This window comes from Humiphilus diazotrophicus, assembly GCF_059726315.1.
Window position 1 is genome coordinate 4,537,843 of the sequence record NZ_AP040870.1, and the last position, 230,686, is coordinate 4,768,528.

At 51.3% G+C, this 230,686-nt stretch carries 180 protein-coding genes, 2 tRNA genes and 1 pseudogene (2 of these 183 running past the window's edge); 97 read left to right on the top strand and 86 right to left on the bottom strand.

The window, feature by feature from the left end; all coding sequences use genetic code 11:
- The 5 genes from AC6I7T_RS19165 to AC6I7T_RS19185 all read left to right on the top strand — a co-directional run.
- Window positions 1–658: the final stretch of a tetratricopeptide repeat protein gene (locus AC6I7T_RS19165; RefSeq protein ID WP_497789099.1), read on the top strand. The gene continues 1,370 nt to the left of window position 1, outside the view; only the last 658 of its 2,028 coding nucleotides appear in the window; its start codon lies beyond the left edge, outside the window; its stop codon occupies window positions 656–658.
- Window positions 659–720: 62 nt separating this feature from the next.
- Window positions 721–2,493 (top strand): CRTAC1 family protein, encoded by a 1,773-nt coding sequence (locus AC6I7T_RS19170; RefSeq protein ID WP_497789100.1) that lies wholly within the window; start codon window positions 721–723, stop codon window positions 2,491–2,493.
- Window positions 2,494–2,644: 151 nt separating this feature from the next.
- Complete coding sequence (locus AC6I7T_RS19175) at window positions 2,645–3,208, top strand: peroxiredoxin family protein (protein WP_497789101.1); 564 nt, start codon at window positions 2,645–2,647, stop codon at window positions 3,206–3,208.
- Window positions 3,209–3,226: 18 nt separating this feature from the next.
- Window positions 3,227–3,901, top strand: a complete 675-nt coding sequence (locus tag AC6I7T_RS19180; protein ID WP_497794622.1) for a type 1 glutamine amidotransferase — start codon at window positions 3,227–3,229, stop codon at window positions 3,899–3,901.
- Between the two features lie 282 nt (window positions 3,902–4,183).
- On the top strand, window positions 4,184–5,686 hold the full coding sequence (locus AC6I7T_RS19185; protein ID WP_497789102.1) for a glycoside hydrolase family 43 protein: 1,503 nt from the start codon (window positions 4,184–4,186) through the stop codon (window positions 5,684–5,686).
- A gap of 99 nt (window positions 5,687–5,785) precedes the next feature.
- Here AC6I7T_RS19185 and AC6I7T_RS19190 read toward each other — a convergent pair whose 3' ends face one another.
- From AC6I7T_RS19190 to coaA, 4 genes are all read right to left on the bottom strand, one after another.
- Complete coding sequence (locus AC6I7T_RS19190) at window positions 5,786–6,499, bottom strand: hypothetical protein (RefSeq protein WP_497789103.1); 714 nt, start codon at window positions 6,497–6,499, stop codon at window positions 5,786–5,788.
- A 123-nt stretch (window positions 6,500–6,622) separates the two neighbouring features.
- Window positions 6,623–7,879: an aminopeptidase gene (locus AC6I7T_RS19195; RefSeq protein WP_497789104.1), complete on the bottom strand. Its 1,257-nt coding sequence runs from the start codon at window positions 7,877–7,879 to the stop codon at window positions 6,623–6,625.
- A gap of 166 nt (window positions 7,880–8,045) precedes the next feature.
- Complete coding sequence (locus AC6I7T_RS19200; protein ID WP_497789105.1) at window positions 8,046–10,094, bottom strand: NAD(+) synthase; 2,049 nt, start codon at window positions 10,092–10,094, stop codon at window positions 8,046–8,048.
- Between the two features lie 209 nt (window positions 10,095–10,303).
- A complete protein-coding gene (gene coaA / locus AC6I7T_RS19205) occupies window positions 10,304–11,224 on the bottom strand; it encodes a type I pantothenate kinase (protein WP_497789106.1) in 921 nt (306 codons plus the stop codon).
- A gap of 1,134 nt (window positions 11,225–12,358) precedes the next feature.
- Between coaA and AC6I7T_RS19210 the strand changes: the two genes are divergently transcribed.
- A complete protein-coding gene (locus AC6I7T_RS19210; protein WP_497789108.1) occupies window positions 12,359–13,987 on the top strand; it encodes an inorganic phosphate transporter in 1,629 nt (542 codons plus the stop codon).
- A gap of 45 nt (window positions 13,988–14,032) precedes the next feature.
- Here the strand turns inward: AC6I7T_RS19210 and AC6I7T_RS19215 are convergent, their stop codons facing one another.
- Complete coding sequence (locus AC6I7T_RS19215) at window positions 14,033–15,400, bottom strand: ABC transporter substrate-binding protein (protein ID WP_497789109.1); 1,368 nt, start codon at window positions 15,398–15,400, stop codon at window positions 14,033–14,035.
- Between the two features lie 64 nt (window positions 15,401–15,464).
- Complete coding sequence (locus tag AC6I7T_RS19220) at window positions 15,465–18,233, bottom strand: PAS domain S-box protein (RefSeq protein WP_497789110.1); 2,769 nt, start codon at window positions 18,231–18,233, stop codon at window positions 15,465–15,467.
- Window positions 18,234–18,753: 520 nt separating this feature from the next.
- Between AC6I7T_RS19220 and AC6I7T_RS19225 the strand changes: the two genes are divergently transcribed.
- Entirely contained in the window at window positions 18,754–21,345 is a 2,592-nt protein-coding gene (locus AC6I7T_RS19225; RefSeq protein WP_497789111.1) for a PP2C family protein-serine/threonine phosphatase, read from the top strand.
- A gap of 278 nt (window positions 21,346–21,623) precedes the next feature.
- Here the strand turns inward: AC6I7T_RS19225 and AC6I7T_RS19230 are convergent, their stop codons facing one another.
- Genes AC6I7T_RS19230 through AC6I7T_RS19245 form a run of 4 tightly spaced genes read right to left on the bottom strand, consistent with a single transcriptional unit; the run spans window position 21,624 to window position 25,273 of the window.
- Window positions 21,624–22,682, bottom strand: a complete 1,059-nt coding sequence (locus tag AC6I7T_RS19230) for a HEAT repeat domain-containing protein (RefSeq protein ID WP_497789112.1) — start codon at window positions 22,680–22,682, stop codon at window positions 21,624–21,626.
- A gap of 9 nt (window positions 22,683–22,691) precedes the next feature.
- Window positions 22,692–23,882 (bottom strand): HEAT repeat domain-containing protein, encoded by a 1,191-nt coding sequence (locus AC6I7T_RS19235; protein WP_497789114.1) that lies wholly within the window; start codon window positions 23,880–23,882, stop codon window positions 22,692–22,694.
- A 51-nt stretch (window positions 23,883–23,933) separates the two neighbouring features.
- A complete protein-coding gene (locus AC6I7T_RS19240) occupies window positions 23,934–24,704 on the bottom strand; it encodes a hypothetical protein (RefSeq protein WP_497789115.1) in 771 nt (256 codons plus the stop codon).
- Window positions 24,704–25,273: an RNA polymerase sigma factor gene (locus AC6I7T_RS19245; RefSeq protein ID WP_497789116.1), complete on the bottom strand. Its 570-nt coding sequence runs from the start codon at window positions 25,271–25,273 to the stop codon at window positions 24,704–24,706. The genes AC6I7T_RS19240 and AC6I7T_RS19245 overlap by 1 nt, the downstream gene beginning before the upstream one ends.
- Before the next feature lie 262 nt (window positions 25,274–25,535).
- Here AC6I7T_RS19245 and AC6I7T_RS19250 point away from each other — a divergent pair, with 262 nt between their 5' ends.
- The 3 genes from AC6I7T_RS19250 to dapA all read left to right on the top strand — a co-directional run bounded on the left by AC6I7T_RS19250 (window position 25,536) and on the right by dapA (window position 30,743).
- A complete protein-coding gene (locus tag AC6I7T_RS19250; RefSeq protein ID WP_497789117.1) occupies window positions 25,536–27,947 on the top strand; it encodes a glycoside hydrolase family 2 protein in 2,412 nt (803 codons plus the stop codon).
- 268 nt (window positions 27,948–28,215) lie between these two features.
- Window positions 28,216–29,811: a sodium:solute symporter family protein gene (locus AC6I7T_RS19255; RefSeq protein WP_497789119.1), complete on the top strand. Its 1,596-nt coding sequence runs from the start codon at window positions 28,216–28,218 to the stop codon at window positions 29,809–29,811.
- 11 nt (window positions 29,812–29,822) lie between these two features.
- Window positions 29,823–30,743, top strand: a complete 921-nt coding sequence (dapA, locus tag AC6I7T_RS19260) for a 4-hydroxy-tetrahydrodipicolinate synthase (RefSeq protein ID WP_497789120.1) — start codon at window positions 29,823–29,825, stop codon at window positions 30,741–30,743.
- 145 nt (window positions 30,744–30,888) lie between these two features.
- On the opposite strand, the gene AC6I7T_RS19265 is transcribed toward dapA, so the two are convergent.
- The 7 genes from AC6I7T_RS19265 to AC6I7T_RS19295 all read right to left on the bottom strand — a co-directional run bounded on the left by AC6I7T_RS19265 (window position 30,889) and on the right by AC6I7T_RS19295 (window position 39,312).
- Window positions 30,889–32,685, bottom strand: a complete 1,797-nt coding sequence (locus tag AC6I7T_RS19265) for an IlvD/Edd family dehydratase (protein WP_497789122.1) — start codon at window positions 32,683–32,685, stop codon at window positions 30,889–30,891.
- A 48-nt stretch (window positions 32,686–32,733) separates the two neighbouring features.
- Window positions 32,734–33,492: an SDR family NAD(P)-dependent oxidoreductase gene (locus tag AC6I7T_RS19270; RefSeq protein WP_497789123.1), complete on the bottom strand. Its 759-nt coding sequence runs from the start codon at window positions 33,490–33,492 to the stop codon at window positions 32,734–32,736.
- Between the two features lie 119 nt (window positions 33,493–33,611).
- Entirely contained in the window at window positions 33,612–34,496 is an 885-nt protein-coding gene (locus AC6I7T_RS19275) for an IclR family transcriptional regulator (protein ID WP_497789124.1), read from the bottom strand.
- Between the two features lie 234 nt (window positions 34,497–34,730).
- The gene (locus AC6I7T_RS19280; protein WP_497789126.1) at window positions 34,731–35,624 is read right to left on the bottom strand and encodes an SMP-30/gluconolactonase/LRE family protein; all 894 of its coding nucleotides are present in this window, start codon (window positions 35,622–35,624) and stop codon (window positions 34,731–34,733) included.
- Between the two features lie 55 nt (window positions 35,625–35,679).
- The gene (rbsK, locus tag AC6I7T_RS19285; protein WP_497789127.1) at window positions 35,680–36,633 is read right to left on the bottom strand and encodes a ribokinase; all 954 of its coding nucleotides are present in this window, start codon (window positions 36,631–36,633) and stop codon (window positions 35,680–35,682) included.
- Between the two features lie 286 nt (window positions 36,634–36,919).
- Window positions 36,920–38,002: a LacI family DNA-binding transcriptional regulator gene (locus AC6I7T_RS19290; RefSeq protein WP_497789128.1), complete on the bottom strand. Its 1,083-nt coding sequence runs from the start codon at window positions 38,000–38,002 to the stop codon at window positions 36,920–36,922.
- A gap of 212 nt (window positions 38,003–38,214) precedes the next feature.
- Window positions 38,215–39,312 (bottom strand): pyridoxal phosphate-dependent aminotransferase, encoded by a 1,098-nt coding sequence (locus tag AC6I7T_RS19295; RefSeq protein ID WP_497789129.1) that lies wholly within the window; start codon window positions 39,310–39,312, stop codon window positions 38,215–38,217.
- A gap of 532 nt (window positions 39,313–39,844) precedes the next feature.
- On the opposite strand from AC6I7T_RS19295, the gene AC6I7T_RS19300 reads away from it, so the two are divergent.
- On the top strand, window positions 39,845–40,117 hold the full coding sequence (locus AC6I7T_RS19300; protein WP_497794623.1) for a four-helix bundle copper-binding protein: 273 nt from the start codon (window positions 39,845–39,847) through the stop codon (window positions 40,115–40,117).
- A 67-nt stretch (window positions 40,118–40,184) separates the two neighbouring features.
- Here AC6I7T_RS19300 and AC6I7T_RS19305 read toward each other — a convergent pair whose 3' ends face one another.
- Window positions 40,185–40,463, bottom strand: coding sequence for a hypothetical protein (locus AC6I7T_RS19305; protein ID WP_497789130.1), 279 nt, complete (start codon window positions 40,461–40,463; stop codon window positions 40,185–40,187).
- A 463-nt stretch (window positions 40,464–40,926) separates the two neighbouring features.
- Between AC6I7T_RS19305 and AC6I7T_RS19310 the strand changes: the two genes are divergently transcribed.
- The 3 genes from AC6I7T_RS19310 (at window position 40,927) to AC6I7T_RS19320 (ending at window position 42,416) form a co-directional block, all read left to right on the top strand.
- The gene (locus AC6I7T_RS19310; RefSeq protein WP_497789131.1) at window positions 40,927–41,268 is read left to right on the top strand and encodes a hypothetical protein; all 342 of its coding nucleotides are present in this window, start codon (window positions 40,927–40,929) and stop codon (window positions 41,266–41,268) included.
- Window positions 41,269–41,370: 102 nt separating this feature from the next.
- A complete protein-coding gene (locus AC6I7T_RS19315; protein ID WP_497789133.1) occupies window positions 41,371–41,889 on the top strand; it encodes a rhodanese-like domain-containing protein in 519 nt (172 codons plus the stop codon).
- Complete coding sequence (locus tag AC6I7T_RS19320) at window positions 41,886–42,416, top strand: TlpA family protein disulfide reductase (protein ID WP_497789134.1); 531 nt, start codon at window positions 41,886–41,888, stop codon at window positions 42,414–42,416. The genes AC6I7T_RS19315 and AC6I7T_RS19320 overlap by 4 nt, the downstream gene beginning before the upstream one ends.
- 69 nt (window positions 42,417–42,485) lie before the next feature.
- Here AC6I7T_RS19320 and AC6I7T_RS19325 read toward each other — a convergent pair whose 3' ends face one another.
- Window positions 42,486–44,753 carry a glycoside hydrolase family 95 protein gene (locus AC6I7T_RS19325; protein ID WP_497789135.1) on the bottom strand — a complete coding sequence of 756 codons (2,268 nt, stop codon included), beginning with the start codon at window positions 44,751–44,753 and terminating at the stop codon, window positions 42,486–42,488.
- A gap of 147 nt (window positions 44,754–44,900) precedes the next feature.
- On the opposite strand from AC6I7T_RS19325, the gene AC6I7T_RS19330 reads away from it, so the two are divergent.
- Together AC6I7T_RS19330 and AC6I7T_RS19335 are read left to right on the top strand one after the other, a co-directional pair.
- Complete coding sequence (locus tag AC6I7T_RS19330) at window positions 44,901–46,157, top strand: YdcF family protein (protein WP_497789136.1); 1,257 nt, start codon at window positions 44,901–44,903, stop codon at window positions 46,155–46,157.
- Between the two features lie 80 nt (window positions 46,158–46,237).
- Window positions 46,238–46,717 (top strand): Fur family transcriptional regulator, encoded by a 480-nt coding sequence (locus AC6I7T_RS19335; protein WP_497789137.1) that lies wholly within the window; start codon window positions 46,238–46,240, stop codon window positions 46,715–46,717.
- A 149-nt stretch (window positions 46,718–46,866) separates the two neighbouring features.
- On the opposite strand, the gene AC6I7T_RS19340 is transcribed toward AC6I7T_RS19335, so the two are convergent.
- Window positions 46,867–50,448: an outer membrane beta-barrel protein gene (locus AC6I7T_RS19340; RefSeq protein ID WP_497789138.1), complete on the bottom strand. Its 3,582-nt coding sequence runs from the start codon at window positions 50,446–50,448 to the stop codon at window positions 46,867–46,869.
- A 300-nt stretch (window positions 50,449–50,748) separates the two neighbouring features.
- Between AC6I7T_RS19340 and AC6I7T_RS19345 the strand changes: the two genes are divergently transcribed.
- Together AC6I7T_RS19345 and AC6I7T_RS19350 are read left to right on the top strand one after the other, a co-directional pair.
- Complete coding sequence (locus AC6I7T_RS19345; protein ID WP_497789140.1) at window positions 50,749–51,384, top strand: hypothetical protein; 636 nt, start codon at window positions 50,749–50,751, stop codon at window positions 51,382–51,384.
- Window position 51,385: 1 nt separating this feature from the next.
- A complete protein-coding gene (locus tag AC6I7T_RS19350; protein WP_497789141.1) occupies window positions 51,386–51,682 on the top strand; it encodes a winged helix-turn-helix domain-containing protein in 297 nt (98 codons plus the stop codon).
- Between the two features lie 136 nt (window positions 51,683–51,818).
- Here the strand turns inward: AC6I7T_RS19350 and AC6I7T_RS19355 are convergent, their stop codons facing one another.
- The gene (locus AC6I7T_RS19355; RefSeq protein WP_497789143.1) at window positions 51,819–53,138 is read right to left on the bottom strand and encodes an Hsp70 family protein; all 1,320 of its coding nucleotides are present in this window, start codon (window positions 53,136–53,138) and stop codon (window positions 51,819–51,821) included.
- A 227-nt stretch (window positions 53,139–53,365) separates the two neighbouring features.
- On the opposite strand from AC6I7T_RS19355, the gene AC6I7T_RS19360 reads away from it, so the two are divergent.
- The 4 genes from AC6I7T_RS19360 to AC6I7T_RS19375 all read left to right on the top strand — a co-directional run bounded on the left by AC6I7T_RS19360 (window position 53,366) and on the right by AC6I7T_RS19375 (window position 56,652).
- Window positions 53,366–53,851 carry a helix-turn-helix domain-containing protein gene (locus AC6I7T_RS19360; RefSeq protein ID WP_497789144.1) on the top strand — a complete coding sequence of 162 codons (486 nt, stop codon included), beginning with the start codon at window positions 53,366–53,368 and terminating at the stop codon, window positions 53,849–53,851.
- The gene (locus tag AC6I7T_RS19365) at window positions 53,848–54,462 is read left to right on the top strand and encodes an NfeD family membrane protein (protein ID WP_497789145.1); all 615 of its coding nucleotides are present in this window, start codon (window positions 53,848–53,850) and stop codon (window positions 54,460–54,462) included. Before AC6I7T_RS19360 ends, AC6I7T_RS19365 begins: the two co-directional genes overlap by 4 nt.
- Before the next feature lie 38 nt (window positions 54,463–54,500).
- Window positions 54,501–55,931 carry a flotillin family protein gene (locus AC6I7T_RS19370; protein WP_497789146.1) on the top strand — a complete coding sequence of 477 codons (1,431 nt, stop codon included), beginning with the start codon at window positions 54,501–54,503 and terminating at the stop codon, window positions 55,929–55,931.
- Between the two features lie 64 nt (window positions 55,932–55,995).
- A complete protein-coding gene (locus AC6I7T_RS19375; RefSeq protein ID WP_497789147.1) occupies window positions 55,996–56,652 on the top strand; it encodes a PspA/IM30 family protein in 657 nt (218 codons plus the stop codon).
- A 155-nt stretch (window positions 56,653–56,807) separates the two neighbouring features.
- Here the strand turns inward: AC6I7T_RS19375 and AC6I7T_RS19380 are convergent, their stop codons facing one another.
- Window positions 56,808–58,121, bottom strand: a complete 1,314-nt coding sequence (locus AC6I7T_RS19380) for an MFS transporter (RefSeq protein ID WP_497789149.1) — start codon at window positions 58,119–58,121, stop codon at window positions 56,808–56,810.
- A complete protein-coding gene (locus tag AC6I7T_RS19385) occupies window positions 58,105–59,205 on the bottom strand; it encodes a hypothetical protein (RefSeq protein ID WP_497789150.1) in 1,101 nt (366 codons plus the stop codon). Before AC6I7T_RS19385 ends, AC6I7T_RS19380 begins: the two co-directional genes overlap by 17 nt.
- A 399-nt stretch (window positions 59,206–59,604) precedes the next feature.
- Between AC6I7T_RS19385 and AC6I7T_RS19390 the strand changes: the two genes are divergently transcribed.
- The 3 genes from AC6I7T_RS19390 to AC6I7T_RS19400 all read left to right on the top strand — a co-directional run bounded on the left by AC6I7T_RS19390 (window position 59,605) and on the right by AC6I7T_RS19400 (window position 64,902).
- Window positions 59,605–63,174 (top strand): carboxypeptidase-like regulatory domain-containing protein, encoded by a 3,570-nt coding sequence (locus tag AC6I7T_RS19390; protein ID WP_497789151.1) that lies wholly within the window; start codon window positions 59,605–59,607, stop codon window positions 63,172–63,174.
- Window positions 63,175–63,349: 175 nt separating this feature from the next.
- On the top strand, window positions 63,350–64,477 hold the full coding sequence (locus tag AC6I7T_RS19395) for a hypothetical protein (protein ID WP_497789152.1): 1,128 nt from the start codon (window positions 63,350–63,352) through the stop codon (window positions 64,475–64,477).
- A gap of 254 nt (window positions 64,478–64,731) precedes the next feature.
- Window positions 64,732–64,902: an FmdB family zinc ribbon protein gene (locus AC6I7T_RS19400; RefSeq protein ID WP_497789154.1), complete on the top strand. Its 171-nt coding sequence runs from the start codon at window positions 64,732–64,734 to the stop codon at window positions 64,900–64,902.
- 74 nt (window positions 64,903–64,976) lie between these two features.
- On the opposite strand, the gene AC6I7T_RS19405 is transcribed toward AC6I7T_RS19400, so the two are convergent.
- The gene (locus tag AC6I7T_RS19405) at window positions 64,977–66,332 is read right to left on the bottom strand and encodes a sigma-54-dependent transcriptional regulator (RefSeq protein ID WP_497789155.1); all 1,356 of its coding nucleotides are present in this window, start codon (window positions 66,330–66,332) and stop codon (window positions 64,977–64,979) included.
- Window positions 66,329–68,632 (bottom strand): sensor histidine kinase, encoded by a 2,304-nt coding sequence (locus AC6I7T_RS19410; RefSeq protein WP_497789157.1) that lies wholly within the window; start codon window positions 68,630–68,632, stop codon window positions 66,329–66,331. The genes AC6I7T_RS19405 and AC6I7T_RS19410 overlap by 4 nt, the downstream gene beginning before the upstream one ends.
- Window positions 68,633–68,762: 130 nt before the next feature.
- On the opposite strand from AC6I7T_RS19410, the gene AC6I7T_RS19415 reads away from it, so the two are divergent.
- A complete protein-coding gene (locus AC6I7T_RS19415; protein ID WP_497789159.1) occupies window positions 68,763–69,509 on the top strand; it encodes a hypothetical protein in 747 nt (248 codons plus the stop codon).
- Between the two features lie 67 nt (window positions 69,510–69,576).
- On the opposite strand, the gene ald is transcribed toward AC6I7T_RS19415, so the two are convergent.
- The gene (gene ald / locus AC6I7T_RS19420) at window positions 69,577–70,692 is read right to left on the bottom strand and encodes an alanine dehydrogenase (RefSeq protein ID WP_497789160.1); all 1,116 of its coding nucleotides are present in this window, start codon (window positions 70,690–70,692) and stop codon (window positions 69,577–69,579) included.
- 44 nt (window positions 70,693–70,736) lie between these two features.
- Entirely contained in the window at window positions 70,737–72,230 is a 1,494-nt protein-coding gene (locus tag AC6I7T_RS19425; RefSeq protein ID WP_497789162.1) for an aldehyde dehydrogenase family protein, read from the bottom strand.
- A 197-nt stretch (window positions 72,231–72,427) separates the two neighbouring features.
- On the opposite strand from AC6I7T_RS19425, the gene AC6I7T_RS19430 reads away from it, so the two are divergent.
- The 7 genes from AC6I7T_RS19430 to AC6I7T_RS19460 all read left to right on the top strand — a co-directional run bounded on the left by AC6I7T_RS19430 (window position 72,428) and on the right by AC6I7T_RS19460 (window position 83,466).
- Window positions 72,428–73,492, top strand: a complete 1,065-nt coding sequence (locus AC6I7T_RS19430; RefSeq protein WP_497794624.1) for a rod shape-determining protein — start codon at window positions 72,428–72,430, stop codon at window positions 73,490–73,492.
- Between the two features lie 84 nt (window positions 73,493–73,576).
- On the top strand, window positions 73,577–74,974 hold the full coding sequence (gene mreC, locus AC6I7T_RS19435) for a rod shape-determining protein MreC (RefSeq protein ID WP_497789163.1): 1,398 nt from the start codon (window positions 73,577–73,579) through the stop codon (window positions 74,972–74,974).
- A 2-nt stretch (window positions 74,975–74,976) separates the two neighbouring features.
- Window positions 74,977–75,498 carry a rod shape-determining protein MreD gene (gene mreD, locus AC6I7T_RS19440; protein WP_497789165.1) on the top strand — a complete coding sequence of 174 codons (522 nt, stop codon included), beginning with the start codon at window positions 74,977–74,979 and terminating at the stop codon, window positions 75,496–75,498.
- A 135-nt stretch (window positions 75,499–75,633) separates the two neighbouring features.
- Window positions 75,634–77,613, top strand: a complete 1,980-nt coding sequence (gene mrdA / locus AC6I7T_RS19445; RefSeq protein WP_497789167.1) for a penicillin-binding protein 2 — start codon at window positions 75,634–75,636, stop codon at window positions 77,611–77,613.
- Between the two features lie 2 nt (window positions 77,614–77,615).
- On the top strand, window positions 77,616–78,713 hold the full coding sequence (gene rodA, locus AC6I7T_RS19450) for a rod shape-determining protein RodA (RefSeq protein WP_497789169.1): 1,098 nt from the start codon (window positions 77,616–77,618) through the stop codon (window positions 78,711–78,713).
- Window positions 78,714–79,302: 589 nt separating this feature from the next.
- The gene (locus AC6I7T_RS19455; protein ID WP_497789171.1) at window positions 79,303–82,413 is read left to right on the top strand and encodes an Rne/Rng family ribonuclease; all 3,111 of its coding nucleotides are present in this window, start codon (window positions 79,303–79,305) and stop codon (window positions 82,411–82,413) included.
- A 186-nt stretch (window positions 82,414–82,599) separates the two neighbouring features.
- Entirely contained in the window at window positions 82,600–83,466 is an 867-nt protein-coding gene (locus tag AC6I7T_RS19460) for a putative outer membrane beta-barrel protein (protein WP_497789172.1), read from the top strand.
- A 120-nt stretch (window positions 83,467–83,586) separates the two neighbouring features.
- Here AC6I7T_RS19460 and AC6I7T_RS19465 read toward each other — a convergent pair whose 3' ends face one another.
- The 6 genes from AC6I7T_RS19465 to AC6I7T_RS19490 all read right to left on the bottom strand — a co-directional run bounded on the left by AC6I7T_RS19465 (window position 83,587) and on the right by AC6I7T_RS19490 (window position 91,840).
- Window positions 83,587–83,979: a hypothetical protein gene (locus AC6I7T_RS19465; protein ID WP_497789173.1), complete on the bottom strand. Its 393-nt coding sequence runs from the start codon at window positions 83,977–83,979 to the stop codon at window positions 83,587–83,589.
- A 15-nt stretch (window positions 83,980–83,994) separates the two neighbouring features.
- On the bottom strand, window positions 83,995–85,329 hold the full coding sequence (locus AC6I7T_RS19470; protein WP_497789175.1) for an aminopeptidase P N-terminal domain-containing protein: 1,335 nt from the start codon (window positions 85,327–85,329) through the stop codon (window positions 83,995–83,997).
- A 288-nt stretch (window positions 85,330–85,617) separates the two neighbouring features.
- Complete coding sequence (locus tag AC6I7T_RS19475; protein ID WP_497794625.1) at window positions 85,618–87,183, bottom strand: cellulose synthase family protein; 1,566 nt, start codon at window positions 87,181–87,183, stop codon at window positions 85,618–85,620.
- A 396-nt stretch (window positions 87,184–87,579) separates the two neighbouring features.
- Entirely contained in the window at window positions 87,580–88,626 is a 1,047-nt protein-coding gene (mqnC, locus tag AC6I7T_RS19480) for a cyclic dehypoxanthinyl futalosine synthase (RefSeq protein WP_497789176.1), read from the bottom strand.
- A gap of 82 nt (window positions 88,627–88,708) precedes the next feature.
- Window positions 88,709–90,574, bottom strand: coding sequence for an ATP-binding protein (locus tag AC6I7T_RS19485; RefSeq protein ID WP_497789178.1), 1,866 nt, complete (start codon window positions 90,572–90,574; stop codon window positions 88,709–88,711).
- A gap of 246 nt (window positions 90,575–90,820) precedes the next feature.
- Window positions 90,821–91,840 (bottom strand): YpdA family putative bacillithiol disulfide reductase, encoded by a 1,020-nt coding sequence (locus AC6I7T_RS19490; RefSeq protein WP_497789179.1) that lies wholly within the window; start codon window positions 91,838–91,840, stop codon window positions 90,821–90,823.
- 157 nt (window positions 91,841–91,997) lie between these two features.
- Here AC6I7T_RS19490 and AC6I7T_RS19495 point away from each other — a divergent pair, with 157 nt between their 5' ends.
- Window positions 91,998–93,509: a fumarate hydratase gene (locus AC6I7T_RS19495; RefSeq protein WP_497789181.1), complete on the top strand. Its 1,512-nt coding sequence runs from the start codon at window positions 91,998–92,000 to the stop codon at window positions 93,507–93,509.
- Between the two features lie 34 nt (window positions 93,510–93,543).
- Complete coding sequence (locus AC6I7T_RS19500; RefSeq protein ID WP_497789182.1) at window positions 93,544–94,947, top strand: aspartate ammonia-lyase; 1,404 nt, start codon at window positions 93,544–93,546, stop codon at window positions 94,945–94,947.
- A gap of 52 nt (window positions 94,948–94,999) precedes the next feature.
- On the opposite strand, the gene AC6I7T_RS19505 is transcribed toward AC6I7T_RS19500, so the two are convergent.
- Window positions 95,000–95,734 (bottom strand): hypothetical protein, encoded by a 735-nt coding sequence (locus AC6I7T_RS19505; RefSeq protein WP_497789184.1) that lies wholly within the window; start codon window positions 95,732–95,734, stop codon window positions 95,000–95,002.
- A 162-nt stretch (window positions 95,735–95,896) separates the two neighbouring features.
- Here AC6I7T_RS19505 and AC6I7T_RS19510 point away from each other — a divergent pair, with 162 nt between their 5' ends.
- The gene (locus AC6I7T_RS19510) at window positions 95,897–96,520 is read left to right on the top strand and encodes a c-type cytochrome (RefSeq protein ID WP_497789186.1); all 624 of its coding nucleotides are present in this window, start codon (window positions 95,897–95,899) and stop codon (window positions 96,518–96,520) included.
- A 52-nt stretch (window positions 96,521–96,572) separates the two neighbouring features.
- Here the strand turns inward: AC6I7T_RS19510 and AC6I7T_RS19515 are convergent, their stop codons facing one another.
- From AC6I7T_RS19515 to AC6I7T_RS19525, 3 genes are all read right to left on the bottom strand, one after another.
- Complete coding sequence (locus tag AC6I7T_RS19515; protein WP_497789187.1) at window positions 96,573–97,778, bottom strand: DUF481 domain-containing protein; 1,206 nt, start codon at window positions 97,776–97,778, stop codon at window positions 96,573–96,575.
- A gap of 147 nt (window positions 97,779–97,925) precedes the next feature.
- Window positions 97,926–99,998, bottom strand: coding sequence for a chymotrypsin family serine protease (locus AC6I7T_RS19520; RefSeq protein WP_497789188.1), 2,073 nt, complete (start codon window positions 99,996–99,998; stop codon window positions 97,926–97,928).
- A gap of 361 nt (window positions 99,999–100,359) precedes the next feature.
- Window positions 100,360–100,650, bottom strand: a complete 291-nt coding sequence (locus tag AC6I7T_RS19525) for a hypothetical protein (RefSeq protein ID WP_497789190.1) — start codon at window positions 100,648–100,650, stop codon at window positions 100,360–100,362.
- Between the two features lie 544 nt (window positions 100,651–101,194).
- Between AC6I7T_RS19525 and AC6I7T_RS19530 the strand changes: the two genes are divergently transcribed.
- On the top strand, window positions 101,195–101,416 hold the full coding sequence (locus tag AC6I7T_RS19530; RefSeq protein WP_497789191.1) for a hypothetical protein: 222 nt from the start codon (window positions 101,195–101,197) through the stop codon (window positions 101,414–101,416).
- 22 nt (window positions 101,417–101,438) lie between these two features.
- Here AC6I7T_RS19530 and AC6I7T_RS19535 read toward each other — a convergent pair whose 3' ends face one another.
- The 4 genes from AC6I7T_RS19535 to AC6I7T_RS19550 all read right to left on the bottom strand — a co-directional run bounded on the left by AC6I7T_RS19535 (window position 101,439) and on the right by AC6I7T_RS19550 (window position 104,774).
- Window positions 101,439–102,212: an SDR family oxidoreductase gene (locus AC6I7T_RS19535; protein WP_497789193.1), complete on the bottom strand. Its 774-nt coding sequence runs from the start codon at window positions 102,210–102,212 to the stop codon at window positions 101,439–101,441.
- Window positions 102,213–102,279: 67 nt separating this feature from the next.
- Entirely contained in the window at window positions 102,280–103,242 is a 963-nt protein-coding gene (locus tag AC6I7T_RS19540; RefSeq protein ID WP_497794626.1) for an NAD(P)-dependent oxidoreductase, read from the bottom strand.
- Between the two features lie 67 nt (window positions 103,243–103,309).
- Complete coding sequence (locus AC6I7T_RS19545; RefSeq protein WP_497789195.1) at window positions 103,310–104,002, bottom strand: response regulator transcription factor; 693 nt, start codon at window positions 104,000–104,002, stop codon at window positions 103,310–103,312.
- 28 nt (window positions 104,003–104,030) lie between these two features.
- Window positions 104,031–104,774, bottom strand: coding sequence for an Hpt domain-containing response regulator (locus AC6I7T_RS19550; RefSeq protein ID WP_497789196.1), 744 nt, complete (start codon window positions 104,772–104,774; stop codon window positions 104,031–104,033).
- Between the two features lie 385 nt (window positions 104,775–105,159).
- On the opposite strand from AC6I7T_RS19550, the gene AC6I7T_RS19555 reads away from it, so the two are divergent.
- The 7 genes from AC6I7T_RS19555 (at window position 105,160) to AC6I7T_RS19585 (ending at window position 115,944) form a co-directional block, all read left to right on the top strand.
- A complete protein-coding gene (locus AC6I7T_RS19555) occupies window positions 105,160–105,858 on the top strand; it encodes a queuosine precursor transporter (protein WP_497789197.1) in 699 nt (232 codons plus the stop codon).
- 304 nt (window positions 105,859–106,162) lie between these two features.
- Entirely contained in the window at window positions 106,163–107,260 is a 1,098-nt protein-coding gene (locus AC6I7T_RS19560) for an efflux RND transporter periplasmic adaptor subunit (protein WP_497794627.1), read from the top strand.
- 72 nt (window positions 107,261–107,332) lie between these two features.
- On the top strand, window positions 107,333–110,515 hold the full coding sequence (locus AC6I7T_RS19565) for an efflux RND transporter permease subunit (protein WP_497789199.1): 3,183 nt from the start codon (window positions 107,333–107,335) through the stop codon (window positions 110,513–110,515).
- 166 nt (window positions 110,516–110,681) lie between these two features.
- Window positions 110,682–111,335, top strand: a complete 654-nt coding sequence (locus AC6I7T_RS19570) for a UdgX family uracil-DNA binding protein (protein ID WP_497789200.1) — start codon at window positions 110,682–110,684, stop codon at window positions 111,333–111,335.
- 446 nt (window positions 111,336–111,781) lie between these two features.
- Window positions 111,782–113,917: a GH92 family glycosyl hydrolase gene (locus AC6I7T_RS19575; RefSeq protein WP_497789202.1), complete on the top strand. Its 2,136-nt coding sequence runs from the start codon at window positions 111,782–111,784 to the stop codon at window positions 113,915–113,917.
- A gap of 199 nt (window positions 113,918–114,116) precedes the next feature.
- A tRNA-Leu gene (locus tag AC6I7T_RS19580) sits at window positions 114,117–114,203 on the top strand.
- Window positions 114,204–114,774: 571 nt separating this feature from the next.
- A complete protein-coding gene (locus AC6I7T_RS19585) occupies window positions 114,775–115,944 on the top strand; it encodes a beta family protein (RefSeq protein ID WP_497789203.1) in 1,170 nt (389 codons plus the stop codon).
- Window positions 115,945–115,999: 55 nt separating this feature from the next.
- Here the strand turns inward: AC6I7T_RS19585 and AC6I7T_RS19590 are convergent.
- The 3 genes and pseudogenes from AC6I7T_RS19590 to darT all read right to left on the bottom strand — a co-directional run.
- A pseudogene (locus tag AC6I7T_RS19590) lies at window positions 116,000–116,518 on the bottom strand (sce7726 family protein); the annotation flags it as partial.
- A 268-nt stretch (window positions 116,519–116,786) separates the two neighbouring features.
- Window positions 116,787–117,875 carry a type II toxin-antitoxin system antitoxin DNA ADP-ribosyl glycohydrolase DarG gene (darG, locus tag AC6I7T_RS19595; protein ID WP_497789204.1) on the bottom strand — a complete coding sequence of 363 codons (1,089 nt, stop codon included), beginning with the start codon at window positions 117,873–117,875 and terminating at the stop codon, window positions 116,787–116,789.
- A complete protein-coding gene (gene darT, locus AC6I7T_RS19600; RefSeq protein WP_497789205.1) occupies window positions 117,876–118,523 on the bottom strand; it encodes a type II toxin-antitoxin system toxin DNA ADP-ribosyl transferase DarT in 648 nt (215 codons plus the stop codon).
- Window positions 118,524–119,236: 713 nt separating this feature from the next.
- Between darT and AC6I7T_RS19605 the strand changes: the two genes are divergently transcribed.
- Complete coding sequence (locus tag AC6I7T_RS19605) at window positions 119,237–120,658, top strand: glycoside hydrolase family 28 protein (protein WP_497789206.1); 1,422 nt, start codon at window positions 119,237–119,239, stop codon at window positions 120,656–120,658.
- A gap of 40 nt (window positions 120,659–120,698) precedes the next feature.
- On the top strand, window positions 120,699–122,888 hold the full coding sequence (locus tag AC6I7T_RS19610) for an alpha/beta hydrolase family protein (RefSeq protein ID WP_497789207.1): 2,190 nt from the start codon (window positions 120,699–120,701) through the stop codon (window positions 122,886–122,888).
- 95 nt (window positions 122,889–122,983) lie between these two features.
- On the opposite strand, the gene AC6I7T_RS19615 is transcribed toward AC6I7T_RS19610, so the two are convergent.
- A complete protein-coding gene (locus tag AC6I7T_RS19615; RefSeq protein WP_497789209.1) occupies window positions 122,984–123,598 on the bottom strand; it encodes an outer membrane protein in 615 nt (204 codons plus the stop codon).
- 306 nt (window positions 123,599–123,904) lie between these two features.
- On the opposite strand from AC6I7T_RS19615, the gene poxB reads away from it, so the two are divergent.
- Window positions 123,905–125,629 carry a ubiquinone-dependent pyruvate dehydrogenase gene (poxB, locus tag AC6I7T_RS19620; RefSeq protein WP_497789210.1) on the top strand — a complete coding sequence of 575 codons (1,725 nt, stop codon included), beginning with the start codon at window positions 123,905–123,907 and terminating at the stop codon, window positions 125,627–125,629.
- 51 nt (window positions 125,630–125,680) lie between these two features.
- Here poxB and AC6I7T_RS19625 read toward each other — a convergent pair whose 3' ends face one another.
- Entirely contained in the window at window positions 125,681–126,823 is a 1,143-nt protein-coding gene (locus tag AC6I7T_RS19625) for an oxygenase MpaB family protein (protein ID WP_497789211.1), read from the bottom strand.
- Between the two features lie 45 nt (window positions 126,824–126,868).
- Here AC6I7T_RS19625 and AC6I7T_RS19630 point away from each other — a divergent pair, with 45 nt between their 5' ends.
- Entirely contained in the window at window positions 126,869–127,543 is a 675-nt protein-coding gene (locus AC6I7T_RS19630) for a hypothetical protein (protein WP_497789212.1), read from the top strand.
- Window positions 127,544–127,678: 135 nt separating this feature from the next.
- Here the strand turns inward: AC6I7T_RS19630 and AC6I7T_RS19635 are convergent, their stop codons facing one another.
- From AC6I7T_RS19635 to AC6I7T_RS19655, 5 genes are all read right to left on the bottom strand, one after another.
- Entirely contained in the window at window positions 127,679–128,245 is a 567-nt protein-coding gene (locus tag AC6I7T_RS19635) for a DUF4252 domain-containing protein (protein ID WP_497789213.1), read from the bottom strand.
- A gap of 103 nt (window positions 128,246–128,348) precedes the next feature.
- Complete coding sequence (locus AC6I7T_RS19640; RefSeq protein WP_497789215.1) at window positions 128,349–128,948, bottom strand: porin family protein; 600 nt, start codon at window positions 128,946–128,948, stop codon at window positions 128,349–128,351.
- A 13-nt stretch (window positions 128,949–128,961) separates the two neighbouring features.
- Entirely contained in the window at window positions 128,962–131,979 is a 3,018-nt protein-coding gene (locus AC6I7T_RS19645; RefSeq protein WP_497789216.1) for an Ig-like domain repeat protein, read from the bottom strand.
- A gap of 413 nt (window positions 131,980–132,392) precedes the next feature.
- Window positions 132,393–132,992 carry an outer membrane beta-barrel protein gene (locus tag AC6I7T_RS19650; protein ID WP_497789218.1) on the bottom strand — a complete coding sequence of 200 codons (600 nt, stop codon included), beginning with the start codon at window positions 132,990–132,992 and terminating at the stop codon, window positions 132,393–132,395.
- A gap of 12 nt (window positions 132,993–133,004) precedes the next feature.
- Window positions 133,005–136,064, bottom strand: coding sequence for an Ig-like domain repeat protein (locus tag AC6I7T_RS19655; RefSeq protein ID WP_497789219.1), 3,060 nt, complete (start codon window positions 136,062–136,064; stop codon window positions 133,005–133,007).
- 327 nt (window positions 136,065–136,391) lie between these two features.
- Here AC6I7T_RS19655 and AC6I7T_RS19660 point away from each other — a divergent pair, with 327 nt between their 5' ends.
- Entirely contained in the window at window positions 136,392–137,624 is a 1,233-nt protein-coding gene (locus AC6I7T_RS19660; RefSeq protein ID WP_497789221.1) for an IS110 family RNA-guided transposase, read from the top strand.
- Between the two features lie 370 nt (window positions 137,625–137,994).
- On the opposite strand, the gene AC6I7T_RS19665 is transcribed toward AC6I7T_RS19660, so the two are convergent.
- Window positions 137,995–138,834 carry a proline dehydrogenase family protein gene (locus AC6I7T_RS19665; protein WP_497789223.1) on the bottom strand — a complete coding sequence of 280 codons (840 nt, stop codon included), beginning with the start codon at window positions 138,832–138,834 and terminating at the stop codon, window positions 137,995–137,997.
- 521 nt (window positions 138,835–139,355) lie between these two features.
- On the opposite strand from AC6I7T_RS19665, the gene AC6I7T_RS19670 reads away from it, so the two are divergent.
- The gene (locus AC6I7T_RS19670) at window positions 139,356–139,616 is read left to right on the top strand and encodes a hypothetical protein (RefSeq protein WP_497789224.1); all 261 of its coding nucleotides are present in this window, start codon (window positions 139,356–139,358) and stop codon (window positions 139,614–139,616) included.
- A gap of 207 nt (window positions 139,617–139,823) precedes the next feature.
- Here AC6I7T_RS19670 and AC6I7T_RS19675 read toward each other — a convergent pair whose 3' ends face one another.
- Entirely contained in the window at window positions 139,824–141,293 is a 1,470-nt protein-coding gene (locus tag AC6I7T_RS19675; RefSeq protein ID WP_497789226.1) for a M20/M25/M40 family metallo-hydrolase, read from the bottom strand.
- A gap of 120 nt (window positions 141,294–141,413) precedes the next feature.
- Here AC6I7T_RS19675 and AC6I7T_RS19680 point away from each other — a divergent pair, with 120 nt between their 5' ends.
- A complete protein-coding gene (locus tag AC6I7T_RS19680) occupies window positions 141,414–142,838 on the top strand; it encodes an alkaline phosphatase family protein (RefSeq protein ID WP_497789227.1) in 1,425 nt (474 codons plus the stop codon).
- Between the two features lie 132 nt (window positions 142,839–142,970).
- Here the strand turns inward: AC6I7T_RS19680 and nagA are convergent, their stop codons facing one another.
- Window positions 142,971–144,146 (bottom strand): N-acetylglucosamine-6-phosphate deacetylase, encoded by a 1,176-nt coding sequence (gene nagA / locus AC6I7T_RS19685; protein WP_497789229.1) that lies wholly within the window; start codon window positions 144,144–144,146, stop codon window positions 142,971–142,973.
- 79 nt (window positions 144,147–144,225) lie between these two features.
- Between nagA and AC6I7T_RS19690 the strand changes: the two genes are divergently transcribed.
- The 6 genes from AC6I7T_RS19690 (at window position 144,226) to AC6I7T_RS19715 (ending at window position 151,804) form a co-directional block, all read left to right on the top strand.
- Entirely contained in the window at window positions 144,226–145,107 is an 882-nt protein-coding gene (locus tag AC6I7T_RS19690; RefSeq protein ID WP_497789231.1) for a deoxyribonuclease IV, read from the top strand.
- 116 nt (window positions 145,108–145,223) lie between these two features.
- Complete coding sequence (locus tag AC6I7T_RS19695) at window positions 145,224–146,033, top strand: hypothetical protein (RefSeq protein ID WP_497789233.1); 810 nt, start codon at window positions 145,224–145,226, stop codon at window positions 146,031–146,033.
- Between the two features lie 37 nt (window positions 146,034–146,070).
- The gene (leuS, locus tag AC6I7T_RS19700) at window positions 146,071–148,713 is read left to right on the top strand and encodes a leucine--tRNA ligase (protein WP_497789234.1); all 2,643 of its coding nucleotides are present in this window, start codon (window positions 146,071–146,073) and stop codon (window positions 148,711–148,713) included.
- 3 nt (window positions 148,714–148,716) lie between these two features.
- Window positions 148,717–149,640, top strand: coding sequence for a hypothetical protein (locus AC6I7T_RS19705; protein WP_497789236.1), 924 nt, complete (start codon window positions 148,717–148,719; stop codon window positions 149,638–149,640).
- Between the two features lie 50 nt (window positions 149,641–149,690).
- Entirely contained in the window at window positions 149,691–151,238 is a 1,548-nt protein-coding gene (gene guaA, locus AC6I7T_RS19710; RefSeq protein ID WP_497789237.1) for a glutamine-hydrolyzing GMP synthase, read from the top strand.
- 98 nt (window positions 151,239–151,336) lie between these two features.
- A complete protein-coding gene (locus AC6I7T_RS19715) occupies window positions 151,337–151,804 on the top strand; it encodes a GNAT family N-acetyltransferase (protein ID WP_497789239.1) in 468 nt (155 codons plus the stop codon).
- A 47-nt stretch (window positions 151,805–151,851) separates the two neighbouring features.
- Here the strand turns inward: AC6I7T_RS19715 and AC6I7T_RS19720 are convergent, their stop codons facing one another.
- Together AC6I7T_RS19720 and AC6I7T_RS19725 are read right to left on the bottom strand one after the other, a co-directional pair.
- Window positions 151,852–153,120 carry a POTRA domain-containing protein gene (locus tag AC6I7T_RS19720; protein WP_497789240.1) on the bottom strand — a complete coding sequence of 423 codons (1,269 nt, stop codon included), beginning with the start codon at window positions 153,118–153,120 and terminating at the stop codon, window positions 151,852–151,854.
- A gap of 108 nt (window positions 153,121–153,228) precedes the next feature.
- Window positions 153,229–154,227 carry a tagatose 1,6-diphosphate aldolase gene (locus AC6I7T_RS19725; protein ID WP_497789242.1) on the bottom strand — a complete coding sequence of 333 codons (999 nt, stop codon included), beginning with the start codon at window positions 154,225–154,227 and terminating at the stop codon, window positions 153,229–153,231.
- Between the two features lie 161 nt (window positions 154,228–154,388).
- Between AC6I7T_RS19725 and AC6I7T_RS19730 the strand changes: the two genes are divergently transcribed.
- Entirely contained in the window at window positions 154,389–155,417 is a 1,029-nt protein-coding gene (locus tag AC6I7T_RS19730) for a ketose-bisphosphate aldolase (protein WP_497789243.1), read from the top strand.
- A gap of 192 nt (window positions 155,418–155,609) precedes the next feature.
- Here the strand turns inward: AC6I7T_RS19730 and rph are convergent, their stop codons facing one another.
- The gene (gene rph / locus AC6I7T_RS19735) at window positions 155,610–156,359 is read right to left on the bottom strand and encodes a ribonuclease PH (protein WP_497789245.1); all 750 of its coding nucleotides are present in this window, start codon (window positions 156,357–156,359) and stop codon (window positions 155,610–155,612) included.
- Window positions 156,360–156,936: 577 nt separating this feature from the next.
- Between rph and AC6I7T_RS19740 the strand changes: the two genes are divergently transcribed.
- The 4 genes from AC6I7T_RS19740 (at window position 156,937) to AC6I7T_RS19755 (ending at window position 161,059) form a co-directional block, all read left to right on the top strand.
- On the top strand, window positions 156,937–157,782 hold the full coding sequence (locus AC6I7T_RS19740) for a sensor histidine kinase (protein WP_497789246.1): 846 nt from the start codon (window positions 156,937–156,939) through the stop codon (window positions 157,780–157,782).
- Window positions 157,783–157,830: 48 nt separating this feature from the next.
- Complete coding sequence (locus AC6I7T_RS19745; protein ID WP_497789247.1) at window positions 157,831–159,294, top strand: sigma-54-dependent transcriptional regulator; 1,464 nt, start codon at window positions 157,831–157,833, stop codon at window positions 159,292–159,294.
- An 80-nt stretch (window positions 159,295–159,374) separates the two neighbouring features.
- The gene (locus AC6I7T_RS19750; protein ID WP_497789249.1) at window positions 159,375–159,896 is read left to right on the top strand and encodes a hypothetical protein; all 522 of its coding nucleotides are present in this window, start codon (window positions 159,375–159,377) and stop codon (window positions 159,894–159,896) included.
- Between the two features lie 281 nt (window positions 159,897–160,177).
- The gene (locus AC6I7T_RS19755) at window positions 160,178–161,059 is read left to right on the top strand and encodes a TIGR03435 family protein (RefSeq protein WP_497789250.1); all 882 of its coding nucleotides are present in this window, start codon (window positions 160,178–160,180) and stop codon (window positions 161,057–161,059) included.
- Window positions 161,060–161,375: 316 nt separating this feature from the next.
- On the opposite strand, the gene AC6I7T_RS19760 is transcribed toward AC6I7T_RS19755, so the two are convergent.
- The 4 genes from AC6I7T_RS19760 to AC6I7T_RS19775 all read right to left on the bottom strand — a co-directional run bounded on the left by AC6I7T_RS19760 (window position 161,376) and on the right by AC6I7T_RS19775 (window position 165,609).
- Window positions 161,376–162,617 carry a vWA domain-containing protein gene (locus tag AC6I7T_RS19760; RefSeq protein ID WP_497789252.1) on the bottom strand — a complete coding sequence of 414 codons (1,242 nt, stop codon included), beginning with the start codon at window positions 162,615–162,617 and terminating at the stop codon, window positions 161,376–161,378.
- A gap of 322 nt (window positions 162,618–162,939) precedes the next feature.
- Window positions 162,940–164,457 (bottom strand): magnesium chelatase ATPase subunit I, encoded by a 1,518-nt coding sequence (locus AC6I7T_RS19765; RefSeq protein ID WP_497789253.1) that lies wholly within the window; start codon window positions 164,455–164,457, stop codon window positions 162,940–162,942.
- A gap of 178 nt (window positions 164,458–164,635) precedes the next feature.
- On the bottom strand, window positions 164,636–165,295 hold the full coding sequence (locus tag AC6I7T_RS19770) for an LON peptidase substrate-binding domain-containing protein (RefSeq protein WP_497789254.1): 660 nt from the start codon (window positions 165,293–165,295) through the stop codon (window positions 164,636–164,638).
- Window positions 165,296–165,297: 2 nt separating this feature from the next.
- Entirely contained in the window at window positions 165,298–165,609 is a 312-nt protein-coding gene (locus AC6I7T_RS19775) for a tetratricopeptide repeat protein (RefSeq protein ID WP_497789255.1), read from the bottom strand.
- 179 nt (window positions 165,610–165,788) lie between these two features.
- Between AC6I7T_RS19775 and AC6I7T_RS19780 the strand changes: the two genes are divergently transcribed.
- From AC6I7T_RS19780 to AC6I7T_RS19805, 6 genes are all read left to right on the top strand, one after another.
- Window positions 165,789–166,337, top strand: coding sequence for an acyl-CoA thioesterase (locus AC6I7T_RS19780; RefSeq protein ID WP_497789257.1), 549 nt, complete (start codon window positions 165,789–165,791; stop codon window positions 166,335–166,337).
- A 47-nt stretch (window positions 166,338–166,384) separates the two neighbouring features.
- On the top strand, window positions 166,385–167,215 hold the full coding sequence (locus AC6I7T_RS19785) for an Mrp/NBP35 family ATP-binding protein (protein WP_497789258.1): 831 nt from the start codon (window positions 166,385–166,387) through the stop codon (window positions 167,213–167,215).
- A gap of 204 nt (window positions 167,216–167,419) precedes the next feature.
- The gene (gene hrcA, locus AC6I7T_RS19790) at window positions 167,420–168,487 is read left to right on the top strand and encodes a heat-inducible transcriptional repressor HrcA (RefSeq protein WP_497789259.1); all 1,068 of its coding nucleotides are present in this window, start codon (window positions 167,420–167,422) and stop codon (window positions 168,485–168,487) included.
- Window positions 168,488–168,567: 80 nt separating this feature from the next.
- Complete coding sequence (gene grpE / locus AC6I7T_RS19795; RefSeq protein WP_497789261.1) at window positions 168,568–169,218, top strand: nucleotide exchange factor GrpE; 651 nt, start codon at window positions 168,568–168,570, stop codon at window positions 169,216–169,218.
- Window positions 169,215–170,354, top strand: a complete 1,140-nt coding sequence (dnaJ, locus tag AC6I7T_RS19800) for a molecular chaperone DnaJ (protein WP_497789263.1) — start codon at window positions 169,215–169,217, stop codon at window positions 170,352–170,354. The genes grpE and dnaJ overlap by 4 nt, the downstream gene beginning before the upstream one ends.
- Before the next feature lie 363 nt (window positions 170,355–170,717).
- Window positions 170,718–171,695, top strand: coding sequence for a hypothetical protein (locus AC6I7T_RS19805; RefSeq protein ID WP_497789264.1), 978 nt, complete (start codon window positions 170,718–170,720; stop codon window positions 171,693–171,695).
- 256 nt (window positions 171,696–171,951) lie between these two features.
- On the opposite strand, the gene AC6I7T_RS19810 is transcribed toward AC6I7T_RS19805, so the two are convergent.
- The 4 genes from AC6I7T_RS19810 to AC6I7T_RS19825 all read right to left on the bottom strand — a co-directional run bounded on the left by AC6I7T_RS19810 (window position 171,952) and on the right by AC6I7T_RS19825 (window position 176,365).
- Window positions 171,952–172,683 carry a 16S rRNA (uracil(1498)-N(3))-methyltransferase gene (locus tag AC6I7T_RS19810; RefSeq protein WP_497789266.1) on the bottom strand — a complete coding sequence of 244 codons (732 nt, stop codon included), beginning with the start codon at window positions 172,681–172,683 and terminating at the stop codon, window positions 171,952–171,954.
- A gap of 445 nt (window positions 172,684–173,128) precedes the next feature.
- Window positions 173,129–173,866 carry a CPBP family glutamic-type intramembrane protease gene (locus tag AC6I7T_RS19815; protein WP_497789267.1) on the bottom strand — a complete coding sequence of 246 codons (738 nt, stop codon included), beginning with the start codon at window positions 173,864–173,866 and terminating at the stop codon, window positions 173,129–173,131.
- A complete protein-coding gene (locus AC6I7T_RS19820; protein ID WP_497789268.1) occupies window positions 173,860–175,272 on the bottom strand; it encodes an L-serine ammonia-lyase in 1,413 nt (470 codons plus the stop codon). The genes AC6I7T_RS19815 and AC6I7T_RS19820 overlap by 7 nt, the downstream gene beginning before the upstream one ends.
- Window positions 175,273–175,309: 37 nt before the next feature.
- Window positions 175,310–176,365 carry a HEAT repeat domain-containing protein gene (locus tag AC6I7T_RS19825; RefSeq protein WP_497789269.1) on the bottom strand — a complete coding sequence of 352 codons (1,056 nt, stop codon included), beginning with the start codon at window positions 176,363–176,365 and terminating at the stop codon, window positions 175,310–175,312.
- Between the two features lie 171 nt (window positions 176,366–176,536).
- Here AC6I7T_RS19825 and AC6I7T_RS19830 point away from each other — a divergent pair, with 171 nt between their 5' ends.
- The 5 genes from AC6I7T_RS19830 (at window position 176,537) to AC6I7T_RS19850 (ending at window position 182,588) form a co-directional block, all read left to right on the top strand.
- Window positions 176,537–178,096 carry a YifB family Mg chelatase-like AAA ATPase gene (locus AC6I7T_RS19830; protein ID WP_497789270.1) on the top strand — a complete coding sequence of 520 codons (1,560 nt, stop codon included), beginning with the start codon at window positions 176,537–176,539 and terminating at the stop codon, window positions 178,094–178,096.
- A gap of 551 nt (window positions 178,097–178,647) precedes the next feature.
- Window positions 178,648–178,869: a hypothetical protein gene (locus tag AC6I7T_RS19835; RefSeq protein WP_497789271.1), complete on the top strand. Its 222-nt coding sequence runs from the start codon at window positions 178,648–178,650 to the stop codon at window positions 178,867–178,869.
- Window positions 178,870–179,430: 561 nt separating this feature from the next.
- Window positions 179,431–179,649 (top strand): DNA-directed RNA polymerase subunit omega, encoded by a 219-nt coding sequence (locus AC6I7T_RS19840; protein ID WP_497789272.1) that lies wholly within the window; start codon window positions 179,431–179,433, stop codon window positions 179,647–179,649.
- A 114-nt stretch (window positions 179,650–179,763) separates the two neighbouring features.
- Window positions 179,764–181,014 (top strand): transcription termination factor Rho, encoded by a 1,251-nt coding sequence (gene rho, locus AC6I7T_RS19845; protein ID WP_497789273.1) that lies wholly within the window; start codon window positions 179,764–179,766, stop codon window positions 181,012–181,014.
- 314 nt (window positions 181,015–181,328) lie between these two features.
- Window positions 181,329–182,588 (top strand): alanyl-tRNA editing protein, encoded by a 1,260-nt coding sequence (locus tag AC6I7T_RS19850; protein ID WP_497789274.1) that lies wholly within the window; start codon window positions 181,329–181,331, stop codon window positions 182,586–182,588.
- Here AC6I7T_RS19850 and AC6I7T_RS19855 read toward each other — a convergent pair.
- Window positions 182,585–183,928 (bottom strand): MFS transporter, encoded by a 1,344-nt coding sequence (locus AC6I7T_RS19855; protein WP_497789275.1) that lies wholly within the window; start codon window positions 183,926–183,928, stop codon window positions 182,585–182,587. The two genes, AC6I7T_RS19850 and AC6I7T_RS19855, sit on opposite strands and share 4 nt — an antisense overlap.
- Window positions 183,929–184,110: 182 nt before the next feature.
- Between AC6I7T_RS19855 and pabB the strand changes: the two genes are divergently transcribed.
- From pabB to AC6I7T_RS19880, 5 genes are all read left to right on the top strand, one after another.
- Window positions 184,111–185,970: an aminodeoxychorismate synthase component I gene (gene pabB, locus AC6I7T_RS19860; RefSeq protein ID WP_497789276.1), complete on the top strand. Its 1,860-nt coding sequence runs from the start codon at window positions 184,111–184,113 to the stop codon at window positions 185,968–185,970.
- Window positions 185,971–186,140: 170 nt separating this feature from the next.
- Window positions 186,141–186,914 carry a manganese catalase family protein gene (locus tag AC6I7T_RS19865; protein ID WP_497789277.1) on the top strand — a complete coding sequence of 258 codons (774 nt, stop codon included), beginning with the start codon at window positions 186,141–186,143 and terminating at the stop codon, window positions 186,912–186,914.
- A gap of 201 nt (window positions 186,915–187,115) precedes the next feature.
- Window positions 187,116–187,191, top strand: a tRNA-Ala gene (locus tag AC6I7T_RS19870).
- Window positions 187,192–187,534: 343 nt separating this feature from the next.
- The gene (locus AC6I7T_RS19875) at window positions 187,535–188,071 is read left to right on the top strand and encodes a superoxide dismutase family protein (protein WP_497789278.1); all 537 of its coding nucleotides are present in this window, start codon (window positions 187,535–187,537) and stop codon (window positions 188,069–188,071) included.
- Window positions 188,072–188,765: 694 nt separating this feature from the next.
- Window positions 188,766–192,005: a TonB-dependent receptor gene (locus AC6I7T_RS19880; protein WP_497789279.1), complete on the top strand. Its 3,240-nt coding sequence runs from the start codon at window positions 188,766–188,768 to the stop codon at window positions 192,003–192,005.
- 169 nt (window positions 192,006–192,174) lie between these two features.
- Here the strand turns inward: AC6I7T_RS19880 and AC6I7T_RS19885 are convergent, their stop codons facing one another.
- The 3 genes from AC6I7T_RS19885 to AC6I7T_RS19895 form a co-directional block, all read right to left on the bottom strand.
- On the bottom strand, window positions 192,175–192,789 hold the full coding sequence (locus tag AC6I7T_RS19885) for an IS630 family transposase (RefSeq protein WP_497794570.1): 615 nt from the start codon (window positions 192,787–192,789) through the stop codon (window positions 192,175–192,177).
- Window positions 192,678–193,124 (bottom strand): helix-turn-helix domain-containing protein, encoded by a 447-nt coding sequence (locus AC6I7T_RS19890; RefSeq protein WP_497794657.1) that lies wholly within the window; start codon window positions 193,122–193,124, stop codon window positions 192,678–192,680. The genes AC6I7T_RS19885 and AC6I7T_RS19890 overlap by 112 nt, the downstream gene beginning before the upstream one ends.
- A 257-nt stretch (window positions 193,125–193,381) precedes the next feature.
- Window positions 193,382–194,986, bottom strand: a complete 1,605-nt coding sequence (locus AC6I7T_RS19895) for a S41 family peptidase (RefSeq protein ID WP_497789280.1) — start codon at window positions 194,984–194,986, stop codon at window positions 193,382–193,384.
- A 500-nt stretch (window positions 194,987–195,486) separates the two neighbouring features.
- Between AC6I7T_RS19895 and AC6I7T_RS19900 the strand changes: the two genes are divergently transcribed.
- The 8 genes from AC6I7T_RS19900 to AC6I7T_RS19935 all read left to right on the top strand — a co-directional run bounded on the left by AC6I7T_RS19900 (window position 195,487) and on the right by AC6I7T_RS19935 (window position 204,709).
- Window positions 195,487–197,391 carry a peptidylprolyl isomerase gene (locus tag AC6I7T_RS19900; RefSeq protein WP_497789282.1) on the top strand — a complete coding sequence of 635 codons (1,905 nt, stop codon included), beginning with the start codon at window positions 195,487–195,489 and terminating at the stop codon, window positions 197,389–197,391.
- A 132-nt stretch (window positions 197,392–197,523) separates the two neighbouring features.
- Window positions 197,524–198,591 (top strand): 3'-5' exoribonuclease YhaM family protein, encoded by a 1,068-nt coding sequence (locus AC6I7T_RS19905; RefSeq protein WP_497789283.1) that lies wholly within the window; start codon window positions 197,524–197,526, stop codon window positions 198,589–198,591.
- Between the two features lie 254 nt (window positions 198,592–198,845).
- Window positions 198,846–200,024 (top strand): chorismate synthase, encoded by a 1,179-nt coding sequence (aroC, locus tag AC6I7T_RS19910; protein WP_497789284.1) that lies wholly within the window; start codon window positions 198,846–198,848, stop codon window positions 200,022–200,024.
- Window positions 200,025–200,180: 156 nt separating this feature from the next.
- The gene (gene def / locus AC6I7T_RS19915) at window positions 200,181–200,690 is read left to right on the top strand and encodes a peptide deformylase (protein WP_497789285.1); all 510 of its coding nucleotides are present in this window, start codon (window positions 200,181–200,183) and stop codon (window positions 200,688–200,690) included.
- 73 nt (window positions 200,691–200,763) lie between these two features.
- The gene (gene def, locus AC6I7T_RS19920) at window positions 200,764–201,273 is read left to right on the top strand and encodes a peptide deformylase (protein ID WP_497789286.1); all 510 of its coding nucleotides are present in this window, start codon (window positions 200,764–200,766) and stop codon (window positions 201,271–201,273) included.
- The gene (gene fmt, locus AC6I7T_RS19925; protein WP_497789287.1) at window positions 201,274–202,206 is read left to right on the top strand and encodes a methionyl-tRNA formyltransferase; all 933 of its coding nucleotides are present in this window, start codon (window positions 201,274–201,276) and stop codon (window positions 202,204–202,206) included.
- A gap of 8 nt (window positions 202,207–202,214) precedes the next feature.
- Entirely contained in the window at window positions 202,215–203,564 is a 1,350-nt protein-coding gene (gene rsmB, locus AC6I7T_RS19930) for a 16S rRNA (cytosine(967)-C(5))-methyltransferase RsmB (protein WP_497789288.1), read from the top strand.
- A gap of 113 nt (window positions 203,565–203,677) precedes the next feature.
- Entirely contained in the window at window positions 203,678–204,709 is a 1,032-nt protein-coding gene (locus AC6I7T_RS19935; RefSeq protein WP_497789289.1) for a VWA domain-containing protein, read from the top strand.
- A gap of 44 nt (window positions 204,710–204,753) precedes the next feature.
- On the opposite strand, the gene AC6I7T_RS19940 is transcribed toward AC6I7T_RS19935, so the two are convergent.
- From AC6I7T_RS19940 to aroB, 5 genes are all read right to left on the bottom strand, one after another.
- Window positions 204,754–205,512, bottom strand: a complete 759-nt coding sequence (locus AC6I7T_RS19940) for a PASTA domain-containing protein (protein WP_497789290.1) — start codon at window positions 205,510–205,512, stop codon at window positions 204,754–204,756.
- On the bottom strand, window positions 205,509–205,925 hold the full coding sequence (locus AC6I7T_RS19945) for an OsmC family protein (protein WP_497789291.1): 417 nt from the start codon (window positions 205,923–205,925) through the stop codon (window positions 205,509–205,511). Before AC6I7T_RS19945 ends, AC6I7T_RS19940 begins: the two co-directional genes overlap by 4 nt.
- Window positions 205,926–205,934: 9 nt before the next feature.
- Window positions 205,935–207,365 (bottom strand): cation diffusion facilitator family transporter, encoded by a 1,431-nt coding sequence (locus AC6I7T_RS19950; RefSeq protein ID WP_497789292.1) that lies wholly within the window; start codon window positions 207,363–207,365, stop codon window positions 205,935–205,937.
- 70 nt (window positions 207,366–207,435) lie between these two features.
- Window positions 207,436–208,176: a ubiquinone/menaquinone biosynthesis methyltransferase gene (locus AC6I7T_RS19955; RefSeq protein ID WP_497789293.1), complete on the bottom strand. Its 741-nt coding sequence runs from the start codon at window positions 208,174–208,176 to the stop codon at window positions 207,436–207,438.
- A gap of 5 nt (window positions 208,177–208,181) precedes the next feature.
- Complete coding sequence (gene aroB, locus AC6I7T_RS19960) at window positions 208,182–209,282, bottom strand: 3-dehydroquinate synthase (protein ID WP_497789294.1); 1,101 nt, start codon at window positions 209,280–209,282, stop codon at window positions 208,182–208,184.
- Between the two features lie 114 nt (window positions 209,283–209,396).
- Between aroB and nadB the strand changes: the two genes are divergently transcribed.
- Window positions 209,397–210,980: an L-aspartate oxidase gene (gene nadB / locus AC6I7T_RS19965; protein ID WP_497789295.1), complete on the top strand. Its 1,584-nt coding sequence runs from the start codon at window positions 209,397–209,399 to the stop codon at window positions 210,978–210,980.
- On the opposite strand, the gene AC6I7T_RS19970 is transcribed toward nadB, so the two are convergent.
- Genes AC6I7T_RS19970 through AC6I7T_RS19985 form a run of 4 tightly spaced genes read right to left on the bottom strand, consistent with a single transcriptional unit; the run spans window position 210,965 to window position 214,093 of the window.
- Entirely contained in the window at window positions 210,965–211,873 is a 909-nt protein-coding gene (locus AC6I7T_RS19970) for a TerC/Alx family metal homeostasis membrane protein (protein ID WP_497789296.1), read from the bottom strand. The genes nadB and AC6I7T_RS19970 overlap by 16 nt on opposite strands.
- Before the next feature lie 18 nt (window positions 211,874–211,891).
- Entirely contained in the window at window positions 211,892–212,794 is a 903-nt protein-coding gene (locus tag AC6I7T_RS19975) for a M28 family peptidase (protein WP_497789297.1), read from the bottom strand.
- Complete coding sequence (gene tatC, locus AC6I7T_RS19980) at window positions 212,791–213,579, bottom strand: twin-arginine translocase subunit TatC (RefSeq protein WP_497789298.1); 789 nt, start codon at window positions 213,577–213,579, stop codon at window positions 212,791–212,793. Before tatC ends, AC6I7T_RS19975 begins: the two co-directional genes overlap by 4 nt.
- The gene (locus AC6I7T_RS19985; RefSeq protein WP_497789299.1) at window positions 213,572–214,093 is read right to left on the bottom strand and encodes a Sec-independent protein translocase subunit TatA/TatB; all 522 of its coding nucleotides are present in this window, start codon (window positions 214,091–214,093) and stop codon (window positions 213,572–213,574) included. The genes tatC and AC6I7T_RS19985 overlap by 8 nt, the downstream gene beginning before the upstream one ends.
- Window positions 214,094–214,610: 517 nt before the next feature.
- Here AC6I7T_RS19985 and nadA point away from each other — a divergent pair.
- The 5 genes from nadA to ahpD all read left to right on the top strand — a co-directional run bounded on the left by nadA (window position 214,611) and on the right by ahpD (window position 218,048).
- Window positions 214,611–215,747: a quinolinate synthase NadA gene (nadA, locus tag AC6I7T_RS19990; RefSeq protein WP_497789300.1), complete on the top strand. Its 1,137-nt coding sequence runs from the start codon at window positions 214,611–214,613 to the stop codon at window positions 215,745–215,747.
- Between the two features lie 82 nt (window positions 215,748–215,829).
- Window positions 215,830–216,258: a DUF2203 domain-containing protein gene (locus AC6I7T_RS19995; protein WP_497789301.1), complete on the top strand. Its 429-nt coding sequence runs from the start codon at window positions 215,830–215,832 to the stop codon at window positions 216,256–216,258.
- A 134-nt stretch (window positions 216,259–216,392) separates the two neighbouring features.
- Window positions 216,393–216,866, top strand: a complete 474-nt coding sequence (locus AC6I7T_RS20000; protein ID WP_497789302.1) for a Fur family transcriptional regulator — start codon at window positions 216,393–216,395, stop codon at window positions 216,864–216,866.
- A 21-nt stretch (window positions 216,867–216,887) separates the two neighbouring features.
- Complete coding sequence (locus tag AC6I7T_RS20005) at window positions 216,888–217,424, top strand: peroxiredoxin (protein ID WP_497789303.1); 537 nt, start codon at window positions 216,888–216,890, stop codon at window positions 217,422–217,424.
- A 69-nt stretch (window positions 217,425–217,493) separates the two neighbouring features.
- Window positions 217,494–218,048 (top strand): alkylhydroperoxidase, AhpD family, encoded by a 555-nt coding sequence (ahpD, locus tag AC6I7T_RS20010; RefSeq protein ID WP_497789304.1) that lies wholly within the window; start codon window positions 217,494–217,496, stop codon window positions 218,046–218,048.
- A gap of 378 nt (window positions 218,049–218,426) precedes the next feature.
- Here ahpD and AC6I7T_RS20015 read toward each other — a convergent pair whose 3' ends face one another.
- Window positions 218,427–219,107, bottom strand: a complete 681-nt coding sequence (locus AC6I7T_RS20015) for a M28 family peptidase (RefSeq protein WP_497789305.1) — start codon at window positions 219,105–219,107, stop codon at window positions 218,427–218,429.
- A 113-nt stretch (window positions 219,108–219,220) separates the two neighbouring features.
- Complete coding sequence (locus AC6I7T_RS20020) at window positions 219,221–219,451, bottom strand: hypothetical protein (RefSeq protein ID WP_497789306.1); 231 nt, start codon at window positions 219,449–219,451, stop codon at window positions 219,221–219,223.
- Between the two features lie 72 nt (window positions 219,452–219,523).
- Here AC6I7T_RS20020 and AC6I7T_RS20025 point away from each other — a divergent pair, with 72 nt between their 5' ends.
- The 4 genes from AC6I7T_RS20025 to AC6I7T_RS20040 all read left to right on the top strand — a co-directional run bounded on the left by AC6I7T_RS20025 (window position 219,524) and on the right by AC6I7T_RS20040 (window position 222,809).
- Window positions 219,524–220,699, top strand: coding sequence for a lactonase family protein (locus AC6I7T_RS20025; RefSeq protein WP_497794628.1), 1,176 nt, complete (start codon window positions 219,524–219,526; stop codon window positions 220,697–220,699).
- Between the two features lie 160 nt (window positions 220,700–220,859).
- A complete protein-coding gene (locus tag AC6I7T_RS20030; protein WP_497789307.1) occupies window positions 220,860–221,567 on the top strand; it encodes a tetratricopeptide repeat protein in 708 nt (235 codons plus the stop codon).
- A gap of 145 nt (window positions 221,568–221,712) precedes the next feature.
- Window positions 221,713–222,315, top strand: a complete 603-nt coding sequence (locus AC6I7T_RS20035) for an RNA polymerase sigma factor (RefSeq protein ID WP_497789308.1) — start codon at window positions 221,713–221,715, stop codon at window positions 222,313–222,315.
- Entirely contained in the window at window positions 222,312–222,809 is a 498-nt protein-coding gene (locus AC6I7T_RS20040; RefSeq protein ID WP_497789310.1) for a hypothetical protein, read from the top strand. The genes AC6I7T_RS20035 and AC6I7T_RS20040 overlap by 4 nt, the downstream gene beginning before the upstream one ends.
- Window positions 222,810–222,959: 150 nt before the next feature.
- On the opposite strand, the gene AC6I7T_RS20045 is transcribed toward AC6I7T_RS20040, so the two are convergent.
- From AC6I7T_RS20045 to AC6I7T_RS20070, 6 genes are all read right to left on the bottom strand, one after another.
- A complete protein-coding gene (locus tag AC6I7T_RS20045; RefSeq protein ID WP_497789311.1) occupies window positions 222,960–223,304 on the bottom strand; it encodes a phage holin family protein in 345 nt (114 codons plus the stop codon).
- 140 nt (window positions 223,305–223,444) lie between these two features.
- Window positions 223,445–224,455, bottom strand: a complete 1,011-nt coding sequence (locus tag AC6I7T_RS20050; RefSeq protein ID WP_497789312.1) for a glycosyltransferase family 2 protein — start codon at window positions 224,453–224,455, stop codon at window positions 223,445–223,447.
- Window positions 224,456–224,571: 116 nt separating this feature from the next.
- Complete coding sequence (locus AC6I7T_RS20055; RefSeq protein ID WP_497789313.1) at window positions 224,572–225,909, bottom strand: flippase; 1,338 nt, start codon at window positions 225,907–225,909, stop codon at window positions 224,572–224,574.
- Window positions 225,855–226,997: a glycosyltransferase family 4 protein gene (locus AC6I7T_RS20060; protein ID WP_497789314.1), complete on the bottom strand. Its 1,143-nt coding sequence runs from the start codon at window positions 226,995–226,997 to the stop codon at window positions 225,855–225,857. Before AC6I7T_RS20060 ends, AC6I7T_RS20055 begins: the two co-directional genes overlap by 55 nt.
- A 269-nt stretch (window positions 226,998–227,266) precedes the next feature.
- Complete coding sequence (locus AC6I7T_RS20065) at window positions 227,267–228,019, bottom strand: transaldolase (protein ID WP_497789315.1); 753 nt, start codon at window positions 228,017–228,019, stop codon at window positions 227,267–227,269.
- A gap of 172 nt (window positions 228,020–228,191) precedes the next feature.
- Window positions 228,192–229,079: a WecB/TagA/CpsF family glycosyltransferase gene (locus AC6I7T_RS20070; protein ID WP_497789316.1), complete on the bottom strand. Its 888-nt coding sequence runs from the start codon at window positions 229,077–229,079 to the stop codon at window positions 228,192–228,194.
- 920 nt (window positions 229,080–229,999) lie between these two features.
- On the opposite strand from AC6I7T_RS20070, the gene AC6I7T_RS20075 reads away from it, so the two are divergent.
- A protein-coding gene (locus AC6I7T_RS20075) for an NAD-dependent epimerase/dehydratase family protein (RefSeq protein ID WP_497789317.1) crosses the window boundary here: on the top strand, window positions 230,000–230,686 show its 5' portion. The gene runs 303 nt beyond the window's last position; the window shows 687 of its 990 coding nt (coding positions 1–687); it begins with the start codon at window positions 230,000–230,002; its stop codon lies beyond the right edge, outside the window.

Consider the following 230,686-nt stretch of genomic DNA (forward strand, 5'->3'; position numbering starts at 1 on the left):
TACTCTTGAAGGACTCGATTACAACTGGGGACGGGCGGCTGTTTCGGCTTCGCGATTCGATGAGGCGGTCCTTCCTTTATCTCGCTACCTTCGTGCTCACCCTAACGACCAGAACATTCGTGCAATGCTAGGGATTAGCCAGTTTACGGCCAAGGACTATGAAGGCTGCATCCGTACCTTACAGGCGGAGGGCTTTTCTCTGAGTTCAGTTCCTCAAGTTGAATATGTCTATGCGTCCTCGCTGGCAAAGACAGGTCAAACGAAGGCCGCTCTCGATCATTTGATGGCTCTGGAGAAAGCTCATCCTGAAATTGGTCAGGTGCATCGGGTGCTCGGCAAGATCTATATAGATCAGGGTGATAACAAGAAGGCGATTGAAGAGTTGGAAAAGGCTGTCCAACTCAGTACCTCCGATGTGGAAGCCCATTATGAATTGGGAAGGGCTCAACTCGGAGATGGAAATATCTCCGCGGCAATTCCCCATCTGGAGACCGCGGCTAAGGCCCTTCCGGGAAAAGACTACATTCACTATCAATTGCAGTCCGCCTATCGAAAGGCCGGCCGAATCGCTGACGCAGATCGAGAACTCGCTATTTATAGGGAGATCAAGAGCCATGAAGCTCCTCAATCGGGCATGGGGGGCCAACAGACTCCATAGAGTTTGTCCTCTGCTGCGGTAGATTATGGCCGATGGCAAAGAGTTTCCAAGAGAGAAGAACGATGAAGGTACCACGCGGATATAGTTGGGGAATAGGTTTCACTGTATTACTTCTTATTTCGTCATTCGCTCTTGGCCAGGGAGCACATTCGGTTGCTCCTCCTCCCCCTCCGGGAGCAAAGTCACAGGTCTGCACCGGTCACAAAGTCCCACAATTTGTGGATGTAACCAGGAAGGCCAAAATCAATTTTGTTCACCTGGCTGCATTGGAAAAGAAATATATCGTGGAGTCGATGAGTGGAGGTGTTCTGCTCCTTGACTATGATCGCGATGGCTGGCTTGATATCTATTTCACCAATGCCCCAACCATTGAGATGGCCTTGAATAAGCAGAAGGCTCGTAGCGCCCTCTACCACAATAATCATGACGGGACCTTTACCGACGTCACCGATAAAGCCGGAGTCGCCCATCCATGTTTTGCTATGGGCGGAGCCGTTGCAGACTATAACAATGATGGCTGGCCGGATATCTATGTGACTTGTTTGGGCGGCAATACTTTGTATCGAAACAACGGAGACGGGACCTTTACCGATGTTACGGAGAAAGCCGGTGTTGCCGATGGCCGTTGGTCGATGGGAGCTGCTTTCGGTGATTATGACGGCGACGGATTTGTAGATCTGATGGTGGCAAATTATGTTGATTTCAAGCTCACAGATCTTCCAGGATTTGGCAAGACACCGACCTGTATGTATCGAGGTCTTGATGTGCAATGTGGACCTCGTGGTTTAGGTGGTGCCGGTGATTCTCTATTTCATAACAATGGTGATGGAACCTTCACCGATGTGACGAAATCTGCTGGGGTGGAAGATTTTAGCGGATACTACGGGTTAAGTGTTGCATGGGTTGATTTCAACAATACAGGCAAGCCGGACATCTTTGTTGCGAATGATTCAACTCCGAATTTCTTGTACCGGAATAATGGTGTTGGGAAGTTCACCGATATAGGCCTTGAATCCGGTACGGCTGTAAGCGATCAAGGTGCAGAACAGGCCTCTATGGGTGTAGCCATAGGGGATTACGATCATTCCGGGCGCATGTCGATTTTTATCACCGATTTTGCGGATGAGAACAATGCACTCTATCGCAACGATGGTGATTGGAATTTTACAGATGTTTCCTATAAGTCAGGTGCAGCGTTTGCTTCGTTACCTTGGGTCAAATGGGGCAATGCTTTTATCGATGCAGATAACGATGGCTGGCTCGATCTGATTTCCGTCAGTGGGCAAGTCTATCCTCAGGTGGATAAATTGCCAACCGGTGCACGCTATCGGCAGCCCAAAAACCTAATGATGAACAATGGGAATGGTAGCTTTTGCGATGCCAGTGCGCAGGCTGGACCCGCATTGACGGAACCTCGGGTAAGCCGTGGACTAGCGGTTGGGGATCTGGATAACGATGGCAATGTGGACGTTGTCATTAACGATATCGATGGAGAGCCGATGGTTCTTCACAATAACGGCGTTCCTGGAAAACATTGGGTAAGCTTCGAATTGGCTGGAACCAAAAGCAATCGCATGGCTATCGGAGCCCGAGTAAAAATCTCTGCCGGTGGAATGACTCAGACGGATGAGGTCCGTAGTGGCGGTAGCTATCTCTCACAGAGCGATTTTCGCGTGCACTTTGGTCTATCCGAGGCAAAGAAGATCGATTGGGTAGAAATTCGTTGGCCCTCCGGCAAATCCGAGAAGCTTCTGAATCTTGATGCCGATCATTTCTACTCAGTGTTGGAAGGATCGGGCATTGTCGATGCCGCGAAGATACGCCCATCGAAATAGATCTGCTCTTTTGATGACTACTACCGTACGCAGATTCCTGTGACAAAAGTCATCGAGCAATACTCGTGTGACACGATATATATCGACTGACAGCAAAATACGCAATTCTCTCATCTCAACCAGTAAATGCAAATCCACAAGGAGAAGTGTCGTGTCACAAGCAGAAATTGCTGCAGGTGCGCTTGCGCCTATTGATAGAGCTCCATCTAAAGGACATTGCCTGAGAGATTTCGAATTGAGTTCTCTTAACGGCGAGAGGATTTGCTTATCGAATTACAGAGGAAAGCTCAACCTTGTGCTGATCCTTGCCGATCAGCGAGAGGAAACAACCGGCCTGCTTATGGACATAGCGTCTCAGTATGACAAGATTAAAAGTCTGGAAGCAGAGGTGCTGGTGCTTACTCGCGCTTCTCTGAATCAAGTTGGTGAACTGAAGGCAGTACATGATTTGCCATTTCCGATTCTAGTGGATGTGGATGGACGTTTGCATCGGGCGCTGGGTGCTGTTGCCTCGGACGGTCTTGCTGCAGCGGCAGTGTATATTACTGACAAGTTTGCGGAAATCTTCGGCTGCTATCGGAGTCGCGATGGTCAGCGATTACCTACCATGCTTGATATCTTGAGTTGGCTCGAGTTTATTAACAATCAGTGTCCGGAATGCGAGCCTCCGGAGTGGCCAGTAGATGGGACGCTAGATTCTGAACAGAGTGAGTGAGGAAAGAGCACACGAGTGATGAAGTCTACATGGTTTGTACTTCAACATGTCTCCTGGGAAGGTCCTGGATTGATTGCAACCGAAGCGAAGGCACGTGGCCAGGAGATTCAGGTCATCAAGGTGCAGGAGGATACACAGCTTCCTACTTCGGATGCCGTCAAGGGGCTGATAGTCATGGGTGGGCCGATGGGTGTTTATGAAGAGTCGGAATACCCCTTCCTTACAAAAGAATCTCGATTGATAGCTGAGGTCGTACAGCTTCAGCGCCCGGTGTTGGGAGTTTGCCTTGGCTCGCAGTTACTTGCCAATGCTCTTGGGGGCAAGGTCTTTCCTGGCCCTCAGTCTGAAATTGGTTTTGGAGCCATCGAGCTGACAACTGCCGGAAAACAAGATCCTCTATTTAGTGGATTGGCATCTTCGGTTCCGGTATTTCATTGGCATGGCGATACCTTTGATTTGCCGATAGGGGCGACGCTGTTAGGGTCGAGCGAATTGTATCCGCATCAGGCTTTCCGTTTTGGCCGCTGCGTCTATGGACTGCAGTTTCACGTTGAGCCTAGTTCCAGTACCTGGAGGGAATGGCAGGAACATCTTCCTGAAGGTTTGCTCAGCGGACAGGAGCAGCAACGCATACAAATAGAAGAAGCCGGCAAAAAGATGCTTGCGAACTTCTTCGATATTGCTTTGCGGTAAGTAATACAGACCATGAAGAGCGGAAGCACGAACTACCTGATTGAGCCCAAACACCTGAGAAACTTGTTTGGGCTCTCAAGGGATGCGGGTCACTCGATTCAAGCATCTCGACTGAAAAAGGCGTAAATCGTATTTCGGCATAAGATTATCTCGTTCTAGAATTGCAGGTTCTTACTAAGACGATTTACTACTATGCCGAAATTCAAGTATATGTTCAGGGCAAACTGGAAGACCCTACTTTCCGTTTTGGCTTTGTTTTTGGCCAGAGAGATGCCGTTCTGTATGGCTCAGTCAGATCTGGGAAATGGAAGTTTTAGGAATCCGGTTCTTTATGCGGATTATTCCGATCCCGATGTGATCAGGGTAAAGAACGACTATTTTCTAGTGGCGTCCAGCTTTCACTATATGCCGGGATTGCCCATCCTGAAGTCTCATGATCTTGTGAACTGGACCATCATTGGCCATGTCTTTCCCCGATTGGATTTGAGTCCTGCCTATAACCTGGAAGGCGGAGATCGTTATGGCCGTGGCGCATGGGCTCCGGCAATTCGCTATCACGAGGGAAAGTTCTTTGTATATTTTCCCACTCCAGATGAAGGCATCTTTTTGAGTACGGCCGATTCCCCCTCAGGGCCGTGGAGCAAACCTGTTGCGGTGATTGCAAAATCCGGTCTGGAGGATCCTTGTCCTTTTTGGGATGACGATGGAAGCGCATATCTTATACATTCTCGAACTGGAGCGGGGCCTCTGATCTTGCACAAAATGGCTCCCGATGGAAAGTCCGTATTGGACGAGGGCAAGATCATTGTCGAATCGAAGAGCCTGCCAGTTCTGGAAGGGCCTAAGTTATATAAACGTGACGGTTACTATTACATATTTGCTCCATATGGAGGCGTGTCGAATGGTCCGCAGGCAGTTCTTCGGTCAAAGAGTATCTATGGTCCATACGAATTCCGAACTGTTCTTTCTCAAGGGAGCACGGATGTAAATGGGCCGCATCAAGGCGGGTATGTAGAGACACCGAATGGTGAGGGATGGTTTTTCCATTTCCATTTTGCAGGCGCGTATGGTCGTATCGGATATCTGGAGCCAGTGAAATGGGTTGATGGCTGGCCTGTTGTCGGCAAATTTTCAGCGGGGAGTACCAGCGGAGAACCAGCTACAGAATGGAAGAAGCCCGATGTCGGCAAAGCCTATCCCATTCATGTTCCTCAGACCTCGGATGAATTCAAGACAAAGGTTCTCGGGCCGCAATGGGAATGGAATCATAATCCCGAGAACACCTATTGGTCACTTTCGGAGCGACCAGGATTTCTCCGTTTGAAGGCATTGCCTGCTCCTGATCTTGTTCATGCAAGAAACACTCTTACACAAATGATGCAGAACCCAGCCTTCGACTTGACTGTGGGTTTGGATGTACGGGGAATGCAAAATGGCCAACGCATCGGGTTATCTATCTTTTCCGATAAAGCCAGCTGGATTGGGGTAGTTCAGGCAGAAGGGAAGAGGTCGCTGGTGTACTCTGCTTCAAATGCAGAAGCCTCAGGGCCTGCGCTCAAAACTAGCGATCTTCAATTGCGCGTGCATGTAGAGCATCAGACAGCTATTTATTCCTATAGCTCTGACGGTGGAAAATCCTTTGAGCATCTTGGTCAGACCACGCCAATCTTCTATAGCTGGTGGAAAGCTGCACGCCCTGCTCTCTTCAGCTTCAATACCGATCTGAAGACAGAAGCACCAGGGTTCGTCGATGTAGATTGGGTATATTACGAACCTTCCAATTGAAGATAGATATCAACGCTGAAATTGAAAGTGCCCGGTCTTTCGCCAAGAGAGCCGGGCACTTTCTTTTGTTCTCAATTATTCATTACGGGGTTTATGAAATCAGTCTGCTACCATCCACTCTCCCGCTAATATGGGGCGAGTACGTGGCAATGCTCCTCGGGAGGATGCAAAGCTGAGACTTACGAGTATGCCTACGTAAATGATTAGCTTCACAATGTCGGTAGTGTGATTTTTGGGCAATACCTGCCAGAGGACAAGAAGAATTGTCTGAGCACTTGTTATCGACCAAACAGCACCGTAAAAATAGCGCCGTTCAATTCCTTCGCCACGAGTGGTCTTTCGTACCCGAGGCAAAACTCCCATCGCTCCTAAGAGCAGAATGCACAGGCAGACAGGGAAGTATCCATAGTTATAGACCTGCTTCAGCATCCACACTCCTGTCGTCACTGCAATAACCAATCCTGCCAAGTTCAGCAGCATGAAGGAGAGTAATGCATTCCAGGCGAAGGTGTAACAGATCTTCCTATAGAGAGGATTTGGTCTGGATTCGTCAAATCTCAAAATATAAGGGCGTGGTTCTACTCCCGGCAACTGCCCGTAGCATCCTGCGATTCCGGTGCATGCCATTACAATCAGGAGCCATATGAAATTAGGACCATGGAAGCCAGTTGCAAAGAGAGAAAAGGTCAGTGGGCCTGGCGCTAAAAAGAAGACCCAGATCCAGATTGGCCAGTGAGCTACGCGGTAATAACCCTTGTTACGTTCACGAATTTTGCGCTGATGCGCATACTCAATTTTGCCTCGGTATGCCATATGTGAAAGTCTCTCAGCGCAGAGGCATGACGTCAAAGGCAAAATGACTTGCCATAACGTTTAAGGCCCGCCAGGTTGCGGGCCTTAAAGGATGTTTGATACTGCAAATCGAAGGGTAGGTCTCTACACCCACTCTCCCTGGCGCATCAGTGGTTCTACCGTTCCTGTGGCGGTGACCCCGTCGATATCGAGCTTATTCGATCCGATCATCCAATCTACATGGATCAGGCTATCGTTCGCGCCCTTCGCTGCTAATTCTTCTGAGGTGAGTTTCTCCCCATCACGCAGACAGGAGCTATAGGCTTGGCCTAAAGCGATGTGGCTAGCTGCGTTCTCATCGAATAGCGTATTGAAGAAGAGCAGTCCACTGCTGGCGATTGGCGAAGAGTAGGGAACCAGTGCAACCTCTCCGAGTCTCCGGGCTCCGTCGTCCGTCTCGATGAGCTTTTGGAGAACTTCCTGGCCCTTGGTCGCATGTGCTTCCACAATGCGTCCGCCTTCAAAACGTACCTGAATTCCCTCGATCATGGTGCCCTGATGTGAAAGAGGTTTTGTGGCGGTGACCGTTCCTTCAGCCCGATCTTTATGCGGAGTTGTAAAGACCTCTTCCGTTGGCATGTTGGGGATGCAATACAGGCCATTACCGGCCGTTGTGCCGCCACCCAGCCATAGATGGTCATCGGCTAAGCCAAGACGGAAATCGGTTCCCGGCCCCCGGTACTGTAGCTCTGAGTAGCGCTTTTCATTCAGATAATCGGCACGTTTATGTAAGTTGGCATCGTGTGCCTTCCAGGCGGAAACAGGATCTTCTACATCGATACGTGAAGTCTTGAAGATCGCATCCCACAGCTTGGCTAATGCGATTTCCTGTTTGTCTTCGGGGAACATGGCCGCTGCCCATGCAGGAGTAGCGCTGGCAACGATTGTCCAGTTAATTTCGTGGCGGGTGATTAACTCCAATGCGGGACGATAAGCCTTGGACACCGCCCGATTGGCGCGGCTTACCTTTTCCGGATCTTCATTTGACAGCAGGGAAGGATTGGCACCTGTGACGGCCAATCTTGCGGCGCCCTTCTTGAAAGCCTTCCCCAAACCTTCGTATAGCCATGCTGCAGCATGATCAAAGCTCTCATCCGGAGCGAAACGATAACGCATCAAAGCCGATTCGTCGTCGCTGAAGAGGGTTGTAACCAGGGAAGCTCCCGCTTTGTAGGCATGTTCGGTGATTCGACGTGCAAGCGGCAGGGCATCGAGCGATGCGGTCATTACCAGCTCTTGCCCGCGTTCCAGGCCCAGGCCTACTTTGATGGCAACTTCGGCCAGGCGATCCAATCTCTGTTCATGCGTGAGCTGTTCACTTGTGAGCGCGGCTGTAGTCATATCTTTAGTTTATTCCGAAGCCTGAATTATGAAATTGGGAGAATCCAACTCCCTTTCATACGATGCACTTTGGGGGCTTCCCCGCATAGATTGTGGACTTGCCCAGCGTAAAGAAGAGCGGAATTTTGCTCTAAATGAGGCGGAAAGAATGGCCATTCTTTCCGCCTCAGCGGATCTCTTCCGGCACATCCCGTTCCAATTCTTCAAGCCAAATCTTGGCATTTCCATCGGATGGGGCTCGCCAATCGCCTCTGGGCGAAAGGCTTCCTCCGTCAGTGACTTTGGGCCCGTTCGGCATTGCTGAACGTTTGAACTGGCTGGTGGTGAAGAAGCGATAAAGAAACACTCGCAGCCAATGCCGGATCTCTGCCAGCGTGTAGGAACGCTGCTTTTCTGCCGGAAAACCTGTCGGCCAGCTTCCCTGGTTTACATCGCGCCAGGCATGAAATGCCAGGAAGGCAATCCGGGAAGGGCGAAAGCCATAACGCAGCGTGTAAAACAGATGGAAGTCCTGCAGATCATAGGGCCCGATGATGGCCTCTGTGCTTTGGATTTCACCATCACTATCAGCCGGAACTAGCTCAGGGGAGATTTCAGTAGCCAGAATGGAGTCCAAGGTTTCGAGTACGGAAGCTTCAAATTGCTTCGAACTGATTGCCCAGCGAATCAGGTGTTGGATAAGAGTCTTCGGCACTCCTGCATTTACGTGGTAGTGCGACATCTGGTCGCCTACACCGTAGGTGCACCATCCCAATCCCAGCTCCGAGAGGTCGCTGGTTCCCACCACAATGCCATTTTCGTGATTTGCTAAGCGGAAGAGGTAGTCGGCGCGCAATCCTGCCTGCACATTTTCGAAGGTCACATCGTAGACCTTTTCTCCTCTTCCGAAGGGATGTCCCAGGTCCTTGAGCATCTGTAATGCTTCAGGTCGAATGTCGATCTCTCTGTGCGTTGCTCCCAGGGAGGAGATTAAACGCATGGCGTTGGCCTTCGTTGTTTCTCCTGTTCCGAAGCCGGGGAGCGTGACCGCGACGATGCTCTCGCGGGAGAGTCCCAGACGGTCTACGGTCTTTCCTGCAATGATCAACGCCTGGGTCGAGTCCAAGCCGCCGGAGACGCCAATGATCAATTTCTTGATGCCGGTTGCCGATAGACGTTGCGTCAGTCCCGCCACCTGTATGTTGTAGGCCTCATAGCAGTCTTGTGAGAGGCGCTCCGGGTTTGCGGGAACAAAGGGAAATCGTTCGACGGTGCGCTGAAAGCCGATGTCTTCATACCGCGGTTCCAGACGGAAATTCACTGTCCGGAAGCTGTTGGTTTGGGCCTCATGGACACGCCGATTATCGTCGAACGTCCCCATACGCATTCTTTCCTGACGAATTCGGTCCAGGTCGATGTCCGCCACTACAATCTGGTTTTCATTCGAAAAGCGGCTGCCTTCTGCCAACAACGTGCCGCTTTCGAAGATGACACATTGTCCATCCCAGGCGACCTCTGTTGTGGATTCGCCAGCACCGGCGGCTGCATACAGATAAGCACTCAGACACCGTGCAGATTGGGATCGGCAGAGAAGACGTCGCGTATCGGCACGTCCGATTGTGATCGGACTTCCGGAGCTGTTGGCCAGCACTGTGGCACCTGCCAGAGCTGCTTCAGAACTCGGCGGGATAGGAACCCAGAAGTCTTCGCAAATTTCTACGTGCAGACGAAAGCCGGGCAGATCCTCGGCTGCAAAGATTAGCTTTGATCCAAACGGGGCTTCGATACCCCCTACAGAAATAGTCCCCTCTGCGTTATCTCCCGAAGCCAGTTGCCTGCGTTCGTAGAACTCGCGATAGGTGGGTAAATAGGTCTTTGGAACCACACCCAAAAGCTTGCCTCTGTGGATGACCAGCGCAGTGTTATAAATCCTGCCTGCATAACGAAGCGGAGCGCCAATTACCAGAACAGGACGGAGCTCTTTTGTGGCTGACAAAAGATTCGTGATCGTGTGCTCGACCGATTCGAGCAAGGTGTCCTGCAAAAGCAGATCTTCGATCGCATAGCCAGAAAGAGCCAATTCCGGGAAGATTGCCAAGGCAACTCCCTGTGCATCGCAGGCACGTGCCACCTCAAGGATCGATTTGGCGTTCTCCGGTGGGTTGGCAATGCTGCACCTGCTCGTGCATGTGGCCACTCTGGCAAAGCCCTGATGATAGATCGAAGCAAAATTCATAGTTTGACGTTCACATCCGTGATGGAATGATCTGCTCTTGTACGATTCAGGCAAGATCTTCTCGAGTTCAGCACCTTTATTGTCGCAAAAGAAAACTCGCCATGTCTTAATGAATTCCCTGAGAGATGGAGCAGATGTTTGGGAAGTCTATTAATTTCAGTAAGTTGTCCTGGCCGTCTGGCCAGGACCTTGAGGCTTTCACTTCTCTGTCAGATCTGACGTAGCTTCACTTCACGGATGGAATGGTCGGATGCTTTGTGCAGTATGAGGTCTGCCCGAAGGCGGGTTGGCTCAATGTTCTCTCTCAGATTAACCAGATTGATTTCATTCCATACCTTTGCTGCAAGCTGTTCCGCTTCATTCTGCGGCAGGTCCTTAAAGCGGTGAAAGAAGGAACGGGGTTCTTGTAATGCGGTCTGCTGGAGAAATAGGAAGCGTTCGATATACCAATGCTCGATGTCTGCCTCATCAGCGTCGATGTAGACAGAGAAATCGAAGAAATCCGAAGCTACGACACCTGCTCCTCGCGGGGCCTGGAGAACATTTAGGCCCTCAAAAATAAGGATGTCAGGCCGGCGGATAATCTGGTGCTCATCTTTGAGTACGTCGTAGCTGAGATGTGAATACAAGGGCACCTGAATTTCACTAGCCCCTGTCTTTATCTCGGAGAGAAAGTTTATGAGGCGATGCAGGTCATAGCTCTCCGGAAAGCCCTTGCGCTGCATCAAGTCACGTTCTTCCAATACTGCGTTGGGATAAAGAAACCCATCCGTGGTAACCAGATCGACCTTCGGACGCTCAGGCCAGCGGCTCAATAATGCCTGAAAGACCCTCGCAAACGTGCTTTTGCCGACAGCAACGCTCCCGGAGATCGCTATTACGAAGGGAGTTGGAACTGTTTCCTTCCCTAGAAAAATATCCCGCGTCAAATTGAGATTTCGAGCCGCTTTCATATGCAGATGAAAGAAGCGCGATAGAGGCAGATAGATTTCCTCAACTTCTTTCAGCGAAAGCTGATCGTAGGCACTGCGGAGCATTGCAAGTTCGTTGTCTGAAAGAGATAAAGGAGCGTTTGAGCGTAAGGCCGCCCATTCCTCGCGACGAAAATGCCGAAATAAGTTAGCTGTCATGTCAGCGCGCTAGAGTCATTCCCTATCTAAAGATGCCCGAGGCTGTGAAAGTAGCACATTAATTGATGCCAAACGCTACTGATCGAAACCCTGGGCATGGCAATTGGTGATCGGTACTGAAAATTCGAACCTCTCCAGCATAATGGAATGTCCTGTTGTGCTACAGCGAGTCCCCAATAAGTTTGGGAAGTCTCCGAATATTTTCGGTATCCGGAAGGGGATCGATTGTCATCGAGTTTCTCTGTCTTCTTGAATCTGTTTAGTGCCCGGCGTTCGAACCGGATGGTTGTACAAATATTTGTTCGGGCTCATTCATGAACCAAAAAGTTTTCATTTTTTCGAATTGGTATCAATTACAGATACTTTTAAAATCTGCTTTATTCTTGAAGATTAAGCGAAAATGCAGTTTTTGTGACGGAAACAGTGCTTTGATTCGCGGATTTAGATGCAGATCAGTTGCGTATTATTGCAAATGGATTGCAATAAGGTTTTTGCTTGCTGTTTCGATGTTTTATCGAGATCACTATGAGGCAGAGAGCGTGCTAAACGGAAGGATGTGGCGAGCAACTTTTTATTAAACAAAAGAGCTTCGGCCTCAGGAAGACGGGAGTCAGGGCCATTGGTAATCGGTTGTGCAGCATATTGGTAATCGGGGAGCAAATAAAGGTCAAATTTGACCCTCAAAACAAGCTTGCTCTGCTGCAATCAACTAATACAAACACCTCTTCATTCTTATTCTATCAATATCCTGGTTTTCAGAACTCCAGACGACTTGTTTTGTCCTTGAATACCAATGGATAGTGTCATATCAGAGAGTATCGGAAATATAGTTGCTGATGGTTTTGTCAAGGGAGAAGGATAGGCAAAGCCAGAGAATAACCTAAAAAGTGAGTATTCTTCGAAAGAGATAACCCGACGAATTTGTATCTAGCGATAAACTATTCTTTTGAGCCAGGTATATTCCTTAATGGATGGAGCCTGGACGCTTTATTTTTTTCGTTTTAGGGAGTGCCTGCTGGTATACTTCTCTGTTCTTCACTCGCGAAAGCGTCAAGTTTTGTTCGACTTTATGTCATCAGCTTTGTCCATTCGGCCTGCTAGTGTGCTCAGCACGATAGATATTGGAGCAGACTGATGGAGTCATCAACAGTAGTTGTAGCTCCTCCACCTGCTCGAGTTGAATCGCTTCTCGATCAAAAGCTAAAGGCCAAACCCAAACCAGCTGGCAAGCTAGGTGTGGTTCTGTTTGGACTGACGGCTATTGGCGGAATCGCCTATGCAGCGTTACATCTTTCCAGTGACCTGAGTCCAGTTCACTTTCCAACGATTTGGCCATTTGTACTTCTTGGCGTTGCGTTGCTCATTGCTCTCGGTTTTGAATTTGTTAATGGATTCCACGATACGGCGAACGCTGTAGCGACGGTTATCTACACGCATTCCCTTGAACCCCATGTAGCCGTTGTTTGGTCTGGATTGTGGAACCTTGCCGGGGTTCTTGCTTCTTCGGGGGCTGTGGCCTTTGGCATTCTTTCCCTTTTGCCCATTGAACTGATTCTGCAAGTCGGCTCCGGACCCGGCTTTGCGATGATTTTTGCCCTGTTGGTATCGGCGATTCTCTGGAATCTGAGCACTTGGTGGCTGGGACTTCCAGCTTCAAGCTCTCATACGATGGTTGGCTCGATCATCGGGGTAGGGATCGTGAATCAGCTGATGACCACAAAAAGTGGAACCAGCGGGGTCGATTGGGCTCAGGCGGCAAATGTCTTTCGTGCTCTCTTCATTTCGCCTGTTGTCGGCTTTCTTTGTGCCGCACTCTTTCTGATATTGCTCAAATCTCTGGTCAAGTACCCAGACCTCTATGAGTCCCCAAAGAACGACGAGCCTCCTCCATTTCTGATTCGCGCACTCCTTATCCTGACCTGTACCGGCGTCAGCTTTTACCATGGCTCTAACGATGGACAAAAGGGTATGGGCCTGATCATGCTTATCCTGATCGGCACCGTACCTACGGCTTATGCCCTGAACCATACCATCGGATACAACCAGGTGCAGGATTTTGTGGCTGTCTCCGAACAGGCTGTCCAAGTGTTGAATAGCCGCCTGGATTCCAGTGCCACAATGCAGAATCCTCGCGCAGAGCTCACTCAATACATTCGAACCCGGCAATTCACGCCAAACACACTTCTGGCAGAACGCCAGATGGTCAGTGACATCGCAAATGAGGTTCAACTCTACAAGAGCCTCTCTGCTGTTCCAGATAACCAACAGACAAACGTCCGCAATGATATGTATGTTGCCAGCGAAACCCTTCGTTTGATGAAGAAGTCGAATGCTGGAGGTTTCAGCTCTGAACAAAATAAGGTCTTGGCAAACTACGAGAAGAAGGTGGATAACGCCACGAAGTTCATTCCCATTTGGGTTAAGGTCGCTGTCGCCTTGGCTCTCGGAATGGGAACCATGGTTGGTTGGAAACGGATCGTTATTACCGTGGGCGAAAAGATTGGCAAACAACAGTTGACCTATTCGCAAGGTGCATCGGCTGAGCTGATAACGATGGGAACTATATATGTTGCTGACAAATTCGGACTACCGGTTAGCACAACCCACGTGCTTAGTTCGGGTGTGGCAGGAACGATGGCTGCCAATCGAAGCGGGCTTCAACTTCCGACAATTCGCAATATCCTGCTGGCCTGGGTTTGCACCTTGCCCGCTGCAGCTGCACTTTCAGGCTGCCTGTTCTTCCTATTCCGCCATTTTGTATAGAGCTACTTTTGATAGGTAGAGAGAAAACTGCAGTTTTCTTTCTACCTATTGCCCATGTCCCTGGCTTACGGCTTGGGGAGGATTTCCGCTCGGGAATCCGGTGATCTGTATCAGTTTCCTTTCGAGTTCGGCAGCAGCGGCGGTGGCATCTTTCTGGCCTGAGAGGACAGAATGCACCGTCTCAAAATAGGTTTTGGAAACCTCGCCATACTTTTCACCGGTTACTAAGGCCGGCCGGGAAACTAGTCCTTGCACATATTGAGGAGTAAAGATCCTCCAGTAGGGAAAGCTGGTTATCAGCTCATGGTTCTGATACAAACCCGGGATGGTGGGCGGTTCTCCTATCAATCGTGACTGTTCGGTCTGAGTGCTCTCGCGGCTTAAGAAAAGAGCTAGTGCAATGGCTTGTTTCCGATGTTGGGAAAAACGCGATACTCCGTAACCAAGTCCGCCAAGAACTGCGGCGTGGCCAGCCCGTCCGCCAGGAAGAACTGCTACATCGAATTTATTCCGAATTGGAGAAGCAAAACTCCGGCTCGTAACGTATGCAGCCGTCCAATTTCTCATGAAGGCTGCATTACCTGATTGCCAAAGGTTCATGGCATCCCATTCTTTATAGGCAAGAATCCCTGGAGGCGAAATTGTTCCCACCCACTGCGCTGCTCTTTTCCAGGCACGGATTGTTTGTGGATTGTTTACGCTGATCGTGCGATTATCCTCAACGATCTTGCCTCCACCCTCCGATGCCTGCCATTCCAGTGCGTTGCAGGTCAATACTTCGGAAGGGGCACCTTCCCAGAGATATCCCCAGAAATTCTTATTGCCCCTGGCCCGTTCTCCTGCCTGGATTCGGGCGGCCATCTTTTCAAGTTCCTCCCAAGTTTCTGGGGGCTTCTTGTATCCGTATCGCTGCAGCAGATCAGTGCGATAAAAGAGGATTCCAGAGCCTGCGCGACTGGGAATTGCAACGAGTTTTCCATCGACCGTGTAATTCGCCAAAAGAGAAGGGAAGTATTTCGCCCGGTCTTGATCCGACAAGTATGGATTTAGGTCAACGAGATAGCGTCCTATAAGTCTGGGCCAGATCACGTCAACTGCGTAAACATCCGGAGTACTGGAGTTGCTGGAAAGAAGCTTCTGCCATAGAGCCAGCTGGTCCAGTGCCGTTTCAGGAGAGGGAGTAAGCTCTACTTGCACTCCGGATTCTTTTGCAAAGTCGCGAAACTCGCGGTCATGCCAATCTCGAAATTCTTTGCTCAACCAACCCTGATCGATCATGATCAAGGTTTGGGGGACGGGCTTATTTTTAGAGGGGCTACAGCCTATAAGCATATAAGCCATTGGCAGCAGAAGGACCAGATCTTTGAATAAGAGCAGTAGTTGATAAGTCTCACGAAATCTCAGAAATTTCATGTTGCTGTCCTTCGACAATACGAGCTTAGTTCCTAGAATTCCTGGTGCTATAGCTTCAGTCCCTTTATTTATTATTGGATCGCGATCCGTCGAGAACCTCGCGTATTTTCCCCGTCAACGCTTGCATCGTAAATGGCTTTTCCAACAAAGTGGCTCCGGGCCTTAGCAGCCCATTATCCGCAATAGCATCGTCTGTGTAGCCGGACATAAAGAGAACCTTAAGCTTCGGGTCTTTCTCTAAAAGGCGTTCTGCCAGGACTGGCCCGCTCATCTGCGGCATGATCACATCGGTAAGCAACAGATCAATGGAATCCCTGTGCTTCTCGACTAGCTGTGTGGCCTGATGGGGATCTTCAGCTTCGAGAACGGTGTAACCGCAGTTTTCCAAGATCTTTCGCGTCAATATGCGTAAGGCTGTGGCATCTTCGACCAACAATATTGTTTCTATGCCACGCATCGTTGTGGCAGGCTGCGTTTCTAAAGTATCTTCTTCAATTACATTATCTGTAGCAGGAAGATAGATGAAGATGGTTGTTCCTTGTTGCGGTTCGCTATAGGCGGAAATATAGCCTCCACTTTGCTTCACGATCCCGTATACGGTGGAAAGTCCCAGCCCTGTTCCTTTCTCCGGACCCTTTGTCGTAAAGAAAGGTTCGAAGATATGAGATAACGTGGCCTTATCCATTCCTATCCCAGTATCGCTAACCGAGAGGCGAACATAGCGTCCGGGTTTCATCTGAATGTGCTGCGCCGCAAATGTTGAATCGGCAATTACATTTGCGGTTTCAATTGTGATGACGCCTCCATTTGGCATCGCATCACGCGCATTGACGGAGAGATTGAGGATGACCTGCTCGATCTGGCTGAAATCGGCCTTCACAAATGCCAAATCGGAGCTCAACTTGGTTTGCACTTCAATATCTTCTCCGATCAGTCGACGAAGAATTGTATCTACATCCTCTACAACATGATTGAGATTCAGAACAGTTGGCTGCAGGACTTGTTTACGGCTGAAAGCAAGTAGCTGCCGAGTCAGAGATGCTGCGTGGCGAGAGGCGTCGAGAATCTCCTGAACATGCTGTCTGAAGTCAGACGGAATATCCTGGCTATCAAGGATCAAGCTGCTGGAACCTAAGATTACTCCAAGAAGATTGTTGAAGTCGTGAGCGATTCCCCCCGCCAGTCGTCCTATTGCCTCCATCTTTTGTGCCTGAAGCAGATTCTTTTCGCTCTTTCTCCGTTCGGTTTCGTCGATCAGAAAACCGTTGATCTCTATTAACTCCCCTTGTTCATTAAAGCTGCCAATTGCATTTGCGGTGACCGGCAATATGCTGCCGTCTTTGCGACGATATTCTTCTTCGTAGGATTCAATTCGGCGTTCGTTCCTGAGCTTCTGCTGGAACCTTCCTTGCTTTTCTTGGGAGGAGAAAAGGGCTGAGAGGTTGGTTTGCTTTAGTTCCTCTGCAGAGGAAAATCCAAACATTCTTACTAAGGCCGGATTGCATTCAAGTATCTTGCCGTCGGCTGTTGCTATGTAGCTTCCGGCAAGATTCTGTTCAAAGAAGGCCCGATACTTTTCTTCGCTTCTCACTAGAGCTTCTTCGGCATGCTTGCGGTCCGTAATGTCGCGGGCGTTCATGACGACAGCAGCGGTCGAAGGGTCGGTGAGAAGATTCCTGGTAATTACTTCAAGGATGCGAACCGATCCATCTATTCTCAGCAGATGAAGTTCAGCTGTAGAGATTACACCTATAGCCTGATTCCTTATTAGCTTCTGGGCTATGGGGATCTCTTCTGCCAAAACAAATTCGAGGATGTTTCTGCCTTGCAGTTTGTCGGTTGTCAGTCCCAGGACTCGCTCACTGGCAGGACTGACATAGCGAATTGTCCCATCGCTATCGAGTAATGTGATGACGTCGGAGGAATGCTCGATAAGGGAGCGAAATCTGGCTTCATTGCTGCGTAGTGTCTCATAGAGTCGGTCGAGCCTTTGAGCGGCTTCATTGAAGACCCGTCCCAGTATTGCCAGCTCATCCTGCCCTTCGGCTTCCACCTGGTAGTCGAATTCTCCACGTGCCCAAGCTTGTGCTCCGGCGTCGAGCCGGGCCAGAGGTCGCGTGATGCTGCGGGTGACGAGTACTCCCAGAATTGCGGCCGTAAGCAGAGTCAGTGACACAGTGAAGGGAAAGACCATGATGATTCTTCTTTGGCTGAGCTGAATGCTGTCGATAGCCGTGGCGCGTTCACTTGCAACTTCGCGGTCGACTTTTTCGACGAGGGATGAACTGAGAAGAATCAACGGCTTTGTTTGGTTTTCCAGACGCAGATGGACCGCCTGCCAATCTCCTTGGGAGGAGAGGGCGATCATTGTGTCGATTTGATCGGGAAGAGCACTTTGAATTGCTTGCAGTGTGCTCAAGATCATCGGGTCACGGTCTGCCCCCTGTATCGAAGACAGCAGCGATTGCCTGACATGCTCGGTACTTTGCAGAAGTTGCTGGCGTTGGAGTTGAGCTTCGGCAGAGAAAGCAGGGAAATCTTGCGCGGAGGCGACAGTCTCCAGGCGGTCGCGAAACAATAGGAGGTTTGAGTGTAGTTCGAGAACGCTTACGGATTTCCGGTTCACACTATTCAGCAATTCGGCCTGAATCCGGATTCGACTGAATTGCCAGACAGCGACAATGTCGGCTGCCATCATAAGTAACACAATGAAGGCGAAACATAGAGCCAAACGAAAACCGATCTTCAGCTGGCTAAGGTGGTACAGTGCTGGGAAGAAGCGCTTCGACCGCACCTTCTGTTGGCGATAAGTACGGTGGGTGTCGCTGCCCATTTCCATTCCTCGCAGATCCGGTCCTTTGTGTGATCAATGGGTTAGAAAATCAATCCACAAGAAGATCCCTTCCTGTGGAGAAAAGTCTTTACACTTTCGTAAAACAAATCCCCTCTACTGAGCAGAGAATTATACATTTTGGTATGAATCCAAGACGAAGACAATCGTGTGAATCTCCTGCGGAATCAGTTGGTTCTATGGCAACCCGAAATAGGTTTGCTCCGTTTATGAAGTAGCGATGAAGGTGTCTGATTGGGCAAAGGGGTGAGATCGAGACGGTATGTGCTTGGGGCAGTGTGATTTGCTACGCTATTGTGCAACCGGTGCTCTTATCTTCGGTAATCTACCGTTGTGCGTTGTTGTAGTAACTGAGAGCGTACTCTCTTCGTAATGCGTGCAGAGCAGAGAGTTCTGTGCCCGAGATGAGGGACACCAGGAACTTTTCTTAGGTAGTCTTCGTAGCTGAAATATAAGGAAATTGTTGTATTTACCCTGACTCGCCAGGGTAGGATGAATCCCTATGCGGCTGCCAACCCGAGCAAATGTATTGAGACTATTGCTACTGCTCTACATTGCAGCAAGCATGAGCTACTGGGTTGCCGGTCTGGGGTCCAGACTGAATTCCTGGCAACACTCTGAACGTTGGGTGCGCAATCCCTTTGACTTGGACGCAGACTCCCATCTGCTTTCAGCTGTGCGTCCTGAAGCTGAATCTGCCGGTCTCGTTAAGGGGGAGAGGCTGGAAAGCCTGAATGGGCAATCCTACCAGGGGCTCGCACTTTTTCAGGAGATGAGGTTAGCTGCGCATCCCGGGGATGTATGGGAAGTCGAGACAGTACGTCCGGACGGTAGTTTTCACAAAGCAACAGTGCATCTCAGTCCCCGGTCTACGGAGAATCCTAGCCCCGGATTACTGATTCGTTTGATCGGATTGTTCTTTCTCACTCCTTTAATTTGCCTGCTCACTGCCTATTGGGTCGTTTTAGCAAAACCTGGAGAGCCGAATGCCTGGCTATTGCTGGTGATGCTGACCTTTCCCGAGGTTGTGTTTCTGGATCCTTCCATGGCAACCGGGCGGGGAATACTTTTCCTGGGAAGCTGGTATCAGGCGATGCAGATGCTTGGTCCTTTGATGCTGCCGGTATTTGGGGTGTATTTCCCGGAGAGATCGAGGATCGATGTCCGATTCCCATGGCTAAAGTGGCTAATTGTGGGCCCGGGACTTCTGGTTTGCGCTCTGTTTCTAGTCGTGATTTATCGGCAATACTATGTTGGCGCGATTGAGCCCTGGAGAACGTGGCTGACAGGATGGCTCGAGCATGTACTGAACGCGGTTAATCTTCTTAGCCTTATCTTCTATGCCGTTCTCATCGGGGATAAGCTGCGTTCTGCGTCTACGGCAGATGCACGACGCAGGATGCGGTTGCTATGTTCCGGTTCTGCAATCGGATTGGGTGCGGTTCTAGTCTTTTTCGTAATCCTTCCCTCGTTTGGCATAAGGCCGGATGTGACACAGCATTTCTGGGCAGGATATCTAGGATCTGCCCTCTTTATGGTTGCTCCGCTCACGTTTGCCTATGTTGTCTTGGTAGAGCGTGCGATGGATGTACGTGTTCTGTTACGCATCGGGACAAAATACCTGCTCGCCCGGGCAACTCTATGGCTGTTACAGATGGCTCTGATCTTTGCGGCGGGAATGCATTTGTTCCTGCCCGTCTTTGAGAAGAAGCAACCGGATGCGTCCGATGTTTGGCAAGCGATCTTGTTTGTAGGCCTGGTTGTTCTTCTCCGGAAGGGTGTCAATAAGCGTTTGGAAGGACTACTGGACAGGAAGTTTTTTCGCGAGGCCTATGATGCTGACCAGGTCCTTCAGGATCTCTCCGACCAACTGCGGCGGTTTACTGATCCTGAGCCTCTTCTGAAAACAGTTGCTCAGAGCGTGGCACAAACATTGCATGTTCCTCGCGTGGGAGTGCTGATGCGCAGAGCAGACGGCTTCCGGCTGCAAGAGGCTATCGGCATGCCCTTGACCGACGAGGTGGTTTTGAGCACGCATTCTTCCACGGTACGACGGTTGGCTCAAAGGACAACGGCCGTCAGGCTGCATCGAGAAGAAGCTGACGGCTGGTATTTGCTTGCAAGTGCAACGGAGCAGGAGATTCTGGAGAAGCTGGGAGCGGAGATTCTTCTCCCCATGGCTGGACGCAGTAAGCTAATGGGCTTTATTACCCTCGGGCCCAAAAAGAGTGAGGCTGCCTATACTCGAAACGATATTGCGTTGTTGGAGATGGTTGCTTCTCAGGCAGGGCTGGCCCTTGAGGTCAGCGAACTGGCACACTCCCTGGCGCAAGAGGCAGCACAACGGGAACGCGTTCATCGCGAAATCGAAATTGCACGGGAGGTCCAGGAGAAGCTCTTCCCTCAGCAGCTTCCTGCCGTTAAAGGAGCAACCCTAGCCGGTACGTGCCGTCCGGCTTTAGGTGTAGGTGGTGACTATTACGATGTCATGGTTCTTGAAGATGGGCGAATCGGTTTAGCAATTGGAGATGTTTCCGGAAAGGGTATCTCCGCTGCGCTACTGATGGCCAGTCTGCGCGCCAGCTTGCGAGGTGCCACGCTGGAGGCTCCTCAGGATTTGGCCAAGCTAATGGCCAAGGTTAGCCGTTTGGTCTATGAGGCTTCGGCTTCCAATCGTTATGCAACATTTTTCTTCGCTACCTATGATCCCCAATCACGGATTTTGCAGTACGTGAATGCAGGGCACAACCCGCCAATGATTCTGAGAGGGGAATCTGAAACTGTTAAGCTTAGTGCTTGCGGGCCGGTGATCGGTTTGCTTACCGACACAACGTATGAGCAGGCGAAAATTGTTCTCCGGCCTGAAGATGTACTGGTGACTTATACAGATGGCATCAGCGAAGCGATGTCCTCTACCGATGAGGAATGGGGCGAAGAGCGATTGGAATCTGCGGCTCGTCGAAGTTCTGACTCTGCAGACACAGTCATAAAGCAGATCTTTACTGAAGTAGATAGCTTTACCGCGGGGACTCCTCAGTTCGACGACATGACACTTCTGGTGATGAAGCTTTCTTCTGAAGCTTCTCAGAACTAGAACTCTTCCGTGCGAACAGGTGAGGCGAGTCCCCAAGGCCCCGGCAGGGCGGAACGAATCCTACTCTCTTTATTACGACTTGTTGAGGATTTCATCCCGCACCTTACGGGCGAAAATTGGCACATTGCTCCTGGCCCTTATTTCATTGCAGTCTAATTTTGGAAATAAGCCGAGAAACGCACAAACTTCAGTTATGGAGAAACTGCGAAGGGAAGAGAAAAACATTCTCGATAACATTACAACTGTAGAGCTAGCTCAGAATCCATGAGTAATACCGGCTAGTGTTGCAGTAACCGTTCCAGATACTCTAGTGCGCGGGTATCGTTGGATTGGCCCAACCAGAAGATGGCCTCTCTTTTTATAGACGGGCTGGAATTAGTTTCGGCAACGTGGATGAGCTTTGGTACGCTTTCCTCTTTAGGCAATTGGCTGAGCGCAAAAACTGCTCGCTTCTTCACTTCCAGCTCCGGATCGTTTTCGATAGCAAAGGAGAGCGTTGCTGTAGCCTTTTTACCTGCCTTCTGGGCTAACCAAAAGAGTGCCTGACTACGAACCTTTGGCTCAGCATCAGATTTCGCCATCCGGATAAGCTCGTCAGTCGATTGGGCATCGGAACTTTGTGAGATGGGAAAAGTGAGCTTTTCCCGGAAGCGGCTGTCTGAATCTTCTCTTGCCAGCTTTTGTAGAACTATAAAACCATCGTGCCCGCGTTCCACTCCTAGCCAAAATGCAGCTTTTTCGCGGAGCTTGAGGCTCTGTTTTGGAGCGACAAGGTCGCTGAGAACTTGAGTTGCTGTCGGTGTGGCATGAAGAGCCACTGCGACGAGAGCATCATCTATAAGTCTGAAGGAGTCGCTTTGTTCTGCCACCTCGATGGTTCTTTTAAGAAACGATGTACTCTCTTCAGCCTTAACACCGGTTAGCCATGTAAAGGGAAGGCCTCCTGCATTTAGAGGACAATTCCCGTTTACAGTGCGAATTTTTGCGATCTTTCCATGATCGAGACGCATCAGAACATATAACTCGGTTGAGGCAGGAGTGTTCTGTCCATCGTTGGTTATATGGTCGCCCGATTCTTCCAGCGAATACTCCCCGCAGCATCCATCCCCTGTGTTTGCCCTATTCGGACATGAAGTAAGATGTGCTTGTGGAAGAGCTGTAGCTGAATATCCAATCCATTGGGGCTGATCTGAATGCAGAAATCGGTCCACCGCCGCAGACAAGCTGATGCCTGCTGGCTCTGTTGTGAAGTGAGCATTGCGAACTTGAGGCTGTTGGGCAACGGACGCAAGGACCGAAGCACAGAGGAAGAGCAGCATCCACAATTTCAGTTTCATATAACTCTCCTACTTATCGAGGATTTCCATCATGTAATTGCTTGCTTCTTTGTTGTTCATGATGCTGAGGTTCCGGACAATCTCCCGCTTCATGATTGGGTCCTTTTCTCCTTTGGCCAGATTCACCAGATCATGTGCATCGCCTGCGATAAAAAGTCCTTGCAGCGCAGCTTTCTTGATTTCCTGGACAGAGCTTTTCTGATAAATCTCCACCAAAGTAGGAGCCATGGAAGCTCCTCCGGCGATACCGAGATTGCGAATAGCTTGATGTTGCAGTGAGGGGTCGCGTTCGGAGAGAGCGATATTATGCAATGCATCCGCTCCCTTCGGTCCTGTGGGAATGAAAGCCTGCAATACGGCGCTTTTTGTTTCTTTCAGATTACTTTCCTGATAGAGCTTGAGCAGATCCGAGACATTTCCCGAGATGCCCAAACCTGAAATAGCTTCTTTTGCCAGTTGAGGGTTGGACTCTTGCTTTGCAATCTCGAAAAGCCTGTCGGCATTTCCCGAGATAGCAAAAGAATGCAGAATCTCTTTCTTTACACGCTCGTCCTTGCTGTTGCGATAGATAGTGGCAAGAGTATCTCCCGACTGTTTGCCCTTCGTTATTGCAAACATCTGGATAGCTTTGCTCTGTAATCCCGGATTGGATTGCCCCTGAATGATCTGGCCTAGAATCTCCTCGGATTGCTTGGAGTTGCTTTGTGCCAGGACAAACAGCGCCCGCTCTTTGATCTTTTCGGAGTCGTTTCCGTTGATAATCTGACGAACGATCGGCAATGCCCGGGCCTCGTCATGCTGCATGAGAGAATTCAGCGCAAGTAGTTTTAGGTCCTCATTGGGTTCAGACTGAGGAGAAACCGGGCGGCCGCTTTGTCCTCGAATCTCAATCTCAAGAGCACGACATTCGTCCAGCCAATGGCTCTTGGGATAGATCTTCCGAAGTTGAGTGCAGGTCTCCATCGCATCGGAGGCCCGGCCTTCCTTATTTTGCGCGTAGGCTTTCCAATAAAGGGCTCCTTCGGCGCGTGCCCCATGCTGCTGCATAACCTTCGTAAAGAGAGCTTCGGCGTCGGACCAGCGGCTTTCATTTATGGCACGTGTGCCTTCACTATAGAGATTTTCCTCTGTCGAGTTGACTTTGGGTGCTCCGTTACCTTCTGCAGCGACGATGGTTTCGCACAAGGAAGGGATAGGCACAACGAATGATCCCCCGAGCAATAAATATATAAGTAAGCCTTTCGTGTTCATCTAGATCGCCAATCCTTTCTTCACTGATCCCTCTTCAACTGTGGCCTGTGCAGCTTTTGTCTTGAGGACTCGTATTTCGAAGAGAAGCCCTCGGGTGTTCATTTCTTTCTGGAGACGTGCAATATCATCTTGATTCAGGCCGTTGGGATCGTTTGCTACTTCAACCAGCACTCGCTGCAAATGATCCAACGCTCCGGATAGGGTCGGATCCGTCGAGATACTGGAGCTCTGCAGATACAAACGGTTATCAGCCAAAAGCCTTCGAGCCTCACTTTGAATCGGGTGGGTCATTTCGGGCTCATCGGAATTTGCATGATTCAGCTCAATGAGTAACCGCTCTGAGCGTTCCAGATGCTTTTCCGCTACAAACAACAGAACCCGCTGTTGTCCGACGGAGGTATTTCCAGCTGTATGAATTGCTTTCTGGTGCCGCTCCCAGTTACGTCCGATCACAAATGCTGCAAGAATCAGAACCGCGCAGGTTAGGCCATATCCGAGAGGCCGCCATTTCCAATTCCACATTCGCGACCAGGGAGACTTCTTCTTTTCGTAAACCGGTAATGAGTTGCGCAGCTTCTTCCAGACCTGATCTCCAAAGTCGGCTCCGCGCAACGGCACCGCAGCGATCTCAATTCCTTCTAAATCCTTACAAAGAGTTTCATAGGATTTTGCGCACTTACTGCAAAGCTTCAGGTGAAGCGCTACTCCGGATTGTGCGGAACTCTCACCGTAGTAGTGTTCAACCAACTCTTCTTCTGTTACATGCCTCATTAATTTCTCCATAGAGGAGCCAATTCCTTCCTCAACTTCTGCACCGCACGGAAGACCGCTTGTTTCGCAGCATTGGGAGCGACTTCCAGGATCTCTGCAATCTCGTCTGTAGACCGTTCTTCAACATGCCTGAGAACAAATGCGGTACGTTCGGTTGCGGAAAGGCCCTTCATTGCGTTTTCCTGCCTTCGGCCGATCTCGTGGCTCAGGAGCAGCCGGTCTGGACCTGCCGCTGTATCAGCTAACTGAATCTCCATGCCTTCCGGGTCCGGGTCTTCTGTTACGGTGTAATTCCCAATCGATTCCCGTTGTCTGATCAGGTTCAAAGCATTGTTCACTGCAATTCGATAGATCCAGGTACCGAAATTGGAACGGGACTGAAAGGACGAAAGCTTCTGGTAGGCACGGAAGAAGGTTTCCTGTACAACCTCTTCTGCATCGGCTTCATTCCCGGTGATCCGGAAAGCCACTCGAAAGACAGTTTGGCTGTGCTGTTTGACAAGAGATGCGTAGGCCTCCTTGTCTCCAGACAGAACTGCATGCACAATCGAGTGGTCGCTCTCTCCCATTCAGCGCATTAGACATGGTTTTGGACTTGCGGTTAGGAAAAAATTTTTGAGGACGGATGGTAGTGCTATTTCAGCCAAGAGTGGAAGACCCTGTAACAGTGAGCGAGTAGGTAGTGAAAAGATTTCGTCTAAGGGAATCGTTCCTAATCGATTTCGCCTGGAAATGCCGATTCAGTGGTGGTTATAGCTCGCGATGGGATATTATGCTTGCGCTTGAAAGGTTTAAATACTGATCGAGAATTGAGGAAAGGGATAGCGTTGCATGATCAATCGTCGCGGGTTTTTGACTGCATTGGGCGCCTCCGCTGTTCTACCTGGTTTGTCTGCTTTAGGCGAAAGTCGGACCCGGGTGGAGGAAAAGACCTCTCGCTCCCGTGTGAATCTTAACGGGGAATGGGAGCGCTATCTTCATGGGCAATTCTATGATCACGTTACCGTTCCCTCCTCCCACCCTCCGATAGGTCTTTATACGCTTAAGCGGAACTTCCTTTTGCCTCGGCTCGCGGAGGGTGAGCGCGTCTTCCTTCACTTCGAGGCTATTACGTACTATGCCCGTGTCACGGTGAATGGGAAGCCTCTAGGCGAAATGGGGCCCTATGTCCCCTACGAATTCGAATTCACTACTCAGTCGAAAGAAGGGAAGAATCAGGTTGAGGTTACGATTGCAGACCTGACGCCTTTTGAAGACGGTAGTGGAAAAGACGAGATTGCTCTTGGCGTAAACCCGGGGTGGGAGGCCTATGGTGGCATCATCCGCGATGTTTACATCGAATTGCGGCCCGCAAATTTTATCGAGAATGTTCGCTTTGGCTATGAACTCAGTAGCGACTATAGTCAGGTATCCTGCCAGGCACAGGTATATCTCTCCAACCAAGCAACGTCCACGGCAGAGCTTGAGGTCGTACTCCTTCAGGGAGAGAATTCCGTTGCGCAGGGAAATGCTCACGTAAGCGCCCTTCCAGGATCTCAGGAAGTAACTGTCTCTTTTACTCTTCAAAATCCGGCACTATGGAGTCCTGAGACCCCTCGCCTTTACAGGCTCCAGGCAAGCTTTCGGTCGGAGAAGATCGAAGATCGCTGGAACTGCAAGACAGGCTTTCGTGAAATCAAGGCTGTAGGGCGGGAGTTCTTCCTGAATGGAAAGCGTCTCCTTCTGAGCGGCGTCTGTCGCCACGATATGTGGAAGGACCAGGGATTTACCCTTAGCCGAGTACAGCAGCAACAGGATATGAGGATGATCAAGGCGCTCGGCTGTAACTTCGTTCGCCTTGTGCATTATCCGCATGACCGCTACATCGTTGATCTTGCCGAAGAGTTGGGACTATTGGTTACAGAAGAACCCGGGTACTGGATCATGGATTTTCGTACGATGCCCCGGGGAGAGATTGAACTCGGCTATCGCATCATGGAAAGGACAATTCGCAGGGACTGGAATTCTCCCTGTGTCTTTGCCTGGCTTCTGGCCAATGAATGTAAGTGGACGGTAGAGATGTTGAAAGAAGGGAAAGAGCGATGCAACCGGCTCGATCCTATTCATCGATTCGTTTCTGCCGCGAACGATCGCCCCAAGGAAGAAGCGAAACCGATCTTCGAAGCGGCTGGCATGGATTTCTTCGATCAGCATCCATACACATTCGACATGGAACGCTTTGAGAGAGAGGCCGATTATTTTGGTCCGGGCAAGCCTCTCACCTTCAGCGAATGGGGAGGTAAAGCTTGCGGACAATCCCTTCCCATTATGTCGGCAAGTGTAGACCGGCTACTCGATCTCTTCGAAAATACAAAGCTTGCCGGTTGCTCTTTCTGGTCGTGGCAGGATGTTCGTCAATATAGCCGGGTCGATGCCGAGATGAACAATGGTGTCCTTGAATCCGGCGTGGTTACCGAGGGCAGGGAGCCCCGGTCCGAAGTTTATATGGAACTGGAGCGGCTCGCTGAAGGCCGCCGTCATGAACACATCTCCGCAGATGTAGAGCCAATCGTTCTGCCGTTGCGTCACACTGCGTGGGCCCCAAACAGTGAATATCGGCCTGTTGATTTGACCCCCTCTATCCAGGGCCCGGAGGCTGAAAAGCGATGGCAGGAATTTGAGCAGCAACTGATTGAATTCTGGCCCAGGAATTCCCGAACGAGTGACCAGTGGAAACGTACAGGGAAAAGCTTCCAGCTTTGGAAAGTCTCTGCTACCAAGGAGTTGGAGATTGCAGGCATTCCATTTCAGCTTCCTGCTGTAGACGATTTTGTCCGGCCTGTTGTTGTGCTGCAGAACTCGAATGTATCGTTTCCAATCCCGGCACGATGCACACGGCTCCACATCCTGGGAAACGTGACCTTGCCCTCCGGTTATCCACATCGGGACAAACAAGGGGAGGTTCTCGGAAGCTACACTATTCGCACTTCCTCCAATAGAACCATAGAGATTCCTCTACGTTGGGGATATGAGGTTGTTGCTGCGAATCTGATTCACGAAGGCACTCGGATAGAGCCTCTGGCGACAGAAGCGCAACCGGTCTTGCTCTATCGTAAGGACTTTGCGCGAGAGCAATATCGCATTCTGCTTTATAGCACTCAGCAAATCACTTCCGGTTCAATCCTGAATCTGACATGCAAGTTGCAAGTGCCTGATTTATCGCTAGCTATCTTTGCGATTACTGCTGAGTTGGTGGCGGGATAGTCTTCTGCGGCCAAGGGGTATTGTAAGGAAACCGTTTCCAATGTTCCGTTGTTTCGTCTTGTATGCGGAATAGATTCCGCATATTTAGAAATTAAAGAAAATGAAGATATATCTGGCATAAACAGCTTTGATATCCCGGTTTAAAGAAAATTTTTATATTTTGCGGAATGCATGCCATATAATGATTGACAGCAAGGCGGCAGCAATGTGAAAGTGGTACGTTCCGAAATCGGTATCTAGAGATACTTCGAGCGGCCATAGAATTCTCATGCTGATCAAGCTAAGTTTCGTTGACATTGCAATCATCTCTCTTTACTTTGTCGTTGTTCTGTCAATTGGGTATGTGCTCAAGAGCAGGATGAAGACTTCCTCTGCCTTTCTTCTCTCGGAGCGCTCGTTTTCTCACTGGATTACCGGCTTTGCTTTCATGTCGGCAAATCTGGGTGCCCTTGAAGTGATGGGGCATATCGCGAACGGCGCCAAATATGGCATGCGCACCAATCATTTCTACTGGGTTGGTGCCATTCCCGCAATGGTTTTCCTGGGTCTTTTCATGGTGCGTTATTACTACGCGAATGGCGTACGTAGCGTACCTGAGTATCTGCGTCTACGCTACGATCATCGGGCGCATCTCTTGAATGCTCTCAGCTTTGCCGTTGTGACCATACTCATGGCCGGCATTGACATGTTCGCTTTTGCGGTTATCTTTCGCAGCATGTTGGGATGGCCGTTTACTGCGAGCATTGCTTTGGCTGCGGGCGTTGTGCTGGTATTTGTCTCTCTAGGAGGCTTGTCTTCCTCAATTTACAACGAATTTCTGCAATTCTTTCTAATCGTTATTGGATTCCTGCCTCTTACCTTTTTAGGGCTTCGCCAACTGGGTGGCTGGAAAGCCCTTACTATGCAATTACCGGAGCAGTTTCTTCATACCTGGCATGGCATGGGAGCTGCGAACGATCCTCTCGGCGTTCCCTGGTGGGTGATGGTAGTCGGGATGGGAATGTGTTCCTCTCCTGCATATTGGTGTACCGATTTTCTCTTGGTGCAGAGAGCTATGGCCGCCAAGAACCTTTCCTCTGCACAGAAAACGCCCCTAGTCGCAGCAGTGCCCAAGATGCTCTTCCCGGCAATTGTAACGGTACAGGGAATGATTGCTCTGGCTCTCGCTCCTGGAATCGTGACGCAGAACTATAACCTGGCATTGCCTTTGTTGATGAGCCATTTCTATGGACATGGCATGCTGGGTTTAGGAATTACCGCTCTTCTAGCTAGCTTTATGTCAGGCATGGCCGGAAATATCACTGCCTTTAATACCGTCTGGACCTACGACATCTATCAGACCTATCTTGCGCCGAACAAGACGGATCGACACTATCTGGCTATGGGAAGAGGATCGACAATTGTAGGAACCGCGTTGGCATGCTTCTCCTCATACATTGTTCTCTACTTCAATAATCTGATGGATTACATGCAGTTGGTTGGAATTCTGTTCATTTCTCCGTTCTTTGTGGCGTTCTTCCTGGGTATGGTCTGGAAGCGACCTTCCGCAACAGCTGGATTTCTTGGAATGTTGGGCGGACTCTCAGGAGCGACTTTGGAATATGTGCTCTATCGCTTGGGCGTTCTGAAATTTGCTTCGCCTATGGCTTCGAATATGTGGACAGCGGTGTGGGGGCTTGTCGCAGGACTGTTGGTAATGATTCCTGCGACATTTCTTACCAAGGCGCCGCCTCCAGAGAAGCTCAAAGGTTTGGTTTACACGCCCACGCAAGAGAAGCAGACGGAGCCTTGGTATCGGACTCCGGCGTTCTACGCTGTTATTGTCCTGGTGGCCTTTGTGGCCCTCAACGTTATCTTTTTTTAGGAATCAGCTTTATGCAACTTGTAAAACCTCTCCGTGGTGTTATTACTGCGATGGTTACTCCGTTGAGAGAAACCAATGCGTTGGACCTTGCTGGAACCGAGCGACTGATCGAACATCTCATCGCTGGCGGAGTTCATGGGATCTTCCTTCTAGGGACAACAGGAGAAGCTCCAGCCCTGTCCTATGTGGTGCGCGAAGAGTTGATCCGCTTTGCCTGTAAGCAAGTTCGGGGAAGGGTGCCGGTTGTTGTCGGTGTCACGGATACTGCTTTCTTTGAAGCTGTAAAGCTGTCGCAAGTAGCAAAAGAAAGCGGGGCTCAGGCAGTAGTTACTGCATCGCCGTATTATTTTCATCTCAGTCAGGAAGAATTACTGCATTACTTCAAAGAGCTTGCCAATGCTGTACCGCTTCCTTTGCTTCTCTACAATGCTCCTTCCAATGCGCACCACACGATATCGGTAAGCACCGTATGCCGTGCTGCTGAAGTGAAAAATATTATCGGAATCAAAGATAGCGGTTTTCAGATGGGATACTTCCATGAGTTGTGCCATAAGCTGGCCTCGCGTCCGGACTTCAGTTTCCTTGTCGGACCCGAGGAGTTGATGGCCGAAGCTGTCATGCTTGGTGGACACGGGAGTATGGCCGCAGGCTCCAACGTCTTGCCTAGGCTCTTTGTCGACCTCTATGAGAGCGCGGCTAAAGGCGATGTTGTACAAACGCGTGAGCTGCATAAACGAGTTATGCGCTTTGGTACCTTCATCTATCGCTCTGCCGCATATAGCGCGAATCCTTTACGTGGCCTTAAGTGCGCGTTATCGTCGCTAGGTATTTGCGAGGAAACATTGACCATTCCCTTTCAACCCTATTCAGCAGCAGAAAGGCAATCGGTGCGGCAATATCTTCAAGAAGAGGGCGCAAGGATTAAGGGCTGAAAGTGAGAGATTTCAACCCTTTCGAGAATTTGAGAGCAGAGGATTTCTCGCACAGGAAGAAACACAAGCACGAAAGCATTGATGCCTTCCGTCGAAGGCTGCACCTCGCCACCTTTGGCGAATGTAATCCAACACGAGGAATGCTTTAGTGCGAATGCCTGGGCACAACCTTGCGGATATCGTGATAATCAGTTGCAAAGTCCAGACATGCTCCGGTTTGTAATTGCCCTACATGAGTACGATAGATCTGCTCCCATGGGGAATTGTTTTTGATCTCCGTGGGCCCAAGTTCTTTCCTCCTCTTCTCAATTTCTGTATCGCTGAGAAGCACATCTACCCTGCGCTGACGAAGGTCGACTTTGATCTCGTCTCCCGTTTTCAGAATGGCTAAGTTACCACCAATTGCGGCTTCAGGGGAGACGTTGAGTATGGAGGGGCTATCGGATGTTCCGCTTTGTCTGCCGTCGCCCATGCAGGGCAACATCGTGATTCCACGCTGAACCAGGTGTCCGGGAGGCGTCATGTTGACGACTTCGGCAGAGCCCGGATAGCCTACCGGTCCTGCTCCACGAACGACTAAGATGCATCTTTCATCGATCTTAAGTTCAGGATCTTCGATTCTCTTGCGATAGTCCTCCGGTGTGTCAAAAACGATGGCACGAACTATAAAGGAATCTTCCTTGCCGGGTGTTGAGAGATAACGTTGGCGGAAGCTTTCGCTAATCACTGAGGTTTTCACTAATGCGGATTCGAAGAGGTTTCCCGATACGACAAGAAGTCCCGCATTTTCTTTCATCGGATTGTCGTAACTACGGATTACCTTGGAATCCAAACTTCTTACCCCCTTACAGTTTTCGCCCACGGTGCGGCCGGAAACTGTGAGTGCATCCGTATGGATCTTATTGGCCTGTATTAGTTCTCCCATGACTGCTTGAACCCCACCTGCACGGTGGAATCCTTCACCAAGATACTCTCCGGAGGGCTGCACATTCAGGAGCAGGTGAATTGCATGTCCGACAGCTTCCCAGTCTTTAATGTCCAGTGCCACTCCCATGTGGCGGGCAATGGCAGTGATGTGTGGGGGACAATTTGTCGATCCACCGATTGCCGAGTTAACCACGATGGCATTCTCGAAGGCTTTGCGAGTCATGATCCGGCTCGGGGTAAGGTCCTCTCTTACCATTTCGACGATCCGGTAACCGGTCTTGTATGCCATGGTCGCGCGTTCGGCATAGGCTGCTGGAATGGTGCCGCAACCGGGTAGTGACATGCCAAGGGCTTCAGCCAGGGAGTTCATGGAAAGAGCCGTTCCCATGGTGTTGCAATGCCCTGCGCTGGGAATGCTTTCCATAACCCTATCGATCAATTCTTCCCCAGTAATCAGGCCTGCAGCTAATTTACGGCGAGCTTCCCACAAGGCCATTCCTGTACCTGCAAGCTTGCCATGTAGATAGCTGTCGAGCATGGGGCCGCCGGAGAGGACGATTGCAGGGAGATTGACGGTTGCTGCTGCCATCAGACATGCAGGTGTGGTCTTGTCGCATCCTGTGGTGAGGACGACGCCGTCGAAGGGATAGCCTGCCAACATCTCAACCAATCCGAGATAGGCAAGGTTGCGATCGAGTGCAGCTGTCGGTCTGCGGCATGTTTCCTGTAGGGGATGAACCGGAAACTCCATCGGTATGCCCCCCGCATCGCGGATGCCAGCCTTGATTCGTTCCGCAAGTGTGACGTGGATGCGGTTGCAGGGCACAACATCGCTGCCTGTCTGTGCTATGCCGATGATCGGCCTTGAGGATTGCAACTCCTGGCGAGTGATTCCGTAGTTGCTGAAATGTGCCACATAGACGGCTGTTTCTCCTGGTTCATTCCTTTCGTTGAACCAGATCTCGCTTCTTAACTTAGGCCGAGTACCTTCATCTTTGTTGTTTCCGTTGCTCATACCTGCCTGTGCCCTTCGTTGCTCAATATGTTTGCTCAGGTCTTCCAGTTATCCGTGAGCCAAGAGGCCGCCATCGACGGCTAACCATGTTCCCGTAATGTACGATGCATCGCCGGAAGATAGCATTCGAACTCCGCGTGCGATATCTTCTGGAGTCGCAAAGCGGTTCATTGGTATCTTGGCGAGTATTCGTTGTTCTTCTTCAGGATTACTATCGAAGTAATTGCGAAGGAGCTTCGTTGCCGTAGCTCCCGGAATCAGACAATTTACACGAATGCCGAACGGCGCAAGATCAACTGCGGCAGAGCGTGTGAAGGCAAGCAGCCCTCCCTTTGTAGTTGCGTATCCTGCATAGCCTGGATATGTGTTGAAGGCGTGCCCCGATGAGCAAATAACAATACTACCTTCCTTTTGTCGCCGCATATAGGAAGCTACTTCCTTGCAGCAGAAGAAAGTGCCAGTAAGATTAACGGATAACATGCGGTTCCAGTCATCTTCTGTAGTCTCTTCTAAAGGTTTGTTGATCTGTACCGCTGCATTTGCAAAAAGGATATCGATTCGGCCATATTTCTCGTAAACGCGGGCGACGCTTTGTTGGACATCGGACGCCTTACTGATGTCGGTCTTCAGGAATAATCCCTCGCCGCCTTCTTCTTGAACTTGCTGTAGGGTTTCCTGACCTGAGCTCTCATTCCAATCGAAGATGGCGACGCGGGAATGTTCTCGTCCAAATAGAAGAGCGGTAGCCTGACCTATGCCAGAGCCACCGCCGGTGACGATGATGACTTTGTTTTGAAACTCGCCCATTCAGAACCCTTTATCCTGCACATTCTGATCGGGTCCATTTTTGTGGCTGGGCAAAGGAATGTCAATATTATTCGGAAAGAATTCCGAATAATAAAAACATCCTCCTGAAGGGTATTGACTTACTTAGATTTCTTCTTTTGCTTAGACTCTTCTTCGTCTTCTGTGACCGGAGTTTTTTCCGGAACCCATCCCAGCGCAAAGGAAATCCTTCGTGCTGTTTCGCGCACTGCATTTTGCATGGGAACAGCTTGTGGAGTCATGCGGACACTTGGTCCGGAAAGGCTGATAGAAGCTAGAACATGTCCTTCGGCATCGAAAATTGCTGAACCAAAGCACTCCACGCCTTCTACATCTTCCTGGTTGTCATGGCTGATGCTGGTACGACGAACCTTGTTAAGGTCAGCTATAACCGCGTCCATGCTGGTGAGTGTTTTGGATGTCCGCTGTGGGAGCCCATGACGCAGAAAGATCTCATCAAGCGTCTCTTTGGGAAGGTAAGCAGCAATGGCTTTTCCCATCGATGTGCAGTGCAGATGGCCACGGTTCCCGATAGTCGCAGATACACGGTAGGGTTTGGGACTGTCGATTGCAAAGATATGAGCCACCATTCCATCGTCATAGACGCCGAGGTTGGCGGACTCTGCGAAAGTTAGCATTAGGGATTGCAAATAGGGCCGAGCTATCGAGATCAAACGCTGATAGGGAAGTGTGCTGTTGGCAAGATCGAAAAATCGTTCGCCCAGGGAGTAGAGGCCACTGCTCTCGTTTTGAATCAGGTACCCGCACTTCTCCAGCGAGTTCAGCAAACGGAAAGTTGTGCTCTTCGGCAGACCTGTTCTCTTTGTGATTTCGTCCAGAGAGAGGTCTCCATCGCGATATTTCGTGAAGGTCTCAAGAGTAGTAAAAAGCTTTTCGGCGACAGCGAGAAAGCTCTTGTCACGCCCCCCATTTGACTCTGTCGTTGCTTTTTTCTTTGCCGTTCGAAGGGGTCGTGACGTTTTCATAGTGCCTCTTTCTGGTTCCGATTGAATCGTGGCATCGCAATTTCGCGGAGGGAGTATGTATCCCTCATCTTATCAATGCGCTGCAGAGCAGACGCCGCTGGTTGCAGATTCTCCTGTGGCGTATTTTTACACCAAATTTCAAAAATCGGAATGTATTCCACCAAAATATGAGCGCTTTCCCGAAAAGGAGAAGTCGTCAGGCCGAGGTGGATGTACCCGGACAAATACTAAGAGCTACTGTCCAAAGACGCGGAATGGGTTTTCCTCTTGTCCTTTGATCCCGGTAGCAATGGCAAATAATCCTCCGGCGAGGCGCTCTGTAGAGGCTGCGCTGGTGATGTAAAGAGTTGTCAGATCCGCTCCCCCAAAGGTGCATGTTGTCGGCTTCTTAGCGGGAAGAGCGATTGTCCTCTCAACTGTGCCGTCCGGGGCCACTCTAACAATCAGTCCAGAATCCGGCCTGCAATTCCAGAGGTATCCTTCAGCATCTACGGTTGAGCCGTCCGGAAGGCCATGTTGATATTGATCCAGAAACCGTCTTTCTCCAGAGATACTTCCTGTTGCGTAGTCATAGTTGTAGCGGTAGATGACATTGGCCGGGCTATCTCCAAAGTAGAAATATTTCTTGTCAGGGCTCCAGGCCAGAGTATTTGAAATCCCAATTTGATGCTTCCATTCGGTAATTGTGCCGTCGGGATCAATCCGGTAGAGAACGCCGCAATCGTAGGGCACATCGCAGTCGGAACCATCCGGGTTTACGTTGTTTTTCATTGTCCCGATCCATAACGAACCTCGTGGGCAGGCACGTGCATCATTGCAACGCATGAGAGGAGCGTCTTTGAGTTGAAAGACGATCTTCTCCTTTTTGTTGGTTGAGGGCTTCCAGAGCGCGGCATGGGAGCCGAACACCACTGCCAGAGTATCGTCCCGATCTGTTTTGATCAGTGCAGTTGGAGGTTCGTCAAACAACCAGGTCTTGACGGATTGGTCCCGGGTGTCCAGACGATGGATCAGAAACCGGTTGATATCCGTCCAGTACAGTGCCTGTTCCTGTGCATGCCAAACGGCTCCTTCACCACATCGATCTCCTGCGGGGACAACGCAAATCGCCTCAAGCGTGCGAGTCATAGAGATACTCCTGAGATTGGTAACTGAGATAGATGCATAACAATCTGCCGATGATTCAGGGATGGAGGACTGTCTCCAGCTGTTCTCCGTGAATCCGTTCTCTCAACAGACCCTCAACCTCTTGCGCTGTCGGCATGGATGGCTGCGCCCCAAGCCGTGTTACCGAGAGGGCTGCTGCTGCGTTTGCATAAACTGCCGCATCGAGTGGAGATCTTCCACTCATGAGCCGGACGGCAAATGCTGCATTGAAGGAGTCTCCAGCTGCTGTCGTATCGACAGGGTCTACTTTGAAAGGCTCGATATGCGTTGGGGAACAGTCGCGCCCGGCTAGATAGACTCCGCGTTTCCCCATCTTGAGCACAACGTTACGGGCTCCCAGTCCAAGAAGCTTCTCGGCTGCTTCTTCAATTGAAATGTTATTAAGAGAAGATTGAATAAGAAGTTGCGTCTCCGTTTCATTCGGGGTAAGCCAAGAAACATATCGTAGTATCGACGAAGATAGCGGCTGTGCCGGGGCGGGGTCCAGGATGATTGGAATTCCTGCTTTCCCGGCAAGATTCGCAACAACTTCGATCGTTTCCAGGGGAATCTCCAACTGCATCAGGATCATTCCAGCGCTGGTAATAAGCTGCTCCTGCCGTCCGATCGCTTGCGGCGTAACGGTGCCATTTGCTCCGGGAACCACGAGGATAGAATTGTCACCGTTTTCGCTACGTGTAATTAAGGCGATGCCGGAAGGGCCCGGTACAGTGTCCACGGCGTGAATCTCAACTCCAGCATCATGCAAGCCCTCTCGCAGGCGGCGGCCGAAGGCATCGCTACCGACGTGTCCAAGCATAGAGACCGGCCATCCCAGTCTGGAGATGCCGACGGCCTGATTTGCTCCTTTGCCTCCGTAAAACTCCTGGAAGCTGGTACCCAGGATTGTCTCTCCCGGGGCAGGAATCCGTCTTGCATGGACAACCAGATCGAGATTGATGCTACCAACGACCAGGATGGGTTTCAGCATGTCATAACTCCAACTCTACTTAGGATTTCTCGACGGGAAAGGCAACAGCTGAGAATTTTCCGTAAGTACTTCTATTTCCGATGTGATGATTTGACGTAATCGAAACAGTTTTGTTGAGCTGATTTCCGGGCGTGTTGACAACATGAAGAATCAAGCGAAAATCTCCCATCAGGCACGAAGGCAGAAATCAACTGAAACCCTTACATGAAAGGTTTCAAAATACAGACGATGCTACCTTTCTTGTGGGGAGCTGTCAATGCATGCCGGTCTGAACTTTGAGGCCGGATTACCAGAATTTTACTTCTTGACCGGAGCGCTGGCGGATTCGCCTAACCGAATCACGGATTTCCAGCTTTGTTTCCAACACAATCCGTTGGTTAGTACGGGTAGTATCTCTGATTCTTTCCAGCAGACATTTGGCGGCTGTGGACCCCATCTGATATCCCGGCTGATGAACGGTACTGAGCGGCGGCGCTGTCAGGATGGAGAATTCCAGATCGTCGAATCCCAATAAGGAAATATCTTGCGGGCAGGTAAGTCCAGCTTCACGAATTGCCTGCAAGGCTCCAGCCGCCATCAGATCATTGGCGACGAAAACTGCGGTTGGTCGGGGTGAGAGCTCCAGCAGCTTTTTCATGCAGGCGAAACCGCTGCGATGTGTGAGTTCCCCTTCCTGAAGGTATTCCAGGGGAAGCATGATGTTGGCGCTCCGAACTGTCTGGCGAAAGCCCTCGGTACGTTCACGGACATTACTGAATTCGGAAGGGCCGCCAATCATCGCCAGCCTGCGATGTCCCATCTCAATCAGATAACGTGTTGCCTGAATGGCCCCGTCTTCGTTCGCCGTGATAACGGTGTCTCCCTCCCAGCCGAGGGGACAACGATCGGCAAAGACCAAGGGTGGATCATCCGTTCTAAGTTGTGCCAGCAAATTTGTTCCGGCTGAGGGAATCACAATAACACCCGCCGGCCGAAAGGTCCGGAGCTCGTTGAAATAGGCCGCTTCTTTCGATGCGTTATTGTCACTATTACAGAGCATAAGCCGGTAGGAGCCGGTATAAGCGACATCTTCAGCACCTCGCACAACTGCCGGGAAAAAAGGATTGGTGATGTCGGGAATGATCATACCGATCATGTCTGTCGTATTGCGGCGCAGACCACGGGCCATCTGACTCGGTTGATATTCCAGAAGACGGATTGCCTCGAGGACCCGCTTACGCAGAGAATCGCTTACAGCAACCTTCCCATTAATGACATGGGAGACCGTTCCAATCGAAACACCGGCAACCTTTGCGATATGTTGCATATTTACCGGCCGATTGGCGGGGGCTTTTATTTCTCTAGGCGATTTTCTCTTATTATTGGGCACGTCGTCTTCTCTATTGGCAGATCGGAAGCGTAATCGAAAATTTCAACTCTATGCTTCCTGACCTTACTGCCCAACAGGGTAACAGCTTTTGGCCGAATCGGAAATCATAGGAATCACTGGAGAAAGAAGAGCGGAAACAAGAAAAGGAGATAGGACTCTTTCGCTCCCATCTCCGTGAATTGCCTTCTGCCTGTAGTCGGTACGAATTTCTTCTACAGAATCGATAGTCGCTTGCATGCGTCCATGAGCGCATCGTCCTTTTTCGCGAAGCAGAACCTCAGCAGGGATTCTCCTCTTGAGTCGTGGAAGAAAGCGCTTCCTGCAACCGAAGCTACCCCTGTACGTGCCAGGAGATTCCTGGCCTTTTCTCTTGCTGTAGAGCCCTCGATCGTACTGGCATCCGCGAGGATATAGTAGGCTCCCGACGGGATACTGGGAGTAAGTCCAGCCTGTAGCAGCGCATCTACCAGTTGGTCGCGTTTGAGAGAAAACTCTGTTCGGAGTCCGGAGTAGAAGTCATCGGGGAGCTCCCTTAGTCCGGCGGCTGCGCCGTGTTGCAGTGCCGAGGGAGCGCAAACGTATGCCAAGTCATGAAAGTATCCGATCGATGGAAGCCAGCGATTGCTTGCCACCAGGTATCCAAGCCTCCATCCGGTAACGGAAAAGGTTTTTGAAAAGCCTGAGATCGTGATTGTTCTTTCGTTCATTCCGGGAAGGGTTGCGATGCTGATATGTTGCTTTCCATCGAAAAGAAAGTGCTCATAGATTTCATCCGTGAAGACGAAAAGATCGAATTCAATGGCGATTTCGGCCAATCTCTCCATCTCCTCCCGATTAAATACCTTTCCGCTTGGATTTGAAGGAGTATTGATTACAATTGCGCGGGTTCTGGATGTGATGGCAGCACGTAACTCTGCGAGATCTAAATCCCAGTCAGGTGCGGAAAGTGGGACGGGAACAGGAATCACTCGTTGCGAGAGTAGAGTACTCACGTGATAGCCATAGAAGGGTTCGAAAAGGATTACTTCGTCTCCAGGGTTGAGCAATGCCATGGCTGCTGCATGAAAAGCGCCGGTTGCTCCCGACGTTACCAGGATTTCCTGTTCAGGATCGGCTGTCAGGCCGTTATAGCTGGCTAGCTTTTCGGAGATTGCCTGACGAAGGATAGCAATGCCATCGAGACGTGTGTAAATATTCTGGCCTTCATGGATAGCACGGACTGCTGCGTTAGCAACTACCGGGGGAACTCCTGTGTCGCAGATGCCTTGAGCCAGATTTATGCCGCCGATCCGGTCACATTCCACGCTCATGGCGCGAATCTCAGATTGGAAAATTCTTGGGGAAATCTCGCTGAGAGCCAATCTTTGGGATTCTGTTCTGGTTCTTGTTGGCATCTGTTTTCCTTTCAGATCTGTAGAGAGATATAGGTGTTCCGGTTTTAGCAATTCGGTGTAGCTGTATCCGCGATCCCGAAGACCAAATGTGTTTCCCGCCAAAGAAGGAGTCCCCTGACCGATTCTTGATCGGACATCGTAACGCCGGAATTACTCTGACAGAAAATGCAGCGGCTACTTTCACCCTAATTGCAATCCTGTAATTCCGTCGAGCACGAGTTGCCCACCGCAGAGATTCCTCCTTGACATGTCTGTAACGAATTGGCTCCTGGTCCCTTCCCAGTCACTGGCGGAATGCCTTAAGCTTCTGTGCACGTGTTTTGCTCGACCCACATTCAGGACGAATCGAGGGCTATTTATGGAAAGCACGATGATGGAACGGAATCCTTCCATGCAACGGTGTATGGATGACTGTTCGATGTGCATGTCGATGTGCACCGAAATCATGATGATCTGCATGAAAAACGGCAAGATGAATGCCGAAATGATGAGTATGCTGGAGGACTGTATCGACATGTGTCAGACGGCAATGCGCTGCATGATGCGCATGTCTCCGCGCTGCAATACAGTCTGCAACCTGTGTGCCGAAATGTGCACCAACTGCGCCAATATGTGCGAGCAGATGGCAAGCGGAAACGACATGATGATGCGCTGCGCTGAAATGTGCAAACGCTGTGCCGAATCTTGCCGGATGATGAATAAGGCCAGCATGGCTGCCTGATTCTCCTGGAGAATTCCGATAGCGGGCGGGTCTTTCCCGCCCATGCTATCTGCTTCATTCCTGACATTTAAGAAAGCGTAGCGTGGTTTGAGGCTGTTGTTGTAAGTAGAAGAGCCTCCGATTGTGCCGCTTGCCGGGGGAGTCTGTCAGTTTTTCCACCCTCAAGGACTTCAAATGATCCTGAGACCCTGGCATTGCAGATGGGGCAATGGTCTTCTGGCGCATCGCTCACCTTTGCTCTCAGGCAGATTCCGCAGAAGATATCTCCATTTACCGGGGAATGCCAGCTCAGCCGGGTGGTGGCTCCGTTCTTGCTTGTCATCACGGGATATCGTTTGGATCCCATTTCTCCTCCTACTTTTGCCACCTTCCAATCGCAGGCAAAAAGAAGAGCCCACGACTGAATCGTGGGCTCTTCGAGAATCTCTTGTTCTTGCTAGAGGTATTTAACAAGACGAAACTCGACGCCCACGTGCAGAACAACACATGCACATCCAGGTCATCGAATTCCGGCGAGCTAATTTCATCTTTTCCAGGATACGGTCCCCATAGAGCAATTTGCAAATGCAAGATTCGCATCTGTGATACAGGATTTTGCTCGTCTTTTGCATAAACCATGAAGATACAGAGTGTTAGCTCCGGGCAGGAAATTCGGCCCAAAATGGATGTAAGGGAATGGTTCCAACAAGGGAAGGAAGAGGGTTTTCCTTAGCAAACATTCGTATAGAAAGATGTTGTTCTCTGCCAAACTACCTCAAAACCAAAGAATTTGATTTTGCAGTCTTGGCAAAGTGAAGGTGTGTTCTGCCGTGAATTTGCATTTGTTGCACTTGGACTACTTATCCTGTGTTTTAACTGTTGGTTCTACTATCCTGGTCGGACGGAAACGGATTACCGGATGGTGGATTGCGGCTCTCAATAGCGTTCTGATTTGTCTGATTGGCATTGGAACCAGACAATATGGTTTTATTCCCGCCAATCTCTTTTGTCTTGGGCTCTATGCCGTAAATATCCGCTCCTGGAAGCAAAATCTTGAAAGACAAGCTGCGGAGAAAAAGCTTCTCCAGTTTGCCGCTGAGATTCCGGAAACAGCGGGAAATCTTACGAGGCGCCTATTCCTGGTACCTTCCGTTCGTATGCCAGGCAGATAGCAATTAAGGTCCAGGGTGGTCTTTAAATTGGTGGCAATGCTGCTGAATATTTGTACTCAAGAATGCATCGCGTCTGTATCGCTTTGCATACAATGAGTACAAATGTTCGTCCGCGAGAATTTCATCCTTCGATCCTGCCTTTCTGTTCTCGGAAGCGCTTTTCTTGCCACATCACTTATGCTTGCCGTGCAAAAGGCCGAGGCGTCTGCGATTCCCCAAATGACCGCAGAGGCTGATAGCGATATTCCCCAAGAGGCCTTGATACACCCTCAGGCGCTCGTCCCGTTATTGCAGGAGTCAGCAAAGAAGCCTTTAATCCTGCAGGTTGGCTCGCATGTCCTCTTCGCTCAGGCGCATATTCCCGAATCGGAGTATGTTGGACCGTCCTCTCAACCTGCCGGAATTAAACAGCTTCACGATAGAGTCAACGAGCTGAAACGGGACCAGTTTATCGTGATCTATTGCGGCTGCTGCCCGTGGCAAAAGTGTCCGAATGTCAGACCCGCCTATAAAGAACTCAAAGCGATGGGATTTTCAAACGTAAAGGTTCTCTATATCGCAGATAACTTTGGTACGGACTGGGTAGGCAAGGGCTATCCGGTGGCTAAAGGGAGACAATGATTCGTAAGCATACTTTTTTCAGAAGCCTGCAATACGCGATCGCATTTATCGTTCTGCTTTGGGGGCCATTTGTGAAGGCCTCCGCAGATAACCATTCTGTTGCGCCTTTCAAAATTGCAGGGAAGGTAGCTCCTCCCTTCGTCCGAAACGACCTAAATGGGAAGAAAGTCGATTTGGCCGGATACAAAGGTCACGTTGTCCTGCTCAATTTCTGGGCGACCTGGTGTGCTCCATGCTTGAGCGAGATGCCGCGTTTTGTCGCTTGGCAGAAATCGTATAGTGCTCAAGGGTTGCAGGTCGTTGGAGTTTCCATGGACGATGACGTTGCTCCCGTGCGGAAGATGAATCAGAAGCTTCAACTCAACTATCCAGTGGTGATGGGGGATGAGAAGCTTGGAGATAGCTATGGAGGTGTATTGGGGCTTCCCATTACCTATCTGATTGATCGTCAGGGAAAGATTCGTTATCGGCATCAAGGCCTGACAGATTTGAAGCAGCTGGAAGGCGAAATGAAGTCACTCTTTTAGAAAACGACTCCTGAAGCTAAGAAAGCCCGGCACAAAGGACAAATTGTGCCGGGCTTTCATCTTTAACAGTTAGTTGCTGGTGTTATTCGCGAAATCCGGTCCTAACTTCAGGATCCCACTGGATGGAATCACGAAGTCCTTTGTCGTATTTCCATAAACGATTTTCCCGTGTTGTTCCTTGGGGCCGCGAATTGCTGCGGAGGTGAGCTTTCCATCTTTCCATGAGATGTTCACCTGATAGTTTCCCCGGGCTCTTAGGCCTGTTACTTTTCCGTTTTGCCACGCATGGGGAAGTGCCGGTAACAGTTGGAGAGCTCCGGCCTGACTTTGCATCAGCATCTCGGCAATTCCAGCGGTAAAGCCGAAATTGCCGTCAATTTGCATCGGAGGATGTAAGCCAAAGAGGTTGGGTGTGCTATTCCGATCTGCGAAGAACTCCATGATCTGCTCGTGAGCGGTTTCGGAATCCTGCAGTCGGGCCCAAAGCGCACTACGCCATGCGAAAGACCATTCCCGCACATCTCCTGTGTTTCCTCTTGCAATCAGGGTCTTTTTTGCAGCTGCAGCTAGATCCGGCGTCTGCAAAATGCTGAACTGCCTGCCGGGATAGAGTCCGAAAAGCTGCGAAGTATGGCGGTGATGATCGTTCGGTGTGTCGAGAACTGGATCATGTAATTCGGTCATCCATTCAAGCAGTTGTCCCCAGCTACCAACACCGGGAGTGACAAGCCTGGAGCGCATGGTGGCGATTTTGTCTCTATAGCTTTTGTCGATTCCAAGTATGTCGGCGGCTTCAATGTAGTTCGTAAAAAGATCCCATACGATCTCCTGGGAATAGCTCACTCCATCTTGAACCGGTCCGTGCTCTGGAGACCATGCATCAGGTACAACGAGGCGTCCGTCAGGAAGAGCTTTCAGGTGATCTTCCCAGAATTCCGTGACTTCTTTCAGGTAAGGATAAGCTTCTTCACGGAGATATTTCTTGTCCTGCCCGAAGGCATAGTGCTCCCAGAAATGCTGGGCGTACCAGGCATTTGCTGTGCGGTCCCATTTCCATCCCATTCCTCCCATGATGTTGTGCGAGGTACGGATGGCAAATCCACGTCGGCTCTTTTCTCCCGAAGGAGTCAGCAATTCTTTCGATCCCGCTGTCGTACGGCGCCAGGATGGCAGTTGGCTGCGAACCAATTCGAAAAAGGGCAACTGGCATTCGGAAAGATTTGCCACTTCAGCAGGCCAGTAGTTCATCTCGATATTGATATTCGAGTGATAATCGCTGTGCCATGCCGGAGTGTTTGTGTCGTTCCATAGTCCCTGCAAATTGGCGGGCAAGCCTCCAGGACGAGAGCTTGAGATGAGCAGATAGCGCCCGTACTGAAAGAGCAGCGCTTCAAGCTCCGGGTCAGGAGTTTCATGTGCCCGCTGCTTGCGAATATCTGTCGGTAGTTGGCGCTGTGCTTCCGTCGATGGACCCAAGTCGATTGAGACTCGATTGAAGAGGGTCTGGTAATCCGCAATGTGTTCCGCTTTTAGCTCTGCATAGGTTTTTGCTGCTGTAGCCTGCAGCTTTGCCGTAAGCCGGGGATGAGGATCCACGCCACGGTAATGAGAGTCAAAATCCATTGCATAGTCGGTTCCGGCCATCACCAGAAGTGTGATGCTGTCACACTTCTGGCAGCTGAGCTTGTCGCCTTCGGCTAGGAGTTGGCCTCCTTTATGCAGAACAGTGATCTGTGTTTCGTATTTGAGATCGTTGGCTAAGGCGCCTTTTGCAATCAACTGGTCCTTGGTTGCTGTCACTGTTGCATTATGCGCATCGGCGAATTGGATTGCTCCGCTGTAGCTTCCGGCCTTGCTGGCGGTGAAGTGGAGAATTAGCACTCCGGCAGGATGACTGGCGAATGCTTCTCGCTGATAACTTACCTGGCCGACTTGGTAGCTGACCTTTGCGACTGCATTACTGAGGTCCAGCTCACGCCTATAGTTCGTTATCGATTCGTGTCCGGGAAGCTGGATTTGCAGAGTCCCCAGCATCTGGAAAGCTCCCATGGTGGCGTCTTCCCCCGAAGGGTTCTCGTCGCCAGTCCATAAGCTATCTTCGCTAAGGATGACTTGCTCTTTCTCCGGAGTTCCAAAGAGCAGCCCTCCGATACGGCCATTCCCAATCGGCAAAGCCTCATTAAGACCATTTTTTGCCGGTGCCTGATACCAGGTTTTGAGCATTCCCTTGGAGGTGTGAGCATCGTCGGCAAAAGACGAAAGGCAGCCTAACAGAAGCAGTAAAGGGACAAAATAGACAGAGGTCCTGGGCCGTTGTAACGAGAGTCTGACAGACACGTGGATCGATCCCTCATTTCGAATAATTACAAAGCCTAGCATTAATAAAAGTAAAAAAGATGTGACTGTCGGGTTTTCTCCGGATATGAAGTGCGTGAGATTGGTTTACTGTCAGAGCAGGTCAACTTGGGGAGAATGAACGGATTCATGTTCAGGCTATGTCTGCTTCTTGTTCTGTCGGTCGTTCCTGCTTTTTCACAAACATCGTCGGTAATCGAACCCCTTCGACGGCCACTTCCCATGCTGAATCCTCTCGCGGAGAAGGATTTTTATCTTTTAGCGGCGCTACAGAAGGATTCCAGAGTCCGCTCTGTATTGGATTCCGATCCAGTATTGTCAAAGCTCGATGCCGATAGTCTCAAGACACTCGATAAGGCAATTCAGAGTTGCGGAGAAGATGCCGTTTGCCACATAGCTCCTTTGCTGTGGTCTGAAGAGGAGATCAAAGTAGTCCGGGAAGAGCTGGCGATGCTTTATCGCAAGAACGATTCCGTTCACTCTCTTGTGGACCGACAACTCTGTGAAAGTGGCGTCTTTGAGCTCTATCGCAATAAAGCTGGAGATGAATTGCTCGGACAGGCATGGGCTGACGAGGTGCATGCGATGAATCATGTTCTCGAGGTATATGGAGAAGGGCATCCTCCTCTCTATGGCCGGATAGACAGCATCTCTTTTGATCCGCACTCGAAGGAGTTTGGCGGACAAGTTCACTCGGCCGCAGTGCGCGTTCGCCAGCAAATCAAGAAAAACGATCTGTTCTTTGCTCCATCCTTGCAGATGGCCTTGGCCGTTCTGGAGCTGAATCATCGGGATGAGGCAGCGCGATTCGAGCCTATGGAAAAGGGTGAGAATGCGGCTGCGTATGCTGCAGCTGTCAAAATTGACTGGTCGAAATATCCCTATACTGCTATTGTCATTCCTGGCTCTGGGCCAGGAGATCCGAATACTGCCCTTTCTCCTCAAGGCAAGAAGCGTGTCGATCTGGCCGTTCAGCGTTTTCGGGAGGGGAAGGCTCCTTTCTTACTCGTTTCCGGCGGTTACGTGCATCCTTCGCAAACCCGGTTTTGCGAAGCGATAGAGATGAAGCGTTATCTGGTGGAGCAATTGGGTATCCCTGCCAGTGTGATTTTGATTGAGCCACATGCCCGGCATACCACCACCAATTTGAGGAATGCCGTCAGGATTCTCTATCGGTACTCCATGCCCTTTGACAAACCGATGTTGGTGACCACGGACGAAGCGCAGAGTCGCTATATTACTAATTCGGCATTCGACGAGCGGTGCAAGAAAGAGATGGGATTGTTGCCCTATCTTTCGGTAAAGCGGATTTCTCCTGAGGACGTGGAAATGCTGCCCAACATCCAGTCTTTGCATCTTTATTCGATCGATCCGCTCGATCCGTAACTCGATGGAAGTATTATTCCTAATGACAGATCCGGGCAGGTTCGGATGTTTGGGAATCGGATTTGTGGGGATAAGGGAAGATGGCTGGAAAGCGTGTAGATGATCGGTCCCGGCTCTCGAAGGAAATGGTCGAGGATGCCGAGACGATCTTTAGCGGATATCTGAAGAAGATCGGGCTGAAGCAAACAGCACAGCGCAATACGATTTTGCGCATTTTTCTAGAAACTAGAGAACACCTGTCAGTCGATGGACTGTATCAGTTGGTTAAAAAGCGCGACAGGAAGATAGGGTTTACCACGGTATATCGGACTCTGAAACTTTTCAGCGAGTCGGGACTAGCCTCTGTGGTCGATTTTCATGACGGTACTGCTCGATATGAACATCAGTACAATCGTCGCAGTCACCATCACATGATCTGCATTAAATGTGGTGAGTCCGTTGAGTTTTCCTTGCCGGAGATCGAAGAGCTGGAAAAGAAAATAGGAAGGCGTTACAAGTACAAAACTACGGCACATACCTTTCAGATTCAGGGCCTGTGTCCCAAATGCAAGGATAAGTAATCGTGGTACGCGCGCCAGGGAAATGAGGCAACACTTCCGGCTGGCGACATCGGTAACAATTCGTTTGAAATTGGAAAGGCCATGCGGAAGAGAGCATGGCCTTTTTTAAAGGCAAGCAGGAGCACCCACAGCTTGGTGCACTACCGCCGTTAGAATTTGAACTTAGCAGCAATTTGCATCTGGCGTGGAGCATTGGCATTCACAATCTTTCCGAAGTTGGTGCTATCCGGATTTCCATTTACCGCTTCCGGTCCGAAGAATTGCGCATGATTGAAGGTGTTGAAAGATTCCAACCTTAGCTCCAGTGTTTTCGATTCCGTCAGATTGATCTGCTTTTGCAGCGCCATATCGAAGTTCTCCAATCCAGGTCCGTAGAAGAAGCGACGGCGGGCGGTTCCGATATGTCCGTACTCGCTGCTGGATTGTGGAATAGAGAACAGGGAAGTATTGAACGCGTACCTGCTACTCCGAGGATTCCGATTTAGCTTTAGATCTCCCGGTGTGTAGTCAGGGGTATCAACTCCATTGTTGTTGATGCCATTCGGAATTGAGCCCAGGAGCGAAGTATCGTCGTTGTTATAGAGCGTGACCGGCATTCCGGTTGTAAAGCGGGTGATCCCGGACAACTCCCAACCGGATACCCAGGCATTGTTCGAATGTGCCAGCAACTGTAATGGAAGGTGGTAGTCGTAACTCACCACCATGTTGTGGCGGACATCGAAAGCTGAAATAGACCTGCTCCAGGCAGGGTTGATTGGGTTTACTTCTTCCGAAAGGCTTGAAGAATTGTCGAGAGACTTGCTGAAGGTATAAGCGGCCAGAAGCTCCAGATTGCTGCTGCTCCGGCGCAAGCTGAATTCAAATGCGTTGTAGTTTGAACTGCCCATCGTCTTCTGATAAGTAATGCCGTCGAAAGATGAGCTGAACGGCCCACGCACCTGAACTACCGATCCATCCTTCTTATAAAACAAGCCGCCTTCACTGAATGGGCCGCAGGTTGCGGTACCTGCTTCCACTTCGTCCGTAGTGCTCACGCTCTTGCAGCGTTCGGAATTACCCGGCGAGGCCGGAGTGAGGACAAGCAGATGATGCGATTGTGCCCCAACATATGCGAGCTTCAGGAAGGTATTTGAGGCCAGCTCACGCTCAATGGAAACACTATAGCTTTCGGTGTAAGGTGAGCTGTTCTTGTAGTAAAAGGCCGGATCGCCGGTGATGGGGTTATATTTCGACCAATCGACAGAGCTGTTCGGTGTCTTCCTGGAGGCGCCATAGACCGGGATTGGAGAAGGAAAGGGTTGGCCGTTGCTTTTTCCTGTGCTTGCCGAAACAAAAGGCTCTTCGAAGAGCGGGCGTCCCCCTGTGCTGTCATAGTCGTAGCCATAAGGCGGGCAGGCGCTCATGATTCCTGCAGATAATCCTTCAAAGGCAGTGTGAAAGATACCGAAAGAGCCGCGAATGCTGCTCTTGCCCTGGCCCCCAAAAAGAAGTTTTAGGAAGCGGTTCTCTGTAGCGGGAGAATAGGCGATACCAACTCGCGGTGAGAAGTTATTCCATTTTGTCGAAGCAAGAGTGCGCGGTATTCCTTTATCTCCGGGGAAGACAATACCCTCTGGGGCATTAGGGTAAACCTCCGACTGCTGACCAAGCACAAAAGTTTGAATCTGATTGTATTTCTCATGCCAGGGAGGAAGAACTTCCCAGCGGATTCCGTAGTTCAGCGTCAGATTGCGAAGCGCTTGCCAGCTGTTCTGTGCATAGAGTCCGATGTATTTATTACGGAGATAGAAGGGATTCGCATCGCCCTGTTCATAATTGCTTGCCGTTCCGATGAGGTAGTCGGCAAAATCAAGACCTGTCTCTGTTCCCTGGAAAACGAAGGCTCCGTTATTAATTGAATTGGAATCGATGTTGACCTGATCGAGATGGAAATCGGCACCAAACTTGAATGTATTCTTTCCTACTACCTTAGAGAAGTTATCCGTCAGCTGATAGGTGTTGTTGACCTGCCGCTCTCCTGTAACGTCAACGCCGATCGTGAAATCGTTGAAAGAGACGTTTTCAACTCCCTCTGCAGCCGGGTTGAGCGGAACAATGCCGAGAGTTCCTTCTCCTGAGACAAATCCTTGTTCTGCGAGAGAGGTTCCTAGTCCACCGATAGGCTGGCCAATTTTATTGGCATTGCGAATGTAACTGAAATGTAGCTCATTTACGGTTCCGGTGCCCCATGGCTTTGTCCAGCCCAGATTAATGAGTTGGGCCCGGCCGGTAGAAAGAGCGTTGAAGCCTGGGACGTTGGCGCCTCCTTGCGAGGTCGGGTAGGGATTGTCAAGCCTGTATCCGTCCCTGAAATAGTAGGCCGAAAAGGCCCCCAGGTGAGTGTTCCAGTCGAGACGCAGTGCAGCCTTGTTATTTCCCAGGATTTGATTCTGTGTTGAGGTTGAGAAGGTGTTACTACCCACATTAGGGGTTGGTATGTACTTCATCAATGCCTTGGCCGGAGCAGACCATGCTGTTGTAGGAATTTTGCCGCCGGGGAAGACGCATTCCTTCGTGTTTGAGCAAGTGGCAGTGTAATACGGTTCGCCAACTCTGACACTTTGCTGTAGCCGGCTCGATAGCAGATTCGCAAGATATGGACCGCTAACAGTTCCTGTCAACTGACTTGCCACCTCGGAAAAGTCTCCTTCACGATTTTGCAGAGAAGGGACCGAGATATGACCCGTTTCCACTCCCTGCGTCATGTTGGTTCCCTGGTAGTCGGCAAAGAAGAATATCTTGTTCTTGAGTGCAGGGCCTCCGATCGTGCCCCCATATTGGCGCCGGTCGTATTTGGCTCGTTCGCTTGCCAGGTAATTGCGAGAGTCGAGATGTGTGTCGCGGAAGAAACCAAAGGCACTGCCGTGAAGGTTATTGGTTCCTGTTTTCGTTACAACTAATACCTGGCCTCCGCTGAAGTTGCCATATTCTGCGTCGAAACTGCTTGTAAGTACTCGGAATTCTGCAATCGAGTCGAGATTGGGCACTACGCTGGCGGTGTTGTTGAAAGCTTCTTCTACGGAGCTGCCATTTACAAAGAAACCATTGGAAGTCTCTCTCTGCCCGCTGACGGACATGTTCCCGGGGTTCAGATCTCCGGAAGGCGGAGTGCTTGTGCAGCCTGACATAACCACGGCATTTGATTGCGCTGAACTGGCGGGAACGACTCCTGTTTGCAACGCGAGCAGATCGGTATAGCTCCTTCCATTCAAAGGAACTGTAGTCATCTTCTTTTGGGAAATAGCTTCGCCGACTTGCGTATTGGAGGTGTCGATTTGCGTGGTGTCGAGAGTGACCATTACCTCCTCGGATTTGGATTCCACCTGAAGAGTGATATCCACACGCAAAGAAGCCGTGGGTCCCAATTCAAGGCCACTGCGAAGATAGCTGTGAAAGCCGCTCGACGTGACTTCAATCTGATAGTGGCCTGCCGGAGCGAGAAATTCATACCATCCCTGGTTGTCACTGGAAATCGATTGCTTGCTTCCCGTATCGAGATTTTGAATAACGACTTTGGACTGGGGAAGAGCCGCTCCCGAAGGGTCGGTAACAACTCCTGAAAACTTCAGAACATCACCCGCCAGCGCATCTCCCGAGATACACAAAAATGCGAAGAGTAATGCAATTCTGAATAGATTGAGACGGGTGCAAGTCAGCCTCTTTCCCAGATGCCGCCAAAGGTCGTTTTTCATTCCTTGATTCCTGTCTGGCCTTTGCAACACATAAGCCCGGTTGGCCAAGCTCGAGCTTGTCGAAAATGAAATTGCAATTCTGTTTCAAGTAGACCGCAAACGTGGACTGTTTTTAGTGATAAAGGTCACTCGGTTTTGTGATTTTCTTGTGGATATCCGACTATTTGCAGCTGAGCATAGGGTTACGCCTACCCTCAAAAAAAAGAAAAGAAAGCTGAAGGATTTACTTGACAGGAAGTGGGGAGAGGGAAAGAATTATGCAAACTAGTTTGTATTGCAAACCAAATAAAAGAGGTAGGCATGCAAAATACATGTTCTTTCAGTGGAGTCAATGATCCCGATGTGGTAGCAAAGCGTTTGTTGCAGAGAGCCCATAATCAGGATGGAATTCCGGAGCTGGCTATAGGCGTATACCTGCTTTTGAGTTCAGGGCTCATTTATGCTCAGGATGTTCTTCCTAAGAAGTCTATGGGATTCAAGTTATCTGTTTATTCCTTTGCTCTTTTACTACCTATTGTGGGCTTCAGTATGCGAGGAGCTATCGGCTGGATGAGAAGAAGGTATTTGATCGAGAGGTTCGGTTATGTGCAACATTCTCTCCTAAAGCGAAAGCAGATCGTTATCGGTGTTTTGGCGGCAATCTTGGTTGCCTTGCTTTTATTGGTAGCGATCCCGCACGTCACACATCAGGATCAGTGGTTGTTGATTGGTTCGGGGTTATTGGGCGGGGCAATTATGGCTTTGAGTGGCCGATTACCGCGATTCCTCATCGGTGGTGTTTGTATGAGTCTCCTAGCTCTAGCTCTTTGTCTTCTGGGCGTTCCTGCTTCAAAGGGATTTGTAATTCTATTTGTCATTATGGGTTGTCTCAATGTGACTTCTGGAAGCGTAGTGCTCTTTCGCTTTATGCACCAACCAATCGGTAATGGCGAGTGACATGAATCCAGCAATCCAACAACTAGGCGAAATTGATCGCGTCATTCACGAGCCTGCAAGGCTAATGATTGTTGCATTACTGGCAGCTGTGAAGGAAGCTGACTTTCAGTATCTTCACCAATCGACTCAGCTCACGAAGGGTAACCTTTCGGTTCATCTCTCGAAACTGGAAGAGGTTGGATACATCACAATTCAGAAGACCTTTCGGGGAAAATATCCGCTTACCATTTGCCGACTTACGAGTAAGGGACGGGAGGTTCTCGACGCCTATCGAAAGATCATCAAAGCTGTCCTGTGAACTTTATGTACGGTACCAGAGATACAGCAAGAGTGGGTGCTCCGGGAGTCGAGACGTCGTAGTTGCTCCATGTAAGCTTTCTGGCCTCCCACTCCTGATGATGACAATCTTGTTGCCAAAGATGAAGCAGCGAGAACTACCGGGACTTGGGTTTCAATCCTTCAGCCGCGCGTAGAGTCAGGCCGCGAGCAACGGAGGTAAATTCGTTGCCGGTTCGAACGCGGTCTTTTCCAAAGCGATCTTCGAAGATCTTGCGAACAGAAGGCACCAGTGAAGAACCTCCGGTGAGAAAGACTCGGTCCACTTTCTTCTTTTGCACGCTGTTTTTTTCTAACAAAGAATCGACACAGTTCTCAATGGCTGAAAGTTCATCGGTAATCCAGGTTTCAAAATCCGCGCGGGTCACTGGAGCTTCAATATTCAAGCCGCCTTGCTTGAAACGGAAAGTAGCTTCTTTCGAGGAGGAAAGTTTGCATTTTACCTTCTGTACAGCTTGATGCAACTGATATCCCAGGTCTTCCTCAATCAGAAAGATAAGAGCTTCGATAGCATCCGGGTCGCTTGCCTGCTTCATCGTGCGCTTCAGGCTGTCGAGGAGATTGCGGCTCTGAAGAAATGAGAGATGGTGCCAGTGCTCCAGTCGTGTAAAGATCCAATTCGGCACCGCTGGCAGATGCTTTTTCATCGAATAAACGGTTGAGTCGGCCCCTAGTCTTGGAGAGACCAGTTTACGAACGATCTTTGCGTCGAAGGCATCTCCGGCAATGCCGACCCCTCCATTTCCTAAAAGATCTTCCGGTTTGCGACCTCGTTTGCGAACGCCCGGACCAACGTGGAGAAGTGAGAAGTCGCTGGTGCCGCCTCCGAAGTCTCCGATCAAGATCAACTCATCATGTGAGAGCGTTGATTCGTAGTAGTAGGCTGCTGCAACCGGCTCCATCTCAAACTCAACCGATTCAAACCCAGCCCTCAGTAACGAATCACGCAGCCGGGAGAGAGCATATTCATTGTCCTTTTCGTTTTCTGCGCCGACGAAGTTGACCGGTCTGCCGATCATTGCATGTTGAACGGGAGCGTCTAGACGCTTCTCCGCATGCAATCGCAAATCCGCCAGGATGCGGGAGACCAGATCTTCGAAGGCATAGGCTCTGCCGAATACCTCGGTACTCTTGAGGTCGCGGTTTGGCAGATAGGATTTGAGCGACTGCATGAGCCGTCCTTTATTTTCCGCGTTTAGGTAGTTCTCGATTGCTTCAGGTCCCGTCCACGACTTGAGCTGGTTTCTGCCTTGAGCCTTATGCTGCTCCAGATATAAGACAGAGCGATAGGACTCTGTCGAACCGGTAGCGGTGGGGAAGGAAATGAGCTCTACTTCCGAGCCTTTCGTTGCAAATCCTACAGAACTGTTTGTTGTGCCGAAGTCGATTCCTACGGCTGCACGATTCATCTTTGGCATTTCTTTCCATCTTATCGCCTTACAGCTTCGGCGAGGCAGGATGGCGTGTTCTGCTATATCACAGAAAACAATGCGATTACCATTCGTATGTTTATTGTTCGATTTTCTTTGACTTCTATTGCAAATCGCAATATAAATATTGCGATTTGCAATAAGACATGAATCTAGGCGACAAAATTCGATATTTACGTGAGGTTGAAGGTAGTCTCAGAGGCTTGGGACGGGCCATGACGCAGCAGGAACTTGTGAAGGCGATTCGTTCAGAGACAAAGGAAAGTCTGAGCCAGTCGTACCTGTCGCAGATAGAAAGCGGCGCCAGACCTCATCTGACCAACAAAACACGCCAGTTGTTGGCAAAGTTCTTCAAGGTCCATCCCGGTTATCTCGTGGACGACCCTGAGGGCTATCATCCGGAGCTCTTGAGCGACGTGCGGGCCGCAGAAGACAAGCTGGATCTATGGCTGGTCAGTGGTGCGGAGCGTTTTCGCAAGGACCCGGAGCTGAAGCATGCTTTGCTCACGGTGGCTCAGCACGAGGATTCACGCCGTTGTCTGCTGTTGCTTGACGCGATCATTCAGACTCCTGGATTGGTGAATCGTCTTCTGGAGGTCTTGCGATCAGAACCGGCAAGTGCAGACACCGTGACTACACAAGCTTCGGGAAACGGATTTAGTCGAACCAGGAAACCTGCGAGAAAGGACGACAGGGTATGACATGGGAGGGTTTCTACCTGATCTGTTTTGGCGTTGGCCTTGTTCTTAGTGTTTTGGCCTTTGTCACCGGGCTTGGTCATTTGCATATCGGTGGCCACCTTCCGATGCATCATGGATTCTCCCTGCAGCATGGGGTTGGAGGCCATTGCGCGCACGGAACATCGCCGGCAGAGGCCATGTCTCCATGGAACGGCTTTACGCTTATGGCGTTTCTCTGCTGGTTTGGTGGCGCCGGTTATTTGCTGACGAAGTATGGAAGCTTTCTGGTTTCGGTAGTTCTTTTACTGGCGATGCTGAGTGGTTTTATCGGCGGAGCCTTGATCTTTCTCTTCATGGCGAAAGTAATTGCTCCGCATGAGCGCGAGCTGACCGCCGAAGATACGGCAATGCCTGGAGCAGTTGGTAGAGTCAGTGCCGCTATCCGTCCGCAAGGAGTTGGAGAGATTGTATTCACCCAGTTGGGTGCGTTGTGCTCAGCCCCTGCACGTGCAGATGACGGGGGTGCGATTGAAAAAGATGCAGAGGTCTATGTTCTCCGCTACGAAGGCGGGATTGCGTATGTGAGGCGATGGGAAGACCTCCCCATCATAGACGTGGAACAAAAACTATAAAGCTGTAGTGTTCCTGATGGAAAGGATCAGGATGCAACATGACAAATACTTACATCGTAATCATTGGCTTGGTTTGTTTAGCGACGATAGCTCTCCTGGGTGGATTGGCTAGGCTTTTCCGCAAAGCAGGGCCGAACGAAGCCCTGATTGTCTTTGGGTTTCGTGGACCGCGCGTTATCAAGGGCCACGGCACATTGGTTTTGCCGATGATTGAAAACTGCCGCGAACTTTCGTTGGAACTGATGGCCTTTGACGTGGCTCCTCAGCAGGATTTGTACACCAAGCAAGGTGTGGCCGTTACCGTTGAGGCCGTTGCACAGATCAAGGTTCGTTCGGATCAGCAATCGATCTTGACGGCAGCCGAGCAGTTCCTGACCAAGACTCCTCCGCAGCGTGAAGCCTTGATCCGTCTTGCGATGGAGGGGCACCTGCGTGGAATCATCGGCCAGCTCACTGTGGAAGAGATTGTGAAGCAGCCTGAGATGGTTGCCGATCGCATGCGCTCAACCTGCGCGGAAGATATGAGCAAGATGGGGCTGGAGGTAATCTCGTTCACCATTAAAGAGGTCAGGGATAAGAACGAGTACATCACCAATATGGGACGGCCGGATATTGCCAGAATCAAACGCGATGCGGAGATTGCGCAAGCAGAAGCCGAACGCGATACGGCGATTCGCCAGGCGAGTGCACAGCGCGAAGCTGCTGTAGCCAGGGCGCAGGCCGATCAGGACCGGGTGATTGCTGAAACTGCTTCTTTGGGAAGACAGTCTGAAGCACAGCGCGACTTGGATATCAAGAAGGCGCAATTTTCAGAACAGAGCCGCAAGCAGCAAGCCCAGGCAGATAAAGCTTATGAGTTGCAGACAAATGTTATGCAACAACAGGTTATTGCCGAGCAGGTCAAGATTCAGCAGATTGAGAAAGAACAGCAGATCAAGGTGCAGGAAGCTGAAATTTCTCGTCACGAGAAAGAGCTGATCGCGACTGTTTTGAAGCAGGCCGAAATTGAGCGGCAGCGGATTGAGAATCTTGCTGCGGCTGAGAAGGCAAGACTGTCGGTAGAAGCCGAAGGCCGTGCTGCAGCTATTCGCACGCAGGGTGAGGCAGAGGCTGCCGTCATCTTCCAGAAGGGCGAAGCGGAAGCTAAGGCCATGAACATCAAGGCTGAGGCCTACCAGGAATGGAACCAGGCCGCCGTGGTAGATAAGCTGATCAGCAATATGGCCGAGGTTGTACGTGCCATGTCTGAACCTTTGTCGAAGGTCGATAAGATCACGATTGTTTCTACCGGATCCGATGGGGCGGCCGGTGTGAATAAGATCACTGGCGACATGACAAAGATGGCTGCACAGGTTCCGGCACTCTTCGAGGCGCTTTCCGGCATGGATTTACGCCAGCTGATGGCCAATGTTCAGAACCTGAAGAAGCGGCCAGACGAAGGGACAAATGGCAAAGCCGACCCGAGCTAGTCGATAACACTATCCATGGAGGGGGATTCATTTCCCCCTCTGTGCTCTTCAAAAAGGAGAATCTATGGCACTCCTGGAGCGTGTAAGTACGTTACTTCGAGCGAATGTGAATGAACTCATAGAGAAGGCTGAAGATCCCGAGCGGATGCTGAAGCAATTGGTTCTCGATATGGAGAATCAGCTTTTACAGGTAAAGACTCAAGTAGCTATTGCGATAGCAGATGAGCATCTCCTGCGAAAGAAACAGAAAGAACAGGAAGATCAAATTGAAGAGTGGAAGCGAAAGGCCGCTCTTGCTGTCAGCAAGAATCGCGACGATTTAGCCCGTGCTGCGCTGGAGCGTTCTTTGAGCTATCAAAAACTCGCGGAAGGATTTCAGCAACAGGCTGAGGATCAGAAAGAAGAAGCAGATACTCTTCGTCAGGCATTATTGAATCTTGACCGCAAGTTGGCTGAGACACGTGCGCGTTGCGAATTGCTGATTGCACAACATCGCAGGTCCCGTGTTGTCGGCAAAGCAACCAAAGCGAGGAATATCGCGGTTACGGCACAAGAGACAACGCTCAATCGCATGAAAGACAAAATCCAAAGCGGAGAAGCTCGCAATGTTGCAGAGAAAGAACTGATTGGCGATTCGACGCTTGAAGACAAGTTCGCCGCTCTTGAGAGTGAAGATCGCGTAGAAGCAATGCTGGCTGAGCTAAAAGCGAAGACGTCCTAGGGGAGATTTCTTCAAATTTGGCGCAGGGCGTTTGCTGTGCTGGACTCTGGTGTAATTGAGCAATGGAGTTGGGAAGGACACGGTGGAAGCTGTGTCCTTCTGAGCTAATTACAGTGTTGACTCCCCCAAAGGCTTTTCGCCTTAATCTTCAAAGCCTATGCAATTGTCGGAGCGATCTCCGCGGGTTTAGAGCGTTCCGGTATCGAATTTTCCTGGTTCCATCGTGGAGCAACGATGATCGCGGCTATCAGCGAGGTAATCACGAAGAGATTAAAAAGATTATCCCAGCCGTAGTAGCGGGCAAAGCCTGTGACGAGTAAGGGGGCAAGGGTTTGGCCTACGGATCCGGCTCCATTGACAGCTGCAATAGAGCGTCCGGCATGAGAATAGGGAACGCTCTCCAGTACAGCTACGGATACCATCAAACCATCCACCCCATAGACCAGAAGTCCCATTAGTGAGATGCTGATAGCTCCTGCCCACCAGCCCAAGGTGATCAGTATTGGCTCTAGTAAGGCTAGAAAGCCCAAAGCAAAGAGAAAGATTGCCGCAATAGGATATCTGCGCGAGCGGAAATACCGTGTGGAGAGATGCGTAGCAAGCAGAGCACCGGCAAAGCCGAAAAGTTCAAATAGAGATGCGGTAGAGATCGCCACGTTATCGGAAAAATGCGTAACCTGGATGAGATAGAGTGGCAGCCAGAAGAGCAATGCGTAGCGAGTCATCTTCAAAAAGAAATACATCGCTGCAATTGTCTGAAGGTGGAAATTTCGAAGAACTGGTTTCCAACTGCCGGTTTCTTCCTTTGGCGCTTGATCGGTTTCGTCTGGCACTTTTAGCCCTGCTTCGGCTGGGTTATCTTTTGTCGTAAAGAAAAAATATATCGACAGAGATATAAGCAGGATCGGGGGAAGGAGGAAGGCCCGTTTCCAGCCGAGTCCGGGAATCAGAAAGGGTGTGGCTGCAAGCCATCCAGCCAAGTTACTCGCCAGGACTCCACCCAGAGAATAGCTTGCTGTCCACCATGCAAAGACTGCCGGACGTTCTTTGCGTGTGAACCATGCCATCAGGAGCTTGGCCAGAGCTGGAAATCCGAAGCCCTGGCTCAGCCCGTTTAGAAATTGCAGAGTAAGCAGAGTACGCGGTTCACCAAATTGCACAATTGCGGTCGTACATGCTGCTGACAGAATGCCGCCAATTAGAGCGGTCTTCCTTGCACTCCACTTATCTGCAAGTGTTCCTGCGATCAAATGCCCCAACGTATATGCCAGTCCAAAGGCGAAAAGCAAGTTGGCGGCGTCTCCCATGCTTGTTGGAGAGCTTTTTAGCACAGGGGAAATGCGAAGGTCTTTTCTGCAGAGGTAGTAGCCCGCATAGAGCAGCCAGCTTGAAGTAAAGATACCGGCCCGCCAGGACACGCTTCGCCGTACGGCTGTGGCATTGCTATCGGTTTTAGGAGATGGGGACATAAGTATGAACCGTGGCCAAGCCATTATTGTCTATGCTCATCACCAGTTCTGCGGGGAGTTTTTGTGAGATAGCTCTTGTTAGTGAAATAGGAAAGTTATGTTCCTGAATAAGCGATTCCGTCAACTGTTTGATTGCCGCTCCATCAGTGCCTTGAATCCATAACTCGCTATTGGCCTCAGGCCTGATCGTAAGCAGCGCCGCCCGTTTCTTGTCCGGCTGGACCTTTTCCCCGTTGCGTCCGGTCAGAGTGGGCCGTCCCTGCACGTTGGTAATAAGAAACGGAATGCGATTGTCCTCGACGATTGCAGTAGGACTCACAAACGAGATATGAAGGTTGGCACTATCCACGCTGCTTCGGTCTTCATCCTGTGTGTAGCGGATGTGAGGATAAATTCCATAGCGTCCGCTTAACCAGATCAAGGGATAGATGCCCTTCTCCAGCTCTGTATTGGAACTTGGGTTTTCGTCCGTTAAGGAGAGCGTTACAGCGGTACGTCCTTGAAGCAAGTGATCCCAGAATAGAAGATGATTCCCACGATTGCCGATTTGCTGGCGTAACAATAAGACGCATAGGAAGAGGGCGATTAAAGCAGGCCGCATCAAAACAACGGTATTGAGCGGTGCAATACCTGGTTCTTCAGCTAGTTCATTCTCGTCCTGGTGGGTTGCGGTTGTGGGAACGGAGAAGACAGGTTCCTGCTGATGCTGTTCAGCAGCTCGCGGAAGAAATTGAGGAATATAACGCCCTGACGGCAGAATGATTCTATATTCAGGCGAATCACGGTCTTCGCCATAGAAAGATGCTAAGCGCTTTCTAACCTCATTGGCCCGCACTCGAACCGTAGCATCGGAACTTGGGTCGTAAGAAGAGTCACGACCTAGCAGATCGATACCGATGCTGCGCTCTTTCAGCGAGTCAGTACGTCCGTCCAGTGCTACGCGGACGACATAACGCAGAAACTCACAACTCTTTCGGCTGCTGCGAAAACTGGAACTGGAGCAGATACGATCTAGTTCCTTTTCAACAGCTGCTTGTAGTTGCGCTGCTTCCTCAAAGCTTCTTGGTAATGGGGGCACTGTCATTTTTCTTTTTCTTACTGCCTGCCCTATTTATATGAGCGCAATTTGCACCGGTCGTCCGGCTACCTGCAAAACTCCTGGCCTGAATGAATGCTGATGGTTCCAAGAGTAAGCAATTTGCGTTACAAATCAGTGAAAATGTCTCAAGCAGCTCTGACAATTTGTTTGTGCTTTTGTAAAACTACATCTTGATCCACTCTGTAACTTGTTTATTTTCAATATCACCTCTGTTCCTTAACTGTTAAAAACCTGCCGGAGCAGCTCCTCACCTCTCTAGAGTCGACATTGTTATGAGTTCTGTTCCAGCGCACTCACACGAGTGAACTGGGTGCAGGGGAAACAGCCCAACAAGGGCTACATCGAAAGGCATTCTCTGTGTTCTCTTTCTGGAGACCAATAAACATGCAACAAAAGAAGAGCAAATTCGTTTCTCCTTTCCCTGATCTAAGGGCAAGAACGTTGCTTACGTTCCTGTCTCTAGTGTTGCTTGCAGGAGCCAACCTGTTGGCTCAGTCCACACAAGGCAAGATTCTCGGCAATGTGAAAGACAGTTCCGGCGCTATTGTTTCCGGTGCTTCGATCAGTCTGCTCAACCTCGATGAAGGTGCGACTCGTACAACGCGTTCCAATGCCGCAGGCGATTATCAATTCCTGGACGTGAAGGCTGGGCGCTATACGATTGAGATCTCCCAGGAGGGGTTTGCCAAGTGGTCGGCAACGAGCGTGGTATTAGCCGCCCGGCAGGAACTGCGTATTGATCCTTTTCTAGAAATTGGAAATGTGCATCAGGAAGTGAGCGTTTCGGGTGAAGCCGTCAGTGCGATTGAGACGGAGAGTCCTACGATCAGTGCTGTTTATTCGGCGACAGAGGCGGCCAACCTGCCAGTAAATACCCGTGCCAGTGCAGGTGGTACCAGTGCATTAGGAATTATTGCCACTCTTCCTGGAGTCCAGGCAGACGGTGGAAACTTTTCTTTACAGGGTGGGCTTCCGTTTCAGGCAGAAGTCTCAGTTGATGGTATTACCGTACGAAGCGCGACCGGTGGAAACTCCCCCATTGGGGATGCCTTCCCTTCGACTGAGTCGATTGCGGAGCTTCGGACAGACGGGGTGTTAAACAATGCGGAAATCGGCCAGCCTGGTGAAGTCATTGTGACTACTAAGGGTGGCGGAAATAGCATTCATGGATCGGCATTCTGGTATCACCAGAATGCGGCTTTCAATGCTATTGCCTATACCTATCCGATGACTAAAACTAAACCGAAATTAGTCAGCAATACTTTCGGTGGAAGTTTTGGCGGACCTGTTGTTCTTCCTCACTTTTACAATGGCCACAACAAGACCTTTATTTATGGGGCCTATGAAGGATGGCGTCATCCCTCACAGGATGTAAAGCAATATAAAGTTCCCAGCACCCTGATGAAGAAGGGGGATTTCTCTAAGTACTCTTCAAAAGGGTTTACCGGTCTGACGAATCCGTTTACTGGAGCAAGCTACGGGACCTCGCTTCCCCAGATCAACGCTGCTGCACAGAAACTTCTCTCTCTCTTTCCCGATCCTAATATTGGGGATCCGACTGTCTTTACTGACGATAGTACCTCGAACTACGTTGCCAATAAGGACACGAGTGCCCATTCCGATCAATTCGATATTCGTGGCGATCAGTACATCGGCTCCAATCAGAAGTTTCTTATCTGGGGTCGTTTCACCTGGAAAAACTTCCCGACTAACAGTGCCCAGGCATTAGCTGTTCCTTCGGCTCAGTCCAATAAGAAGAGCCGTGTTCTTAAGGTAAGTGCCAACTGGTCGATTACTCCTCAGCTGATCAACGAAACAGGTTTCGGCTTTACCCGGTATACAAGTGGAAAGACGAACAGCTTTAATGGGAAGGCCTTTACTCAAGGTTTGGGATTGACTGGTCTCCAAAACCTCTTTTACAACGGTCTGCCCGAACTTGATTTTAATAACATTTCGTCTCTCGATGCCGATCGTCTGGATTCTCTGACGGAATCGCATACCTACGTTTATACGGATACTCTCAGCTGGAGCAAGGGCCGTCACGAATTCAAGTTTGGTCTCGATATCCGCAATCTTGAGGCGATTACTCCTCTCGGCTTTAATGGCTCGGATAACTACGGTACTTTCCAGTACAACACCAAAAACAGTGCGGGCCTGTTTACAGGAGTGGATTTCGCAGACTTCCTGATGGGGCTTCCGTACCAGACCTTCTACGATGTTGTAGCCCAGGATAACGACGGTAAGTCGACTCACTATCACTTCTTTGCTCAGGATCAATGGAAGGCGACTCCCGATCTGACTATCAGTTATGGAGTCCGTTATGAGCTGCATCCTGGTTACTCCGACCCACATGGTGACATCGGAAACTTCGATCCTAATGTTGCTCTCTCCGGGCGTGCAATTTATCCAGATGGAAAGCAGAGCCTGTTGGCAACGGCATTTCTTGCCAGTGCAAATGCCTGTAATCCGGACGGTGTGAATTACACGAATTCCGCTACAGTCAACGGAGCTCCCTGCATGCCGGTGCTCTCGAACAGTCAGGCTGGTTTCCCATCGGGGTTGAAGAAGTATCCTCACCTGCGCTTTATGCCGCGGTTAGGTTTTGCTTATCGGCCATTCCATAGCTCCAAAACGGTAATTCGCGGTGGAGCGGGCATGTACAACATCACGCTATTAGGATCGAACTTCTACTCGCTTACCGGTACATTGCAGGCTCAGACCACGCAATATACGAATACCTACGATACGACCACTAAGGCGATTGGCTACCAATGGCCGAATATCTATGGTGGTGCTGGAAACGGTGGTTGCACGACTTGTTATGGTCAGGATTATTTCGGTACTGCAAATAGCACGAACTGGAAAGATCCTTATACTGAGCAATGGTCGCTGAGCGTAGATCATGACTTCGGATCGGGCTATGCTGCTCGTATCTCGTATATCGGCTCCGAAACTCACCAGCTTGTCTGGGCTCCCGATGAGAACACGCTCCCATTCTCGAGCACAGCATCGGCAACCAATCAACCTTTCAGCGCTCGCCGCTTCCCGAACTGGGGACGCATCAATACCCGGTCCACTGGTGCTAACGCGAGCTACAACTCGTTGCAGGCAGAGTTCAAACATCGCTTCCAGCGGGGATTGCAGTTTGACTCCTCCTGGACATACGCGAAGGCGCTCTCCGATAACCAAGGTCCGGGCAACACGGGCTTTGCCTCCGAATCCGGTGGAAGCCGTTCCACTTCGATCCTGGATCGGCATGCCGACTTCGGAAACGTTTATGGCACTCGCCGTCATCGTTGGAACACTACGATGGTTTACGATCTTCCCTTCGGACGCGGGCGTCAGTTCGGGACAAAAATATCCCGAGCTGCAGATGCTGTGATTGGCGGATGGCGTTTGTCCAACATCTTCCTCTGGCAGACAGGTCCTTATGAATCTCCCTACTTCCCCTCCGGACAGGGCGATCCCTCAGGAACAGGTTCGGGCTTGAATGGCACCAAAACCGGCTTCGATGGAGGCCACCATGCTCAGGCAGCCGACCATGTCGCTGGAGTCAGCAATAAGCCTGCAGGACAGGATCGTCTGCACTGGATTAACACTTCTGCCTTCACCTGTCCTGGATACCCAGGATGGCAACCGGGAACACCGTGCACAACCGGCAGCGGTTCCGGTCCTGTACCGAATCCGATTGGCCGCTTCGGCAACGCACAAGTTGGTTCAGTCGCCGGTCCTGGAATGATTAATTTGTCCTCGGGTATCAGCAAGTCTTTTGCAATTACCGAGCGGGTTGTTCTTAGGGCAGAGGGAACCTTCACGAACGTTCTTAATCACACCAACCTCGGAGATCCGAACATGAATATCGCGTCGCCGAATTTCGGGCAGATCACTGGGACGATCGGTTCCGATTTCGGAGGAGCGAGATCCGGCCAGGTTTCCATGCGGTTGGATTTCTAGAGATCTGGAACGGTGCGCTTATCCCTCTTCTTGAAGGAAGGGGGATGCGGATACCTCTCCTTGTTCAACAACGAAGCCGATGTTATTCCGATGGGAGTAATATCTTCATACGCAATGAGCTCCCACGGGAGCTCATTGCTATTTGCAGATTGAAATGATTAACGAAAGGAACAAGATGTTTGCTCGATTTCGCTTTGCTTGCTTAGGACTCTTGGTTGTTCTGTGTCCTGCATTCTCTGTTCAGGGGCAAAATGTAACTCAGAATGTTCTTGTCGTGATGACCGATGGCTTGCGCCGTCAGGAAGTATTTTCCGGCGCTGATGAAAAGCTCTTGGCTGCAATGGAAGAGCATCAAAAAGATGCTGCTGTTCGCTTGCGGAAAGACTATTGGCGTGCTACTCCCGAAGAGCGCCGTCAGGTACTTATGCCATTTCTCTGGACAACTATCGCGAAGCAAGGACAGCTTTATGGAGATCAGGATCATGCTTCGCAGGCTTATGTAACTAATGGATTAAACTTCTCCTATCCGGGATATAGCGAGACGCTTGTTGGATATGCCGATCCCAAAGTGAACAGCAACGATAATGTGCAGAACCCGAATGTAACTGTTTTGGAATGGTTGAATAAACAGCCTCGCTTTCAGGGGCAGGTCGCGGCCTTCGGCGCCTGGGCAGTTATCGATGGGATTCTAAGTTCGAAGCGTTGTGGTTTTGTTGTCAATGCCGGTTATGAGCCATTTGTTCTTACTCCTATGTCTTCACAGCTGGAACTCCTGAATCGCTGGAAGGTGGAGAATCCGCATGTATGGGAAGATGAACCCTTTGATGCTCCTGTCTTCTATACAGCAGTTGAGTATCTCAAGGAGAAGAAGCCACGGGTTCTATATCTCTCTTTGGGAGAGACAGATGACTGGGCCCATGGTGGACGATACGGAGATTACCTTGACGCTGCCCATCGCTTCGACACTTATCTTGAGAAATTGTGGAATCTTGTGCAATCCATGCCTGAATATCGAGGAAAGACTTCTCTCGTTGTCCTGACTGATCATGGTAGAGGCGCCACCATCGAGGATTGGCGGGATCATGGTACGAGCATCCCTCAATCGAAATATATCTGGATGGCATTTCTCGGGCCGGATACGCAATCACTGGGAGTGCGAGCGAACGTTAAGCCTGTTACGCAGAACCAAACTGCTGCCACGATTGCCGCGTTATTAGGGCAAAACTACAAAGCTGCTTTTCCCGCAGTTGGGAATCCGATTACAGAGGTCCTTGCTTCAGGAGTAAAGGAGATGGGGCAGTAAGGCATTTTCGCAAAAGTGAAATTGGAGCCGGGGACGTTTACAGCCTGACGAAAATGCTCCAGAACAATCCGTTGATCCTAAATAGCTTGATAGAAGTCCGGAAATTTCAATGAGCTTGAAGGGAGCACTAGTGGAATCATTTAGCTACGGCTCCCTTTTGCTCTTGAAAAATGTAAGGGGAATCCATGTTGAACCTCTTCCGCAGGCGGACTAGAATCCTGCTGGATTTATTTGGCACCGGCGAGAGGTATTCCATGGCTCATTACGAATTTCTCTGCAACGACTGCAAGAAGACGTTTATGCAGTCCCTTACCATCTCGGAGCATGATGCTCAGAAAAAAATCCAATGCCCGCACTGTGGAAGCGCGAAGGTTGAACAGTGCTGGTCCACCTTCACCGCAGTAACTTCAAAAAAGAGTGCTTAAAGTTGATCGATAGGGAAGCGGGGTACCTGGATCTGTGATAATCCGGGAACCCCGCTTGGGTTAACTCAACTGCTTTAGTCACGAACACTAATGCCGAGCGATTTCATCTTGCGATAGAGGTGGCTGCGTTCCAAGCCCAGGGATTCGGCGGCGCGGCTGATATTGCCGCGACAGTCATCGATCTTTTTCAATATGTATTCCCGCTCATAGGCTTCGCGAGCTTGTTGCAGCGTGACGAACTCGTCATTTTTACGTGTGCCTGTACGATGAACAAGAACCGGTAGATGTTTGCGGTCGATCTTCGCTGCCTGTGGATTCAGAATCAGTACACGCTCGATCAGGTTCTTTAATTCCCGCACATTTCCCGGCCAGTGATAGTGCTTTAGGGTTTCGATTGCTTCGTCGGTGATATCGATGCGTGGTCGTCCATACTCTGCTCCGAAGCCTCGCAAAAATTCACGAACCAGGAGCGTGATATCTTCTTTCCGGTCTCGTAGAGGAGGAACGAAAAAAGGAACTACATTGAGCCGGTAGAAGAGATCTTCACGGAAATTTCCACGAGCAATTTCTTCTTCCAGATCTTTGTTTGTTGCCGCAATGACTCGGACATCGACACGAATAGGTTGGGTCCCGCCGACCGGCGTGAAGAGCTGCTCATCGAGAGTGCGCAAGACCTTGGCCTGAGTCTTGAGGCTCATGTCGCCGACTTCATCGAGGAAGAGCGTTCCTCCATTGGCTCGCTCAAAGGTTCCCCGCTTCTCTACGGCGCCTCCGGGCATGGCTCCATGGCGATATCCAAAGAGCTCGCTCTCAATGTAGTCTTCAGGGATTGCCGCACAATTCAGTTCGATAAAGATGCGGTCGCGGCGCAAACTGGCCGCGTGGATGGCACGTGCGATTAACTCTTTGCCCGATCCCGATTCGCCATAAATAAGAACACGTCCGTTGGTGGGCGCCATCAACTTGATCTGTTGACGCAGAGCCTTTACCGGAACGCTTTCTCCTGTGATGGGAGCATGGGAGGAGAGCTGGCGCTTGAACTCAAGGTTTTCGCCCCGGAGTTTACGAGCTTCCATCGCATTCTTGACGACAATTAGAGTCCGATCGAGAGAAAGCGGCTTCTCAAGGAAATCGTAGGCTCCGAGCTTGGTAGCTTTGACTGCTGTTTCAATGGTGCCGTGTCCGGAGATAATGACAACCTCCGGACGGCTTTCACTATCCAGAGACCGGATTTCGCTCAGGATGTCGAGCCCATCCCGCCCCGGCAGCCAAATATCCAGCAGTACGACATCGTAGTCTGCGTCCCGGAGCAATACCAGAGCTTCTTCGCCAGTTGCGGAACTGGTAACGGCGTACCCCTCTTCCGTAAGAATTTCTTCCAGTAGCTGACGAATTTCTGCTTCGTCATCCACGATCAGCACGTGATTCATGCCCTATCCCCGTCTTCTCCCGGTAGTGCAGGTTCCTTTGCGGCATTGATGCCATTTGTCCAGGTAGATGCATTTTCGGCTAGTGGTAAGGTCAGGATAAAACGGGCGCCTGCCGGATTGTTTTTTTCCGCCCGAATTGTGCCTTGATGTTCCTGAACGATCTTTGCGGCAATGGAAAGTCCCAAACCGGTCCCGCGTTGTTTCGTGGAAAAGAAGGGCAGGAAGAGCCTTTCGCGCATGTCGTCTGTGAGTCCGTGTCCTGTATCGGAAACTGAGATTTCAACGCATCCGTGATTTTCCCCTAAGGATGTCTCAATCGTGAGTATTCTTAGCAAACTCCCCTGCATGGCTTCAGCAGCGTTGTCGATGAGATTCGCCAGAGCTCTCTTCATAGCTTCCCCATCGGCCATGACCAGGGGCAAGTCTGCTTCCAGTTGCTTTTCGATTCTGATCCCTTCCAGCCTTCCGGAGAAGAGCAGCAGTGCCGTTTCTACGATCTCGTTGACGTTTGATGGTCGCGGCTGGGCGGTAGGGAATTGGGCAAGTGCCGCAAATTGATCTACCAGGGTTCGGAGAGTTTCTACCGAGCCAAGAATGACATCGGTAGATCTGCGTATGATGCTGGGAGAATCGGACGTGTTGCGATCGATATGCTTGCGGATTCGTTCTGCGGAGAGAGAGATCGGGGTCAACGGGTTTTTGATTTCGTGCGCAACCCGTTGGGCAACTTCTTTCCATGCGGTCTGCCGTTGGGCTCTGAGCGTCTCCGTCGTGTCCTCGAGAACCAGAACCGAGCTACGCTGTCCGGGTTCCAACTCTAGAAGAGACATTGTGGCGGAGAGGTGGAGCGGGCCTCTGGGGCCATCTATCTGAAATTCGGCTGTAGCCAGACCCATCCGCTGGCTACGGCGAATCAGCCGCCTTAAATCATCCGCCATTTCCTCTGGAAAGAGTGCTTCCAGTGGTAACCCTGACAGGTCGCCGTCTCCATGGCCCATCAGATCGCAGAAGGCCTGATTGGCCTGCAAAACACGAGTTTGCGGGTCCAGTGTAAGCACGCCATTGGGAATCGTTTCCAGGATCGTTTCCAACTCCCGGCGACGTTCTTCTAACGTCCGGTTTGCGGCGGAGAGTTGAATTGCCGAAAAATCGGCCAGCTTACGGCTTTCCTCCAGATCGCTTGCCATTCGGTTGAAGGAGTAAATCAGCTCTGCCAGTTCTTCGCTCGACTCCAGATTGATGCGGTGCTGGTAATGGCCAGCGGCGATTTCTCCCATAGCATCGGCAAGTGCCTCTACGGGGCGTGTGATCTGTTTTGAGAGGAAGAGGGCCAACCAGCTGCTGGTAAAGAAAACCAGAACCGTCAGCAATAAAAGCATCAGCAGGTAGGTCCAGCGAACCTGGTTCCGAGAACGATAGAGAGACCAATAGGTGGCGGCATTGGTGCGAATACGGGTAACGGTCTTGCTTAAACCAACCGGCATTGGCATTCCGACAACAACTATGGCTTTCTGTGTGCCACTTGCCATGCCAAGGGCGAATTCATCGTTGCCGATTTTCACGATGGGCTCATCGCTGTGTTCGGCGGCAGTCAGAATACCTCCCGGTAGCGGTTTGCTCTGGTCACCGGACTGATCTGTCGGCTCATCCAGCCAGGGACGGATTGCGACCGCCTCCGGACCTTGTGGTATCTGATATCCGCCGAGTAGGCTGCCATCTTCCCGAAAAACAGCTGCAAATCCGCCTTCCAGAGTAATTCTCCGGCTGCGGAGTGCTTCCTGGATTGAGGTATGGTTTTGGGATTGTAGAGCCTGATTCAGCGCCTCAGAACCGATGAGTGCTTCTGCTTCTGCCCGGGCGTTTGCCGTCGCATAAAAAGTGGTTTGTTGCACTATATCCGCAGAATCGGCCATCAAATCTCTGGGAGGCTGGGAAAACCATCGTTCAATGGACCGGTTCATCAGCTGGAAGCTGAAGAGCAGCATGAAAACCGCGGGGGCGAAAGACAACAGAATGGCGGTCAGAACGATTCTAGTTCTTAGCCGAGAGCCGAGGACCCTGCTTCTCTGGTCGGCGTAGAGCTTCAAGATATTACGAAGCAGCAGAATCAGCAGCGCCAGCAGAACAAGGAAGACAATGACCGAGAGCCCGCTGAAGATCAGGATCTGCCCGCTTCCCCGGGGATGAAGGATGAAGGATAGGTTAAAGGCGTTCATCGCTCCCAGGCATAGGAAAGCCAGAAGCAGAGAGATGCCCAAGATCCCGATTGCCTTGCGTCGCTGATGTTGCTCGGACTTCAAGAAGACTCCTTTTGAATTTGTAATCCGATCCGGGCAAAATCGCCAAAGATAATGGCAAAATTATCGCGCTCTGCCGGGCAACCTTTTACCACGTCGATTCACCCTACTTTACAAGTAATAGACAAAGATTATGAACGTTCGTTTTAGTAAGCCCATCATCGCCGTCGCGCTTGCTGGCATGTTGTTCGCCGCCGGGTGCAAGAAGCAAGATCAATCAGCAAACAGTCAGCAGACTCCGAGCCAGGCTGCACCCAATCAGCCGGGAACGGCAGGGACGGCTGCAGCTCCAACCTCGTCGGCTCCAGCCAGTGCTGCTCCGGGGAGCACTGCGGCCCCAGCTCCAGCTCCGGCAGCACCCCCTGCTCCGGTTGCCTACACCATTCCAGCAGGGACTCGGATCACCGTGAGATTGGGACAGACGCTTAGCTCGAAAAACAGCCAACCTGGAGAGAGCTTTACTGCTACAGTCTCCTCCCCTGTGTCCGTGGAAGGTCATGAGGTGATTCCTGCTGGTGCATCAGCTACCGGTACGGTAACCAATGCAAAGGCGAGGGGCCGATTCAAGGGAGCAGCTGTATTGGCTGTTCGTCTGGATTCGGTTCGCGTGGATGGTCATTCTTACGAAGTTGCTACCAGTACCGTTGAGCGTGCCATGAAGGGCAAAGGTAAGCGTACAGCCGGATTTATCGGTGGAGGCGCTGGCCTGGGTGCTCTCATTGGCGGTCTCGCCGGAGGTGGCAAAGGTGCTCTCATCGGCGGTCTTGCCGGTGCTGGTGCCGGAACGGCAGGAACCGCGTTTACGGGAAACAAAGATCTTGTCCTCCCCGCCGAAGCGCAGTTAACTTTCCGTCTCACTCAATCTGTGACCATGAAGTGAAGAGGTTCTGGCAAATAGAAAAGCGTGGCTGTGGCCACGCTTTTCTATTGTTTGAATCGGAGTCCCTTTAGGAGAGCAACTCGCGAACAGGTTTCCAGGGGCGATTTTGCGATTCTCCAACTCCCTTGTAGGTGAGGGTCGACAGGTAGGTGTTTACGCCTTCCGCGATTCCAGAGTCCTCGAGGATTGCCTTCTTGGCTCCGTTATTTGCCAGTTTCAAGACGTAAGGCAAGGTTGCGTTGGTAAGGGCCAATGTCGAGGTGTTTGGAACAGCTCCCGGCATATTGGTCACGCAATAGTGCACGACTCCGTTGACCGTATAGGAGGGATCGCTATGTGTGGTTGGCTTTGCGGTCTCAATACATCCACCCTGATCGATAGCGACGTCGACGATGACGGCACCGCGCTTCATGGTGGAGACCATCTCCTTGGTGACCAGCTTGGGAGCTGATGTTCCAGGAATCAGTACGGCTCCAATCACAAGGTCTGCTGCGGCCACGGCTTCGGCGATATTGTGGGAATTGGAAGACAGGGTATAGAGGCGTCCTCCAAAAATATCGTCGAGCTCGCGTAAGCGGTTCAGGTTCAGATCTACGAGGGTTACTTTTGCTCCCAGTCCCAGAGCCATCTTTGCTGCATTGATGCCCACATATCCGCCACCGACGATGCACACATTGGCAGGTGGGACTCCCGGGACGCCCCCGAGCAATAATCCTCGGCCACCGTGCTCTTTTTGGAGATAGGTGGCGCCAACCTGAACGGACATGCGTCCGGCTACCTCGGACATTGGCGTCAGCAGGGGCAAGCCACCCTGTTTGTCCCGAACTGTCTCATAGGCGATACCTATCACCTTGGATGAGAGCAGCTTTTCGGTCAGATCTGGAACAGGTGCCAAGTGCAGATACGTAAAGAGTACAAGTCCTTCACGGAAGAAGCCGTATTCCTTGGCAATTGGCTCCTTTACTTTCACCACCATGTCTGCATGTCCCCAGACATTTGCCGCTTCCCCGACAATTTCTGCGCCGGCTGTCTGATATTCGGCATCGGTGAATGCTGATTCATCGCCAGCCTTTGTTTCTACCAACACCTTGTGTCCGGCATGGCTTAATGCCTTCACTCCTGCTGGGGTAATTCCTACGCGGCTTTCGTGGTCCTTAACTTCTTTGGGTACTCCAATGATCATTAGGGCTCCTTGTTGCGCAGATTACGGGTCTTGAAGAGCGTCACCTATTCGGCATTATCAATCTGAGCGCGTTGCAGTTTGTCCGAATAGTCGACATAAACGCTTTTCCATGTGGTGTAAAAATCGAGCGCTCCGGTACCACCTTCGCGATGCCCATTGCCGGTCTGCTTTACTCCTCCGAAAGGCAGATGGACTTCAGCTCCGATAGTCGGTGCGTTGACGTACGTAATGCCTGCTTCCAGATCGCGCATGGCCTGGAATGCATGGTTGACATTGCGGGTATAGAGAGCTGTGGAGAGGCCGTATGAAATGCCATTGGCAATCGATATCGCTTCTTCATAACTGCTGAATTCAATCAAGCTCACAACCGGGCCAAAGATCTCTTCCTGGGCAATCCTCATATCCGGTTTGACTTGGCTGAAGATGGTGGGGGAAAAGAAGGTGCCCTTCGCAAAATCTCCCTCTTCAAGCCGTTTGCCTCCACAAAGAAGCTTGGCGCCCTGTTCCTGTCCGATCTGGCAGTAACGGGCTGAAGTGTCGATCTGCTGTTGATTGATTTGAGGCCCCATTTCGATGGCCTCCTGGAGCCCGTCACCCACTCGTAGGGCCTTGGCTCTAGCGACAAACCTCTCTGTAAACTCGGCGGCGATAGCCGAATGGAGCAGGATCCGGCTTGTGGCCGTACAGCGCTGCCCGGTGGTGCCGAAGGCTCCCCAGACGGCCCCATCCAGTGCTAAGTCCAGATTGGCATCGTCGAGGACGATCATGGCATTCTTACCGCCCATTTCGAGCGAGCAGGGCTTGAAATGGCCTGCAGCTGCCTGGCCCACGAGACGGCCGACTTCACTGGAGCCTGTAAAAGAAATGGCCCGAACCTCGGGGTGGGTAACCAGGGGGGCACCTGCCTCCGGTCCGAAACCTGTGACGATGTTTACTACGCCCTCCGGAAGTCCCGCATCCATGAGGGTTTGTACCAGGTTGAAGGTGGAGAGTGGAGTATCTTCCGCAGGCTTGACCACACAAGTATTTCCACAGACCAAGGCGGGGAAGAGCTTCCAGGAAGGGATCGCCATGGGGAAATTCCAGGGAGCAATCATGCCGCAGACTCCGACAGGCATGCGCACACTCATGGCAAATTTATTCGGTAATTCGGAAGGTGTTGTCTGACCGAAGAGCCGTCTACCCTCTCCTGCCATATAGAACGCCGTATCGATTGCTTCCTGGACATCTCCACGGGTCTCATTTAGAACTTTTCCCATTTCGCGTGTCATATCGCGGGCGTATTGCTCTTTTCGCTGGGCAAGCAATTCGCCGGTACGATAAAGGATTTCTGCGCGTTTGGGAGCTGGAACCAGCCGCCAATGGGCGTATGCAGCTTTGGCAGCGGCTACTGCGGCATCGATGTCTTCAGCTGCTGATGCTTGAAATTCTCCGATAACGTCGTTGGAGTTTGCGGGGTTAACGTTGAGAAAAGTCTTGGCTTTGCGAGCCGGAATCCACTTTCCACCGATCAGATTGTGGTAGAGGTTTGTGGTCATTTTTTTTATTCCGTACACTGCCCGAAAGAAAAAGCATATCGTAAGAGAGTAGTTTGGTTTCTTCTGTTGCGTAAGTAGACAGCAAGGTCATTACTCATACGTTGCTTTGCCACTGAGTTTGTTATCAACTCATGCAGCAATTCCCTTATGGCCTTACAATACTTCCTGAGCTTCAGGGAAAGTTTCGTCTTCAGATAATGTCATCGAATGGTTTCCAGTCGCGTTCCTCGCGGTCGCACGGCGTGCGCTCGCTGTTTAGTGTATTTTCCAGCGATCTCGCGATCGATCTAGGTACAGCAAACACACTTGTTTATGCTGCAGGCAAAGGGATTGTCGTAAATGAGCCCTCAATCGTTGCCATCAACAAGAACACCGGGGAAGTAGAAGCTGTCGGCAAGGAAGCGAAGGAAATGCTGGGGCGTACCCCCGGCAACATTGTTGCAATCAAGCCGATGAAGGACGGCGTCATCGCTGACTTCAAAGTCACCGAGAAGATGCTCAACTACTTCATCCAGAAGGCCCACAATCGCAAGATGCTGGTGCATCCCCGCATTGTGATCGGCGTTCCTTCCGAAATTACGCAGGTGGAAAAGCGCGCTGTCGAAGATTCTGCTTATCGCGCCAAAGCCAGCGAAGTCTTTCTGGTCGAACAGGCCATGGTGGCTGCCATCGGTGCCGGGCTTCCGATTACTGAGCCCAGCGGCAACATGGTCGTCGATATTGGCGGTGGTACCACAGATATCGCGGTTATCTCGCTCTCCGGCATTGTCTATTCGCGCTCGGTTCGTATGGCCGGCAATCAGATGGACGAAGCCATTATGAATTACCTCAAACGCAAGTACAACTTGCTGATTGGGGAACGCACGGCGGAACAGATCAAGATCGAGATTGGCTCGGCATACACCCTGGATAAGCCTCTAACGATGGAAATCAAGGGACGCAACCTGATCGAGGGCGTTCCGAAGACGATTACCATCGACGATAGCGAGATCCGTGAGGCCCTGACGGAGTGCATCTCGACCATCATGAATGCGATCCGCGTAGCTTTGGAGCGGACCCCGCCGGAACTTTCTGCCGATATCAGTGATCGCGGTATTGTTCTTACCGGTGGTGGCGCTCTTATCAAGAATTTGGACAAGCGTATCCGGGAAGAAACCGGGTTGCCGGTTTCAATTGCCGACGATCCTCTGGCCTCCGTCGTACTGGGGACCGGCAAGATGCTCTCCGACTTCCGCTTGCTCCGGAAGATCAAGATTGACTAGTAGTAGCCTGTCGGCGGTTCCTATCCCGGAACCGCCTGAGCGGCACTCTGTCCACCCTCTCTTACAGCCAAAAGCTGCAGACTAATGGAAACATTCTTCGGTCGTTACAAAAACATCCTGGTACTGGTGCTGGTCTTGTTGGCCCAGGTTATTGGGCTTGCCGTCCAGGTTCGGCGGCCTGCATCCTCGCAAGGGGGGCATCAGGATGGTCAACAGGTCCGTCTCCTTCGCTTCTGGGTCGTTTCGATCGTGACTCCGCCGGAGAAAGCTTTTCATTTCATTGGAAGTTCCATTCGCGGTCTGTGGTCCGGTTACATCGATCTACGCAATACGCGCCAACAGAATCAGGACCTGAAAACAGAGATCAATCGCCTGCGTTTTGAGCAGGCTGCCCTCCTTGAAGATGCGCGCCAGGGCCAGCGTCTGCAGGCCCTGCTTTCCTTCCGCGAGCACTATGTCTACAAGACTGTTCCTGCCCAGGTGATTGGAACCTCCGGAACAGATCAGGCCCGTGTGTTGTATATCGACAAGGGCTCCAATGACGGATTAAAACCCGACCAGCCGGTAATCACTCCGGACGGGATTGTTGGCAAGATCCGCGACGTTTTCCCGAATACCGCTCAGGTTTTGGAAGTGAACGACCAATCCAGTGGAGCCGGGGTGATCCTCGAAAACACGAGAATCCGGGGTATCCTTCGCGGAAATGCCGCTGGTCAGCCCCAAATCATCAACATTTTGCCGGATGACCGGATCAAGCCCGGCGAGCGAGTTCTCACCAGCGGTGGAGATCAGGTATTTCCACGGGGATTACCTGTGGGGGTTGTGGAGAAAGTTGTCCATGATCCGGATCGCGATCCATATATCGACATCCTGATCCGTCCGGCTGCGAATTTGTCCCGTCTGGAAGAGGTTCTGGTGATCACCAATGTGAGTGATCAAATGCCCACCGAGCAGTTGAAGGACTTGGAAGCTAGTCAGGAACAGCAAGGGCCAGCTGTCGCACTGGACAAAGAGAAGAAGCGCGCCTCCGAGATCTTGGCCGAGCGTCTGCCTAGCCTGAAAGATCCCAACACTCCTCAGTCGGCGGATCAGCAGAACCAGCAGGAAGGCCAGACTCTGGATACTTCCCGTCCGGCTCGCCCCCTGCCGACGGCTCATCCCGACCGGTTCAGTCCATCTGCGGTGCCTTCTGCCTCTAGCCTGACTCCTGGGCAGAGTGCGCCACGAAGAGTTGTACCGCCGGCTTCTGCACCTGGAACTGGTCCGGTACAAGGGACCAAGCCAACGGTTCCGAGGCCGATCACACCCGGTAGTGACGCTTCCAGGCCAGCGACAGTGCCGCCGCGAAAACCGGCAGGACAACCGGGGACAACCACCCCGGAGCAAAAGAAAGCTGCTCCTTCGGACAGACCGCAGCGTCCGGCAGCTAATCCTGGGGATCAGACATCTCGCCCAACTTCGCCACAGGGAGGGAATCGTTAGTTATGCCTATCCTGACGGCCCGTTCTCGTCATGACGTGGAAGTGCAATCCTTCCCGCTAATTGTCTCGTTTGCAGTGCCTCTGGTTGCTATTGGAGTGCAGGCCTATCTTCCGAAACTCTTTCCCCGTTTTGGGATTATGGATCTGCCTTTGATCGTGGCGATTTATTTTGCGATTGCGAGACGTAATCCCATCCATGGCACACTAATTGGTGCATTGATCGGAATTATGGAGGATGCTCTTACACAGCGCCCCATTGGGATCAATGGGATTGCGAAATCGCTGATTGGCTTCTGTGCCGCGTCCTTGGGCGTTCGCCTGGATGTAGACAATCACGGCACAAGGCTGATTCTCAATTTCGTCTTTACTTTGCTCTCCAGCGCGGTCTATGTATTGATATTGCAGCGTTTGTTGGGCATAGGTTTTACCTGGAGTTGGATCTACGAGCTGATTAAGGCGGTTGTGAACGCTATTGTTGCCGTAGTCTTATTCGCATTACTGGATCGGACGCGGGTCACAGAATAGTAATATCCGCAACTGCAGTGGCAAGAATACATTGTGTTTAACCAAGCGTCTTCCGCGGTGGCGTGGGATGGGGCAAGTGATACACGTAAGAGCCACGGTCCATAGGGAAGTCGCTGTAGAGCGGTCCCCATTGTGATGTATCAGGAGAAGATTAACCGGGACGAAAAACTGCCAGCTATCAAGATTGCCGCTGTGCAGTACCTCATCCTTGCCATTTTGTTGGTCCTCTCGTCCGGCCTGTGGCGGTTGCAGGTCTTGGGCTCGGAGAACTGGAAGGCTCTGGCGGAACAGAACCGGGTTCGTAAGGTTCCGATTCTTGCGCCACGCGGAAAGCTGTTCGATCGGGATGGACGTCTCCTGGTGGACAATTATCCGTCGATCTCCTGTTTCCTGCTGCGGGAGCAGGGGCGTGACATGGAAGCGGATCTGCCGCTGATTGCTCACGGGCTTCACATGGACATCGATTCGCTCCGTGGGATTCTTAAACACTTCCGCCTGGCTCCCAATTACCAGCCAATTCCGCTCAAACAGGACATCACCCCGGATGAGCAGGCCTTTATCGAAGCCCATCGAAATGAGCTTCCCGAGCTGGAAACTGTAGACGAACAGCGACGCTTGTATCCTCAGGACGGATTTGCAGCTCACTTGATCGGCTACGTTGGTGAGGTCAGCGAGGAGATGCTCAACGATCCTCGCTACGCTTACTATGCCCCAGGAGATGTGGTTGGTAAGGCCGGAGTTGAGCAGACCTACGACCAAATTTTGCGCGGTCAGGATGGCGCTCGCGAGGTACTGGTCGATAGCCATGGCCGCGAAGTCGGCCGGTTGCGCAGTGAACATGCTGTTCCAGGAAAAGATCTGAAGCTGACCATCGATATCGACGTCCAGAGGGCAGCCGAGCAGGTTTTGCAGAACCGGAATGGTGCGGTTGTAGCCATGGATCCGCGGACAGGCGAGATCCTTGCGCTGGCCAGCCGTCCTGCCTACGATCCCAATGCATTCGCTGTTCGCATTGGTCGTGAGGAGTGGACTCGCTTAATAACCGATCCCAATCACCCACTGTTGAATAAGGCGATTCAGGCGCAGTTGGCTCCGGGATCGACCTTCAAGATCATCATGGCTACAGCCGGGTTGCAGGAAGGAATTGCTCAGGACCTACATGTCAGCTGCGGTGGCGGAGCTACCTTCTATGGCCGCTATTTCCAATGCTGGCAAAAGCATGGTCATGGCTCGGTCGAAATCACCAAAGCCGTCTGGCAGTCCTGCGACGTGTTTTTCTATACCCTGGCAGAAAGAATGGGTATTGGAAAGATCGCCAAATGGGCACAAGCGCTTGGCCTTGGACAGAAGACCGGAATCGATCTTCCCAATGAAGTGTCTGGGGTTATGCCCTCCGAGCAGTGGAAGATGAAGAATTTCCACGAGAAGTGGTATGCCGGTGAGACGATTTCCGTGGGAATTGGACAGGGTGCAATCGCAACTACCCCAATTCAGATGGCTCGTGCCATCGCCGGGATTACCTCTGGAGGCCTTCTGGTACGTCCTCACGTCGTTCTGCCTTCCGAGGTCCCTGCTGAATATCACCAGGCAGTGTTGGATACCTTTGCAGGGTCCGGAGATAAGAAGGTCGAAATCGATCCGGCAAATTGGGAGAAGGTGACCGATGCTATGGCGCTCGTAACCGGTCCGGGCGGAACAGCGAATAGTGCCCATCTGGAGGGAATTGATTTTGCCGGAAAGACGGGAAGCGCCCAGGTTGTGGGACACGGTTCAGGTAAAGTCACGAAAGACAATGCATGGTTTGTTGGCGTTGCTCCCAGAAGAAACCCTGAGATTGTGGTTTGTGTGCTGGTTGAAGGTGGCGAACATGGCACTTTAGCTGGGCAATTGGCTTCGCGGGTGATCCTGGCCTATGTCAACAAGCAGCGACGGTTGGATAATAATCTTTTAGAGGCCAAGACTCCGCAGCCGGTTGAGGTGGGAGCGGTGTGGTCCACTCCGGCCAAGCCTACTGAACGCACGCAAATGGACCACGTGCAAGGTGGACGTTATTTCGTCCTTCCGGATGCGATACCAGCATTAGCGGCTCTCGTTCCTGAGGCTGCAAAGAGATAGGAATGCAGCGATTTCTTTCGTTTCGTGATTTTGACTGGGTGCTGCTGGGCATGGTCCTGCTGCTCTCAGTCATCAGTGTTTTTGAGATTTACAGTGCGACTTTGCATACCAAGTTTGTTGGTTTTTACTCCAAGCAGATTCTGTGGCTCCTTGGCGGCCTGGCTCTCATGCTGATCATGTCGCTGATCGACTATCACCGCCTGCTGGACATCGTGCACTGGGCTTATGGCTTCTTCCTCATGTCATTGGTAGCCGTCATGGTGGCAGGTAGCCGGGTTTTGGGCGCAAAGCGTTGGATCAGGATTGGTCCGATGCACTTTCAGCCCTCGGAATGGGTCAAACTCGTGCTCATTGTTGCAGTAGCCCGGTATTTCGCAAACATGGCTGGGCGGGAGTTGACCTGGAAGGATATTGGCAAGGCTTTCGCCATGGTTGGGTTACCGATGCTGATGGTTCTGAAACAACCTGACCTTGGAACATCCTTGACCTACTCGCCGATCCTTCTTTGTGGGCTCTTCCTTGGGGGGATTCGATGGAAGCAGGCGGCCATCCTAATTACTCTGGCGCTGGTTGCCGTGGTTGGCATCTGGACCAGCGGTAAAGTTTTAAAGCCATACCAGAAGGCTCGGCTTACGAGCTTCATCAATCCGGACGAAGATCCTCGTGGCTCGGGCTACCAGATTCGTCAGTCTCTGATTGCCGTCGGTTCGGGCGGAATTTGGGGGAAGGGTGCTACCAAGGGAACCCAGACACAGGGAGATTTTCTGCCCATTCCCTATACGGATTTTATCTTTGCAGCCTTCTGCGAGGAGCATGGCTTCGTGGGCGCTACTGTAGTCCTGCTGCTATACTTTCTGATATTGATGCGTTTGATACAGAACGCTCAAACAGCCGCCGACCTGCCTGGTTCGTTCCTTGTAATGGGCGTCGTGGCCGTAATGATCTTCCAAATTGCGGTCAATGTAGGTATGGTTGTTGGACTGATGCCGGTTACCGGAATCCCGCTGCCACTTATGAGTTATGGCGGATCTTCGGTGTTGTTCACGTTTCTTGCTCTGGGCATGGTTATGAACGTCCGGATGAATCGGTTCGTGAATTAGGCATCTAATAGCATTACCCGTATCATCGGGTGTGTCTGAATTTGTGAGGTGCAGTTGCTCTTTATCGGAACAGTTGCACTGAGTAAAGTTTCACCCGTTTGAAGCGATACGGGGAACGCTGTAGGCGTCTTGTAGTCAGACGCGGGCGAAAAGAGTTTGTAGTCCCCCCGGAAGTCTCGGGGTTTTTAAAAGGTTTCTTGTTGTAACCGGCTCTCCTCCGATTAGGAATCCAGCCGGCAGCTTGAAGTTTAAGATCAATAGTTTTAGCCGGCCAGGTTTTGATCAACCCGGGCCCGGCGGGATTGGGAATGAGAGCGCAAAGACGGGTAACGACCCCGCCCTATCGAGTGGTTGAAGCGGTCACAAACTCTTTGCGCCTGGATAGTGTCTGTAAGCAAATCGATCCTTTTCGTGAGTCCCCACCGAAAGTCTGGTGGTGCATTGTCGTACCCCTCACCCGAAGAATCAGCTCGGCCATCTCTCCGTCTGCCCCATTCCTTTCCGGAGTTCCCGGGAACAGGTGTTTTCTGTTCTGATCAAGCCCTGCGCCGCATAGCCCAGGAAATTGAATTCCTGGCAGAGAGGCAGCATGGCAAAAGAAATTTGCATTTCCAGCACTCCGCATGAAACGCGGTTGGCAATTCTGGAAGATGATCAGCTCGCGGAGATCTACTACGAACGCGAGAACGAATACACGCTTGCAGGCTCGATTTATAAGGGGCGCGTTACACGCGTTTTACCCGGTATGCAATCGGCCTTCGTCGATATCGGTCTGGAACGCGATGCGTTCCTCTATGTCACCGACTTTCTGGAAGAACAAGAGGATGCGGACGAATACGAGCGCATGACTCCGCAGCAGCCAGGACGCCGTGAAGGAAAGCAGAACCGGTCCGAAGGCAAAGAGCAGCGGGAATCCCATGAACCCCGGGAAAATCAGGAAGCACGTCAAAAGGCAGGACCAGATCAAGCGGCTGCCGGAACTCAGGATGCTCCTTCAGGGGAACAAGAAGAAGAGGATGAATTCGAGCGTCAGGGAACTCGCCGTTGGCGTGGTCGTAGAGGCCGCCGGCGCGGATTCCGTGGCCACGGACAGCCACAACAGCAGTCCGAAGAAGAGGTAGCTCCTCAGGGCGAAGCCACCGATTTAGTGAATCAGGTGGAAGAAGAAGAGGTTCTGGAGTCTGCAGCACCTGTTGCATCTGAGATTGCTCCCAAAGAGACTCGCCCGGCTCCTGCTCCTGCGCCGTTAATTCTTCCCGGAGAATCGCTCTCGAAATATGGGGGCCAGCCCATTGAGAAAACGGAAGCTACAGCTCCCGTTTCCGCTGCTCCCGCCCGTTCAGTGCAAATGCCCAAGCCTTCGACCTTGATCGAAGTGCCTATCGTTTGGGATGGGAATGGACTTTTGCCAGGGGAATCGCGTGCTCTCCTTCGTCGGAAAGAAGAGGTTGCAGAAGTAGTTCCAGCCGAACCTATCGGAGTTTTGTCCGATGCAGGGGTAGTAGCTTCTGCTTCGGTCGAAGAGCCCGTGGAAGAGTCTGAGGCTATCGCAGTTGCTCCCGATGAAGTAGAGGGTGAGCCTCAAGGAATTCTGGAAGCTCAGACGGCGGAAGAAACAGCTCCGATAGTCGAAGCGTCGTCTGCTGTGGAAGCCGAGACTAGTGTTCCGATGGTTGAAGCGGAAGCTGTTCCGCAGCCGGAAGAAGGGAATGAAGAGCACGTTGAAGAGGCATCCGCCTCCTACCGTGTTGACCCTGCAGCCCCGAGTGAGTTCCGCTTATTCAGCTCTCCAGCGGTAGAAGAAACTTCTCCCGAGGCTCCTGCTCCAATTATTGAGGATCAGCCGGCAGCAGAAGCTGCCGAAGCCGTCAAAGCAGAGGAAGAAGCAGCTCCAGAGGTACAGAATACTGATGTGGAGTCTGAGGAGCTTTCGAATCCACAGCAGAGCTTATCTTTCAGCGAAGAAGAAGAAATGGAGCCTTCAGCGCAGGAAGAAGAGGAGATCACTGCTGCACCTCACGACTCTGCGGAAGCCGCTTCTCAATCCAGACCTGCAGTAGCCTTTTCTCCGGGAGCGGGTCTCTTGGAAGAAGAGATCATCGATGAGGAAGAGGACGATATTGCTCCCTTCCACACTCCCTATGACGAGCATGACTTCGATGAGCTGGAAGAAGAGACCCTCGATCAGCAATTCAACAGCGGCGATTTGGGAGAGATGTTCCAGGAAGCTCATCTCGACCACCGCATTCAGCTTTCCTTTGGTAGTGGGACGGAAACCGAAGAAGAGGAAATAGCGGAAGAGGAGATCGATAGCGACCTCGAAGAGTCTGAGACCTTTGTCTCCGAAGCCGAGATTGAAGAAATCGAAGAAGAAGAGCCGGCTGTTGAAGAGGGTGCTGCTCCAGCTCCCAGCCGTCGCAGAGACGATCGAAAGAATCGCAATCGCCAGCGCGGGCGTCGTGGTGGTCCACGCCGCGCCACTGCGCAGACTACTGATCTGCCGGTTATCAGCGACCTTCTAAAGCCCGGACAAGAGATCCTGGTTCAGATTGCCAAAGAGCCCATCGCCAAGAAGGGCGCTCGCATTACCAGTCATATTGCCTTGCCGGGTCGATTCCTGGTCTTTATGCCGACCGTGAACCATGTAGGCGTATCGCGCAAGATCTCCTCCGATGAAGAGCGCCAGCGCTTGAAGCGCATTCTCATCAGCGAGAAGGGAGATGTGACGGGAGGCTTTATTGTTCGGACTGCAGCCGATGGCGCTACCGAAGAAGAGCTCCGTGCGGATATGCGTTTTCTGCTGAATCTGTGGGCAGAAATTCGGCAGAGAACGGACAACGGCAAAGCTCCTTCACTCATCTACCACGATCTCAATCTGGTCGAACGTATTCTGCGCGATCAGGTAACGGACAACTTCTCAACCATTTGGGTAGATTCCGAGTCGGAATATGAGCGGATTGTCCGCTTCCTAAATCGTTTCCAACCTTCTCTCATCAGACGCGTCAAACTCTACACGAAGGAGATGCCGCTCTTTGAGCAATTTGGCATCCAGGATGAGATCACTAAGGCTCTGAAGTCGAAGGTCTGGCTAAAGTCCGGTGGTTCGATTGTCATCAATCAGACGGAAGCTTTAGTAGCTATCGACATTAATACCGGTAAATATGTTGGTAAGACGGCTCGTTTAGAGGACACCATCCTCAAGACGAATCTCGATGCAATTCCGGAGATCGTGCGGCAAATTCGCTTGCGCGACCTCGGCGGAATTATTGTTATCGACTTTATCGACATGGACGAGCGCAAGAATCGTCACAAGGTAATGCAGGCTTTGGAAGAAGCACTGAAGGCGGATCGTGCTCCATCGAAGGTTTTGCAGTTTAACGACTTTGGATTAGTTGCTATCACACGCAAGCGTGTCAAGCAGTCACTGGAACGTACTCTTAGTGTTCAGTGCCCGATTTGCGTGGGTACCGGCATGGTGAAGAGTGCAGCTACCGTTTGCAATGAGATCTATATTGAGATGCGCAAGATGCGGAAGCATTTTGAGCATGGCGATGTCTTGCTGCGAGTAAATCCCGAGGTAGTCAAGGCATTGAAAGCTAGTAATGCACGTTGGCTAACTGAACTGGAAGAGATGATTGGCCGCAATATTATTGTTAAAAGCGATCCAGCATTACACCCAGAACAGTTTGACATTCACTAGGGCAATTTCGTTAGCCAAGTTGTTACTGATATCATTTAAAGACGAGGCCGGAGTTATCCGGCCTCGTCTTTTTGCTGCGATCATGTTTTTCAACGCATCAAAATGATTGGCCTTGTGTCTAACCAATACATGAGGAACACGGAGCAAGATTCTCCGGACTTTTCAGACCACTCGAGGCTTTTGAACATGTCTGCTTTTTCAATTGGCGGTTTTCTCAATCGTGTAATCCTGGCGGGTTGTGCCGTAGCCATGATCACCGCTACTTCAAATGTGCTGGCACAGACATCGAACAGCGCATCTTATTCCAGCTCTACTCAATATCAGCTTGCAGCTGATGAAGATATGGGTGGTGGTTCAGGAGATCCCTCTCCACAATCCGGGAATGGTGGATATGGCCGTGGAAGAGGTGGTTATCATCCGAACGCGTATCAGGATCGTTGGAGCCATCTGGCCTTCGAGGCCGGCGGTGGATTTAATGCTCCAATAGGAAACGATAATCCCTATATCACTTGGGGCGGAAATCTCACTTTAGGCGCAGGTTGGCAGTTTAATCCCCAGTTTGGAGTCTTGGCTGAATATCAATTTATGCAGAACAAGCTTCCTGGGAAGTTTCTCTCCTCTGTATACGATTCGTCCGATCTTGCTTCGCAAGGAGTGAATCAGCTTGGCGGACACGCACGTATTTGGTCGTTAACTCTCAACCCTATCTTCTATCTGCGCCCTCATGGTACCAACAACGCCTATGTTACAGGCGGTGGCGGCTTCTATCGCAAGGTCACAACATTTACGACACCAGTCGATTCCTACTGCTATAGCTACTACTATGGCTACTATACCTGCACCCAGAATGTGACTGTTGGGCACTTTTCCAGCAACCAAGGTGGACTGAACCTTGGCGTTGGATTTACCCAAATGATAGGTCAGAATTCTCGCGTCAAACTCTTTGAAGAAGCCCGCTACGTCTGGATTAAGACGCCTGGGCCTAAGGATCAAACTTCCTGGGGATTGGGAACTACCGGTTTAATTCCTGTTACTGTCGGTGTTCGCTGGTAAATACTTGTAACAGAGCAGAAATTTAGAAACAAATGCGGAGATTCTTATCGAATCTCCGCATTTGTTTTCCCGGCCCTTATATTCCACATTTGGCTGTATCGAAGATGAATTCGTAGTACATCAGAGAATTCCCATAACTCGTAAGCGCAGAAATCCACCGGCTACGACCGCCATCGGTGTTAATGCGGCCAAGAGAAGTTGATATAGGACCGGCTGTTTTCCACGCATCTGTAAGGCTGAGAGAGCTCCCAACAGTAAGGTAACAAGCGCAAGTGCCAACAGATGCACGAACTGGTTCTCCCGTGCAATCCATGTTGTGATATAACCTCCCGCCAATGCCGCCACAATCGTGTATCCGATGTTTACGACGAGATAAGTTCGCTTTGAAGCGGATCTTTCAGCTGTCCATTCCGGGACAGTACGATTGAGAAGAAATGTGGCAAATCCAATCAGCACTGCCATGGTTACAAATCCACCGGCGATGGACAGGAATGCCCAAACGATCTTTGTCATAGTTCTTCCTGATCCTTATCTCTTCATTTCTGCTTCTACTTCTTCTGTCGTATGTGGAAGATCGGAGACCAAATCAATCAACTTTCCATCTGGGGCTACGTAGAAGGTGTCTTCAATACGAACTCCCAGCTTCTCTTCCGGGATGTAGATACCGGGTTCAATTGTAAAGACCATTCCCGGCTTCAGAACAGCAGGGTAATCGGCCGGATCATGCACATCGATTCCTACCATATGCCCCAGGCCGTGCAGCCAGTACTTGTCGAGTGGTTCTCCGTGCAGATCTTTTCCATGGGTATGGATATAGTTCCATGCAGCTGTATCCAGAGAATCGGGGTCCTTATGATCGCGATCGTTGATCTTCGACTTGCCCGCAACAAAAGCAGCTATTGCGGCACGCTGTGCGCCGAGCACTATGTCGTAGATCTCTTTTTGCCGTGGGGTGAAGTGCCCACCTATTGGGACTGTCCGGGTAATATCGGACGCATACATGGAGTATTCCCCAGCAGCGTCTACCACCATGAGATCTCCTGTTTCAAGCACTCCGGAGTTTTCGGAATAATGCAGGATGGTTGAATTTTTGCCTGAACCAGCAATAGGTGGATAAGAAGGCCGTTCACAGCCTCCTTCCATCATTTTGGCAATCATCTGTCCAGCAATAGCTCTTTCGGAGACTTTGGGGCGGGCCGCTCTCATCATCACCCGCTGCGCTGCAATCGAAGCGTTGGTCGCCTTCTTGATGAGCTCCAATTCTCCGGCATCCTTGATGAGGCGGAGCCTTTGCGTCAATGCTGCGACATCATGCCATTCCGGAGGTGCGGAGGAGCCTAGAGTTGTTGCCGTCCACTGTGACAGTGCTTTGGCCTGGGAGGCGTCCGGTTGCCCCCAAAAGTGCTGGACGAGTCCACGATCCTTCGTGATCAGATCTCCCAAGACTTTGGGGAGATCCGTCATCGTTAAAACCTCATCGACCCCGGTTGCTTGAGTGACTCCGGGAGAAGAGGCATCCAGCTTTACCCCCGTATAAAGCTCTGCTCGAAGGTTCCGGGTGGGCAAGAAGAGGATTTCACGATATTTGCGAGGCGAGATAGCTGCAGGAGCGTCTCCGACGACCAGTAGCACTGCTCCCGGTTCATTCCATCCCGTCAGATAGTAGAAATCCTCATCCTGCCGATAGGACATAAACTCCATCTGCGGTTCTTCTGCGGCAAATAGAACTGCGATGCCTCCTTTAAGACTTGAAGCCAGTTCTACCCGGCGGGAGTGATACGTCGAGGCTGGCTGCTTTTCCTGAGCCAGCAGGGCAGTAGAAAAGAAAAAGAATGCAAAGAGAAGAAGGAGAGATTTTCGCATCGTCGTAGAAGAACCTTCCGCAGATGAAATGTGCTTGATGTCAGAATTGGGCAACTTGGACTAGATTTAGCTACACATTACAGCCCTTGATGAGACCGTACCAAAAGCTTCTCCAATGCTGCCAGAAAATTGGAGCATTTCCCGCAAATATGTGGACTAAAAGGCCGGAAGCACACGCAATCGTTGGCGAGTCAAACCTATGCAGGAATGCTCCAAATAGAAAGCCAGGAAGTTGCTGCTCTTCCTGGCTCCCCATTTATAAGAAACGAGATTCGACTTGGTTAGGCGTTACACTCCAACTGGGAATGGCTTCGGAGAAGATTCTTCCGTATCGCCTTGCCTTGTACGCCAACGTTCAAATCGGCCTTGGAGCAAGCTAAGCAAGCCGGTGTACCAATATCCGACGACAAAGAGGAGTAGGAACGGCACCGTGAAATAGTTTTGATTTGAGACTGCGTAGTAGATCGTTAATGCAAAATAGCAACCGATTAGTAACTCGATCCACGGTACGATTCCCAACCGTTTGCGATATTTACTTGCCGCAGATTTTTCACCCTTCTTCTGAACACGATATTTGGGAGTTCGCTTGAAGGCGCTCTTGATTCCGAAGACGGCTTCCATCACAGCTTTGCTGTTCGTGACCGTTAAACCTATTCCTAGCGACATTAAAAAGGGCAGGAAAAAGATTGTCCGGTACCATTTTCTGGGGAACAGCTCCATCTGTGATGCCAGGTAGAAAGATGAGATCGAGAGTGTTGACGCCAGAAAGAGCGGCACATCGATCAACAGCATCTGAAACCATCCTTGATAGAAACGGATGATCATTGCCGGCATCAGTAGCACTGACATAGCAATCATCAGCGGATAACTGAGATTGGCCGTCAAGTGATAGAAGGATTCGATCTTGACGTGGAAAGGTTCCTTGCTGCGGAAGACTATCGGAAGAATCTTCTTCGATGTCTGGATAAGTCCCTTAGCCCAACGTGCCTGCTGTGTTTTGAAGGCCGTCATTTCGATGGGCAGTTCTGCGGGGCATTCGATGTGCGGAAGGTATTTAAACTTCCAGCCAGCTAACTGTGAGCGATAGCTTAGGTCTGTATCTTCCGTAAGGGTGTCGTGCTGCCAGCCCCCTGCATCGGTAATGGCCTGACGACGCCATGCCCCTGCGGTTCCATTGAAATTAAAGAAGACACCGGTTCTCGAACGCGCTCCGTGTTCCAACGTGAAGTGCCCGTCGAGCAGGATTGCTTCCACCTGAGTCAGAAAACTGTAATCGCGGTTGAGGTGAGTCCAGCGGGTCTGCACCATCCCGATTTCAGGTTCGGCAAAATGATGGATGACATTCATCAGCCAGTCGTGCGGTGGAACGAAATCGGCATCAAAGATAGCTACAAACTCGCCGGAAGCAACCTTTAGTCCCGCATCCAGTGCGCCTGCCTTGAATCCATGCCTATTTTCTCTGTGCAGGTAGACAATTGGATTCCCCAGAGCCCGATAGCGTTCGACAATAGCTGCAGCGACATCTTTGGTCTCATCGGTCGAGTCGTCGAGCACCTGAATTTCAAGCTTATCCTTGGGATATTCCAGGTTGCAGCAAGCCTCAATCAGGCGATCGATAACGAACTGCTCATTAAAAATCGGGAGCTGAATGGTTACTCGGGGGAGTTCGTCAAAGTGCTTTGGCGGATTAGGATTGTACTTTTTGCGATTGCGGTAGTACTGCCAGACCATCTGATAACGGTGCACACCGTAAAACGCCAAAACAATCATGACGAAGAAGTACGGGATCAGTAACGCCGCGTCGAAGGGGTTCCAGCGATAGAGCCCTTTAAAGGTCTGGTCCGCATACTGCATTTTGAGGTAGTGCTTGAACCCGGATTGACTTGCAAAAGCGAAGAGTTCAGTTGCACGCGTTACGGACGACGCGACCAGTGTTTCAAAAATTCTCAAAGATGGCTCGATGATAGCTAGCAGGGTCCTGCCTCCATTGGAGGATCAAAACGACATTTTACGCGATTGATTACCGTTGAGCTGTATTTCTCTTTACAGTGCCAGTTGTCGTTTTCAGCTAGAACGTTTCTTGCACGGATATACACCCGTCCCCAACAGCCTGTCTTTGGTCTGCCGGGGCTGCGATAGGTGTACTTCGGAGTGGGAGCGGACGGAACGGGATTTCCCTATAGGAAATCCCGCAAGAAATCGCTATTCAGGTACCTCTTCTATGGCCCCGATTTCGGACTGGAGTGGTAACTAATTAAGAAACATTGTCCGGTAGAGAGTATCACGTTGTGCAGGTCTGAAACCTGCATCGCGGATGATTCGGCGCAGTTCTTCTTCTGTAGTGCAGTTTGAGGTTCCTGCGGCCTTCACCACATTTTCTTCCAACATGACCGACCCTACGTCGTTTCCCCCAAAGTGCAGTCCCAGTTGCAGGACCTTCAGCCCTTGGGTGACCCAACTGGCTTGAACGTTTTCGATGTTGTCCAGGTAGAGCCGTGAGATGGCCAGAACCTTCAGATATTCGACGGAAGTTGCTTCATCCCAGCCTCTGCCACCTAAGGCGGTGTGCTTGGGTTGAAAACTCCAGGGGATGAAGGCGGTAAATCCGCCCGTTTCTTCCTGAAGCCTGCGAATTACTTCGAAGTGATTGATGCGTTGTTCGAAGTTCTCTCCCACACCGAACATCATGGTTGCAGTGGTACGCATTCCCAACTGGTGGGCAGTGCGATGAACGAGAACCCAATCCTCGGTGCGGCACTTGAGCCGCGCGATCCGATGGCGAACCTCGTCATCCAGAATCTCAGCCCCTCCGCCTGGAATGGAATCCAGTCCAGCGTCGCGAAGGCGGACAAGTGTATCCCGCACACTCAGATTGCTGTATTCCGCGATGGCGAGAATCTCCGAAGCTGAAAAACAATGCAGCCAAACCTGCGGAAAACGCTCACGGATTCCCTTTAGCAGGCGCTCGAACCACTCAATTTTGAGATCCGGATGCAGGCCACCCTGCATGAGCACTCCGGTTCCACCCAATTCCACGGTTTCTGCGATCTTCTGGTAAATCGTGTCGAAGTCGAGAATATAGCCTTCACTGGCCTGCTTGCCCTTGAGCGGGCGATAGAAGGCACAGAAGGTACAGTATTCGGTGCAGAAATTGGTGTAGTTGATGTTGCGATCGATGATGTATGTGACGACGTTTTCCGGATGGAGTCTGCGGCGGACGGCGTCGGCTTCCATTCCCAATCCAATGAGATCGTCGGACCGGAAGTAATCAAGGGCCTGCTCGCGGCTGATCGGCATAGCTCTATTTTAGAGGGAAACGTGATCTGCTGTGGCAGCCTCAACTCTCGCTAACGGTTTGGGGCGGGGAGGAGTTCGATTCTCAGGCTAATACCGGGGCGCCTTCGGTTCTGGATGGGATTTCCAAAGCCTTCTGATCGGCAGGGAAGAAGAGCATAAAGACGGTGCCTGAAGTTGTGTCGCCATTTGCCATCCGGCTGCGAACCTTTACCTTGCCGCTGTGCTTGAGGATGATTTCGTGACTGATCCACAATCCCAAGCCAGTTCCCGTAACGTCTTTTGTCGTAAAGAAGGGCTCAAATATGTGCTTCTGAGTACCCTTATCCATGCCGTAACCGGTATCGGCAACAACAATCCGAACCCCCTCGACATCGGGTTCTCTCCAGGAGTGTCCCTGGCTGACACGCAGCCGTAAACGCCCTCCTGAAGGCATGGCGTCAATTGCATTTCCGATCAGGTTCGCGAAGACCTGTCTGAGCTCTCCAGCGAAGCAGTAGAGTTGTACCTCTACCCCGTATTGACGTTCGACATTCACATTCAGGGCATTCAAACGTCCCTGATGCAGTTTCAGAACAGAATCGATCAGCTCTCCGACGTTAGTCGTAACCGGCAAGGTGGATTGGCGATAGAAGCGTAAGGTTTGCTGTGTGATCTCTGAGACTCTTGCCACCTCATGCTGGGCCATTTGGGCATAGGACTGGGCTGTCTCATCCAGGCTGGAATGCATGCGTAGCAGAAAGAGAAGATTTGTGACTGCTTCAAGTGGATTATTGATTTCGTGTGCAATCGAGGCTGCCAGGCGTCCCACGGCGGCCAGCTTCTCTGTTTTTCGCAGCGCCTCTTCTGAGCGCTTACGCTCGCTGGTATCCATGACGATTACGCCTACCCAGCGAACCTGCTGTGTGCTGGTTCTGACGGGATAGACGTTAGTTAACCAACTCCATGGCTGCCGCGGCTGGCTGGAGGTTTCACCGCTGAGTTCCAGGTTCTGCAGTGGTTTGCCCGATTCAAAGACCTGGATCAGGGCATCTTCCAATTGGTGTGCCACGGGGGACGGAAGCAATTCCGGAACGGTACGGCCTAAATAACGGCCCACTCCCATACCGTTCAGTTCGGCGAAGAAGCGGTTTACTCTGACGAAACGGCAGCGACGGTCAAAGAAAGCAAATCCAATCGGAGCATTGGCCAGCATTGAGTCCAACAAGGCCAAGGTGTCGTTCAGTCCAGCCCTCTGCTCCTCGATAGACGCGACCATGAGGTTGAAGGCTGAAGTTAGATCTGCAATTTCGTTTTGCGAGGTTACCGGGAGCGGAAAGTTGTGATTGCTTTCCGGATGCCGGATGAGGGATCGGGTTCCTTTCAGCAGCGTTCCCAGTGGCCGGGTGATGGAGCGGGCGGCAATCCAGGTCAGGATAGCCGAGGCTAGAATCCATAGAATCCCGTATATGCTGGTGACTCTCAAGAGGGAGCGTATCTGCCGGCTATCCCATCGTTCGTCGGTATAGATCCAGGCGTATCCCTTGAGTTGGCCTTTTACGAAAACCGGAGCCACGCTTTCGGAATAGTCTCCATGCGGCTGGAAGACCCGCGCGGAGCTAAGTCCCTGGAGTTGCTGTTTTTCGAAGGGTGTAAGCCCACTGAATTCAGGGCTGGCCGAAAGGATCTGTCCGGAGGGATCGGAAACTTTTGCTGCTGCGATGCTTGGGGCCGCGGCCATCATTTTGACGGACTGGTCGAGAATTTGCGGATCTTGCTCCAGAAAGGAAAGACTAGCCTGAGAAGCTAGCGACGTAGCCTGGTGAGCCATTCGTTGGCTAATGCGTTTGCGTGCCTCCGACATCTGCTGGCGGACCAGCAACGTGGAGAATAACGCTAACGACAACATCTCAAAAAGAATGAGACCCGCAAGCAATTGACTACGGATCGTGCGGGGCTTCCAGGAAAACATAAAGCCTTTATTTCACGCCAATCACAGAGATTTATCTACTAGTCTGGAAAAATTTACTGACGAGTGTATCTAAATTCTCACACAAGTTAACGGTTGTACTACTGCTATCTTCAATCTTTTGGGGAAATTACTCTATCCAGTACACTTATGTGCTAAGGAAAATATCTATCTAGCTAATAAGAATTAAGTTAACAGAATGGGTAGCGTTCCCAAAACGGATATTTCAGGAGAGAAAGGCCAAAGCAGTTAGCGGCGATCTAACTTCTGGCGAATGTCGGTGGCTATTTGTTTGCCGTGGAAGCGGCCATTTTCGATAAAGATTTCGTTTGTGCGTTTACCTGCTACAACAACTCCGGCGAGATAGATACCGCCGATATTGCTCTCCAAACTTGCCGGATCGCATTTAGGGCAACGGTCGTTGCCTTCCATCTGTATTCCCAGGGATTCGAGGAATTGAAAATCCGGGTGATAGCCGGTCATTGCAAAGACAAAGTCGTTTTTGAGCCTGCTTATGCCCTCAGGTGTTTCGAGCGTAGCGGTGTCCGGAGTAATTTCTGTGACCCTGCTTTGAAAGTAGGCTGCGATTTCGCCATTTTTGACCCGATTCTGTATGTCGGGGAGAATCCAGTACTTAACGTGATGATGCATAGCGGCTCCGCGATGGACAAGGGTTACGCGGGCACCGTGCCGCCAGAGATCGAGTGCGGCAATTGCCGCTGAATTCTTGCCTCCGATTACGATGACGTCGGTGTTGTAGTACGGATGAGGATCGTCATAGTAATGCAGTACCTTCGATAAGTCTTCGCCTGGGATGTTCAGATAATTTGGGCGGTCGTAGTATCCGGTGGCGATTACTACCTTGCGGACGGAAAGTACAGTTTCCCTGTCGAAGCGGTCCTTCGTAATAATCCGGAAGTTTCCGTCGGAACCCTGTATCCCGGTTACGAGCTGGTACTGGCGAACATCCAATTTGTAGTGTTCGGCGACCTTGCGGTAGTACTCCAGAGCTTCATTTCGGGTGGGCTTCTGGTTGGTGCTGGCGAAGGGGATGTCTCCAATTTCCAGCAACTCGGGAGTCGTGAAGAACGTCATGTTCGATGGGTAGTGGAAGAGGGAGTTACACAAGCATCCCTTATCGACGCAGACAGCCCGGAGTCCCGCACGCTGTGCCTCGATGGTGCAGGCAAGTCCTGTTGGTCCAGCGCCAATTACCAGTACATCGAAAGAATCACGGTTTTCTGTTACTTCATTCGCATGAACGCCCATAAATACAGAGTAAATCAAAGCGAGGCGAGGATTGGCTCGATAAAGTCAGGCGAGGAAAGGCTTCTGCAAGGCCCTTTTTGCAACTCCGAAAGTGCAGAACCAGACGAAATAGGATTGCTCTATTCTTGAGAACAAAGAGAACGACTTCGAGGACGCAATGGCAACGATTCGGCAGGAAGATTTGATTCAGAGCGTCGCAGACGCTCTGCAGTACATCTCGTACTATCACCCCGTAGATTTCATTACCAGTCTGACAAAGGCATACGAACGCGAGCAGTCCCCCGCTGCAAAAGACGCGATTGCCCAGTTGTTGATCAATTCGCGCATGTGCGCAGAAGGACATCGGCCGATATGCCAGGACACGGGCATCGTCACTGTTTTTCTAAAGGTCGGAATGGATGTTCGTTGGGATGCTTCTATGACAGTGGAGGAGATGGCAAACGAAGGTGTCCGTCGTGCATATCTTCATCCCGATAACAAGCTGAGAGCTTCTGTCTTGGACGATCCTGCAGGGGCGCGCAAGAACACGCGTGATAATACTCCGGCGGTAGTAAACATCTCCCTGGTAAAAGGCGGAGAGGTTGAAGTGATTGTGGCCGCCAAGGGTGGAGGTTCGGAGGCCAAATCGAAGTTTGTCATGTTGAATCCCTCCGATTCGATCGTGGAATGGGTGCTAAAGACAGTACCGACGATGGGTGCAGGATGGTGTCCTCCGGGAATTCTTGGTATTGGAATTGGCGGTACGGCAGAGAAGGCGATGATCCTCGCAAAGGAAGCTCTGATGGAGCCCATCGATATCCAGGATTTGATCGCTCGCGGACCGAAGAATCGCGCTGAGGAACTGCGTCTCGAGATTTATTCGAAGGTCAATCAGCTGGGCATCGGTGCGCAAGGATTGGGCGGATTAACGACAGTGCTGGATGTAAAAGTTCGTGATTACCCAACCCATGCAGCGAATCTTCCAGTTGCAATGATTCCCAATTGTGCTGCTACCCGCCATGCACATTTTGTTTTGGATGGCAGCGGGCCGGTGGCTTTGGAGCCGCCGTCGTTGGAAGATTGGCCCCAATTGACCTATGACGTGTCCAGTGCACGTCGAGTCGATCTGAATACGGTGATTCGCGAAGACGTAGCATCGTGGAAACCCGGCGAGGTTCTACTGTTGAACGGGAAGCTTTTGACTGGTCGCGATGCTGCTCATAAGCGCATGGTCGACATGCTCAATCGTGGAGAAAAGCTTCCAGTCGACTTTACGGATCGTTTTATCTACTACGTCGGGCCTGTCGATCCGGTGAGGGATGAGGTCGTCGGGCCTGCGGGACCAACCACTGCAACGCGTATGGATAAGTTCACCCGGCAGATGCTGGAGCAGACCGGTCTCTTGGGCATGGTTGGTAAGGCTGAGCGTGGTCCGGTGGCGATTGAGGCTATTCGTGATAACAGAGCCGTGTATCTGATGGCCGTTGGCGGTGCTGCATATCTGGTATCGAAAGCAATCAAGAGCTCTCGTGTTTTGGCTTTTGAAGATCTGGGTATGGAGGCGATCTATGAGTTCGACGTCAAGGATATGCCTGTAACGGTTGCTGTCGATTCGCAGGGTAACTCCGTGCATCAAAGTGGTCCGAAGGAGTGGCAGTCGAGGATTGCTGGGATTCCTATCCTGGCCTGAACCTTCTCTCTGGGGGGAATGAGGCATGGCTCAAATGCGAACAGAGCGCGACTCGCTGGGAACCGTTGAGGTTCCCTCGTCCGCTTATTACGGAGCCCAAACAACTCGGGCTGTCAAAAACTATCCGATCTCCGGCCTGTGTGCTCATCCTGACTTAATTCGCGCCTTCGGTATGGTCAAGCGTGCTGCAGCTGAAGCCAATCGTGATTTAGGCCTTCTCGAAAAAGAAATTGCAGAGGCCATCGTTCAGGCTGCGCAGGAAGTTATCGATGGGCGATGGAATGCGGAATTCGTCGTCGACGTTTTTCAGGCCGGAGCTGGCGTCAGCTTTCACATGAACGTCAACGAAGTGCTTGCCAATAGAGCAAACGAGATTCTGGGTGGAGTCCTGGGCGTATATAGCCGTGTTCATCCCAACGATCATGTGAATTACGGTCAATCGACCAACGATGTTTTCCCCACTTCGATGCGCCTTGCCGCGCTTCTGAATCTTGAATCGCTATATCCCGTCCTGGAGTCCCTGGCAGCTTCCTTTGCAGCGAAAGCTGAAGAATTCGATCTTGTGTTGAAGTCTGGACGCACGCACCTGCAGGATGCGGTTCCTGTTCGCCTGGGACAGGAGTTTGCCGCTTATGGGATCGCTGTCCGGAAGAGTCTTCGCTCCCTGCAGACGGCGGCCGATTCGCTTCGGGAGCTCGGATTGGGAGGCAGCGCCGTAGGCACAGGAATCAATACACACCCGGATTATCGAGCCAGGGCAATTGCCAATCTGGAAAGAATCAGTGGTCAGCGGCTGATTCCTGCCGCAGATATGCGTTGGGCTATGCAGTCGAATGCCTGTATGGCTGAGATCAGCGGAGCCTTGCGGGGGCTGGCTCTTGAAGTTATCAGGATCTCAAATGACCTGCGATTGCTCTCTTCCGGGCCGAACACCGGGCTTGCGGAGATCTACCTGCCGAGTCTGCAGCCTGGGTCATCGATTATGCCGGGGAAGATCAACCCTGTCCTTCCCGAACTCGCGGCAATGGTCTGTTTTCAAGTTTTGGGAAATGATACGGCGGTATCTTACGCGGTTCAGGCCGGGCAGCTTGAACTGAACGTCATGATGCCGACCATGGCACTCAATGTTTTGCAGAGCATCACTTGGATGGCAAATATGCTGCGCCAGCTCGATGAATACTGCATTCGTGGCATCAGGGCCAACACCGAACGGTGTAGCACATATGCTCAAAGCACTGTCGGGCTTGCGACAGCATTGAACACCTTGATCGGCTATGCGAAAGCTGCGGAATTGGTCAAAGAGTCGGTTGCAACGGGGGAGACGATTGTCTCTTTAGCCGTGCAAAAGGGGTTTCTCAGCCAGGAGCAGGCCTCGGAGATTCTCGATCCCAAGAGAATGACAGAGCCACAATATCCATCGAAGATCAGGACGGATTAAAAAGAAAGAGCGCAGCAGCCCGAAAGGTCTGCTGCGCTCTCAAAAAGACTGTTTATTGAAGCTTTCCGAAGCGATAGACGATCCCGGCAGAAGCCCCGCGATTGTTTTGGGTCGTGCTGCCGAGTGTTGTCATGAAGTACTCCGGCGTAATACGGAGAGAGAGCCTCGGAGAGATGTTGAAATCGATTGGAAGCCCCGCATTGAGAGCAAAGGTGGTTGCATCGGGATAAAGCCTCAGCTGCTCACCCAGATTGCGTGTATCGCCAGTCTGGTTCCCATAGACAACACCTGCCAACACTCTGCCGCTGACCCCGATATGAGGACGTCTGTAGATTCTGTACTGCGGACCAGCAGTTCCGGCAAGCTGGTAGATCGTTGGCTTGTGAATGTTGTACGGGTTGTTGTAGGTATAGGCCGAGCCATACATGCCGCGAGCATCGACCGTAATGCCAAATTTGCTGTCGAAATACCGGGTGACGCCTATATTCCAACCGGATTCATTGGTGTGCTGGAGGTTTCCAGGCAGAAAGCGGAGATAGCTGCCCCCGAAATAGGTCTCGTACCGGTGGTCATAGATGTCATGAACCAATTGCGCCGTACGTTGTATACGGCGGGTTCGGATGCGAGCTTGAACGCTGGTTGCCGGGGTCGGTTGCTGAGTGGCTGCCGGCTGTTGGGCCGGCTGCTGAGTGGTGTCGGTCTGCGCTATAGCAAAAGGTGCAAACAATAGCGCTAGCAGAAGCAGTGAGTACCCGCGGTACCCGAAACGCTGATGGCAAAATGACATGAACTTCCAGAAGCCTCCACGGCGAAACACAAACCTGACAAGGAGGGTAACAAACCTTGTCCTCTCAGTATAAAAGGACTTCCGTCCGTCCTGCTTTGGTCCATGAGTAAAGAGAGTTCAGACTGAGCCGATGTGAATGATTTAGAGGCAAAAGGAGAATCAATGAAACGCTTGGCCCTCGGGCTTGTTATTGGCCTGGTCATTCCGCCATTGGTATTGGTCATTTTCCTAATCCGGGTACAAATTCCCGTAGCTGTGACCGATAAGCCATTTAAATGGGAAGAAAATGTCGCCCAGAAATACCTCAATCACCGCATTCACAGGGATATGCCCAAGAATGCTCCCATGGACGCGGATGTTTACAATCTCCAGTCGGGAATGATGATTTATCGCTCCCAGTGTGCGTCCTGCCACGGGATATACGGCCAGACATCCTCTTTCTCTCAGCATATGTACCCGCAGGCTCCAGAATTGTGGAAGCTCCATCCCAATGGCTCGGTTGGTGTTAGCGACGACCCCGTTGGAGAGACCTATTGGAAGGTTACGAACGGCATTCGCCTCACCGGAATGCCCGCATATAAGGGCATTTTGAACGACACGCAGGTCTGGCAGGTTTCTCTGCTGCTATCCAATGCGAATAAGCCTCTGCCTTACGAAGTCTTGGAATTGCTTAAGAAACCTCTCCCAACGGAGCCTTTGCCTGCGGCAAGTGCACCGAATCAGGAGCAGTTTCCCGGCCTGCCGGAGTTGCCCAAACTTCCGGTTGCTCCAGTGCCCAGCAAGTAAAGCGACCCTTTCAAGAGGCATTTCCATCCGGAAATGCCTCTTTCTTTGCCGTTTACCTCAGCGTGTAGCTCACGCCCGTAGTGAATTGGAAAGAGTTTCGTTTGGTGGGTGGAACTGTCTCCGATGGGTTGTTCAGATAGCTGTCGATTGACCCCACTGTCAGACTCAAATTCTTGTACAGGGGAATAGACAGCGAATTTGTTTCGTTCGCGGAGTAAGCTCTGGGGCGATTCCAGGCGGGAATATAGCTACCCTGTTGATTAAAGAGCATATTCTTCGGCAATTTAATCAGATAGGTGATGGAGAAGGTAGAGCCAACCAAGTTCTGATTCGTTCCCGCGCTGGCCTGTAGAAAAGCCTGTTTTTCATACTGCACAGTACCTTTCAGGTCCAGTTGCTGCCTAGATTTTTTGATGACTGTAGCTCCGATGCCCCCTCCATAAATTTGCTGCAGATCAAGTGATTGCGAGAAATTGTGGTCGAAGGAGACTTGACCCAGACCATAAAAACGTTGGCTGAAGTACTGGTCACGTTCCGAGTCCGCATGGTAGATCGCTGTCTTGACATCCGGTGTGCCTGGTTCCGTCAGCTTTCCGTAGCTTCCACTGAAATTGATCGTAGTGCGGTTGCGAGGTGGCAAATAGGCCGCAGTCGGGATGACTCGAGTAAGAGCAACGCCGCCGCTAAAGGATGTATTGTTCTGGGTAGCCTGAACAGCTGACGATCCTAGCGTAAAGGTTCCAACCCACCGGGAGAAGATGCTTGGCTCGTGTCGGAGTTCTTCCAGAAAGGTTTTTGAGTCGATAATATCGCCGACCTGAGCATAAGGAATAGCCTTCGGTTCCGGTGCTCCTTGGGGATGGACCTGGACGATCTGGTCCGCTATGTTGACTGTGCCGAGCGGAACGTCGTGTTCCACGCTCTTGCGGCGAACCTTCTGTTTTTTATAAAGGACAGCGAATTGTCTGGATGAGCGCAGTTCCTTCACCTTGTTAAAGGGAACAGTCACATCTCCGGCGATGTCGCTATGGAAGGTGACATTGTCACCGATCACTCTCAAAAATTTCCCTGTGAGTTGATCTCCATTGATGAAAATGATGGTGTCTGCCGGCTCTTTGGGAGCTGCAGATTTGTCTTTGTCTGCTGTCTCCTCTGCGAATGCACATTGTCCGAGAGCCAAAAAACAGAATGCAAGGAGGAGGAAGTGAATAATCCGACAAGTTGGACGATGGGAGTAAGACTCTGCAGGAAGATTCATGATTAGTTTGCTTAGAAACGAGAATTTTGTTCCAGAGTTGGACCTTGCCTTCAGGAAAACTAGGGCATTTTAGTTTCTCTGTACCGCGAAATAAAATGCTCCGACGGCGAGCCAATCAAAGATCAGTATCTGCTATTTTTGACGTTTTCAGAAATTAGATGACAACGTTTCTTTCAAAGTGCGAATGGCGCATTTCGAGGGGTGCGGTAATCCCTGTTGTTGGGAGCGAGTGACGTGCAGCCTGTCCATAAATGTGTAGCGCACGCGTAGGCCGCCAATTGTCATGGGCAGGGCCTTGGGAGTCAGTTTCTGGTCCACGAAGATCAATAGAGCCGCTTCATTCGAATTATCGTAGCTCTGCGAGACTCCAACTCCGAAGAATGCCGGATCGCGCAGAATTTCTTCTGCATGGTCGTCTTTGACCTTCATCGCTGAATCGAGAACTGCTGGGGGAAGATGAATTCCCCTATACAGTGTCAGGCGATTGGGCGCTGTGCCATTCGCAAAGGTAGCAGCATCTGTCGCAATAATCATTGTGCGGACGCCCTGGATTGTTTGCGGAACTGAGGCATTGCTTCTCGTTTTGTCGACATACACGAGGACGGCCGGTTCTCCTACGTTATCGGCGCTCTTGCCGATCGATACTCCAAGAATGCCAGTATTGTGGTTTACCAGGTTTTGCGCGGATATTACTGCAGCTTGGCCTCGTATCCACTGATTCTTACTGAGAGATTGGCCAGCGGCTACGTCCACGATTTCGGAGTCGTAGTTGAGACATGCGATTGGATGCGGAGCCCCGCCCACAATAGAAAAGCCGCTATTCATGCCTGTTTGGGCGCCCAGAGCATTCAGGACATCTCCTATGGGGTTGGCAACTCCAAATCCATTGCCCCTCCGGTCTGCACCGCCGGCATAAAACAAGCCCACCGGCTGCGCATTAGAGGCGTCCATGATCAGGGCTCCGGAGTCGCCTGCATCGCTGAAGCTTTTGCCTCCAATGACCAGTTGGTTGGTAAAGGTCTTTGTGAGATAGAACTTGGTTTCTGCACAGTCCCTGAAATAACGAACTTCTACGGAAGCGCCGATAGCTTCGATATTCGAGCAGGTCAGTCCGGTAGTCCGTCCACTTTTTACAACCATGAGGGAACTGACATTTGCGCTGCTAACGGCTTCCCCAACGCCAGCCGCAGGAGGTGCTGCGGAAAGCGTTCCATTGCTTCCTAGGGCACCTGTTTGCAGAATATTTCCGTTAGCGTCTACTGCGCCGGCGTTAATCCGGGCAATAGCTGCATCGACGTTGGTGTCACTGCTGGATAGCGGAACATATGCACTCAGCGACGCAACCGGGCGAACCGTTGCCGAGGTCTCTCCGTAGGGGGTGCAGTTGCCGTCGATTAATCCTGGCTGCACGACTGTGCTGCCGATAGATGCTTCATCGCTCTGAGCCAGAACGTGATTATTGCTCAAAATGTACTTGTTTCCGTCACTATCACGGACCAGGGCTCCTAATGTGCCTCCGCAGCAGTCGCCAATGTACTGCTGGTTTTTTGCATTGCTGAACAGGTCGAAGTCACCATTGTTACTCCCTGAGCTGCCTAAGGTGACGGCGCCGTTCTGGACCATCTGATTCATAGCCGCAGTGCTGTTGATTCCGGAGGCATTCAACAGGATATGCATATAGCTTTTTGCCGCGCCCTGTCTGGCTTCTGCGATTACGTATACGGATGTGTTCGGTTTTGGCAGACGGGAAGGAGCGGTATATGTCACCTTACAAGCAGTGTATTGATTGTCGCCTGACGAACAGCTTTCACCGCTTAATGTTCCATAGCTGGAGTCCAGGGGAGTTTGACCATTGGAGGTGGCGCTTAGGCGCCAGTGAACAGCCCCATCCCCAACCTCTGCGAGGGAGCCCGCAATCTGAAGTGTTCCGTTAGCAGGTAACGTTGCATTCTCTGGCGTTAACGGTTGAAGAAATCCAGCTGTAATCTGCACCGTTGCTTCGACCAGCGTTGCGGTGTCTCCGGCCTCAATCGCCCGGATATAAGCGACAGCCGAATCTCCTGTGAGATAACTCGGAGGGGTATAGAGACCGTTCGCATCAACGGTTCCAGGTCCGGCCTGAGGATCTCCACCCCAAACAGACCATCTTACTTTGCTGGCACCTGCGGTTTTGAATTGAACTTGGGTGTTGTTATCCCCTGCAACTGAGCAAGGGCTCATGGAGATTGATCCATTTGAACAGCTACCCCTTGCGATGGCGTTGCCGCAGCCGACTATTGTCGCCAGCAAGGGAATGCTGGCAGCGAGCATGGCTGATAGTCGGATCACCCTCATGGTGCCCTAATGGTATATCTTCTTTGTTATTTTTCTGACAGCTTGTATTGCAGGTCCTATATGTACGCGGAGTTTCCGAAATAACTTTTTTAGAATGTGACGATTACAGCTATCCCTTTCTAGGCAAGGTCCCAAAAGGTCTGATGCAGATATCTTTCTGCAGATCGGGTAAACATAGGCTGGAATTGCGGGGAGGGATTACAAAATGTTGGCGGAGGGTGGGGACCCCTCCGCAGATCTTAACTGTTTAGGCCGCAGCATTGCCATTGTCGGTGCCGACAGCGACGCGAGCAGGTTTCCTTCTCCAACTCCGCGCAGGCATGATCTTTACTTCTCCTAAACGAGATGCTTTAAGACGGCGAATCTCTTTTGCGGTGAGAGGCGCCATCTTTTCTGCGGAATAAAAGACTTGCTTCCCGCAGTCAAGACAGACTTTGTAGGTTTGCTGCTCTATGGTGAACGGCCGCGTTAACCGTCCATGATGGCAGCCAAATAGGATTTCATAGAAGAAGTTACCGATCGCTTCCAACCAGCGCATGGGCACCGCTCCTTTCTGCTTGCCAAATACTTCACCTGTGAATATCAGCGCTAAAAGCAATCAGGGGATATAACCCAAAACGTAAATTGCCGCTAATTCCGGTGAAATTCGCAAGTTTTTAAACGGCCCAAACCGTAACTGCACTCCCTTACTGTGTGCATTAGTAAGATGCGGATTCTGTGAAAAAGTAGCGGACCAGCTGCTCTTTTGGAAGGAAGGGCTTAGAAGTGAACCATAAGTTGTGCAATGTGATGTGTTCTTCCTGGGGGCCAAAGCCCTTAATTGCGCTGCCCAAATTACTTGCCTCCATACCTGGGCAGCACTCCCTAGAGTCCATTCCTTACCGAAAAAAGGATCTTTATTTCGATATGTGAGACATCGGTTTAGTCAAGACAAAAAGATAAGATTCGCGAAACTTTCATATTTCTTGGGAAACTTGCATTCTGTGAGACGCGAAGTGCGAAAACCCGCGCAAATTGCCGCTGAATCGACGTACCATAAAAATATGGCCCGAGGTTGGGAGAGTAAATCAGTGGAGGAACAGATGGCAGAAAGCCAACAGTCTGCAGCGGCGGTTTTGGAGGTTTCTGAAGAGGCAAAACACCGCGCAGCATTGGAAAGAGCGGCAAAAGAGCGTCAGCGGCAGGAGCTTGAGTTACAGCGCGAGAACATTTTGTCTCAGCGCACCTCCAGCCCCGCACGGCGTGCGGCACTGGAAGCGGCTCTAGCTGATATTGAAGGTCGTCTCGCTAAACTTCTTTCGTAATTGTCATCTGCGAGTTCAATCGCTACGATTTGCGGTTGAAGAGTAGGGAATTAGCTTGATCAATCGTAGTCATTAGCACGCGAGCGATATTCACGTGTGCTGGGCGGGTGATTGCCCAAAGAATGGCATCGGCAACGTCGTTTGCAGTGAGCGGGGTGAGGCCCTGATACACCTTTGCGGCGCGTTCGGTGTCTCCGTGGAAACGTACCTGACTAAACTCGGTCTCTACCATGCCGGGATCTATGGTTGTAACCCTGACCGGTGTTCCTAATAGATCCTGGCGGAGTCCATCGTTGATTGCGTGTTCTGCCGCTTTGGTTCCGCAGTAAACTGCGCCACCGGGATAGGTTATTTCTCCTGCAGTCGAGCCGAGGTTCACGACATGTCCCCGGCCACGCTGAACCATGCCCGGAACTACGGCACGGGTGACGTAAAGAAGGCCCTTGATATTGGTGTCGATCATCTGCTCCCAATCTTCAAGGTTGCCTTCGTGCACTTTTTCGAGACCTCTGCTTAATCCGGCGTTGTTTACCAGGACATCGATTGCTTGCCAGCTTTCCGGGAGAGAAGCAATTGCGGCGGCTACTTTCTTTTGATCGCGGACATCCAGCTCTATCAGGTGAACTGCTTCTGCACCCAAATCTTTTAGTTTGGAACTGGCCTCTTTCAGCCGGTCATAGCGGCGGGCCGCCAGGATCAACCTGGCACCCTGTTCTGCGAAGGTTCTTGCACAGGCTTCTCCTATGCCCGCACTCGCCCCGGTGATGAAGATTGTCTTGCCTTTCAATGTGCTCATATCCGAAAGATTACCTCTCCAGAAAAGGAATAGCAGGTCCTACAGGCTTTGCCACAATCCAAAATATCTAGAGCCGGAGAGCTTTCGCCATACGATACTGTGCGACAGCCCAATCCTCGTCCTTGAGTCCTGTTTCGACGGCCTTTTGCAACTGTTGGGCAAAGTACTCGGCCAGATATAGCTGCAGTCCCTGATCTTTTGCTGCTTCTCGAAACAGGCGAGTGTCCTTTATTCCAATTGCAACACTGGCTCCTACCTGTTCCGGAGGATGCAGCATGACCTCTCCATAGCTGGAGTAAAAAGGTGACTGAAAGAGAGCGCTATTAACGGTCTCCAGAAATATGTGGGGATCGATTCCTTGCGAAGAGGAATAAACAAAGGCTTCGCTCAGGGATTGGATCATAGCGGTAATGAGGAAATTGCCGCCTAGTTTCAGAGCATGGGCTTTATAGGCTTCAGATCCTATAACGGTAATTCCTCTGCTTACCGCCTCAAGCACGGACTTTACCTTTGCCACTGCTTCCGGTTCACCGGCCATTGCAATCCAAAGCTTTCCCGCCTCGGCAACCTTAGGACGGCCAAAAACGGGTGCGGCGACGAAGCTTTGTTTGCGTGCCTGATGCTCAGCCGTCAAACGCTGTGACATGGACACGCTCAAAGTACTTAATGAGACGTGGATTCCTGCAGGAGGAATGAGCTCGATGGCACCATGTTCTCCCAGCATTACCTGCTCAACGGCAGCATCGTCGTTCAGCATGGTGAATACGACCTCGGCTTCTTCCAAGGCTTTTTCGATACAAGAGGCCAAGGTGAGGCCTTCTTTCTCCAGAGCCTTGGCCTTCTCCAACGTCCGGTTCCACACCATCACCCGATGCCCGGCGACATGTAGACGGAGTGCGATGGCAGAGCCCATCTGTCCAGTTCCCAGAAAAGCAATTTGCATGGAAAATACCCTATCGTTTCGATGACTGAAACAGGTTTTAGCTTCAGGGGTTTTGCTGCTGTTGCGGGCCAGACCAAGAGTGAAAATGCTCTAAATAGCAATGGCGTTTCCGTGCAGGAAACGCCATTCCATGATGAAGAGATGTGGGGATCGGTCAGCCGTTATTGCCCGGCTCAACCAGATGATGAGAAATTGCGAATAAGGCCAGTTCCAGGCGAGTGGAGACTCCGGTCTTATCGAAAATATTCGAAAGATGCCGTTTTACCGTTTCCTCACTCAACCCGAATTGCTTGGCAATATCGCGGTTGCTGAATCCTTCGACGATGCAGCCCACGACTTCCAATTCCCGGGGAGTCAGTCCAAAGGTCTTCTTTGGAGGCGCTGCAGCTTTTTGCACCAGTTCTTGGAGTGCTCCGACCAGATTGACGACCCTTTTCCCTCCGATCCAGTAATCACCGGCATGAACGGTGAAGATGGCGGAACGCAAATGATCTGCCAGAACATTCTTCAGAACGATCCCTCGGGCACCAATCTGGAGAGCCTCGATGATCTGTTGGGTTGTGATGGTACTGGTGAGCAGCAAAATCTTTACGCGCAAGGAGTCTTCCATAAGCGTGCGTAAAGCTTCTAAACCCGGCATTCTGGGCATTTCGAGGTCGAGTAGCAGGATGTCGGGTTCGAGTTGTCCGACTTGCGATATCGCCTCATCGCCGTCCGTGGCCTCTCCGACAACTTCAATTCGACTGTCGGTCGCAAGCATATTGCGTACGCCGATACGAACTACCGGGTGATCATCTGCGACGATGACTCGAAGTTTGTTCGCAGATGCAGGGGCGTCATTTTCCATGTTTATGATCCAAGGGGAAGATTATTGATCACTTCACCCAAAATTTCGTCAACAGAATACGCTCTAGTTTGGCAAACGCGGAGCGCAAATTCTCTATTTCAAGGAGTAGCTCCGAATGTTCCCCGTCTCCCATCTCGAGTTTTTGCGCAATAGCAGCAGCTTCCTCGGCCCCCAACATCGAGCAACCCCCACGTATCTGATGAGCGGCTTTGTGAATTGCGGGAGAGTCATCCCGTCTTGCAGCCGACTCTAATTCCTGCAATCTGTGTACTGCATCTTTAATACAAGTGTCATACACCTCTTGTAATGCTTCCATGCTCATGGTCGAACTGAGCTTCTGGAAGATGGCTTCGTTCAGAGCCAGATTCGTATGTGGTTCTTTCGATTCACTCGCCCGCTGGAGCGTTTTCTCTATTTGACCTTTTAATTCCGGGATCTCGAATGGTTTCAGAAGAAAGCCGTCGAAGGCCGACAGAAACTCGTCCGGGATTTGCGCGCCGCTCATGGCAATAATCTGGGCCTTGCATTTCTGGCGGAGGTTTGCGGCCAGATCGCATCCGCTTAGTCCTGGCATCTGGAAATCCATCAAAATGATTGAGGTTTCGTCGGCAGGCAGGGAGGAGGCCAATTCCAGACCTTCGTCTCCCCCTGCAGCTTTTTGGACCTGGTAGCCCGCGGAGGTAAGGACAAAATCCAGAATCTTACGGCTAGCCGCGTCATCTTCAATCAGTAAGATCGTTGCTTTTGTTGCGCTTGGCGCTTTGGGGTTCATAGTTCGGCCCTTCCAAAATTCAGGTAGTTCATACCCGAAAAGCGCAAAAAAGGAGTTTCAGGGGCAATCAAACTAGCCGAGCGTTGACGATCAAAGCAGCCGGAAAAGAAGGAGAATTCACTTCGCCTTAACATCGATCTCATTGCGCGAGCCCTGTGCTTCAAAAGCAAGGTTTGCAATACTTTCAACAAAGGATACTCGCCCCGCTGGATTTGTGCGCTCCGGGGGAGAATCTTCTTTTTTTCTTGGGGAACAAAGGCCATAGGGTCCATGGCATCATAAATGAAAGCGTTCGCCTGCGCTTTCGCGGATCCTTTCTGTCAGACCTTAAGAAATCGAGAGAACATTCCTTTCGACAAGTTGCCATAAACTGCTTGGATTGCCTATGCCACGTTACCGCTTTCTCGACACCCTGACTATCAGCTTTGTTGTCGTGCTCCTAGTTTCTAACCTGGTAGGCCCGAAGATCTGCCAAATAGGACCTCTCAGCGTGAGTGGAGCCCAACTGCTGTTCCCCATTACCTATATCTGCGGGGATGTATTTACAGAGGTCTATGGCTATGCGGCTTCGCGACGCGCTATCTGGCTCGGCTTTTTTGCCATGGCCTTGTTGTCCGTTATGGGACAGATCGCTGTCTCCCTCCCTCCTGCTCCCGGCTGGCATGATCAGGAGGCCTTTGCAACTGTCTTCGGTCTGGTTCCTCGCTTCGCGATTGCAAGCCTGATTGCCTATTGGGCCGGAGAGTTTACAAACAGCTACACCCTGGCCAAGCTGAAACTGCTTACTGGCGGCCGTTGGCTTTGGACCAGGACTATCGGATCTACCGTTACCGGACAGGCAGTTGACACGGCTCTGGTAATACTCATCGCCTTTTGGGGAACACCCTGGAAGACGATAGGGGTGGTTATCCTTTCTTCCTATTTCACAAAGGTTATTTATGAGGTGCTGGCTACTCCCCTGACCTATCTCGTGGTCAACTGGTTGAAGAAGGCGGAAAGGGTTGATACCTTTGATCGGGATCAAAACTTCAATCCCTTTGCGCTTCGAGTCAACAATGGAGTAGGGGAAAACGTCGGAGTGTGATCTCTATTACATTTTGACTCATTCGAACCTGGGAAATACGAGTAGCCCTTTCCCGGTATCAAAGATTCGCCAGGTAACAGTGGATCTTTGCGGGGATCAATAATATGAAAGCTGGAAATTTTTTGGAGCAAAGCTCTGAGCACATTCATCTAACGTGAAGTTTCCGGTTGCTGGTTCTGATCTCGGTTTTCCATATCGAGGTCTGTGGGCTAAGGCAAGTTTCCCAATTTGATAAAAACTTTAGGACGCAGTAACTGCCTGAGGGCAGGAGTGCATGAATACCCAATCGTTAGGGTTATTTAGGATGGTTCCTTTGAAAAGGATTGCAAGCAGTAGTCTTTTGGCTTCGTGTGTCGCTATTACTTTTGCCTTTACGGGCTGCAATAAGCACCAAGCTGCTCCGGCTCCTCAGGCACAGGCCATGCCGGTGCAGGTGCAGCCGGTTGCTCTGTCTTCCGTACCGAACAACGATGAATATGTCGCAACAATTAAGTCCCGGCGCTCGGCAACCATTAATCCGCAAGTGGACGGGAATCTGACTCGCATTCAGGTTCATTCCGGTGAGCATGTCAAAGCTGGCCAGTTGCTGATGGTTATTGACCCCATTAAGCAAGAGGCAACAGTCGAGACTCAGCGTCAAACCGAAAAACAGAAGAAAGCCCTCTATGACTACAACCAGATTCAGGTTGTTCGTCAGCGGAAGCTCTTCGAAGCCGGGGTGACTAGCCGTGACACTCTCGACCAGGCCGAACAGTCGTTCAGTAATTCCAAGGCCGATTATGAATCGGCCGTAGCTGCGCGCGTCACTCAGGAACGTCAACTCAGCTATTACCGGATTACGGCTCCATTCGCTGGGATTGTCGGCGATGTTCCGGTGCACGTGGGTGATTATGTTTCTCCGACCACAATGCTGACGACCGTCGATGAGAATCGCGATCTGGAAGCATACATTTATGTCCCTGCTGAGAAGGCCATGCAGGTACGCATGGGACTGGATGTAAGCCTGAATGACAACAATGGAAAGCTTTTGGAGCAGACCAAAATCAATTTCCTATCTCCTCAGGTGGATAGCCAGTTACAGGGCATTCTCGTCAAGGCTCCGGTACATTCAAGTCTCGATGTGCTGCGCAACGCTCAGTTGATAAAAGCACGTATTACCTGGAACAGTGCTTCTGCTCCGTTGATTCCCGTGCTTTCGGTAGTTCGAATCGGCGGTGCAGACTTTGTATATGTGGCTGAACAGCAGAATGGCGCGTATGTAGCTCATCAACGCATCGTTAAGCTGGGCGAGACAATGGGCAACAACTACGCCGTTCTTGAGGGGCTCAAGCAGGGAGACAAATTGATTGTCTCCGGAATGCAATTCCTCGTGCATGGAATGCCGGTGCAGCCCTTGGGCTAGCATCACAAGCGTGTTTAACCAGGCGGCTCTCTGGCTGACGGAGGCTGCTCCCATCGGGAAGGATTTGTTCGCTTGTTTGTCGACTTCTTTATTCATCGGCCGGTTTTTTCGACGGTTTGCGCACTGCTGATCATTCTGGCAGGCGCGATCGTTATTCCGACACTGCCCATTTCGCTGTATCCGCAGTTGGCACCACCGCAGGTTTCGATTACGAGCAATTATGTCGGTGCCAATGCTCAAGTTGTTGAATCAGCGGTAACCATTCCTATCGAGCAGCAGGTAAACGGTGTGGAAGGTATGCGTTACATGACCTCCACCAGCTCGAATGACGGCACCAGCAGTATCGACGTCTTCTTCCAAACGGGTTATGACGTCAATATCGGCGCTGTCGATGTTCAGAACCGTGTGAATACGGCGCAGGGCCGTTTGCCGCAGGAAATTAAGAACACCGGTGTGACCATCACGAAGGCGAATAGCAACTTCGTCATGGTCGTAGGTTTCTATTCTCCGGACAACAGCCTCTCGACGCAGTTCATCTCCAACTACCTGGACGTTTACGTCAAGGACACTCTGAAGCGTATCCCTGGCGTCGGCGATGCGCTCATCTTCGGCGAGCGCAAATACGCTATGCGTCTCTGGCTCGATCCGGTCAAGATGGCTACGCGTAATCTGACTGCAACCGATGTGATCAGCGCACTTCAGGAGCAGAACATCGAGGTTCCTGCCGGTCAGGTCGGGCGTCCACCTGCAGACAACAGTCAGAACTATCAGGTTTCAGTTCGTGTTGAAGGCCGTCTCTCCAGCCCGGAACAGTTTGAAAAGCTGATCCTTAAGAATACTTCCGGAGGACTGGTCCTTCTGAAGGATGTCGGTCGCGCTGAAGTCGGGGCCGAATCTTACGACTCTAACCTGAACTACAGCGGACACGATGCTTTGGGTATCGGTATCATGCAGCTTGCTACCGCCAATGCATTGAATGTGGCGCAGCAATCACGCGCTGCTCTTGCCGAGCTATCCAAGACCTTTCCTCCAGGAATGAAGTATCTGGTGGTGGTCGATACTACCCAGGTTGTCGGCGATTCAATCCACGAAGTGCTTACGACGTTGGTTGAAGCAATCGCGATCGTCATCGTTGTCATCTTCATCTTCTTGTTGGACTGGCGCGCAACCATCATTCCGGCTGTTACGATTCCAGTTTCGTTGATCGGAACCTTTGCCTTTATTAAGGTCTTTGGCTTCTCGATCAATTCGCTTACCTTATTCGGAATCACTCTTGCAACTGGACTCGTGGTCGATGACGCGATCGTGGTTATCGAGAACGTACAGCGGCATATCTCGGGTGAACATGAGGATTCATATACCGCAACCTCTGTTGCCATGGGTGAGGTGACCAGTGCCGTTATTGCGACGTCATTGGTGCTGATCTCGGTATTTGTTCCTGTATCCTTCTTCCCTGGAACCACCGGCATTCTGTACCGCCAGTTTTCGCTGACGATTGCTTTCTCGATTGCGATTTCGGCATTCAACGCCTTGACGCTGTCTCCGGCAATGTCTGCTCTTTTCCTTCGCGGAGAAGAGGCGAAATATACCCAGCTGGACTTTTTGCGAATCAATTTCCTGGCGAATGGCTATCGTAAGTTTGCCCACGCCGTGGACGATTCCATCAACTGGCTTTCTTCCACTTACGCTCGTATGATCCACGTGGTTCTCCGGTTGCGTTATCTGGCCGTGCTGCTGTTCTTTGCGGGCTTGGCTGCAACCGGCTATATGTACACCCACGTTCCTACGGCCTTTGTTCCGCAGGAAGATCAGGGATACTTCCTGGTGGTTGTGCAGGCGCCTCAGGGTGCATCTTTGTCCTATACCACGCAGATATGCGATAAGGTACAGGCCATCATGAAAGAGGACTCGGATGTAATCGGTACTTTTGCGGTACCGGGCTATAGCCTTACCGGTGGTAGTTCTTCCAATACCGGTATTGTCTTTGTACCTTTGAATCCTACGGATCAACGGCGTGGCAAGGGACACGATGCAGCTACAATCGTGGCCAGGAACAGTCCGAAGCTCTTCATGATTCCGGGAGCTACGGTTGTGGCCTTCGAACCTCCGGCTATTCAGGGTATCGGTTCCTTTGGCGGTTTCCAGTTCGAATTGCAGGATTACGGACGGAATACCTTCCAGGATATCGACAACGTTGCTCACAAGATGGTGGCCGCAAGCCGTCAACGTAAGGATCTGACAAGTCTTTACACCAGCTACACGGCAAACGATCCTCAACTTTTGGTGATGATCGATCGTGAGAAGGCCAAGACCATGGGCGTGCCGCTGAGCCAGATTACCAATTCTCTGCAGCTATACATGGGATCTGCATACATTAACGATTTCGATTTCAATAATCGTTCCTATCGTGTGTATGCACAGGCAGATTCTCCCTTCCGCATGACAGCGCAGAACCTGCGTCAGTTTTATGTACGTGCGGATAATGGGCGGATGATTTCTCTCGACAACCTCATCAGCGTGAAGGAAACTTCAGGCCCTCAGGTTATCTATCACTACAACCTCTTCCGTTCGGCTGAGATCGATGGTTCTGCTGCTCCCGGGTTCAGCTCCGGACAGGGCTTGAAGGCGATGGAAGAGCTGGCGCATCAAAATATGCTGCAGGGTATGGCTTTCTCCTGGACCGGTTTGGCTCTGGAGGAAATCGAATCCAGTGGCAAAGCTATCATCATCTTTGGATTGGGCTTGTTGGTTGTGTACCTCACACTGTCTGCTCAGTACGAAAGCTTTGCCCTGCCGTTCATCATTTTGCTGGCCGTGCCGATGGCTGTCCTCGGAGCTTTGGGGGCTGTCTCTTTGCGTGGTCTATCGAATGACATCTACTGCCAAATTGGATTGGTCATGCTGATCGGTCTCTCTGCGAAGAACTCAATTCTGATCGTGGAATTCGCAGAGCAGCTCCGTCAAAAGGGACGGTCGATTCAAGATGCTGCAGTGGAAGCGGCAGAACTTCGCTTGCGTCCAATTTTGATGACGTCTTTCGCATTCATCCTTGGTGTGCTGCCTCTGGTCTTCGCGACAGGCGCCGGTGCACTGGGTAGACACTCTGTCGGTACAACCGTTGTCGGCGGTATGTTGGTTTCTACTGTTCTCAACTTGTTCTTTATTCCTGTGCTGTATGTGATCTTGAGCAGCATCCTGGAGAAGTTCAAAGGGAAACAGGTTCCGGCCAAACAAATAGAGACCGCGGCTCACTGATGCAATATGTGAGTCTTACGATGACAGATAGCAATACCATAAGAGAGGCTCTTCGGAGCCTCTCTTATTTATTTGCTCTATTCATCTACGGAATTGTTTTCGAAATGTACCGTTAATAGTCCGTTCATAAATAACCTTTCATGCTTTCGCGCGCATCGCAGTTAGAGTGCCACGTGTAGCGAAGTTGACCCATTCCGCCGCTGATTATCTTCCCCGGGAACGCACGTTGCCGATTTTGAAAGAGGCAGCCGAAGGTTGCCGGGGTTGTGACCTCTATCTGCGAGCCACACAAACTGTCTTTGGAGAAGGCCCCTCAGATGCCGAGATCTTTATGGTTGGTGAACAGCCTGGAGATGCCGAAGACCACGACGGACGGCCATTTACCGGCCCCGCAGGACGTTTGCTGACGCATTGTCTGGAAGAAGCCGGTATCGTGCGCAGCCGTGTCTATCTCACCAATGTTGTCAAACACTTCAAATGGGAGCCGAGAGGAAAACGGCGTATCCATGAAAAGCCCCGTGGAAGTGAAATTATGGCATGTCGCCCCTGGCTGGATGCAGAACTGGAAGCGGTAAAACCCCAACTGATTGTGTGTTTGGGATCAACCGCTGCTCAAGCCATGTTCGGCCGCAATTACCGGGTAACCGCCCATCGTGGCGAAATCTCGGAATTACCGGGACTTCCGCCTATCTTGACCACCGTTCACCCTTCGGCAATTCTTCGTATTACCGGTGACCATGATCGTCGCCGCGAAACGGAGCGCTTCGTCGAAGATCTACGTCAGGCTTCTAGCTTGGCAAGGAGAAATAAGGCCGCATAATCGGAAAATTCGCTACTTTGTTGCTTAGCGTCCTGTTCCGACCAGAACAGGGAATTCCGAGGCCGTCCACACCTTTCTAGTCAAAATTATTCCTTCCTATGCGTCCTTGCAAAAGGGCGCTTTTTTGTTGGGGAAACCAAAACGCATAGATCTGTAACGACAGCATTTCCGCAAAGATGTAGATCAAGACACGGAAGCCATACGCAGCTTTTCGCCAAAGAAAGCTGCACTTCAAGGACACTCGATCGTTCCTGCCGCTTTCCTATTTGAGGCAAGATTGTGGCCCCTGCATCTTCCAGTTGTGCTTTATAGGCCAACAGTGTAGAGTGGTGGCGGTTTGCTTTTGCCTCTTTTATGACAACGTTGTCTTTAAGGAGCTGAAGAGCTTCTGTCTGTTGGAGATAGGGCGATTCGTAATGTCCTGAGAACGTGCCGGAGTCGATCTGATGAAGAGATGTTTTGTTGTATTGCTTTTATTGCTGTCTGCCACCTTATCTTACGGAGCCGAAAAGCGGCTCACCGACTATGTGAATCCCTTCCTGGGAACTGCACCTCTGACAAATCCGGCAGATATAGGTTTCAATCCACCCTGGCGTGTTTGGGCCGGTCTGACTTTTCCCGGCGCTTCCGTGCCGAACGCCATGGTTCAGCTTAGTCCCATCACGAAGTTTGGCAGCGGCGCTGGCTACGAATATGAGAACTCGGTTATCTATGCCTTCGCACATACAAACAAGGGGCATTGGAATCTCTGCAATATTCCGGTTCTGCCGGTAAGTGGCACGGTAGATCCCGAAGACTTCGGTTCAACCTTCAACCATAAAAGGGAATCCGCTCATCCTGGCTATTACCAGGTTTATCTGGAGCGTTATCACGTCAATGCGGAACTGACTTCGACGCTGAGAACCGGATTCCATCGATACACCTATCAGGACAGCGAGCAGGCAAAGAAGCTGGTCGTCAATCTGGCAGTATCGAACGAGAGAATCAGGGATTGGAAGATCGAGCAGGACGGAGAACACTCGTTCAAGGGCTACCAGACCGCAGGCGAAAAAATCTTCTTCTATGCAGTAACGAATTACAAAATCAAAGAAATTGAAAAGCTGAAGGGACATAAGGGAGATCTGCCTGTCGTAGATTTCGCAGATGGTTCCGGCCCAGTGGAGATGAAGATCGGCCTCTCTTTCGTTAGTACAGAAAATGCGAAAGAGAATCTTGAGAAGGAGCTTGCCGGAAAGAGCTTCGATCAGGTCAGGGCCGATGCTTCGGCCGAGTGGGAAAAGCTGTTAGCGAAGATTGAGGTAACAGGCGGAACCGAGCGGCAGAAAGAACTCTTCTATTCCTGTCTCTACCGGTCGTTTCTATGGCCTGCGCTTCGCAGTGATGTGAATGGAGAATATACCGACGAAACCGGTAAGGTTGTGAAGGCGGATTTCCAGTACTACACCTTGCCTTCTTTGTGGGATGACTACCGAAACAAGCTGGTGCTGCTTGGTATGCTCTCTCCAAAGGTAACTGTCGATGTGATTCATTCACTGATTGATCGAGGAGAGAAGACGGGCTTTATTCCTACCTTCTTCCATGGCGATCATGCTGCAGCCTTCATCGCCGGATCATATCTGCGAGGACTAAAAGACTATGACGTTAAGGAGGCTTATCGGCTCTTGCTGCGGAATGCCACTGTTGAAGGAGGCACGAGACCATATATCTCCGAGTACATGAGCAAGGGTTATATCTCCGATCCTGACGTGGCAAATCCTGAAGTAGAAACGAAGGGCAAGGCAGGAGTCACCAAGACACTGGAATATGCATACGACGATTATGCAGTGGCTCTGCTGGCAAAGGCGCTAGGGGACGAGAAGAACTATGACCTGTTGATGAAGCGTTCGAAGAATTACAAGAACATGTTCGATCCTTCGACGGGCTTGATGCGTGGTCGCCTGGAGAACGGCGAATGGATCAAAAACTTTAATCCCGAGTATCCCTATTACGAATACATGTACCGGGAAGCGAATGCCTGGGAGTCGTCGTTCTTTGCTCCTCACGATACGGAAGGGCTCATAGCTCTATACAAGAGCAAAGCCGATTTCGAAAAGCAATTGGATCGGCTCTTTTCGATTCCCTGGAATCCGAACTATATTGCGATGAACATTAACAGCTTCATCGGGCAATATACGCAAGGGAATCAGCCCGACCATGGTTTTGCCTATCTGTACTACTTTGTCGGCAAGCAGGAAAAATCCCAAGCCATTTTGAATACCATCATGAGCCGCTTCTATGGAATGGGCGAAGATGGCTTGGCCTTGTGCGGAATGGACGATGCCGGAGAGATGTCGTCCTGGTACGTCTTCAACGCGATAGGTTTCTATCCGTACTCTCCGGCTGACCCGAAGTACATCGTGACCGTGCCGCTCTTCGACAAGGTCGTCTTCAAGGTCGGCGACAACAAGTCCTTGACGATTGTGAAGAAGAATTCGGGCGACAAAATTACGCAGCTCACCTACGGCGGTAAGAAATTGGACGGATATTTCATCCCTCATAGTGAACTAGTAAAAGGGCAGGAACTGATCATTACCACCAAATAGCGTGGGGGCAAAATGGAACCATGAGACGGCGGCCAAAAAGTTGTGGATCGTACAAGTTGGCCGCCGTCCAGAGTTTGTGCGATACTAAAAAAGCTCAAGAGACAGGTGCTGCCAAAGCTGCTACCGGGTTCTTTTGAGTCAAGACCAACAGTGCAGTTGATGCCGTAAATAGCTGATTTTACGGAACCTGCAGTGTAAGGCCGGGATGGCGGAACTGGCAGACGCAGCGGACTCAAAATCCGCCGACCTTCGGGTCATGGGGGTTCGACCCCCCCTCCCGGCACCAAGCTAAAACTAATGAAGTAAACGGCTTACGAGTCTTATTCAAAGATCAATCTCTTTATATTGGCTCAGCTCCATAAACTTTAGTCATAGCCGAAGCGCCTATCTCTTTTTGCTCAGCCATTGTGAACTTTTAAATCAATTCCAGTATTGGTAGAGGACTTCGTCTTTACTCGCCGTCTTTTATTAGCATGTTCCACTCACCCGGTCCTGAAAAGACAATTGTCGTCAATTGCGAGGGATGTCAACGCAGTATCCAATTGGTGGGAGTAGAGGTTGTAACCACTAGAGCTGGCGTTGTCTCATCCATATCCGCGACTTAAGAGAGAAGTATGAAGATGTATTTCCTCTCCCTTCCGAAGAAAGAAAGTGCTCTGCAAACCACAACTATCTTAACGAATTGCATCCCTGATAACTTTTGCTCCGGCGAAAAGCGCCACCACTTAACACCCTTGGAGCGTGCTTCCGCTCAATGAGCTCTGTTATGTCCACATTTCGTCAATATCTTGCTGGATATATAGTGGTGAATACCAGGGAAAAGGATGTTACTCTAACTCGCAAATAATGGGAGTTGAATGATGCCAACTGGTAAGAGTGCAGCTAGCTCTCACAAAAGCAAGAAAGAGCCGAAACCTACTAAGACCGCCTTAAGAGCAGCCCGGGCACAGGTCCCAATCACTCACGCGGGGTTGGCATTCAACCATAAACATCACGTATTTATTGCGAAGTTGAAGAGGGGAGAAGTTTGGGCACTGAACCAGTTGAGTTTCCAGGCAAAGGGCCACATAACACCGCTCTTTGAAATGTGGCCACCGAATAAGGGAACTTTGACCAAACCGGCCAAGACACTTCAAGAACACACCGGCGATCTAATGCAGCTACTTGTTGCCGAGTGGGCAGGGTTACCCTTTTACCTAGATACTCAGTATCTTACTCTGGGTGGAATACCTTCTCCGCACTCCGCACAGACGGTATTTAGTGTTGCTCGTAATGCTCAAGTAAATGTAGTACCTGTTACATCGCCTCTATTTCCACAGGCCTTTCAGCAGGTTATTAGAAGCGTAATTGCCACTGATGGGCGCGGTGTCATGTTTCGCGTGCCAGCAGATTTTTTTAAAAATTTACAAAATCTTCCTGCATTAGCTAATCTTGCAACATTTTTAGGGGTTGAAAGAAATCAGATTGATATTCTTATCGATCTTCAATACCGCTCCGACCTATTAGCTGTACAGCAAGTTGGTGCATATTGTCTTAATAATTTGCCATTTGTGAATGACTGGAGAACCGTCACATTTGCAGCGGGATGTTTTCCGGATTCGATATGGGATCAGCCATCTGGACAATGGATTCCTTTTGACAGGAATGATTGGCTTGGCTGGAGTAGCGTTCTTCAGCAACGGACTGCTGCGAAACTTAGATTGCCATCATATGGCGATTACGGCGTTAGATGTGGTGGTGAGCCACAAGTTATTCCCAATACACCTGCACCAAACCTTCGTTATACCAGAGAGCAAATTATTGGGGTGAGACGGGGAGACAAAACGGCTGGTTCAATGAGAGCAATTTGTAATGATCTTATTGGGCAGCAGTTTTATAGTGGGATACAGTTCAGTCAGGGAGATGCTGAAATTCACTCGAAAGCAACCACGACAAGTCAAGGGAATGGCACTCCTGAACAGTGGATTCAATGGTGTACAAATCATCATCTGGAGTTGACAGCTTCGCAAATCCAGAGCCTCCCCTAGCTTTGATTGCTTGGCGAACTTCAGTAGTCAATTCGGCCACGGGAATGTTAGCGGAAACCGCGTGCCAGACTTCCTCCGCTGAACATTTTGATGTTACTCTCTTGTATCCGCACTTGCGCAGCACGGCGAGCGCTTCGGTTTTCCAAAGCATCTTGGCCAAAGCAAACGGGTTTTGATTTGGATTGAATTGTGGTGCTCGAAGTTCCCGCAAAATAACTTCGCCATTCTTGAATTCCGCTTTTTGTAGTCCCCACCACTTCGGTATCGTGGTTCGAGCACGGTCTAGTAGACGGCGACCACAAACTAAAGTTACATATTCAAAAATACCCTGATATGCCTCTATCTGTGATGGTAGGCGGTCAAGGCTATCACTATCGCTCTTGATTTCAAAGGCATGAAGAGAACCGTTAATGACTGCAATGTCTACTCTCGCAGATTTACAACCAAACTCCTCTACGATAAGGTTATGTTCTTTATCATCGTATTTAGCTTCCAAAGCGGCCAAGAGCACCGTCCGAATGTCAATATCACGTGTGACGAGCTTCGATGGATGCACTCTTGTTTGGCGATTCACGGCAATATTGTATGCTGAAACTTTGTCCTCGTCGGAATATTCTCTTGGACGTATCTTTGAGAACAAGATTACCTTTCATTCATTTTGCCCGATGCACTTCTGAAGATATCAATCATCGCGATTTCTATGAGGCGCTGCCAGAAAAGGAACACTGGCAGACGCGACAATTACTTCTGTGATGCAGCGGTACATGTTTGTCGCGAAGACGAAAACGCAACCTTACCTTTTACTCCCCACATTTACAATATGGTGATATTATCTTCGAGGATCAGGCAAACATTGGCACCCTCTCATCCACGGTTGCCAGCCGATCAACCGCAAGCCCTAATAAACGATCATCGAAAATAGCTTGCTTCCTCTGCGCTGACTCAGCTCCGCCGGGCCACTTCTCAAGTCCCTTTCGAAGAGCTGCCACATTAGGTTGAACGTTTTCTTTCATAAGCAGCCAATCTACGGTTGCCAGAAGTTCCATCCCTAGTGGAGATTCAAAGCCATCAATCAACGTTGCTGTTTCTTCCAGTGCAGGAAGATAGATTGAGGCTTCAGGACCTTGCAAGTATTCAGCTACGTTGGCCCGCTTTGCGTTGTCAAACCATATCGTATCCATTGGTCCAGCATCACTGAGACGCTTTCCGCAATGAAGATAACTTCCATCGAGGCCATTCAGTAGGTGGCGCAAGCGCTCAGCATAGGGTCCGTACAGATTCGCGGTGAATCGGAGGTCAAGTGGATCTTTCAGACCGAAGTTCTGAATTGAGCGCTGCAAAAACCACGCAAGCTTTTGGATCTCAAGATTGGTGCACTCCAAACCCAACACTTCGTACCGACGTACAAGTTCCGCTACCAACGCCCTTGCGGGCGTAAGCTCTTTCAGCCCCGTTTTCTTCGGTGCGTTTTGATACATACTCGTGGGAACAAAAACCAAAACATCAACATCTGAGAGAGGTGCTAATTTAGTTTCTATTTCCCGCCGAACTATATTCCAGTCCAGCCCTCCATTTCCACAGCCTAAAGGAGGAACAGCGATAGAGTGGATCTCTTTCTCTCTGATGACACGTACCAAGTCTTCCAGTCCATTCTGAACCCACTCCAGTTTCGAAGGGTGCCGCCAATGCTTTTTTGTAGGGAAGTTGATGATCCATTTGGGTGCTACGAGTTCGTGATTCTTCGTTACGAACATGTGCCCAACTCGAACCTTCCCGGCTTCACAGGCGTCTTTGTATGCTTGAGTGTTTGCAGGAAACGCCTCACTAAACATCAACGCGATGCCTTTGCCCATAATTCCTACTTCGTTAACCGTATTAACGAGGGCATCAACATGCGCATCGAGAAGATTGCCTTGAACATACTTAATCATTTAGTGATACCATCCGGGTCTCGATAAAATTGTCAGCGAAAGCCCGCTTTGAGCTGCCTGCTCTTGAACGTTTTTGGTGACTACGTCGGTTTTGCAAACTACTCCCTCTAGTGCATCGACAGGTAAAGACTGATAGATGAGAGCCTCCGCTTGATATCGTTCAATTTTTCCGGGATCATCTGGGTCTCTCCGGAAGTCTCTAGCCTGTAAACATTTCCAGTCAATGTACTCTGATAAATCATTGAGATCACTAGAAAATTTTGCAGCGGCCAAATACGCGTGTCGATCGCTGAATACAAACTTAATACCCTTTGCCAGAACTTTTGGCAATGAAGTCACCATAATGGCCACCTCTGACATGGGAAACTGCTTGATGCCGCCATACCCTGTTTTGATGTTGAGAAGCATTGGCGAGTACGGGGTGAAATAAAACGGTATGTAGTCGCTCAGACAACCATAAGGTGCCACGGGCACCTGTCTGATTGTTCGTTTCGTAATCAGCTCCGGACTCCCAATCTGAATAAAATTAGGGTCACAGACCGTGGCATTCTTACAACACAACCCATGCTCGAATATCCAGCGCAGATTCCGGATATGCGTAATCCTAAAGATTAAGGCTTTGTCTGGGTTGAGCTGGCTCATCTCCATCTAGTATCGCCGATTATGCTTCATCGCAAATCAAACATTTTAAAGGGTTAATAAAACAGTACCCCTTGATCTACTTCTGGAACCACACGGAAACCCTGAAACACCTCTTCTTCCTCGTCTAGAGGACTGCTCAACAAGTATTCCACGGGAAGCTAGAGCTTGAGCTAAACGATCCGGAGACAGAAATCATTGCTCTGCCAGATAATTTGGAACCTGCGTGGAAGAGCGATCTCCGTAACCTCCGCGTTCGGTCTGCAGGACAGCCTCAGTCAACGGATCTGATGACGCTCTTCGATAGAGCTTTCCTGCACGCCAGGAATTTCCTGCCGATAGCGTGCTCACCTATGCGGCCAAGCAAGTGCTCAGTACAGAAATCGATGCGGAAAATTAGAAGTTCTTCGAAGCTCCCTTTTTGGTCCTACCAATTATTTGAAAAAGGGACCGCAGAATCCTCCTTAGGTACGGAAGCTCGGTTCCAGAAGTGGAGGAGAGAAACGGGCTGTCTCGCCGACATAGCTTCAAACGCGGATATTGCAATGTTTGGATTGGGCCAGAGTTTGGGTGTCGTGCTTGGAATGTTGCTCCGATAATCTCGATGTGGTCCGATAAATAAGACAACTGATGAAAATTGGTCCGTTGACAGAGTTACTCTGCCCTCCTAGGATTCCCTACACGTAAACATCTGCTGCTGAATGGTTCAACGGAGGTTGAGGGTGACACACCGCGAAAAGACGCGTCGTTTGTTTTTGAAGAGAGCAGGGCAGGGGCTTGCCACGCTGCCTCTTCTTGCTGCATTTCCTGCGAGTCTTGAAGCGGAAACTCCAGCAGAGGCAAAGAAGAGTCCGAAGGGTAGCTCCGCTGCGGGTCAAGGAAAGACTTCCGTCCCCCTCAATGTACGGGACTTTGGCGCACAGGGCGACGGCAAGACGAAAGACACCTTGGCTATTCAGCAAGCTTTGGATCGGTGCCATGTTCTTGGTGGCGGAGAGGTATTGATGCCATCCGGAGAGTATCTGACAGGTACGATTGCGATTCATTCGAATACGACACTTCGACTAGATCCGGATGCGACGTTAGTTGGCTCTCCTGATTTGACAGACTATCCACTTACGCAGGTTCGATGGGAAGGTCGTTGGGTTAAGGGATATCTCGGACTTATCTCTGCGACGGATGCCGAGAATATCGCGATAGTGGGGAAGGGAAAGATTGTCGGTAATACCGGCATCAAAGGCTGCGTCGATAAGCAGACCGGATTTCGTAATCCCGCGCTGCTGGAGTTCATCAGCTGCAAGAACATTCGAGTGGAAGATTGTTTTACAAACCAGAATGATATGTGGTCGATTCATCCCACTTACTGCGAGAATGTCACTTTTCGGAATGTGACGGTTCATGGCGGAGCCGATGGCATCGATGTCGATTCCTGTAAGCATGTGGTGATCGATGGTTGTGAGTTTGCAACCGGAGATGACTGTATCTCGCTGAAATCAGGACGCGGCGCCGAGGGGTACTCGATCCTTTACACCACCGAAGATGTTCGTATCTCGAATTGCACATTTTCAGATCTGCATTGGGCTTGCATTGGAATCGGCAGTGAGACCTCCGGTGGTATTCGCAATGTTCATGTTGAGCACTGTAAGTGTCTAGGCGCCAGGACCTTTGCAATCTATATCAAGAGCCGTCCCGGGCGAGGAGCTTTCCTTGAAGACATCTTCATGAACGATCTCGAAGTCTCTGGTGCGAAGGCAGGCTTTCTCCGTTTCAACATTCTCGATAGCGGTAAGCAGGACGAGTATCCAGTGCCAGGAGAGGAAGGCATTCCTACGATCCGGAATTTTCACTTCAGCAACATCAAGGTCACAGATGTCCCGGTGCTGGTCGAAGGTGTCAACATACACCCTCACAAGCCGTTAGAGGGATTCTCGCTAACGAATGTGACAGGGACGTGCGGTAAGGGCATCTTTCTGGCAAACATCAAGAATGCAGAAATCAAAAATATGCAGGTAACCGGCTTTAGTGGCTCGCTACTCAACACCCATAACGTCACGGGAAAAGGTCTCTCTGGAGCTACGGAAATAGATGGTCCGAAGGTTCCCGAGCCTATTCCAGCTTCAACAACCCCTTATTCCTTGCATTGATTTGTAATGGAAATGGCGACATGGATTTTCGGAGTAGGTAATGTCTTCAATTGCGCTTATTGCTCGCTGTTTGGTTGCGTCTCTCATCCTTTTTACTGGTCTTGCAGGGGCACAGGTAAGTCCCTCTAAGCCAACGGCAAGTCTGCCTGCAGATAGTGGTCGCAGGAATCTTACCCAGTATCTTGATTCAATTGCCGCGACCTATACATCGGAGCGCAGATCTACTGTTGCTGCAATCCATAGCCGTGCAGAAGCGGAAGCCAGACAAGGTCGGGTTCGCAGCAAGATACTGGAACTTATTGGAGGACTTCCCGAACGTACTCCGTTGAATGCCAAGGTGCTTGGCGTATCCCCGCAAAAGGGCTTTCGGATTGAGAAGGTGATCTTCGAGAGTCAGCCAGGTTTTTATGTAACGGCGCTGCTCTATCTTCCTTCAGCGGTCGAAGCAGGAGAGAAACTACCTGCGATTCTTATGTCGCCAGGGCATTCTGCTACTGGAAAAGCGTCAGACTATTTCTTGGCGGTTAGGTTTGTGCGAAGAGGATTTGCGGTCTTTTCCTACGATCCCATCGGGCTGGGAGAACGTCTTCAATATCCCAATCCGGAGAAGCCAAACCGTTCCCTTGCTATTCGTCCTACGGGAGAGCACGGCGAAGCCGGTTTGCAACCTGCTCTGATCGGCGATGCACTCGCACGTTACTTCGTGTGGGATGCTATGCGCGCCATTGATTATCTTGTCGAGCGCCCGGAAGTGGATAGCAAGCGCATTGGTGCGTTTGGATGTTCAGGAGGAGGAACCGTCTCTGCGCTCATCGGAGCACTGGATACGCGCGTGGCATCCGTCGGTTCTGCTTGCTACATTACATCCTTCGATACGCTACTGCCTTCGCTTGGTCCTCAAGATGGAGAACAGTCGACGCCGGAATTTATCGCCTCCAGATTGGATTTTCCGGATTGGATAGAACTGACAGCGCCACGTCCTTATGCTGTAATTTCGACTTACTCCGATATGTTTCCCTTTGAAGGAACGCGTAAGACGGTTACAGAAGCCCGTCGTTTCTATTCTCTCTTTGATGAGAAAAATGCAGGAACACCAACGGCATCGGCAGTCTTATCAGTTCCGCCGATTCCTACGGAACCAGCACTCAATGCCGATACGACGAATGCCGTTTCGCCGAAGGCTGCGTTGCAGTTTATATCCGGTCCGGGCAAGCATGGAATGTTGCAGCCTATTTTGGACAGCATCGTCAATTTTTTCTCTGTCAATCTCCAGTCCGATACGCGTGCTACTTCTCCAATGTCTGTCCGTTCGGATGCAATGTTTGAGCGTCCATCCAAAGATGTTCTCCAAGTCACTTCTACCGGTCAGGTTGCGAGCAGCTATTCAGGGGCAGAGACAGTCTTTAGTCTCAATCGAAAGCGCGCTGCTAAGCTTCTGGAAAACAGACACGATCTTAAGGATTCGCAGAAGCTGGCAAGCGAAATACGCAGAGTTGCCGAAGTTACAGCTTTGCCGGGCGGTATAAGGCCGGATGCCGCGAGCCTTTCAGCAAAGACTGGCGACATCACTTTGACGTTGAAGGACAGCATTGCTCTTCAAGGCCATCTCTCTGTTCCCGCTTCGGTGGAACGTCATCCTGCGGTACTTTTCCTGGTCCCAGACTCTATCTCTGGAGATAGCGCTATTGCGCGAGCGAATAAAGCGCGCTTCGACGCACTTGCGGCAGAGGGGAACGTTGTTCTTGCCCTGACTCCACGTCCATCTCCTCCCGGAACTGACGACATGAAGGCTCCTATGCTTGGGCCGTTTTATCTATTGAGTCTGAGAGCTGAACTCGTTGGCAGAACCATTGTGGGGATCAGGGCAGACGATGTGATCCGGGCAATCGACTATCTTGCAGCGCGATCAGATGTTGACCCGAAGAAGATGACAGCAGTAGGCAGTGGTCACCTGGGGCTTGTGCTTCTTCATGCTGCGGTGCTTGATTCGCGCTTGAAGCATATTACTGTGGATCATGTTCTGAGCAGCTACCGGAGTTTGCTGGAGGCTCCTCTACCGATTGGGGCCGCAGAGGATGTTCTTCCCGGAGTTCTGCTTCACTACGATATTCCAGATTTAGTCAGGATATTGGGCTCTCGCCTGACGCTGACAGATCCGTTGCAGGGAAGCGATGATCTCAGCCAGACCTCGACTCCAATCAAGGAGCTTTCTGGAGCGGCACCGCAGTAGGGATCGCCAATATCTTGGAGTTTGAAGTGCTAGAAAAAGCCCTCATCTGCTGTTTAGGCATATGAGGGCTTTCTGTTGATGTCGAGCTTGGAAATTTAGAAACGAGCGTAAAGTCCGACCAGCGGTTCGGATGTTTGGCGGAAACTATTCGTGTTCAAGAAGCTCTGGCTAAAGTCCGGAGCTTTGTAGTAAACGCCGCGATATTGAGCCCGAACTCCAAGGTGTGACGTGAGCAGGTCATAGTTCACGCCAACGCCATAGTTGAGTGCCGGACGTCCCTGCCACTCGGCTCTCTGGCCGCCATTGAGTGAAGGCGAGAAGATAAGCGCGCTTACGCCCACCGTGGCAAAGGGCTGAAAGCCCAGGGCCTTTTTCCCCTGCACTAAATAAGAGCCACTGAACTCGTGAAGATTGTTCTGATATCCAAACGGCCGCCCCGTGTAGTTCTCTGTGAAGCGCGTATAGCTATAAGCGCCCTCATAACCCAGCCACCAATGGTAGCTATGACGAAAAGCAACTTGTGCACCGACCGATTTGGTCGCTTTCTGCGAAATTCCATTGCCGCTCGCATCCGAGGTGAACTGGCCAAAGGCGCTCACGGAAATATCACTGTTGTGCAGCACCTTCTGCGCGTGCGCTGCAAATTCTGACGCGCTGACAAAAAAGACCAGGATTGCAATCGAAAGCCGTAGCCAATTCCGATGGAACATAAAGAGTACCGGATCCTCCACAGACACATATTCATCTTAATGAAAGGTTTGCCGTATGCCCAGGAGACCAGCAATTCTTGGGCAAGATCATCTCCTTTGACTGCCAATTCCCCAAAACGTACACATTCAGTTATTTGCGTATTAAATAATGAGACATAATTCCTTAATATGCATCACCCTCTTTTTACATGCATCTAGCTAATGAAAGAGGAGTTTGGACGTAGTTCCACAACGCGATTGCTTTCTTATCCTCGAAGTCTTTGGAAGCAGGCGCGATTGTCTCCTTTGAAGGCGGAGGGAAAGAAATTGGCAAAAAAGGTAGCTGAATTATTTGTTGAGGTTCTCGCAGCGGCTGGGGTAGAGCGCATTTATGGAGTTGCCGGCGATTCACTGAATGGGATCACCGATTCTGTGAGGACTCGCAATGGGATTGAATGGATTGGCGTTCGCCACGAGGAAACCGCAGCATTCGCAGCGGGTGCCGAGGCGCATTTGACGGGGAAATTGGCTGTCTGTGCAGGCAGCTGCGGGCCGGGAAACCTCCACCTGATCAATGGACTTTACGATTGCCATCGCAGCCGCGTCCCGGTATTGGCCATTGCCGCGCATATCCCATCGCAGGAGATTGGCAGCGGATATTTCCAGGAAACGCATCCGGAACTGCTCTTTAAAGAGTGCAGTCATTATTGCGAGTTGGTCTCCCATGCCTCGCAAATGCCGCGTGTTTTGGAAATAGCGATTCAGACAGCTTTGTCGAAGCGTGGCGTTGCGGTCATTGTTATTCCCGGCGATATTGCGCTGTCTCCAGCGGTAAACGAAGACCGCCGGGTTGTTTTCACTTCAGGACAGCCGACCGTTACCCCGAATCCTGATCAGCTGAATCTGCTGGCATCCGAACTCAACCAAGCCAAGAAGGTGACCATTTTGGCAGGAGCTGGATGTGCCGGGGCCCACGATTCCCTGGTTGAGCTGGCTTCACGGCTGAATGCCCCGATTGTCCATGCCATGCGCGGCAAAGAGTACGTGGAATACGACAATCCCTTCGATGTGGGTATGACCGGGCTGTTAGGTTTCTCCTCCGGCTATCACGCCATGATGAACTGCGATGCCCTCTTGATGTTGGGAACAGATTTTCCCTATCAGCAGTTCTACCCCAAGAATGCCCGTATTCTTCAGGTCGATCTCAGGGAAGAGCAGCTAGGACGGCGCAGTCATGTCAATGTCGGGGTTATTGGAGATGTGAAGGCCACAATCCCTGCATTGCTTCCACTGGTGCAGCAGAAGGACGACAGGCGTCATCTGGATACTTCGCTTGCCCACTACAAGGAAGCGAGAAAGGGCCTCGACGATCTGGCAACAGGAAAGCCGGGACAGCTTCCTATTCACCCGCAGTATGTCGCAAAGATCTTGAATGAGGTTGCAGCCGAGGATGCCATTTTTACCGTCGATGTAGGAACTCCGGTGATCTGGGCTGCCCGGTACCTGAGCATGAACGGAAAGCGGAGATTGCTCAGCTCCTTTAATCACGGGTCGATGGCAAATGCGTTGCCACAAGCGATTGGGGCACAGATCTCTCATCCTGGACGGCAGGTAATCACCTTGTCCGGGGATGGTGGCTTCTCCATGCTGATGGGTGATTTGTTGTCGCTCCGGCAGCTAAATCTTCCTGTGAAGATGGTGGTCTTCAACAATAGTTCCCTGGGATTTGTCGAACTGGAGATGAAGGCGACGGGTTTTCTGAACCACGCTACCGATCTCGTGAATCCCGATTTTGCCAAGATTGCGGAAGGTGCCGGGGTCTTGGGCATCACTGTCGAAGATCCGGGCGATGTGGAATCTGCTTTGTGCAAGGCCCTGCACCATGACGGTCCGGCCTTGGTCGATATCCGCGTGAATCGTCAGGAACTGGCTATGCCGCCTTCGCTGAAGCTGGATCAGATCGTCGATTTCAATCTCTATCTGGTCAAGGCGATTTTGAACGGACGTGGAGACGAGATTCTAGACCTTGCAAAAACAAATCTCTTCCGTTAATCGGGAGAAGGAGAAATGGTCTTCCTTGCCACAGTTTCCCCGGCTAGCCGTTTACCGGGGGAGCTGTGGCAGACCGATCCAGAAGCGGTTGCTCCAATGGACGAAGACATTCATCGGACGATTTCTGAGCCGGTACAGCGCTTCCTGGTAAGGGCCGACGAAACGAAGCGGATCGGGAAGTTTGCGATAAATACGTGGTAGCCAACGAGCGGCTTGGTTGACAGCCTTCTGCTCTTCTTCGTGAAAGCTCAGATCGAACTCTTCCCGAAAGCGAGTTGGCAGCCATGCCGTTGTTAGAGCGCGGTACCAGTACGGCGGATGAATCCACGAACCGGCTCCGGACAAGATTGCATGAGCCATAGAACGCGAAAGCTGGTTGACCCCCAGCGCGTCCGATTCCCACATTTCGCGGTTATAGGCGGTGAAATCTTCCCAATTTTGAGGCAGAGCTTCGGAGGGTATTCCAAAGAGTGCTCCCGTTGTCTTGCTCTCCAAGTAATAATTTCCCTTTTCCTCTTCGGTAAGGGGTGGCAGGACTGCTTCATAAGCAATTAAGGCACTTTCGATAAGTGTCGCGTAAACCCATCGCAGTGCCCCGATTTCGTTTGCTTCATAAGGGGAGCCTTTCTTGTAACGGACGGTGTCTTCCGGCACTGTTCCTCGAATTCGGGAGTGCAAAAGATGCAGGCTGCGAGAAGCGGTGAGTGCCTGATTCAATGTTCCGAAGATCATGCTGAAGACAACGCGGAAGGTGTTGTGAAAGCGCGCAATCGGGTTGGAAAGCACGTTGGAGTGCTGGGCCAATGCTGCAACCACCCAGGGATGTGCAAGCTGCAAAAGTGCAGCTCGTCCCGCACCCAGGAATAACGCGGATTCACGATTAATTTTCCAGGTTAGGGAGGCAGGGCCGAAGATGCCTTCTTCAGGGACCTCGGTTTTGCGTTCAATCTGGGAGAGGAGTGCCTCCAGATCGTTTGCCGAGACCAGGGACGACGCTTTTGAGGGCTCCGTTTGCACGATATGAGGATACGGAAAATCGTCAGTAGATTGTCGAGAAAGCGCAATCCGGGTTGGTGTTTTCGGAGTTTCTTTGCCCCAGATTCGAGGCGGAGCGGGATTTCCCGCCTGCAAGTCCTCTGATTCCGCCTGTGGTACCTTTGAGGTTTGCTTCTCCTTCCGATTAAAATGAAGCACAACTGATTCTTCAGGATGTTCAGCAGGTGCTAGAGGATGGATTTAATGACGTTCTGCGTTAACACCAAAAGGAAGCGCTCCTTCCTAAAGTTGTTTAGTTTTGGGTTGTTCTTAGCTGTTTGTAGTGGCACCTTGCTGGCGCAGAAGGCTCCGGCAGCTCCGGCGAGCGACTCGACCTTGCCCAGGACTGAGATCTTTCTTGGCTACAACACCCTCGGAGTGTCGACGAAACTAACGACAAATTTGCCGAACGGTAGTGGTGCTCTTGTACCGACTACCAACACCTACAGTGCGAATCTCAATGGGTGGGGAACCTCCATCACCGGTTTTTTCACGGATCGCATTGGTGTGACTGCGGAATTCACAGCCGCATACGGTGAATACAACAAAAAGGGAACGACCTTGTATACCACTCTCTTCGGACCCACCTACAGGGTACCGATCAAGCGAGTGGGCACGAAGAACGTCACTGTTTTTGGCCGTGCCCTGGTGGGCGGTACTGTAGGCTCTTCGGGACTTTCTCCGGGTATGTTTGCGACATCAGGCAGTGTGAAGTACTTCACCATGGCATATGGTGGCGGTTTGGATATCAACTGGAAGAAGCACATCTCTCTGCGCCCTGTGCAGGCAGACTGGACTTTTGGTCGCGAGCCTGTTGATAACATCGTGCTGCACAATGTCGGCTGGCGGTATATGCCGGGTGTTGTGTTCACCTTCTAGGACTTCTCAGGGGAATCTGCCGGAAGCGACAGGTTCCCTTGTTTCCCTCCAACGGCTTACATCTCTCCTACCTCACCGACACTCTCCTGCAACTGCAATCCAGCGCACCTCTATCCACCTCGCAAGACCTATACCTTATTTGGCATCGACAAAGCTATCGCCCTGGAATTTGGGTATTCCGAAGTGTCCGCGAAGATGCAGTAGATCGAGTGGGCTCAACGTGCCGTTGATGGCAATGAGATTGAGATTTTCCGGGCTGGCCAGCAATACCACCATGCCTTCTACATTGGTGTGTTCGAAGCGAATCCAGAGATCCGTTCTGCCCGGATTCTCCGATGCTGCATGAGATTGAGCTGTTACCAGATGTTTCCATCCGTGGTCGTGATATTGCGCTCGAACCGAATCTAGTACGGCAGGATCGTACAGTCCCGGAGCCGGATAGCGAAAGCTGTGAACGGATATTCCTCGCAGTTTGGCCACAACTCTCCGGGTTTCTTCATCGTCGACAAAGTTATTGGCCAGGTCGAGCATGGTCTTGTCGAAGGTGAAGTCTGTATGGAAGCTTGCGTGCTGACTCAGCACTTCAACCCCGCGTGGAATCCAGTCATCGGACTGATTACTTTGCTGGGCCAATCCCGAACTTGAGACAAAGCAAAATAACCCTACTGCAATGGCAGAGGGAATACGCCAACGATGCCGCATATCTTATTCGACCCCCTGTGCGGAACAAAGTTTGCAGGTTTTACGGAAAAATCTGAGTGTAGACAACTTTTGTAAAAGCTCCCTTCCGGCAACCTCGAATGCTCTAGAAGAGACGATAGGCAAAACCAACGCTAAGACCATTCGGCTTCAGCCCATTGCTCGGTTGTCCGGAAATACCGGGAGCCGATGGCCAGAGCTGGTATTCATATTCGGCGCGAAGATACCAAGTACGCCGGATTCGGTAATCGATACCTCCTCCTGGTGCATATGCAAAATAGCTGCCGCTTCCAATGCTGAAGGGGTATTGAATCGATGCATGCCCGAACAAAAATTTCCCGTAGGGCTTGAGTCTGGCATAGGGTCGGAGATAGATCTTCGGTCCAATCAGATAAGTTTTTTCATTCTCGCCATGAAAGCTTCCAAAGTTCAGGAAGCGAGCTTCGCCCTCAACCGCGAAACGAGGCGAAAAATGATAATCCGCAAAGGCACCGATTCCATGCATCTTTACCGTGGAAGGGAAATCGGTCTTGAAGTAGGAATACTCACCACCGACAAGAAAGCGGGTATCTCCACCTTTGGCTGCTGGAACAACTTGTGCCATCAACGATGAGGAGTACAGCATAACTGCTAAGACGAATGACAGCTTGCCAAGTACTTGTCTTGTCCGGAATTCCCGATGCATGGCTGATCTGCAATAGCGCATATTGCCTGTTCCCCTAAAAGAGCGACTTGACGGTCAATTTCACTGTAGTCGAGTGACTCAGAGTGTTTCCCGATTCAGTTGTGCTTCCGGTAACTGTAACCGTGTAAGTTCCAGGAGTAGTGCCCCCGGTTAATGATCGGGGAGAACTGCAGCCGAACATCGCATTCAATGCAAAGATTGCCAGGACGGAGAGAAAAATTCCGGATCGTCGTACTCGTTTTGGCAGAAAGAGAAGAACAACACCGGCAAGAGCAACCGTCCGGGTAGGAAGCTGCCAGGGAATGGATGGCGATCTATTGGCGGCAGTGGTTTGAGCGGGAGCTGTTGTTTGTATGGTCCAAACAGCTGTACCGCTTCCATTCGAGATGGTCGCAGGGCTGAAAGTGCATGTCGTATTCTCTGGAAGATTCGAACAGGCTAATGAAACAGACAATGTGAATCCCGTTTGAGGAGTTACCGTGACCTTGAATGTTGCCGCTTCTCCTGTGTAAACGCTGGCTGAGGCCGGGGTTACCGAAATGCCGAAGTCGGCGGTAATAACTTCGTTGACTGTATTCGATGTGCTCGTGGTGTAGGGAATAGCTCCTGCATAAACAGCGGAAATAGGATGCGTCCCAACGGTTAATGAGCTAGTGGAATAGGTTGCAGTACTGTTGCTGAGTGTCGCTGTCGACAGGGTGGTGGTGTTGTTGTTGTCGTAGAAGGTCACTGTTCCCGTAGGAGTTGTAGAACTTCCTGCTACCGTAGCTGTACAGGTGACGGTCGTTCCATAAGTGGCAGGATTGGGTGTGCAGCTAAGGGTTGTCGCTGAAGTCAAGAGAGCTTGAACAACCTGTACGACGACATTCGAGGTGGAAGCGTAATGTGCCACTTCTCCTGTGTACGCCGCAGTGATTGAATGGCTGCCGACTACTAGAGAAGTTGTCGTAAAGGTGGCGCTACCGGAGCCTAGAGTACCTGTTCCAATTGCGGTCGTTCCGTCGTAGAAGGTGACAGTACCCGCCGGAATTCCATTCAGACTCGTAACGGTAGCAGTAAAGGTGACAGACTGCCCCAAATAGCTTGGGTTGGGAGAGCTGGTCAGTACCGTGCTAGTCGGATATGGAATCGTGACGTAGGCGATTACGCCGTCGTGCGTAGAGGCGCGATTGACTGTGCTTATGTCGTAGGTATCGGTAATGGGAAAATCGGCTCCGAAGCGGGCGTAGTCGATTCCTACAAGATCGCTCAGGTCAGAGGGAAAAAGAATATGATCGGGCTGCTGTGCGGAGCCATCTTCAACATAGGTATATCGATTCGTTGAAGCATTTGTTTTGCTGGTCGAGAGATTTATGGCGGAGGTCGTGGTGTTTGCGAGTCCGGCTGTGTTGTATGTGGAGTCGTAGAGCGTGACAAGTGAACCGCTGGAGGTATTTGCCGGTTCGTTGCCGTTGATGATTCCCAGGGTATCGACAAAACCGTCCGAAAATTCAAAGCTCTGAAAACCGCCAACGACAAAGAGATGTTCCCCCGCTGTCTGGTATGGTTCTATGACTTGTGTCGTCAGCTTTTCTGCCTCTTGTTCACGCTTCAGTCGTATCTCTGCGCCTTGCGTTGTATTGTCGATATTGCTGCGACTGAGCAGGCTCGTATTTAGAACAACAATGGGATAGTTTGCTGTACCGGTGCGGGGGATTTCCGCTGTAAGGACTAGAGGGCTGCGGTCAAATAGAGTCTCTGCTGTTCCTGAGGTGCTTGTATACGTGGCTGCTGCGAGCCGGCGTGCAATAGTGAGATTCTCAAGTTTGGACGCATTTACCAGGAAAGCATTGATATAACCATCTGAGTCGGCAGTCGAATAGGTCGATAGATCCGCATAGCTAGGCCCTCCGGCACTGGTGATTGCAGCCTCCAGCAGTGTGAGCGCTGCGGGCGTTACTCCCTGTACGGCAAGGATGTCCGGAGAGTGTTCGTAATTGACGATTGCGTTCGCCAGCTTTGTAATACGTTTTGTTTCTGCTGCAGTGAGATTATTCAGGTCCTGGGTTGCGATTGTGATTTGCCCGCTTGTTACAGGAGAAGTTGCAGCAGTGGCCTTGACCGAGTTGCTGGCAGAAAGGGAGCTTACCGTGTCGGCGGTTAATAACAGACCTGTATAGCCTTGTGTGCTGACGTGGTAATCGATAATTCCAATCAGATTGGAGCTTCCTGTATATAAAGTCCCCGCCGTGGCATTGATGGCTGTGCCCCCAAGTGTAGTAGTGTCTACCAGCAGCAATTGCGGATTTCCCGACCAGCGTTGCACCGTCGATGGAGCTGTCGTGGGTACGTTTTCCAGGTAGCTGATACCGGTCGTGCGAAATGGACGCGAGCTTGAACTTGAGTCGCTTGTGAGAACCGCCCAGAATTGTCCATTCGTAGTTGCTGTCTGGCTGGAGGGCGATACGGTGCCGCTTGTTCCCTGGGTGACGAGTAGAGAACTGCTGGACGGAACATTCACTCGCATCCCTTCAAAGGGAAGCCATTGTCCGAAGCTTCCTGCGCTATATAAGGAGCATGTACCGCTCGTCGCACTTGTCAGCGTTGCGGCTGAGATTGTGCTTGGCAAAGCATTCCCCGTTGAATTGGTGACTACATTCGTTGAATCCGGAGAGGTAATGTAAATCTGTGTCCCGGCATAGGCGGAGCCGTTCGAGGCCTGAACCAACCCGGTGACCGTGAGACTGTTTTGCAGAACAGCATTCGCAGGAACTCCCGATGGGGTATAAACGTAGATCCCCTCGGCGGTACAGATGTCGCTATCCATGCTTGAGTTCTCGATATAGAAACCATCCGAGAGCACAGCAATCACGATTCCCGTGGTTGTGACTGTTTGTCCTAGATAAGGAGAGTTGGGCAGATTCGTTTGGATAGCGTGAATATCAACGGTCGTTGCGGCTTCTATAGATCCCGGGGCAAAGAGCTTCAGAAGTAGAAGAATTAAGAACAGAAGCTGGTGAAACCTGCATCGTGAACGCAGGAAATATCCATGGCCACCTGAAGTGATCCGCATATGACGTCCCTCTTGCGAGCATTTCCCGAAAAGATGTAGATCGAAGCAATAGAAGTTGGCGCGGCTTTCCGCCGAAGAAAGCCGCTCTTCCCCTTACTTGGAAAGTTCACCGTATTTCGGGAAATGCCTTAAGTTCCAGTTGCGAGGAGATTCAGGCATGGGGTTCTCCTTGTCCTCGCTGGGGCCTGTTCGGCAAATCTGTTCCGTATAGACGTGAAATCGGGAAAAGAGAAAACACTCAGGCAAAGAATTGTTGGATTTTTCGTGGCTCGAAGCAGGGAACCGACAGGTACTCTCCGCGCGGGAATGTAGTGAAGCCCCGTCTAGGATGAGATCGCTTTGAGGTTTCAGTGTCGGTAACCGGCGATATGGGAAGGTTAGTTTTGTCCGGTTACCGATACTGAATATTCGTGCTAGAAGATGCGGTAGGCTATGCCTCCACTGATACCATTCGGAGTCAATCCATTGCTGGGTTGTCCTGGGATACCGGGAGCCGAAGGCCAGAACTGATATTCGTAATCGGCACGGAGATACCAATTGCGTTTGACCCGGTAATCAATACCTCCACCCGGAGCATAGGCGAAGTAGCTGCCGCTGCCGATGTTGAATGGATATTGGATAGAGCCACGGCCCAGAAGAAACTTTCCATAGGGCTTAATTCTGCCGAGAGGTCGAAGATAGATCTTCGGTCCGATGAGATAGGTCTTCTCATTTTCTCCATGGAAGTCGTCGAAGTAGATGAACCGGGCCTCTCCTTCGACGCCTATCCGCAAATTGAAATTGAAATCGACGAAGGCCCCCACTCCATGCATCTTGGCGGTAGAAGGGAAATCCGTCTTGAAGTAGGAGTACTGGCCACCAACCAGTAAGCGATCATTTCCACCTCTTGCGGCAGGAACAACCTGTGCCGAAAGGAGTCCCGGAGCCAGGATAAGGATTGCGAGTAATGAGAGCTTTCCAAGCACTTTTTCTATCCTCAAACGAAGACTTATTCCAGATTCGTAGTTGTGCATGTGCCTTTACCCTCAGAAAAGTGACTTGACGGTTAAGGTCACGTTTGCAGAGTGACTCACAACGTATCCTGACTCGTCTACGCTTGCGGTGACTGTAACGGTATAAGTGCCCGGCGTTGTTCCTCCTGTCAGCCTGCGCGGAGCGCTACAGCCGAGGATCGCATGAAAGGTGAGCACGAAGAGCAGCGCAAGAAATGCTCCGCGACGACGGAAACGTTTCGGAAGGAAGAACAGAGCGATTGCAGCTAGTCCGATGGAGCCAGTCGACATTTGCCAGGGGAATCCTGATTGTCGATTCACTGTAGCGGATTGCGAAGGTGCCGAAGTCTGAATAATCCACGTCGATTTTCCGCTACTGTTCGGTACCGGGTTTGGGGTAAACGTGCAGGAGGAATAATCCGGAAGATTCGAGCAGGAAAGAGGTGTGTCGAAGGTGAATCCCGCACCTGGAGTGATGGTTACAGTGAAGTTGGCTTTTTCTCCGGTATAGATAGATCCGGAAGAGGGGTTCACCGAAATGCTGAAATCTGCCCAGATCAACTCATTCACTGTATTGGAAGTACTGGTGTCGTATGGTGGGTTCCTTGCATAAACAGCAGTGATGGGGTGAAGTCCTGCTTTTAGCGCGCTGGTTGAGAGGGATGCGATGGCGCTTCCGCTCAAGTTCACTGTTCCCAACGTGGTTGTGCCGTCGTAAAACGTAATCGTGCCTGTCGTGGGACCCACGTGATTCGCAAGTCCGCTTGTCACCGATGCCGTACAGGTAACGGTCGTTCCGTATTGCGCTGGATTGGGCGAACAAGCAAGAGTCGTTACCGTGGGTATGTAAGCGACAACAACTTGCACCAGAGATGCTGTTGCCGGGTCATGGGCTAGATCGCCTGAATATACTGCCTTAACCGGGTGCGACCCTACCGCGAGGCTTGCTGTCGTGTACGTTGCTCTTAGGGTGGAATCCAACGTTACGGTGCTGACGAGTTGGTTATCGATATAGAAGCTGATAGTTCCGGTGGGCGGTCCTCCCGCTGGACTCGATACTGTAGCCGTAAAGGTGACTGAATCTCCGACATAAGAGGGATTCTCGGAGCTGGTTAAGGTGATATTCGTGTGCTGCGGAATAACGAAATATCCGATGACCGGATCATGGTCGGCATTATGGAGAGCAGTGCCGGTTGTGTTGAGATTTGCGGCCGGGAAGTCTGCGTTGACTCGCGCGTAGTCAACGGATGACCTTACGGCAAGATCGCTACTGATGACGATGTGGTCCGGCTGTTCCGAATTTCCACCCTCGATATAGGTATATCGTTGGGCAGCTTGAGTCGTACTTGTGAGATTGAGGGCATTCGGGGTTGTCAGATTCGGCAGACTGGACAGCGTGACAAAGTTTGTGGCAGCAGGATTGCCATCGATGGTTCCCATTACATCGACGTATCCATCTTGAACCTCGTGTTCGAAGGCATTGTAGTTCCCAACGGAGATAACAGATTCACTGTTGTCCTGGAAGGTCTGGATAACATGCTCCGCCACATATTCGGCCTGCGCCTGACGACGGTGCCGGACATCGTCTCCTGTTGCCGCGTCATCGATCTTGGTGCGATCCAGAAGATTGTTGATGACGACGATCAAAGATTTGGTTGCTGAATCCGGATAGGGGTCCGTCTCGGCACGAGTGACCTTTACGTGAAGAACAAAGGGTGGTCTGTCGAAGAGCGGGTATGTCGTTTCGCTTGGAGCTTTGTAGTTCAGGTTCTGGCCATATTGTTCCGCTGCCGGGATCTGTACCTTCGAGGGATTGAACAAGACCCCATTTGCTAAGCCAGAGGTGTCGTTGCCTGCAATCCAAAGGACACTATAAGTAGGATCGGTTTTGCCTGCTGCCGATGCTGCTCTGCTGACAGCTGCGGACAGGTCGAGCAGAGTCTGTTCATTTTCTGCTTCCTGGACAGCAACAATGTCAGGGGTATTTTCGTAATTAACAATAGAAGCCGCGGCTTTCGTCAGGCGACGAGCATAGGCATCGGAAGTGATGCTTATAGCCGCGCTAGCTGCTGCTGTTTTGGACGTGTAGAAGAATCTTCCTAAATCCTGAGTTGCAACGGTGAGCTCTCCGCTTACAGGCGTTCTTGCTGCCGACCCCTGCATTGCTCCGGAGTGGGTGGAATATCCGCCGGAACTGGAGAGCAGGAGTGCTGTCTCGTTCGTTGTTTCGGTCAGAGTCGCGCGGTAGTCCACAATCCCGGAGAGAGCGGTGACCGTTTCTCCCACGGTGACGTCGAGAGGCGTTCCTCCCAAGGACGCGCTGTCAATCAGGAAACGCTGCGGATTTCCTGTCCAGGTTGGAATCGTATTGGGTGCTCCTGTGGGAGCTATATCGTAAGGACTGAATCCGGTCTGCCGAAATGTTCTGTCGAGTGCGGGTGCGACTGCGACTGCATAAAACTGCCCGCTGGAGGTAACTGTTTCGGTGGGCTCATCGAGAGTTCCTCCCGTGGCGGAAACAGTTTTTACCGAGGTCAGCGTGGCCAGCATGCCCTGAAATTTCAGAAACTGTCCGAATTGATAATTCGCAGCGGAAGCGGGCAGATTTGTGTCGAGAGATATGGCTTGCGGGAATGCCACACCGGTATTCAGAACCGTTGGAGCAGAGGAAAGATTGATCTGGAGTCCGGAGGTGGCCGAAGTTGGTGTCGAGAGTACTACTGTCCCGGCAACTTGCAGTTCATTATGCAGGGCAACCGTGCCTGCGGGTATGGTTACACCGTTTGTTAAGACGAAGATTCCCTCCGTCCCCGCCGTCGGAGTACTCCAGTCCGCCTGCTTATTTTCAATGTAGAAGCCACTTGGGAGTATCCCGATGACAACTCCCGAGGTTGTCACCGGCTGGTTGTAGTACGGGGACAGCGTGGGATTAGTCGGGTTCGATTGAATGGAATGAATATTGACCGTTTGAGCTTGAGCCGTTATGGAAATGAGCAGCAGGAGCAGAAAGAGGGGGAAGAGAAGGATAGACCTGTGCGAGTTGCGCCGCACTACCAATGGAATGAATCCAGGGCCGCCTGAAGTGATCCGCATATTTACTTTCCTTTAATTGCGTACAATTCGCGGCTGTCAGGGTATCCGTGTTCCGAAGAAACCCGTCAGCTGCCAATGATTCCTTGTCAGTCCCGCACCGGTGATTCCGACCCACGATGGATGAAACGAGAGCCAGCAGCGTATAGAGTGGAATTGCGCAGAGGCACAGAGGTCGTCAATTCCCTGGTGCAGAACAGCCCGTGTGTCAGTCGGACCCGGAACCCTAGAGCACCCCGTATTGTCGCCTAAAGTGTTGCACCAGACCTTAGAGCACGCTTATTAGAGTTTCTAACAACGGGGTTCCAAGCCAAGCGCAGAGGAGTGACGATGGAAGTTCTCTACTCGCATTGTGCTGGACTGGATGTGCATAAAGAGACGGTGGTGGCCTGCGTTCGCCATATGAGCCAAGGCAAGGTTAAGACCATAGTCCGCACTTTCAAGACGATCACGCAGGAGTTGATGGCGTTATCGGATTGGCTAGCCGGGGAAGGTGTTACGCATATCGCCATGGAGGCGACTGGGGTCTATTGGAAGCCGGTCTGGCACATACTGGCCGATGGCGAGTTTCAATTGACACTGGCCAATGCGGCACAGGTGAAAAATGTGCCCGGTCGCAAGACCGACGTCAACGATGCGATGTGGTTGGCCGATCTGATAGCGCACGGTCTGATCAAAGCCAGCTTTGTTCCCGATGAACCAACCCAACAAATGCGCGACCTGCTACGCACGCGTAAGCAGATCGTACGGGAGCGAGCTGGTCACATCCAGCGCATCCAAAAGACGCTGGAAGACGCCAACATCAAGCTAGATAGCGTAGTGACAGACATTGTGGGGCTCAGCGGCCGACGCATTTTGGAAGCGCTCATCGCCGGTCAAACCGCACCACAAGCTTTGGCGGCGTTAGCTCACTGGCGCATTCACGCTTCGGCAGAGGAGTTGGAGGCGTCGCTACGCGGTCGGCTTACCCGGCATCACCGCTTTCTGCTCAAACTACATCTGGATCAGATCGATGCCTTGACGGCTAGCATCGCCAGCCTCGACGAGGAGGTGAACACTAACGTGGAACCCTTTCGCGCCGCCGTCGAACTGCTGAACTCTATTCCCGGCTTTAGTCCCCTCGCGGCTCAGGTGCTGGTCTCTGAGATCGGCATCGATATGACTCGCTTTGAGACCTCCGGTCACTTGATCTCGTGGGCAGGACTATGTCCCCGCAACGACCAAAGCGCTGGTAAACGCCGTTCTACGCGCTTGAAGAAAGGGGCACCCTGGCTGAAAACGACTCTGGTGCAGTGCGCCTGGGCAGCCAGCCGCACCAAAGGAAGTTATTTCCAGGCCCAGTACCACCGTTTGCGAGCACGACGGGGTTCGAAAAAAGCCGTCTGTGCGGTAGCTGCTTCTTTACTCACTACCGCCTATCACATGCTCAAGAATGGCACCGTCTATCAGGACCTAGGTGCTGACCATTTCGATCCTCACAATAAACAAAGACACGCCTTGCGTTTACTCAAGCGGCTCGAAAATCTCGGCTTCGCTGTCCAGATTCAACCCATCCTCGCTTGAATATACAAGAGATGTTTCTTATTAGGGGAGGAATCAAGCCCCCAATCAAACGACGAAACGAATGAAGGTGCAACGTGGTCCCATTCCTGAGGTTTGCTCCTGAATGAAATCAGTTAATGCCAAGGGGCCCAAAAGACAGATGCGTTTAGATTGTATGCACGTGTGTGACGAATTTTCGAGAGTTGTCTGAAAATTCTTTAAGAATCAAGAGCATAAACGTCTCTTCTGGCATTCCCGCGTAGATATTTGGATGCCAGGGGCAGCACAATCGTGCTGGTTCGGAAAGCACTATAAATATTGGCCTTAGTTTCTCTAAACCCAAGGCCAATGAAATTGCTTCCGCCACGCTGAAGTGCTGCGGTCGTCAGGACTATTGATGAAGAGCATTCTTAATCAGGAAGAGGACGTTTGCCGGTCGCTCTGCCAGACGGCGCATGAAGTAGGGATACCACTCACTCCCAAAGGGAACATAGACCCGAACTCCGAATCCCTCTTCAATGAGAGAGCGTTGCAAATCGCGCCTGATTCCATAGAGCATTTGGAATTCAAACCGTGACGGTTCAATCCTATTTTCGCGGACGTAGCGGATGGCTTCCTGGATCAAGTTCTCATCGTGGGTAGCTAGCCCGTGATAGACAGGACTATCCAGCAGGGTCTTCATCAATTTGCTGTAGTTGATATCGACATCCTTTTTCAATGGGAAGGCTACTTCGGCTGGTTCTTTGTAGGCGCCCTTACAGAGCCGAATCCGGATTTTTTCGGAAAGCAGGGTTTGAATATCTTTCTCACTGCGATAAAGGTAGGACTGAATCACGATACCTACATGTCCGGCATTCCCGGGGATAGCATGCAGTTGCCGAACCATGTCGATCGTAATCTGGGTTAGAGCCGATCCTTCCATGTCGATACGAACAAAGTTGTTTGTAGAAGCAGCGTGGACCACCAGCTTTGAGGCGATGGAGAAGGCCATCTCCGGGTCCACTTCCAACCCGAGTTGGGTGAGCTTGACGCTGACGTTGGCCTGTAAGCGTCGAGCGATAATACAGTCGAGCAGACGATGGTAAACCTCGGCTGCTGCTTCGGCTTCCTGTTGTGTCGTGACGCTTTCGCCGAGGTTATCCAGCGTAGCGGTGGTGCCGTTGCGGTTGAGTGTTTCTGTAGCTCGAAGAGCATCTTCAATTTCCATGCCTGCCACAAAACGTGAAGACATGCGTTGACCAAGAGTGGATCTTTCTGAGAAAGAGCGAAGACGTTTGTTTTGCGAAAGTGCGATAAAAGTCGAGCGAAGCAGAGGCATAGTAGAGGATTCTGATCTTTCCTTTGCAGCAACGCGATTCGAATTCATTCTCGCATGCGGAGACGGATCTGGATAACTCCTTCAGAGAAGATGGACCATATCAGGAAACTAATCATTCTCCGACTAAATTACTCAAAAAAGGTTGACATCAACGTACATTCCATCGGAATATAAAGCCCCATTCGGTAAGTGGGACACTCTTCCCCTAGGCGTAAGAAATTTAAGCAAGGATTCACCCCGTTTTCATCGGGGAAAGAGATAACTCAAGGTAGCAGCCTGACATCACAATCGGAAAGAAGCCTGCCATTAAGCTCTTTCAGATGACGGGGCCTGTTGCAGGTGCTCAAGTGCAACCCCGGAAGATAAAAGAAAGCCTAGCCAGCGGATGTTGAAGAGAGAGGATGCAGCATCCGGGGACTGGAATGGAGAATTCTATGGTCAACAGTTGCGCCAATCCGAACTGCGGAAAGCCACTGCACTATCTACGTGAGGGGCGGATTTTCGTTTTTGATATGCCGGATCCTAAAGCTCCAAAGGGTGCCAAACATAACCACCTCGAACACTTCTGGCTTTGCGGCGCGTGTTCGGAAACGCTGCTATTGGAGCAGGTGTCGGGCGGTGTCCGGCTCGTGCCGAAGCGAGTATCACGCCCCAAGCGGGCAGTTCCGCTGTCCGACGAAGCCTTGGCATCATAAAGTTGATCCGAGACTCTGAATAAAAAGCGCCTCCAAAGATGGGGGCGCTTTTTATATTCGTATTAGTAGATCGTTTTAATAAGTTAACCTCTTCCAGAATACCTCTCCATAACTTCCTTTCTAGATATAGACATCAATCAAGGAAACGTTATATCTGCCAGAACAATTCAAGTTCGCTAGTGGCCGTTCCAAATATTCTATGCAGCCTTATCTTGGAGCAGGTTGCGGCGCATCTGCCAGGGCATAGGCCAGGACAGACATAACTGCCGCATTTTCCTTGAGTTCTTGCGGGTTTACTTTGTCGAAGGTATCAGCTGGCGTGTGATGGTAATTGAAATAAAAGCGGCTATCTTGATTCGGTGCAAAGGTTGGTATGCCTCGTGCTGTTAGAAAGTCTATATCTGCTCCGGTTTCATCGCCTCTGGAGACAGTGGCAGCTCCAATCGGCAGGAGAACGTCTGAAACCGGACGTAGCCATTGCTGCAGCTCCGACTTTCCCGCGTAAAGAATTCCCGTTGGATGTCCTGCTCCGAGGTCCGCTTCGATTGCTCCTACATGTCGATCGACCACGGACGCATAATCGTGTGCATAGCTCTCCGCTCCTTGCGAGCCTTCCTCTTCCGCCATCCAGGCCACGAAGCGAATGGTTCGTCGCGGGTGGAGTCCAAGCTGCTTCATCAAACGAATAGCTTCCATAGCAGCTGCGACACCTGCTCCATCATCGATAGCCCCGGTAGCCAGATCCCAGGAATCCAGATGTCCTGATACGATGACCACTTCTTCCGGGTGCTCTGTGCCTTTCCAATCGGCAATCACGTTGAAGCTGGGGGCCGGATCTAAAGTCTGTGGCGTTAGTGTCAGGTGCATTGTCACAGGACCCTGTGCAGTCAGATTGGCCAGCAAGTCTGCATCTTCGGCAGCTATAGCTGCGGCTGGAATTTTGTTCGTTCCGGGGGCGTAGTGAGTGAGGCCTGTGTGGGGAAGGCGGTAATCGGCTCCTCCTACTGAGCGAACCAATGCCGCAACTGCTCCATATTGGGCTGCTACCATGGGTCCGGCTCCGCGATACGCAACACCTTGGACATAGGCGTCGCCTCCCTGGCCCTGCATTGCCAACTGCTTGTCAAAGGGTTCATTGAAGACCAGAATTTTTCCCTTCACCTGATCTTTCGACAGATTTTTCAGTTCCGCAAAAGATTTGACCACAATCACGGGAGCCTGAATTCCGGATGGCGGAGTTGCAATGCTGCCTCCGAGTGCGGTGAGCACGATCTTCTGGGTTGTGCCACTTGCTTGTCCGGGCCAAGTGGTAAGCTGAGCTGTTTCTTCCCCTCGTATCCAGTGGGGCACCGTGGTCTTTTCCAAAGAGACTTCGGCTCCAAGCGCACGCATCTCGCCGGCAACATATTCAACGGCCTTTTGTGCTTGGGGCGATCCGGCAAGACGTGGGCCGATGTTGTCGGTTAAATGACGAAGCTCATCGATGGGATAGGCGTCTTGCATGGCTGCATCGCGAATTCGAGCCATAGTGGCGAGCTGAGCATCGGTCCAGACGCCAGGAGGTGGAGAAAGCAGGGCGTCCAAACGTTGTTGAATCGTGGGGGGTGTCTGAGCGAAACCTGCAACGGCAAAGAAGGTGGCAGAAGCTGCCAGCAAGATTCGAAAGGGGATCTTCATGGGCGGATGCTATCACGACGTATTTCGTTTTGGAGCGTCCCTTCTATTGCCGGTGCGTAATACGTGGTAGAAGAGAAGAAGTCTTCCCCGCACCAGATATCCCAAAGGGAGGAGATAGGAATGCGACAAATCTCTCGCCTAACGGCATTTTTTGCAGTTTTGCTATTTTCGGTTAGCTCTCTTTTAGCTCAGCAAGGTCTTCCGGTTATCGCGGTCGACCACGGTCCAAATTCTTCTGAGGTGCTTCAACGCCACTATGTCGTAATGGTTTCGCTGGACGGCTTTCGGTACGATTTCCTAAAGAAGTACGGAGCTTCGCACCTGCTGGCCATCGCAAAACGCGGAGCGACATCCCCGGATGGCATCATCCCTTCGTATCCATCTCTGACTTTTCCGAATCATCTGGCCTTGATCACCGGACTTTATCCCGAGCATCACGGCATTGTTGCGAACAAGTTCTACGATCCCGAGCGTAAAGAACGATATTCGATCAGTGATCCTAAGACCGTTACGGATGGAAGTTGGTACGGTGGAGTTCCTCTTTGGTCCTTAGCAGAGAAGCAGGGAATGAGGGCAGCTTGTTTCTTCTGGCCAGGATCCGATGCGGAGATTGCGGGCGTACGCCCGAGCTATTATCTGAAATTTGACGATAAGCTCGACGACACGAAGCGCGTTACACAGATTCTGGATTGGCTCCGTCTACCCGAAGCGCAACGGCCTCACTTTCTTACTCTGTATTTTTCGAATGTCGATCATGCTGCTCATAGCTATGGTCCGGATGCTCCGGAAACGCGGGTTGCCGTTAAGCGCGTGGACGAACTAATCGGAAAGCTGGAAGCGGGTTTGGCTGCCACGCATCTTCCGGTCGATCTGATTGTTGTGAGCGATCACGGCATGCAAAAGGTCGAGCGAACCTGGATCACCTTGGATAAGTATGCCGATTTGAGCAACTTCAAGACTGAAGGGCCTCAGTTATATCCAAAGAGCGAAGCCGATGCTGCAAAGGCCTATCAGCAGCTAAAGGCCGCGAGCGCAGATTTCCTGGTCTATCGCCAGAAGGATGTTCCTGCAGGACTGAACTTCAACAGCAATCCACGTGAGGGAGATCCCGTTATTGTTGCAAACGGCCCGTATGAGCTCCGGGCTCATGCTCCCGCTGCATGTAACAAAAAGGAAGATAAGACCGTTGGATCCGGAGTGCAGGGAAGCGATTCCACAAATGTCGTCAATTACGACAGCACCCCTCGTAAGGGAGACCCGGTTACGGTGTCGAATGGACCAACCGATCTCGCCGTATCTAGCTCTGAAAACTGTAAAGAAGACAAGCCACCGATGATCGGAGCTCACGGCTTCGATCCCAGAAAATTCATTACTATGCGTGGAATATTTCTGGCCGAAGGTCCGGATATCAAATCTGGGGTGACGCTACAGCCCTTTGAGAATGTGAATGTGTACCCGTTGGTCGCCCATATTCTGGGCTTGGAAATCGGAAAGATCGATGGGAGCCTAAACGTGCTCTCGGGAGTATTGAAAGAAAGCTATTAGAGCAGGAGCGGTGCTTTCGATGGGCAGCAACGCTGAATACCAATAATATTCAATTGACCATCGGGATGTAAGAGGTGAGCCAGGTTGCATTATTTAGGAATATGCAGCCTGGCCTCTAGATGTGCACGTGCTCTAGTGGCTAGCGGCCAGAAGCTGCTTTGCCTCTCCATTTAGGATGGTCGCGACTACCGACCCCTTGCTGTCGAGGACGGTAATATCGGCGCGTCGTCCAGCTGCAAGAACTCCGATTTCCCCTTCCAATCCCGTCATCCGAGCAGGATTTCGTCCTGCCAGTGCCGCAACTTGTCCCAGAGGTGCACCCGTAAACTTGGCAAAGTTGCGTACCGCGAGGTCCAAAGTCAGAACGCTTCCCGCCAGGACTCCGCCGCTGGTGGCTCTGCCATTTGCCACTTCGACAGGAAAACCTCCCAGCATATAGTTGCCTTCAGGCATTCCGGTTGCACTCATGGCATCTGTGACCAGGATGGCGCGCTCCGGTCCCTTCGCCTTCCAGAACAGCTTTACGAGAGAGGGATCCACATGGATTCCGTCGCAGATAATCTCTGCATAAACAGAGTCTTCGGTGAGTGCCGTCCCCAGGATTCCGGGATTGCGATGGTCCAGTGGCTTCATCGCGTTGAACGTGTGGGTGAAGTTGGCTGCTCCTGCGGCCACTCCGGCCTTTGCTATTGCCGTATCGGCATTGCTATGTCCGAGACTGATGCGGACTCCAAGTGACGTCGCATAGGCGATAAACTCTTCTGCACCTTCCAGTTCCGGAGCCACGGTTACCAGCCGAATACGGCCTTCCGAGGCTTGCCACATGCGATCGAACACCTTCACCGTAGGGGCTAACAGGTGTTCCGGGGGATGGACGCCACGTTTTGCATGAGACAGGAACGGGCCTTCCAGGTGAATTCCCAAAGGACGCGCTCCAGTCGTTTTTCCAGCAGCGATGAGCTTTGAGATTCCTTCCAGTGAGCGGAGGATCATGTCCATCGGTGCTGTTACGGTCGTTGGGAAAAATGCGCCCACACCGCGTGTGACCAGAAAATCGCTCACAGCATTAAGGCTGTCTTGCGTGGCTTCCATGACATCATGTCCGGCGGCGCCATGAATGTGAATATCGAAGAACGAAGGAGCCAGCGTAGCGTCGGGATAGTCGTAGCGTTGAGCGCGTGCAGGAATCTCAACTGTTTCGCGGGTTCCGATGGCAGTGATGTGTCCATCTTCGATAAGAATGACCGGATTAGGGAGGAGCCCCCCTTCCGGAGCGATAAGAAGGCTTGCGGTCACAACTGTGTGCATAACAAGAAATTATCTCTCCTCAGACGGCTCCTGGTCTTTGGAAAAGGCATCTTCTTCTCGTACAAATAGAAAGATGGCCATGAAAAACGGAAATACGCCTTCCTCTGAGCGTCGTATTGGGATGCATTTGTCGACTTCGGGTGGGGTATTCACTGCTGCCGAGCGCGCGCATGAGATTGGGGCAAATACCTGCCAGATCTTCTCCTCTAGTCCCAGAATGTGGAGACCGACCAGGATCTCTTCCGACCATTGTCAGCGGATGCAGCTCTTGCGTGATCAATACAATGTCTTTCCCTTGGTGATTCACACCAGCTACCTGGTGAATCTGTGTAGCCAATCGGAAGAAGTTCGCGAGAAATCCGTTGTGGCCTTTCGGGGAGAAGTTGAGCGGGCCTTGGAGCTTGGAGCTGAGTATCTGGTTCTGCATCCCGGTTCCTGGCGGGGTCTGACGAGGGAGGAAGGCCTGCGTTTTGCTGCCGAGTCGATTGAGCGCTCGCTTGAGGGACTTCCATGGCAGAGCTGCGATTTTCATATTCTGATCGAAAATACGGCAGGGGCGGAGTTCTCCCTTGGTGGTTCTCTGGATCAGGTAGCGGAATTGATCATGCGTCTGCGCGCTTGTGCTCCGGTGGCGGTCTGTCTGGATACCTGTCACACCCATGTTGCCGGCTACGATTTGGTCTCCGGGGAAGGGTATGAAAACCTTGTAGAGCAGGTTGACGCCACCGTTGGACTGGAATCGGTTCGGGTCTGGCATTGCAACGATGCCAAAGCCGCGCGGGGTTCGAAACTGGATAGGCACGAGCACATCGGCAAGGGAACCATTGGACTCGAGCCCTTTCGGCGCTTGCTGAATGACAGTCGCTGGCAGCATTGCGCGTTTATTGGTGAAACTCCCGTCGATGAATCAGGAGACGACCGGCGCAATCTGGATACGCTGAAAAATCTGGTGAATTCCTAAACAGCAAGCCGGGATCAGCTTGCAATTTCTCCAGTGCAGGGGCAAACTGCACTCGAGCTACGTTTGGGAAGCAGAAATCTCTGATTCCCAGTAGCCCACTCTCCGGAGCAACAGCTATGACAATTGCCAGATTGGTAGGGGTCTTAGTTTTTGGACTTGCTTTCCTAATCATTGTCAATGTGACAGATGCGCAGATTGTGGGCGGCACTTTAGGCGTTTTTGTCGATGGCATTCCCGCGGGAGAGCCGACCCCCGGGCTTCCATGTACCGCTGAATACAAAACAACTTTCGTCCGTACTCTGGCGAATGGAACAACTATTAATCAGACGTTTACTACTGTCATGACGCAAGATTCAGAGGGAAGAATCCGACAGGAACAGAGTCTGGGGTCTGTAGGCGACGACAGGAAGATGGTGCATATCTCCGATCCCGTGTCGCGTACAACGATGAACTGGACAACTGGAAGCCAGGAAGTCTGGCTCGCACATATGCCTGCAATGGTGCAGCATTCTGCTATTCGGATGCAGGACCCCGCCGCTCATCAGCCTACGTCCGGTTCTTCTTCCCGGGGTGTTGCGGGATTTGTCACAACTGCTCCGTCTTCTGTGACTAAAAGCTTGGGATCGCCGAGTGCCACGCAGATAAAAGGTGAAAATCTAGGGACCAAAACCATAAACGGTGTAGTCGCAGAGGGAACACGTACGACGACTACGATTCCGGCTGGCGCCGTCGGAAATGATCGGCCATTGGTCACCATCAGAGAATTCTGGAGATCTGTCGATTTGAATATTTCAGTTCTTGAGATCACCGACAATCCCTTATACGGTGTTACGACTAAGGAACTTGTCAAACTGGACCGAAGTGAACCAGACCCCTCGCTTTTCCGCTCTCCGACGGGTTATACCGTGAAGGAGCGAGACCAATAGCTCAAGTGAGTTCCGGCCCGGTTACACTAGAAGGGTCATGGCTCAAGGTCAATCGAACAGTGAGATCGGACAGCAGCCCACCAATGGGCCTGCATCCGCTAACGAGATCCGCTATAACCCCCAGGAGATAGAACCGCGCTGGCACGAGCAGTGGGCGAAAAATCCTGCTCTTTATGCCGCCGAACCGCCGTCCAGCGGCAAGCCCAAGTACTATGTGCTGGAAATGTTGCCGTATCCTTCCGGCAAGCTGCACATGGGACACGTCCGCAACTACTCCATTGGGGATGCTCTGGCCCGCTATATGTGGATGCAGGGCTATAACGTGCTCCATCCGATGGGCTGGGATGCCTTTGGGCTTCCTGCGGAGAACGCGGCGCTCAAGAACAACACCCCTCCCCGGGAGTGGACCCTTTCGAATATTGCCGCCATGCGCCTCCAAATGCAGCGGCTGGGATTGAGCTACGACTGGCAGACCGAGGTCACGACCTGTTTGCCGGAGTACTACCGCTGGAATCAGTGGTTCTTCCTCCGGATGTATGAGCGCGGGCTGGCCTATCGCAAGAAGAGCAAGGTGAACTGGTGCCCTCAGTGCGCTACCGTTTTGGCCAACGAGCAGGTAGTCAATGGCTGCTGCTGGCGCCACGAAGATACCTTGGTCGAGCAGCGCGATCTGGAGCAGTGGTTCTTCAGAATCACCAATTATGCTCAGGAATTGCTGGACGATCTGTCGAAGTTGGACGGCTGGCCGGAAAAGGTCCGGACCATGCAGCGGAATTGGATCGGCCGTAGCGAAGGAACTCTTGTCGATTTCACCTTGGATCTATCCGACGAAGGTTCGGGAAAAGGCAATGGGAAGGCTGTTCTTTCTGCTACGGAGAACTGGCAGAAGGCAGAACGCGGCGCCAAAATTACGGTCTTTACCACGCGTGTGGATACCATCTTTGGCGCAAGCAGTGTTCAGTTGGCTCCCGAGCATCCCTTGGTTGCCGAGTTCACGGCAACAGACGAGAATCTGCGGGCTGAAGTTGATGCTCTCAAAGAACAGCAGAAGAAGGCCCGTGAAAGCGGCGATGTCGGCTCGATTGATAAGCACGGCGTTTTTACCGGCCACTATGCCGTGAATCCTTACAACGGCGAGCGTGTGCCGATCTGGGTGGCGAACTACATCCTGCTTGACTACGGTACAGGCGCCATCATGAGCGTTCCTGCACACGATGAGCGTGACTATGAATTCGCCAAGAAGTACGGTTTGGAGATCCGGATTGTGATTCTTCCCCGCCGTACGGGTGAGACTCAGGAAAATGGCAAAGAGGAGCCTCTCCTTCCGTTTACAACTGAGGACAGCTTGTTGATCAATTCCGGCGAGTTCAATTCCCTGGGTTGTCAGGAAGCACAGAAGAAGATGGCTGCCTATGCCGAAGAACATGGATTTGGCAAGGCGACGGTTACCTTCCGCCTTAAGGATTGGGGCGTTAGCCGCCAGCGCTATTGGGGAACGCCGATCCCGATGATCTATTGCGAGAAGGATGGCATTGTGCCGGTACCGGATGATCAATTGCCGGTCCTCCTCCCAGAGAAGATCGAGATTACTCAGCAGGGCGGTTCTCCGTTGAGTCGCGTACCTCAGTTTCTGAATACCACCTGTCCGAAATGCGGCGGACCGGCACGGCGTGAAACCGATACGATGGACACCTTTGTCGATTCGTCCTGGTACTTCTATCGGTATACGAACTCCAAGAATTCCACTGTCCCGTTCGATTCTTCACTTGCCAATTATTGGTTCCCGATTGATCAGTACATCGGTGGTGTCGAGCATGCCATTCTGCACTTGATCTATTCGCGCTTCTGGACCAAGGTGATGCGGGATTTGGGGCTGATTAAGAATGACGAGCCGGCAGGAAGACTCTTTACTCAAGGCATGGTCATCAAGAACGGCGCTAAAATGTCCAAGTCCAAGGGCAATGTGGTTTCGCCCGATGACATGATTGCCCGTTACGGAGCAGATGCTACCCGCATGTACGCCCTCTTTGCGGCGCCTCCGGACCGGGATTTGGATTGGCAGGAAGATGGAGTGGCCGGAGTCAGCCGCTTCCTCGGCCGTGTCTATCGCCTGGTGATGAAGTATGCCGATCTTGTGCCAGCCGGGAAGAAGGCTGCTTCGGCAGACCTTGGTCCGGATGCGCAGAAGTTGGTACGGAAACTGCATCAGACCATAGCCAAGATTACGCAGGATTTTGCAGGTCGTTGGCATTTCAACACCTGTATTGCCGCAATTATGGAGCTAGTGAACGAGTTGACTGCTGCCGAGGCGAAAATTGCTTCGGGAGAGGTTCCTGCTCAGATCATCGCGGAGATTCTGCGCTCCCTTATCTTGCTTCTGGCGCCGTTTGCTCCCTATCTGTCTGCTGAGTTGTGGCAACAGATTGGAGAATCGGGAGAGATCCTGCGGATGCCGTGGCCTAAATACGATGAGGCTCTGGCCAAGGAAGACGAAATCGAAGTACCTGTTCAGATCAACGGCAAACTTCGTTCTGTCATTCGTGTAGCCGCCGGATCGGATGCCAAGGTCTTGCAAGCAGCAGCTTTGGCCGATGAGAAGATTCAAGCCCTCATTGCAGGGAAGAATGTTGTCAAGGTCATCGTTGTTCCAGGCAAGTTGGTCAATATTGTGGTGAAGTAGCCGATGGCCGTCCGCGGGACGCAGTCGCTGGTTCATCAATTACATGCGTGCTGGAGGAAGCCATCTCTGCTGGCCATTGAGCTGGTCTGGAGATGGCTCTTCGGCATTCCTGCCCTGTGGCTTCTTTGTGTACAGGGCAAACAGATTTGGATGACGGCCCCTTTGCGGGAAACCGGCATCTACGAATTCTCGCTTCAGGATCCATGGCAGGCGGCGATCCTTGCTGGAAATGCCGCCTCTGTTCTTTTTCCACCCGTAATTCACACTGCCTTGTGGATGGTTCCTCTTCTGGGTATCGCCTGGGCCGTGATTTCAGGTATTGGTAGAAACCTGGTCCTTCGCAGATATGAGCCGTCTTTGCCTTTTCGGCCTGTTGCCTTAACTGTTCTTCAGATACTGAAGCTGGGTTTTCTGCTAGGAAGTTTTGCTCTGTGGTTTGCCTCTATACAGTGGGCAGCTGCACGCACGCTTTCAACCCAGGAGACACCGAATTTAGTGGGCTATTTGGCGTGGGTCATCTTTTTCTCTTTGGGTCTTTTCACCGTCTGGTCCCTGATTAGCTGGATAGTCACTTTTGCACCACTTTTGGTGCTAACAGAGCGACGTGGAGTAGTGTCGAGCCTGGTGCAGAGCTTCCGCTTGGGGCGTGGACTCACAGGGAAGCTGGCTGAAGTCAATCTGGTGATGGGTATCGTAAAGCTGGGTCTGATTGTGCTGGCAATGGTTTTTTCTGCTACTCCGGTGCCATTCAGCGCCCAGATGACCGGGAATGAGCTTTATTACTGGTGGGCATTTGTAACCGTTCTTTATTTTGCTGCCAACGATTTTTTCCAAGTCGCACGGGCGGTAAGTTTCCTGGAATTCTGGCGGGTCTACCGCGGACAGAGCCCGGAATTGACTGCTCCACAAGAGAGCACGATCAGCTAACGCTCTCTTTACAGGGGCGTTTCCTTCGCTTCACTTGTTATCCTTGAATTGTGGACACATCCTCAATTGTCATCCTTGATTTTGGCTCGCAATACACGCAGCTGATAGCGCGGCGAATTCGCGAGCAGAACGTCTTTTCTGTGGTGCTGCCCTGTATGGCTTCTCTCGATGAGATTCAGGCACAAAAGCCAATGGGCATCATCCTTTCTGGAGGACCCTCCTCTGTTTACGACTCGGATGCGCCGGCTGCCGATCCTCGGATCTTAGATATCGGACTTCCGATTCTCGGTATTTGTTATGGATTGCAGTTCATCACCTATCATCTGGGCGGCAAGGTGCGTTCTGCGGACAAGCGTGAATACGGGCATGCCGACGTCAATGTAATTGCCGATACGCCACTCTTTGAAGGGCTGCCAAAGACCTTTTCTGTGTGGATGTCGCATGGTGACGAGGCTCTGGAGTTACCGGCAGGATTTTCTCTGACAGCCAAGACTTCAAATGCTCTGGCTGGAATTGCCAATCCCGAGCGCCGGATCTGGGCTGTTCAGTTCCACCCCGAGGTTCACCACACCAAGTTCGGTTCTGAGCTTTTGGCCAATTTTGTCTTCAAGATCTGCGGCGCCAAGGCAGATTGGACATCGGAGCACTTTATTCAGTCGACGGTGAAGTCCATCAAGGAGAAGGTTGGCAAGGATCATGTGATCTGCGCTCTCTCCGGTGGGGTGGATTCTTCGGTAGCTGCGGTGCTGGTACATCGGGCTATCGGTGATCAGCTGACCTGTGTCTTTGTCGATAATGGCGTTCTCCGCAAGAACGAATTCTTCAAGGTGCAGCAGAACCTTCGCGACAAACTGGGGCTGAATCTAGTTGCAGTCGATGCGAGTACGCGCTTCCTGTCGAAGCTGGCCGGAGTCAGCGATCCTGAGACGAAGCGTAAGGCCATCGGACGTGAGTTCATTGAGGTCTTCGACGAAGAAGCACAGCGGATTACCAAGATCAGTGGTGGAGTGGAATGGCTGGTGCAGGGAACACTCTATCCGGATGTGATTGAATCGTCCTCCGTGAAGGGACCCTCGCAGACAATCAAGAGTCACCACAACGTCGGCGGATTGCCGGATGTGATGAAGTTGAAGCTGATTGAACCACTACGCGACCTGTTCAAGGACGAAGTTCGAAGGATCGGCCGTGAACTGGGCATGCCGGAAGATATCCTGCAGCGTCAGCCTTTTCCTGGTCCTGGATTGGCGGTTCGCATCCTTGGCGAGATCACGGCGGAACGCGTAGCTCTCTTGCAGGAAGCCGATGAAATTGTCGTAAACGAAATCAGGAATGCCGGACTCTATCAAAAGATTTGGCAATCCTTTGCCGTGTTGCTCCCTGTGAAGAGCGTTGGTGTTATGGGCGACCAGAGAACTTATGCCTACACCTGCGCAATTCGTGCCGTGCATTCGGAAGACGGAATGACCGCCGACTGGGTTGAGCTACCGTACGATGTTTTGAAGCGGATCTCCAGCCGAATCGTTAACGAGGTGCGGGGGATTAATCGAGTCGTTTACGATATCACCTCCAAACCACCGGGCACGATTGAGTGGGAGTAATTCAATAGCCACTGATTGAGATACGAATACAACTCAATCAGTGGTTGCATCGTGATTTTGATAATCTGTTGTGCGTTGGAAGATAGCGTGAGTCGGAATTGATAGAGAAGATATCGTTTCGCGATTATGTATCCAGCGATCGTGAGTCCTGCCTCGCTGTATTTGATAGCAATGTCCCTAAATTCTTTGCAGCGGAAGAACGTCCGGAATTCGATTCCTTCCTGGATGCACTCCCCGGTCCATATCTCGTGATGCTTGAGGATGACACTGTCATCGGCTGCGGGGGCTGGGCAAAACATCGGACTGAACCTAACTACGCAGTGCTTTGCTGGGGAATGATCGATGCCCGACGGCATCTTTTCGGGCTCGGAAGGCGTTTGATGGAAGCTCGGCTATCTCAGATCAGAGCCTTCCCCGAAATATTGGGAGTGCTCCTTAATACAAGTCAGCATAGTGCCGGGTTCTTCACTCGCTTTGGTTTTCAAACCCGCAAGATTGTCTCCGATGGACATGCGCCAGGTATCGATTTGTATGAAATGCTTCTTCCTGTAACGCCCATCCACTGAGAAGCGAAAAAGCATTTCGCGGCGGCTACGAAGTCTAGGCCCTGTCCCTAGCTCAGTGGTCCGCCCTTTCGAAAGCTCAGGATCAGATCTACGATATGGGTTTCTTCATTGACTCGTTGCGTGTAGTTTGCTGAGTATCCGTCCAGAGTGTGAAGCATTGCTGCATTCTTCTTAAGAAACAGAACCGGGTAGCTGGCATCATAGGCTGCTCCGGGAGCCAGCTTCCACGCCTTCAGTACTTCGGCGTGCTGGGCCTCGTTCAGGTTTTCGAATTTCACTGTTCCGAAGTGATAGACATCGCCGGGAATTACGTTGATCACATAATCGACAGTGTGTTGTTCCGGATGCCTGGTTGGAACAGCGGATACTTTTGCCCGCAGATATCCCTGAATTTGATAAGGTCTGCCTGCAATTGCGATGGTCTGCTTTAGCTTTTCTTCGTTGGCGACATCTCCCGGATGCAAACGGGCGTATTTCAGGAAGTCATCCTGCGACATTAAGACTCCGCCTGCCAACTTTAAAGAACCGATTTGATATTGGGAGCCTTCGATAACTGTTATGCGAATTGGGACATGTACTTCCCCGTTTTCGAAGCTAGCTTCCCGTGAAGTCTCGGTGGTAACAGTGGCATCCAGAAAACCCTGATTGCGATAGTGTGTGCGAAGAGCTGCTTCCACTTCTTTGGCAGTCTGTCCTTCGAAATATCGTTCACCGATGAAAGAGTGCGTCAGTGCTTCGACCGTTGCTGATTCCTGAGAACTGACTCCCTGGACAGCGACGTTGCTCAAAGCCACTTTGGGCAATTCGATACTGAAGCCCATAGCAATGGGCTTATTACTCGGATCGTTTACTAGCAATCCGTGGATATTGGCATCGATGTGCTTTTCTTCGGCAAGGATCGAAGTCAGGGCAGCGGAGACTTGGTCCTTCACTTTGCTTACAGGTGGAAGCTGGCCATGAAAAAGCGGCACGCGAGCATGGACCTGTTCGTTCAGTGTCTTTTCATCCCACCAGGGAAAGTTTTGGTAATGTACCGGCAGAAACCCTTCTGCCGGGCTGAGTCCAATATTGAGCGTCTGATTCTTGAATTCAAAAGAGACGGAGGAAAACATTCCTGTGTCGCTCAATTGCTGCGCGGCTGATTGAACCTGCTGTTGCGTGAGAGCAGATCCCTCTTTGAGACCACTTGCTGCTAATAAGTCGGCTTTCGTGGCTTGCTCATATCCCGTGAAGACGATGTTCTTCGCCGTGAATTGTTGAGCATAGGCAGAACTGACAAGTACAAGGCAAATAAGAGCAAAGGAGTGAAGTCTCATTCCTCTGAAAGATAGCAGAGATGATTATTTCGTCGAAGAAATTATGAAGACTCTGGAGGAGGCACTAGGAGATTTCCGTAGTGCCTCCTGACTGCCTTGTTAGAAGAACTAGGCAACGAGTTCGAGTTTGGGATGCCAGGGATGAGCAGCTTTAAGAGCCTCGTTGACGTTTTCAATGTTCTCTACGCCTGTAGTTCTCAGCCAGTTTTCGAAAGCCTTCGCCCCTTGCTTTGCATAGATGGTGATGCCATCTTTCCAGGTCGCACGCCCGCAGAGCACACCGTTGAAGGTTGTGCCACTTTCCGCAGCTAATTCGAGGGTTTCAATGAATACCGGATTGCTCACGCCCGCCGAAAGATAAATGAATGGCTTGTGTGTGACGGAAGCGGCATCGCGGAAATGCTGGAGAGCTTCTGCACGGCTGTAGGCTGCTTCTCCTTTAAATGCCTTGGTGTCCTGAACAAATTCCATCTGGATCGGGACTTCGACCTTCAGCACGTCAACGTTGTATCGTTCTTTGCCAAATTCAGACATCGAACCAGAGACGACCATCGGCTTCTTCAGGGCATAAGCGAGACTCTTCTCGTCTCCGCCTTGAGCGTCATAGCCCACCAGCTCAAGGAAGAAGGGAATGTCGTGGGCGAGGCATTCATCGCCAATACGTTCAACCCATGCGTGCTTGTGATCGTTCACGTGCGACTTCTCGTCCGGAGCGTAATAGAGCAGGATTTTGATGGCATCTGCACCGGCTTCCTTTAAGCGGCGAACAGACCACAAATCGAGCAAGTCGGGAAGTCTGCCAGGAGTGGCTGCATCATAGCCCGTTTTTTCGTAGGCGAGCAGTAGTCCCTTGCCGTTGCGCTTCTTGGCCGCAGGTAAACCGAATTCGGGATCAAGCAGAATGGCAGAAGCATGTTGGGTGAGCACCTCTGAGACAAGCTCCTTAAATTCCACGAGAGCAGAGTCGGGGAGGTCTGCCACACCCTTTTCTTTTGCAATATATTTCTTCAGGGAACCACGCTGATCCATTGCTGCGGCTGCAATTACCCCGCGTGAATTAGAGACAGCCCGTAGCCCAGCAAGTTTCCCGGCGGTCAGCTTCGACATGATTGCGCTCCTGGTGTGATTTGCGTCACAATTTAGTTGTCGTCGAAGCTGAGTATAAGGCATGCGTTCAGATATGTGTCGGCGAACACATCTTTTTCACGCTGCGAGACCTAGCTTGGAGGCAGACAAAATATCTCTCACATTGTGAAGGAGACGGTTACATGCCCCTCGTATCCCTACGTCAGGTATTGGACGAAGCGTCCAAGGGCGGCTATGGTGTTGGCGCATTCAACGTCAACAATATGGAACAGATTCAGGCCATCATGGAGGCGGCTCGCGAGACCAAGTCGCCCGTTGTGATCCAGGCCAGCCGCGGTGCTCGTGCATATTCCCAGGACCAGTATCTTTATCATCTGATGCTCGCAGCTGCTGAGCTCTATCCTGAAATTCCGTTGGTCATGCACTTGGATCATGGCAACAGCTTTGAGACATGCAAGTCCGCAGTTGAATTGGGCTTTACCAGCGTCATGATGGACGGATCGCTGAAGCCCGATGGCAAAACTCCTTCGACCTTTGACGAGAACGTGGAAGTAACCCGTCGCGTGGTGGAACTGGCTCACGAGAAGGGTGTATCGGTAGAAGGTGAAATCGGCGTTCTGGGCGGAATTGAAGACGGCCACGGTGCTGGCGGATCTGGTTTGGAGCACGTTACCGATCCTGATCAGGCAGTCGAGTTTGCCGAGCGCACGGGTGTCGATGCTCTGGCTCTTGCCATTGGAACCAGCCACGGTGCTTACAAGTTCAGCAAGAAGCCCGATGGCTCCGTTCTGAAGATGGACCTGCTCATCAAGATCCATAAGCTATTGCCCAAGACTCACTTGGTCATGCACGGATCTTCGAGCGTTCCGAAGGATCTTCAGGACATCGTCAACCAGTACGGCGGAAAGCTGAAGCCGACCTGGGGTGTTCCGGTTGAAGAGATCCAGCTCGGAATTAAGAATGGCGTTCGCAAGATCAATGTGGATACAGACAATCGTCTGGCCATCACTGGCGCAATCCGCAAGGTCTTTGTCGAGACTCCTGAGAAGTTCGATCCTCGCGACTACATGAAGCCGGCTCGCGAAGCTATGCAGAAGGTTGTTGCTCAGCGCATGAGAGAGTTCGGTCAGGCTGGTCATGCGGGTGATTACAAACCGGTTGCGATTAGCGAAATTGCTAAGCAGTACGCTTCAGAACTCGCGGCGAAGTAGTCCTTTTTACGAAAAGGGAGTAGGCCACGGCTTCTCTATGGCCTGAATCTCTTGCACTATTTCTGTGGCGTTTTCTCCTAAGGAAATGCCACAGAAATAGCTAAAGAGATTTATTGGGTCCTGGAAGGTCATTAACTACAGTGAGGGGCACCGTAATCCGGTCTGCCCCCTTTTTGCTGTATGGAGATGTGTCTACAGGGCTCCGGCTAAAATCGCCCGTTGTGCCTTGAAGAGTTCCGCTATACCGGATTCGGCATAGTCCATCATCTCCAGCATCCGCGAGCGAGGGAAGGCCTGACGCTCGGCGGTAGCTTGTATTTCTACCAGCCCGCCATCCTCTGTCATGACGACATTCATATCGACTTCCGCCTGGGAGTCTTCTTCGTAAGCCAGGTCCAGGAGAACTGTATTTTCAATAATTCCCACACTTGTAGCGGCTACCAGCTGCCGCAGAGGAGATTTCTGTAGCGTTCCAGCTTTCACCAAGGCATTGAGTGCTAGTGCCAGAGCAGCACAGGCGCCTGTAATAGCAGCAGTGCGGGTTCCGCCATCGGCCTGTAGAACATCGCAATCCAGAATGATCGTGCGCTCTCCAAGGGCTGCCAGGTCGACAACTGCACGCAGGGAACGACCGATTAACCGCTGAATTTCGTGGGTACGGCCACTGACCTTTCCGCGCTCACTTTCGCGTGGAGTGCGGGTCAGCGTGGCCCGGGGAAGCATTCCGTATTCGGCTGTAACCCATCCTCGATTGCTGTTACGAAGCCAACTGGGCACTCCCGGCTCTACGGTGGCGTTACAGAGTACGCGCGTCGCTCCCAACTCGATCAGGACGGAACCTTCTGCCGTCTGTACGAAATGCGGAGTCAATCGTAGAGGACGTAGCTGGCGTGGCGAACGGCCACCAGCGCGGAAAAAAGCAGCGGAAGAACTTTCTGACATGGGTTTCATTCTAGAACCTGTAAACCCATCGGGTTCGATACCGGAGTCGCAAACTCTTCCCAATAGCGGATATTGGACACAGAGAAAAATCCACAGCCTCAACGGTTCTGTGGAAAAGCTGTTTATATCTTTACCTTCGTTTCACGTCGAAGGGGACACGCCTTTTTGTCCTGAATTGACGCATGTCCGGGCGACATCGCAGGTTGTCGGAGATGTCCTGTTTCCGTCCGGTTTTCCACCGTTATGGTTTTCGCAAATCACTAGTAACTTTGGAGTTGTCTGCCCCTGAGGGCGAGCCATCTCAGGAATTCCTGAATCGGGAAGCCATTTCCGGGAATGTTCTGGAATGACAATCGGCAGCATTGGCTTTATTTTCAGCCATTTAAGTTTAAAAAGGTTGCTTCGGAGTTCCGAAATGGAACGAATGTTTAGCTCTCACTGGCCGATTGTGAAACGGCTCTAATTTTACATGTCTATTGTTATCTGCTACTTACGTCCTTCGTTCCGGTTTGGCACGAAACGTGTATCAGAGAGGGACAGTTACTACGAATGGGAAGCAACCTTTCCCGGAGGAAGAATGGAGCCAATTCAGGAAAGAGCAAGCAAGGAAGCGTTAATGTTTGCTACTGATCTGCGGAAGCCCGAGATGCTCCCGACTTTGCGAGTCGGAGCCGACGATTTGGCTGGCATCGCTCACGATGCTTGCAACATGCTGACCGCCTTGGGGCTCTACTGCGAGCTTCTGGATGAGCCCGGTGTATTACAACCGACTCACCGCCATTATGTCGAGGAGCTCCGGATGGTCGCCGCCTCCGGCAGGAAGCTGGTGGAAAAGCTCACCGGACTTCGTGCTCAGGAATTTGGCATACCCAGCGAAGTAAATTTGTCGAGAGGCAGCTCGATTCTCGCTCCCGATGCTATTCAAGACCTGGCTGCTGAGCTGGACTCGAATCGGAGTCTGCTGACGGCTTTGGCCGGGGCATCGACTGCATTGGAGATATTTTCGAATGACTGTCATGTTCCGGTGGCTCTAGCTTCTGAAGACCTTACGAGGATTCTGGTGAATCTGGTCAAGAACGCATGTGAAGCGATGCCAGCCGGAGGAAATATTCAGATTTCGTTGGAAGCAGTTTCGTCGTTCTCTGACACAGCAACAACAGTTCTCCCTTATAGTGTGCTACTTACAGTAACCGATACGGGAGAGGGGATTCCCGAAGCAGACCTGAATACAATTTTTGAGTCAGGATATACAACCAAAGTTGAATTGCGGCAGGGGGGCGACCAGTGGCTTAATCCTCACAGAGGTTTGGGCCTGGCTATCGTTCGCAGCCTAGTTGAAGACGCTGGAGGAACGGTGAACGTGGAAAGCTCCATTGGCCAAGGAACAAGATTCTTCCTAGAACTGCCGACAGTTGCGCAGTGAAGAACACCAGAAAAATTCTCACCACTCACAGAAAGGAAGGCGCGTAAAATGCTCGCAACTGTCCCAACAGATTTCGGCATGCATACATTCCCCCAACCGGTTGAAACCGCCGGGCGCATGCATCTTCTAGTCGTAGACGAGGATGCTGCCGTACGCTCGGCCTGCTGTGATATCGCCGCAAGTTTAGGCTTCGCAGTAGAGAGTGTAGATAAATTAGCTGCAGCACGTACTTACCTGCGCGGCAATAGCATCGACGTTCTGCTCGTTGATTTGAAGGCTCCACTGCCCCAAGGGTTGGAGCTTGTTGAAGAAGTTAAGACCATGCATCCGGATACGGCGGTCATCGTGATGACAGCTTCGGCCTCCGTAACCTCAGCAGTTGAAACAATGCGTGGCGGAGCGACCGATTATCTCTCCAAGCCCTTCGCTATGGATGAGTTGATGGCCGTTTTGGATCGCACACGCGAGCGGCGTACATTAGACTCAAACAGCCGCAAGCTGCGCGAGAGACTTCGCATGAACCAGGGCCTTGGTAACTTGGTCGGACGCAGTCCGGAGATGGAAAAGCTCTATCGCATCCTGTCCAAGGTTGCGCAGAGCACACACCCAGTCTTGATCCTGGGCGAGAGCGGAACAGGAAAAGAGCTGGTCGCCCGCTCGATTCACGCCAATGGTCCAAATGCACAGAAGCCATTTATTCCAGTCGACTGCGGCTCTCTCGTTCCGACACTAATTGAGAGTGAGCTCTTCGGACACGTCAAGGGTGCCTTTACCGGAGCGAATCGTTCGAAGGATGGCCTGTTGGCCTCAGCCGAGGGTGGCACGGTATTCCTCGATGAGATCGGAGAGTTACCACTCGATCTGCAGGCAAAACTGTTGCGTGCTCTGCAGGAGAAGGAAATCCGTCCGGTCGGCGCAAATCATCGTATTCCTATCAATGTTCGTATCCTGGCGGCAACCAATCGCGATCTTGCCTCCATGGTTGAGAAAGGAACCTTCCGCAAAGACCTCTTCTATCGCTTGAACGTGGTCAACCTGCGCATTCCTTCTCTCCGTGATCGCAAGCAGGATATTCCTCTACTGGCTTCTCACTTCCTGGAACGCATGTCGAAGGATCATGGCGTGAAGTACACGCTTAGCGACAATGCTCTGCGTACCATGATGGAGTATGACTGGCCAGGTAATGTGCGCGAGCTTGAGAACTCAATTGAGCGCGCATGTGCTCTCTCCTCAGGTCCAATCCTGCATCTTGGCGATATGCCAACGCAGTTGCAGGAATACCGCATCCAGAGCCGTCGGGCTCAGTCGGAAGAAAATGCTGCTTCCTCTGAGTCTGAGGTTGCAGGACCTGCCATCACCCCGTTGGCCGAGTTGGAAAAGCAGGCAATTCTATCAACAATCCGTCAGTTGAATGGTGACAAGTTGTTGGCTGCCCGCCTGCTTGGTATCGGAAAGACCACCCTCTATCGGAAGCTGAAGGAATACGGTATCAGCGACTCCATAGCGGACTAAATTTAACTGCTTTCGTTCTCCAAAGAAACCCGCGTCAGGTTTCAACGCCTGACCTATGCCAAAACGATCCTGTGAGAGGAATGGGAAAGAAGATTATGAGCGGAAATGTTTTGATGATTACCGGAATCGAAGGCGCTGAGAATTGCGCAAACGCGATGACCAAACAACTGGGACTAGCGGTTGAAGTGGCTGAAAATCGTAAAGCCGCAATTGCTGTTCTTCGCCGTAAAGAGTATTCAGTGGTTGTTGTGGACGATACTTTGGCAGAATGCGACCCCGCAGGAGCTGAGCTGATCTGGAAGCAATCAGGTCTGGCAATTCCTCTGCAGGTGAATTTTGCCCTGGCCGGTGCTGCCCGTTTAGTAAGAGAGATCAAGGCCGCAATCAGCCGTCGAGAGCTGGAACAGAGATTGGCTCGTCGTGCGGCGACCGTAACCATAGAGAACGAACTGAAGTCGACAGTTGCAGGTTTGCTGCTTCAGTCACAGCTTGCTTTAGCTGAGTCCAAAGTTGCTCCTCAAATTGCCGACAAGTTGAAGCTGGTTGTTGAGCTGGCCGGCAGCCTCCGTCAACAGTTGGCCGAAGGAATTCAGGCGAACTAAGCTAAGCAGCTTAAAAGCCGGAACAGCGAAAACGGTCAGCTAAGAACCGTCGGCTGGAATTCGGTCAGAACTTCCAACCTTCTCAAGGAAACCAACAGGATTGGTGCTTGCTCTTCAGAGGAACTTTCCCATTCTCTGGAGAGCGAGAGCACGAAGGTTCAGGCCGTCAAATAACTTTTGGCCACCCGGTGGCTTTGCCCCTTCCCATATCTGCCATTTAGAGATTAGAGCACCTGTTGTACTCGTTATGTTATGGTTACATCCGAGTTCAGGAGGCAGCATTGCGCTCGTCAATTGCACGAATGACAACGTTATCTGTTGGGATGGCGTTGTTCCTATATTTCTCTCCCTCAGTAAGTAAATCTCAACAAACAGTCTCTGGAGCTCAATCCCCGGGAACGCATACGACTGAATTGGTTCCCGGATTGGAAGCAGTATCTATTCGTCCAGATAATTCGTCCGGCGGTCCTAGCTATGGATTTATGGGGAGTCATTTTAGTGCGGAACGGGTCCTATTACGTCAGCTAATCGCTTCTGCATACAATCTCGACCATGATTATCAGGTGAAAGGCCTGCCCAAATGGGCTGAATCCGCAACATATAGCATTCACGCCACACTGGATGAGCCTGGCATGGTGATGACCAAAACAGCTCCGAGAAAGATATATCTTGCACTGCAGCCAATGCTAAAGGAGCGTTTTCATCTGGAATTTCATGAAGAAATGCGGACGCTTCCCTCTTATACGTTAGTTGTTTCAGCTAAGGGCTCAAAGCTAAAGCAGCCTACTGCTGACGATTATAAGGATTACACTATCGGGGATCTCACTGCTGGTCCGGGATCGATTTCATCGACAGCAGATGGGAAAATGATTGGGCATGCTGTGCCTATGTCGCTGATTACCAGAGTTATCGCCGAATATCTAGACCGCCCGGTTGAAGACAAAACGGGCTTAACCGGCGACTATACCTTTACCATGCAACTTCCGAAACGGAGTGGAGGCCAGATCGAGAAAGCCGGAGGTGCCGCATCGATAGAAAATGTCGATTTTGCCGGGCAAACTCTTGAGTCATCACTTGCAGATCTTGGCCTGGAAATCAAACCAACCAAAACAGCTCAGAGAATACTGGTAATCGACAAAGTGGAGCCACCTACTCCCAACTAAGGCATTTTCGCGCACGTATATACTCGCCCAGGATGGGGAATGCAGTTTCCTTTAGCGGAAAGTGGCCAACGCTTTGTGCTTCGTGTTACATCTGGGCGCAAGAGGCTCTAGAGCGAAGTGACACGGTTTCTCGCTGACCGATTCCTATCTGACAGGGCTTTGGCTGCCCGCTTTATCAACCGCCCGGACCTTAGAGCAAAACCAGCGTTATTGTGTTCTGTCCGAATACGGTGTGGTGCAGGTTTTCTCAACGGAAAACCTGCATAAGGAATTGTGGCTCGGGATACATCTACGCTGGTTTTGCTACAGCTGGTTTTTAGTGGATCGTCTTCATCCTTCGCTGCATGTAGTCCATCAGCAGATACTCTCCCAGAGTGTCTGGGGTGGTGAAGTAAGCTTTCCCTCTGCACATTGAAGCGACTTTCTGAACGAACTGTACCAGGCTGTAGTCGGAGGCCAGCATGAAGGTATTGATCATGATATTGGCGCGCTTGCAGCGGGAAACTTCTTCCAGTGTTTCCGATAGCACCAGAGGATCGATGCCGAAGGCATTCTTGTAAATCCTCCCATCCGGAAGAGTAAGTGCGGAAGGCTTGCCATCGGTGATCATGACGATCTGCTTCATGTCTTTGCGCTGTCTTGCCAGAATTCGCTGCGCCACGCGGAGGCCCTCTCGCGTGTTGGTGTAATACGGCCCGACACGTACGCGTGCCAATTGAGAAACCGGCATCTCTTCCGCAGAGTCATGAAAAAGAACAAGAGAAAGAGAATCGCCAGGATACTGCGTACGAATCAGGTGAGATAAGGCCATTGCTACCCGTTTCGCAGGTGTGAAGCGGTCTTCTCCATAGAGAATCATGGAGTGAGAGCAGTCCAGTAAAACTACTGTCGCACAGGAACTCTGATATTCGCTCTGATGAACATGCAGGTCTCTGTACTCCATGTTCAGAGGCAGGGAAATGCCTTCACGTGCAATCGCCGAGCTAAGTGTGGTGGTTGTATCCAGGTTGAGAGTATCTCCGAATTCGTAGGGACGGGAGGCTCCGCTGGATTCGATCCCGGTTGCCCAGTGACGCGTGTCATGACGTCCAAAACTTGATTTCCCCAAAGATCCCAATAAGTCTCGCAGGGTCTTGAAACCTAAAAAGTCCAGACTCTTATCTGTAACTTCAAAACGTACTTCGGTTTGCGCTGTTCCTGTCTGCCCTGGTCCTGAAGCCATCTGAGACGGGTCAGCCGGTCTGTCGAGAGAGATGTAATTCTCCTGTTCCAAGCGTTCGATAAGTTGATCGATCAATTGTTCAACCTGATCGCCGGAGATCATTTGATCGATGCGATCTTGCAGTTCCTGGTCGAAGAAATCGCCCGATTCGAGGGCCTGCCGCAATGCTTCCCGAAGGCTTTCCAAAGTTTGCTCGCCCCTGAGTTCCTGAAAGCGAGAGAAGGGAGAACGGAAGCCGGAGTCCAGAAGATAGTCGGACAGAGCTTGAAGAAGATCTTCCATGCTCATTTCGGAGGCGGCATCGCCTGTGTACTTCGTATAGCGAATGCGTTTCATAAGTGGCTCCAACCTTCCGGGAGAAGAGATCCTCGGGTAATAGATGCATCCCTTGGTTTTTGTCGTGTCGATAGCCTGCGGTAGAGAGGATCTATGAGTGCTCCATCTTTGTGGCGGCGTGAAACACCGCCAGCAAGATGGGAGGAGCGAAGGCTTCGATATCGGAAACCGGCCGATATTTAGTGTTTCGTTTTTCCGGTTATCGATAGTAGAACTTATGTTTTTTCACCTTAACTGCTTCGCTCGTGAAGATGGAGCACCCGCACATCCGTTGTAGAGTCAATCCCTCCGGCTACCGATATTGCAATATTCACCTTGCGTGTTAGTTCAGCCCGCCGCGACGGAAACGGCGCTGCTGCCATTCTTCGTATTCGTGGGTCTCTTCGACTTGTTTTTCTTTAGAGCGTGCCGGTTTTTCCTGTGCCGAATAACCACGCTCTTCGCTACGGCTAAGTTTCTTATGCGCGTACATACCTTCGAGAAGAAATTCAGCTGCCGCAACGGCCCGCTCCGGAGAGTTTGTAGTTTTCATCTTCAGAGGATTGAGCTTCTCGAATAATCCTTGAATCTGTTTCAGCTCTTCGAGTATGGCCGCCGATGGTTGGTTATCATCGATACGAATTGTGCCACCTAAGTTGAACCATTGTTCGATCTGCTGGGTATTGATATCTGCGAAATACTGATCGTAGATCTTAGCTGTAGCAGCGACTACGATTTCGCGGACCACAGCATCGGCTCCACGAAGTTCTCCCTCATACTCAAGTTCAACTTTTCCGGTGATGCCTGGAAGTGCTGAATATAGGTCGCTAATTCGGGGTACGGCAAGAGACTCCCGATGGATCAGCGCACGCCGTTCAGCGTTTGATACTACCAACTCCATAGTGGAAATCGGGAGGCGCTGACTTACGCCGGAGCGTTTGTCGATCTTTTTATCTTCACGAGCTGTGAAGGCAATCTGCTCGACGATTTGGCGTAAGTAATAAGGGACCTCTACAGGAAGAGAATCACGTTCAATCCACGCTTCTTGCGCTGTAATGGACATGCCCTCTTCAAGGCTCTCCGGATAATGGGTGCGGATCTCCGAACCGATGCGGTCCTTCAGCGGAGTAACAATCTTGCCTCGTGCGGTGTAGTCTTCGGGATTCGCACTGAAGACGAGGGCCACATCCAGAGGAAGTCGTACGGGATATCCCTTAATCTGGACATCGCCTTCCTGCATGATGTTGAAGAGAGCAACCTGAATCTTGCCTGCCAGATCGGGCAGCTCATTGACTGCAAAGATGCCGCGATTCGCTCTCGGCAGCAATCCATAATGCATGGTCAATTCGCTGGAGAGGTTCTCGCCGGCGCGGGCTGCTTTGATCGGGTCCAGATCTCCAACTAAATCAGCGACAGTGACATCGGGCGTCGCCAGCTTCTCGATATAACGATCTTCGCGGCCGAGCCAGGCAATTGGCGTCGAGTTCTTTTCTGCCTGAATCAGGTCCCGGCATTGGCGGCATAGCGGAGCATAAGGGTTGTCGCGAATTTCGCAGCCTGCAATGTAAGGCAGTTGTTCATCCAGCAAGGAGGTTAGAGCGCGCAGAATACGACTCTTTGCTTGTCCGCGCAGGCCCAGAAGGATGAAGTTTTGTCGTGAGAGGATTGCGTTGATGATTTGAGGAACGACTGTATCCTCGTAGCCGATGATGCCGGGAAAGATCGGATCCGGGCATCTTAGCCGTGCGATCAGGTTTTCGCGCATTTCTTGTTTCACGCTGCGCGCTAGCCTCTGTGCCGAGTATTTGCTATTCGTACGCAGTTGGCCGAGGGTTTGGGGAAGGCTGTTCGCTTCTGGCATCTTCTCCTCGAATCCGAAGAACGGGAATGAAGAACACTGATCTAGATGTAGATGAGCGCCGCGAGCAATACGCTCATCCGTATCAAGCTATTGTGCAGCTATTTTGCGCCGATGCAAGCCTGCTTCTGCAAAAAGATACGTCTTGGGTTCTTCCTATGAAGGAAAGATGCAGGCTTTGTTACATGATGTGGTTGTTTTGATTTTCTCTGCGTACAGCTCCGGCACTGGTCCTTAATTTGGGAAGAATGAGGTTGTAATAGTCCTTAAGTCGTTCTGTGCGTGTCTGGTCTGACCTCAAGGCAAGTAGCTCTTGTTTGAAACCCAGCTCTGCTGGCAGCGTCCATGCAAGTTGAAAAGAGATAGGTTGATCCAGATCCAGCGTTAAGGCCTGCATATCCAGTCCTGCGAGTTCCAGCACCTCGTAGTGCATGGCGGTGCATTGTTCTCGATCAGCTCGGGGCGCAATTGGGCCGTCATCGACAACCGGGATCGTCTCCGCCTGAAGAAAGGAGCGGGAGGCTGTATCCAGAGATTTGATCTCAAAGCGTTCAACCCCTTCGCAGAGGATGTCGATTCGACCGTCGGAATAGCGCTCGAGAACCCGAAGAATACGTGCTGTGCAGCCTATGACCGCTAAGCCTTCCAGCTGGGTACGGACAACTCCAAAAGCGGTCTTCTGATTCAGGCATTCGTTAATGAGCTCTTTGTATCTTTCTTCAAAGATATGAAGAGGAAGCGGTGCTCCGGGGAAGAGCACAACGTCCAATGGAAACAACGGCAAATTCATAGCGTGCTTAATCTTCTCATCAGGGGATTCGGCAGAATGAATTCCAGCCATCTTCATATTTCCAGGTCGTCCAGCATGGCCTGCATTTCGCTTTGTGCATGGCTGTTCCCCGTACGGATTGCGCTAGCAATACCGGTCCGAAGACGTTCCTTTGCCTCTTCCTCACGGTTATTACCGGCCAAAGTCTGTGCAGCCATGAAGTACGCCGGCGTGTAGTCGGGATTCAGGGCCAATAATTGTTCGAATTCCTTCAGCGCTGTCTCGATTTCGCCCTGGCTCACGTATTCCATCGCTAATCCATAGCGAGCAAAGCTGTCGTTCGGGTTCTGCTGTAGGATCTCTTTGAGTAGGGGAATCTTGTCCATAGCTTGTATTCTTTCCCATTCCGGTTTGGCCCGGTATAAATCCTTTCAGGCCAAGATTTGCTTAAATCCGTCCGATTGCTGAAACTGAACAGTGGGTCTGTATCCATTCCCGAGTGCGATTGTATCGCCTCCAGGGAAAGCGGGCAGGCTGAACAGAAGAGAGAGAGGACGCGCCGCCTATGAGCAACGCCGGCATGGATGTTCCAGCAAAGAAGGTATCAGACTCCCAATCGGAGATGACCGAGCTTATTCTTCCCAACGACACCAATACTCTGGGAAATCTGCTGGGCGGCAGGCTTATGCATTTTATTGACCTGGTGGGAGCTATGGCTGCCTACCGGCACTCGCGTACCCATGTCGTGACTGCTTCGATGGAGCATATCGACTTCATTGCCCCGGTTCATGTAGGTGATCTTTTGATTCTTAAGTCGTCAATGAATAGGGCTTTCAATACTTCCATGGAAGTTGGCGTGAAGGTATGGGTTGAAAACGCGGTAGCTTCGCCGATGCATCGTCATGTTGCATCAGCTTATCTAACATTCGTTGCCATCGATCCGCAGGGAAGGCGTGTTCCGATTCCTCAGCTTGCGCCGGAAACCACTGATGAGATACGCCGCTTTGAAGATGCCGGTCGCCGTCGCGAATATCGGCTCAAGGAATCAACACGGAAGCGTGAAGGAAAAGACGCGGCAGCAGTGGGTGGAGTTCGAGCCAGCCAATCGAAATAATTCTCTAGCCGGTTCCGCCGGCTTCTAATCGATAAGGAGTTTTAGTTATGGGACACATGCATGCTCAGCCCACTCCCCAGGCATTGCCGGGTGTTGCGAATATTATTGCCGTCGGTTCGGGTAAGGGCGGGGTCGGTAAGACCACTCTTGCGGTGAATCTTTCCATTGCTTTGGCCAAGATGGGCTATAAAGTCGGTCTAATCGATGCCGATGTCTACGGCCCGAATATTCCGCTCATGATGGGGACAAACCAGCAACCTCGTGTGTTGCCGGGGAACCAGATTGAGCCCATTACCGCTCATGGCGTAAAGCTGATTTCAATCGGTTTTCTTTCTCCGGGCGATAAGCCGATGGTGATGCGTGGACCAATGCTTCATCAGATTATTCGGCAGTTTTTGCAGCAGGTGGAATGGGGCGAGCTTGATTTCCTGCTCGTCGATTTGCCGCCGGGAACTGGCGATGTCGTAATTTCGCTGGTACAGACTGTTCCGCTGACGGGTTCGGTCGTTGTTTCGACTCCCAGCGATGTTTCGCTTCAGGATGCACGGAAAGCCCTGGAGATGTTTCATCAGGTGAATGTCGAGGTCTTGGGCATTGTGGAAAACATGAGCCACTTCACCTGTCCGCACTGCCATCATGAGATCGATATTTTTTCGAGAGGTGGGGCCGAGCGAACCGCCCAGCAGTTCAATGTTCCGTTCCTGGGGTCGGTTGAACTGGTTCCTGAGATCAGGAAGGGCGGAGATTCAGGCCTTCCCGTTGCCTTGGCGGGACCCGATTCCGAGCAGGCTGCTGCTTTCTATGCAGCTGCAAAGAAACTGGTTGAGCGTGCACAGGAACAGTCTTCGAAGTCCGAAAATATCCTCGAAATCAGCTAAAAGGCCATTGCTCGGTGGGGCATCTGTTGGAACAGCAAGCAGATGCCCTACGCAACTGAAGGTAGACCGGATTCGGGACGCCCGGAATTGGGGCATTTGGCCCAATTCTTGACACCCATTTTTCATCTCCCCTAAAATTAAAGAGGACAACCCTGCCCTATTTAGTACATTCGTCTCTTAAACAAGGGGTAGGGAGGAGTTCCGATGTCCCAGGACCTGCGTATCAGCCCCAGAGAGCGCCTTGTTCTTACCGCCATTCTGGAGACCTACATCGCTACTGGCGAGCCGGTGGCATCGCAAGCAATTGCCCGTCAATTCAGAAATAAAGAGGGCCTGAGCTCTGCGACCATCCGTAATGTCATGAGTAGTCTGGGTGAGGCGGGCTTGCTCGATCAGCCGCATACCTCGGCAGGACGCATCCCAACTGCCAAGGCCTTCCGCTTTTATGTGGAACAATTGTCGTCTCAGGGGCGCCAGGCGGTTTCCATTTTGACTCAGGCACAGCAGGAGCAAATCGAAGACAGTTTTGCAGGGGTAAGCAGCAGCCAACAGTTTCTAGAGAGAACTTCCCATGTTTTGGCGCTTGTTTCCAGTGGGGTAGGTCTGGCCTTAGCTTCGGGGGGCGAGATGCATGCACTGGAACATATTCACTTTTCCCGTCTGTCGCCGGGACGTGTTCTGGCTGTTGTAGTTACCAAGTCCGGAGTGGTTTTGGATCGGGTCCTTTGGCTGGATCATGATTTAACGCATACAGATCTGGAAACGGCGGCGCGGTACCTCAATGAGAATTTTCATGGCTGGTCGATAGAGCGTATCCGTCAGGAGGTTCAGCAACGCCTTGAAATCGAGCGGGGCGAGTACGACTTCTTGATGCGGTCTATGCAGGAGTTGTGGAGCAAAGGGCTCATGGTAGCCGAGATGAGTGCGCAAACCATCTTTGTAGAGGGTGTTGCGAATCTGTTGGCTTCCGAGCTCGACCGCGACCGGTTGCGCCAGATGTTAGCGGCACTGGAAACGAAACAAAGATTGATAGAGTTATTGAATGCTTATGTGGATGCGCGGCAACAGTCTGTACGCGTCGTGGTGGGTTTGGGAGAGGCAATTCCGGAGATGAGCGAGCTTGTGCTCTTCGGAGCTCCAACCCGATTGGGCATTGATAGTCTAGGGACAGTTGCCGTTTTAGCCCCAACACGCATCCAGTATCAAGAGACAATTAGCGCCGTTTCCTTTATCGCTCAATTGTCTGAGAGAATTCTGCAGGTTCCTCAATAGTGCGTCTAGATAAATTGCGACGTCGGTTCGGCCAGAGGAGAAACGTGTCTGGAGAGCCAAATAGTTCAGGCGAAGAGAATATGAGTACTAGAACAGAAGAAGAATTGGCGGAGATGACCGCGAACGTGACTGACGAGAAGATCGAGGCCCAACAAAACACCGACCCCGCTTCCGATCCTGCGGAGGCAGTGGCTACCGGTGTAGACGGATCAGGTATTACTGCTGCTCCTGACGCGGTGGTTGAGACTTCTGCGGGTGCTACGGTTCCAGCAGAGGAATATGACCGGCTGAAGGCCGAGAGAGACCAACTCTTTGATCGGGTCGCTCGCTTGCAGGCCGAGTTTGAAAATGCCCGGAAAAGGGAACAACGGGAACGTTCGGAGTTTCGCGATTATGCAACCGGCAATGTTGTTGAGCAGTTTCTGCCGGTGCTGGACAACTTCGAACTTGCGCTCAAGTCCACCGGTTCTGCGGATCAGCTTCGTGTTGGTGTGGAGCTGATCGTAAAGCAGATGGAAGAAGCTCTGCGCTCTTTGAGCATTCAGGCGATTGAGACTGTGGGCACCCAATTCGATCCACGAATTCACGAAGCCATCGAAAGCGTGGAGCGTGAGGATGTTCCCGATCATCAAGTAATTGACGAGATCCGTCGTGGATACCGCATCAAGGAGCGCCTGTTACGTCCGGCCTTGGTACGAGTGGCGTCGAATCCAAACCAGAAGGAAGCATGAGTACCAGAGCCAACGTGAGCAAAGCCGACTATTATCAGGTTCTCGGCGTGTCCAAGGATGCCAGCGATCAAGATCTGAAATCGGCATACCGCAAACTCGCCATGCAGTACCATCCGGATCGAAATCCGGACAACCCGGAAGCCGAAGAGAAGTTCAAGGAGGCCAGCGAGGCCTATCAGGTTCTCTCCGATCCGCAGAAGCGTGCAGCCTATGACCGCTATGGCCATGCCGGGCTGAACGGCGGTGGCGGCTTCGATGGGAATCCCTTTGCTGGCGCTCAGGATATCAGCGATATCTTTGGCGACCTTTTCGGCGAAATGTTCAACATGGGTGGCGGCGGCAGCCGTCGTGCCACTCGTGCCCGCGCCGGAGAGGATCTTCGTTTCGATCTGACTCTCGAATTCGAAGAGGCGGTATTCGGTAAGCAGACACAGGTAACGATTCGCCGTATGGAAACCTGCGGCGATTGCCACGGTACCGGAACAGCAAGTGGTCACGGACCGAAGACCTGCCCTCAGTGTCAGGGCCGTGGTCAAGTGCGTTACCAGCAGGGTTTCTTCACCATTGCGCGTACCTGTAACTCCTGCGGCGGAACCGGATCGATTATCGGCGATCCCTGTTCCACCTGTAAGGGAGATACTCGTGTCGCCCGTGAGCGGACGATCGAGGTGAAAATTCCCGCAGGTGTGGAAGACGGAACTCGTATTCGTTACGGCGGAGAAGGTGATGCCGGTCGTTTTGGCGGCCCTAAGGGCGATCTATACATTGTCCTGACCGTAAAGTCCCACGAGTTCTTCGAGCGTGACGGGAACGATCTGCATTGCGTAGTACCAGTTTCTTTCCCACAGGCGGCCTTGGGTGCCGAACTGGAGATTCCCACGCTGGAAGGCGAGACCAAGCTCAAGGTTCCAGAAGGTACGCAGAGCGGGAAAGAGTTTGTCATTCGTGGTAAGGGGGTGCCTTATCTGAATGAACATGGACGTGGTGATCTTGTAGTCCGTGTCATGGTTCAAACTCCCAAGAAGCTGACCAAGATTCAGCGCGAGTTGATCCGCCAGCTTGGCGAGTCCTTAACGATCGAGACAAATCCTAATGCGCCTTCTTTGCTCGGGAAGGTGAAAGAACTTTTTAGCTAAGCGCATTCAAATCAAGAAGGGTACGGGGAAGAGTTTCTTTCCCGTACCTTTTTCTTTGCGCCTAACCCTGTGATCAGAAACGCATGAAGGAGAGACGATCCTGGATAACGGGGTGCGTTACAGAGATGGGTTCTGCATTCTTTCTCTATAGAACCGGATCTATGCAGCCAAAACTTTACAGTTAAGAAATCGTCCATAGAGCTTTTCGCCTGGGTGTAGACTTGCCGGCGATGGTGAAGAGCCGTCTTCTTGTCCCCGAACGAGTCAATAGCGGATTTGCCGGAATCCGGTTCAATGAAATATTGCCACTGCCTTTGCGCTTCGGTTTACATTTGTGCGAAAAATGCTCTATCGAGGAGACGAATGTCCGGAACACGTGACGTTGAAGCGCAAGTAGCGATGTTGCAGGAACTGCGGGATGCCACTCCAGAGATTCAGCTCAAACAATTCCGCACAGCATTAGGGAATAGGAACAATTACGTCGTCTCCAAAGCTGCAGAGTTGGTTCGCGAGCTTCATCTCACGGCTCTTGCTCCTGAGCTCACTACAGCCTATGAACGCTTCTTCCGTGACCCCGTCAAGACCGATCCTCAGTGCTGGGCAAAGAATGCATTGAGTCAATGTCTGGCAACGCTGGATCTTGGAAGCCACGAATTGTTTCTACGTGGTCTCCGCTTTCATCAGATGGAGCCTGTTTGGGGAGGACAATCCGATACTGCTATTACTCTTCGAGCAAACTGTGCACTTGCTTTACCAGCCCGTGTAGAACTCTCCGATGAAAAGATTCTGAGTCTGCTGATCGATGCCTTATTGGAGAATCGTGGAGAGGCAGATGCTCCTGTTCGAATTGCCATCTTCCGCGCTATGGAGAGAATCTCTTCTCCTGCGGCGGCTCTTCTCTTGCGCCTGAGGGTCGTGCTGGGCGGTGATACACCGGAGGTAATGGGAGTCTGCTTTTCCGGGGTGCTAAGTATCGAAGGTCTATCTTCGATCGATTTCGTGGCAGGCTTCCTTGCTCCGGATGAAGCAGGTGCTGAAGCTGCCCTGGCAATTAGCGCAACTCTATCTCTTGAGGGATATGAAAAGTTAAGAAAGTGTTTTAGCGAAACCTCGGATCGATGGTTCTGCGGAGTTCTGCTTACCGCCATTGCTCTTACAAGACAGGAAAAAGCAATGGAGTATCTGCTGGAATTGATTCGCGAGGAATCTTTTCATGCAGAAGCTGCGGTGAAGGCGATAGTGGGAGCTGCTCCAGCTGAAGAATGGATGACAAAGCTGGAAGACGCAGTGTCGGATGCTCCACGCCTCTTTCGTGTGCTCAAAGATTGCTGTCGGAGTTAACTGAAAGATTATTTCTCCGGAAGTACTGCTTCGGAGTCACAAAAAACTGCGAAGGAGTTTGTTCTTTGTGTCTGAACGGTATTTTCTGAGAACGGTCTTTGGTCCTGGAGCATTTCCCCCAAAGCTATGGAGTGACAAGCGGAAGTTTGGTCAGCCTTTTGTTTTGGAAGGCTGCACTTCGTTGTTGTCGGCTGCATATACTTATGCGGGAAATGCTCGAACCGGGACCTGGACACCATTCTTTTGAAGAATTCAGTTATTCCAGGTGTGACGCAAGAATTGAGAGCGCAGCGATGGCGGCAGTTTCTGCGCGTAGGATGCGAGGTCCGAGAGAGACTGCTTGCCAGCCGAAAGAATCGAAGAGAGCTTCTTCTTCCGATGTCCATCCACCCTCCGGTCCGACGGCAAAAGAAAACTCCGGAGCATCGTCAACAGCTTTGCTCAATTGTTCCGCGATGGCATGACGCAGGGTTGTGGTTCGTTCCTGTTCGGCGAGTACCAGCTTTACGGTCACTGTTTCGTTCATCAGGATGTTTTTGAGGGGGGCGACATCTTCGATGACGGGAATATCGGATCGACGCGACTGCTTCGCCGCTTCATGGGCTACACGACGCCAACGTTCCACTCTCTTTTCCGCACTTAGTGCCAGATGTTTTTCCGTGCGGCGAGCGATGGCGGGAAGAATCCGTGCCACTCCCAACTCTGTTGCTTTCTCAATAACCCATTCCATCCTGTCAAACTTAAAAACCGAGAGAACGATAGAAACGGGCAATGCGGGTTCTGCTTCTATCTCTGCGATGAGGTTAAAACGAACGACCTCAGGCGATACGCTGGCAATAACGGAATGCCATACGTGACCTCCGGCGACCACGTCATACTCCCGTCCAGGTTCTGCGCGAAGTACCCTCGCAAGATGTTCGGCTTGGGCTCCTTCAATTTGTGCTGTCGCTTCGTCCCAGCGGTCGGCAATCCATCGACGTCGTGTCATGACCTGTCATTTCCTTCGAGTAAATATTCGCTCTGTTCAAGAGTATCTGCAGTAAATGATTTTGGGGCAATGCGGGTGGACGACATTCTTTCGGCAAACCGGACGAGGGAAAAGTGGATTTGGTTGTAAAACACTTCGGGGGACGCTTTCAGCGTCCCCCGAGGTGTTGCCTGTTTTACTGCTTTGCCTTATTCCGCTACTTTTTCTTCGTGGTCTTCTTTACAGCCTTCTTCGCGGGTGCCTTTTTTGCGGCTTTCTTAGTTGCCATGGTTTCTATTCTCCCTGTTCGATTTGTACATCGAACCTGCAACACCAGTGTTGCAGTTATCGAATGTATAGAGTCATGCTAAATACGTGTCAAGAAAAAAATAGTAATTCTGTCTGAAAATTTTTTGTTCTGGATTCGTGACGCGAAATTCGTCCCTCAAAAAAGCTCGATACCCGATCATGAAAGCTGATGTAACGAGCGTAAAAGTGCCAATGCAATTCCCGCGATAGCATCGTGAAAGGCATGTGCCATCATGCAGGTGCGCAGTGCTCCACGCTTGAACGCCAGAACGCTGAACATCGCTCCATACACGGTGATGAGTATTACTCCGCTGAGTCCCTCATATCCATGAGAGAAGCCGAAAAGAATCGCCGAGATCAAGATTCCGACCCAGACCCGCTTCGTAAGAGTGACGAACTGCTGCTGAAGATATCCTCGGAAGATCAATTCTTCGCAGATGCCGGCAGTGATGCTTAGGACGATCCACAAAATAACTTCGGAAGCCGTCCTCGGTGCGAGTGCCAGGACCGTTTTCTGCGGAGATCCCGCATGTGCGATTCGAAGAAAGATAGCCAGGATTCCAAGGACGAGAGATGAGAAGAACCAGAAGGCCAGAGCGATACCGCAATCTTCCAGCCATTCGTTGATGCCCGGACGAGTTTTTCCAAGCAACTGACGAAGAGAGATTCCCTTAAGACGTATTCCCCAGAAAACAAAGAGCACCATCAGCCACTCCATCCCGAGGGTAAGCAAGTAGCTGGTCAGATGATTGTGTCCGAAGGAACTATGTCGAGCACTACGGGCAGAGATAGTTGAGATGGAAAGGAGGATCAAGATGACAAGGGCCGTGTGCCATAACGGGGCAATACGACGACGGCCTTCTGTCGATTCACTACTTTGTGTGAGATCTAGCATTCAATTACGTTCAAAGCGAGTCCTGCGAGAGAGGTTTCCTTATAACGGGACTGCATATCCATGCCAGTCAGGTACATGGTTCGTATGACTTGGTCGAGAGAAACCTTGTGGGCCTCCGATTCGTTCATTGCCATGCGGCAGGCATGTACGGCTTTTACGGCTCCCATAGCATTGCGTTCGATACAAGGGATCTGTACAAGGCCGCCGATTGGATCGCAGGTCATTCCCAGGTTATGTTCCATGCCGATCTCTGCGGCATGTTCTACCTGTCCGTTTGTGCCATCCATTGCTGCAGCTAAACCTCCGGCTGCCATGGAGCAGGCAACGCCGACCTCACCCTGGCATCCCACCTCTGCTCCGCTGATCGATGCATTCTCTTTGTAAAGAATGCCGATAGCCGCCGAGGTGAGAAAGAAACGTAGAATTCCTTCCTCATCGGAGTCCGGCAGGAAATCACGATAGTAGTGAGCAACCGCAGGAATGATTCCTGCCGCACCATTCGTCGGTGCTGTGACTACACGCCCTCCGGCGGCATTCTCTTCGTTTACCGCCATGGCATAGACGCTTACCCAATCCAGCGGGGCGAGTGGATCTCCGGAGCCTTTTCCCTCTGATGCTTTGTCTCGAAGTCTCTGTGCAAGGTGTGCCGCTCTTCTACGTACGTTCAGTCCTCCGGGGAGAATACCTTCGGTACGCATCCCCCGCTCAACGCACTGTTGCATGACCTTCCAGATATGGAGGACGCCATCGCGCACCTCTTGTTCCGCGCCGGGAGTATTGCGGAGAGCAATTTCATTGGCAAGCATCATCTGCCAGATCTTCAGCTGATGACGTGCTCCCTGTTCGAGAAGTTCTGCTGCACTGGAGAATGGATACGGCAGAGGAGCTGTAGTAGAACGTGAGGCATTCCTCTCGGTTTCTCCGTCGCGGACAACAAAGCCACCTCCGATAGAGAACCATGTTTGCTGCTCCAGGATTTTTCCGGAGGCATCCGTTGCGGTAAAGCGCAGACCATTCGGGTGTTGTGTCTGTGCTTCCGGTGGCGTCATCTGGTCTGTGTGAAACAGCAAATGCGAGGTTTCGAGAAACGAAATGGTTCTCTGTTTTGCTAAAGGCAGCTCTCTGGATGTGCGAATGGTGTTCAGCCTGGATTCGATTGTTGCTGGATCGATCTTAGCCGGTTCATCTCCGCAGAGCCCAAGGAGCACTGCGCGATCCGTTCCGTGGCCTTTCCCGGTGAGTGCGAGTGAGCCATAAAGATCTACCGTGACATTCGCTGTCCGGGAGAGAATCTGGTGAGTGGCGAGGTCATTGGCAAAAGTACAAGCTGCTCTCATTGGACCTACAGTGTGAGAACTGGAAGGGCCAATGCCGATTTTGTAAAGGTCGAAAATGCTAGTGGTCACGACAACCTGATTCTATCCCGGCAGCGCATTCAAGGGCTCAGTGAGACTTTACAGGTGTCTTGCGAATGCGGTTCGTGGAGCTTTGCTTCTGTGAACTGCCGTTTGGGTTACTTGCTCGAATATAGGCTGCGGCAGCAAGAAAACGTACTGCCGTTTTTTGATCTCCGAAGACTTCCAGGAGTGCGTCTGTAACCTCCTTCCCATGAAAGCTTCCTAGAGCCCGTGCACTTGCTCCACGTACGAAATAATCCTTGTCGTGGAGCGCGGCGATAAATTCTTTCTGGATTTGCGGTGTCGGCGTGCTGGAAAGAAGATTCGCAGCCAGCACTCTGGCCGAGTTGCCGGAATTCCCCCTGCGTAAGAGCCGATACGCATCAACTCCGATTCCGAAGGGGCCTAGCATTGCATAAGCTCCCTGTTCAGCACCGATTATGGCGAGTGTCGAAGGATTATGCAGGTCCTTATTGGCTTGATGCAAGCCAGACGAAAGAAGTCCGGAGGAAGCCTTTTGCTCTCCCACCAGGATGCTGGCTAAAGTGTTTTCTCCGGTGTGGTCATTCATCTTCCATAAGGCAACGGCAGAGGCAAAGCTTACCTCTGGAGCCCGGTCATCCAGCAGTTGCCGCAATTGCGGGATAAAAGATCGATCACGTAAGTTTCCCATTGCAATAACGGCTGCCACGCGAACGTCTCGTTCCGGATCTGCGATTGCTTTGCTGATCAAGAGCCGTGTCCTGGGGGTATTGGGAAGAGTGCTGATAGCATTCAGTCCGTCGACACGTGTCTGCGTCTTGGCACTGGAGATAGCTGTAGTCAACATCTCCCATGCGAGATTAATAGCTGTATTGGGATTATTTTTGGCATTCTCCGGTACAGGTGTAACCGGTTCGTCAGCCTCTTCTCCTGTTTCCGTAGCAGATCCCTGTTGCTGTGCCTTTGCCTCCTTCGGGTTCACCTGATCCTGCTGATCTGAAACGTGAACAGTCGAGCTGTCATGTTCTGGAGTAGGTTGCAGTGAAAGAGCAAATGTACTGGGAAGCGAGTAGAGAAAGCCAAGGGCCGTTAGCAGAATGGCCCGGCAAGAAAATTTCATCGCTTTACCTCGCGTGCTTATCAGAATCTTCTTCACGTAGAAGTGAAAACATACTGCAAATCCAAGCAGATGGATGCACTTTCTTGAGTTTTGGGATGTGTGCTGGATTCAGACGTAACTTTCCTGGTGGCTGTGAGTCTGGAATGCTACACTCGGCACACAGAAACCATCATGTTATTCAAGGCTCTTAGTGCAGCTGTATATGGTATCGACGCCAGCATTATTGACGTTGAAGTGGACTTTTCGGGGATTCAGACAGCAGAGGAACACTTTCATACAGTAGGGTTGCCGAATGCGGCAGTGCGTGAAAGTCGGGATCGAGTGCGTGCTGCAATCAAGAATACTGGTTTTTCAATCCCTCCGACCCAGATCACTATCAATCTTGCTCCTGCCGATATGAAGAAAGAGGGTTCTGGGTTCGATCTTCCGATAGCAGTAGGAATCCTGGGCGCATATGGAGCACTTGAACTACGTGACTTAAGCCAGTTTTTGCTGGTGGGAGAACTCGGCCTGGATGGTAGTGTGCGGACAGTTCCAGGAGTCTTGTCCATTGCATTGGCTGCGAAAGAGCGGGGAATTCCTAATTTGATTTTGCCTGCAGCAAACGCTCCGGAAGCCGCTGTTGTCGATGGCGTAAATGTATACCCGGTAGCTTCACTGGAGGAAGTTCGTCTACTGCTGAATTCAGCTGCGAATGGTGGCATTCAGGTTCAGCCCTATCGTGTTTCTACGGAAAGCATTCTTGGAGAATTGCACCACTTTCAATACGACTTCAAAGATGTACGCGGGCAGCAGACCGCAAAGCGAGCACTAGAGATTGCAGCTGCGGGTAGCCACAATATTTTGATGATCGGACCTCCAGGCTCGGGGAAGACGATGCTGGCGAAGCGTCTGCCCTCGATCCTCACGCCGTTAACCTTCGATGAAGCGCTAGAAACGACCAAGATTCACTCCGTTGCTGGTGTCCTCGATGCTTCGGCGGGTCTGGTTACACAAAGGCCTTTCCGTTCACCTCATCACACTATTTCGGACGCAGGTTTGATTGGCGGCGGGGCCGTGCCTCGTCCGGGAGAGGTCTCTTTAGCTCATAACGGTGTATTGTTCCTCGATGAGCTACCGGAGTTTCCGCGCAATGTTCTCGAAGTAATGCGACAGCCCCTGGAAGATGGAATGGTAACTATTGCTCGTGCGGCAATGTCACTAAGTTTTCCGGGAAGATTTATGTTGGCGGCGGCAATGAATCCTTGCCCCTGTGGTTATTTCAACGATAAGTCGCGCGAATGTTTATGTACTCCGCCGATGATTCAGAGATATATCTCGAAAGTTTCCGGTCCTCTGCTAGATCGCATCGATATTCACATAGAAGTGCCTGCGGTGAAGTACAAAGAGTTGCGTTCCGGAGCCGCGAGCGAAGGTTCTGCGGAGATTCGTGAGAGAGTCCTGGCTGCAAGAGAAAAACAGAGACAGAGATTTGCGTCAGCGGGCGAACGTATTTTTTGCAATGCGCAGATGGGAACCCGACAGATTCGTGCTTATTGCGAATTGGGTGATGATGCCGAAAGAATGCTGGAACGGGCAATGCAACAGCAAGGATTAAGCGCTCGCGCGCACGACAGAATTTTGAAAGTAGCCCGCACGATTGCGGATTTAGCTGGTGTACCGGATATTCAGGTTCCGCATATTGCAGAAGCTATTCAATACCGAACCTTGGATCGGACTTATTGGAATTAAGCGTATCTCGCATAGACATACACTCAGCAAGCGTGACAAGTGAGCTTCTTCCATCCCGGTAAACCAAAACGGATTTGCCGGGACTTCAGCTTAGCCGAAAGCAAAAAGAATGCTGAGCTCCGATTTACCTCTGTGCGAGAAGTGCTTTAACACTTTCTTCCGCTAAAGAAAGCCGCATTTTACTACTGCTCGCCCGCCGATACCTATGCGGGAAATACCCTGCGAATCAAAATCGGCAACATTTCGGAAATGCCGGAATATTGGGGCCGTAGTTGTTCAGGTAGAAAAACGTTTGGCACTTCTTTTCGTCAGTCAATTCGTTTGGGTACCTGCCGGAGATGACTCTAGTAATGAAAATCAAGTCTAAGAGTCTTCTCATCTATGCCGATAATCTCACTGAAGCAGGGTGTCACAGGCGTTTCCGATGTACTTGTAGCTGTGATGGTGTTCTTTAAGCCACAGATTCCATTAAGCTTATGTCGGGCAGAGGATGAAGAGTGGAACAGGGAATACAAGGTGACGCCAATTTTGATGTGGCTTGAGGTGCCTATATGGCTGAAACAGCGATAGGAACTCCGTTTCTCGTCTTTCTTTGCGTAATTTTTGGCGTTGGTTTGGCTGCAACGATGTTCAAATTGGACTCTTTGGTGAGTCGTCCAAAGAAGGAGGATCATCATTCCTTGGCGGGAGGCTTGGATGACGACGGGATGCCAATCTTTTTGGAGCCCGATGGGACGCCATTACAGCCCAAAAGGGGAAAAAATCCTGCCTAGATTTCGGCAAAAATACTGATTTTCTTCCATTTTACGGAGGGAAATTGTGCGACCAATTGCGGGAAACAGTGCATCCCATGAAGAGGAAAGGGAGCTTACATCCCCCAAAATATAGGAAAGAGAGATACGCGGCCAGGGTTACTGTTTTTTGGAGTTTTTCACAAGGACTCTATAAAAAACTATTGACCCCATGGAGGAAGCAGTTTAACTTCAACATGGCCATCAAACAAACGGCCGATAGAGCCGGTCTACGTTGCTTCGGCAAGTCGTGGTGTCGTTTCAAATCCCTTCCATCAATAGGGGCCTCAGGTGGAAAGACATTCGTCGGCAGGTGATTGCAAACGTTCGGTGTTTGCGGGACCGAAAAGACGTAGTGGCAGACTTTTGTTTGCCTGCACTGCATAGAAATGCAGTAAGGAACACTGAAAAGAAGAAAAAGTACATCAAACGCAGCGTGGCTGCGTCTAATGATGTGGAAACAAACGGACTGTGAGTCCTCAGAGTGGCCTTTGTGCCCAGATACCGCTGAGTAAAAAGCGGACAAGCATACAGGAGAAAAAGATGCGATCTGATTTAATTTTTGGGGCTCTTGCCCACGTGGCGAATCGTTACCAGCTTTGCCAGCTTGCTTCTAAGGCAACCAGAAAGCTGCATAAGCCCAATACTCGCCTGCAAGATACTACAAACGACGTATTGGTACGTTTTCGTTACTCCAGCCCGGTAGCTCCGGGAAGCAAGACCTCAGACAACTCATCCGCACAGGAAAGTCGCGCAGCTTAAGCGCGACTCCTTCCTGATTTACCCCTTTAACCCTTTATATTATTTAGTTATCTGCTGGATCCAATTTCAGCTCCTTCCTGGAATACCCGCCAGAACTACCCACCGTAGGTGACAATGACCATCTCAGAGTTAAAAGAAAAGAACATCACGGAGCTGAGCCGCATCGCCCGCAGTCTGGAAATCCCAGGCGCCAGCGGGCTTCGCAAGCAAGATCTTATCTTCAAGATCCTGCAGGCTCAGAGCGAAAAAGAAGGTCACATCTTTGCCGAAGGCGTCCTAGAAATTCTGCCTGACGGTTATGGCTTTCTTCGTTCGCCAGATTACAACTACCTGCCTGGCCCTGATGACATTTATGTCTCGCCTTCCCAGATCCGCAAATTCGATCTGAAGACTGGCGATACCATCAGTGGCAATGTCCGCCCACCGCACGAAGGCGAGAAGTATTTTGCTCTCGTTAAGATCGAGGCTATTAACTTCGAGTCTCCGGAAGAGACCCGCAATAAGATCCTCTTTGATAATCTGACGCCGCTCTATCCGCAAGAGCGCATCAAGATGGAGACGGTTCGCGATGCAATCAGCGGCCGTGTGATGGATCTCCTAACACCTGTGGGCAAGGGGCAGCGCGGTTTAATTGTTGCGCCTCCACGTACCGGCAAAACGATGTTGTTGCAGTCGATTGCCAATTCCATTACTTCCAATCACCCTGAGATAGCCTTGATTGTTCTGCTGATCGATGAACGTCCGGAAGAAGTTACGGATATGCAGCGTTCGGTAAAGGGCGAAGTTATCAGTTCCACCTTCGATGAACCTGCGGCCCGCCACGTACAGGTGGCTGAAATGGTCATCGAAAAAGCAAAGCGTCTGGTTGAGCACAAGCGTGACGTAGTCATTCTGCTTGACTCGATTACTCGTCTGGCACGTGCCTATAACACCATCGTTCCTCCCTCTGGAAAGGTTCTGTCAGGCGGTGTCGATTCGAATGCTTTGCAACGCCCGAAGCGGTTTTTCGGTGCAGCCCGCAATATCGAAGAGGGCGGTTCCTTGACGATTATTGCGACGGCACTTGTCGATACCGGTTCGCGTATGGACGAAGTTATCTTCGAAGAGTTCAAAGGTACCGGCAATATGGAAGTCATTCTGGACCGCAAGCTTGTCGATAAGCGCGTATTCCCGGCCATCGACATTCAGCGCTCCGGTACCCGTAAGGAAGAGTTGTTGATTCCGAAGGAAGACCTGAATCGTATTTGGGTGCTCCGTAAGGTGTTGAATCCTCTTTCCCCGGTTGAGGCTATGGAGTTATTGGTTAGCCGTCTGGAGAAGGCAAGAAACAACGCTGAGTTCCTTCAGAATATGAATCAACTGTAGTTTCAGATAGAGCTGTAGAGGAAAATGCCCGGCTGATCCCGGGCATTTTCTTTTAGGTACTTCGTCTTCTGTTCAACCTGAATAGGTTCCGGCATGGCCGGTAACCTATCTTTCCGTCTGCCAGCATAAGGTGGGGCAAAAGAGGTTCAAAGCTTTGTTCCCGGTACATGTTTCTGCCGCGTTTTTCGTAAGACCTTTGGAGTGAGCCGATACCCGCTTCTGCAGAGGCTGAAAAATCGAAATCGCAAGGGTTTTGGCAGTCTTTGCGCTGAGCCTTTCTCTGCTTTGTCGTTCAAGTTCTACAATGAATCAGAATGACTGAACGGCTTTATTATCACGATTCCGCATTGCAGAATTTCCATGCCCATGTGACCGACGTCCGGGAGCTATCGCGGATGGAAGGTCAGTCGATTTGGCAGATATCCCTCGACCGGACGGCTTTTTATCCGACCAGCGGCGGTCAACCCTTTGATACCGGTGTACTTCGCTCCTCATCTCGGGGTGGCGCCGTGTTGGAGATTCCGGTGCTGGAAGTGGAAGAGAATGAGACCCAAATCTGGCACATGACCCAGAAGCCTATTCCCGTAGGCTCGGATGTAGAGGGTGTCATTGACTGGGGACGTCGGCGAGACCACATGCAGCAGCACTCCGGCCAACATCTTCTTTCGGCGGTCTTTGCTCGTGGGTTCAATGCTCATACTGTCTCTTTTCATCTTGGAGAAGAGACCTCCACTATTGATCTCGATACGGCAAACATAGCGAACAGCTCACTGGAACATGTCGAGAGAATTGCCAATGAGATCATTGCCGAAAATCGTCCTGTGCGTGTGCTTACTGTCTCCAGGGAAGAGGCGGAAAAGCTTTTAGTAAAGGGGAAGCTGCGTAAATTGCCGCCTCGCGAGGGCTCGATTCGCTTAATCGAAATTGAGGAGTACGACCTCAATGCCTGTGGCGGGACTCATGTGCAAGCGACTGGGCAGATTGGCGGATTACTTCTTCGCGGAATGGAAAAAGTACGCCAAGGGATACGCGTGGAATTTGTCTGCGGCTTGAGAGCTGTTGCCGAAGCGCGGAAAGAGCATCTGTTGCTTGGGCGTACGGCATCGGCATTAACTCTCGGGCGCAAAGAGGTCCCCGAGGCAGTCGAGCGTTTGATCACAGATGCAAAAGCTGTCGGGAAAGAGCGTCAGAAGCTGAAAGAAGCTCTTGCCGGCTATCAGGCAATTGCTTTGGCAAAGGATGCTGCTCCTCTTGGAGAACTGCGTTTGATTCGTCAGATCTTGGTCGGTGAAGATGCCGCATTCATTAAAGTGCTTGCGTCCAAAGCTGCAGCCAGCGACCCTAAGCTGGTGGTTTTGCTCTCGTCTACTGCGCAGGATCCGGCTTCCGTCGTCCTTGCGGCTGGTTCGGGAACGGAATTTTCTTGTGGAGAGATTCTTAAAGGTGAATTGCTGAAATTGGGGCTTCGTGGTGGTGGTTCCCGGGATATGGCTCAGGGACAAGTTCCGAGAGCCAGGCTTGAAGAGTTCTTCAATGAGGTGGAGAAGCAAGTTATAAAAACAGCTTCTAGCTAAAGCTGACTCCTCGCTCGTTGCCTGCTTCTCTTTCGCTGTTTCCATAGCCATAGTGTTAAGAGCATTCCGGTGAGAACCGAGAGTGCGGCTCCAAAATAAATGGCAGCGAATCCGAAGAAGCTTGCAACCCAGCCAGCCAGCGGCCCAACGACGCCGAGTGAAAGATCCAGAAAAGCAGTATAGATTCCGAGTGCCGCTCCGCTGTTGCTTAGGGATACGGAGCGGATCGCTTCTACTCCCAGAGAAGGGAAGACCAGGGAGAATCCAAATCCTGTAATGGCAGTTGCCATCATGGCAACCGAGTGCAAAGGTGCAAGCCACAGGCAAATCAGGCCCACGCATTCAAGACTCAGGGAGAGGATTGCGATTGGAAATCCGCCCCAGTGATGGATCGTATTCGAGAGAAACAGGCGCGCAGCAACGAAGGCCATGCCGAAGAGTGTCAGCGAGAGTGCCGCATTGGGCCAATGCCGGTTCGCATAATAAAGCGTAATGAAAGAAGCGATTGTTCCAAATCCTACGGTTCCTAGAGCTAAGCTGAAGCCGTAGGGAAATACTTTTTTCAGCACGGAAGCGAAAGGCAGCCGTCTTCCTTCGGCAGGTGTGACTCTTGGGACACTGAGCGCAAACAAAAAGCCAGCGAAGCTTAATCCACTTACCAAGAGTGCAATGGAGGAGAGACCAAACTGCTTCTCCATCCAGACGCCGAGGGGAGCCCCGATGGCAAGACCTCCATTGGAAGCAATGCCAGCCCAGGAGATCACTTGAGCGGTGTTTTCGATTCCAACTCTGCCCATTCCCCAGGTTGTTGCACCGGTAGCCGTCCAGCTTTCTCCAAAGCCAAGAATGAGTCTTCCAGTCAAAAGCAGAGATAGGCTGAGGAGGGGAGTCCGGACCGATAATGCCGAGCAGAGTAGGAGAATTCCGCTGATGCCTCCAGAAAACAATCCATAGAGCACTGTGGTTTTTGGCCCTGCCGAATCTCCCATTCGACCTGCCTGTGGGCGGCTCAAGAGAGTAGCAACATACTGTGTACTGATTGCAATTCCAGCCAGAACCGGTCCGAAGTTCAACTGGAGATGGACAAATAGAGGCAACACCGCAAGCTGAAGACCGATACCGAGATAGCAGATAAAGCCAAAGAGCGTCGTTGTGAGAATGCGAGGTGTGAGTGCGCGTTGTTGCTGCGTCGAGGTAATGACTGGCCTCTCCTTCGTGGGTACTCTAGTTAATTTTAAGTCAGCACTTTTTCCCTGAGACGAGGGATGGTGATTGCCGAGTCCTTTTGTCCTGTCCTTTGCGGTTTTGGTGCCGATGGCAGAATCCGTGTCTACGGGCATGGATGTTCAAAAACATGGTGAGACCCGAAAGCTGGTAGCCTTTCCATAGAGCAGCAATGCAACACCGGACTTGCCCGAGGTCCTCGATTCGACGGTAAGCTGCCAGTGGTTTTGTGCTCTGGTTTACATTTGTGCGAAAAACTTTCTAGGGCTGAAAGAGAGAAGCTAAAGCCCATTTGCTTATGTCCGTGTTGAGATCGGTACCCTTTCCAGAGAAATATCTCGCAACTCTGCGTACTGCAGGAGCCATCCTGCTTCAAACATCCAGAGTCAGCGAGGAGAATTCACGCAGTTTTCTTTTCCTGAATCCCTCTCGGCAACTCGTGGTTCGCAAGCTGGAAGAGTTGCCACAGTTATTTGCCGAGATTCAGGAGGCTGTCTCTGAAGGGAATTATGTAGCCGGATACCTTAGCTATGATTCCGGAATCTTTTTTGCTCATCACGGTACCGGTTATTGTCGCGAGAGTCGCTTTCCTTTTGCCTGCTTCAATGTTTATCCGCAGGCATATATCTTCGATCATTTGACAGGCAGATTCGAAGAAGATCGTATCCCTCCTGAAGACGCGGCCAATCAAGATGAGAGCCCATACTTGCTCAAAGATGTACGCTTGCAGATTCAACCGGAGACCTATACAGAACATATCGAAGCAATTAAAGAATGGATTCGTTCCGGAGATACCTATCAGGTAAATTTCACTGACAAGATTAGATTTGGTTTTTCAGGATCTTCGATCGGTCTCTATCGTGATCTGCTGGCTCGTCAAGATGTATCGTATGCAGCTTTTTTGAATCTTCAGGATTTGCAGATTCTTTCTTTCTCTCCTGAGTTGTTCTTTCGTCTACGTGGTAGTGATATATGGGCTCGTCCAATGAAAGGAACCGTAGCGCGTGGACGCAATCTCGTGGAGGATCGGATTGCCTCCGATTGGTTGCATCGGGACGTGAAGAATTGTGCCGAGAATTTGATGATTGTTGATCTGCTTCGTAATGATCTTGGCCGAATATGCGAATTCGGTAGCGTAAAGGTAGAAGATCTTTTTACCGTCGAACGGTACGACACACTTTTTCAGATGACATCCGGGATTTCCGGTAAGCTGCGTCCTGGAATTGCTTATGAAGACATCTTCCGTAGTCTCTTCCCTTGCGGGTCCATTACAGGTGCTCCAAAGGTGCGCACAATGGAGATCATTCGTGAGCTTGAGGCGGAACCACGAGGCATCTACACAGGCTCTATCGGGTTCTTCTCTCCGCATTCCGAAGCTATCTTTAATGTTGCAATCCGTACTATCGCTCTTTCTGGAAGTGAGGGAGAGATGGGGGTTGGCGGCGGGATTGTCTACGATTCGGATGCAAAGCAGGAGTACCAGGAGTGCTTGTTAAAAGCATCGTTCTTTAGCAAAGCTCGGCCTTCGTTTCAGCTGATAGAAACCATGCTATGGGAGGGTTCCTACCAGCGGATCGCCTATCACTTGCGGCGGCTTTGTGAATCGAGCGAGTATTTTGCTTTTTCTTATGATGAGTCGAAGATTACCGAGGAACTATCCCGATACGCATCCTGCTTTGAAGCGGGAAAAAGATATCGCGTCCGGTTACTTTTAGACAAGTCAGGGCAGATACAGCTCTCGTCTATGTCGATTGAGCAAGACGACAAATCTTTTCGGGTGGCGATTGCTCCGGAGCGGGTTGCTTCTACAGATCCTTTTTTTCAGCATAAGACCACTTGCCGTTCCCTGTATGATGCATGGCGGTCCCGAGCTTTGAGCAGCGGATTTGACGAAGTGTTATTTCTCAACGAATACGATCAAGTCACGGAAGGCACCATCACCAATATTCTGGTAGATCTTGATGGAAGGTTGTTTACTCCTCCTATTACTTGCGGACTTCTTCCCGGCGTATATCGGCAATATCTTCTTGATACTCGTCTCGATGTGGAAGAGAGAGTTTTGCGGATTGGAGATCTCCATTCCGCACGCGCCATTTATCTATGTAACTCGGTCCGAGGGCTGCGCAAGGCAGAGATTAATTTTGAAGCAGTCATCTGATTGGGCAAGCGATGACATCCCACTGGTTAGATGTAAGAGAGCCAGAGCAAAAATCAAAGTAGATATCTCCGACAAAACAAGGAAGTGAGAGGCTTTCCGTTGGGAAAGTTCACCTATGTCTTGGGGTGGGATAGTTCTGGCTTCCTTTAGAAATGAGTTTAGGAGAGATTATGTATCATCACGTGAAGAAATTAATGTACAACGTGAACGTTGGGACCCCTGACGTTCGTTTCGGCAAAATGCTGCTGGAACAATTTGGTGGAGCGAATGGCGAACTTGCGGCAGCAATGCAGTACACCGTACAAGGCTATTCCTGTGAAGATCCTGAACGAAAAGATCTGCTAATGGATATCGGCACGGAGGAGCTTAGTCACCTGGAAATCGTGGGAGCTCTGATTCGTATGCACCTGAAGCCTATGAAAAAAGCTTTAGCTCAAGCGGAAGAGAATCCTCTAGTTGCAATCACAGGTGGCGGTGGTCTGAATCTTTATAACTCCGTCGGGAATCCATGGACAGCAGATTATCTGAAGATATCCGGCGAACTAGATGTCGATCTCCGCAACAATATAGCTGCCGAAGCACGCGCCAAAATAACTTATGAGCGCTTAATCCATTTGACCGATGATCCCGGTTCAAAAGATGCCCTGCAGTTCCTGATGACCAGAGAGATCACTCACATGAAAGCTTTTAGTGCGGCACTGGACAGCTTGGGCAAAAATCCCTTTTCCATTGGTCTACTGCCGCCGACGGAAGGTGTTGTTGACGAGTACTATAACGACTCGACCGGCTCCGGCGAACAGGGCATCGATGGCGTCGGTTCCTGGATAGGCCAAGATGGCCTAAAGGTAGTGAACGCCCCATTTAGCTTCCACGGAGACGATTCCGGATTGAGTGATTCCGGGCCGAAAGGCCGAACCATATTGCACGAGAAGAAGTCGGCTTAGTCCTTCGGACTCCCTTAAATACCGATCAGAGCCGCGCTGAATCGCGGCTCTGACGGGTTACGGGGAGGCTATCGCGGTTTTGCGCGGGCTAAATTCTGGGATTTTTCATCTCTGAAGCGATTTGGCTGCTGAGTTGTGCCTGACAGCTTTGCGAATTTCCGAGACACTGGTAAAATCAACAAGTTGTCTCCCTCTGGTTGTGGGGCTATAGCTCAGTTGGGAGAGCGCCTCGTTCGCAACGAGGAGGTCATCGGTTCGATCCCGATTAGCTCCACCAAGTTTCCCTCCCGATAATCCCTTTTCACCATGGCATCTTGGTGATTACCTTAGCCGAGAACCTTGTCTGCCGTTGGAGGATTCTGCATCTTGTTTCCCGCCTTGAGGCAGCCCAAAGTGACTTGTTGCAAATACCCACATCGCCAGGAATCGTAATTACGATACGACTCAGCCCCCGGACACGCGTTTGGAGCGTAGTCTTCAATATCTGAACGAGAGTTCATCCTGAGCTGAGAGAGGCTTGGGCGTCCGGAGTGCTATCTTGGGAGTCTAGTCTTGTACCCGGTTTTCCAAATTCAACACAGTTGTCGAAGGCGCTGTTTGCCTTCAATTCGGAGGAGTACATGAAGAGCAGCATGCTTTTAACCGTCCTTCTGGGTGTTGGCGTTGTCCTGGTTCCAGTGGGAGCCTTGGCAAAGTCGTCTGCCCCAGTAACCGTTGATTTCAAGACCAGCGACGGAAAGGACGCGGGGACTGCAACTCTTACTCAGTCCGGGAAAGGTGTACGAATTAAGTTGGATTTAAAGAACCTTCCCCCCGGTGAACATGGCATACACATCCACGAGCATCCGCAATGCGAAGCTCCTGATTTTAAAACGGCAGGTTCGCATCTGAATCCTGAGCATAAGCAGCACGGGACGAAGAATCCAGAGGGTGCCCATGCAGGAGATATCCCGATTAACTTGAAGGTTGGAGCAGACGGAACCAATCATGAGAGCGTGACGGTAAAGAGTGTAACGCTCGATCCCGGCGGTTCCTCTTCGCTTACCTCAAATGGTGCTTCCATTGTGATTCACGCGCAACCCGACGATTTCACAACAGACCCTGTCGGAAATGCGGGGGCGCGCATTGCATGCGGTGTGATTCCTGCAGCAAAGTAAATGAGCAAATCCTCTATATAGAAGAGCCGCTGATCATAGCGGCTCTTCGTATTTGGGGAGAAGCACAGCTGCATCTTTGTTCGGATGGTTCTCGTTCCACAGTCATGATTCCTGGCGAAACCATGAGGTTGTAAGGGAACTGTCTCCAAACGAATGCCCATTCATTTCCGTCAATGTGTATGAATCTTCGAAAGATTTCGACGGATATGCTGTCGCGAAGAGCCGGCGAAGGATGGTTATATGTACTTGTTTTCCTCAGAAAATCTGGATTGGTAAAGATTTTAACCTTGCAGAAACATGTAAAGACGCTACTGTTTAGGTAGATGAGAAGAAATGAGAGCAAATTCTCAGATCTTCTCGTATTCTTTTAGTATTCCGTTCCTGTTGTGGTCTTGAATAAAGAGACGCAATTGTTCCGCGCTTTTTCAAAAACTTGCTGTACGCAGGTATTGATGTAGCGGCCATATCGTTCAGTAAAGATATTGCAAAGTTGTTCCAGACTTCAGGTGTTGTAGCTCGTGAAGTTTGTGGTGAGTTCCCCTCACTCACCGTTAATAATTCAGTACTCGTTGCAAGAAAACAATACCCCAGCTAAAGCAATGCATTTGGCGTGGGAGTTGTCTATTTTCGATTCAGGAGAGCCCTAAAAAGAATGAGAGATTCTGAGTTTTTACCGTCTTGTAGAAAGATCTGTTTGTGGCTGCTTTTGCTGCTTGGTTCTGCGATTGGAACCATGGCCCAAACTGCAGGTTCCGGAACGATCAGTGGAACGGTAACCGATGCGAGCCATGCGGCTATTCCAAATGTCACACTAAAGATTCTCAACACGGATACTCAAATCGAACGTATAGTGACCACCACCGAGGCAGGCACTTATGCGGCACAGTTTCTCAAGCCGGGACATTACGAAATTACTGCGACAGCTTCCGGATTCGCCACCTTTGACCGAACGAATCTGACCTTATTGGTCGGTCAAACACTCGGAATCGATATAGAACTTCCTCTCCAATCAGTTCAATCCTCCGTTCTTGTTACTCTCGCAACTCCGGTTATCGATACGGAAAAAGTAGAAGCCTCCCAGGAACTTGGCCAGAATCTTATCGGCAATCTGCCTGTAAATGGCCGCCGTTATGACAACTTTGTGTTGTTGACTCCGAATGTAGTTCCGGATGGCAATACTGGACTTATTTCTTATCGTGGTATTTCTGGTCTTTACAACAGCAACCTTGTCGATGGTGCCAATAATAATCAGGCATTCTTCTCTGAGGCTCGCGGCCGCTCCATTGGAGCACCTTATGTGTATAGCCAGGATTCCATCCAGGAGTTCCAATCAGCGACCTCCGGCTATAGCGCTGAATTCGGTCAAGCTGCAGGCGGGCAGATCAATGCCATTACGAAATCCGGTACCAACAACATCCATGGTGATCTCTTCTACTATTTGCGCTATCCCGATCTCAATGCCCTTGATCCCTACGGAAAGACAAGCAGCAATATCCGGACGCAGCCTGTTCATCAGCAGCATCAGTTTGGCGGAAGTGTAGGCGGGCCAATTAAGCAGGATAGGCTCTTTTATTTCCTGACCTATGATGGTTTCCGGAAAGTCAATCCTATCCTTTATCTCTATCCGAACAATGTAACTGCTTCAGTGATCAATGGCTACACATGTCCCACGGGAGTCTCTGACAGCCAGTGCACCGCAGCAAAGAAGTTTTTGAATAGCCTTCCCGGTGCTTATTCCAGAACTATCAAGCAGGATATCTTTTTCCCAAAGCTCGACTATCAGCTCAATTCGAAGAACCATGTCAGCGCGAGCTTTAACTGGCAAAACTTCAATGAACCCAACGGGTACAACACCTCAAATACTACAAATATAAGCAGCAGTTCAGTCACCTCAAACGGCACAGCCAATTTTCACGAGCGGATTGGTGTTGCCTCCTGGAGTTCCGTCCTTTCGGCCCGTTCGGTGAATGAACTCAGATTTCAATGGTCTCGCGATCTGGAGACTGCCGAGAGCAATGGACCTGGTCCGAACGTTAGTATTTCAGGGCTTGCCGGATACGGCGAAACAACGGCTCTTCCGCGTGGTTCTTTCCCTGACGAACATCGTTGGCAGATTGCCGATATCTACTCAACCACTCATGGCCGGCATTCCATTAAGGCCGGAGTCGATCTCAACTTTATTCATGAGTACATCTCCAACCTCTTTCAAGGAAATGGCAACTATTCCTATGCATCGAATGCTCCTGCCGGCCAAGACTCGCTGGCTTTGCGGTTTGGTGCGTGGGTTCAGGATGTTTATGGACTGAATGGAGGGAAACACTACTCCAACTTTGTTCAGGTAAACGATCCAATCACGCATAAAGGAATCGATGATTTCTGTAATAAAGATCTGGCTGCATTCGTAGAAGATCGATGGAAAATCACTCCGGACTTTTTGGTAAGCGGAGGCTTGCGTTACGACGTGCAGCTTGTTCCGCAACCTTCTCGTCCATATCCTGCAATAGGAAATGTTCTTCCCAGCAGTCTGGGTAATTACTATACGAATAAGATCAATATCAGCTATTACCAGTTTCAGCCGCGCGTGGGCTTTTCCTGGCAACCCCATAACGGAACCGTTGTCCATGGCGGGTACGGTATATTTGTCGGCCTAACTTCAAATAGCACATATTACACAATGCGGGTCGAGAATGGTGTCTATCAACAGCAATACACGGTTCTTCCAACCGACAGTTATGCTGTGACAGCACCGAATGTTCTGTTTACTCCTCCTGGGCCAGCTTTAGCCGCTCCGTTTGCCGGTGCTGCGACTTCTCAAGCTATTAATACAACTTCAGCCAATAATCTTGCGCCTCTTTCCTTTAGAGGTATGAGTCCGGATTTCAAGAATCCCTACACGCACTCAATGGACCTTGCGATCGAACAGCAGTTGCCGGGCAAAATGAGCCTTTCGATTGGCTATGTGGGAACGCGGGGCATGAGGTTGCCGATGTTTATCGATACCAACCTGCAGTCGGCTACACATACGAAGTCCTACGATGTACTCGATGCTTCAGGAAATACGCTCAAGACGGTTACTGTACCCTTCTATACCGCTCGCAGAGATACAAATGTCAGAAGCTTGTTGGTTGGCTTTAGCGACGTTAACTCCTGGTATCACTCGATGGCGGTTAGTATCAAGAAGCCTTTCGATCACGGTCTCCAGCTTCTCTTGAATTACACCTGGGCAAAGGCAATCGATGGCAGTCAGGTCTCTGGTGTGAATGGTACGTTCAACGGTACTAACTCTCCTCTCGATCCCTTCAATCGTAAGCCCGAGTATGCTCGTTCTGACATGGATATGAGAAACCGGTTCGTTGGAACTATTGTTTACGCACCGGAATTTACATCAATTTCATCCCGGTCGTTGCGGGTTCTTGCTAACGGCTGGAGCCTCTCCGGAACTGCAACCGAGCAGACTGGTCTGCCAGTAACCGCAAACATGTTCGGTTATCCGCAGATCAACAGCTCGGTCCGTTCCATTAAGCTGGATGGCGGTACGACGATCTCTTCGACTGTAGGCGATGGCGGTGTTACAGGTGGTGCGGTAAGCCTGTTTAACAGTGCAACACCTGCGCGGGCTCCCCAAGTTGGTCGCAACGCCTTCCCGGGCCCGGGGCTTCGTAATATCGATGCCCGTCTTTCGCGTGATATCAAAATCAACGAGAGATTCAAGATGCAGTTTCTTGCTGAGGCCTTCAATCTCTTTAATCAGCAGAACAGGCTGTCAGTCAACACAAACGCCTTCCAATATACCGAGAGCTGCACGGGGCATACGAACTCCTGCATCGCTCCGTATAAGGTCGGCGGAGTCTCTCAGTTCGGGTTAACGACTGCGACGAGCAGCACGCTTTATGGGCCTCGTCAGCTGCAGGTCTCGAGCAAACTCTTTTTCTAACCAACTAAACCCAAAAGAACAAAAGGGTATGGCTGCGAAGCCATACCCTTTTGTCGTTATAGCCCAAGGATTTTACGCAAATGGGGGAATGGAGCAGGGCTCTTTCCGTAATGAAGGCAGATCGAAACTGTAATGCGGCCGAGTTCTACTTAGAGCATTTCCCCTTCAGCTATACACCGTGAAAACAAAGACGAAACCATGCCTGAGCGTTGGCCGGTGAGATTTCGCCAAGGGCTTGAGAGATCGCCTGATCCAGAGCATCGGTGGTTCGAGCCTTGAGTTGACGAAGGATCTGCTTGAGCTTGGCCCAAGCTTTTTCAATGGGATTCAAGTCGGGGGAGTAGGGCGGCAGGTAAAGCAACTCGGCCTGGCATGCCTCAATGCGCTGACGGACTCCATCGACCTTATGCGAGCTGAGATTATCCATGACCACTACATCGCCGGCTTGCAAGGCTGGGCAGAGGACTTTGTCGAGAAAGGCGAGGAATATTTCCCGATCCGTAGCCGCTTCGATGCTCATGGCAGCAAGGATGCCGCGGGTGCTCATGGCGCCCAGAATGGTGAGGATCTGCCAATTGCCTTCCGGAGTGCTCTCGTGGATTCGTTGCCCACTTGGCGCACGTCCGTACAAACGGGTCATACGTGTGGTCACACCGCTTTCGTCCAGGAAGATCAGCTTTTCTGGCGCGATCGTACCGAGACGTTCGACGAATTCCTTTCGTCGACGACGATTTTCTTCGCTATCTCGCTCGCTGGCGTGGAGTGACTTTTTTTCAACTTCAATCCCATCTGCTGCAGCGCACGGGCTACTTGGGAGTGGCCGATTGTTACGCCGCAATCGGTGCGCAACTTGTCTTGCAATTGCTCCAGCGTCAAATCCGGCTCTTTCTTCAGCCAAGCACGCAGCTGCTCTCGTGGCCCATCGAATAGCTTGCGTGGGATGCCGCGCTGCTGCTCTACACGCTCCATCTGACCCGTGCGAAGAAACTGACGTCGCAGCTTCTTTCCATAGTCCACACTGACCATGAAACGCTCGGCTAATTCCTCCAGCGTTCCCTCATCCTGCTCATAAGCGGACAAAAACCTCCGCCGCAGGTCATCGGAATATGCCTTCGCCATCAAATATTTGCTACGCAGAGTATCGCCTAAAATCAGTGTACACCTAAAAGGGAAATGCTCTAGATTTAGCCGAGTATCAAATGCTTCGGGATAGTTGCTCTTTGCTATTGCCGCATTCTGTAACAGCAAAGCAGTCGGAGTGAGAAGCTTCGGCTCCGAATTACATAACAGCGTTGGTCGTTTTCTGGGAGGGTTTCCTAAATTAGAAAACCCGAGAGCATCTGCTCCCGGGTTCTATAGGTTCAACTTGCTTGAAATTAATCCAGACGGGCTTGTGCCTTTTCTGCGAGGACCTTCTTGGCATTCTCTTGCAATGCCTGGGCTTGCGGCAGATAAGTCAGAGCTTTTTGAATCATCGGATCCCAGTCTGCCAGGATCTTCAGACCTTCGATCTGTCCGAATTGGGTTGTGATGATGCTGGCCTTGATGTTGGTTTTGAGCCAATCCATCACGCCATTCATGTCCTGATCGGTGTAGGTGATCTGCTGGCTTCCAAGAAAACGCTTGAACTCCGTCAGAACAGCGTCGTCAACTTGGAAATTCTTATCTACATTGCGATTCGACAAGTAGTGCTTTGTGAAGTTAGCGAAGACATAGTGCTCAGCCAATACTTCCTGGAAGTGATTTGACTGGGGTGGCTCGATCTTCTCATCGGGAGTAATACCGCCACCGCCATAAACTGTACGGCCTGAGTCTGTCAGCTTCACTTCGCGATTCGTATTGTCAGGCTGCTGTTTCTGATTGTGGTTGAAGTAGTAGTCGTAGAGCGAGACCCCTGCGTAATTCCGCTGAATAAGGCGTCCTGACGGAGTGTAGTAGTGATAGGTCGTCAGTGCCAATCCGGTGTTTTCGGAGAGGTTGTAGACCGTCTGGACGAGGCCCTTGCCGAAGGTGGTTTCTCCGACGATGAGAGCCCGGTCATGATCCTGCAGCGCTCCCGAGACGATCTCGGCTGCGGAGGCCGTGCCACGGTTTACCAGTACAACAATCGGGTAGACGCGTCCGCCATTTCCATGGGTAGCGCGATAGATCTGTTCAGGATAAGCGCGTCCTCTCTGGCTGACGATTACCTGCCCTTTGCCGAGCATCTTGTCGCAAACAGCCACGGCCTCGCTAAGCAATCCGCCTGGGTTATTACGAAGGTCGAGGACTAGCCCCTTCATCTCTCCAAAGCTGTCGACTGCATCCGAGATTTCGCGTCCGGTGGTTTCCTGGAAGTTGGTCAGGTGGATATACCCGACACCGGGTTTGATCTGATATTTCAAATCAACGGAATTGTGATTGACCTCATCACGAATCAGATCGAAGACGAAAGGCTTCTCATTTCCTTCACGGGCGATTGTGACCTGAACGTGGGTTCCTTTGGGTCCCTTCAGAAGGGCCGTGACGTCATTCAAGTCCATGTTCTGCGTCGGTTTTCCATCGACAGCAGCGATGACGTCGCCTGGGCGAATCCCGGCTTTAAAGGAAGGAGTGCCTTCGAAAGGCATAACCACGGTGACTTTGCCGTTTTGCGACTGGATCAGCATTCCCACGCCGTAGTATTTGCCGCGCTGATCTTCGCGCATCTTGGCGTAGGCTTTGGGGTCGTAGAAGTTGGAGTGTGGGTCCAGAACCCGGAGCATGGCGGGAATAGCCCCGTCATAGATGACTTTTTCAGCCTTGTCCCCTGTGATGGGGTCTGCGTAGTTCTGCTCGACAATGCTGTAGACACTGGAAAATGCCCGCAGATTGTCTCTCATCTGCGACTCGTCCGACTCAGACTGAGCCCCGACACGCTTTTGTAGTACCGTTCCGGCAAGACCACAAACAGTAAAGAAGATAATGAGTGAAAAGAGAGTGCGGCGCGTAGGGGACGACATGGTCGTGAAAAAACCTCCGGATGCGTGACTCCTTACAAAGACAGCTTTGCGCCGTCACTTGTTAGCAGGGGAGCGATCCTCAAGCGGAGTATAGCATTCGGGACGCTTGCCTGTTCCCGCTCAAATCCTATGCCACCCACCCGATACGGGCCGGAAAGAGGGCTCTCTCTGCCAGATTCCCAAAGCGGGCATCCCTCCCACCTCTTCACCCCTGCCTGAAAGGTCGGGAAGAGCCCCTGCGAGGGGGGGGAAGTATTAGCTGCTTCGGGGCCAGACGCGGTCGCCGATTCCTTTTAATTAGGAACCTGTAGGCCATATTTTCGGCTGCATGGGGGCAGGATGGGATCCTGGAAAGTCTCCCAAAATACGCCTTCAAGGGAAATGCTCTAGAATGGCAAGAACAGTTTTCCCACCATGGAATCATCTGTGTGGGAGGATCCGATCCGTTGGAATAACCAGCGGTAGTATTAGGTTCTTTTCCTTTTGAGATGTTGAGAGCGATGACTTTGCGATCCTTCGTATATCCCGCGGTGTTGTTGTTGAGCACTGCTTCCTTTGCTCCCGTGGCTATGAGCCAGGCAACTCCCAACTCCCCATTGTCGGCTCAGCAGCAGAGTCCCTATGGCGGCGTAACCGTGGAAGAAATCATCGCCCGGGTCAATGATCAGATCATTACCCGCTCGGATTATGAGCGTGCCCAACAGCAGCTTGAGGCCGAGGCCCGGCAGCAGGGAGTGATGCCCCAGGACCTGGAAAATCGTAAGAAGAACCTCCTGCGCGATCTGATCGATCAGCAGCTGCTTCTCTCCAAGGGGAAAGAGCTCGGCATTAACGGGGAAACAGAGCTGATCAAGAGGCTCGACGAGATCCGTAAGCAGTATCACCTGGAGACCTTGGACGATTTGGAAAAAGCAGCCAAGGATCAGCAGGTTTCTTTCGAAGATTTCAAGGCCAAGATCCGTAATGACATCGTTACTCAGCAGGTTGTCCGCGAAGAAGTTGGACGCCGCCTGCAGGTGACTCCCGGTGAAGTGCAGAGGTTCTTTGCGGCTCACCAGGCAGAGTTTTCCCGCCCTGAATCGGTTCGTTTGAGTGAAATTCTGGTCTCAACTGGCAAACCTGCTCCTTCTGCGACTGAAAAAGGGGATACTGGCGACGTCGATCCTCAAAAGCTGGCCACAGCGAAAGCCAAGGCCGACGATATTGAAGCCAAACTGAAGGCTGGTCAGGCTTTTGAGACACTGGCCCGCTCCTATAGCGATGGAGCGACGGCCGCTCAAGGCGGAGACCTCGGGAATTTCAGACGTGGGATGCTGGCTAAAGCGTTGGAAGATAGTACCTTTGGCCTGAAGACAGGTGAATTTACCGAACCTATCCGGACCAAACAGGGATACATCATCCTGAAGGTGACCGGCCACGTTGAGGGTGGCACCCCCCAGCTTAAGGACGTGCAGCAGGAAGTCGAAGAGACCCTCTACATGCAGAGGATGCAGCCTGCACTGCGTCAGTTCTTGACCACTCTTCGTGAACAGGCCTTTCTTGATCTGAAGCCCGGCTATGTCGATTCCGGTGCAAGTCCGAATCAGACCAAGCCAGTTTTCAGCGCCTACGTTCCTCCGGCCCCGAAGAAGAAAAAGAAGGTTCAGCGTGTCCGCTTCCGTGAAAAGACTCATACGGTAAAGGCCCCTAAGGAAGTTCAGAACGCTCCGGCACTGCCGCCTGCTTCAGCCCCGGCTGCTGCTCCGGCTACCGCTGCAGCAACCACGGATTCTCAGGCAGTGGGAGAGTCGTCCTCTACTGCGGTTCCTACCGCTCAGAAACCGGCACCCGCAGCAGTACCTGCAAAGGCCAAGACTGCAAAAAGCTCTTCGGATGTCGCTTCGTCAGGGACGATGAAGCCGGGCAAGAAGGAGAAGATCCGCTTCGGTCAGGCACCTCGCGAGACACTGCCAAAGGGATTGACCAAGAAGGAAGATGCAGGAGCCGTCCAAGCTGCGGACAATACCAATACTCCAGCGGCGAATGCTGAGGAAGAGCCTGCAAATCCTCTGGAAGCAACAGCAGAGCCCAAGAAGAAGAGCCGTTTCAGCGCTCGGGCCAAGCTGCCCAAGGAGAAGAAGCAGAAGGGACCCAAGGAAGATCCTTTTGCTCCGCCTCCGCCGGATGCCGAGGATGTTGCCGCGCGTCAGACTCAAGCGGCACCTTTGGGCTTGAATGGCGATACCTCCACCAAGCAGAAGCCGAAGAAGCAAAAGGCCGAAACCAACGGGCAGAAGACCAGGTATTCCGGTGCCAATAAGAACAAGAAGGAAGCTCAGCCAGAACAGCAGCAGCCCCAAGCGGCTCCCGCTGCCGATCAGACGCCGAGCACTCAGCCCGCTGAGACACCTCAACCACAAAAATAGGCTAAACCTGTTCAGGTTTGTCATGAGCGCTGCCATTGTGCAGCGCTCATCTATTTTGGAAAGAAGCTAAATCTTTGTCTGAGACATCGAAAGAAAGCTGCATTTTCTGATATTTCGAGGGACACTGGAAGAGTGAAAACGGTCTATATCGCGGATTTAGCTTCTTTTGAAAACGCGCCTTCCTTTTCAGCTACTTACATGGTGCTGCAATACCAACAACGCCTCACGAAGAATGGCTCTGCTTATCTGACCTTGACGCTGGGAGATCGCACCGGCCAGATTGAGGCCCGGATGTGGGACAATCTACCACCCTCCGGTGCGGTGCAGAAGGGGGATGTCATCTGTGCCCGTGTACAGGTATGCCGTTTCGATGGCCGCTTGCAGTTGAAAGTAGACGAGTTACGCCGGGCTTCCGAGGGGGAGTTTGATCGTAGCGATCTCCTTCCCAGTACAACCCAGGACGTAGGTGCTCTATGGGCAAGCCTTTGCGGATATGCTTCCAGCTTCCGCGATCCCTACCTGAAGGCTTTGCTTGAGTCACTTTTGGAGGATACGGCCATTGCGCGAGCCTTGAAAGAGGCCCCGGCAGCCAAAGCCATGCATCATGCCTGGCTGGGAGGCCTTCTGGAACACATCGTTTCTCTATTAGGGCTGGCTGAAAGTGTCGCAGCTCATTATCAGGAGATCAATCGGGACCTGTTATTGACCGGGGTCGTTCTGCACGATATCGGCAAGCTGCGCGAGTTAAGTTGGAAGACCGGATTCGATTACACCATCGAGGGCCAGCTTCTGGGACATATCCAGATCGGCATCGGGATCGTGACCCGCAAGATGGACCAATTGCCGGATTTCCCTTCACGCCTGAAAACATTGGTTTTACACCTCATCTTGAGCCATCACGGGAAGCTGGAATTCGGATCTCCAAAGCTTCCGATGATTCCCGAGGCTGTGATGCTGCACTATCTCGACGATCTGGATGCCAAGATGCAAACCATGCGCAGCGAATTTGAAAAGGCAGCGCAGATGGGTAAGGAGAGCGGGCAATTCACCGATTGGGTTCGTGCAATGGACCGACCACTATTGCGTACGGCAGATTACCTCGGATGCGGTGAACCGGCCACTAACAGCAATCGCACTGAGCCTGAGACGGAGCCAGAGCCGGAACCCGAATCTACGCCGCTGTCGGGTCTATTGGGATAACGGCTCTTCGTGCAAAGAAGCGGCCCTGAAAAGAAGGAAGTTACGGCCTTCTAGCTGTGAAGAAGAGCAATAAGAAATGAGAGATACGGCTTCAGCGCCTTTCTACGTGAGGGACTGAAGCCGGTCCTTTCCTGGTGGAATTCTGCGCTGTATCACTTCGTGGTTCACAGCCGGAGCTAAATGCTTTAGGCCTCTCGTTTTGGGCCTCCCGTCATGGGAAAGATCATGTACGGGGTACAATCGAATACGATCCCATGTTACGTTTCTCAACTGCAGGTGAATCTCATGGCGAGAGCTTGATGGCTCTTGTCTCTGGCCTTCCAGCCGGTCTTCCGGTGGATTTGGAATTCGTCAATCGCGAGCTTTGGCGGCGCCAGCAAGGATATGGCCGTGGAGGCCGTATGCGCATCGAGCAGGATAAAGCTCATGTGCTATCCGGCGTTCGACATGGCAAGACGATCGGATCGCCTATTGCGATCGAGATTGCCAATCACGATTGGAAGAATTGGGAAGAGAAGCTTCCGGTAGAAGCTGGTGACCCCGCGAAGCATCAAGCGGTTGCCTCTCCGCGCCCCGGACACGCAGATCTGGCCGGCGCGTTGAAGTACAACTTCCGCGAAGCCCGTTATGTTTTGGAAAGAGCTTCGGCGAGAGAATCCACGGCCAGGGTGGCTGCTGGTGCTTTTGCCAAATTGCTACTGCGCCACCTGGGAATTCAGGTTGCCAGCCATGTTGTCCGTGTGGGGCGCGTTGAGCTGGAAGAGAGCCCTTCGTGGGAGCAGATCGCTGAATTGGCGACTCGGGACCATGTTCTGTTGGGTTGTGTGGATCATGCAACCGAAGAACTGATGAAGGCAGAGGTCGAGCAAGCTTCTCGCACCGGAGACACCATTGGCGGCATCTTTGAAGTAGTAGTGCATGGTTTGCCACCGGGTATCGGTACCTATGCGAACTGGGACGAACGTCTCGATGGGCTATTGGCCTGGGCTGTGATGTCTCTGCAAGCTGTAAAGGCGGTTGAACTGGGACGGGGAGTGGTTGCGGCGGAGTCCTTTGGCTCCGAGGTCCACGATCCAATTTCCTATGATGCTGCCTCCCCTGGGGGATTTACGCACTTCCACCGGGATCGTAACAATGCAGGTGGAGTGGAAGGCGGAATTTCGAATGGAGAGGATATCGTAGTTCGTGGCTATCTGAAGCCGATCAGCACCTTGCGGCGTCCCCTTGCATCGGTGCGGTTCGATACGAAGGAGCCAACCTCAGCCAGTTACGAGCGGAGCGATATCTGTGTGGTACCGGCAGCAGGCGTAGCCGGAGAAGCCATGGTGGCATACGTTATTGCCAAGCTGGTTTTGGAGAAGTTCGGGGGAGACTCTGCAGAAGAGCTGCTCCGTAATTACAACGGTTATATCGAACAAATACGTAATTTTTAGTATGACCCGGAGGAGTCGGCCTCCGGTAGAAGCCTTTCACTTCGGTGCCCAGCAGAAAGTTTGGTCGAGGGCGGTTATTTTTCCCAATGCAACCGCCTGGGACGAAATGAGCAGGGTTTATCGCGAAAGTGAGATTGCTTAGAAGAGTAGCGCAAAATGATTCTTCCCATTGTTAAGTACCCCGATCCGATTTTGCAGCGGCCCACGGAGCCGGTAACTGAGTTCAACCAGGAACTGCAAACTCTGATCGACAATATGTTTGAGTCGATGTACCACGCGCAAGGCATTGGTTTAGCTGCACCTCAGGTGGGTGTTTCTAAACGCCTGGCGGTTGTGGATTTGAGCTTAGGAAAAGATTCTGCCGAAAAGATTGTCCTGGCGAATCCTGAGATTACTTTTCAGGAAGGGAAGCAGTTCGAAGAGGAAGGCTGCCTGAGCTTGCCTGACATTCGCGATAAGGTTCAGCGTGCCTCTCTCGTGAAGGTCAAAGCACAGGATGCGAAAGGCGAGTGGTTCGAACGGGATGCGGAGGAACTGCTTTCCCGTTGTTTTCAGCATGAGATCGATCATCTCGACGGCATTCTCTTCATCTTTCGTATCAGTTCCTTAAAGCGGGATTTGGCTTTACGCAAGATTCGCAAGATGCAACGGGCAGGGGAATGGTAATTGTGACCGTGACTTTACCGGACTGCCCTCGGTTTTCAGAAAATTCCAGAGATAGATTTGAAATAGGACGTCGATGATTCTGCCCATCGTTAAATATCCAGATCCGATCCTGCAGCGTAAAGCGGAGCCGGTAACCGAATTCAACCAAGAGCTGCAGACCCTCATCGACAACATGTTTGAGACGATGTACAAGGCGCATGGCGCTGGTTTGGCTGCACCGCAAGTAGGCGTCTCAAAGCGGTTGATCGTTGTAGACCTGACCCAGGACAAGGATCCTGCGGGGAAATTCGTTCTGATCAATCCTGAGATCCTGGTCAGTGAGGGAAAGCAACTCGGTGACGAGGGCTGCCTGAGCTTCCCGAACCTCTTCGAGAAGGTAGAGCGTGCTAACCACGTCCGCGTTCGTGCGCAGAATGCCAAGGGCGAGTGGTTCGAACAGGATGCGGACGAGTTGCTTGCCCGCTGCTTCCTGCATGAGATCGATCATCTTGAAGGAGAGCTCTTCATCTTCCGTATCAGCTCGCTGAAAAGAAGTTTTGCTCTGAGAAAGATTCGCAAGCTACAGCAGGCAGGTGAGTGGTAGATGAAGCTAGTCTTTTGCGGAACTCCGAGCTTTGCTGTACCGACACTCAAGCGCGTGCTCGCCGCCGGGCATGAGGTGGCTCTTGTTGTTACTCAACCGGACCGCCCCAGTGGTCGAGGAATGCAGCTGGTAGCTCCTCCCGTAAAGGAAACCGCACTTGCTGCCGGGTTACCGGTTGTCCAACCGGAAAAGATCAAGAACAATTCCGAATTCCGTTCGCAGCTGGAATCGATTGCTCCGGAAGTAATTCTTGTCGTGGCCTATGGTCGCATTATTCCTCGCTGGATGCTGGATCTTCCAAAGCACGGCAATATCAATCTTCATGCCTCTTTGTTGCCACGCTGGCGTGGAGCTGCTCCTATCCAATGGTCAGTAGCAGCTGGCGATACAGTTACAGGCAACACAACAATGCGTATCGATGAAGGCCTCGATACAGGAGACATTCTCCTGCAACGAGAGACTCCGATTGCTCCCGATCAGACAGCTGCAGATCTCTTTTCTGTGCTTGCGGAAGAGGGTTCGGAGCTGATGGTTGAGACGCTGGCTGGGCTTGCGGCAGGGACTCTTTCGCCGCGTAAGCAGGATGATTCTCAGGCTACGCTTGCTCCCATCTTGACGCGGGAGGATGGCCACATCGATTTCTCACGAACAGCAGCGGAGATCTATAACCGTTGGCGTGGATTTCAGCCTTGGCCTGGTGCCTACACCATGCTCGCCGGGAAGAAGCTTGCCGTTCATCGTTTAGCTCAAGTTGAGGCAACGGGAAAACTTCAACCAGGAGAGATTCGGATCGAATCCGGGCGGTTCTTTGTCTCATGCGGTGAGGGAAGCTGTCTTGAGATTCTGGAATTACAACTAGAAGGCAAGAAGCGTATGTCCGCTGCCGATTTTCTCCGTGGGGCTCAGCTTAAGAGCGGCCAGACTCTGGCCTAGTTTCTGCCATGTCAGCTAAAACCGCTTCTGCCAGAGTTGCAGCTTTCGATATTCTTCTACGGGTCGAGCGCGGCAAAGGTCATTCAGATGAGCTCTTGCGTTCAGCCGCTGTTAATCATCTATCGGCACTCGATCGAAACCTGTGTACTGCGCTGGTCATGGGCGTATTGCGGTGGCAATTAAGACTGGATGCCCAGATCGCTTCTTTCCTCAAAAGGCCTAACGCCAAGCTTGACGATGAGATTCGTATTGCGCTTCGCCTGGGAGCTTTTCAGCTTCAGCACATGGATCGAATTCCTGTTCATGCCGCAATCTCCGATAGCGTAGAGCTTGCCAAACAAACAGAGAACCGCTTTGCTGCGGGAATGGTGAATGCAGTTCTTCGCAAAATTGCGAAGGCACCGAAGACCCGGGAAGAGAGGCTTCCAGCCGATATCGGTGCAATGGCGCAGGCCACAGCTCATCCGGAGTGGCTGGTTGCGCGTTGGGCGCAGGCCTATGGCATTGAGGCGGCTAGTACCATCTGCAGTTTCGATCAGGAGCAACCTGTCGCTGCGATACGGCTCTTGCATCCGGAGGCGGAAGAATCTCTGCTTGCCGAAGGTATTGAGCTCGATCCTGGAGCGTTTCTTCAGGCTGCCCGTCGAGTTCGCAAGGGCGATGTCACCTCTACCGATGCTTTTCGAAAAGGGTGGATTCGTCTGCAGGACGAGGCCTCTCAGCTAATAGCCGAACTGGCGGGTCGAGGTTCGCAGATCCTGGATTGTTGTGCTGCTCCGGGAGGCAAAACAGCTGTTTTGGCCGAGTGTAATCCTCAGGCAGAGATTACTGCCTGCGATGTAAGCCCGCGACGTTTGGAGCAGATGCAGTCCATGCTTGCGGCGCTCCCGTTCAGCCCACAGATAAAGTGCTGCGTGGCAGATGCCGCATTGCTAAAAGAAGAAGCTGTTTTCGATCTCGTCCTGTGCGATGTGCCTTGCAGCGGGACGGGAACTCTGGCCCGAAATCCCGAGATTCGGAATCGCCTTGAGTTGAAGGATCTATCGCGACAACAGAAGAGACAGAAGGAGATTCTACGAGCCGCAATGCGGTCTGTACGTAGCGGTGGACGGCTTGTCTATTCCACCTGTTCTCTGGAGCCCGAGGAGAATGAGCAAGTCATAGAGGCCTCGTTGAAATCCGAATGGCAATTGGTTCCGCTCGATCAGGAGCTGAAGGCCTTGGCTGCAGAGGGAAGACTTACGGCGGAAGGATTATCGATACTTCAGCAGACATCTATTCGGGATGGATTCCTTCGCACTCTCCCTGGTACGGCTCCCTGCGATGGATTTTTTGCTGCAATCCTGCAGCGTGTGTAGCTTTGAGTTTCCCAAAGTCGTTCGAGAGTATAGTAGCTAGTTCTTTAGTAATTGAATTCTCGAGTAAGTGAAATCAGTTCGAAGCTTAGCGAGATCTCCGATCGACGACAGGCGTGAATATCCAATTATCAAAGGGATTATTAGCTCGACAAAAGCCGAGGGTTTCTATAAGAGATGTAACTTTGGCAAGGGAAAAACTCTTGGGGTACCATCAGACCTCTTACAAGCTTTTCATCTATATCCTGCTCGCTACGGCGACAACTCTTGCGCAAAGTGGTGTAGACCCCCAGCCGGATAACCCTTACAAGATAACGGTATCTGTAGAAGAAATAAGTGTCATCTTTCATGCTGTGGACGTTTCTGGACGACCAGTCGATGATCTGAAAATTCCAGAAATCGATCTTTTCGATAACGGGAACGGTCCGGGCACAGTTGTTTCTTTACAAAGGTTAGCAGAGCGCCCGTTGCGCATGGGATTCGTAATAGATACGAGTGGATCTGTTTTCGGACATGTGGCAAAAAGTCGTGCAACCGCCATAGCCGCCGCACAAAAGCTTATACAAAAACAAGCTGATTCCGGCCTTGTGGTTGGATTCCGCAGAGCAAGAAACGTTGTTCAACCCTGGAGTCACGATCTGAACGCCGTAATATCTGGAATCAAGCATGTTGGTTCAAGTGCAGAAGGTTCGCTCGATGGTACAGGTCTCTTCGATAGCTTGTTTAACACCTGCTTCTATGAATTTAAGCCACGAGAAGATAACACTCAAAATGCCATCTTGCTTTTTTCGGATGGAGTAGATACTTCGAGCCATACAACATTGCAAGAAGCTGCAGGCATGTGCCAACACGCTCATACAGCTATTTACGCTTTTACTTCGTCCCGCAAAGATACGTCCTCGGGACCGGAAACACTAAGGAATTTGACTGATCAGACCGGTGGACGTGTGATTTGGGGAGATGTATCAGAAGTAGAAATAAAGGCTGCTCTAGACAAACTCGAAAGTGATATTCGAGAGGAGTATCAACTGTTCTATCGACCCAAACATCTGAAACACGATGGTTCGTTTCATCCAATTGTTTTGATTGGACCGCCCCGGGTTGCCAATATCTTAGGCCAATCCGGATACTATGCCCCTGCGCATTAGAGCGTTTTGGCTATTACTGTGAACCAGCAAAAGTCCGCGAATATCTAGCGAACCACGGAGAACTGAACAAGGGTTCCGGGCGAGAGAAAACTTCCTGCTGCTGGGGTTTGTGCCAGGATGGTTCCAGGAACCTTGATTGCCTGGATGGGGGCATTGCCCTGACCTACCTGGGCGACCCCGACATCGACCCACTTGGGCTGGTCGACTTTAATTCCTTGCAGACCCAGCGTAGACATAGCGACGCTAGAGGATTGACCGACAAAATCGGGCATGACAAAGCCCGTATTGGCTTCGTCTGCTTGCGAGCCGGCAATGAGGATACTGACACTCGGACGTTCCACATCTTTACCGTTAGCTGGTGGGTCTTGCGCGATTACGGTTCCCGGATTTGCTCCGGGGAAAGGAATGTGTGCTGTGGTATTCAGCTCCAGTCCTACTTTCCGAAGTTGCAGGGCGGCAGCGCGTTCCTGTATTCCAACCACATTCGGTATGGAAACCTTCTGCGGACCAAGGCTCTCGGCGATACGTACATTCCATTCGCGTCGAACTACTGTGCCGGGAGTTGGAGATTGAGAGAGGACATTTCCAGCTGGCATATCGGAAGAGTAATACCTGTTTTCTACATTCAGGTTCAGGCCCAGTCCCGAGGACTGACGCTCAGCTTCCGAAAGAGACATGCCTTTGAAGTTGGGTACAGTGACTTCCGCTCCGTGAATTGCGAAGTGCATAGTTGTCACAGCCGATAGCATGGCAACGACTATCAGCAGCAGCATGACGGAAGCGAAGCGGAAGTAGCGAATCATTCCAAAGGTTCTCCATCGGCATATTCAATGAGGAATTCAATCTTTGCTGTTTTTTCCAACATTGAAGAGACCGAGCAGTACTTGTTCTTCGAGAGAGCGACTGCATCTTCCATCGCCTTGCGAGAGACCTTGCCGCCGACCTTATAGATGAGCTGAATTTTCGTGAAGTAGCGCGGCGATTCCGATGCTTGTTCGGCTGTTGCCGAGACAGTGAGGGAAGTAAAGGGCTGACGCTTCTTCTGCAGAATGCTGACGATATCAACCGAAGTACATCCGCAAAGGCCCATCAAAACGGCTTCCATCGGGCTTGGTCCGCCAGCATGCTTCGAATCTCCATCAAACATCAGGCGATTGCCGCTCTCTGTACTTCCTTCGAAGAGCATCTCGCCTTTCCATTCAGTCTTTGCGATCATGTGCGGTCCTTAACGGGAATTATCTGTGACTGGTTCGGGATGGATGAGAACACGATAAATCTCCGGCGCATCCATCTTAAAACGTGTTTCAAGAGAGGTCATAATCTCGTGTACCCGAGCCATCGATAGTTCATCCGGAAATGTGCAATGACAGGAAAGCTGTGTATGATCTCCCGTTCTGGTCACGACGATTTCATGTACATCGATGATTTCCGAAAAATCGGCGGCTGCGTGCCGAAGATGGTTTTCCAGTACGCGGTTTGCACTGCTGAATGTTTCCGGCTCCTCGATGGTTGCCGGTTCACTCTCGATATGAGTCAGGATCGAGTGGATCTCCGGAACATCGTGAAGGATCTGGGACTCCAGATTGCAGATGAAGTCGTGCGCCGTAAGCAGCGATAACGTTTCATTCACCTCGACATGCTGTTCAACACGGAGCTTCCCTTGCACGGACTGGATGCTGAGGTCATGAACGGAAACATTGTTTCGTGCTGCTGCTGCTCTTATCCGGTCGAAGATGCTTTCGGCAGAATGCTGTCGTGGAACCGTGTGAATAACGACGTCTGCGCCAGGAAGAACACGATGGACAGCTTCCGTGGCCTGTTCCACAAGCTTTTCCGTGCTCTGAAAGGTGAGATTACGTGAGAGCGCCAGTGTGAGATCCGCAAAATAAGCGGCTCCCGACCGGCGCAACCGTGCCTGATCGATGGAGAGCACTCCCGGTACCTTCTCCACCTCTGCCAGCATCTTGCGGCGGTCGCCCATCGGGACAGCATCGAGCAAAACTCCGATCGTCTGCCAGGCAAGCTGCCAGGCAAAACGCAGAATCATAAGCGAGACGATGATTGCTGCCAGCGGATCGGCGTAATGCATCCATGTGATGTGGAAGAGATCGCCTATCCGCGTAAATATCAGTCCGATGATGACGGCCAGGCTGGACCAGATGTCCGAAGCAAAATGCATACCATCGGCTTCGAGGGCCGATGAGTTATACCGTCTGGCGACGGCCAGGAGTTTTCTCGATCTCCAATAATCCACTGCAATCGAGAGCAAGAGGACTAGGAATGGCCAAAGAGAAGGCCGGATTACAACCGGGTGCAGGAAGATGCGGTCAATCGCCTCCCAAACGATCCAGATACAGGAGGCACCCATCAGGAAGGTTTCGGCAAAGGCCGAGAGGTTCTCAAACTTTCCGTGACCGTAGGTGTGATCTTCGTCTGCGGGTTTGTCCGACACCCGGACCGATAGCAACGTCAGTGCGGCGCCGATTAAATCCAGTCCTGAATGGGCAGCATCGGACAACATACCCAGAGAACCGGTTAGCAGACCCGTTGCCAGCTTCAGGCCTGTCATGAAGGTTGCCGCTATGACAGACGAAAGCGCGACTGCCCGCTTTTCAGCAGCAATCTCCGGCGTGTTTACGATGGGTGTCGCGGTCATGCTCTCAATAGCCTACAACTGTCGTGAGAAGTGCGCACGGAGCCTGTTCCAGCGTGTTCAGGACTAAATCTTACCCTTTGGTTCCCCGATAGAGCCCTGCAATCCCAAAGTTATAGGGCGTCCAGCTCACATTGTGAAATCCCGTATCTCGCATAAGATCCAGCATTTCCTGCGGTGGGGGGAACTTCTCTACAGATGCGGGAAGGTAGGCATACGGTCCTGTAACCCCGGAAATAACCGAACCGATTGCGGGCAGGACTCGACGGAAATAAAAGGCATAAAGCATGCCCAGTAAGCCGCCCGGTTCGCTGAAGTCTAGAATCCCAAGTTCTCCGCCAGGTTTCAGCACCCGATGGAATTCTTCCAATCCCGCCCGGTAATTAGCTAAGTTCCGGAATCCAAAAGCGCTAGTGATCAGATTCAGAGACTCGGAGGCGAGGGGCAAATGCAATGCGTCGGCTTCAACGGCGACAACATTGTGTTTGAAGAATTTATGCGTTCCCCGGACGAGCATGTTATGGGAGAAATCTGCCGCAACGATAGGGTGGCTTTGTGGTGGGCGGTGCTTCAGGAGAGACATGGTCATGTCTCCCGTCCCACAGCAGATATCGAGGACGGCTGCCTCGGGATTGGTAAGGATGTGGCGGAATCTTCGTGATGTCCGCCACCACCATAGCCGGTCGATGTTGAAGGAGAGCACATGGTTCAGCAGGTCATACTTGGGTGCGATAGAGTCGAACATCTCACGGACTGCATGTGCGGCAGTCTGTTCGTCATGCGCTCCTGCTGGTTGTGCTCCCAAAGTCGTCATGGAATTTAGGCGTAGATCTCTCTCGCACTGCTGAGCATTGCCTGGCAAGCCTGTTCAAGTTCTTCAACTGTGACGTCTTGAACAACTATGGAATCTCCGATTCCCTTAGGCAGAACAAAGCGCCTGACACCAGCCATGTTCTTTTTATCGTGGGCGGTGGCTTCCACTAGCGATTGAGACTTCATCGTCAATGGTGGAAGCGGGCCATAAAGGTAAATGGTGCGGCTCATGCGCTCTGCCTGGGCTGCGGTGACCAGTTTCCGTGCCTTGGCAATTTCCAAAGCGGCAATCATGCCCCAGGCCACAGCTTCTCCGTGCAATAGCTTGCGGTATTTTGTGACCGATTCGATTGCATGTCCGACGGTATGTCCGAAGTTCAGGATCATACGCAGGCCGGATTCTTTCTCGTCTTTTCCGACAACTTCAGCTTTCATGCGAATCGATGCGGAGATGACGCGTTCGAGTGCTTTTGTATCCCGGCTAAGCACTTGGACGGAGTTGCGCTCGATGAAGGAGAAGAGCTTCGCATCCCGGATGATTCCGGCTTTGATGCTTTCAAAAAGTCCTGCCCGAAGTTCCCGCTCCGGAAGTGTTTGCAGAAAATCGACATCGGCGAAGACGGCTTTGGGATGGTGGAAGCTGCCGATGAGATTCTTCCCTTCGGGCAGATTGACTCCCGTTTTGCCTCCGACCGAAGAATCCACTTGGGCTAGCAGTGTTGTTGGGACCTGAACGCAATCGATTCCACGCATGTAAATCGCAGCAAGGAATCCGCCAACATCACCGACAATTCCTCCGCCAAAGGCGATTAACAGGGAGGAGCGGTCGGCTTTGGCCTCGGCCATTTGGCGGGCCAGCGTTTCGATTGAACGCAGATGCTTGAAAGATTCGCCTCGTGGCAAGAAAAGCACTGTCGGTTCGATAGAGAAGGAGGCACGAAAGCGCTTCCCCCATAAAGCCCAGATTTCGGGCGAGGTGAGTACGAAGATGTTTTGCGGCTTCCGGCCAAGGGCACGATAGATCCGCTTCTCGAGCGAAGCGAGAAGACCGCTTCCGGCCATGACCGTGTAACTAGCGCTTGCTGTTTCTACCGGAATCTTTTGCACGATGTACTCATCGTATCGTAGATGCGGGTCCGCAATCCTCAGGAACTGTATGGCTTATGCCCTGAACCTGCAGCGGATGGCAAAACGCGGTAGCCTCAAGATAGGGAGCATCCGGTGGATATAGATTTCATTGTTGTTGGCTCTGGTATTGCAGGATTACGAGCAGCGATTGAATTGGCGGAAGCAGGACGCGTGTTTCTGGTGACTAAGGACAAGCTCCAGGAGTCGAACACGCATTACGCGCAAGGCGGGATTGCCGTCGCCAGGGGAGGGGAAGAGGATGTTGCCCTGCACCTGGACGATACCGAGGCTGCCGGTGATGGCCTTGTGGCCCATGATGCGGCAGCCATTCTGGTCTCAGAAGGCTCCATGCGCGTTGAAGAGTTGCTGCAATGGGGTGTTCAGTTTGATCGTGTCAATGGCGAGCTGATTCCGACCAGAGAAGGAGCTCATAGTCTGCCGCGAGTGCTCCATGCAAATGGCGACGCAACCGGAGCAGAAATTGCCCGGACCCTGAGTCTGCATACCCGATCCTCTTCGAATATCACCATTGCGGAAGAGACTCTTGTCATTCATTTGCTGGTCGAGGACGGCCGGACGGTTGGCGTTGAGGTCCTCGATAAAGAGAACACGATAAGTCAGATCCGGGCACGTGCGGTGCTGCTGGCCTGCGGTGGGGCCGGACAGGTCTATAGCGACACCACCAATCCAGCCGTAGCTACGGGCGATGGCATAGCTCTTGCCATCCGGCATGGAGTTGCTGTTGCGGATATGGAGTTTTACCAGTTTCATCCCACGGCTCTGAGCCTGCCCGGCGCACCTCGTTTCCTGCTCAGTGAGGCTTTACGGGGGGAAGGCGCATATCTGCGCAACGACAAGGGCGAGCGCTTCATGGAGCGCTATCACAAGCTGTTGGAGCTGGCGCCTCGTGATGTTGTAGCTCGCGCTATTACCAAAGAAGGATTAGGGGATCACCCGGGAGAGCTCAGGACTGTCTATCTGGACATGCGCCACGTGACAGGTGTGGATCTGACGGTACGCTTCCCCGGCATATCGGCAACTTTAGCGAATTACGGACTATCGCTCCAAAACGACTTGATTCCGGTACGTCCGGCAGCTCATTACCTGATGGGTGGTATCAAGACCGATATGCATGGGCGGACCTCGCTTCGTGGTCTCTATGCGGCTGGAGAGGTGGCCTGTACGGGCGTCCATGGTGCTAATCGGCTGGCAAGCAATTCACTTCTGGAAGGATTGGTCTTTGGAGCGCGTGCTGCTTCCGCAATGAAGGCGGAACCCGAAATCTCTCGAGGGGAGACCTCTTCCCGGCAGATTACGCCTGCGGATGACTCTGAAGTTGATGGCATCATCGAGACGCTGCGGCAAACCATGTGGCATTATGCAGGGCTTTTACGAGATGAAGAGGGCCTGAAGCAGGCTTGTTCTCAGATTCACTCGGTACAAGACAAGCTGGAGCACAAAAAGCTGGCTCCATTTTCAAGAAAGACGGAAGAGGCCCGCTCCATGTTCTACGTGGCTTCAATGATTGTGAATTTTGCCCTCAGGCGGAAAGAAAGCCGTGGCGGGCATTTTCGCACCGATTTTCCACAACGTGACGACGTGCATTTCGCCAAGCATTCTGTCTTTGGTCCGACGTCTGCAGATTCAGCAAAGAGCTTTCGTTACGAAGCCTGGTGAGTACGGGCGTGAAGTTCCTTCCGTGCGGGGAATATCAGTGACAGCACCACGCAGACAAGCAGAATCGTCAGGATGACCCCCAGGGAGAGGAGAATCGGTATCTCGACCCAGCTGTTGATCAACATCTTTGTTGCTACAAAGGCCAGGATAGCGGCCAGACCGTAATGGAGCATGTGGAAGCGATCCAGGAATGCCGAGAGAGCAAAAAAGAGCGAACGCAGTCCGAGAATCGCAAAGATGTTTGAGGTATAGACGATAAACGGAACGCGCGTTACTGCGAGGACCGCGGGAATTGAGTCCAACGCAAATATCAGGTCCGTTATTTCTACAGCCAGAATGACCGTAAGGAATGTGCGCAACCGAAGCTTCTTTGGAGCAACAGGGTCGCGCTCAGGTATCCATCTGTTCCAAAAAGAGGAGGGTTTTTCCTCCTTCTGCGGGCGAACCAGACGGATAGCTGCGATAAGCAGAAATGCTCCGAAGATGTATTGCACCCAGCCAAAACGTTCCAGCAGCGCAACTCCGGCAGCTATGAATAATGCTCGCATCGCAACGGCGCCGATGATTCCCCAAAGCAGTGCTTTGTGCTGTTCCTTGTGGGTGAGATGGAAACTGCGGAACATCAGCAGGAAGACGAACAGGTTGTCTACGCTGAGAGAGGTTTCGATCAGATAACCGGAGGTAAACTCAAGCGCGCTTTGGCGACCCTCCATCCAGTAGATCCAGACGGCAAATCCCGCAGCTAGCAGGGCCAGGAAACCGGTCCATATCCAGGCGACTTTTGTAGACAGGCCGTGCTTCCCACGTGAAAGAACCAGAAGATCTACGAGAAGCAGTATAACCACGAGTACGTGGAAGCCAATCCAGAATGAATACGGTACGCCTTCGAACAAGTTCAGCTCCTGAGAAGCTTAGTGTTGGTTCAGGAGCCGGATCGTCTCCAGAAAGGTATCACCCGCAATTGCCAGGCTTCTGGCGCTCAGCTTGTCCATAGAGTCTTGAACTGTATGGTGGTAGCTGTTATCCGGCCCGTAGTCGATATCGATGACATCGGCACAGGGAACGCCACGTTGAACAAATGGGATGTGATCGTCGTCGATCATGTTTTCATGCGCAAAGAAATGCGACTGATAACCAAACCGGGTGGCTGCTTGTTTTACTGTATCCAGCAGCCACGGGGTTGAGTTTGTATCGCGATCGATGTCCAGATCTTTATCGCCGATCATATCTGCCAATAAAAATCCTTTGATGCGCTTGAGCGTTCCATCATTCTGCCATTTTGCAGCCAGATGGCGGCTGCCATAGGTGGAATCTGTACGAGACCACCTTTCAAAAGCCTCTTCTCCATCGAAAAAGACCAGCCAGACGCTGTACCCATCAAGGGTTCGTCCTCGGAGGCGATTGGCCAATTCAACCAGCAGTCCGGTTGTCGCCGCTCCGTCATTTGCACCGACGAAGCCGGTATTCCTCAAGGGGTAGTTGGTCTCATAGTGCGTCGCCAGGATAATGACACCATCCTTCTTGCCGGGAAAGCGCACGATGAAATTGTGCATCGGCATAGAGCCTTCCGGCGTGCTGGCGACAAAGCTATCGTCTTCCAGATGGTCTTTTAGAAACTGCCTGCGCAGAAAAGCTTCAGCTTTTCGATGGCCTCCGCCTCCGACCCAGCGAGGACCGATAGCGGCAAACTGTCTGGTGTATTCCAGTGCACGTTGACCATCGAAATGGGCTATCGGTGCGGCGTGCACTGGATTCGGAGTGGAAAGCAAAAAGGCAAAAGCAGCAAACGCCAGCTGCTTCAGTAGCCGTTTCATCCCGCAGCCTGCTCTTTCTTCTTGCGGTGGCTCGGATGGACCCAGTATGCGATGCCGATACCGAACACATAGAGAACGAGCATTGGAGCAGCAAAGACGCACATGGTCAGGATGTCCGGTGTGGGCGTGATGATTGCCGCGATGATGAAAATAACCAGAATTGCGTAGCGGATATTCTTCCAGAGCCACTTGGCATTCACGATCCCGAAGAGCGCGAGAAAAAAGATCAGAATTGGCAGCTCAAAGGTTATACCCAGGCCCAGAATGATCGACAAGAAAAAGCCAGTGTACTCGGGAATCGTGATCATCGGTGTGAAGCGATGACCGTACTCGATGATGAGGATCTTCAAGGCTCCCGGAAGAACAAATCGGTAGCCAAAGAAGGCTCCCGCGAGGAAGAGTCCGATTGTGGCCGACAGAAATGGCCAGATATAGCGTTTCTCGTTGGCATAGAGTCCCGGCGAGATGAATAGCCAGACCTGATGCAGGATGAAAGGCGATGCCAGAATCGCTCCACCCATCAACGCGGTGTACAGGTAGAGATTGAACGCATCAATCGGGTGCGTCATGACCAGATTCAGATGAAGGTGGTCCAGAGGTTTTTGCAAAATGCCGTAGAGCTGCTCACGAAAGATGTAAGCAACGATAAAACCCAATCCAAGATAGAGGGCGGAACGGATAATCCGTTTCCGCAGCTCTTCAAGGTGTTCCAACAAACTCATTCCGGGCAATTCAGCGCGTTCGGAAACGGCTGTCCGGGCACGATCGACTATATCTTCATCCATGATTTGGGGCGGCCTCACCGGATTCCATCGCCACCTGCGCCGGGGTGTCGTTTGCAAGAGCCGTGTCCAGGGGCGCGGCTTCTACAGAGTCTTTTGATGGGGTCGAGAAATCAGGCCGGTCAGTGCTGACTGGAGTTCCAGTCGAGGGGGGCATGATGGTCTGGTTGTAAATCTCTGGTTCCTGAGGTTCTTGAGAGCCTGCAGGCGTACTTTCCGCCTGCGTGCTTGTCGCTTCCGTCGCTTGTGATTCCGTGCTGGCGGTGAGCGTTAAGGCAGCTTGACGTTCCTGATCCAGTTTCTTTTGCCGGTCAGACTCTTCGGCAGCCCGTAGTTCATCCTCGATCTGCAACTTGAAGTCATTGCTGGCCTTGCGGAATTCATACATCAATTTACCGATTTGCCGGCCAATTTCCGGCAAACGGCGAGGCCCAAAGACCACCAGGGCCAACACCATAAGGAAAAGCATGTCGGGGGCGCCAAGGGACGCTCGTAAAACTATGGGCTGCAGATCCATCGTTCCTCATGATACTCGGCTGACGGAGCATGGAACAATCGCACTGGTCACAGGAAGAGAGGGATCCCAAATGCCTATAAGCAAAGGGAAGGATTGGGCTTCGGGTTCTGGCCGCAGCATGCGCCAAGGCGATCTCCGATCACATGGAAAATCCATGCCTTACCCGTACTTTTGTCTCTCAAAATGCTACCCAGTTTTGTCTGTGACAGCTCCGTTTTTGCCGACTCTGATTCTGTAGCGTAATTCCTCTGTTCTGATGGGATTGTTACGCCTGTATTACACTGTAAAGGATTCGTTCCCTGCACTTGCATCAGTATTTCTGCATCGGGTGTTTGGGCAATGCATCTACTTTTAACAGGGCTGCAACATCCCCGTGGGTTGGGTGGATGACTGGCAGCGAGGAACAGGTAAGCTCCTCGTTAGCCTTTTAGCCACAGCGAATCCACTGCCGCCTGGAATTGCTTTCAACATCCCCGCTCGGGGCCGGAAACCGGCCGTCGAGCTGAAGGCGGAAGCCGTGAATTTACTTTTGGAAGAAGCTGTAGAGCAGCCGTCTGCTGTTAGCGAAAGCTGCTCACTTGAAAATTATCTGCAGTTGCCCGATCACTCCATGGACGGACGAATCGCAACTGCTCGCGAAAAGCTTGGTTCTAGCACAATCCTGTTGGGTCATCATTACCAGCGAGATGAGGTGATCCGCTTTGCGGATTTCACCGGCGATAGCTACAAGCTTTCCAAAGTTGCCGCGGAGACCGATGCGCGGTACATCATCTTCTGTGGCGTGCATTTTATGGCGGAAAGTGCTGACGTGCTGGGGAACGACAATCAGCAGGTCATTTTGCCCGACCTGAATGCCGGTTGTTCCATGGCCGACATGGCCGACATCAGCCAAGTAGAAGATTGTTGGGAATCGCTCGAGCGCCTGGGGCTGACTACAAGTCTTATCCCCCTGACCTACATGAATTCAACGGCTGCGATTAAGGCCTTCTGTGGAGAGCGGGGCGGCTTGGTCTGTACCTCGTCCAACGCTGGCAGTGCCTTTGATTGGGCCTTTGCCCGTGGGGAGAAGATTCTCTTCCTGCCTGATCAGCATCTGGGCCGCAATACCGGATTTGCAAAGGGTATTCCCCTAAATGAAATGGTCGTCTGGGATCCCTATCAGATCAATGGTGGTGTGTCTCCAGACCGGTTGAAGGCAGCCAAAATCATCCTTTGGAAGGGGCACTGTTCCGTTCATCAGCGCTTTCTTCCTGATCATGTGGATCAAGTTCGGGCCAAGTATCCCGGAATCCAGGTGATCGTGCATCCTGAGTGCCGCTGGGAGGTCTGCCAGAAAGCCGATGCCCTCGGTTCAACCGAAAGACTGATCAAACTGGTCGAAGACGCTCCCCAAGGCACGATGTTTGCTGTCGGGACTGAGATCCATCTGGTTAATCGCATGGCTCAGAGATTTGCCGCGGAGGGCAAGAAGGTCATCACTCTGGATGACACCGGCTGTCTGTGCACGACGATGTACCGCATCTCCCCTCAACATCTGGCTTGGTCATTGGAAAACCTGGTGGAGGGACGCATCGTGAATCGTATCAAGGTGCGAGACGATGTGAAGGCCTGGGCTCGCGTAGCGCTTGACCGCATGCTTGAAATTAAGGCCTGAGATTAGAGGCTACTAATCTGATAGATAATATGTAGGGTGGGAGGGCAGATTTTTACCGTCTTCCCACTCCTCTGTGACGTACATGAAGATTTTTACCCTAGACGAAGCGCAATCCTTGCTGCCGGTTCTTGAGTCACTCCTAAAGCGCGCCATGGAAACAAAGGCGGCTGTCGAGGATATCGAACAGGAGCTGCAGGAGCTCGCACGTCGTATTCATTTTGCAGGCGGGCTCTGGGTTGATGCGCCCAAAGTTTTTCGCCGCCGGGCCGAGTTGCAGAAGCAAGTCGAGCAAGTGAAAGAAATTTTGGAGGAGATCGACTCCATCGGAGTACAAGTTAAGGATCTGAACTCCGGACTTCTGGATTTTCCCTGCCGCTTGGAAGAAGATATTGTCCTGCTTTGCTGGAAGATGGGTGAGTCTTCCATCGGGTACTGGCATACCCAGGAGTCGGGCTATGCAGGACGTCAGCCTATTGATGAACGCTTCCAGCGTCGTACCCGTCCCAACTAAATCCAAAATCCTAAATTCTTTCGACCTGTCAAAAAACAGGGAGAAGTTCATTCTTTTTCTGTTCGATAAATATTAATACTTAACAGCTTTTGACAAATAATAACTTTTATTGTTTACTAGGAGATGTGAACGCGATGGAGTCAAAACACTTTCGAGAACTCTGTGCGCAGCATGGATTGGCGGTGACGCATCAGCGTCAGATCATCTATGAGGTGCTGCAGGGCATGGTGGGTCATCCCAGTCCGGAAGAGGTTTACATGCGCGTTCGCAAGAAGATCCCTGCGATTTCTCTTGCAACCGTTTACAAGAACATCAATCTATTTCTAGAGAGTGGACTGTTCCGCGAGGTCAGTCTGCACCATGGTTCTTTGCGTGTGGAGACGAACAGTCATCCGCACCATCACCTGATTTGCACGTCATGCCGTTCGATCTATGACATCGAAGAGCGTGACCTTGGCTCTTTACAGGTTCCCAGCAAGCTTGCCGGAGGTTTTCTTGTGACGCGTCTGGCAGTGGATGTGATCGGTCTCTGCCCTGCATGTCAGCAGAAACCTACAGAGGAAAGCGGCGCCTGCCCGGAATCCAATCAACCCGATCAACAACCGTAAAACACAAAGAGGAGTAATTACATGCTTGGTGTTGGCGAGAAGTTCCCCAATTTCGAAGTAACTGCTACCGTTAGCCTGGAGAAGGGCAAAGAGTTTCAGCAGATTACGAACGAATCGTTCCCCGGCAAGTGGAAGGTCTACTTCTTTTGGCCGAAGGATTTTACCTTTGTCTGCCCGACGGAAATCGCCGCTTTTGGCAAACTGAATAGCGAGTTTGCTGCTCGTGATGCCCAGGTTCTGGGTGGCAGCATCGATTCCGAGTTTGTCCATCTGGCTTGGCGCAATAACCACGCCGATCTGAAGGATCTGCCTTTCCCCATGCTGGCCGATATTAAGCGCGATCTGACTGGACAGCTAGGCGTTCTGGATCCGGCGGCTGGTGTTGCACAGCGCGCCACCTTCGTCGTCGATCCTGAAGGCATCATTCGCTTCGTTTACGTTACAGACCTCTCTGTGGGCCGTAATCCACAAGAAGTCCTGCGCGTATTGGATGCGTTGCAGACCGACGAGCTCTGCCCCTGCAACTGGCAGAAGGGACAAGAGACCCTTCACGTCTAAGGTGTTTACCCCTTGGGGCGGTACTTCCCCCGCCCCATTTCCCATTTTGAAGGATAAAAGGAGTTTGTAATGCAGCTGGACCAGTTGATTGATAGCCTTCCCGATTACGCGAAGGACCTTAAGTTGAACTATTCAACTTTGGTGAGGAACAATACCGAGCTGACGCCGCAACAGCTTTGGGGAACTCTGCTGGCCAGTGCTTTTGCTACTCGCTGTGAGTCGTTGACGCAAGCGGTGGCGGAGGCCGCGGCCCAGAACCTTACCCCCCAGGTAATGGAAGCTGCAAAAGCTGCTGCAGCCATCATGGGGATGAACAACATTTATTACCGTTTCTTGCATCTCTCTTCAAACGAGAAGTACGGGACCATGCCCGCAAAACTTCGTATGAATGTGATGCGGACTCACGGCGTCGACCATATCGATTTCGAGCTGTGGGCATTAGCAGTATCCGCCATCAACGGTTGTGGGAAGTGCGTGGACTCCCACGAGAAAGTTGTGCGGGAAAAAGGTGTCAGCGAAGAGCTGATTCTGGCGATTGTTCGCTTGGCTTCCGTAGTTCATGCGGTCGGTGCTGTAGTCGATGCTCAGAGGGTATTGGCTTCGGAACCCGTCGCTGTCAGCTAGATAAAACAAAAAAGAAGAATCTGGCTTCCCCGAGAAGGCCCGCAAGCAAGTAGCTTGCGGGCCTTTCCATATTAGGGCAGCTGGAAAATTTCCAAGCTAAGCTCATTTCTCCTCATTCCCCTCATCGGACCCAAAGGCGATTTTTCTGGCGCGATAATTGTTCCGGGTAAAAATGTAGTCTTGATCTTCCGTGCATTGATCGTGCACTAAAGAGGAGAATTTTCTGCTAAGTCAAAGCGGCATTTCTTCTGTAGTGAGCTCGGGGTTGTAGAGTGGCAATTTCCGATAATGGAGCGCAGCATCCCTTGCCGGGATACCCTTTGAGTCGGAACAGATGGCACAGCAACTTTCTGGAGCTCTTCTCTCCTTGCTGCTTGTTTACGGTCTTCCTCCGGGAGTCCAGGAGGGTTGCCATTCGGTATTTGCCAGCCAGCGTATGGGTGCCAACATCGATTGAATCGCCCCTGTCATAAAGGAGAAATCGATACGAGAGAGATCGTCGCTAGGCCGGTGATAGTCCTGGTGAAGTCCAAAGCTGGAGATGGTGTGAGCGATTACTCCCTGGCGGGCAAGGGAGAAGTTATCAGAACGTTCAAAGAAATGCTGCTGCGGACGTGGATCATTTTCCAGCCGTGCTCCGTGCTTCACTAACTCCGAACCTAAGTTTGAACGGTCATAACCTGTTAGCCACAGATATCCGCCAGGAACTGCTGGATCTGGACGTCCGATCATCTCGAATTCCAGATTCGCAACAATGTTCTTGAGTGGTAGAAGAGAGTGTTCGAGGAAGTAATTATTTCCGAGGCCACCGATCTCTTCTGACCCGAAGAGGACAAAGAGAATTGTTCTCTTCGGACGATGGCCTAAAGATAGTGCTCTGGCCAGTTCCAATACAGAGGTGCTTCCGGAGGCATTGTTGTCGGCACCGTTATAGATACTGTCTCCAGCAGTAGCCGGTCCGACTCCCCCTGTGATTGATATGAGCCGTGAGCAGAATGGCTTCTTCTTTCGTCTTTTCTGTGGATGAGTGGTGGGATCCTCGCAGGATGCCGATGACATTCCATGTTTCCGTGTGAGGTATTTTTTCAAACTTCTGTATTCTTTGAACTATCTTGGCGGGAAGTGGCTGTTGGATAGGGACTCTCTGTAGAAAGCCTTGATTGCCTCCTGGCTCAAGGCCAAAGGATGCGAACTGTGCTGCGGGCCCAGCGTGTAGCGGCGGCTTCATCCGGCGTAGCCGAACCACGTCCGCGAAGGTTGTCCGAAGCAAGGTATGACATATCAGAGCGTATGCAGGAAGAACAGACCAGAGCCGGATTTGCTTGTGCCTGCAACCGTGAGGTCGGCAGAAAGTTTAGTATCAGCATGAGAGCAAGAATCGCGACGCGACGATTGGGCTTCATGTCTTCAAACATGATTTTGCGCAGTATAGATCTTCCGCTCCGCTCCGGAGCTCAGCAGGAAAGGGATTGGCAGTGAGACCGAGCAAATGGTGGAAAGGGACGGCATTAGGTCTGCTTGTATTGTTGACGGGATGCGGCGGTAATTTTTTTCAGCCGGTCAACGGTGGAGGCAATGGCGGTGGAGGGGGCAGTACTACCTCTAGCGGATATTTTTATCTAGGGAATTACGCTTCAACAACTCTGGCAGGCTTTAACGTCAACACCAGCGGAAAGCTTAGCGCGGTTGCAAACAGCCCGTATAACTTTGCGAACGTGATCTTCAATACACTCGCTGTTACCCCTTCCAACAGCTTTCTGTATGCATCCGTTAACACTGATATTTTGGGTGCAATTTATGTCTTCTCGATCAGTTCCACTGGCGCACTGACGGTTGCGAATGGTGGAAATGCCCTAGTTACAAGTGTTTTTCCAGTCAGCATGAAAGTCGATCCGTCCGGGAAATGGTTGTTGGTGGCAGATGCAAATCCCGTCAGCCTGCAAGTGTCCTCCTACGGAATCAACACCTCGACAGGAGCGTTATCGACAGGGAGTAGCGCGTCATTAACTAGTGCAGGGAATGGTCAGCTCCCGGTCAGTTTGCTCGTCACGCCCAATGATGCCAACATCTTTGTTTCACGAGGGACAGGTGGCGTCGATACCTTCACCTTTAGTTCCTCAACCGGTGTCATAACACAATCGCTTCATGCTCCGACGTTAGACGCGAGAAACGCGGATCAAGGAATGGCAAGCGATGCAACTAGCCAATATCTCTTCTTAGCGGAAACAAACAATGGCGGGTTGAGAGTTCTAAAGATTGGGAACAACGCCTCGATCAACGACATCAAAGGTTCCCCTTTCGTAACCGGAGCTGGACCCAGAGCCGTGGTTGTTGATCCCTCAAACACATATGTTTATGTAGCAAATTATGGTGATGCCACAATCAGTGGTTTTTCTTTTGCTGCGACCACTGGGGCGTTTACGGCGCTGAGCGAGGCCTCCTTTTCTACCTGTGGAAATCCTGTGGATCTTTCCTTCGAGCAGACAAAGACCTATCTGGGAGTGGCCTGTAGTGCCAGCAATCCGGACTTTCAGGTATTCAAGGTGGATACAACAACACCAGGGAAACTCGTTTCGGTGACTACAACTGCTTCAGGTCCCAACAATGCAGCCGGAAATCCCATATCTTTAGCCGCAACGAGATATCAATAACGGTTCAGAATTCGGGATGATTTGAACACTATTCAGGGTAGGGTCAGGTTTGACCCCCCTAGTTTTGCACTGCTACACTGCATCCAGCATTAGCAGACAGCCCTCTTTTGTGTGTTGCCTGCCAGTCCTACCTTTTACGAAGGACTTCTGAAGGAATTCCGTGGATACACAGACTCGTCACGCGCTGAAGCAGGATAATTTTGTTCAGGCAACTACCTCTGGTCTTGGATGGCTCCAAGAAAACCGTTCGCGCGTTCTTAAAACCGTCTTACCGCCCGTGATCGTTGTCGCGGCAGTGGTTATTGGAATTATTGTATGGAATCAACGATCTGAGCAGGCTGACATTGCTCTCGGCAAAGCGATGACCACCTATGGAGCGCCGCTTGCCCAGCCGGGACAGCCTGCACTTCCTGGGACGTATGCCACTTCGGCGGATCGTGCTCGCGAAGCCAACAAGCAGTTTCTGGATGTGGCGCAGCACTACGGAATGCTGGGAGCCGGGAAGCAGGCCCACTATTTCGCTGGCCTAACCTACTCCGATCTCGGACAGAATGGCCCTGCGGAAGCTGAGCTCCAGAAGGCGGCCGATTCCGGTAATAGCAGTCTGTCACCTCTAGCGAAAATGGCCTTGGCAGGACTTTATCACCGTACAAATCGTGATTCCCAGGCAATTGAGATCTACAAGCAGTTGATTGCCAAGTCTTCCGATTCCGTACCGACAACCGAGGCGCAGCTTGCTCTTGGTGAGCTTTACCAATCGGCCAATAACATCAGCGCTGCGAAGGAAATATACGCAAAGCTGAAGGATACCGATAAGGACACAGCTGCCGGCAAAATCGCCGATCAGAAATTGGCTGAATTGAAGTAACCGAAGATTCTCTTTACCGGGCTCGCGGTGCATAGTCACCTGCGAGCCCTTTGTATTTTGTATCCTTGAACTGCGATTTTGTGGCCGCCGGGGCTTTCTGCGAGCGGAACCTTCTCCTGGTGCGTCACTACTTTAAGGAAATCGCATGAGCACTTCCTCGGTTCAGATTACAGGGGCTCAACTCGCAGGCTGGATGGGAAGCACTTTCACCTCGGAGCAGGAAGAAGCGGACAATAGCTCTGCCGCTATTACCGCTCTGGTCGAGCAGTATTCGACTGTGTTGTACCGCGTTGCGTATTCGGTGACTCGGAACATTGCCGAGGCGGAAGATGCGGTCCAGGAGACCTTTCTGCGGGTGTTGCGCCATCGCGATGAGCTAGGAGAGATCCGAGACCATCGGGTCTGGCTGATCCGCATTGTTTGGAATATTGTTCTCGATCGCAAACGCCGGGCAAAGACACGTCCCGAGACAGAAGACATCGAAGAGTTTGCCCGATTGCTGGTCGCCTCGGATGTTTCCGCCGTGGATCATGCGATTGCAGCTCAAGAGCACACATACATCCTGAAGCAGATCGACCGACTCCCGGAGAAGGAGCGTCGTGTCCTGTTATTGTCTGCCTTCGAAGAATTTTCGACTGCTCAAATAGCCTCTATTCTGGAGACTACGGAATCGGCCGTGAGAGCCCGCCTCTTTCGAGCACGCCGGCAATTACAGACTGCAATGGAAAAAGAACGGAGGCTGGGATGAAGCAGCCGCCCAAGGAACTACTCAAAAAGAAAATTACCCCAGAAGATACTTTGCGTTTGCTCTCTCAGGTAAATCCTCCCGAGGGGTTGTCCGGGCGTATAGAAGCTCGGCTAGCTTCAACACGGATCAGCGAGCCCGAACCCGAAAAGAGGAAGTGGTGGCAATTTTCTTTTCTCACCGCTTTCCCGCGGACTGCAATGGCATCCTTGCTAGTCTGTGCAGTGATTGGAGGCGGAATTGGTCTCTACCGTTCTCATCGGTCTTCGATGCTGCCTCCTCCGATTCGGTTGAACTCCGGTGGGATGGGAGCTGCAGGTGCTGTCAGGGTAGCTCCTGCTGGAATCGTCGCGCCCGAGGGAACTTCTCCTCGGCTAGCTCCGAAGAACTCGCGTGGACGAGCTGTGATTCCAGAGGGGCATAAACCCCGTCCGAAAGGCGTGGCTGTTCCTAATACGCCTCCTCCCTCAGATAAGGATAGTGGCCAGGAGAAGTAGCCACCAGGCGGGCTCCAGACCTCTCCCTTACGCAGCTATTTATTGAAAGCTCCGTGTCCAGGTAAAAGGACACGGAGTACCGATTTTCAGTCCATCTTCTTGCTGCCCATATGTCCTTTGACGCAACTCGATCCCACTTAAGAGATAAGCTCAGCTTTCTGGTTCAAGTGCCCGGAAGAGCATGTGCAAAATAGCCAGCACCAGCGCTCCCCAGAAGGCAGGAATAAAGCCTGCAACGTAGAATCCGGGAACCAGGCCGCCGGCCACACGAAGGATGATGGCGTTGATCACCAGGAAGAATAACCCTAAGGTCAGGATGGATAGAGGTAAGGTAATGATCTTCAGTATGAAGCCAAGCGTTGCGTTCAGAAGTCCGATAATCACAACAGCAACCAAGGCCGAGACAAAGCTACTCACGTGAAAGCCCCGGACGAAATTGGCAACGATCAATAATGCCACCGCGTCAAGGACCCAGTGCAGGAGTAGGCGGATCATAGCAGGAGTTCCTTTCTTCCAAATTTACATAGCAGCGTACAGTAACACCACTCGATAAATTTAGAACAGTTTCCCTTTCCGCCAAAGAAAAGCGGTACTTCACCAATATTTGGATTCGGCGTAGTAACGCTGGAATTGCTCTAGACGGGTTCTTGGATACCTCTACCAAGTGCGTCAGAAGCATTAGGCCAGAATTCCTTTTTCCTGCGAAGGAAGATCTTGGGGTCTACCCCATTGGCAATTCGCTTCTTTGGAAAGAACTCGTCAATGGTACGTTGGACGAGATATTCGGGAGAGGACAGAAACGATTTGGCAAAGGAAGTTGCTGCCGAGAAGAAGTTACGCTTCGACATCTCAATGTTGAACTTTCTCAACAGATTCTTGGCATTGATGTAACCATCCGGCACTAGAGATTCCAGGATTGGCCGGATCTCCTCTTCAGGTCTTGGCTGCAATCCCCAGATGTGGGAGAGCAAAAGATATTGGATATACAGACCGTGTACCAGATTAAGCCGCATCTCCGTTGTCGTGGCCTGATTGCCATGATGCCGATAGCCGAGGAGCACTTCAGGGATTAGGTGGATATCGCTTTCGAGAGCCATTCTCCACCACATGTCGGCGTCCTCACCTGTCGATTGCTGGCGGTATCCACCAATAGAGAGAGCAACATCGCGATTGAGCACGACTGAGGGATGGCAGAAGGTAAGCAGGTATCCGTCCTGTACCGTTTTCCGCAGTTCTTCCGGTGTCCCTAGCGTGGTTCGAAACTGGCCGACGGCTTTTCCGTGTGGATAATATTCTGCCAAGGAGTAGAACATCCCAGCCTCGGGCTGCTCCTTTACCGCTCGCAGAATGCGCTCGATTCGGTTGGGGTAAGCAATGTCATCTGCATCCTGTCGCACAAGCCAGGGCGTGTCGATTTCCCGAAGCATTCGATTGAGCGTTGGAACAAGCCCGGCTTTAGCCTGCCGAATAATTCGCAGACGCGGATCTCTGAGAGATTCCATATATTCAACGCTGCCGTCGCTGCAGTCATCGACAATGGCTAAAATCTCGAAATCCTTCTCTGTTTGCGACCAAAGGCTCTCCATCGTCTCAGGCAGATAAGGCATCGATTTGTAGATGGGAAGACCGATCGTAAGCAGGGACATATTCCTTCCTTAGATGCTCAAAGTTAAAAATCTAGCAGCTTCCATCAGGGCACAACGCGCTCCTAAAAACGATAGGCACTCTCTTCGAAGGAGGAACGGTTGTTACCCAAAACTTTCTATGCAGCAACTTCTCTTACCACGGCGCGCTTATTATCCCTGTTGCGCAGGTAAATCAAAACACCCCAATTCAGAAGACCTAAACCTCCATCTGTTATTAGGCTGGACCACGCTGCTCCTTTCCAGGAGTAGTGCGGGATCATATAGAGATTGATCAGGAAGTTAAAGGCCGCTGCGATAAATTGCGCAGAGGTGCGATATCGCTGATAGCCCGCACCGGCGAGGGCATCTCCTGCGCTCAAATGAAAACACCGGAAGAGCGGCAAAAGGCAAAGCCACTGCAAAGCCGAAATGCTTTGAGCAAAGCTTTTGCCGATCAGATGAGGAATAATGGGTGCGCAGACAAGGAGCCCGATAGCGGCGAGAACTCCGAAGATTGCCGTTTTGCTCAAGATCTTTGCTGCATAACGTCTCGTATGTTCGATACCGTCAAATCCCATCCGGAAAAAGCGGGGCATTGCAGCGGCATGAATGGAGCGTATCGGCAGGGTACTCATATCGATTAACCGATACGCCATGGTATAGATGCCATTGGCCTGGTTCAATCCGAAATGAGCCAGCATCGTTTTGTCTATATCGTTGTAAATCGAAGTCGTCGAATAGGCGACGGCATAGCCTATGCCTTCTGCTGCATTTTTGCGAACCAACGAAGGTACGAACTTCGGTTTGCCAAAATAATAAGTAACTGTCGAAATAGCTAAAAAGAGAGCAAAAAAAGATACAGCCAATGCTGCATAAGACCACTGCTTAGCAGTTGCCGAATGGAACGTGAACATCATTACAACGGCAATGATCAGCCGGAAGGTATTCACGAGCAACGTCAGAATGGCGGTGATCTTAAGCTTTTCGTAGGCCTGGAATATCTGACCTGTCGACTCGGCAAGCTTCCCGCAAATGCAATCGCCGATGGCAACTATCGTCAGAATAGAAGCGCTTTCTTTGTTGATTAGCCAATGTCCTGTCCAATGAAGCATGAGAACAAGGAAGGTACCCATGCCCAAAGTGGAGAGAAGGATATTCCCCCAATAAGAAGCAAACTTGCTGTGATCTGCGCTAACGTAACGAAGGAAAATAACTCCGGAGCCTAGAGCACTGTACTGGCTGATAATCGAAACAAGCGCAACTGCACCAACGTAAATACCGTACTGTGTGCTTCCAAGCAGACGAGCGATTATGACAAAGTACAGGGCCTGGACGACAAAAGCCATCCCTTGCCCCAGAAACATCCATCCGGCGTTTCGCGCCAGTGTGCTATTCCAAGCTTTCGCTATAGCGTTCTTAATCATGACCTGAGTGATTCGATGACATTCCGGTAGTGATGGTGAACGGCCTGCCACGTGAAATTCTTCTGAAAAGAGGTGTATCCCTCTCTTGCCAATCGACTTCGGTGCCCGGGATCGAGAGCTAAGAGCTCCAGAGCTGCAGCCAATTCCTGGCTGGAATTCGGTGCAACAAGAATAGCTCCTCCCTCAAAAAAGACTTCGGGTATACCACCTGTATGAGTAGCCACAACAGGAAGCGCCGAAGCCATGGCCTCGACATTGATGGCTCCAAAGGCTTCATGCCATACAGAAGGGCAGCAAAGGATATCGGCATCCCGAAATTGAGCTCCCAGCTCTTTGAGTTCCAGATATCCGCAAAACTGGACATTGGGAGTGGCTGCTTTTCGTAATTCATCCAGGTAAGGGGTAGAGGCATCGCTCCCAAAACTAGCGCCCCCCACGATCTTTGCTACCGCGGGAACCTTTTTCTCGTGTAGGAGACGCATGGCCTCCACGAGGACGTGTACCCCCTTCTGAGGAATGATCCGGCCGACAAAGAGTACTACCGGAGGACGACCATTTCGCGCGGACACTTGTTCCGCCGGTAGCGGGAAAAAGATGGAGTTATCTGCCCCATTGGGAACTACTACGGATACATTTTCAAGATAAGGGTGCTTGCCTAGCGATTCATCGCGAAGAAATTTGCTGCAAAAGACAATCCGGTCTGCGCCGAGATTTCGAATCATCGAAGAGGGAGCATCAACTATGTGAGAGTTGTGCATGTGCAAAACGAGTCGGGCACCACGTTTTTTTACCAAAGGAGAAAGTGCTGCGGCAAATTCAGGGCGATTCTGTATCCATACGATATCGCCAGCATTAAGATCTTGCAGTCCGTTCTTTATGGCGCTTTGAATAAGGTACTTCTTTACAATCCATGGTTCGCGATGTTTTGTTACATTTACAAAACCGCGGTACCGTACTAATCCGGGCAAGAGCCTGACTCGGCGGTCAGAAAACCCCCAAGTATCGTCAGCTTCAGGGCAGAGGACGATTGTGTCCTCGTCGTCCTTGACAACATTAGCCGTCCAGCGAGATGTTCCCCCTCCGTAGTATGCGGAAAATGGTTCTGCTTCGCTGAGTACTTGGAAGATCTTGCTTTCCATCCTTCTCCATTGAATTCGGGGCAGATTAATTGAGGATGAAGAACCAATCTACGCAGGTTCTTTCCCGTCTTCATCCAGTTCGAAACAACCTAAAGGTTGCAAAGCTTCACTCTCTGGGGAACGAAAAATTGCAGAAACAGAATGCCCCTTTTCTAGAACAATTCCAGCGTTACTATACCGAAACCAATCTTGGGTGAAGCGCCGCTTTCTTTGGCGGAAAGCGGCGTAAGCCTTCGTAGATTCCAGGGTATAGATGCGCTGGTTTTGCTCTAGAATCCCACTGCCTTCTTCTGGTAGACCCCGGGCTGGATAGAGAATCCAGCTGCACTGGCATCGGAGTAGAACATCTTTACCGTATCGAGTGAATACTCCGTCAGATCCTTCCCTACCAGCTTCAGCTTAGCCAGGATGTCTGGGGTTGCCGTAATGATGTGGCAGCCGATTTCATCAGCCTGGAAGACATTCAGCAATTCACGAGGGCTTGCCCAGAGCAACTCCGCCTTTGGATGATCCTGGAGAACCTCCAAGCCCTGCTCCATAATCGGAAGCGGATCGACGCCCGTGTCTGCGATGCGGCCGGCAAAGACCGAGATGATCGCCGGTGTATTCGGATTAAGAGCGTCAGCTACCTCGGAAATCTGATCCAGAGTGAGCAATGCGGTTACATTGAGTATGACGCCGTCATTGGAGAGCGACTCGATAATGCTTCCGGTAAACTCCCCCTTGGTATTCGTAACTGGAATCTTCACGTTTACGTTTGGACCCCAAGTGGCAATTTCCCGCGCCTGATCTTCCATTTCGGCAAAATCGTCGGCGAAGACTTCAAGGGATATCGGACGATCAGGAACAGCGGCAAGCACCTTGCGCCCGAATTCCTCGTAATCGGAAATTCCAGCTTTCCTCATCAAGGTAGGATTTGTGGTGAAGCCCTTGATATAGGGTTTTGCGTACATGCTAAGGATGCTGTCGAAATCGGCACCATCGCAGAACAATTTGATTTTGAGCTGATCTATGCTTGGCACGTCCCCTCCATTGGTATCGGGTTAAGTCGATCTTTTCTTAACAACACTCTCCGAAATTCCCGGAAAGCAATTCTTCCGGAATGGTTTTCGGATGCACTTACTGCTGGGCCAGTGCAAATCTGCGGGCATAATTACTATGATTTACTCTGATAAATAATCAATTAATAACATATCAATTACTAGCTTGGGCGCGTCGACGCTGAGTAAACAACAATTGTTTCGCGACTAGAAAGAGGAACTCCACATTCCCGATCAGGTATCTACGCCATAGGCGCCGGGGCTCTTTTACAAGCCGATAGAGCCACTCTGTACCGGATCGTTGCGCCCACGCTGGAGCTCGTTTACGTAAACCGGCTTGCGTGTCGAAGGCGGCGCCTACCGACATTGCAATGCCTACCGGAAGAGAGGGGCAATTCTCTCCCATCCAGATCTCTTGTTTTGGGGCCCCAAAAGCCACAAAAAGAAGATCCGGTTTGGCTTCGGCAATTTTCTGCCGCACACGAGCGCTTTCGACTTCATCTTTCTCAAACCCGTAGGGCGGGCAATAAGTTCCGATAATATTTAGCCCGGGGTATCTCTCCATCAAGCGGACTGCCGCCAGTTCTGCAGCCCCTGGAAGTCCACCCAAGAAAAAAACAATAAAACCATGTTTTGCACTTTCAGCGCATAGTCTTTCCATGAGTTCTCCGCCAGGAACCCGCTCCGGGACTGGAGAGCCTAGCCATTTCGATGCCAGGACTACCGAGATTCCGTCTGCGGGTGCAAGGCTGGCTGAACGCATTGCGCGTGCAAAACCAGGATTTTTTTCGGCTAAGGTAACTAATTGAGCGTTAGGTCCGACAATTAATGCCGGAGGTGCATCTCCTCGCGTTTTCAGATGATTCACTGCCCACTGTGCAGCTTCGTCGAAGTTCACGCGATCGACGGGCAGAGATCCGATGTGGCATCGAGGTAATGAAATCGTCTTTGGGAAAAGCAACAGATCCTGTCGCTTTTCTTCACCAGCATTTGAACGAAGATCTTCCGACGAGACGCCATTTGATGCGGAGCTTAACCCCATTCCAATTCCTTCCATTCCTGAAAATTGCTGTATCTATGCCGTCGGCAATCACATTGCTGCGTAGAAAACTCCTTGTGAGAATTAAGGAGTTCAAATGCGAGATGTGAGCCCGTTCCGACGCGAGAAAGCCGTGCTTTGGCAGGGACTCTCAGCCAGCCTCATCTTCATCTCATGAGCTCTTAATGGTGCTGTTGCGCGAAATCCTTCTGGTAAATACAGCATTGAGCCGTAAACAGGAATCCTTACAGTAATCAGGTTCCGCATTGGCTATTCACTCGATGCCATTGGTTAAGATGCTGTGCCGACGGGTTTTGGATGCCTTCGCCGAGAGGGGAATATTTAAAAACAGGTATTAATTTTCACTCTATTACCAAATAGGTAACGTATCTTGAGTTTTCAATCCATGTTTATTGTGATTACCCTGCGGAGTCAAGAAAAAATGCTGTAAATGCTGGATGTGAATTGATACTCATGTTTCCGTTGGCATAAAAGAATGGTACAGTACTATGTAGTTAATAGTGTGCTAGGCCGCTCGTTTTTGGATGCCGGGCATATTGATCTTCCTCCCTCACGCAGAAGGATTTTCCGCAACGTCTTAAGGATTGAAAGTTTTCTCGGAGGCGGTCTGGAAACGTCAAAGCATTTTGTTGATCAGTTAACGAAGTTGGAAGCGGTGATTCGCATCTCAAACGCATCTTATGTAGATGTATCTGCTTCCGCGAATCACTCCGACTAGAGCATTTTGGATTTCGGCATAGAAGAACAAGTAGAGGTACATGTTGCCATACTGCCAATAAATGATCGTTCCGAAAGGGGCTGATCACTCTTCCTTGCTAAAAGTAACCATGCTCCAGTTATCTGTCATCGCCAACATTTTTGATTTTGAATTTTGGAATCACGGAGGTCGTAGAAAGCTGTTTATGCCCGCAAATTCTTCTCGTGTCAGCCGGAGATATTTCATCGTAGGTGGCGCCGGATTTATTGGAAGCCACTTCACCGACAGGTTGTTAAGTGACCCCGAAGTACAAGCCGTAACGCTCTACGACAACTTCTCCTCTGGTCGGGAATGGCATTACGAGCACCATCGTAATGATCCTCGCCTGAAGGTTGTTAGGGCGGATGTCGGCGAATTGAACTGCCTGGTTGCATCCATGAACGGGCACGATGTTGTTATCCACCTCGCCTCGAATCCCGATATCGCCAGAGCCGTTACGGAACCGGAGATCGATTTTTATCAAGGCACAATGTTAACCAACAACGTTGTGGAAGCGATGAGACGGTCCGGTGTTCCGCGTCTGCTCTATGCCTCTGGTAGTGGAGTCTATGGTGAATTAGGGGAGATTGAAGCTAAGGAAGACCAGGGTCCCCTGATTCCTGTTTCGACTTATGGAGCCAGCAAGTTATCCGGAGAGGCACTGATTGCCAGTTATTGTTACATGTTTGATCTGACGGCCTGTGCTTTCCGCTTTGGCAATGTAGTTGGTGCTCGCCAGACTCATGGGGTGGGTTTCGATTTCGTAAGAAGATTGACTTCCGATCCCTCACGGTTACGTATTTTGGGTGACGGCCGTCAAAGCAAATCCTACATTCATGTTTCCGACGTTGTT

Coding starts and splice junctions, on each gene's coding strand:
- AC6I7T_RS19170 (WP_497789100.1), top strand. CDS start 721: ATGAAGGTACCACGCGGATATAGTTGGGGAATAGGTTTCACTGTATTA.
- AC6I7T_RS19180 (WP_497794622.1), top strand. CDS start 3,227: ATGAAGTCTACATGGTTTGTACTTCAACATGTCTCCTGGGAAGGTCCT.
- AC6I7T_RS19185 (WP_497789102.1), top strand. CDS start 4,184: ATGGCTCAGTCAGATCTGGGAAATGGAAGTTTTAGGAATCCGGTTCTT.
- AC6I7T_RS19190 (WP_497789103.1), bottom strand. CDS start 6,499: ATGGCATACCGAGGCAAAATTGAGTATGCGCATCAGCGCAAAATTCGT.
- AC6I7T_RS19195 (WP_497789104.1), bottom strand. CDS start 7,879: ATGACTACAGCCGCGCTCACAAGTGAACAGCTCACGCATGAACAGAGA.
- AC6I7T_RS19200 (WP_497789105.1), bottom strand. CDS start 10,094: ATGAATTTTGCTTCGATCTATCATCAGGGCTTTGCCAGAGTGGCCACA.
- coaA (WP_497789106.1), bottom strand. CDS start 11,224: ATGACAGCTAACTTATTTCGGCATTTTCGTCGCGAGGAATGGGCGGCC.
- AC6I7T_RS19210 (WP_497789108.1), top strand. CDS start 12,359: ATGGAGTCATCAACAGTAGTTGTAGCTCCTCCACCTGCTCGAGTTGAA.
- AC6I7T_RS19215 (WP_497789109.1), bottom strand. CDS start 15,400: ATGAAATTTCTGAGATTTCGTGAGACTTATCAACTACTGCTCTTATTC.
- AC6I7T_RS19220 (WP_497789110.1), bottom strand. CDS start 18,233: ATGGGCAGCGACACCCACCGTACTTATCGCCAACAGAAGGTGCGGTCG.
- AC6I7T_RS19225 (WP_497789111.1), top strand. CDS start 18,754: ATGCGGCTGCCAACCCGAGCAAATGTATTGAGACTATTGCTACTGCTC.
- AC6I7T_RS19230 (WP_497789112.1), bottom strand. CDS start 22,682: ATGAAACTGAAATTGTGGATGCTGCTCTTCCTCTGTGCTTCGGTCCTT.
- AC6I7T_RS19240 (WP_497789115.1), bottom strand. CDS start 24,704: ATGAGGCATGTAACAGAAGAAGAGTTGGTTGAACACTACTACGGTGAG.
- AC6I7T_RS19245 (WP_497789116.1), bottom strand. CDS start 25,273: ATGGGAGAGAGCGACCACTCGATTGTGCATGCAGTTCTGTCTGGAGAC.
- AC6I7T_RS19250 (WP_497789117.1), top strand. CDS start 25,536: ATGATCAATCGTCGCGGGTTTTTGACTGCATTGGGCGCCTCCGCTGTT.
- AC6I7T_RS19255 (WP_497789119.1), top strand. CDS start 28,216: ATGCTGATCAAGCTAAGTTTCGTTGACATTGCAATCATCTCTCTTTAC.
- dapA (WP_497789120.1), top strand. CDS start 29,823: ATGCAACTTGTAAAACCTCTCCGTGGTGTTATTACTGCGATGGTTACT.
- AC6I7T_RS19265 (WP_497789122.1), bottom strand. CDS start 32,685: ATGAGCAACGGAAACAACAAAGATGAAGGTACTCGGCCTAAGTTAAGA.
- AC6I7T_RS19270 (WP_497789123.1), bottom strand. CDS start 33,492: ATGGGCGAGTTTCAAAACAAAGTCATCATCGTCACCGGCGGTGGCTCT.
- AC6I7T_RS19275 (WP_497789124.1), bottom strand. CDS start 34,496: ATGAAAACGTCACGACCCCTTCGAACGGCAAAGAAAAAAGCAACGACA.
- AC6I7T_RS19280 (WP_497789126.1), bottom strand. CDS start 35,624: ATGACTCGCACGCTTGAGGCGATTTGCGTTGTCCCCGCAGGAGATCGA.
- rbsK (WP_497789127.1), bottom strand. CDS start 36,633: ATGCTGAAACCCATCCTGGTCGTTGGTAGCATCAATCTCGATCTGGTT.
- AC6I7T_RS19295 (WP_497789129.1), bottom strand. CDS start 39,312: ATGAGCGTGGAATGTGACCGGATCGGCGGCATAAATCTGGCTCAAGGC.
- AC6I7T_RS19300 (WP_497794623.1), top strand. CDS start 39,845: ATGATCTGCATGAAAAACGGCAAGATGAATGCCGAAATGATGAGTATG.
- AC6I7T_RS19305 (WP_497789130.1), bottom strand. CDS start 40,463: ATGGGATCCAAACGATATCCCGTGATGACAAGCAAGAACGGAGCCACC.
- AC6I7T_RS19315 (WP_497789133.1), top strand. CDS start 41,371: ATGTTCGTCCGCGAGAATTTCATCCTTCGATCCTGCCTTTCTGTTCTC.
- AC6I7T_RS19320 (WP_497789134.1), top strand. CDS start 41,886: ATGATTCGTAAGCATACTTTTTTCAGAAGCCTGCAATACGCGATCGCA.
- AC6I7T_RS19330 (WP_497789136.1), top strand. CDS start 44,901: ATGTTCAGGCTATGTCTGCTTCTTGTTCTGTCGGTCGTTCCTGCTTTT.
- AC6I7T_RS19335 (WP_497789137.1), top strand. CDS start 46,238: ATGGCTGGAAAGCGTGTAGATGATCGGTCCCGGCTCTCGAAGGAAATG.
- AC6I7T_RS19340 (WP_497789138.1), bottom strand. CDS start 50,448: ATGAAAAACGACCTTTGGCGGCATCTGGGAAAGAGGCTGACTTGCACC.
- AC6I7T_RS19345 (WP_497789140.1), top strand. CDS start 50,749: ATGCAAAATACATGTTCTTTCAGTGGAGTCAATGATCCCGATGTGGTA.
- AC6I7T_RS19350 (WP_497789141.1), top strand. CDS start 51,386: ATGAATCCAGCAATCCAACAACTAGGCGAAATTGATCGCGTCATTCAC.
- AC6I7T_RS19355 (WP_497789143.1), bottom strand. CDS start 53,138: ATGCCAAAGATGAATCGTGCAGCCGTAGGAATCGACTTCGGCACAACA.
- AC6I7T_RS19360 (WP_497789144.1), top strand. CDS start 53,366: ATGACGCAGCAGGAACTTGTGAAGGCGATTCGTTCAGAGACAAAGGAA.
- AC6I7T_RS19365 (WP_497789145.1), top strand. CDS start 53,848: ATGACATGGGAGGGTTTCTACCTGATCTGTTTTGGCGTTGGCCTTGTT.
- AC6I7T_RS19370 (WP_497789146.1), top strand. CDS start 54,501: ATGACAAATACTTACATCGTAATCATTGGCTTGGTTTGTTTAGCGACG.
- AC6I7T_RS19375 (WP_497789147.1), top strand. CDS start 55,996: ATGGCACTCCTGGAGCGTGTAAGTACGTTACTTCGAGCGAATGTGAAT.
- AC6I7T_RS19380 (WP_497789149.1), bottom strand. CDS start 58,121: ATGTCCCCATCTCCTAAAACCGATAGCAATGCCACAGCCGTACGGCGA.
- AC6I7T_RS19385 (WP_497789150.1), bottom strand. CDS start 59,205: ATGACAGTGCCCCCATTACCAAGAAGCTTTGAGGAAGCAGCGCAACTA.
- AC6I7T_RS19390 (WP_497789151.1), top strand. CDS start 59,605: ATGCAACAAAAGAAGAGCAAATTCGTTTCTCCTTTCCCTGATCTAAGG.
- AC6I7T_RS19395 (WP_497789152.1), top strand. CDS start 63,350: ATGTTTGCTCGATTTCGCTTTGCTTGCTTAGGACTCTTGGTTGTTCTG.
- AC6I7T_RS19400 (WP_497789154.1), top strand. CDS start 64,732: ATGGCTCATTACGAATTTCTCTGCAACGACTGCAAGAAGACGTTTATG.
- AC6I7T_RS19405 (WP_497789155.1), bottom strand. CDS start 66,332: ATGAATCACGTGCTGATCGTGGATGACGAAGCAGAAATTCGTCAGCTA.
- AC6I7T_RS19415 (WP_497789159.1), top strand. CDS start 68,763: ATGAACGTTCGTTTTAGTAAGCCCATCATCGCCGTCGCGCTTGCTGGC.
- ald (WP_497789160.1), bottom strand. CDS start 70,692: ATGATCATTGGAGTACCCAAAGAAGTTAAGGACCACGAAAGCCGCGTA.
- AC6I7T_RS19425 (WP_497789162.1), bottom strand. CDS start 72,230: ATGACCACAAACCTCTACCACAATCTGATCGGTGGAAAGTGGATTCCG.
- AC6I7T_RS19430 (WP_497794624.1), top strand. CDS start 72,428: ATGTCATCGAATGGTTTCCAGTCGCGTTCCTCGCGGTCGCACGGCGTG.
- mreC (WP_497789163.1), top strand. CDS start 73,577: ATGGAAACATTCTTCGGTCGTTACAAAAACATCCTGGTACTGGTGCTG.
- mreD (WP_497789165.1), top strand. CDS start 74,977: ATGCCTATCCTGACGGCCCGTTCTCGTCATGACGTGGAAGTGCAATCC.
- mrdA (WP_497789167.1), top strand. CDS start 75,634: ATGTATCAGGAGAAGATTAACCGGGACGAAAAACTGCCAGCTATCAAG.
- rodA (WP_497789169.1), top strand. CDS start 77,616: ATGCAGCGATTTCTTTCGTTTCGTGATTTTGACTGGGTGCTGCTGGGC.
- AC6I7T_RS19455 (WP_497789171.1), top strand. CDS start 79,303: ATGGCAAAAGAAATTTGCATTTCCAGCACTCCGCATGAAACGCGGTTG.
- AC6I7T_RS19460 (WP_497789172.1), top strand. CDS start 82,600: ATGTCTGCTTTTTCAATTGGCGGTTTTCTCAATCGTGTAATCCTGGCG.
- AC6I7T_RS19465 (WP_497789173.1), bottom strand. CDS start 83,979: ATGACAAAGATCGTTTGGGCATTCCTGTCCATCGCCGGTGGATTTGTA.
- AC6I7T_RS19470 (WP_497789175.1), bottom strand. CDS start 85,329: ATGCGAAAATCTCTCCTTCTTCTCTTTGCATTCTTTTTCTTTTCTACT.
- AC6I7T_RS19475 (WP_497794625.1), bottom strand. CDS start 87,183: ATGCAGTATGCGGACCAGACCTTTAAAGGGCTCTATCGCTGGAACCCC.
- mqnC (WP_497789176.1), bottom strand. CDS start 88,626: ATGCCGATCAGCCGCGAGCAGGCCCTTGATTACTTCCGGTCCGACGAT.
- AC6I7T_RS19485 (WP_497789178.1), bottom strand. CDS start 90,574: ATGTTTTCCTGGAAGCCCCGCACGATCCGTAGTCAATTGCTTGCGGGT.
- AC6I7T_RS19490 (WP_497789179.1), bottom strand. CDS start 91,840: ATGGGCGTTCATGCGAATGAAGTAACAGAAAACCGTGATTCTTTCGAT.
- AC6I7T_RS19495 (WP_497789181.1), top strand. CDS start 91,998: ATGGCAACGATTCGGCAGGAAGATTTGATTCAGAGCGTCGCAGACGCT.
- AC6I7T_RS19500 (WP_497789182.1), top strand. CDS start 93,544: ATGCGAACAGAGCGCGACTCGCTGGGAACCGTTGAGGTTCCCTCGTCC.
- AC6I7T_RS19505 (WP_497789184.1), bottom strand. CDS start 95,734: ATGTCATTTTGCCATCAGCGTTTCGGGTACCGCGGGTACTCACTGCTT.
- AC6I7T_RS19510 (WP_497789186.1), top strand. CDS start 95,897: ATGAAACGCTTGGCCCTCGGGCTTGTTATTGGCCTGGTCATTCCGCCA.
- AC6I7T_RS19515 (WP_497789187.1), bottom strand. CDS start 97,778: ATGAATCTTCCTGCAGAGTCTTACTCCCATCGTCCAACTTGTCGGATT.
- AC6I7T_RS19520 (WP_497789188.1), bottom strand. CDS start 99,998: ATGAGCCCTTGCTCAGTTGCAGGGGATAACAACACCCAAGTTCAATTC.
- AC6I7T_RS19525 (WP_497789190.1), bottom strand. CDS start 100,650: ATGCGCTGGTTGGAAGCGATCGGTAACTTCTTCTATGAAATCCTATTT.
- AC6I7T_RS19530 (WP_497789191.1), top strand. CDS start 101,195: ATGGCAGAAAGCCAACAGTCTGCAGCGGCGGTTTTGGAGGTTTCTGAA.
- AC6I7T_RS19535 (WP_497789193.1), bottom strand. CDS start 102,212: ATGAGCACATTGAAAGGCAAGACAATCTTCATCACCGGGGCGAGTGCG.
- AC6I7T_RS19545 (WP_497789195.1), bottom strand. CDS start 104,002: ATGGAAAATGACGCCCCTGCATCTGCGAACAAACTTCGAGTCATCGTC.
- AC6I7T_RS19550 (WP_497789196.1), bottom strand. CDS start 104,774: ATGAACCCCAAAGCGCCAAGCGCAACAAAAGCAACGATCTTACTGATT.
- AC6I7T_RS19555 (WP_497789197.1), top strand. CDS start 105,160: ATGCCACGTTACCGCTTTCTCGACACCCTGACTATCAGCTTTGTTGTC.
- AC6I7T_RS19560 (WP_497794627.1), top strand. CDS start 106,163: ATGGTTCCTTTGAAAAGGATTGCAAGCAGTAGTCTTTTGGCTTCGTGT.
- AC6I7T_RS19575 (WP_497789202.1), top strand. CDS start 111,782: ATGAAGAGATGTTTTGTTGTATTGCTTTTATTGCTGTCTGCCACCTTA.
- AC6I7T_RS19585 (WP_497789203.1), top strand. CDS start 114,775: ATGATGCCAACTGGTAAGAGTGCAGCTAGCTCTCACAAAAGCAAGAAA.
- darG (WP_497789204.1), bottom strand. CDS start 117,875: ATGATTAAGTATGTTCAAGGCAATCTTCTCGATGCGCATGTTGATGCC.
- darT (WP_497789205.1), bottom strand. CDS start 118,523: ATGGAGATGAGCCAGCTCAACCCAGACAAAGCCTTAATCTTTAGGATT.
- AC6I7T_RS19610 (WP_497789207.1), top strand. CDS start 120,699: ATGTCTTCAATTGCGCTTATTGCTCGCTGTTTGGTTGCGTCTCTCATC.
- AC6I7T_RS19615 (WP_497789209.1), bottom strand. CDS start 123,598: ATGTTCCATCGGAATTGGCTACGGCTTTCGATTGCAATCCTGGTCTTT.
- AC6I7T_RS19630 (WP_497789212.1), top strand. CDS start 126,869: ATGACGTTCTGCGTTAACACCAAAAGGAAGCGCTCCTTCCTAAAGTTG.
- AC6I7T_RS19635 (WP_497789213.1), bottom strand. CDS start 128,245: ATGCGGCATCGTTGGCGTATTCCCTCTGCCATTGCAGTAGGGTTATTT.
- AC6I7T_RS19640 (WP_497789215.1), bottom strand. CDS start 128,948: ATGCGCTATTGCAGATCAGCCATGCATCGGGAATTCCGGACAAGACAA.
- AC6I7T_RS19645 (WP_497789216.1), bottom strand. CDS start 131,979: ATGCGGATCACTTCAGGTGGCCATGGATATTTCCTGCGTTCACGATGC.
- AC6I7T_RS19650 (WP_497789218.1), bottom strand. CDS start 132,992: ATGCACAACTACGAATCTGGAATAAGTCTTCGTTTGAGGATAGAAAAA.
- AC6I7T_RS19655 (WP_497789219.1), bottom strand. CDS start 136,064: ATGCGGATCACTTCAGGCGGCCCTGGATTCATTCCATTGGTAGTGCGG.
- AC6I7T_RS19660 (WP_497789221.1), top strand. CDS start 136,392: ATGGAAGTTCTCTACTCGCATTGTGCTGGACTGGATGTGCATAAAGAG.
- AC6I7T_RS19665 (WP_497789223.1), bottom strand. CDS start 138,834: ATGTCTTCACGTTTTGTGGCAGGCATGGAAATTGAAGATGCTCTTCGA.
- AC6I7T_RS19670 (WP_497789224.1), top strand. CDS start 139,356: ATGGTCAACAGTTGCGCCAATCCGAACTGCGGAAAGCCACTGCACTAT.
- AC6I7T_RS19675 (WP_497789226.1), bottom strand. CDS start 141,293: ATGAAGATCCCCTTTCGAATCTTGCTGGCAGCTTCTGCCACCTTCTTT.
- AC6I7T_RS19680 (WP_497789227.1), top strand. CDS start 141,414: ATGCGACAAATCTCTCGCCTAACGGCATTTTTTGCAGTTTTGCTATTT.
- nagA (WP_497789229.1), bottom strand. CDS start 144,146: ATGCACACAGTTGTGACCGCAAGCCTTCTTATCGCTCCGGAAGGGGGG.
- AC6I7T_RS19690 (WP_497789231.1), top strand. CDS start 144,226: ATGAAAAACGGAAATACGCCTTCCTCTGAGCGTCGTATTGGGATGCAT.
- AC6I7T_RS19695 (WP_497789233.1), top strand. CDS start 145,224: ATGACAATTGCCAGATTGGTAGGGGTCTTAGTTTTTGGACTTGCTTTC.
- leuS (WP_497789234.1), top strand. CDS start 146,071: ATGGCTCAAGGTCAATCGAACAGTGAGATCGGACAGCAGCCCACCAAT.
- AC6I7T_RS19705 (WP_497789236.1), top strand. CDS start 148,717: ATGGCCGTCCGCGGGACGCAGTCGCTGGTTCATCAATTACATGCGTGC.
- AC6I7T_RS19720 (WP_497789240.1), bottom strand. CDS start 153,120: ATGAGACTTCACTCCTTTGCTCTTATTTGCCTTGTACTTGTCAGTTCT.
- AC6I7T_RS19725 (WP_497789242.1), bottom strand. CDS start 154,227: ATGTCGAAGCTGACCGCCGGGAAACTTGCTGGGCTACGGGCTGTCTCT.
- AC6I7T_RS19730 (WP_497789243.1), top strand. CDS start 154,389: ATGCCCCTCGTATCCCTACGTCAGGTATTGGACGAAGCGTCCAAGGGC.
- rph (WP_497789245.1), bottom strand. CDS start 156,359: ATGTCAGAAAGTTCTTCCGCTGCTTTTTTCCGCGCTGGTGGCCGTTCG.
- AC6I7T_RS19740 (WP_497789246.1), top strand. CDS start 156,937: ATGGAGCCAATTCAGGAAAGAGCAAGCAAGGAAGCGTTAATGTTTGCT.
- AC6I7T_RS19745 (WP_497789247.1), top strand. CDS start 157,831: ATGCTCGCAACTGTCCCAACAGATTTCGGCATGCATACATTCCCCCAA.
- AC6I7T_RS19750 (WP_497789249.1), top strand. CDS start 159,375: ATGGGAAAGAAGATTATGAGCGGAAATGTTTTGATGATTACCGGAATC.
- AC6I7T_RS19760 (WP_497789252.1), bottom strand. CDS start 162,617: ATGAAACGCATTCGCTATACGAAGTACACAGGCGATGCCGCCTCCGAA.
- AC6I7T_RS19765 (WP_497789253.1), bottom strand. CDS start 164,457: ATGCCAGAAGCGAACAGCCTTCCCCAAACCCTCGGCCAACTGCGTACG.
- AC6I7T_RS19770 (WP_497789254.1), bottom strand. CDS start 165,295: ATGGCTGGAATTCATTCTGCCGAATCCCCTGATGAGAAGATTAAGCAC.
- AC6I7T_RS19775 (WP_497789255.1), bottom strand. CDS start 165,609: ATGGACAAGATTCCCCTACTCAAAGAGATCCTACAGCAGAACCCGAAC.
- AC6I7T_RS19780 (WP_497789257.1), top strand. CDS start 165,789: ATGAGCAACGCCGGCATGGATGTTCCAGCAAAGAAGGTATCAGACTCC.
- AC6I7T_RS19785 (WP_497789258.1), top strand. CDS start 166,385: ATGGGACACATGCATGCTCAGCCCACTCCCCAGGCATTGCCGGGTGTT.
- hrcA (WP_497789259.1), top strand. CDS start 167,420: ATGTCCCAGGACCTGCGTATCAGCCCCAGAGAGCGCCTTGTTCTTACC.
- grpE (WP_497789261.1), top strand. CDS start 168,568: ATGAGTACTAGAACAGAAGAAGAATTGGCGGAGATGACCGCGAACGTG.
- dnaJ (WP_497789263.1), top strand. CDS start 169,215: ATGAGTACCAGAGCCAACGTGAGCAAAGCCGACTATTATCAGGTTCTC.
- AC6I7T_RS19805 (WP_497789264.1), top strand. CDS start 170,718: ATGTCCGGAACACGTGACGTTGAAGCGCAAGTAGCGATGTTGCAGGAA.
- AC6I7T_RS19810 (WP_497789266.1), bottom strand. CDS start 172,683: ATGACACGACGTCGATGGATTGCCGACCGCTGGGACGAAGCGACAGCA.
- AC6I7T_RS19815 (WP_497789267.1), bottom strand. CDS start 173,866: ATGCTAGATCTCACACAAAGTAGTGAATCGACAGAAGGCCGTCGTCGT.
- AC6I7T_RS19825 (WP_497789269.1), bottom strand. CDS start 176,365: ATGAAATTTTCTTGCCGGGCCATTCTGCTAACGGCCCTTGGCTTTCTC.
- AC6I7T_RS19830 (WP_497789270.1), top strand. CDS start 176,537: ATGTTATTCAAGGCTCTTAGTGCAGCTGTATATGGTATCGACGCCAGC.
- AC6I7T_RS19835 (WP_497789271.1), top strand. CDS start 178,648: ATGGCTGAAACAGCGATAGGAACTCCGTTTCTCGTCTTTCTTTGCGTA.
- AC6I7T_RS19840 (WP_497789272.1), top strand. CDS start 179,431: ATGCGATCTGATTTAATTTTTGGGGCTCTTGCCCACGTGGCGAATCGT.
- rho (WP_497789273.1), top strand. CDS start 179,764: ATGACCATCTCAGAGTTAAAAGAAAAGAACATCACGGAGCTGAGCCGC.
- AC6I7T_RS19850 (WP_497789274.1), top strand. CDS start 181,329: ATGACTGAACGGCTTTATTATCACGATTCCGCATTGCAGAATTTCCAT.
- AC6I7T_RS19855 (WP_497789275.1), bottom strand. CDS start 183,928: ATGCCCGTAGACACGGATTCTGCCATCGGCACCAAAACCGCAAAGGAC.
- pabB (WP_497789276.1), top strand. CDS start 184,111: ATGTCCGTGTTGAGATCGGTACCCTTTCCAGAGAAATATCTCGCAACT.
- AC6I7T_RS19865 (WP_497789277.1), top strand. CDS start 186,141: ATGTATCATCACGTGAAGAAATTAATGTACAACGTGAACGTTGGGACC.
- AC6I7T_RS19875 (WP_497789278.1), top strand. CDS start 187,535: ATGAAGAGCAGCATGCTTTTAACCGTCCTTCTGGGTGTTGGCGTTGTC.
- AC6I7T_RS19890 (WP_497794657.1), bottom strand. CDS start 193,124: ATGGCGAAGGCATATTCCGATGACCTGCGGCGGAGGTTTTTGTCCGCT.
- AC6I7T_RS19895 (WP_497789280.1), bottom strand. CDS start 194,986: ATGTCGTCCCCTACGCGCCGCACTCTCTTTTCACTCATTATCTTCTTT.
- AC6I7T_RS19900 (WP_497789282.1), top strand. CDS start 195,487: ATGACTTTGCGATCCTTCGTATATCCCGCGGTGTTGTTGTTGAGCACT.
- aroC (WP_497789284.1), top strand. CDS start 198,846: ATGTTACGTTTCTCAACTGCAGGTGAATCTCATGGCGAGAGCTTGATG.
- def (WP_497789285.1), top strand. CDS start 200,181: ATGATTCTTCCCATTGTTAAGTACCCCGATCCGATTTTGCAGCGGCCC.
- def (WP_497789286.1), top strand. CDS start 200,764: ATGATTCTGCCCATCGTTAAATATCCAGATCCGATCCTGCAGCGTAAA.
- fmt (WP_497789287.1), top strand. CDS start 201,274: ATGAAGCTAGTCTTTTGCGGAACTCCGAGCTTTGCTGTACCGACACTC.
- rsmB (WP_497789288.1), top strand. CDS start 202,215: ATGTCAGCTAAAACCGCTTCTGCCAGAGTTGCAGCTTTCGATATTCTT.
- AC6I7T_RS19940 (WP_497789290.1), bottom strand. CDS start 205,512: ATGATTCGCTACTTCCGCTTCGCTTCCGTCATGCTGCTGCTGATAGTC.
- AC6I7T_RS19945 (WP_497789291.1), bottom strand. CDS start 205,925: ATGATCGCAAAGACTGAATGGAAAGGCGAGATGCTCTTCGAAGGAAGT.
- AC6I7T_RS19950 (WP_497789292.1), bottom strand. CDS start 207,365: ATGACCGCGACACCCATCGTAAACACGCCGGAGATTGCTGCTGAAAAG.
- AC6I7T_RS19955 (WP_497789293.1), bottom strand. CDS start 208,176: ATGACGACTTTGGGAGCACAACCAGCAGGAGCGCATGACGAACAGACT.
- AC6I7T_RS19975 (WP_497789297.1), bottom strand. CDS start 212,794: ATGAAACGGCTACTGAAGCAGCTGGCGTTTGCTGCTTTTGCCTTTTTG.
- tatC (WP_497789298.1), bottom strand. CDS start 213,579: ATGGATGAAGATATAGTCGATCGTGCCCGGACAGCCGTTTCCGAACGC.
- AC6I7T_RS19985 (WP_497789299.1), bottom strand. CDS start 214,093: ATGGATCTGCAGCCCATAGTTTTACGAGCGTCCCTTGGCGCCCCCGAC.
- AC6I7T_RS19995 (WP_497789301.1), top strand. CDS start 215,830: ATGAAGATTTTTACCCTAGACGAAGCGCAATCCTTGCTGCCGGTTCTT.
- AC6I7T_RS20000 (WP_497789302.1), top strand. CDS start 216,393: ATGGAGTCAAAACACTTTCGAGAACTCTGTGCGCAGCATGGATTGGCG.
- AC6I7T_RS20005 (WP_497789303.1), top strand. CDS start 216,888: ATGCTTGGTGTTGGCGAGAAGTTCCCCAATTTCGAAGTAACTGCTACC.
- ahpD (WP_497789304.1), top strand. CDS start 217,494: ATGCAGCTGGACCAGTTGATTGATAGCCTTCCCGATTACGCGAAGGAC.
- AC6I7T_RS20015 (WP_497789305.1), bottom strand. CDS start 219,107: ATGTCATCGGCATCCTGCGAGGATCCCACCACTCATCCACAGAAAAGA.
- AC6I7T_RS20020 (WP_497789306.1), bottom strand. CDS start 219,451: ATGAAGCCCAATCGTCGCGTCGCGATTCTTGCTCTCATGCTGATACTA.
- AC6I7T_RS20035 (WP_497789308.1), top strand. CDS start 221,713: ATGAGCACTTCCTCGGTTCAGATTACAGGGGCTCAACTCGCAGGCTGG.
- AC6I7T_RS20040 (WP_497789310.1), top strand. CDS start 222,312: ATGAAGCAGCCGCCCAAGGAACTACTCAAAAAGAAAATTACCCCAGAA.
- AC6I7T_RS20045 (WP_497789311.1), bottom strand. CDS start 223,304: ATGATCCGCCTACTCCTGCACTGGGTCCTTGACGCGGTGGCATTATTG.
- AC6I7T_RS20050 (WP_497789312.1), bottom strand. CDS start 224,455: ATGTCCCTGCTTACGATCGGTCTTCCCATCTACAAATCGATGCCTTAT.
- AC6I7T_RS20060 (WP_497789314.1), bottom strand. CDS start 226,997: ATGGAAAGCAAGATCTTCCAAGTACTCAGCGAAGCAGAACCATTTTCC.
- AC6I7T_RS20070 (WP_497789316.1), bottom strand. CDS start 229,079: ATGGGGTTAAGCTCCGCATCAAATGGCGTCTCGTCGGAAGATCTTCGT.